We start from the raw sequence: 223636 nt of genomic DNA, 5'->3' as shown, positions 1-223636 counted from the left end.
GCCAGGGGCACGAAGTACTCCGACTGGATCTCGTCGCCGTCGCTGGGCAGCGCGTCGGCGCGGAAGTGCGGAAGGCGCGTGTGCCACGGCCCTGAGGTGCCCCGCGGCGTCGTGTTGTCGACGGTGCGGATGCGGCCGAGATGGATGTCGTCGCCGATGGCGATCCCGCCGAGTTCTTCGACCCACGACGGCGAGCCCGTGTCGCTCTTGGCCCAGACCAGGTCGTGCGCGGGGTCTCCCCAGGTCGTGAAGATGCTGACGCTGCGCGAGCCACCGAGTACCGCGATCGGATCCGCCACGATGTCGTCCCACGCGACTCCGGTGTACGCCTGCTGCGTGACGGAGTAGGTCGGTTCGGTGCGCAGCTCGACCGCGGTGACCACACCCAGGGCGCCGATGCTGAGGGCCGCCGCGCCGAACCACGGGTGGTCCTCGTCGATGCGGTGCGTGCGGCCGTCGGCATCCATCAGCTCGACGCCCGTCACGGCACTCGAGAGATTGCCGTTGCGCACGCCCGAGCCGTGCGTGCCGGTCGCCGTCGCACCCGCCACCGAGATGTGGGGGAGCGAACCGAGGTTGTGCAGCGCTCGGCCCTCGGCCTCGAGCACGGGCGCCAGCTGGGCGAAGGTCACGAGCCCTTCGACGCGCACCCTGCTGCCTGCGATGTCGATGCGCGTAGGCATCTTCTCGAGCGAGACGAGTGCGCCCTCGCTGTCGGCGACGTCGTTGAAGGTGTGGCGGGTCGCCTGCACGCGCAGATGATCCGCGGATGCCACGACCTCGGCCAGTTCGTCGGGCCCGGTGGGCAGCAGCACCTCGGTGGCGTGGTACCGGTGGTTGCCCGACCAGGTGGCTCCGGCGGAACGTGTCTCGATCATGGTTCTCCTCGCGTCGTCGCTCACCCATCCTGCCCCGGACCGCCGGCATCGGGGTCGGGCGCGAGGTTTCGAGGAGAGTTTCGCGCTCAGCGCGCGGGGAAGAGCGCGGCCTCGAACACGGCCTCGGCCGCGCCGACGAGCAGGCGGTTCTCGCCGAGCTCGGCGGCGGCCACACGCAGCCCCTCCGCGCACGCGGGGATCGTCTGCGCGCGCACCGCGGCGTCGAGACCGGCCAGGTCGAGCTCGCCGAGGATCGCGAGGAACCCGCCGAGCACGATCACCGCGGGATTCATCACGTTCGCGGCGTTGGCGAGGGCCGTGGCGAGAATGCGGCGTTGCCGATCGGTCTCCGCCCGCACCGTCGGGTCGGTGCTGCGGGTGAGCGCCGCCGCGAGGGCCGCGTCGTCGGCGGCGTCGATGCCGAGCGCGCGCAGCAAAAGCGATCGGCTGACCTCGTCTTCGAGCACGCCCTCGGGTGCGCGCCGATCGTCGGGGTCGGCGATGCCGGGTCTGTTCTGCCCGAACTCCCCGGCGTAGCCGCCTGCCCCGCCCAGCGGCATCCCGCCGACGATGACCGCCCCGCCGATACCGCTCGCGCCGCCGTTGAGGTAGACGACGTCGTGCACGCCGCGCGCGGCACCGAACAGGTGCTCGGCCACGGCTCCCAGCGCCGCGTCGTTGGCGACATGGGTCGTGAGCCCCGTGGCATCCGTCATCAGACCGGCGAGGGCGGCGTCGGTCCAACCGAGGTGCGGAGCCTCGCGCACGAGACCGTCGGACGCGCGCACCGGACCGGGGACGGCGACGCCCACGCCGGTGAGGCGGGAGTCGGCGAGCGGCCCGCGGCGCCAGACATCGAGACGGATGCCGACGAGCTCTGCGGTGCGCTCGGGGGTGAGCAGCGCCGACTGCTCGAGGCGCTCGCGCGCGACGATCGACCCGTCGAGGGCGACCGCTGCGATGTCGAGGGCGTCGACCTCGGGGTTCACGGCGACGGCGACGACCCGCGGGTCGGGCTCGACGATGGGGGAGGGGCGGCCGACGCGCCCCTGTGCGTCCGACGCCCGCTCGACCACGAGTCCCGCGCGCTGCAGTTCTCCCACGAGGTCGGCGATGGTCGAGCGGTTCAGGCCCGTCGCCTCGGTCAGCGCGGCGCGCGAGCGCGGTCCTTCACGGTGCACGGTGCGCAGCACGAGGGCCAGATTGGCGCGGCGCATGCCGTCGCCCCGGCTTCCCGCGGTGACCATCCGACCACTGTGCCACGGGCGGGGCCGATTCCCACCCCGACCACAACAACGCGGTGCCAGGATCGGAACATGGACCTTTCCGGCATCCCCATCACGACCATCCGCGGCGAGCAGACGACCTTCGGCGAGCTGACCGACGGCAAGGCGGCCCTCGTGGTGAACGTCGCGTCGCGGTGCGGGCTCGCGCCGCAGTACGAGGCACTCGAGGCGCTGCACAAGAAGTACGCCGACCGCGGCTTCACGGTGATCGGCTTCCCCAGCAACCAGTTCCTGCAGGAGCTCAGCGACGAGGACAAGATCGCCGAGTACTGCTCCGCGACGTGGGGCGTGACCTTCCCGATGTCCGAGAAGGTCAAGATCAACGGGCGCAGCGCGCACCCCCTGTACAAGGAGCTCACGACGACTCCGGATGCCGAGGGCAAGACCGGCCGCATCTCGTGGAACTTCGAGAAGTTCGTCGTCGCCCCCGACGGCCGGGTGACCCGCTTCAGCCCCCGGACGCTGCCCGACGCCCCCGAGGTCGTCGCCGCGATCGAGGACGCGCTCCCGGCCTGATCCCTCCTGAGCCATGCGCGCGGGCGTCCCCCGCGTATCGGAGGCGTGCCCTAATCTGAGCGCATCCGACCCTGAGGAGTTGCCGTGGCCGACGCCGTCGTTCTCGTCTCCGGCGGCGCCGCCGTCACCCCGTTCACCGACACCGACCGGGGTGCCGGGTCGGGGCTCGCGGCGGGCAACACCCTCACCGCCCTCCGCGAGCACTACCGTGCGGCCGGGCGGCAGGTCTTCACCGCTCCCGCCCGTATCGGCGCGGGGACGGTCGAGGCGGATGCCGGGTGGCAGGGCTTCGGCGAGGTGCCGGTCGTGCTGCCTGCCGAGCTGACGATCAACGCCGTCGGCGCGGTCGACGACGCCGGCGTCGCGCTCGCCGCCTTCCTGCGGTGGCTCGCCGCCGAGTACGCCGTTTCGAATGTCGATCTCGTCGCGCACTCCATGGGCGGCCTGTTCTCTCGCGCGGCGATCCGCGAGCTGGCCGGAGCGGGCCCGCGGGTGGATCGCCTCGTCACCCTCGGAACGCCGTGGGACGGCGCGGTGCTCGGCGACGCCGTCGCGGGCGACATCACGGATGCCGACGCGCACGGCGACCCGGCCACCACGACGATCCTCGACCAGGCGCGGGCCTACGCCGCGGCGAACTCCCAGGGAGCGGCCGAGCAGGTGTCGCGGCGGTTCCTCCGCACCTGGAACGACGCGCAGGCGGGCGTGCTCGACGACGTCGCGGTCACGGCGATCGGGGCGGGATTCTTCGCAGCCTCCACCGAGCCGGTACAGCTCTGGCCGCACGACGGGCTCGTGTCGCTGCGCAGCGGTCGCGCCGACGACGTGCCGGCGGCGGTCGTTCCCCGCATCGATCGGCACTCGTTCCCCGACCACGTCCACAGCATCTTCTTCGCCGACGCGTTCGGCCTGCCGTGGGAGCGCGCTCTGACGTGGGACCCACGGGTCTTCGAGGTGGTCGACGCCGCCCGGGGAATCTGACGCGAACGCTGGACGTCGCGGCATCCGGGATATATGTTGTGAGCACCAACAAACCCGCTGCGCGCCACCGCGCGCTCGTGCGTCCATGCGAAGGAGCAGGAATGCCCACCCCCACCCGCGACGACAAGTTCTCGTTCGGTCTCTGGACCGTCGGCTACAACGGCACCGACCCCTTCGGCGGCCCCACGCGTGAGCCCCTCGACGTCGTGCACGTCGTCGAGAAGCTCGCCGAGCTCGGCGCCTACGGCCTGACCTTCCACGACGACGACCTCTTCGCGTTCGGCTCCACCGACGCCGAGCGTCAGAAGCAGATCGACCGCCTCAAGGGCGCGATGAGCGACACCGGCATCGTCACGCCGATGGTGACCACCAACCTCTTCTCGGCCCCCGTCTTCAAGGACGGCGGATTCACCTCGAACGACCGCCAGGTGCGTCGTTTCGCGCTGCGCAAGGTGCTGCGCAACCTCGACCTCGCCGCCGAGCTCGGCGCGAAGACCTTCGTCATGTGGGGCGGCCGCGAGGGCGCCGAGTACGACTCCGCGAAGGACATCCGCCAGGCGCTCGAGCGCTACCGCGAGGCCGTCAACCTGCTCGGCGACTACGTCACCGACAAGGGCTACGACATCCGCTTCGCCATCGAGCCCAAGCCCAACGAGCCCCGCGGCGACATCCTGCTGCCCACGCTCGGCCACGCGATCGCGTTCATCGACTCGCTCGAGCGCCCCGAGCTGGTGGGCCTGAACCCCGAGGTCGGCCACGAGCAGATGGCGGGTCTGAACTTCGCCGCCGGCATCGCCCAGGCGCTGTACCACGGCAAGCTCTTCCACATCGACCTCAACGGTCAGCGCGGCATCAAGTACGACCAGGACCTCGTGTTCGGCCACGGCGACCTGCACAACGCGTTCGCCCTCGTGGACCTGCTCGAGAACGGCGGCCCCGGCGGCGTGCCCGCGTACGACGGCCCCCGTCACTTCGACTACAAGCCCTCGCGCACCGAGGACGAGACCGGTGTCTGGGACTCCGTGTCGGCCAACATGAACACCTACCTGCTGCTCAAGGAGCGCGCCGCGGCTTTCCGCGCCGACCCCGAGGTGCAGGCAGCTCTCGAGGCCGCCAAGGTCGCCGAGCTCGCCCAGCCGACGCTGAACGAGGGCGAGACCTACGACGACTTCCTCGCCGACCGCTCGGCCTACGAGGACTTCGACACCGACGCGTACCTCGGCGGCAAGGGCTTCGGCTTCGTCCGCCTGCAGCAGCTCGCCACCGAGCACCTGCTCGGCGCACGCTGAGTCGGATGGGGTCCGGATGCCACGGCATCCGGGCCCTCTTTCCGTCGAGTGTCCAGGACGTGCCGCATCGCGCTCGTGCGAGACGGCGTGTCGTGGACACTGAACGGGATGCCGCACTGTTGCGGCGAGGACAAGAGGAGTGAGCATGGCGCTCGTCATGGGAGTCGACTCGTCGACGCAGTCGTGCAAGGTCGTCGTCGTCGACGCCGAGACCGGGAAGGTCGTGCGAGGGGGGCGAGCGTCGCACCCCGCCGGTACGTCGGTCGCCCCCGAGGCCTGGTGGAAGGCGCTGCAGGATGCCATTGCCCAGGCCGGCGGTCTCGACGATGTCGCCGCGGTGTCGATCGCGGGTCAGCAGCACGGCATGGTCGTGCTCGACGCCGAGGGTGCCGTCATCCGCGACGCTCTGCTGTGGAACGACACCCGGTCGGCGCAGGCCGCGCGCGACCTCATCGACGAGGTGGGCGCCGAGGCGTTCGCCGAGCGCACGGGAGCCGTGCCGGTCGCCTCGTTCACGGGCACCAAGCTCCGCTGGTTGCGAGACGCCGAGCCCGACAACGCCGCGCGCGTCGCCGCCGTGGCCCTGCCGCACGACTGGCTGACCTGGCGTCTGCGCGGGTTCGGCCCGGGCAACGCCGTTCTCGAGGAGCTCATCACCGACCGGTCCGACGCCTCGGGCACCGCCTACTGGGGCGCCGACGGCTACGACCTCGACCTGTTCCGCCGTGCCCTGGGACGCGACGCCGTGCTGCCGCGCGTGCTCGGCCCGTGGGAGAGCGCCGGAACGCTGCCCGGCGGCGCGCTCGTCGGTCCCGGCGCGGGAGACAATGCCGGCGCAGCGCTCGGCCTCGGAGCCGGCGTGGGCGACGTGGTCGTCTCGCTCGGCACCTCGGGCACGGTGTTCGCCGTCACCGACACCCCGGCCCGTGACGCGACCGGCGCGGTGGCCGGCTTCGCCGACGCCACGGGGCGCTTCCTGCCGCTCGTGGCCACCCTCAACGCCGCCCGGGTGCTCGACGCCTTCGCGGGACTCCTCGGCGTCTCCCACGACGAGCTCGGCGCTCTGGCTCTCGAGGCCGAGCCCGGTGCCGGCGGCGTGGTGCTCGTGCCGTGGTTCGAGGGTGAGCGCACGCCCAACCTGCCGCACGCGCAGGCCTCGCTGACCGGCCTGACCCTGGCATCCACGAACCGACCGAATTTCGCGCGCGCGGCCATCGAGGGCATGCTGAGCGGTCTCGCCGTCGGGCTCGAGGCGATCCAGGCGCAGGGTGTCGAGGTGCACCGCGTGCTGCTCATCGGCGGCGCAGCGGCGAACGAGGGAGTGGCCCGCATCGCCGCGCAGGTGTTCGACGCCGAGATCGTCGTCCCCGCCGCGGGGGAGTACGTCGCGCTCGGTGCGGCCCGCCAGGCGGCGGGGGTGCTCGCGGGCGGGCCCGTCGACTGGACGGTCGCGATGACCCGCACGGTCGAACCCGACCACCGACCCGAGATCCGCGAGCGCTACGACGTGATCGCCGCACTCCGCGCCTCGGAACAGTAGATTTCTCGCCCGCGAGCGGGCCAGAGTAGGACCGGGTCCGTCGACGTCTTGTAAGGGGGGCGTCGGCGGACTCTCGTCTGCGGGAGCGCTCCCGCGCGGTCAACGGTCTGGCGCTCGACCCTGCTGCGGCTTAGCGTGCGCGCATGACTCGCATCCACCTGCACGCGCCCACCTTCTCGCGCGACATCGAGATCGACGCGGTCGACGATCTCATCGAGGCCGAGGGGCTGACCTGGCTGCGCGAGGGGGACGTCGACGGGGTGCCGAGATACGTCCCGGCCGCGGCCGGCTGAGGGGGCTCCGACCGCCGCGTGGCTCCGAGGTCGCGGTCTGTGCCGACGCAGGGGGATCGAGCGATCTCGCCGCTCAGCGTGGCATCCTCACCTCCGGGTGCGCCGGCTGCACGCGAGCGTAGGACGGCTGCCGCGCGGCCCGCACCCAGGCGTAGGCGTGAGAGCCGGGCAACGGATGCCGGACCGCATCGAACCGCAACCCGGTGTCGTCCTGATCATCGTCGAGACGCAGGTCGACGACGGCGAAAGGATGCCACGCCCCGAGCGCCGTGGCATGCCCCAGGGCGAGCGACCACGTGCGTTCGTCCGCGGCTCTGAGCTCTCGCGGGTCGGTCGCCGCCGGACGTCCCCTCCGTGTCCGCGCGCCCACCAGGACGGGCCCGCGCGTTCCGCGGTAGGGGAAGAGCGTGCCGAAGCGCGCGCGCTCGACGCGGCGATGCGCGCGCAGAGCGAACCGCGCCGGAACCGTCCACCCGGTCGAGGCGAGTTCGATGTCGGCGGGCTCCCCGTCCGCCTCGACGCGAAGGGCGAGCCCCACGATGTCGGGCAGCGGCGCGGGCAGGCCGATCGACCGGGACACACGGGCGACCACCGGCACCGGCCCATCGGGGGTGCGATCGATCCACGCGATGCCCGAGGGCTCGGCATCCGGAATCCATCGCACGTGCCCGCTCAACACCGCCCCGCGCGGATGGATCGGGCGGGGGTGGCGCAGTCGCCGTCCGAGCGCGAACGCTCCGCTCAGAACCGCGCCGAACGCTCGCGCCACGGGAGTCGACGAGAGACGGGGGCTGCCGGTGCCCGGGGTCATCGCGCCATCGCACCCCACTCGGGCGCGGTCGGCCGAGGGGGTTGCGCGCCGCTACTGTGAGGGACCATGAGCGGCGAGGTCGGGGGCAAGCGCATCGGCGTGCGCGAGGTCGCCGCCGCCGCGGGGGTCTCGACGCAGACCGTCTCGCGCGTGCTCAACGGCTACGCGGGCATCCGCGACAGCACGCGCGAGCGCGTGCTCGCCGCTGTCGCCGACCTCGACTACCGCGTCAACAACGCCGCGCGAGCGCTGGGCACGAGCTTGACGCGAACGGTGGGGGTCGTGGCATCCGATGCCGTGCTCCACGGGCCCTCGGCCGGCATCGCCGCTCTGGAGCGGGCGGCGCGGACGCGCGGGCGGTGGATCTCGACGGCGTACACCGACTCCGACGACCCCGCCGACATCGACGCCGCGGTGCGGCACCTGCTCGATCAGGGGGTCGACGGGATCGTGCTGGTCGCGGCGCACGGGTCCACTCCGCTCGAGGGATACGACGTGCCCATCGTGCCGCTGTACGGCGAGTCCGGGGCCCGCCAACGTGACGCCGCCGCCCTCGTCGCGACCCACCTCGCCGGCCTCGGCCATCGCCGGATCGTCGAGGTCGCCGGCCCCTCCGATTGGCGCGAAGCCCTCGCCCGAACGGCGGGAGTGGGGGACGCCGTGGCGCGCCTCGACCTCGCCCTCGTCGGTCGCGCGGAGGGGGATTGGAGCGCGGCGTCCGGCTTCGCCCTCGCCGGGGCTGTCGCCGACCTCGTGCGAGACGGGGCCACGGCCGTCGCCGTCGCGAACGACCAGATGGCCCTCGGGCTCATCGCGGGGCTCACCGCCCGAGGGCTCGTGGTGCCCGCCGATGTGTCGATCGCGGGATTCGACGACAATCCGGATGCCGCGTTCTACACCCCCGCGCTCACGACCGTCCGCCTCGACGTCGAGGGCGAGGCCGCGCACGCGGTCGCGGCCGTGCTCGGCGACGCCTCGGCGTCTCCGGCCGCACCGGTGCTGGTCGTGCGCGACTCGACGGCCCCGCCGCGCTGAGGGTCTCCCCGTCGAGGTGACCGTCTGTCGTCGAGATGACCGGCCTTTCGCCCCCATCGTCGGTCATCTCGGCGATTGCGCGTGATCTCGGCGCGGGTCAGCCCGGCCACCGGCATCCGCCCCTCGCGAAGACGCGATGTTACCGGTAACATCGAACCGGCCCCACCCGAACCCGTCGAAGGAGACACGCGTGTCCGATGCCGCCACGTTCGCGCCCGAGGTGCAGGAGGCGATCGACGCCGTCCGCGCCGACGTCGCGAAACTGCACGCCGAGCTCGTGCGCTACAACCTCATCGTCTGGACCGGCGGCAACGTCTCGGGTCGCGTGCCCGGCGCCGACCTGTTCGTCATCAAGCCCTCCGGCGTCTCGTACGACGACCTGGCTCCCGAGAACATGATTCTCTGCGACCTCGACGGCAACGCGATCCCCGGCACGCCCGGCTCCGAGCGCAGCCCCTCGAGCGACACCGCGGCGCACGCCTACGTGTACCGGAACATGCCCGAGGTCGGCGGGGTCGTGCACACGCACTCCACCTACGGCGTCGCCTGGGCCGCCCGCGGCGAAGAGATCCCCTGCGTCATCACCGCGATGGCCGACGAGTTCGGCGGACCCATCCCGGTCGGCCCGTTCGCGATCATCGGCGACGACTCGATCGGCCGCGGCATCGTCGAGACCCTGCGCGGACACCGCTCGCGCGGCGTGATCATGCAGAACCACGGTCCCTTCACGATCGGCACGAACGCGAAGGACGCCGTCAAGGCCGCCGTCATGCTCGAAGACGTCGCCCGCACCGTGCACATCGCGCGTGAGGCGGGCCCGCTCATCCCGATCCCGCAGGACAAGATCGACGCCCTCTACAACCGCTACCAGAACGTCTACGGACAGAGCACGGACGACCGCCGATGACCGCCCACACCACCGCACTGCTCGAAGAGGGCCGCGCCAGCCTCGGCATCGAGCTCGGCTCCACCCGCATCAAGGCGTGCCTGATCGGCCCCGACGCCGAGGTGCTCGCCACCGGCTCCCACGAGTGGGAGAACGTCTACGCCGACAAACTCTGGACGTATTCGCTGGATGCCGTGTGGTCGGGTCTGCAGGCCGCCTACGCCGCACTGGTCGCCGACGTGCAGCAGCGCTTCGGCGTCACCCCCGAGCGCTACGCCGCGATGGGCGTGTCGGCGATGATGCACGGCTACCTCGCGTTCGACGCCGACGGGGAGCTGCTCGCCCCCTTCCGCACCTGGCGCAACACCAACACCGGTGTCGCGGCGGCCGAGCTCACCGAGCTCCTGGGCGTGAACATCCCGCTCCGCTGGTCGATCGCGCACCTGCACCAGGCCGTCGTCGACGCCGAGCCGCACGTGCCCGAGATCCGCTTCCTCACCACCCTCGCCGGGTACGTGCACTGGAAGCTCACCGGTGAGAAGGTGCTCGGCGTGGGCGATGCCTCGGGCATGTTCCCCATCGATTCCGCCACCCGCGACTACGACGCCGAGCTCGTCGCGCGCTACGACGCGCGCGCCGCGGGCCGGGTGCCCGCGCTGAACGACCTGCTGCCGCGCGTGCTCGTGGCGGGCACCGCCGCCGGCGCGCTGACCGATGCCGGTGCGACGCTGCTCGACCCGAGCGGGACCCTGCGCCCCGGCATCCTGTTCGCTCCTCCCGAGGGCGACGCGGGCACGGGCATGGTCGCGACCTGCGCCGTGGCTCCCCGCACCGGAAACGTCAGCGCCGGCACGAGCATCTTCGCGATGGTCGTGCTCGAGCGCCCGCTCACCGAGGTGCACCACGAGCTTGACCTCGTCACGACGCCCGCAGGAGATGCGGTCGCGATGGTGCACTGCAACAACGGCGCGAGCGAGCTGGCCGCGTGGGCGAACATGTTCACCGCGTTCGCCGCCGCCGCCGGCACCCCGGTGACCCCGGATGCCACCTACGCGGCGCTCTTCGAGGCGGCGCTGAACGGCGAGGCCGACGCCGGCGGGCTGCTCGCCTACAACCACCTCGCGGGCGAGCCCATCGCGGGTCTCGACGAGGGCCGACCGCTGGTCGTGCGCACCCCCGACAGCCGTCTGACGCTGCCGAACTTCATGCGCGCGCAGCTGTACGGCGTGTTCGGCACCCTCGCGCTCGGCATGGACGTGCTCCACGGCGAGGGCGTGCAGCTCGACAAGATGTACGCGCACGGCGGCATGTTCCGCACGGCGGGCGTCGCCCAGCGCTTCCTCGCCGCCGCCCTCGATGCACCCGTCGCGGTCGCCGAGACGGCGTCCGAGGGTGGGGCGTGGGGCATGGCCGTACTGGCCGCCTACATCGCCGATGACTCCGGCCGCGACCTCGACCAGTGGCTGCGCGAAACGGTGTTCGCCACCGCCCCGATCGTCACCGCCGATTCCGAGCCCGCCGACGTGGCCGGCTTCTCGTCCTACCTCGACCGTTACCGCGCAGGCCTCGCCGTCGAGGCCGCCGCCGTGGCATCCCTCTGAAAACGACAGGAACAAACATGACGCGCACGAAGCTCAAGAACGACCTCGACGGCTACGAGGTCTGGTTCGTCACCGGCAGCCAGAACCTCTACGGCGAAGAGACGCTCAAGCAGGTCGCCGAGCAGTCGCAGGCGGTCGTCGAGGGACTGGACGGCCTGCCGGTGAAGGTCGTCTGGAAGCCCGTGCTGAAGGACTCCGACAGCATCCGCCGCATGGCGCTCGAGATCAACGGCCGCGACGACGTCATCGGCGTCATCGCCTGGATGCACACCTTCAGCCCCGCGAAGATGTGGATCGCCGGCCTCGACGCCCTGCAGAAGCCGCTGCTGCACCTGCACACGCAGGCCAACGTGGAGCTGCCGTGGAACGACATCGACTTCGACTTCATGAACCTCAACCAGGCCGCCCACGGCGACCGCGAGTTCGGGTACATCCAGACGCGCCTGGGCGTCTCGCGCAAGACGGTCGTCGGCCACGTGTCGAACCCGGCCGTGCGCCAGCAGATCGAGGACTGGGAGCGCGCCGCCGCCGGCTGGACCGCCGCCCGCACCCTCAAGCTCGCGCGCTTCGGCGACAACATGCGCTACGTCGCCGTCACCGAGGGCGACAAGACCGAGGCCGAGCTGCGCTTCGGCGTGCAGGTCAACACGTGGGGCGTCAACGAGCTCGTCGAGGCGGTGGAGAAGGCATCGGATGCCGACATCGACGCCCTCGTTCAGGAGTACGTCGAGAGCTACGACGTCGTCGACGAACTGCTCCCCGGTGGCGCGCGTCACCAGTCGCTGCGCGACGGTGCGGCGATCGAGTTGGGCCTGCGTTCGTTCCTCGAGGAGGGCGGCTTCGGTGCCTTCACCACCTCGTTCGAAGACCTCGGCGCGCTGAAGCAGTTGCCCGGTCTCGCGGTGCAGCGCCTCATGGCCGAGGGCTACGGCTTCGGCGCCGAGGGCGACTGGAAGACGGCGATCCTCGTGCGCGTCGCGAACGTCATGGGTGCGGGCCTCCCCGGTGGGGCCTCGCTCATGGAGGACTACACCTACGACCTCGTCCCCGGCAACGAGCGCATCCTCGGGGCGCACATGCTCGAGGTCTCGCCCTCGCTGACCACGAAGAAGCCCCGCCTCGAGATCCACGAGCTCGGCATCGGCGGCAAGGACGACCCGGTGCGCCTGGTCTTCACCGCCGACGCGGGCCCCGCGCTGGTCGTCGCGATGAGCGACATGCGCGACCGCTTCCGCCTGGTCGCCAACGTCGTCGAGAACGTCGATGCCCCCGACCTGCCGAAGCTCCCCGTCGGCCGCGCCGTGTGGAAGCCCGCGCCCGACTTCGCGACCTCGGCCGGCTGCTGGCTCGCCGCGGGCGCCGCGCACCACACCGTCATGACGACGGCCGTGGGCATCGAGGTGTTCCGCGACTTCGCCGAGATCGCCAAGACCGAGCTCGTCGTGATCGACGACGACACCACGGTCCGCGGCTTCCAGAGCGAACTGCGCTGGAACCAGGCGTACTACCGCTTGGCCCAGGGCCTGTAAGACCCGTCACCCCGGGTGCCGCACTGCCCCGGGGTGACGCGGCGCGTGCGCCTCCCGTTCGCTCGGGACGCGCCCCGCTCGCCGAGGTGCCCCTTACCGCCTCGGCGAGCGGACCGTGCCCCGGATCCGTGGTGGCGGTGGGCCGCCCCGGATCCGGGGCACTTTTTGGTGTGGCCGGCTCAGTCTGCATTTGTCGGGACATGGATGCCGCGGCATCCGGTGCTGAGGGGCGTGTCCCCATTTCGGTGGGGGTGTGTCCCAGATTGTGCGGCTGGCGGGGTGTCCAGCCAGGGTTTTTAAGGACATGGATGCCGTGGCATCCGGGGCACGGAGGAACCTGTGGTCGGCGCCGGGCCGGAACCCGGCCGAGGAATACCGTTCGACCTTGCACGGTCTCCGTTCGTTCACCTCGACCGATGGGAACCCCGTTTTGACTGACTCCGCACATGCCCTCGTGGTCGGCGCCACCGGTATCGCCGGCGGCGCGCTGATCGACCGACTCTCCGGCGAGGGATGGGCGGTGACCGGCCTTTCCCGTCGGCCCGGTGCGGAGCGTCCGGGTGTCGGATGGCGGTCGGCCGACCTGCGCTCGCCCGAGTCGCTGCGCGAAGCGCTGGGCGACCTGCCCGTCACCCACGTCTTCTTCACCGCATGGTCGCGGCAGGACACCGAGGCCGAGAACATCGCCGTCAACGGCGGTATGGTCCGTGAACTGCTCGCGGCGCTCTCCGACGCTCCGGTGCGTCATGTCGCCCTGATGACCGGGCTCAAGCATTACCTCGGGCCCTTCGAGGCGTACGGCCAGGGCGAGATGCCCGACACCCCGTTCCACGAGGACGAGCCGCGACTCGACGTCGACAACTTCTCCTACGCGCAGGAGGACGAGCTGTTCGCCGCCGCGCGCCGTCAGGGCTTCACGTGGTCGGTCCACCGTTCGCACACGGTTCTCGGCCATGCCGTCGGCAACGCGATGAACATGGGGCTCACGATCGCCGTCGCCGCCGCGATCAGCAGGCACACGGGTCGACCGCTCGTCTTCCCGGGCAGCGAGACCCAGTGGAACGGCCTCACCGATGTGACTGACGCCGACCTGCTCGCGAGCCAGATGGTCTGGGCGGCGACGCACCCCGAGGGCGCTGACGAGGCCTTCAACACCGCGAACGGCGACGTCTTCCGGTGGCGCTGGATGTGGCCGCGCGTCGCGGCAGACCTCGGCGTCGAGGCGGAGGGCTTCGACACGGCCCCGCGCCCGTTCGAACAGCAGATGGCCGATGCGGCGCCGGTGTGGGCCGAGATCGTCGAGCAGCACGGACTCGTCGAACCCGACATCACGCGCGTCGCCTCGTGGTGGCACACCGATGCCGATCTCGGGCGCGACATCGAGGTCATGACCGATATGTCGAAGAGCCGCCTCTCGGGCTTCACCGAGCATCACCGCACGCGCGACTCGTTCACGCGCCTTTTCGAGCGGTACCGCGCGGCGCGGCTCATCCCCTGAGGAGGAGCGACCGGGCGACCCGTCCGCCGGCGGTGACACGGGCTCGCGCCCTACGGTTCCGGATGCCACGGCATCCGGAACCGTAGGGCCCTCACTTCGCAACGAAAGATGCCAATGCCGCCCGGTACGTCCTCGATTCTTCGCGGATCTCGGCCGTGACCAACAGGGCGTTCGGCCCCAGCGTCCGCACGTACGGACCGCGGCAGGCGAGGACGACGATGCGCTCGAGTCCACGTCGCCAGGCGGGGACCAGAGCCTCGAGGTCGCGGCGCTCCGGCTGCTCGTCGAGCGGTCTCGGAGCGGCCGATCGGGCGGTTGTGAACGAGCGTTGCTGCCACGCGCGGTACGAGGGGTCCTCGAACACGGCGTCGCCGAACTCGTCGCGCCACGACGGGCCCATGACCTGCGAGAGCAGGGTTTTCCGCTGCTCGGTGGGGAGGTCCCGGTCCATCAGCCGCTCCATCGCGGCATGATCGGTCGGCCGCCCCGCGTGCTCGATGATGCGACGCCATAGCGAGGGCCAGACGGCCGCCCATCGGGAGCGTTCCGCCTCGGTCAGCTCACGGGCCGCCGGTGCGGGCGTGTCCGTTAGTGGCGGCGGAACGTCCCCCTCGACGTCGAGGCCGTACGCCTCTCGCACCCAGAGCATCTCGTCGGCCGCGTGCGGGCGGTCTTCGATGGAGATCACCATGTCGGGAGGCCACGGGTTACCGGGATCGGGGTGTGTCGACCACATCTCCTCATGGTGACAAGGGACCTGGCGGCGCTCAACCCACCGGACGCCACGCGAAGGTGCCGTTTAGCGGTTTGGGGCGCATCTTTCCGTTCGGGGCCTAAATTTCCCGCCCCGAACGGAAGAACGCGCCCCGAACCGGACTACAGCCGTTGCCCCAGCGCCCAGAGCCGGTCGGCGCGACCCGAGATCGCCTCCGACAGGGCGAACGCCTGCGAATCGGTGAGGGATGCCACGTAATCCACGATTCCGCGGGATCGCGCGAGCTTCTCGGCCTCGGCGTCCGAGGGGCGACGCTCGGCGGGAAGGGACGCGTACTGCTCTCGGGCCAGCGCGATGAGCTCGCGCAGTCGCCGAGGGGTGCGGGCGCGGTCGAGGTCGTCGTCGAGCCACTCGCCGAGCGCGCGCACCGACCGGGCCAGGATGCGGCTCATTCCGCGCTGCTGGATGGCGAGGTCGGGGCGGCTGAGCACGAACCGCTTGTGCACGAACTTCAACACCTCGACGTGGTGCCACGCCCAGGGCGACAGCACGACGGGCCCCGCGCGCGGGGTGTCGAGGGGACGGAGGTCCGCCGATTCCTGGAACCGGCGGATCCAGCGATCGGTGAAGGCAGCGAGACGACGCTCCGCCGTCAGCGACCCGTCGAACGGGCGCGCCAGCAGATCGGTGACCATCTCGGCATCCACGTCGCTGACGGCGTCGAGGAAGGCCTCGTCGTCGGCGATCCACGGGTCGTCGCGGCGCATCTTGCGGCGCAGGCGCTCCAGGCCCGCGCCCGGCGCGAGCTCGGCGCGCACCTCGGCGTCGTCCCGATCGCGCCACTCGAGCACGTCGTCGAGCCACCCGCGGAACTCCGCGGCGATCGGCGCGTGGTCGAGGATCCCCGCGCGGTAGAAATCGTCCACGTCGTGCACCGAGTAGGCGATGTCGTCGGCGAGGTCCATCACCGCGCCTTCGACGCTCTGGCGGAGGGGCTCGGCATCCACTCCCTGCCGGGCTTCGACGAGATCGGCGAGGTCGAGGTCGTAGGCCGAGTACTTGTGCACGCGGTACGCGCCGTCGGGGGAGCGACGGATGCCGCGGGGCGGGCCGATCCGTTCGACGTCGGCGGCGTCGACCGACGGTGCCCACGGGTACTTCGCCGAGGCCGCGCGCACGGCGGCGGTGAGATTGAGCCCCCGCGGGGCGTTCTCGACCACGTCGAGGGCGGTGAGGATGCGATAGGTCTGGGCGTTGCCCTCGAAGCCGTCGGGGAGGCCGAGTTCTTCTCGCGCGAGACGGTCGAGGGTGGACTCGCCGAGGTGGCCGAAGGGCGGGTGGCCGAGGTCGTGCGCGTAGGCGGCCGCCTCGACGACGGTGGCGTTGCAGACGTCGCCCTCTCCGGCCCGCCGGGAGCGGGTGTTCAACTGCAGGGCGACGACGCGGGCGATCGCGCTGACCTTGAGCGTGTGGGTGAGGCGGTTGTGCACGGGGGCCCCGCCGATCGAGGGCGACACGACCTGCGTCACGGCGGACAGGCGCGAGAAGTACGGCGAGAACTGGATGCGCTCCAGATCGATCGACCACGGGTCGGTGCGGGCGTCGTCGCCGTCGGGGTAGACGCGCGAGGCGAGGTTGCCGACGGCGCGGTCGTGGCGCGAGCCGGCGTCGGACCCACCGGACGCGGGGTGCGCGAGCGCGGTGGCATCGGGGGGCATGGTCTCGTCGTGCAGCGTCATCCGGTCCTCTCGCGGCGTCGATGGCGTGGGTCAACGCTAACGCGGATGAGGCGCGCCTTCGCCGTGTGCTCGTGCCGTCATCGCGGGTCCCGCTCGCGGACGGGCCGCGCGCCCGTTGAGCGTCCAGAACACCCGGACGCTCGCGAAAGTCGTCCGGGTGTTCTGGACACTCAATGGGGTTCGACGCCCCGTGGGGGCGCCTACCGGGAAGACGTCCGCCGCACCTCCACCTCGACCACGCGGGCGTCGTCGCCCGACAGCTCGTACGTCGCTCCCGTGACGCGGAGCGCCGCGGTCTCGTCGACCTCGGCGCACGAGGGGCCCAGCCGCAGCTCGACCTCGCCCGGCTCGACGACCCGTCGCAGCGATCGGTCGCTGTAGGCGAGCCGCGAGGCGGGGACGGTGAAGCGCACCTCCGCGCTCTCTCCGGGGTCCAGCTCGACGCGCGCGTACGCGACGAGTTGCGCGACGGGTCGCGTGACGCTTGCGACCGGACGGTGCGCGTAGACCTGCACGACGTCGGCGCCGCGGACGCCTCCGGTGTTGGTCACGCGGGCCGACACGGTGAAAGCGTCGCCCGCGCGGACGTCGGCGGTTCCGGATGCCGTGGCCCCCGCCCCCGACGACACCCCGTCCACCGTCAACCCCGCGCGCTCGAACGAGGTGTACGACAACCCGAAACCGAACGGCCGCACGGGGGTCGGGTCGGTGCTCGTGACCCCCGAGGGACCGCCGAGCAGGGGGTGCAGGTACGAGTACGGCTGGGCCCCGGCGGACCGGGGGAGCGAGACGGGCAGGCGCCCCGAGGGGGTGGCATCCCCCGCCAGCAGAGCGGTCAGCGCGGGCGCCCCCTCTTCGCCGGGGAAGAACGCCTGCAGCACCGCCGCGGGACCGCCCGCGGTGTCGAGCGCCCACTCGAGTGCGTACGGGCGGCCGGTCAGCAGCACCAGCACGACGGGGGTCCCGGTCGCGACGATCGCCTCGACGAGCTGACGCTGCACGCCGGGCAGGTCGAGGGAGTCGGCGTCGTTGCCTTCGCCCACGGTGCCGCGGCCGAACAGCCCGGCGCGGTCGCCGACGACCACGATCGCGACCTCGGCGTCACGGGCGAGGGAGGCCGCGGCATCCAGGCCCGAGAGGTCGGTGCCCTCCACCGCGCATCCCTCGGCGTAGGCGACGTCGCCGAAGCGCTCGGTGACCGCCTCGCGGACGGTGGGCAGCGCGAAGCCGAGCGGGAAGCTGGGGTGGTGCGCGAGCACGTGGTTCGCGAACGAGTAGCAGCCCATGAGCGCCTCGGCGCTGTCGGCGTTCGGACCGATCAGGGCGATCCGGCCCGGGGCGGCGAGGGGCAGGACGCCCTCGTTGCGCAGGAGGACGACCGACTCCTCGGCCAGGCGGCGGGCCAGTGCGCGGTGCTCGGCGTCGTCGAGGTCAACCGTGGTCGGGGCCTCGGAGAAGTCGGCATCCAGCAGCCCGAGGTCTTCCTTCTCGGCGAGCACGCGCGCGACCGCCCGGTCGACCACGGACTCGGGAAGGGCGCCGGATGCCACCCGCTCGGCCAGATACGGGTAGGCGTCGGGCCCCGGAAGCTCGACGTCGATCCCGGCCTCGAGGGCGAGCTGTGCGGCCTCGCCGCGGTCGGCGGCGATCCCGTGCATCGAGCGGAGGAACTCCACGGCGAAGTAGTCCGACACGACCGTGCCGTCGAACCCCCACCGGCGGCGGAGGAGGTCGGTCAGCAGCTCGGGGCTCGATGCGACGGGCACCCCGTCGATCTCGGTGTAGGAGTTCATGACGCTGCGCACGCCGCCGTCGCGCACGGCCATCTCGAACGGGGGGAGGAAGACGTCCTGCAGTTCGCGCTGCCCGGCCGACACGGGGGCGTGATTGCGCCCGGCGCGCGAGGCGGAGTATCCGACGAAGTGCTTCAGTGTCGCGTGCACGCCCGCCTCCTGGAGCCCGCGGACGTACGCCGTGCCGATTGTGCCGACCACGTACGGGTCTTCGGCGATGCACTCGTCGACGCGTCCCCACCGGGCGTCGCGCACCACGTCGAGCACCGGAGCGAGCCCCTGATGCACACCGACCTCGCGCATCGAGCGACCGATCGCGGATGCCATGAGCTCGACGGCATCCGGATCGAAAGACGCCCCCCAGGCCAGGGGTGTGGGGAAGGTCGCCGCCTTCCACGCCGCGAATCCGGTGAGGCATTCTTCGTGCACGAGCGCGGGGATGCCGAGGCGCGTCTCGGTCTGCAGGCGACGCTGTTCGCCCCACAGCCACTGGGCGCGCTCGACCGGGTCGACCGGTCGCGTGCCGTAGACACGGGTCAGGTGGCCGAGGCCGTGCACCGTGGCATCGGCGTAGGCGGTGGTGGTGACCTTCTCGCCCGAGAGGGGGGCGACGACCTCGTCGCCCTGGTCGACCCAGTACCCGACGAGCTGCGCGAGCTTCTCGTCGAGGGTCATCTCGGCCACGAGCGCTCGCACGCGGGGGGACGTTCCGGATACCCGGGCAGCACCGACGTCGGTGTTCTGGATGGTCATGGTGGGGTCAGCCCTTCACGGCGCCGGTGAGGCCGCCGACGATCCGACGCTCGAAGACACTGAAGAACAGCAGAGCGGGGATCATCGACAGCGAAGTGAATGCCAGGACCCGCGCGGTGTCGACGGAGTACTGCGAGGCGAAGGCCTGTGTGCCGAGAGGCAGCGTGAAGGCGGCCTCGTTGTTGAGGATGAACAGCGGCAGCATGTACGAGTTCCAGCTGTTGACGAAGGCCAGGATGCCGACGGTCACGACCGCGGGAACGGCGAGGGGCAGCACCATGCGCCAGAAGAAGCCGAGCCGCCCGAGCCCGTCAATCGAGGCGGCCTCCTGTAGCTCGCTCGGGATCGCCGCGAGGAACGGCGACAGGATGATGATCGTCAGCGGCAGGGCGAAGGCGATCTGCGGAACGATGACGCCCGCGAGCGAGTTCATCAGGCCGAGGTTGCGCACGAGGATGTACAGCGGCGTGATGGCGACCGTCATCGGGAACATCAGGCCGGCGGTGAACAGCGCGAACACCGCGCCGCGACCGCGGAAACGGTAGCGCGCCAGGGCGTAGGCCGCCATCAGACCCAACGCGACGACGAAGACCGTCGTGGCGATCGCCGCGATGGCGGAGTTGCCGACCTGGCCCCAGAAGATGGGGCTGGCGAGCACATCGGCGTAGTTCTGCCAGTTCCAGGTGGTCGGGAAGCCGGCCGGGTCGACGGTGATCTCGGCGTTCGAGCGGAAGCCGCCGAGGATGATGTAGACCACGGGGGCCAGCATCATGCCGATCAGCAGCAGGGCGACGAAGCCGACGAGCACCGAGGTGGAGCGCTTCGCCCCGGCGGGGGAGCGCAGCGACGAGCGCGGGGCCTGGGGGGCCACGAGCGTAGCGGTAGCGGTCATTTGGTGTCTCCGGTGAGGGCGCCGGCGGTGTCGCGCCGCAGCACGAAGCGCTGGTAGATGAGGGCGACGGCGAGAGAGATGAGGAACATGACCACGGCCACGGCGCTGCCGTAGCCGAAGCTGCCCGCGTTGCGGCCGTTGGCGACCATGTAGGTGGCCATGGTCGAGGTGCCGGCGGTCGAGGCGACGTACTGGCCCCAGATGATCCAGACGAGGTCGAACAGCTGCAGCGAGCCGATGATCGACAGGAACGCCCAGATGCGGATGGTCGGACCCATCAGCGGCAGGACGATGTGGCGCTGGATCTGCCAGTACGAGGCGCCGTCGATGGCCGCGGCCTCGCTGAGCTCTTCGGGAATGCCCTGGAGCCCGGCGAGGAACAGGATCACCGCGAAGCCGATGTACTTCCACGTGATGATGATCAGCAGCGTCCAGATCGCCAGCGCCGGGTCGGAGATCCAGTCGGCGCGGAGGGCGCCGAGCCCGATCTTCTCGAGAGCCCCGTTCAGCGCCCCGCCCGACTGCAGCATGAGGCCCCAGCCGAGACCGACCACGACCTCCGAGATGACGTAGGGCACGAAGATCAGCACGCGGATGAGCGACTGCGCCCGCATCTTGCGGTTGAGCAGCAGCGCGAGTCCGAGGGCGAGGGGCCCCTGCAGGACGAGAGAGCCGACCACGATGAACGCGTTGTGGCCGAGGGCCTCGTGGAACGCGGGGTCGGTGAGGATCGTGACGTAGTTGCGGATGCCGACGAAGTCGACCGGAGTGCCGAAGCCCGACCACTTGTAGAAGCCGTAGTACGCGGCCAGGGCGACGGGGAGGATGACGAACGACACGAACACCACCAGGGCGGGGCCCAGGAGGATCGCGAGTTCGCCGCGGATGCGCCAGTTCTCGAGCCGCCGCCGCGCGGGCGGCCGCCCGGCCGAGGGGGTGCGGTGCGCACCCTCCCCGGCCGGGCGGCGAGACCCGGCGTCGGTCGCCGAAGCGGCGAGCTGCGTCGTCATCAGCGGTGTCCTCAGCGGGACGCGGCGGCGTTGACGGCGTCGACGATGCCCTGCGGCGAACCCTTGCCGGCGAACATGTCGACGACGGCGACGTTCAGCGCGTTGCCGACGTTCTGGCCGTAGAGGGTGTCGAGCCACACCGAGACGTAGGGAGCCTTCGAGTAGGCCTCGAGCACCGACTTCAACGCGGGCGTCGTCACCGCTCCCTCGGCCTCGCTCGAGGCGGGGAGGGTCTGGAACGCCTTCGCGTAGGCCTCCTGGTTCTCCTTGTTCACGAGGAAGTTCAAGAAGTCGGTGCACTGCGCGGGAGCGTTGACCCAGCACGAGTAGCCGTCGACGCCGCCCATCATGGCGCCCGGCTCGCCGTCTCCGCCCGAGACCTCGGGGAAGGGGAACCAGCCGAGGTCGGCCAGGGGCTGCTCGTCGGGGGTCAGCGAGGCGATCACGCCCGGGTCCCACGCGCCCATGAGCTCCATGGCGGCCTGGTGGTTGGCCAGCAGGCCCGCCGACGAACCGGCGCCCTGCTGGGCGGCGGTGGTGAGGAAGCCGTCGTTGAAGGGCTGGGTGGCGAGGAAGGACTGCAGGTCTTCGCCGGCCTTCAGCCAGCACGGGTCGTCGAAGCTGCGGCTCGCGGCGGCGGAGTCGAGCACGTCCTTCGAGCAGGCGCGCAGTGCGAAGTTGTAGTACCAGTGGGCGGCGGGCCAGGCGTCCTTCGCGCCGACGGCGATCGGGGCCACACCGGTCGCCTTGATCTTGGCGTTGGCCGCCTCGAGCTCGTCGATGGTCTTCGGCGCCGCGGTGACGCCGGCGGCGGTGAGCAGGTCTTGAGAGGTGAAGATGCCCGAGGGGAGCACGGCGACGGGCATGCCGTAGTTCTTGCCGTCGATCTCGAACGCCGACAGCGAGGAGCCCAGCGCGGTCTTGGCGTCGGCCGAGATCTTGTCGGTCAGGTCCATCGCCTGGCCGGCGGTGACGATGTCGGCGAGCTTGCCGCCGCCGCGGGCCATGAACAGGTCGGGCGCGTCGCCCGAGTTGAGGGCGGTCTGGAGCTTGCCGTCCATCTCTTCGTTCTGCACGGCCTGGATCTCGATGGTGACGCCCGGATTCGCCGCTTCGAAGGCGGCGGCGGTGTCTTCCCAGTACTTCTTGCCGTCGCCGGTGGTGGAGTTGTGCCAGAGCGTCAGGGTGACGCTGCCGTCGGCGTTCTGGCCGCTGCCGCCGCCTGCGGCGCACCCGCCGAGAGCGAGGGTGCCGGCCACGGCGAGGGCCGCTCCGGCGAGGATCTTGCGCGTGTTCATGTGATTCCCGTTTCTCTTCGTCGAGGTGCGCCGTGGGACGCGTCGGTGTTCGGCTGCTCCGCCGTTCATGCGCTTCTCGGGGTCTGCTGCCCCCGAGGTGTCAGCAGTGTCGCCCGCGGGCGGAGGGGTCGTCAAACGTTTTCGAAAATGATTTCCACGCTAGGGTCGGATGCCATGACGAGGCGCCCGACCATTCACGACGTCGCCGCGGCGGCCGGGGTCTCGGTGGCCACGGTGTCGAAAGCGGTGAACGGCCGCTACGGCGTCTCGCCCGAGACGGTGAGCCGCGTGCTCGACGCGGTGGAGACCCTCGGCTACGAATCCAGCCTCGTCGCGAGCAGCATGCGCTCGCGTCGCACCGGCGTGATCGGCGTACTCGTGGCCGACATCGAGCCGTTCTCGGCCGAGATCCTCAAGGGCGTCGGGGGAGCCCTGTCCGACACCGGGTACGACCTGCTCGCGTACACCGGTGCCCGCCGCGACGGCGAAGGGTGGGAGCGTCGCTCGCTCAGCCGCCTGAGTGGAACGCTCATCGATGCGGCGATCATCGTCACCCCCACGGTCGTCAACGTCTCGGGCGAGGTGCCGATCGTCGCGATCGACCCGCACACGGGCCGGGGCGATGTGCCGACCGTCGAATCCGACAGCTACACCGGCGCGCAGCAGGCGGTGCACTATCTGGCGCAGCTCGGTCACCGCCGCATCGGCTTCATCGCGGGGCGTCCCGACCTGCGCTCGGCGGTCGCCCGCGCCTCGGGGTACCGGGCGGGACTCGCGGCCGCCGGCATCGCCTTCGACCCCGCTCTCGTCGGCGTCGGCCGCTACGCCCAGGACGTCGCCCGCGAGGCCGCCGAGGCCATGCTCTCGCTCGACGATCCGCCTACGGCGGTGTTCGCGGCGAACGACCTGTCGGCGTTGTCCATCATCGAGGTCGCCGGCGCGCGCGGACTGACCGTGCCCGACGACCTGTCGGTGGTCGGTTTCGACGACGTCCCCGAGGCCGCGCGCGCCCAACCGGCCCTGACCACCGTCCGCCAGCCGATGAAGCGCCTCGGCGCCGAGGCCGTGCGGATGGTGCTGACGCTCCTCGCCGGTGACACTTTGCCCGAGACGCACATCGAACTGCCGACCCGCCTCGTCGCGCGCGGGACGACGGCGCCCCCGCGCGTGCGCTGAAGCAGGCGGGGCGGGGGACGCCGGCATCCGGCGCCTCTTCCGCAACGTGCGGACACGTCTCGAACCGTCCGGACCCACCGACGCTCGACGCTCGTTCGCCGCGTCCGCACCGCCCGTCGCGCGCCGCGACACCCCCCGGCTCCGGTACCGTCGAAGAATGCCTACCGCGAGCAGTAAAGACGACGAGGTCGACCTCCTCATCGACGCCTGGTCGCAGCTGCTGCCCGAGGTCGACCTGACACCCCTCGACGTGATGTCGCGCCTGCGTCGCGCGGCCTTCCACCTGTCGAAGCTCCGCGCGAAGGCCTTCGCGAGTGCCGACATCGCCGTGTGGGAGTTCGACGTGCTCGCGGTGCTCCGGCGCGCGGGCACCGAGCTCAGCGCCACGCGCCTGATCACCGCCACCATGATCGGCAGCGCAGCGATGACCAACCGCCTCGACAAGCTCGCCGAGCGCGGCCTCGTGAACCGACGCCCCAACCCCTCCGACGGTCGTGCGATCCTCGTCGCGATCACCGCCGAGGGCATCGAGCGGGTGGATGCCGCGATGACCGAGCTCGTCCGCCTCGAGGCCGACGCCCTGCGCGATGTCAGCCGACAGGACCAGGCCCTCCTCGCGAGTGCCCTGCGCGTCCTCGCCGCCGGCGAGACGCACGAGGCGTGATCGACCTCGCCACCGCTCTGACCGAGCGCCCCGTCATCCTCGATGGCGGCCTCGGCACGCTGCTCGAGGCGCGCGGAAACGACGTCACGAGCGACCTCTGGTCGGCGCGAGTGCTGCGTGACGACCCCGACGAGGTGCGCGCCGCCCACGCCGAGTTCGTCGCCGCGGGCGCCGAGGTCGTGATCACCGCGTCGTACCAGATCGGTTTCGCCGGACGGATTCCGGATGCCGAGGTCGAGGCGCTGCTGCACCGTTCGGTGGCCGTGGCGCGAGAGGCCGGCGCGGCGGTGGTCGCGGCATCCGTCGGCCCGGTCGGAGCGCTCCGCGCCGACGGCAGCGAGTACACCGGCGCGTACGGGCTCTCGCTCGCCGAGCTGCGCGAGGCTCACCGCCGACGCTTGCACGTGCTCGCGGATGCCGGAGCCGACGTCCTCGCGACCGAGACGATCCCCTCGCCGCTCGAGGTGGAGGCCCTCGCGCTCGAGCTCGCCGCGCTCGACATGCCCGCTTTCGTCAGCCTCTCGGCCGACAGCACCGGTTTCGCGGGGCGCGGGGCGCTCGCCGCGGCACTGCGCGAAGCGGCATCCGCTCCCGGTGTCGTCGCCGTGGGCGTCAACTGCTGCGCCCCCGGCTCGGTGCTGCCCGCGCTCGAAGACGCCCCGGGCCTGCCGCTGGTGGTCTACCCGAACACGGGCGAGACCTGGGATGCCGCGACCCGCACCTGGCACGGCGGCGCCGCCCCGCTCGCCGACGAGGCGCCCGCGTGGGTCGCCGCCGGCGCGCGTCTGGTCGGCGGTTGCTGCCGGTCGACGCCCGCCGACATCGCCGCGATCGCGGCCGCGGTGCGCTGAGATCCGCTCGCGCCGCCCGTTCCCGACGTCGCGTCAGTGACTGTCGATGATTCGGTCGAGCCATTCGGCGAGCAGGGCGCGCTCGGGGGCTGAGAGGGCGGTGAGGTCGTCGGTGACCGCGCGCAGGGTGATGGCGGCGGCGCGATGGGCGGCGGGCATCTCGTCTGCCGTGGACTCTTCCTCTTCGACGAGAATGCGATCGAGGACGGCGTCGAGCAGAGTGGTCGCGAGCTCGGGGTCGCGCTCGCCGATCGGCTGTTCGAGGAGCGACAGAATGGCGCCCGTGCCGGCGGCGTGGATCAGCGCGACGGCGCGAGCCTCGGCGACGCGTAAGAGCCCCGCCGCGGCCACGCGGCGCACTCGCTCCTCGAGCGCGCGGACGCCGTTCGCGAGGGCGGGGGAATCCCGGCCGCGGCGCGGGTCGCTGAGGATGACGTAGAGGTCGGCGTTGTCGAGGCCGAACCGCACCGTCTCGCCCCACGCTTCGCGGAGTTCGCCCACCGGATCCGTCGAGGCGGGGGCAGACGTCAGGGCGGAGGTCTTCGACGCGCTGAAGAGGGCCATCGCGTGCTCGGCGACCGCGTCGAGCAGGCCGTCCTTGTCGCCGAACAGGCGGTAGATCGTCGGAGCCTGAACGCCCGCGCGTTCGGCTACCGCCCGCGTCGTGACGCCCGCCGACCCTTCGGTGCGGAGGATCTCCGCCGCGGCTCCCACGATCCGCTCACGCACGTCGTCTCGGGGCGCCGGAGGAGTCATGGTTCGACGATAACAAACACTTGTTATCAGCGGTAATCGCTGTTAGCTTCTCACTGTTTCCATCGATAACAGAAGGAGCATGACGATGATCACCATCACCGGCGCAACCGGCGCCCTGAACGGCCGGACGGTCGACCACCTGCTGGAGACCGTCGGCCCCGCGGACCTCACTCTCGTCGTCCGCGATCCCTCTCGCGCCGGGCGATTCGCCGAGCGCGGAGTCGCGGTTCGTCGCGGCGACTACGCGGACCCGACGAGTCTCCCGTCGGCGTTCGAGGGTGCCGATCGGTTGCTCCTCGTCTCGTCGAACGATCGGGGCGCCGACGCCGTCGCCCTGCACGCCGCGGCCGTCGACGCCGCGCGGATCGCCGAGGTCGGTCACGTGCTGTACACGAGTCATCAGGGTGCCCACGCGGTGTCCCCCTTCGGTCCCGCGCGCGACCACGCGGCGACCGAGGCGCTGCTCGCCGCCTCGGGCCTGCGGTGGACGGCGCTGCGCAACGGGTTCTACGCGCACTCGCTCGAGTGGATGCTCGGGCCGTGGCGCGAATCGGGCGTCGTGGCGGTGCCCGCCGAGGGGTCGGTGTCATGGACCTCGCGCGAAGACGCGGCCGAGGCGGCGGCGGTTCTCCTTTTGCGCGACGAACTGCCTCAGGGGCCCGTGACGCTCACGGCGGCCGACGCACCCCGTTTCGCCGACCTCGCGCGCTGGGCGGGAGAGGCGGCCCACCGCGACGTGGGCTTCGAGGTGGTCGATGAGGACGAGTGGGCGCGCACGGCCCTCGCGGCCGGCCTCCCCGAGGGTGCGGTCTACTTCACTCTGGGGTTCTTCCGCGCGGCGTCCGGTGGCTTCTTCGCTGGAACCGCCCCGACGCTCTCAGACCTCCTCGGGCGTGAGCCCGTCACGGCGAGGAGCGTCGTGGAGTCGCTCGTAGGCCCGCCGTCCGCGTGAGGGGTCAGACGTTGTCGCCTGGGGTGCCTCGACGCGACGATTCCTGACCCCTCACGCGGGGGTGTGGTCAGTCGAAGTCCGCCGCGAGGGCGTTGCGGTGGTACTCGAAGATGATGCTCGTGCGCGTCGAGGCGACGCTGTGCCGAGCGGAGAGGTGGTCGACGACGAAGCGGCGCACGGCCGACGAATCGTCGACGGCGATGTGCACGAGGAAGTCGTCGGCGCCGCCGAGGAAGAACAGCTGGATCACGTCGGGGTGGCGGCGGATCTCGTGCGCGAACGCGCGGATGCTCTCCTGCCGCTGCCCCGGGCGCAGGGTCACCCCGACGATCGCCTGCAGTCCGCGGCCGAGGCGACTCTGGTCGACGGCGGCGTGGAACCCGGTGATGAGCCCGCGGTCGACGAGGCCCCGTAGGCGGGCATGGGCGGTGGATGCCGCGACCCCGAGCTCCTCGGCGAGGGCGGCGTTCGTCATCCGCGCGTCGGCCGACAGCAGCTCGATGATGCGCGCGTCGAGGGGGTGCAAGTCGTCGTCGGCCACCGTAGATCCTTCGCGTCGTCGAGCACAGTGGGGGTCATTCAGCCGATGATATCGCCAGGCAAGCCTCAAGAACCGAAGAATCTGCGCAGAAACACCACGGAAACACTCTTTTCTGCGATCCTCTCGGCAACGCTCATCCGCTCGAGGAGGAACCCATGCGCGTGTCCGTGCCCACCGAGATCAAGAACAACGAGAACCGCGTCGCCATGACGCCCGCGGGGATCGATTCGCTCGTCCATCGTGGTCACGAGGTCTTCGTGCAGGCGGGCGCGGGTGAGGGCAGCGGCTTCTCCGATGAGCAGTACCGCGCGGCCGGGGCCGAGATCGTCGACACCGCCGAAGAGACCTGGGCGCGCGCCGAACTGCTGGTGAAGGTCAAAGAGCCCATCGCTTCCGAGTACGGATTCCTGCGCCGCGACCTCACGCTCTTCACGTACCTGCACCTCGCGGCCGACCGGCCGCTGACTGACGCCCTGATGGCCGCCGGTACCACGGCCGTGGCTTACGAGACGGTGCAGACCGCCGACCGCGCGCTGCCGCTCCTGGCGCCGATGAGCGAGGTCGCCGGTCGGCTGTCGATCATCGAGGGCGCCCACCACCTGCTGCGCGCCTCGGGCGGGTGCGGGCTGCTCCCCGGCGGCGTCCCCGGCACCCCGAGGGCGAAGGTCGTCGTGATCGGCGGCGGCGTCGCGGGCGAGCACGCCGCGGCCAACGCCCTCGGACTCGGCGCCCGCGTCACGGTGGTCGACATCTCGCTGCCCAAGCTCCGTCAGCTCGAGGAGCGCTTCGGCGGCGCGATCGAGACCCGCGCGTCCACCCGTCTCGAGATCGCCGAGCAGCTCGCCGACGCCGACCTCGTGATCGGCTCGGTGCTCATCCCCGGCGCCGCAGCTCCCAAGCTCGTCACCGACGACATGGTCGCCGCGATGAAGCCGGGCTCGGTGCTGGTCGACATCGCGATCGACCAGGGCGGCTGCTTCGAGGGCTCGCGTCCGACCACGCACGACGCGCCCACCTTCCGCGTGCACGAGGCGCTGTACTACTGCGTGGCGAACATGCCGGGCGCGGTGCCGCACACCTCGACGCGGGCGCTGTCGAACGCCACCCTGCCGTACATCACGCGCATCGCCGAGCAGGGCTGGGAGGCCGCGGCATCCGCCGATCCCGCCCTCGCCAAGGGCCTGAACGTGCGCGCCGGCGTGGTCGTGAACGAGGGCGTCCGCGCCGCCTTCGACCTCTGAGCCGGTGGGCGTGCAGACGCCCGGCCGTCAGCCGCGCACCCAGGCGTAGGTGATCTCGGGGCGGCCCTGTCCGCCGTAGCGCGGCACACGGCGGACGCGACCCACGTCGGCGAGGTGCTCGAGATAGCGGCGGGCGGTCACGCGCGACATGCCCTCGCTCTCACCGACCTCGGTCGACGACACCGCGCCCGCGGCGGTGCGCACCCGCTCGGCGACGGCCTGCAGCGTCTCGTCGCTGAGGCCCTTCGGCAGCCCCGGAGCGGTCACGGTGCGCAGCGACCCGAGCAGGGCGTCGACCTCCGACTGGGTCGCGTCACCCGCCGCGCGGTCCAGACCCTCGACGTAGGAACGGTACGCTTCCAGCCGCTCCCGGAACGCCGCGAACGCGAACGGCTTGATCAGGTACTGCACGACCCCGATCGACACGGCCGCCCGCACGGTCGCGGCGTCGCGCACGGCCGTCACGGCGATGATGTCGACGCGCGATCCGGTGGCGCGCAGTCGGCGTGCCACGTCGAGACCCGAGCCGTCGGGCATCGTCATGTCGAGCAGGACGAGATCGATCCGCCGGTCGGGATCGACCAGCGCGGTGACCGCGGCGCGCGCCCCCGCGGCCTGCCCCACGACCTCGAAGCCCGGCACCCGCTCGACGTACGCGCTGTGGAGTTCGAGGGCGAGGGCGTCGTCGTCGACGACCAGCACGCGGATCACGAGACCACCGCCTCGGCGACGGCGGGAAGGAAGACGCGGACGGTGGTGGGGTCCGCCACGACCTGCAGGGTTCCGCCGTGGGCGGCGACGATATCGCGGACGAGGGCGAGGCCCACGCCCCGGCCGCCGGGGGCGTGCGCCGGCTTGGTCGACGCCCCGAAGGCGAACGGGTCGGGCAGCGACGGGTCGAAACCGGCCCCGCTGTCCGAGACGTCGAGCACCACGTCGCCACCGCCTTCACGCAGGGTCGCGCGCACCCATCGGGGTTCGGCGCCGGCCGCTGCGGCATCCAGGGCGTTGTCGACGAGGTTTCCCACCACGGTGACCGCCTCGGCCGCGGCGAGGGGGAGTGCGGGCGTGGGCTCGGCGACGTCGAGGTCGAGGCGCACTCCGCGCTCGGACGCCTCGTCGAGCTTGCCGAGCAGGAGGGCGACGACCACGGCGTCGTCATCGTCCGAGACGAGGCGATCGGCGAGCTCCTGCCGTTCGCCGGTCGAGGCCACGATCAGACGGCGGGCCTCGTCGATGCGTCCGAGTTCGAGCAGCGCCAGCAGGGCGTGCAGCCGGTTGCCGTGCTCGTGGGTCTGGGAACGGAGGGTGTCGCTGAGGGTCCGGACCCCCTCGAGCTCACCGAGTAGCGCCTGCAGCTCCGAGCGGTCGCGCAGCGTCATGACCCGGCCGCGCTCGGGCGCGCGACGCCCCGCGAGATCACGCGCTTCCTCCTGGTTGACCAGCAGCACCCGCTCTCCGTTCACGACGGTCTCCTCGACCATGCGCCGACCGCTCGCGATGGCCACGGCGAGGCTGGCGTCCATGTCGACTTCGCGCGGATCGAGTGAGACCTGCCCGCTGGACGCGGGCGGAAGGCCCAGAAGGTCGGCGGCTTCGTCGTTGTAGAGGACGATGCGTCCGGAGCGATCGGTGACGACGAGACCCTCGCGGAGCGAGTGCAGCACCGTCTCGTAGCTCTCGACGAGGCGCGACAGTTCGGCGGGCGTGTACGAACCGGTCACGCGTCGGGCACTGCGGCGGACGTAGAGGGCGCCGAGTACCCCCATCCCGACGATGGCGGCGGATGCCAGCACGATCAGCGGTGCGCGAGCGGCGAGGTCCTGCTGCACGGCGCCGAGCGTGACCCCGACGGCGACGAGGCCCACGATGTCGCCGTTCTCGTCGCCGCCGTCGCGGATGGGGACGATGGTGCGCACCGAGGGGCCGAGAGTGCCCTCGTAAACCTCGGTGAAGGTCTGCCCGGCGAGGGCCTCGGCCCGCGAACCGATGTACTGCTCGCCGATCTCGGACCGGTTGCGGTGGGTGAGACGGATGCCGTCGCGGGTCATGATCGTGACGAACGACAGGTCGGCGTCGGGGAGGATCTGCTCGACCATCGGCTGCAGCGCACCGGAGTCGCGCTGCACCACGAGAGCGGCCACGTCGGGCTCGTGCGCCAACGTCTCGGCCACCGAACGCGTGACCTTCTCGGCCTCGCGCTGACCGGAATCGCTCAGCTGCACCGACAACAACGCCGCCAGGACGCCGGCGACCAGGATCACGACCCCGAGGGACACCAACGCCAGGCGTCCACCCACGCTCAGTCTCATCACCCCGCCCTTCGTCGCGCTTGCCGTGAACAATACGACCACAAATCGCCCGCACGTCCCGCGTCGATCAAAGTCATGACATCAACCGGCGCCCCCGCCGGACTCAACGAAGGCGTTAGAAAAGGGGAAGTCGCTCATGGCACTCTCACTCCGCACCACACGCGACGGCCGGCCTCGCAAGAAGATCGACCGCAATCACTGGCTCTACATCTCCGTCATCGTCGCGGTCGTCGCCGGTGTCATCGTGGGCCTCGTCGCCCCGCAGTTCGCCACGGCCCTCGAGCCGATCGGGAAGGGCTTCGTCAGCCTCATCAAGATGATGATCGCCCCGGTCATCTTCTGCACGATCGTCGTGGGCATCGGCTCGATCGCGAAGGCCTCCACGGTCGGCAAGATCGGTGGGCTGGCGATGGTCTACTTCCTGGTCATGTCGTCGTTCGCCCTGATCATCGGCCTCGTCGTCGGCAACATCATCCACCCGGGCGAGGGTCTGAACATCGCCGGCGCTCAGTACGACGCACCCGCCGCCGAGGCGACCTCGACCCAGGAGTTCATCCTGGGCATCATCCCCACGACGTTCTTCTCGGCGTTCACCGGCGGCAGCATCCTCCAGGTGCTGTTCATCGCCCTTCTCGTGGGCTTCGCCCTGCAGGGCATGGGCGAGCGCGGGGCGCGCATGGTCGAGGGCATTCGCAACTTCCAGGTGCTCGTCTTCCGCATCCTCGGCATGATCCTCTGGCTCGCGCCGATCGGTGCCTTCGGTGCCATCGCCGCGGTCGTCGGCAAGACCGGTTTCCAGGCCGTGATCAGCCTCGGCATCCTGATGGGCGCCTTCTACCTCACGTGCTTCCTCTTCATCGCGGTGGTGCTGGGCACGCTCCTGTATGTCGTGACGCGCGTCAACATCTTCACGCTGATGAAGTACCTGGGCCGCGAGTACCTGCTGATCGTCGGCACCTCGTCGTCCGAGGCCGCTCTTCCCCGCCTCATCGCCAAGATGGAGCACCTGGGTGTCTCGAAGCCGGTCGTGGGCATCACGGTCCCGACGGGCTACTCGTTCAACCTCGACGGCACCGCGATCTACCTGACGATGGCCTCGCTCTTCATCGCCACCGCGATGGGTTCGCCCATGTCGATCGGTGAGCAGATCGGCCTCATGATCTTCATGATCATCGCGTCGAAGGGCGCCGCCGGTGTCACCGGTGCCGGTCTCGCCACCCTCGCCGGTGGTCTGTCGGCCTACCGCCCCGACCTGGTCGACGGTGTCGGCGTCATCGTCGGCATTGACCGCTTCATGTCCGAGGCCCGCGCCGTCACCAACTTCACGGGCAACGCGGTGGCCACGATGCTCATCGGCGTCTGGACGAAGGAGTACGACGGACAGCGCGTCCGCGAGGTGCTCGCCGGCAACATCCCGTTCGACGAGACGATCCTCACCGGACACGACCACTCGGCCACTCCCGCGGCGGATGCCAAGGAGCAGGCGTCCGCCCAGGTCGGCGCGGGCCCCGCGGCCACCGTCGACACGCAGTCGCTCGACGCCTTCCGCGCTCAGGCCGAGGCGGAGGCCGCGGCACGGGGTCGCTCGTGACTCTGACGCACCACACCTCGGCGGGGGCGGCTTCGGCCGCCCCCGCCCCGGCGCGTGTCGACCTCGCGCGCACCTGGATGCTGCGCTCGCCGCTGGCGGGCGGGCTCGAGACCGCGGCCGACGTGCTCGTGCTCGATCTCGAGGACGGGCTCCCCGCAGGTCGGAAGGACGAGGGCCGCGAGCGGGTGCGCCGCGCGGCAGCCGAGGAGCCGGTCTGGATGCGTATCAGCGCCGCGGGAACCCGCGACGGAGAGGCCGACCTCGCCCTCGGCCGAGAGCTCGACGATCGCCTCGCCGGTGTCGTGCTGGCCATGTGCGCCGGTCCCGACGACGTGGCCCATGTCGCGGCATCCCTCCCCTCCGGCACCTCGATCGTCGCGATGGTCGAGTCGGCCGCGGCGCTCCTGGCCGCGCCCGCCATCGCCGCCCACCCCGCGACTCGTCGCCTGGCCTTCGGGACCGGCGACTTCCGGCGCGATACGGGCATGGCGGCCGACCGCATCGCGTTGTCGTGGCCGCGGGCGCAGCTCGTGGTGGCGTCGGCCGCGGCGGGGATCGCCGGGCCGATCGACGGCCCGTGCGGGCCGATCGAGCAGGCGAAGGATGCCGCGGTGCACGCGGTCGCGATGGGGTTCACCGGCACGCTCGCTCTTCGGGATGCCGCCGTCCCCGGCGCTCACGCGGGTTTCACCCCCGCTCCCGCCGACGTCGAAGCCGCCCGGGCGCTGCTCTCCACGACGCCCGAGGGGCCGGTCGACGGGTCGTACGCCCCCACATTGGCGCGGGCGCGGGCGCTCATCGAGCGCGCCGAGGCGCTCGCGGCTCTCTGACGGACATACGGGACGCTCCCGCGGTCAGCCCCGCCGGAACCACCGCCGACGCCGCGCCGGCGCGGCCACCGCGGCCGCTTCCAGACGTGCCCTCCGCCGCTCGATCCACGCCTCCACCTGGGCATCCACGTCGACCGTCGGGGTCACGACGGGCGGGCCGCCCTGGAGCTGCCGCCGCGCTTCGATCACGCGGCGGTTGAAGTCTTCGACGGCCTCGCGCACCTCGGGTTCGTGTGCGATGGCATCCAGCCGCTCGGCCATCTCGGCGTGCTCGACCCGCAGGGTCAGAGCGGGTGGGCCCAGGCCGGTCAGCTGTTCGGTCTCGATCTTGCGTCGGATCCACCAGTCCGGGTCGTGGGAGCCGCCCAGATCGGGGAGAGGCTTGCCCGCGCCCGGAAGGTTGTCGAACTCGCCGCGTCGGATGGCCTGCTGGATCGAGGTCTCGACGAAAGCGGCGCGCTCCGCGGCGGTCGAGCCCCGCGCGGGACCCTCGTGCTCGGCGGGTTCCGGCTCGAGGCCGGCGTCGCGGAGCTGTCGGTCCAGGCGGTAGCGCTCGGCGGCCTGACGGGCGTCGTCGCTCACGCCGCCTCCCGCCCCTCACGCTCCAACCGCGCCAGTCGCTGCCGCGCCATGTCCTGGGCGCGGGGGCCGGATCCGAGAGCCCGTTCGGTGACGCGCAAGATGACGCGCGTGAGCGTCAGGACGGGGAGGGGCCAGCGCCGCACCCCGAGCATCTTCCGATACCGGCGGGGGATGGTCGCCACCGCCGCGGCGAACAGCACGCGGTACGACAGGCCCATGAGGCCGCGGAACGGCGGCTTGCGCAGAAAGCGCACGACGTCGGCGACGCGCTCGTCGCCGCGCAACTCGCCACGGTCGGCGAAGCCGTCGATCTCGGCGCGCAGGGCGGCACGGGTCAGGGGCGGGTCCACGACCCGCATGAGGCGGCCGGCCGTCGCCCAGTCGGCGACGTACGCGTCGGGCCCGCCGGGGATGGGCAAGCGCGACACCTCGTGCCCCGCCAGGAACGCGTCGGTGAAGGCGAGGTGCACCCATCGCACCAGATCCGCCGCCTCAGCGGTGTAGGCGCGTTCCGAACCGTCCCCGGCCCGGTACTCGCCCTTCACGCGTTTGTGGAATCGGCCGACGCGCGCGGTTTCGGCATCCGCCTGGGTCTTCGATCCGTACGTCAGGGTGATGACCCACCGGACGGTTCCGGTGAGACGGCCGATCGGATCCTCGCGATACCGCGACCAGTCGTGCACGCCCGCCAGGGCGCCGGGGTGCAGTGCCTGCAGGAGCAGGGCCCGGATGCCGGCGACCAGGGTCCCCATTCCGGCGTGCACGGTCCACGCGGGGCCGTTCTCGACGAAGTATCCGGTGTCGTCGCCGTCGGCGATGGCGCGCACGTAGGGCGCCATGCCGGTGGGGTCTCCCGCCAGGGCGACGAGGATCTTCCCGCGCAGCGACTGGATCCAGCCGGGCACGGGTCTCGAAGCGTCGATCGTCACCCTTCCAGCGTGCCACCGTCTGAGCGGGCGGGCTCCGCTGGCGGGATCAGTGTCCCTCGTGCGAGATGACGGGGACCGTTCCGTCGTCGCGGAGGAGGACGGCGTTCTGCGTCGCTCCGAGAGCGGGGGTGACCACGACGGCGATGACGGCGGCCGCCACCAGCAGGCCGACGACGCTCATCGGCTGAGCGGTGCGCGGCGCGCGCGAATCCCGGGCGGTGCGGCGCACGTGCAGGGCCGCCGAGGCGCCCACGACGACGAGCAGCAGGGATGCCGCGGCGACGCCGACGATGCTCGTGTGAGCGGGCGCGGCGAACATCAGGGCCGCCGTGAGGGCGAGGGCGCCGAGCGCTCCCGCGAGGACCGTCCGCGGAACGACGAGTCGTCCCGTGGACAGGGCAGCCGCGCCCCACGCGAGTGAGGCGAGGCCGAGGATCACCATCCGATCCCGAGGCCGCTCGCGACGGCCCCGGAATCGGGACGGATGATCGCACCCGCGCCGAGGGCGGCGGTGGTGAGGCCGGCCCCCCAGGCGGATACGGAGGGCCACGACCGCACGAAGGTCGCGGCGGTCATCGTCAGACCGCCGCGGTGCGGGGGACGTTGCGCTCGGTGCCGAGACCGACACCCAGCAGCACGACGGCGCTGGCGAGGTGCAGGAAGTGGTCGGGCGTGTTCAGCGCGAGGATGTTGGCCCCCGTGCCGACGAGGAAGAAGCCCACGATGCCGAGGAGCAGGTAGACGGCTCCGACGGTCGTGTTGACGCCCTTGGCGGCGCGTGCGTTGGCGAGACCCGAGACGAGGAGCGCGGCACCGATCAGAAGGTGAGCGATGTTGTGGAGCGGGTTGACCTCGAAGATGCCGAGGAGCAGACCGCCCTGCGTGGCGATGAAACCGACACCGCCGGTAACGGCGAAGCCGAGCAAACCGACCAGAAGGTAGACAGCGCCGAAGACGGTGGCCACGAGACGGTTGGGTGACGAGCTCATGATGAACCTCCCAGATTGTTGGCAGCGACCGTCCGGTCGCTTCACCACATCTTCGGAGACAATGCTCGATTCGGATTGGGCTTTGCGCCCGCCGGTGTTTCTCCGGTATGCGTCCGGAAACGACAGAAGGCCCCCGAGTACTCTCCGAGGCCCTCCGCAACAGATCCGACGATAGGGATCGGCGTCGACCGGACCGAGGGGATTGCATTTCCCGTGCTGTTCACGTAGCTCCGCATCTGCCACACTCTCGCCATGCATTTCGAAACGACGCTGTCGCAGATGGGCAACAACACCGGGATCGAGGTTCCCGCCGAGGTGCTCGACGCCCTCGGGGGTGGAAAGCGCGCCGCGGTGGTCGTCCAGGTGAACGGCTTCACCTACCGCAGCACGATCGGTTCGATGGGCGGCACGTCGCTGATCCCCTTCTCGTCCGACAAGCGGGCGAGCACCGGTCTGTCCGGAGGGGATGCCGTATCCGTCGACCTCACCCTCGACACCGAGCCCCGCTCGGTCGAGGTGCCCGAGGACCTTGCCGCAGCGCTCGCTGCGGCCGGTGCGCGCGACGCCTTCGACGCGCTTTCGCCGAGCGCGCGGAAGGCGCACGTGACCAATGTCGAGGCGGCGAAGGCGGCCGACACCCGCTCGCGCCGTATCGACGCGATCGTCGCGAAGCTGTCCTGAGCGATTGACGCTTCCCGGGCGATAGCCTGGACGGGGAGGTCACGTGGGGCGCACGAAAGAGGCCATCGCCGAGGGACTGTCGATCGCGACAGCCGCGGCGCGGCTCGCCGTGCGCAACCGCATACTCGTCGACACGATCGCCCGCGGTGGTCAGTTCGATGGCGAGGTCTTCGCCGAGCTGGCGCGCGAGACGCTGCGCTCCCTCGCCGACGAGCAGGACCAGGCCGCCGAGCGCGTGACCCACCAGCGTAAACGCGCGTGGGGGCGGTTCTCGGATTCGTCCGGCACCCACGACTACCGTGACCGCGACACGCGCAACCTCCGCCGTCGCGCGAAGCAGTCCCGCGGCGTCGCGAAGGAACTGCGCGCGCTCGCCGACGACCCCGAACGGGTCAAGGTGCTGGTCGGCGATGCGCGGATCGCCGCGTGGGGCGATGTCGAGGCGAACCTCAGCCAACGACTCGACGTCGAGGGAATGACGGCGGATGCCGATCCCGAGTACGCCCAGATGCGCAAGGCGCGGATGGACGCCCTGCGCATGGTCGATCTGGCCCGCCTCGCCTCACAGGCGAAGCGGCGGGCGAAGGAACGGGCCGCCGCCGACGAAGCGGAGGCGCCGAGCGACGCACCGGACGCGGGCAAGAGCGGCAAGAAGAAGAAGTCCGCCGCGCGCTGATCCTCGACTATCGCGTGGATCGTCTTCTGAGCCGGTTGCGGCTGGGATCATCGGCATCCGGGCAGAGAAAAAGCCCCGGCGGAGTTTCCTCACGCCGGGGCTTTTCTTACTGTCTCAACACAGTGTGCGCCCGAAGGGACTCGAACCCCTAACCTTCTGATCCGTAGTCAGATGCTCTATCCATTGAGCTACGGGCGCAGGGCCTCCGCGCGAAACGGCGCGCAGGCCGTGGTCCAGCATAGCCGGGACGATGGGAGACGTCTAATCGGCTCGGAACGGCGTGCATCCCGGGCGTGGCGCGTCGGTGACGGGAGGGTGTCGAGTCGGGGTGGGGACGTACGCTGGCGGGATGAGCGCATACACCTCCGCGTTCGAGCTGTTCTCCATCGGGATCGGACCCTCGAGCTCCCACACCGTCGGCCCCATGAAGGCCGCCCTCCAGTTCGTCGCGCGACTCGAGGATGACGGTGTCCTCGAGCGGGTGGCATCCGTTTCGTGCGCCCTGTACGGCTCCCTCGGAGCGACCGGCATCGGCCACGGCACCCCCGACGCGGTCGTGGCGGGCCTGCAGGGCCTCGACCCCGAGACCGTGGATCCGGATGCCGTGCGGCGGGCGTGGTCCGACTGGCCCGAGGGGCGGAGCCTCGCTCTCGCGGGTCGACACGAGATCCCGTTCGCGAAGGCCGACATCGCGCTCGAGCCGCGCACGCGCCTGCCCGGCCACCCGAACGCGATGACGCTCGTCGCGCGCGACGGCGAGGGGTCCGTGATCGCGGAGGACACGTTCTATTCGATCGGCGGGGGATTCATCCGGCGAGAAGGAGAGCCCGCGCGCGTGGCGGCGGCGCCGGTTCCTCTCGACTTCGATGACGCGGCGACCCTGATCGAGCTGTGCGACGAGCGCGGCATCACGATCGCCGAGGCCGCACGGCTGAACGAGGCGGCCCTGCGCTCCGACGAAGAGATCGCGGCGGGCTTGGATCGCATCTGGGATGCCATGGCGGCGTGCGTGAACGCCGGACTCGAGAACGACGGCGTGCTGCCCGGCATCCTGAAGGTGAAGCGACGGGCCGCGGTCATCCGAGGGCAGCTGGACGCCATCGAAGCCGAGGGGCACCGCGAGCTCCCGGGGGAGTGGCTCGGGGCGTTCGCGCTCGCCGTCAACGAGGAGAATGCCGCCGGCGGTCGTGTCGTCACCGCCCCCACGAACGGTGCCGCGGGGATCCTCCCCGCGGTCGCCATGTACTGGTGGCGCTTCCTGGCTGACTCGGGTCTCGGAGCCGGCAACGCCGTCACGCCCTACGGCGAGCTCGTCGGAAGCGCCCTGCTCGGCTACGACGGTCACGCGGTGACGCGCGGCGAGGTCGCGGAGTGGGGCGACGGCGACGTGGCCGAGGCGAACCGTCGACGCGGCATCCGCCGGTTCCTCCTCACCGCGACGGCTCTCGGCTCGCTCTTCAAAGCGAATGCGTCGATATCCGGCGCCGAGGGCGGCTGCCAGGCAGAGGTCGGGTCCGCGTGCGCGATGGCGGCGGGCGGCCTGACCGCGGTCATGGGCGGGACCAATCGGCAGATCGAGAACGCCGCCGAGATCGCCATGGAACATCACCTCGGTCTCACGTGCGACCCCGTCGGTGGGCTCGTGCAGATCCCCTGCATCGAGCGGAACGCGATCGCGGCATCGACCGCGGTGACGGCTGCCCGACTCGCTCTGCGCGGCGACGGGTCCCACTACGTCTCGTTGGATGCCGTCGTCGAGACGATGCGTCAGACGGGGATCGACATGTCGACGAAGTACAAGGAGACCAGCGAGGGCGGTCTCGCGGTGAACGTCATCGAGTGCTGAGGGCACCCGACGATCAGTCCTGCGCGCGCAGCTTCGCGGTGAGGGAGTGCAGCTGAGCGAGTTCGTCGTCGTCGAGCCGGGCCATGCGCTCGGCGATCGACCGGCCGTGCGCGGCGGCGATACGGCGGAACGTCACGGCGCCGTTCTCGGTGGCCGTGACGAGGGAGCCGCGGCCGTCTTCGGGGTCGGCGCATTTGGTCAGCAGGCCCCGTGACACCATGCGCTCGACCAGGCGCGACACGCTCGGCTGGCTGATGAGCATGTTGCCCGTGACATCGCGCAGGCGTGCCGTCATGCGCGGGGCGCGCGTGACGGTGAGCAGCACGTCGTACTCCGCCTGGGTCAGCTCGGTGCTGTCGAAATCCGACCGGATGTCTTCGAAGACCTCGTGCTGGGCGCGGAAAAGGCTCTCCCAGGCCTGCACGGCGAGACGGCGATCGGTCATAGGTTCAGCGTAGGGCCGACAGCGTCCCTCGCGCCCCGCGCGCGGTTAGCACACGCGGGTGGACGGACGAGTCACCTGCCGGTCATCTTCGTTCCCGTCGCCGTTCATGTGAGCGGACGGTGAGCTTCCTATGGTCGGAGCGTCCCCCCAGACGAAGGTGGCTCCGCCATGCGTTCTCCGCGTACCCGTTTCCTTTCCGCAACGCTGGCGACGATGCTCGTCGCCGGCATGGTCCCGATCCTCTCCGTCCCGGCCGCGCACGCCGCGCCCGGACCGGCCGAGATCGTGGTCACCGAGATCCTCGCCGACAACACCGGTGCCGATGACTTCGAATACGTCGAGATCCACAACGTCTCGAACGCGCCCGTCGACCTGGCGGCATCCGGGATCTCCTTCGCGTACTCGTACGCCGATTCGGCCGACCGCTCGCGCGACGTCGCCCTCACCGCCGAGCCGCTCACGCTCGCGAAGGGTGAGACGGCGTTGCTGTGGGTGAGCTACACCTCGGGCGCGGTCGACACCTCAGCCCGGACGGTCGAAGAGTTCCGCGCGCGTCACGGCGTCGACGAGGGCGTGCAGGTGGCCCGTCTCACCGGTCAAGCCGGGCTCGCGAACGGGGGCAACCGCGGGATACGCGTCCTCGACCACGGCGAGCTCTCGTCATGGTCGCACGCCCCGACCGGGGCGTTCGGCGTCGACCTCGCCGCGCACTTCCGGCTGCCGTCGGACTCTGCCGCGCAGCGGATGGACGTGCTCGCGGTGAACGCAGCACCCTCGCCCGGAACCGTGCTGCCCGAGGCCGTCACACGTCCCGGGGGTGATCCGTCGCCCGAGCCGAGCCCCGAGCCGACCGCGCCCGGCGAGACGCCGCCCGCGGGGGCGCCCCTGCAGGTGGCCGAGTTGCTTCCCGACTCCGCGAACGTGGGCGGATCCGATGGCTACGAGTTCATCGAGGTCTTCAACGCCACCGACGCCCCCATCGACTTCTCCGACTACGCGATCGACTACCTCTACCCGGTCGAGGGCACGGTCAGCCGGTGGCCGGCCGTTCCCTCCGACGTCGTCATCCCGGGGCGCGGGTCCCTCGTGTTCTGGATCAAGAACGGCGCGAGCGACGCCTTGACAGCGGCCGACTTCAACCGCCAGTTCGGCACCGACCTGGTCGCCGGGCGGTCCTTGGTCGAGATCTCGTCGGCGGGAATGGCGAACAGCAGTCCTCGCGGCATCCAGGTGTCCACCAACACCGGCCACCCGGTCAGCGCCGCCTTCTACAACCTCGACGGGCGCGACGACACCCAGGCCGACAAGGGGATCCGCTACGCGGCGACCGACGACGCGACGCGACAGCGCCTCGTCGATCTGGCCCCGGCCACCCCCGGTACCGTCCAGCCCGACCAGGTGGGTTCGAACCCCGTCGCCACCCCCGTCGACACGACGGCGCCCACGATCACCGATCGAACGGCGGCGCAGATCGCCCCCGGCGACGACTTCGTCATCGACCTCGCCATCAGCGACGACCACGAGGTCCGCACGGCGACGCTCGAACTGCGCAACGACGTCGACACCACCGCGTTGCGGGTCAACCTCACCGACGCGGGCGACGGAGTCTTCCGGCACACGGTGAAGGCCGTCGACCTCACCGGAAAGCACTGGTACGCCTACACGGTCACGGCGACCGACGGCACGAACGCCCAGACTTCGACGGAGCGCCGCGTCGACGTCGCCGGCACCTCCGACGACCCCGTGCGCCTCAATGTGGACGACGGTCGCTTCGTCAGCGGCACGACCGAGATCGTGGCATCCGGGAACGCGTATCCGAGTCCGCTGAGTCTGAGCATCGACGGGGCGACGGTCGCGACGGCACCCAGCCTCGAGGGGCGACCCACCTTCGTCTTCGAGGCGACGAACGTCAACTACTACTTCAAGAACGGCGTGCGCATCGCGGACGACGTGCTGACGATCTTCGACAAGGGCACCGAAGGGTGGGAGACCATCTCGACCCCCGTGCCGCTGAGCTACCTGTCGGAGGCCGACGACCTCACCGTGAGCGTCTGGGCCGGAACGAAGAAGGCCCCCGAGATCGACCCCGACGAGAACAACGACGACTTCGAGATCCGGGGGCTGCGTCTCGTGCTCCCCGACGGTCGCACCCTGACCCCGGCGGGTTACGACGACCCGGCCGCGGTGCTCAGGATGGGCGACAGCGCCGGGAAGCTCGACTTCTTCGACGCACGCTTCGCGATCCCCGACGACGCGTACTCGGCGGTGTCGCACGCCTGGGACACCACCTCCCGCGCTGACGGCGACGCGGTCGTCTCGGCCACCGACGGCGACGAGACGGTCACGCGCACCGTGCGCATCGACAACACCGCGCCCGTGGTGACCTCGCGCATCGTCGACGGCACCGCCTACCGCGGCCCGATCGACATCGATGCGCAGATCGTCGACGCCGGGTCGGGGGTCGCCTCGACCGTCGCTCGACTCGACGGCCGCGGGATCACCCTTCCCCTGAAGACGTCGTCGCTCGACCTCGAGGCCGGCGACCACCGGCTCGAGATCGTCGCGACCGACGGGGTCGGCAACACCACCACCTGGTCGGCCGTCTTCGAAACCTACGCGGAGCAGCCGGCCGCGGGGCTGCTCACCCCCGCCGACGGCGCCGAGGTCGCGGCCGGCGAGGTCACCCTGCAGGCGAAGGTCGAGGACCCGCAGGGGGACGCGCTCGACGTCGCCTTCCTCGAAGGTCGCCGACTCGATCTGGCCGACGGCGATGTGGCGGTGCGATCGGGCACGGTGGCCGACGCCGCCTCGGTCGATCGCTCGGAGCCGCAGACGCTGTCGCGCGCTCAGGTCGAGACCTTCGCCGCCGTCGACGGTCTGAGCGACGACGTCTCGAGCACCGAGGCGTTCCCGTACCAGCTCTTCGAGGTGGGAGTGGATGCCGCGGACGCGGGCGCCGACGTGCGATCGACGTGGTCGGGACGAGCGAACGCCGGGGCGACGGTCGTGCTGTCGGTGCAGCGTCGCGACGGTTCGGGCTGGGATGAAGTCGACCGACACGTCACCCGGAACGCCGACGAGGCCTTCGAGCTCGACGGAGTCGTTCCGATCGACGAGTACGGGGTCGACGGTGTCGTGCGCATGCTCGTCCAGCACTCCGAGGGTTTCGCGGCACCCGATCAGAGCACGCGCGACACCGCGGTGGCCCCGCACAATGCCTCCGACGTGCCGCGTTCGGACTATGACTTCACCCTCGGGTGGGAGTCTGACACGCAGTACTACAACGAGAACGAGATGGCGGGGAACCCCTACAAGCACCAGGAGGCCATCCACTCCTACTTCCTCGACCGTCGAGAAGAACTGAACCTGCAGTACGTGTTCCACACCGGCGACATCGTGGACGACTACGACGTCATCCCGCAGTGGGACCGGGCGGCGGTGCAGTACGACCGCCTCGACGCGGCGGGTCTGCCGTACGGGGTGCTCGCCGGCAATCACGACGTCGGCCATGACGTGGGCGACTACACGAACTACGGCCGGTACTTCGGAGAGGACCGTTTCGCCGCCAGCCCCTGGTACGGCGGCAGTTACGAGAACAATCGCGGCCACTACGACCTCGTGTCGGCGGGCGGCATCGACTTCCTCATGCTGTACACCGGGTGGCTACCGGACGATGCGTCGATCGCGTGGATGAACGACGTCTTGAAGCGCTACCCCGATCGCGTCGCGATCGTGGCTCAGCACGAGTTCATCCTCACCACGGGAGGACTGGGGGCCATCCCGCAGCGGGTGCTCGACGAGGTGGTGGCTCCCAATCCGAACGTGCGGATGGTGATGTCGGGGCATTATCACGACGCCTTCCTCCGGACGGATGCCTTCGACGACGATGGAGACGGCGTCGACGAACGCACCGTGTATTCGATGCTGTTCGACTACCAGGGCCTGCCCGAGGGAGGGCTCGGGTTCCTGCGCCTGATGCACTTCGACAACGCGGGCGAGCGCATGATGGTGCGCACCTATTCGCCGTCGCTCGACCAGTACAACTCCGACGAGCCGAGCCTGCTCGGTCCGGCCAACGACCCGTACGCGCAGCAGGAGTTCGAGCTGACGTACGACCAGCTCGGCATCCAGCCGCGTGAGCGCACGCTCGGCACGGACGCGTTCTCGGCCGAGGTGCTCGGCACGAACCAGATCGCCTCGTTCTCGGATGTCGACAGCGGAAGCGTGCTGTCGGCGACCTGGACGCTGACCGAGGAGGGGGAGCGGGGATGGTACGTGCGATCGACGGATCCGTTCGGCGCCGTGGACTCCTCGCGCGTCGCGCTCTTCACCGTGCGCGCGGTCTCCGTCGGGCCGGGGGATCCGGGTGCGCCGGGTGCCCCGGGGCCGGGTTCGCCCGGACAGCCGGGTGCGGGTTCGCCGGACCGCCCGGGTGCGGGAACCGGTGACGGTTCGACCGCGGACGGGGCAGAGGGAGGGAATCGACCGGGGCGCGCGCCTCTCGCGGTGACGGGGGCGGATGCCGCCGTGCTGGTGCCGTGGGCGGTGGGAGCGGCGCTGCTGCTCGCGGTCGGCGCGACCCTGCTCGCTATTCGACGACGACCGCGCCGGACCTGACCACCACGACGGCGCCTGCCCCTCGGGGTGGGCGCCGTCGGCGATGGTGGCGGCGGATGCGCGCGGGCGTCGGGTGCCGGCATCCGTTCGAGAGAGAAGGGGGCTGATCGAGGGCGAGAGTAAGGGCCGGTCGGAGAGGCTTCCGACCGGCCCTTGTCCCTGCACCAAGAGTGTCCTGCAATCACATGTCGGTAGCTGCCACAGCAAAACAACTACCGTGCGAGCACTCTATAACGGTGAGGTAACGGAGGGGAAGGGCTCGCCGTTATATTTTCGTGATCGATTCTCCGAGGGATCTCCGCGTCACCGCAGAGAGATCTGGGGACTGCGCGGATCCCCCTCCGGAGGGCCGTTCCCCGCACTCGGAGGCGCGGCATCGCCCTACGATCGTCTGGTGGACACACCGCGGGTGGCGACCTCGCCGCCTCGCTGGTGCGAATGAGGGGTGGGGCAGGTGAACCGACGTCAGCAGGGCATGGCCGAGGCGCGGCGCGCGATCATCGAGGCGGCCGGCGAGCAGTTCGCGATCCGCGGCTACGAGGGCGCGTCGTTCGCGCGCGTGGCCGAGGCGATGGGCCGCCCCAAGTCCGCCATCGGGTACCACCAGTTCGCCTCCAAGACGGCGCTGGCCGTCGCGGTGATCGAGTCGCAGCAGGCGCGGTGGCGCGAGATCGAGGGGGGATTGCCGCAGCCCCACGGGCTCGAGCGTCTCGCTGCGCTGCTGTTGGCGGCGTCGTTGGACGCCCGTTCGTGCCCGGTCGCGGCCGGCGCCACGCGGCTCCTCCATGAACTGCGCAAACAGGGGGTCGAGGTGCCCGACGGCTTCGATTGGTACGGCATCATCGCCGCCGAACTCGACGCCGCCGCCCGCGCGCACGGGGTCGCCGAGGTCCCCTCGTTCGCCCCCGAGCTGCTCCTGGGGGCGACCTTCGGCGTCTACGAGACCGGGGACGTCGACGACGCCGCGCTGGCGTCGCGTCTTACATCGCTCTGGGTGCCCCTGCTGCGCTCGTTCGGATTCCTCGACGCCGAGGACGAGGTGCAGCGAGCCGCCGCGCAGGAGTTCGTGCCTCTTCCGCACTGATTCCGCATCACGTCGTCGCGCGATGAGCGAGGGATGGGGCGGCTCAGCGTCCGCGCACGTGATTCCACTGCGTGATGACCTCGGAGCCGTGCTCGAAGCCGAGCTCGCTGACGGCCGAAGTGCCCAGGATGAAGTATCGCCCGCCCGCCGCCGTGAGACCGAGCCAGGTGCCCGCGAGAGCGCGGAGGAAGTGGGAGTGCGAGAAGAGCAGAACCTGCTGACCGGCGCGCACGCGGGGCCGGAGCTCGGCGAGCAGGGACTGTGCGCGCTCGGTGACCTGCTCAACGGTCTCTCCGGGGGTGGCCCCCGCGGGGGCTCCGGCCTGCCAGATCGTCCACGGGCGGCCGAGTTGCTCGATGATCTCGGGGGTCGTCAGGCCCTCGTAGGCGCCGTAGTCCCACTCGACCAGGCGCGGCTCGTGCTGCGCGTCGCCGTAGCCCGCGCGCTCGGCGGTTTCGATCGCCCGCTGGAGGGGGCTGGTGAGCACGAGGTCGTATCGACGCGTGGCGAGAAGAGTCCCGGCGAGCTCGGCCTTGTACGCACCGGTCTCGGTCAGGGGGATGTCGGTGAGCCCGGTGTGCTTGCCGGTCCGACTCCATTCGGTCTCGCCGTGCCTCACGAGCACGATGCGCCCGTCGGGTTCGGTCAACACTTCGTCTTTCACCGTCTCATCCTCCCGCGTCGCCGTAGTTTCGCATTCCGAAACGGACGAAGGGCCGGTCGGGAAATCCCGACCGGCCCTTTCCTGCACCAGAGTGTCCTGCAATCACATGTCGGTAGCTGCCACAGCAAAACAACTACCGTGCTTGCACTCTATAACGGTGAGATAACGGAGCGGAAGAGGGGTCGGGGCGTTCTTTTCTCTTTCATAGGTTACGAGTGGCGAAGGGGGCTTCTCCCCACTCTCTGCGTTTCGCGATCTCTCCCCCGCGGCCCGCCCGACGACCCGTGGATGTCGGAGGTCGTCGCTAGCATGCACACATGTCCTCGCGGATCTCCTCTCCCGCCGATTCCGCGGGGTCGAGCGTGCGCGAGGCGCTGGTGGCCGAGGCCCTCGCCGCCGATGCCGCGCTCGCCGCGGCCGAGGCCCGGCGCACGCGGGCCTACGCCGCTCTCGGCCAGTACGGCCTGACGCGCGCCACCGAGCACAGGTCGTCCGTGCGCGCGTCCGATATGGCGATGCGAGAGATCGCGTCCGAGGTGGCCGCGGTGGCGCGCCTCTCCGACCGCACCGTGCAGACGCACATCGGTCGGGCGCTGCAACTCGTCGACGACTACCCCGCTGTCGTCGACGCCTGGGAGGCGGGCGCTCTCACTCGAGCCCACGTGCGGATCGTGCTGGATGCCGGGGCCGCCCTGCCCGAGGAACGGCGTCCGGAGTTCGACACCCTCGCCGTGGGGCTGGCCGCCCAGCTCAGCCCGGGGCGGCTGCGTTCGCGGTTGGCCGCGCTCGCCGAGAAGCTGAACCCGACGACGCTGACCGAGAGGCACCAGCGGGGCCGCGAGACGCGGTGCGTCCGGGTCGTGCCGGGCGTGGACGGCATGTCCGACCTCATCGCGACTCTTCCCACCGTGCTCGCGGTGGGCATCTACGACCGGCTGACGCTGCAGAGCCGCGCGGTGATCGACGCGCGGACGGTCGGCGGCCCGGACCCGCAGGTGGACCGCACGACCGCCGAACCTGTTCAGGGCCAGGGAGCGACGGCATCCGCCGTCGACGAACGCACGACCGACCAGTTGCGCGCCGACATCCTGGCCGACCTTCTTCTGGCGGCGGCTCCCGTCGCCGATCCGACCCGCTCCGGGGACGGTCCCGGCGTGCTCGGGGAGATCCGTGCTCGCGTGCAGGTCGTCGTGCCCGCACTGACGATGCTGCGGCCCGGCGACGAGAACCTCGACCCTGCGGAACTCGTCGGGCACGGTCCCATCGACGCCGAGACCGCTCGTGGCATCGCGGAATCCACGACCATCCCCTGGGATCGCGTGGTCACCCATCCCGTCACGGGGGCCGTGCTGTTCACCGACACGTATCAGCGGTCCTCCGCCATCGACCGGCACCTCCGCGCCCGCGACCGGCGTTGCCGGTGGCCCGGGTGCGCTGTCCCCGCCGTCCGGTGCGAGGTCGATCACACGGTCGACTGGGCCTTGGGTGGAACGACTCGCGTCGACAATCTCGCCCACCTGTGCCAGCGGCACCACTCGCAGAAGCAGTTCACCCGGTGGAAGGTGAGGCAGAGAGCCGGCGGCATCCTGGAATGGACGTCTCCGTCCGGTCGTGTCTACGCGGACGAGCCGCTGCCCTACGCTCCCGCCGTGCGCTTCCTGCCTGACGATCCGTCGCCACCCGACGACGAGGCGGCCCCGTTCTGAGTGTCTGCGAACCCGGGCCTCACGCCTGAGTCACATTGGGGCTGTGCGCTCGCCCGTGTCCTCCCGGGTCAGCGCGCGCGTCCACGCAATTTCGCGGGAGAGCTGTCCCGTTCGTCGGAACAACTGCACCTGGTACGTGTCCGGGAGGGCAGCGGCCAGCTCGTCCCGATCGGCGGGGGCGAACCCCAGGCCCTGCCAGAACGGACCAGAGCGGCGGCTGAACAACCACGCGCGCGAAGCGCCTTCGTCGGCTGCGCGCGCAAGAGCGAAGCGAGCCAGAGCGCCGCCGAGGCCCCGCGAGCGCGTCTCGGGACGGACGGCCACGCTGCGGATGAGAGCGTGTCGCCCGTCGCCGCTCAGCTCGTACCCGGTGCTGCCGATCACCGCTCCCGCCTGATCGCGTTCGACCCACAACCGCACTTCCGGGGCGTCGAGGCCGCTCAGGGTGAGATCGACCGCCTCGAGGAACGCCGTCAGCGCTCCGATATCGCGGGGACGACAGGGTTCGAGGTCCATGTGCCGAGTCAACCAGTCATTTCAGCGGTTCCCCGCTGGCCCACCGATTCGCGAGCCGCCGCCCGCCTGGGAGGATGGGGCGGTGCCTCACGACATCCGCCTCATCGCCGTCGACATGGACGGCACCCTCCTCGACGGCGAGGGCAACATCCCCGACCCGCTCTGGAGCCTTCTGCCCCGGCTGGCGGAGCGCGGAGTGGCCTTCGTCCCCGCCTCGGGTCGGCAGCTCGCCACGCTGCAGCGATCGTTCGGCGAAGCCGCGGGCGAGATGACCTTCATCGCCGAGAACGGCGCGTACGTCGTCCGCGCGGGCGTCGAGGTCTCGTCCGACGCGATCGATCGCGAGGTCGTCGAGCGGGTCGTCCGTCACCTCCGCGATCTCGGTGAGCGGGGATACGACCTGGGGGTCGTGCTGTGCGGAAAGCGTTCGGCCTACATCGAGCGCACCGACGACGCCTTCCGCGCCGAGGCCGACACGTACTACGCGGCGCTCAAGGCGGTCGACGACATCCTCGAGGTCGACGACGACGTCCTGAAGATCGCGATCTACGACTTCGCCGTCGCCGAGCACAGCGTCGGTCGCGCGCTCGACGAGATCGCCGAAACACACCGTGTCGTGGTGTCGGGGCGTCACTGGGTCGACATCATGAACCTTCACGTCGACAAGGGCGCGGCCCTCGCGCGGCTGCAAGAGGCGCTCGACGTCGTGCCCGCGCAGACGGCCGCCTTCGGCGACTACCTCAACGACCTCGAGATGCTGGATGCCGCCGACTGGTCGTACGCGATGCGCGAGGCCCACCCCGAGGTCGTCGCTCGCGCGCGCTACCGCGCCCCCTCGAATCTCGACCACGGCGTCGTCACGACGATCCGCGAACTGTTCCCCGAGTCGTAGGGCGAGCTCAGACGCCCGACGCGTCCAGCGCCGCCGCGAGATCGGCGATCAGGTCGTCGGGATCCTCCAGACCCACCGACAACCGCAGGTGCCCGTAGCGTCGGAACTCTTCCGGATACGTCACCGTCCGCGGTCCGTCCGCGGCGGTGTGCACGATGAGGCTGTCGTCGTGACCGAGAGAGAACCCCGAGGTGACGAGGCGGAGCTGACCGACCATGCGGTTCTGCGCGTCGGGTCCGCCGTCGACGGCGAACGCCATCATGCCGCCGTATCCCCGCCCGCCGAACTGGCGTCGCGCGGTCTCATGGCCCGGGTGCGAGGGCAGGCCCGGGTAGGCGACGAACGCCACCCGGGGGTCGGCCTCGAGGAACGCGGCGATCCGCTCCGCCGATGACAGGTGCTGGCGCAGGCGCAGGGGGAGCGTCACGGATCCACGTTCGATCATCCAGGCGTTGAAGGGCGAGATGACGCCGCCGACGTCGACCATCGCGTCGGCCTTGATCGGCTCGATCAGCTCCGACCGCCCGATCACCGCCCCGCCCATCGCATCGCCGTGACCGTTGATGTACTTCGTCAGCGAGTGCACGACCAGATCGGCACCGTCGGCGAGCGGTCGGTAGAACGGAGGCGGGGTGAAGGTGGAGTCCACCATCAGCAGCGCTCCGGCCGCGTGCGCGATGTCCGCGATCGCGGCGACGTCCGTGACCTTGGTGGTCGGGTTCGCGATCGCCTCGACGCACACGAGCTTCGTCTCGGGCCGCATCGCCGCGCGGACGGCATCCGGATCCGAGATGTCGACGAAGGTGGCATGGATGCCATAGCGGCGGGGGAGCAGCTCGCTCCAGAGCCGCCAGGTGGCCTCGTAGACGACGTCGCTCACCACGACGTGGTCGCCCGCGCGCACGTGCGTGAAGAACACCGCGTGGAGGGCGGCGACCCCGGAGGCGAGGGCGACGGCCTCTTCTCCGCCCTCGAGGGCGGCGAGCTTGCGCTCGAGGGCGAGCTGGTTGACGCCGGTGTTGCGGGTGTAGAGCCCGGGCGCGGTGGCCGACCAGCTGATCTCGCTCGGGTCTTCGGGGAGCTCGTAGGAGTTCGACATGACCAGCGGCGTGCGCAGAGCGCGAGTGCTGTCGAGCTGCTTGCCGCCGTGGACGGCGAGGCTCGCCTCGGCGAGCGTGTCGCTGTCGGTGCGGTCGGGGCGCTCTGCCATCTCGCCGTCCTTCCTCCGGCACCGACTGGACTCGGTGCGCTCCATTCAGCGTAGCCAGCGGTCATCAACTACTCTGACGTGCGGTCGCCCGAACGCGCGGCCCTCGAGGACGAATGCGAGAACCCTCATGAACCGACCCTCGGGTCCCGCCGTCGACCGCGCCGAGTCGGGCGAGCCGAAGAGGCAGCTCCGCCGCGCGATGGACGCGCGCCACCTCGTGATGATCGCCCTCGGCGGCGTCATCGGGTCGGGTCTCTTCCTGAGCTCGGGTTACACGATCGCCCAGGCGGGTCCGCTCGGGGCCGTGCTCGCGTACCTGCTCGGCGCTTTCGTCGTGTGGCTCGTGATGGTGTGCCTCGGCGAGCTCGCGGTGACCTACCCCGTCTCGGGCTCGATCCACATCTACGCCGCGCGCACCATGGGGCCGGCGACGGGCTTCGCCACGGCGTGGCTGTACTGGCTGTGCTGGGTCGTCGCGCTGGGGTCGGAGTTCACGGCATCCGGGATCCTCATGCAGAGGTGGTTCCCGAACGTCGACGTGTGGGTGTGGTGCGTGGTCTTCGCCGCGGTGCTGTTCACCCTCAACGCCATCTCGGCCCGCGTGTTCGGTGAGACCGAGTTCTGGTTCGCCCTCATCAAGGTGCTCGCGATCGTCGCCCTTATCGTGCTGGGCGGCATGGCGATCTTCGGCTTCACCCCGCTCTCGTCCGAGCCGCACGAGGCGGTGCTGCTGAGCAACTTCGTCACGCCCGAGGGGCTTCTGCCCGCGGGTCTCGGCGGAGTGCTCATCACCTCGCTCGCCGTGTTCTACGCCTTCAGCGGTGCGGAGATCGTCGGTGTCGCCGCCGGTGAGACGAAGGACCCCGCCCGCAATATCCCCCGCGCGCTGCGCTCGACGGTGCTGCGTCTGCTCGTGCTCTTCGTCGGCTCGATCGTCGTGATCGCCGCGCTCCTGCCGTACGACAGGGCCGGCGTCAGCGAGAGCCCCTTCGTCGAGGTCTTCGACATCGTCGGGGTGCCCTACGCCGCCGACATCATGAACTTCGTCGTCATCACGGCCCTGCTCTCGGTGGGCAACAGCGGGCTGTACTCCTGCGCGCGCATGCTCTTCTCCCTCGCTGAAGAGGGGTACGCGCCGCGCGCCTTCACGAAGCTCACTCGCCGCGGCATCCCCATGGTGGCGCTGTTGGTGAGCCTCGCGATCGGCCTCGTCTCGCTGATCACCAGCGTCGTCGCCGCCGAGACGGTGTACATCGTGCTCGTGTCGATCGCCGGCTTCGCGGCGGTGGCGGTGTGGATGGCGATCGTCGCTGCGCAGTTCTTCCACCGGCGCCAGTTCTTGCGCGAGGGAGGAGACCTCTCGACCCTCGCCTACCGCACGCCGATGTACCCGCTCGTGCCGATCCTCGCCTTCGTGCTGTTGACCGCGTCGATCGTGGCGATCGCGTTCGACCCGAACCAGGTCGCCGCCCTGTACTTCGGCATCCCGTTCGTGGGGCTCTGCTACCTGTTCTTCTGGCTGCGCTACGGCCGTAAGGGTACGGTTCCCGAGCGCCGCGATGAAGAGGCGCCGGTCGCCTGAACCGTGCGGTGTGTACACCGCGTCCAGCCCGCCGCCGCTCGCACGCCAGAGTGGCGGATGCCGAGAGCTCGCCGCCCGCAGTAGCGTCGCCGGAACATCGAGCACGCGGGAGGGCCCATGGAAACCGTCGACACTCTGGTCGTCGGGGCGGGGATCTCGGGGCTCGCCGCCGCTCGTCTCCTCGTGCGGGGCGGGCACCGGGTCGTCGTGCTCGAGGCGCGGGACCGGGTGGGTGGGCGCGTGTTCACCGATCGCTCCGGCGGCCACGTCACCGACCGCGGCGCATCGTGGATCCACGGCATCACCGACAGCCCCGTCGCGGCCGCGGCGCGAGCCTTCGGCATGCCGATGGTGGAGTTCACCGTCGGCGGGTATCAGCCCGACTCCCGCCCGTTGACGTACTTCGACGCCCGGGGGCGGCGCCTCGATTCCGACGCGGTGGCGGGATACGCCGCAGACATCCGCGCGCTCAACGCGACGCTCACGCGCGTCATCGGCGACGCCGAGCCGGACGCGACCTACGCGGACGTCGTCGAGCGTGCTCTCGCTCTACAGGACTGGGATGCCGAGCGTAAGGAGCGTGTGCGGGAGTACAACGACCGCCGCGCTCAGGAGCAGTACGGCATCGGCATGGCCGAGCTCGGTGCCCACGGTCTCGACGATGACACCGTCGACGGCGACGAGGTCGTCTTCCCCCGGGGCTACGACGAGCTCGCGACGAACCTCGCGGTGGGTCTCGACGTCCGTCTCGGTCACGTCGTCTCGCGCGTCGAGCGTTCGGCCGCCGGCGTCGTGGTCGACACGGACCGCGGGACGTTCGTGGCGAGGGAGGCCGTGGTCACGGTCCCCGTCGGCGTCTTGCACGCCGGAGGCCTGGTGATCGAGCCCCCTCTCCCGCAGCCGCATCGCCGGGCGCTCGGGCTGCTCCGGATGAACGCCTTCGAGAAGGTGGTGCTGCGCTTCGCCGAGCGATTCTGGGATGCCGGGGTCTACGGCATCCGTCAGCTCGGCGACGAGGGGGAGTGGTGGCACTCCTGGTACGACCTCGGGCGGCTTCACGACGAGCCCGCCCTACTCACGTTCGCCGCGGGTCCCGCCGCGGTGGCGACGCGCGAGTGGAGCGACGAGCGGATCATCGCGTCGACCATGGTCCAGCTGCGCCGCCTCTACGGCGACGGTGTGCCCGATCCGACGAGCGCGATCGTCACGCGTTGGCAGGACGACCCGTTCTCACGGGGGTCGTACGCGTACATGCTCCCCGGTTCGGTCGGCGCCGACCACGACGATCTCGCCACCCCGGTCGACGGGGTGCTGCATCTCGCCGGAGAAGCGACGTGGGGTGACGACCCCGCCACCGTCCCCGGTGCACTGCTCTCGGGGCACCGGGCGGCGCAGAACGTTCTCGCTCGCGAGATCCCCGTCAGCGACCTGTGGGCGTGATTCCGCAGCGCGGCTCCGGCCCCGTCGCCACGGGCAGCTCGGGGTGGTTCGACCACTGGCTCCACGACCCGGCGAAGACCCGCGGCTCGAAGCCCGCGAGCGTCAGGGCGACCGCCTGGTGCGCCGCCGTCACGCCCGACCCGCAGTAGACGCCGACGCTCATGCCGTCGTCGGCCCCCAGCATTTGGAACCGCGAACGCAGGTCGTCGGGGGAGCGGAAGCGGCCGTCGCCGCCGACGTTCTCGGTGGTCGGGGCGCTCACCGCTCCGGGCACGTGGCCCGCGCGCGGGTCGATGGGTTCCACCTCGCCGCGATAGCGCTCGCCCGCCCGCGCGTCGAGCAGGAGGCCGTCCTCGGCGAACGCGGCCACCTCGTCGAGTGCGAGGGTGGGCATCGCGCCGTAGGCCAGCGAGATCGAGCCGGGGGCGGGAGTCGCGGCATCCCCCTCCTCGAGCGCGAAGCCGGCCTCGGTCCACGCCGTCAGCGCCCCGTCGAGCAGGCGCACGTCGGCGACCCCGGCCGCGCGCAGCAGCCACCAGGCGCGGGCGCTCGACATGTTCTTCAGGTCGTCGTAGACGACGACCGTGTCGCCCTCGTCGACGCCCCACCGGCGGGCGGTTCGCTCGAACGACTCGAGGGAGGGGAGCGGATGCCGGCCCTCGGTCGGCGCGCCGTGGGTGGCCAGGTCGTGGTCGAGGTCGACGTACTGTGCGCCCGGGAGGTGCCCGGCGCGGTAGTCGGGCCGCCCGTCGGGGCGGTCCAGTCGCCAGCGCACGTCGAGCACCCGGACGGGACCGCCGTCGGCGTAGCGGCCCGCGGACAGGGCGTCGTGCAGTTCTTCGGCGGTGGTGAGGATCGAGGCCATGCCCTCAGTCTGTCGCTCCGGCGGGTGCGGCGGCACCACCCGTGCGACCGTCGGCCACGCGTGCCCGTGCCCGGTCGTGTCGCGAGGCGACGGGCACGATCTCGGTCGCCCGCGGCAGACCCATCGGCGGGGTTGCGACGTAGATGGTCTCGGCGCGCTCGACCACGTGCGTCTCGTGCCAGATGCCGACCGCGCCGGGGGTCTTCCGCGCCCGCTGGTTGAAACGCGTCCAGGCGGGCCGGTGCTCCTGGGCCGGCGCCGAGGCGTAGGCGTAGAGCTTGTCGAGCGACGACCAGTACTGCACGAGGTAGGGACCCCGGGAGCCGAGCAGCATCGTGAAACCGAGGAGCCCGGAGTCGGGGTCGGTGCTCAGCTCGCGCAGCATCCTGGGCATGTCGCCCATCAGCGGCATCCACTGGTCGGGTCGCCACCACTTGTTGACCGTCATGCCGATGTGGAAGACGACGAGCTCGCCGTCGTAGCGGTGGGTCATTCGTCCCGGATTGATGGATGCCATGGCTCGTCCTCACTCGATAGTGTCACTATCCAGTGTTGGATAGTCTTGCTATCGAGTCAAGGGGCGAGCGGTGCGGATCTCGGAACTGTCGGCGACCAGCGGAGTACCCGTCGCCACCATCAAGTACTACCTGCGCGAGCGACTGCTGCCCGAGGGCGAGCGCACCTCGCCGACGCAGGCGAGCTACGGAGCCTCGCACGTGCAGCGCCTCGGCGTCATCCGCGCGCTCGTCGACGCGGGCGTCGGGATCGCGGGGGTGCGCAAGGTGATCGGCGTGCTCGAAGAGCCGCCCGAGAACCCCTACGACCTGCTCGGCGCCGCCAATGCCGCCGTGACCCCGGTGGTCGACGGCGACCTCGACGTGACCGCGGCGACCGCGCTGCTCGAGCGCATGGGCGGATCGCCCGTCGACTGTTTTCCCGACCAGCTCCGTGCCGTCGCCCAGGCCCTCGCGACACTCGATCGCGCCGGGTTCACCGTGCCGCCGTCGGTGATGGACAGCTACGTCACGCATCTCGCCGCGATCGGCGAGGCGGAGCTCGCCGCGACACCCGAGACGTCGATGGACGACGCGGTGCGCTACGTCGTGCTCGGCACCGCACTCGTCGAGCCGCTCATTCTGGCCCTGCGGCGGGTCGGCGAGCAGATCGCGGCGTCGAGACGCTTCTCGGCGGAAGGCTAGGGGTTTGGATTCGACGCCGCGCCGTCGAGCCAGAGGGTGTCGCTCTTGTCGCCGTGCGGCCCGCTGCGGCCGACGTGCGTGTCGCCGATCTGCGGGCCCTTCGTGATCACGTGCACGAGGGCCATGCCGTGGCCGCGCCCGAGGTCGTAGTCGTCCTTCAACCATTCGAGGATCGGGGTCGCCTTCGTGCCCGGACCGAAACCGCGTTCGGCGGCGAGGGCGACGAACTGCCGCGGGGTGAGACCCGTCTTGGTCTCGATGTTGTCGAGATACGCCTGGAAAGACATGGCCGCAGGCTAGCGCGCACCTCCGACAGGGGTCCAGGCGAGAGCGCGGATCGGCCTCGCCGGCCGTTGTACGGTCGAGGGATGGTCGTCACCGTGCATCGTTCCGCTGTCGCCGACATCGCCCCGCTCACGCTGTACCGCATCCTGTGGATGCGAGTGGCCGTGTTCGTGGTCGAGCAGGAGGCCGCTTACCCCGAGATCGACGGCCGCGACATCGAGCCCGGCGCCGAGCTGTTCTGGGCCGCCGACGGCGACGAGATCCTCGCGACGCTCCGCGTTCTCCGGGAGGCGGGGAACACGCGCATCGGCCGGGTCGCCACCGCTCCCGCGGCTCGAGGGCGCGGCATCGCCGCCGACCTCATGCGGGCGGCGATCGATCTTCTGGATGCCGACGCTCCCGGCATCCCGATCCTGCTCGACGCTCAGGCGCACCTCGCCTCCTGGTACGGACGGTTCGGCTTCGTCGTGTCGGGAGCCCCCTTCGCCGAGGACGGGATCCCCCACGTGCCGATGCGGCGCACCCACCTCGCCGGCGAGCGCTGACCTAGAGCTGGATGCCGTTGTCCTCGTCGTTCACCCCGACGTTGCGTCCGCGGCTCGACTCGTAAGCGAGGAGCCACCCGACCGACACGGCGGCGGCGATGACGATGCCGAGCCACACGTTCTGCCACACGAGGCCGAACAGCACCCCCAGGCCGAGCAGGAGCACGCTTCCGAGAACCCAGTACGTCCGTCCGCGTGGCCAGCCCGTTCCCGTCTGCGTCATGGGCTCAGCCTAGGGGTCACCGATCGCGGTGATCCTCGGGGTGCAGGCGCGGGCCGCGGCGCGGTTCGAGCGCAGAGCCGGCATAGATCAGACGGATGACGCGCTGACGGTGCCCGGCGAACGGCTCGAGCAGCTCGAGCATGCCGTCGTCGTCGATGCGATGCCCGGTGAGGGCGAAACCCACCTGATGGGAGAGATGGTAGTCGCCGACGCTCACGGCATCCGGATCGCCGAAAGCACGGATCCGCGTCTCGGCGCTCGTCCAGATGCCCACCCCGCGGAGGCTGATGAAGACGCGATCGCGGGCCTCGCCGTCGACGGCCGCCTCGGCGGCACGGACGATGGAGGCGCCCCGGCGCGACGTCTCGACGATGGTGCGCGACTGCGGCGGCTCGAGACCCGCGCGATGCCACGCCCACGAGGGGACGAGGCGCCATCCGTCGACGTCGGGAGGAGCGAACATCGGCCGAGGGGTCGGACCGGGAGCGCGCTCGCCGTACCAGGTGACGATGCTCCGCCAGGCGGAGAAGGCCTGCATGCTCGTGACCTTCTGCTCCATGATGGCGCTGACCAGCGCATCGAAGACGAGGTCGGTGCGGCCGATACGGAGGTCGGGGTGCCGGCGATGCCACTCGGCGACGGACGGATGCCGCGACGCGTCGAAACCGTCGGGATCGTCGTCGCGACCGCACAGCGCGGGCAACTGGTCGAGAGCCCACTCGGCTCCCGGCCCCCACGCCGCGGCCTTGACCGCACCGCCGACGCGCATGCGCAAGGCGAGGGTGGCGACCCCGAGGGGGGTGCGACTCACCCGCCAGACGACGCCCCCGGCCGAGAGCGGCTGCGAGGCGAAGTACGTGGGGTCGTTCGCACCGTGACGCTGTGCCGCGACGGCACGGCCGATGTCGACCGGACGGGCGGGGCGGTACTCCGACTCGATCGGGTCGCCCGCGGGAGCGGCCGATTCACGCGGCGCGTGATGCGCGCGGACTCCGACCGACCTCATGCCGACACCCTACGTCCGAGCGCCGACATCGCGGCATCCGCTCCCATGCAGAGAGCGGGAGGGGGCGTCAGAACCGGTCGGGCGAGGGCGTGCCGTGTCCGTAGCGGATCGACACGTCGGCGTGGCGGTCGAAGCGGTACCCGACGCCGCGCACGGTGCGCACGATGTCCTCGTACACGCCGAGCTTCGCGCGCAGGCGCCGCACGTGCACGTCGATGGTGCGCTCGCCCGGGGCGTCATCGTCGGTCGAGCCCTCCCAGAGGGATGCCACCAGCTCGGTGCGCTCGATCGTGCGGCCTTCGCGCAGAACGAGGTACTGCAGCAGCTCGAACTCCTTGAACGTGAACGCAGCGGACTCGCCGTCGATGAGCACGCGCTTGCGCGAGATGTCGACCACGACGCCTCCCGGCGCGCGGTCCTCTTCGGCGGGCTCGTCCTTGGTGCGTGCGATCGCCGACGGCTCGTGCAGGGCGAGACGCACCACGTCCACGTCGCGGCCACCGGACCCGACCGGGGCGAGGGCGACCGTCGCGTAGGTCTCGGCGGCGGGGGCCAGCTCGCCGAGCGTACGGCGGAGGGCTTCGACGAGAGTACCGAGGCTGACGCCGGCGGCGGCGGCCTTCGCCTCGTCGATGCCGACGTAGAGAGCGAAGCCCCGCGGGGCGGTGGTGGCGGGGGCGGCGGGGCGAGCCGCAGGGGCCGACGCTGCGGTCGCGTGGGGAGCGGCGTCGCGGGCGGCGGGACGGGCGGCGGCGGTGGAGGGGCGGTCGAGAACGGCGGAGATCGACATGAGGAGAGAATCCTTGGGTGTGTGAACCCGGGCGTCAACGAGAGCGGGGTTCGACGGGAGGGAGAGGCCGGAGGGCCGGAGTGCGGTGCCGGGGTACGCGTGATCGACGCGGACGTCAGGCGGCCGAGGGACGACGTCGGTGTTCAGAAACCGAGGTGGTCCGAGCGAGGGTCGCTGTTAGCGGCACATTCGACAACACATCGCAACGCGGCCGGGCATCATCATGCCGGCAGTCCTGTTCGCCTCCCGGGCGGACAGAGAACGCGCGTTGAGAGTCATGGGGGGATTATGACGCAGCGTGTCCGACCTCGTCAAATCGGCATGGATGCCGCCAGGGGCGCGCATCATGCTCAATTTCGCGGCCTCGCGGGCCGTCGCACCGTGCACTCCGCCGCGACGGAGCCCGTCCATCGAGGGCGGCGTAGCCTCTCCGTCATGGCCGACCTGCTTTTCGCCGACGACAAGACCGCGTCCCGCTACACGCTGCACGATGGAGACGACCTCGTCTCGGTCCTCGATTATCGCGACGACGGGCGCACGGTCGCCCTGACCCGCGCCTTCACCATCCCCACCTTCCGCGGACACGGCTACGCCGCCGTGATCACCGAGCGCGCGGTGGACGCGATCGAGGCGGCGGGCGACCGCGAGATCCTGCCCGTGTGCTGGTACGTGGGGGAGTGGTTCGAAGCCCACCCCGAGCGGGCGGCCATCCTGCACCAGCGACCCGCCTCCTGAACGAGCGCCTACGCAGACCGCGTCCGGCCGTCAACCCCTGCCGGGTCCTCCGCCCGCACGACGAAGCTGGTCGGGTCGAAAGGGGAAGTCATGACAGATGACCGCGACCTGCCCGAGGGTGTCATCAACGCCGACCCTCCCGGTGGGTGGGAGAGCGGCGCCGTCGCCGACGGTGAGACCGCAGAGCAGAACGAGCACGCGAAGGGCTCGCCGCGCCTCAACGACGCGGAGCCCTCGGACCCCATCGAGGGGGATGCCGCCAGCCAGGGCATCGACCCCGACCTGAGCACGGAGGACTGACATGACGGATGACACTCGGGCGCCCCAGCCCACCAGCGGCCCCGACGGGGGAGCAGACGCCGCGGACTCGGTCGGCGGCGCTGTGCACCGCGATCGCAAGATCTCGCGGCCCGACGAGCAGTCCGAACCGGCCATGGACACCCACCCGACCGACGACGAGGCCCGCATCGCCGGCGTCGTCGTGCAGACGCGCGCCGACGTCGGCGACAAGAGCGAGGAGCGCATCGCCGACGTGCTGCGTCAGCGTTTCCGCGACATCGGCCTCGACCTGGGCGACGACCGCATCCGCGCCCTGGCCGCGGAGGTCTCGGGCTCCTGATCCCTCGAGAACGCCCCGCCCCGGAAAGACCCGGCGGCGGGGCTTTTCCGTGGGACGAACCCGTCGGGTCGGGCGTTTGCTGCGAGCCGATGTCGGAGGTGCGACGTACCGTGTCTGCATGCGGATCCTGCACACCTCCGACTGGCACATCGGGCGCTCCTTCCACGGGCACTCGACCCTCGAGGCGCTGAGCGGCGTCCTCGACGCCCTCGTCGCGCAGGTGCGCGAGAACTCCGTCGACGTGGTGATCGTCGCGGGCGACGTCTTCGATTCCGCGGCCCCCTCGGCGGCCTGTTATCCGGTCTTGACGTCGACCCTGGCATCGCTGGCAGCAGCCGGAGCGCGTGTCGTCGTCACGAGCGGCAACCACGACTCGGCTGCCCGTCTCGGCTTCCAGTCCGCTCTGTTGCGCGACGAGATCACGGTCGTCACCGACCCTCACGCCGTGGGTACCCCGGTGACCATCGACGACGAGCACGGCCCCGTGCACTTCTACGGCATCCCGTACCTCGAGCCCGCCATCGTGCGCCACCTCTGGGAGGGCGTCGAACTGCGCAGCCAGGCACAGACCATGCAGCACGCCCTCGACCTCGTCCGCGCCGACCTCGCCGAGCGCGGTGGGCGTTCGGTGGTGGCTGCTCATTGCTTCGCCGCAGGCGTCGACGCCACGCCGGGGGTGGAGCGCGAGATCCGCCAGGGGGGTCTCGACGTGGTTCCGCTTTCCGCCTTCGACGGGCCCGATTACGTCGCCCTCGGACACATCCACGGCCGCCAGCAGATCTCCACCCGCGTCCGGTACGCCGGAGCGCCGGTGCACTACAGCTTCGGTGAGGCGGGCAAACCGCGCGGATCCTGGTTGGTGGATCTCGACGCCGACGGGCTCGCGAACGTGACCTGGCTCGACCTGCCCGTTCTCCGCCCGCTCGTCACCCTCCGTGCCCCCCTCGACGACCTCCTGACCGACGATCGCTTCGCCGACTTCCACGAGCACTGGGTGCGCGCCGAGTACACCGACTCCACTCCGCAGCCCGATCCCATGCGCCGGCTGCAGGCGCGCTTCCCCTGGTGCGCCACGGTCGTCCACCTCCCCGCTCAGACCCTGCCCGACGACGGGTCGGGGTACGCCCGACGGGTGCGGTCTGCGCGCGACGACGGCGAGGTCATCGACACCTTCCTCACCCACGTCCGCGAGGGAGAAGGGGCCTCCGAGGCCGAGCGCGCCCTCATCCGCGAGGTGCTCGACGGCCGGTCCGTCGCGGAGGCCACGGCGTGAAGCTCCACAGCCTCGTCCTCGAGGGGTTCGGGCCGTTCCTCGAGGCGCAGACCGTCGACTTCGACGTGTTCACCGCTGACGGCATCTTCCTCATCACGGGACGCACCGGAGCCGGCAAGTCGAGCGTGCTCGACGGGGTCTGCTACGCCCTGTACGGGGGCGTTCCGCGGTACGACGGTGCGGAGCGCCGCCTGCGCAGCGACCATTGCGAGCCCGACGACCCGACCCGCGTGACACTGGAGTTCAGCGCCGAGGGCGAGCGCTGGCGCATCACTCGGTCTCCGGAGTTCGAGCGGCCGAAGCGACGCGGGGGAGGGACGACGAAAGAGCCTCATCGGGCGCTGCTCGAGGTCCTCGCTCCCGAAGGGTGGACGGGCGTGGCCGCGCGTCCGGTCGATGTCGCCGCTCGTCTCGACGAGATCCTCGGTCTGACCCAGCAGCAGTTCCTCCAGGTCATCCTGTTGGCGCAGAACCGCTTCGCGCGCTTCCTCCTCGCCAAGAACGACGAACGACTGAGCCTGCTTCGAACGTTGTTCGGTACCCGGTCCTTCGAGCAGTACGCGACCGATCTCGACGAACGCCGCAAGCGCGCGTCCGAGCGTCTCGCCACCGAGGGCGTCGAGGTCGCGACCCTCCTCGACGAAGCCGAGCGTCTCGCCCTCGAGCTCGACGCCGAGGCCTCGACGGTCGGCGCGGTCGAAGGTGAATCGGACGCGGGTGCAGCGCTCGGAGTCGGCGAACGTGTCGCCCGCGTCGTGCGAGCGGTGGAACGCGCCGACTACCGCGTCGGGTCGGCTGCGCGCGAACGCGACGACAGCAACGCGCGTCTCGATCGGGCGTTGATCGCCGAGCGCGAAGCGACCGCCCTCACCGAGCGGCAACACGATCGCGCACGTCTTCGCGCTCGCCTGACGGCCCTCGAGGCGGACGACGCCCGGATGTCCGACGCGCGCGATGAGTCTTCCGCCGCGGCCGAGGCCGAGACCCTCCGCGGCGCGATCGAGGCGGCCGAGTCGGCGCGCAGGGGGCTCGCCTCCGCCCGGGACCGCTCCCGCGCCGCGATCGAGAAGGCCCGTCGGCTCGGCGAGCCGGTCGGCTCCGCGTCGTCCCTCGAGGTCGGCGTCGACCGGGCAGAGCTCGTCGCCCGCGACGACGAGATCACCGCCCTGCTCGCCCGGGGCGAGTCGGCACTCGCCGCCGAGGTCGAACTTGACGAGCTCGTCGCCGAAGCCGACCGGTTCACCGCGCTCCTCGCCCGCACCACCGCGGATCGGGACGCGTTGATCGACGGGCGGCTCGAGGTTCCGGAGCTTCTGCGCGGCCTCGATGAGCGACTCATGCGACTGGCCGGAGCGGAGACCCGGAAGTCGACCGCGGCGACCGCGCGAGACGACGTGATTCGCCGGCTCGAGGCCGCGCGCCGCGCCGCGGCCCTGCTCGAGGAACGCGAACGAGCGGATCTGGCGGCTCTCGTCCGTGCCGACGAGGTGCAGCGTGCCGTCGACGCCTGGACCGCCCTTCTCCGCCGTCGTCTCGCGGGTGCCGCCGTCGAGCTGGCCCACGATCTGGTCGACGGCGAACCGTGCGCCGTGTGCGGAGCGCGCGAGCATCCGCACCCCGCGCGCGGTGACGATGCTCCCGTGTCCGACGACGAGATCAACGCCGCCGAAGATCGCAAGAACGTCGCCGTCGAGCAGGACCGACTCGCCTCCGACGCCGCGCGCGTCGCGCGTGACGCGCACACGCTGGCCGCAGCTCTCGCGGGCGGAGAGAGCGTCGAGGTCCTCGAGGAGCGTCTGGCCCAGACGGAAGAGGCCCTCACCTCGGCTGAGGCCGAGGTCGACGAGCACGAGCGCGTGCAGGAGGAACGGGCGCGGGTGGCAGAACTCGATGCGTCGATCGCCGAGCGTATCGACGGCCTCTCGGAGAAGCTCGCGAACACCCGCCAGTCCCTCGCGCTCACCGAGCAGCGGATCGAGATCCTGCGCGTCGAGGTCGCCGCGGCGCGCGGAGATTCCGACAGCGTGGCCGAGCGGCAGCGCGACCTTCGCTCCCGACGAGAAGCGGTGCGCGAGCTCGTCGCCGCGCAGGATCTGCTCGAGACCGCGATCGCGCATGAGAGCGAGACCGCAGCGATCGTCGCGGGCCTCGTGGCCGACAGCCCGTTCGCAGACGTTGAGGCCGTGACCCGGGCTCTCCGGCCGGCGTCGGAGCGGCACCGCCTCGACACCGCGATCGCGGAGCACGACGCGGCGGTCGCCTCCGTCCGCCAGCGATTGCTGGATCTCGAGTTGCTCCTCGTCGACGCCCCCGACGAGCCCGTCGACCTGGCTCCGTTCGCGCTCGCCGTCGCCGAGGCGCGTGAGGCCGTCCAGCGTTCGTCCGCGGCGCACGCCTCGGCTCGCGCGCTGGCCGACCGTCTGAGGGGCCTCGCGCAGCGCGCCGACGCCGGGCACACGGCGGTGGCGGCGCTCTCCGACGAGCACGCCGTGATCGCCCGCCTCGCCGACACCGTGGCCGGGCGCGCCCCGAACACGCGTCGGATGACGCTCGAGACCTTCGTGCTCGCGGCCGAGCTCGAAGAGATCGTGGCCGCGGCCAATCTGCGGCTCGACCACATGTCGTCCGGCCGGTACCGCTTGCAGCACAGCGACGCCCTGGCCGCCCGAGGTGCCGCGAGCGGGTTGGGCCTCGAGGTGGTCGACGCCTTCACCGGGCAGAGTCGCCCCCCGCAGTCGCTGTCGGGCGGCGAGACGTTCCTCACGTCGCTCGCGCTGGCTCTCGGCTTGGCCGAGGTGGTCACGGCGCGAGCGGGCGGCATCCGGCTCGACACGCTCTTCATCGACGAGGGATTCGGATCGCTCGACGACGACACCCTCGACCTCGCCATGAGAACGCTCGACGAACTGCGGCAGGGAGGCCGAACAGTCGGAGTCATCAGTCATGTCGCGGCCATGAAGGACCAGCTGCCCGCTCAGCTGCACGTCACCGCGACGACCCGAGGCCCGAGTGTGATCCGACAGGGGGTGGGTGCGACTCTCGGCTGAGAGCACGGCCGGCAGCCCCGGTCCCCGGCTCTAGGCTGGACGCATGCGCAAAAGCACCCTCTGGACCATCCTCGGCGTCGTCGTCGCCGTGATCATCGCGTGGGTGCTCGTGAACATCCTGTTCTCGCTCATCGCCTTCGCCTTCCGCCTCCTCGCCGTCGCGGTCGTCGCCGTGATCGTGTTCTTCGTGTTGCGCGCGATCTTCGCCCGCCGCGACGTCGACTGACCCCCGCGTCCGCAGAGGACGAGATGCCCCCGCGCGCAAGCCCGGGTCCGGTGTCCGACCCCCGGAGTACCGTCGGCGTCGATGACTCCTCCCTCTGCGCCCACGGATTCCGCCCATCCCCCCACGCGTGACATCGTGCTGTCGCCGCGGCATCGGTGGCGTGCCTACTGGGTCGCGGTCGCGGTCGCAGCGCTGACGATCCTCGACCTCACGAAGGTCAACGTCGCACTCCCCTCGATCGAGGCGGCACTGAACGCCGGCCCGACCGAGTTGCAGCTCGTGGTCTCGGGCTACATCCTGACCTTCGGCCTCGTCCTCGTGCCGGCCGGACGCCTGGGCGACCTCCGCTCTCGGCGGATGCTCTTCCTCGTCGGCCTGTCACTGTTCCTCGTGACGAGCCTGGCTTGCGCGCTCGCCCCGAACACCACCGTGCTCCTGGTCGCTCGCCTTCTGCAGGGCGTCGCGGCCGGCATCCAGATGCCCCAGGTGCTCGGGCTCGTCCAGCAGTTGTTCCAGGGCAAAGAGCGAGGCCGCGCGTTCGGGCTCTTCGGTGCCACGATCGGCATCGCGACCGCCTTCGGTCCGACCCTGGGCGGTCTGCTCATCGCCATCGGCGGCGACACCGACGGCTGGCGGCTCATCTTCTGGATCAACGTCCCGCTCGTCGCGATCGTCATCGCCCTGGCGGCGTGGCTGCTTCCCGACACGCGCACCAAATCGCATCGCAAGCTCGATCTCGACCCGGTCGGCGTCGTGCTGTTCGCGTTGACGATCCTGTCGTTGATGTGGCCGTTCCTGTTCACGACGGGCAGCCCCGACGACAACCCGCACCGCTGGTGGTTCCTCGTGGCGTCGGTCGTGTTCGCCGCGGGTTTCGTCTTCTGGGAACGGCGATACGCGGAGCGCGGCCGGATGCCGCTCATGCCGTTCTCGATCTTCTCCCTCTCGTCCTACCGCAACGGCGTGCTCATCTCGACCGCCTACTTCTCGGCCGTTCCCGCGATGTTCCTTCTCGGCACACTGTTCCTCCAGGGAGGACTCGGCCTCGAACCCGTGTTCGCGGGAATGGTCACGATCGGCTTCGCCGTGGCATCCGCGGGGAGCTCGTGGATCGGCGGCAACCTCGTCACTCGACTGGGGCGCCCCCTTGTCGTCTGGGGGATCCTGGGCATGGTCGCCACCGCCGGTGGGCTCGTCCTGGTCGCCCTCTTCACCGACCCCGGGTGGACCCCCTGGGCGATGGCGGCGGTCATGACGTTCGGGGGTTTCGCCGGCGGACTCGTCATCTCGCCGAACCAGACGCTCACCCTCGCCGACATCCCGGTCAAGAGCGGCGGCGTCGCCGGATCCGTCGGCCAGCTGGGGCAGCGCATCGGCACGGCCGTGGGCACGGCCATCGCCCTCGCCCTGTTCTACGCGACGGTCTACCGCGAGCAGGGCAGCGTCGACGACATGGCCGTGCTGTACCACGACGCCTACGCGTCGGGCATGATCACGGTCGGCGTCTTCCTGGCGCTCGCGCTCGTCGTAGGGGTCACCGACCTCGCGGGTCGAGCGCGTTCGGGCTCGCAGACACCCTGAGTGCAGGCGGCGTCGCGGACGCGCTCAGACGCCGTAGCGGGTGCGGATCTCAGCGCGGAGCTCGTGACTGCACCGTTCCACGACATCGTCCCAGAGTTCGGTGGCGCCGTCCTGTGCGCGGTCCGACACGGCACGGAGGATGCGAATGGGCACACCGAACTGCTGCGCCACCCAGATAAGCGCGTAGGACTCCATGTCGACGAGACTCCCGCCGAGGCCGTGGATGAGTCGCACGGTCTCGGCATCGTCGACGAAATGGTCTCCCGTGGCGATGACCATGCCCTCGTGACCGGTCTCGACGCGAGCGGGCAGCGAAACGTGCTCGCCGAAGGCGCCGTCGAGGCCCTTCGCGTCGTGCTGGATCGCCGCGGCGATGTCGTAGATGCCGCCCTGGACGTCGTCGTCGATCGCTCCGGCGGTTCCGACGACGACGATCTCGTCGTAATCGCCCGCGCACAGGGCCCGCGTCAACGCGTAGGCGGCCGGGATCTTGCCCACTCCGGTGAGCAGGCGCTCGAACCCGGGGATCTCCGCCTCGAAGGCGATGAGTTCGGACGCATGGGCGGCGACGAGGAGCTTCACCCCACCATTGTCGCCGACGCCGCCGCGCGTTCGCCCCGCCTGCCTGCGCGACCTGCCCGCGCGACGAAACGCCCGCCGCACCGGAACACGCACCGTGGGTGCGCTCCGCGTGCGGCGGGCGTTCAGTTGAGGGAGAGAGTCGTCACTCAGCCCTGTGCGGGCTCGGATGCGGCCGACAGGTGCGCGAGCTCGTCGCTCGTCAACTCGAGCGACGCGCTGGCGAGCAGGTCGGCGACCTGCTCCACCTTGGAGGCGCTCGCGATGGGCGCGGCCACGGTGGGCTGCAGGCGCAGCCAGGCCAGCGCCGTCGCCGCGATGGAGGCACCGTGCGCGTCACCGACCTCTTCAAGGGCGTCGATCAGCTTGAGCCCTGCGGGAGTGGCGAGTTTCGCCGCACCCTCCGCGCGAGGCGAATCGCCCGTGGCATCCGCCGAGCGGTACTTGCCGGTGAGGAACCCGCTGGCGAGGGCGTAGTACGGCACGAGCGACATGCCGTACTGCTCGGCGACGGGCACGATGTCGCTCTCGACCTCGGTGCGGTGCACGAGGTTGTAGTGCGGCTGGATCGCGACCGGCAGGTCGGCGCCGGCGGCCTCGGCGAGCGAGATCCACTCGCGGATACGGGCCGCGGTGTAGTTCGACACCGCGACGTAGCGCACGAGCCCGTCCGTCACGAGATCGGCGAAACCGGCCACGGTCTCTTCGAGCGGGGTGTCGGCGTCGTCGAAGTGCGCGTAGTACAGGTCGATCGTGTCGACGCCGAGACGCGCCAGTGACGCCTCCGCGGCGGCACGGATGTTCTTCGCGCTCAGCCCGCGGAACTGAGGGTGCTGGCTGACCTTCGTCGCCACGACGACGTTCTCGGGCTTGCGCGAGGCGAGCCACTCGCCGATGAGGGTCTCGCTCTCACCGCCCGAGTTGCCGGGCACCCAGGCGCTGTAGGCGTCGGCGGTGTCGATGAAGTCGCCCCCACCGGAGTGGAACGCGTCGAGAACGGCGAACGAGGTGTCTCGGTCCGTGGTCCAGCCGAAGACGTTGCCGCCCAGGGAGAGGGGGAGGATGTCGAGGTCGCTGCGTCCGATACGCGTCATGATGCCCTTCCTGTCGAAATCGGTGACGTGGAGGTCAACGACGACCGTCGGAGGGCATTCCCGCGACGCGCCGGTTCAGCTGCCTCCGGAGAGGATGCCGATCAGGCCGCTGATGAGCAGCCACAGGCCGACGCCCGCGCCGGCGATCCAGATGACGACGGTGCCCGCCGGGTATTTCTTCTTCCCGTCGGAGCCGCCGGGGGTCTCGGGGGCGCTCACGAGCGCACCATCATGACGATCGAGACGATGAGCACGGCAAGTCCTCCGATGACGGCGATGGCGGCGATGATGGGTCCGCCGCCGGTCAGGTAGGCGGCGACACCCAGGGCGAGGAAGAGCACGGCCAGCACGATTCCGACGATCTGGTAGACGCGATATCGCCGGCCGTCGTGCGTGGTCTTCTGTTCGCTCACGGTGCCCCCTCGGTCACCAGGCTACCGAAAAGCTGTGCGCCTCCTGAGCCGGTATGCGGGGAATCGCCCGAGTATGCGGATCGCGGCGTACCGTGGGCGCATGGCGCGTCCCGTACCCGACCCCGTTCGTCCCGGCCAGGAATCCGTGTGGGAGTACCCCCGCCCACCGCGCGTGGAGCGCGTCCGCAAGCGCGTGCAGATCGACTTCGGCGGCGTGCGGATCGCGGATACCGATGACGTCGTCCGCGTTCTCGAGACCAGCCACCCGCCGGTGTACTACGTGCCCATCGCGGCGTTCGGCGATGCGCTGACCCTCGGCGAGGGTGCGTCGTTCTGCGAGTTCAAGGGGGGAGCCCGGTACTTCGATGTCCACGGCGGTGGGGGAGCGGTTGCCGCTCGCGCCGCCTGGAACTATCCGCACCCCATGCCCGGGTACGAGATTCTCGAGGACCGGGTGGCCGTGTACGCGGGCCCGATGGATCGCGTCGTGCTGGGCGGCGAGACGGTCGAACCGCAGCCGGGCGGCTTCTACGGCGGGTGGGTGACGAGCGACCTCGCGGGGCCGTTCAAGGGCGTTCCGGGGTCGATGGGCTGGTAGCGCCCGAGATCGGGTGGGGGCGCACGCGGACCGCGGACTCACTCGTTCCGGAACGCCTCCGGCACGGCCGCGTGCAGGTCGGCCAGCCACACGCGTGGGTTGCCGTCCGAGGGCGCACGCCAGTCGCCGCGCGGCGACAGCGAGCCCGCGGGCGACACCTTGGGTCCGTTCGGGATCGCGGTGCGCTTGAACTGCGCGAAGCCGAAGAACCGCTTCAGGAACACCTCGAGCCACTTCGCCACGGTGACGAGGTCGTACACCGGTCGCCCTGCCTCGGGGTAGCCGGGGGGCCAGGCGCCGGCATCCCGATCGCTCCAGGCGTGAGCCGCGAGGAAGGCGATCTTGGACGGTCGGAAGCCGAAGCGCAGCACGTGGTAAAGCGTGAAATCGTGCAGGTTGTACGGGCCGATACGGTCCTCGGTGGACTGCATCCGGCCGTCCTGGCCGGCGGGCACCAGCTCGGGACTGATCTCGGTGTCGAGCACGGACTGGAGCACGACGACGGTCTCATCGCTGAGCTCGCCTGAGGAGATCACCCAGCGGATGAGGTGCTGGATGAGCGTCTTGGGGACGCCGGGGTTCACCGAGTAGTGGCTCATCTGGTCGCCCACGCCGTACGTGGACCACCCGAGGGCGATCTCGGACAGGTCGCCGGTGCCGACGACGATCCCGTTGTTCTGGTTCGCCAGACGGAACAGGTAGTCGGTGCGGAGCCCCGCCTGGACGTTCTCGAACGTGACGTCGTGGACGGGCTGCCCCGCCGCGAAGGGGTGTCCCATGCGCGAGAGCATCTCGGTCGCCGCCGGGCGGATGTCGATCTCTTCGATCGAGGCGCCGACGGCTTCGGCGAGGGCGATCGCGTTGCGCTTGGTCTTCTCGCTCGTGGCGAACCCGGGCAGCGTGTAGGTGAGGATGTCGCTGCGCGGACGCCCCATCCGGTCCATGGCGCGGGCGATCACGAGCAGCGCGTGCGTGGAGTCGAGTCCGCCGCTCACACCGAGAACCGGACGCGGGTCGCCGATGGCCTGGAGCCGCTGCACGAGGCCCGACACCTGGATGTTGAACGCCTCGTAGCAGTCCTGTGCGAGGCGAGCCGGATCGTCGGGGACGAAGGGGAAGCGATCGACCGCGCGGCGCAGACCGAGGTCGGTCGCGGGCGGGGCGAGCTCGAACGACACCGTCCGGAACGCGGGGCCGGTCGTGCGGCGGTTGTCGTCGAATGTGCCCTGCCGCAGGCGATCCTGTCGCAGACGGTCCAAGTCGACGTCGGCGACGCTGCGCCGTGGTCCGTCGGGGAAGCGCTCGGTCGTGGCGAGCAGGTGCCCGCCCTCGTAGATCATGGTCTGGCCGTCCCATGAGACGTCGTTGGTCGATTCGCCCTGACCCGCGGCCGCATAGACGTAGGCCGCGAGGCACCGCATGGACTGCGACTGCGACAGCAGGTTCCGATCGTCGGCACGCCCGATCGTGATGGGACTGCCCGATAGGTTGGCGAGCACCGTCGCCCCGGCGAGCGCCGCCCCCGAGGACGGCGGGATCGGCACCCAGACGTCTTCGCACACCTCGGCGTGCAGGGTGAGACCGGGTACGTCGGCCGCCTCGAACAGCAGGTCGGGTCCGAACGGCACCGTCTCGCCGGCGACGCGGATGTGCTGACCGACCTGGTCGTCTCCGCGCGCGTACCAGCGGTGCTCGTAGAACTCGCGATAGGTGGGCAGGTACGCCTTGGGAGCCACGCCGAGCACCCGACCGCGGTGGATCACGACCGCGCAGTTGAACAGGCGGTTGCCGTGGCGCAGCGGCGCGCCGACGAGGAGCACCGGAAGAAGATCGGCGGATGCCAGCACCAGGCGCTCGAGAGCGGTTTCAACGGCATCGAGGAGGGGATCCTGCATGACGAGGTCGTCGATCGCGTAGCCGGTGAGGCACAGCTCGGGGAAGACGGCGACGGCGACGCCCTCGGCGTCGCGCGCGCGCGCGGAGTCGAGCACGGCGTCGGCATTGGCGGCGGGGTCGGCGACCGCGACGGGAATCGTGCACGCCGCGACGCGCGCGAACCCGTGCCGGTACACGTTCTCGAACGGCAGGTCGGTGATCACCCCCTCAGTCTGTCAGCACGGTCCGACACCGGGCGGTCGGATTGCGAGAGGAGGCCGGCCTGTGGATGGCGGAACCGGATGTCGGTGGCCCCGATTAGCGTTGAGGACCATGCGGTACATCGAGCAGGAGGCGCGGATCGTCTGGAGCGCCAGCGACCTCAAGGCGGCGGCGGAGTGCGAGTTCGCGTGGCTGCGCGCCATCGACGCGAAGATCGGTCGCGTCGCGCCCGTCGACGACCCCGAGGACGCCACCCTCGAACGCGCGGCCCGCCTGGGCACGGCGCACGAGCTGCGGGTGCTCGACGATGACCGCGCCCGCTTCGGCGCGGCGGTGCGCGAGATCCCGGCGGCCCGATCGTCCGACGCCCAGGCCCTCGCCGAAGCCGTGCGCCTCACCGACGAGGCTCTGGCCGACCCGTCCGTCGAGGTGGTGTACCAGGCCGCTTTCGCCACCGATGAGTTCGTGGGGTTCGCCGACTTCCTCGTCCGCGAGTCCGACGCGTCGCCCGAGGGAACGCGTCGGTGGATCGTGCAGGACACGAAGCTCGCGCGTCGGGCCCGGGTGACCGCGCTCATGCAGCTCGCCGCCTACGTGGATCAGCTCGATCGTCTCGGCGTCCCGCGCGCGGACGAGGTGCAGTTGCTGCTCGGCGACGGCTCGACGAGCACGCACCGCGTCGACGACCTCCTCCCGGTCTTCGGTCTGCGCCGGGAGCGCCTGCGCGCGCTGATCGCCGACCGGAGGGTCGAGCTCGGCGTCGCCGGGCCGGCAATCGCCTGGGGCGATGCGCGGGGCGATCTCGGGGTCATCGCATGCGGCCGGTGCGCGACGTGCGAGCTCGAGGTCGTCGCGCACCGCGACCTGCTTCTGGTCGCCGGCATGCGCCCCGTCCAGCGCGATCGGCTCCGTGCCGGCGGCATCGAGACCATCGACCAGCTGGCGTCTGCTCCGACCGCTCCCGCCGCGATGAGTGCCGACACCTTCGCGTCACTCCGTACGCAGGCGCGTCTGCAGCTCGAGAGTCCGGCGGGGGTCCCGGGCGGCGATGCCCCCGCCTCCGCCGTGCCGACGTTCGAGGTCGTCGCGCCGAAGTCGCTCGGGGTGCTTCCCCGGCCCGACCACGGCGACCTGTTCTTCGACTTCGAGGGCGACCCGCTCTACACCGAGGGGGTCGGTGAGCACTGGGGCATCGACTACCTCTTCGGCTGGGTCGACTCTCGCGAAACCTACGGGGCCCTGTGGGCGCACACCTTCGACGAGGAGCGAGCGGCCCTCGAGCGCTTCCTCGACATGGTGGCGCTACGCCGTCAGCAGTACCCGGGCATGCACATCTACCACTACGCCCCCTACGAACCGACCCATCTGCTCACGATGGCGGCTCGCTACGGAGTTCGAGAGGCGGACGTCGATCGGCTCCTGCGCGACGGCGTCTTCGTCGACCTGTACCCGGTCGTCCGGCGAGCCCTGCGGGTCGGCTCGCGCTCGTATTCGATCAAGAAGCTCGAGCCCCTCTACATGGGCGATGAGGTGCGCACCAGCGACGTCCAGCGCGGAGACGACTCCATCGTGAAGTACGTCGAGGCCCGCGCGCTCGCCGCCGACGGCGACACGACCGCCGCGCAACGCGTGCTCGACGATCTCGCCGACTACAACCGCTACGACTGCGTGTCGACCCGGCGACTACGCGATTGGCTGGTCGAGCGTGCCCGCGAGTCGGGCGCCGTCCCGGCGCGAGGCGCCGAGCCCGACGAACAGGCGTATGAGCCTTCGCCGCGCGCCACAGCCCTGCAGAGGTGGGCGGCCGACGCCGCCGAGCCCGATGCGACGGCGCTCCGTCTCGCCGCTGCCGCCATCGACTACTACCCGCGCGAAGAGAAGACCTATTGGGCCACGCACTTCCTGCGCCTGCGCGAGCCGCTGTCGGTGTGGGAGGACACGCGTGACGTCGTGGTGATCGATGCGGCACGTTCGCGGGTGGTCGCCGACTGGCATGTCCCCGAGTCGGGCCGGGGCTCGCAGCGCCGACTCGTCGAGCTTCGCGGTGAGGTCGCCCCCGGGACGCGCCTGAGCGCGGACGCCGAACCTTTCGCGGTCTACGATCTGCCCGCTCCGTTCCCGCTCGAGACACGGCCGCGGTGGATCCACGGTGCGCGCCGCACGACCGTTCGCGAGGTCCTCGACGACGGGGCGATCGTCGAGGAGATCGCCGCCGACGGAGTGACCTGGGACGACCTGCCACTCGCCCTCACCCCACCCGCGCCGCCCCGCGCCGGCAATCAGCAGAAGGCGATCGACGCGTGGGCCGACGCCGTCCTCGCGGCGGCCCCGGCGATCCCGCAGGGAGCCGCGGCCGACATCCTCCGCCGGGTCCCACCGCGGACGCTCTCGGGCGCTCTCGCCCCGGTCACCAGCATCGACGGCCGCGGCGGCGACGACGACGTGGCGGCGATCGCTCGGAGCGTGGCCGACCTGGACAACAGCTACCTGGCCGTGCAGGGCCCTCCCGGCACGGGCAAGACCTACGTCGGCTCCCACGTCATCGCCCGCCTCGTCGCCGATCGCGGGTACCGCGTCGGGGTCGTGGCGCAGTCGCACGCGACCGTCGAGCACATGCTCGATCAGGTCATCGCGGCGGGGGTGCCGGCATCCCGAGTCGGGAAAGCGCCGAAGGACCCGGGCGTCTCGCACTCCTTCACCGTTCTGCCGAAGAACGGGATCGCGGCGTTCACCGGCGAGAACGCCGCGACCGGTTTCGTCGTCGGCGGGACCGCGTGGGACTTCAGCCACGAGACCCGGATCCCCCGCGGAAGTCTCGATCTGCTGGTGATCGACGAAGCGGGGCAGTTCTCGCTCGCGTCCACGATCGCGGTGTCGCTCGCGGCGCGGCGCCTTCTTCTGCTGGGCGACCCCCAGCAGCTGCCGCAGGTCAGTCAGGGCACGCACCCCGAGCCCGTCGACACCTCGGCGCTCGGGTGGATCATCGACGGAGCCGAGGTGGTGCCCGAGGAGTTCGGCTACTTCCTCGCCCGCACGCGCCGCATGCACCCCGCCGTCGCCGAGCCGGTGTCACGCCTGTCGTACGAGGGTCGCCTCGCCGCGCACCCCTCCACCGCTCGGCGCCGCCTCGACGGCGTCGAACCGGGGGTGCACGTGGTCCCGGTGCGCCACAGCGGAAATGCGACGTTCTCGAGCGAAGAGGCCGCCGAGGTCGCCCGATTGGTCGCCGAGCTCGTCGGACGTGAATGGACCGGAGCCGAGGGAGGGGCGGGCGATGCCGCCACCGTGCACGAACCTCGCGCGCTCCGGTCCGACGACATCATCGTCATCACCCCGTACAACGCCCAGCAGGTCGCCGTCGAGGAGGCGCTGGCCGCGGCTGGCTTCGCCGACGTCCCGGTCGGCACGGTCGATCGGTTCCAGGGAAAGGAGGCGGTCGTGGCGATCCTGACGCTCGCCGCCTCATCGGGGCGGGAGGCCCCCCGCGGGCTCGAGTTCCTCCTGCTGCGCAACCGCATCAACGTCGCGATCTCGCGAGCGATGCAGGCCGCCTACGTGGTGTACTCACCCGCTTTGCTCGACGACCTCCCGCGGACCCCCGAGGGGGTCGCGCGGCTCAGCGGCTTCGCACGGTTGGTGGGCGCTCAGGCCGTGCCGTAAAGGCGGTCGCCCGCGTCGCCGAGGCCGGGCACGATGTAGCCCTTCTCGTTGAGGCGCTCGTCGACGGCGCCGAGCACGAGGGTCACGTCGTGCCCCTCGACCTGCTTCTCGATCGCCGCGACACCCTCGGGGGCTCCGAGCAGGCAGATCGCGGTGACGTCCTGCGCGCCGCGCGCAAAGAGGAAGTTGATGGCCGCGCCGAGCGAGCCGCCGGTGGCGAGCATCGGGTCGAGCACGAAGCACTGGCGGTCGCTGAGGTCGTCGGGAAGGCGCTCGGCGTAGGTCGTCGGCTCGAAGGTCTCTTCGTCGCGCACCATGCCGAGGAAGCCGACCTCGGCGGTGGGGAGAAGCTTCACCATGCCCTCGAGCATGCCGAGCCCGGCGCGCAGGATCGGGACGACGATCGGACGGGGCTCGCTGATCTTGACGCCCATGGTCGTGGTGACCGGAGTCTGGATCTCGATCGGGTCGACGCGCACGTTGCGGGTCGCCTCGTAGGCCAGGAGCGTCACGAGCTCCTCGGTGAGCTGGCGGAACACCGGCGACGACGTCTGCACGTCACGCAGCACCGTGAGCTTGTGGGTGATGAGCGGGTGGTCGGCGACGTGGACACGCATAGGCTCAAGGCTAACCGCTCCACCCGCAGACCACCGCCCGTCTTTCACCGGAGACCCCGTGACGCCCACCGCCCGCGACCTCACCGCGATGCGGCGCGCCCTCGCCCTCGCCGATGCCGCAGCGGTCGACGGCGACGTCCCGGTGGGCGCCGTGGTCGTGGATGCCGCGGGCGAGGTCATCGGCGAAGGCCGCAACTTGCGCGAGGTCACGGGGGACCCGACGGCTCACGCCGAGGTCGTCGCCCTGCGCGAAGCCGCCCGCCGCCTGGGCACGTGGCACTTGGCCGACTGCACCCTGGTCGTCACCCTCGAGCCGTGTGTCATGTGCGCCGGTGCGATCCTCCAGGCGCGCATCGAGCGGGTCGTCTTCGGATCGTGGGATGCCAAGGCCGGAGCCGCCGGCTCCCTGTACGACGTTCTGCGCGACCGGCGGCTTCCGCATCGCGTCGAGGTCGTCGGCGGGGTCGAGGAGGAAGGGGCCTCGGACCGGCTGCGCGCGTTCTTCGAGGGCCGCCGCTGACGACTCAGCGGGGGAGGAGCGGAAGCACCTCCGCGCCGATCAGGTCGGCGTGATCGACGTCGCGGAGGTCCATCAGCTGGAAGTAGACCCGTTCGGCGCCCAGCCCGCGAAGCCGCTCGACCTTCTCGGCGACCTGTGAGGGAGTGCCGACGATGTTCGCCCCGTCGTCGAACTGGTCGCGGGTGCGGCCGATCGCGTCGAGGCGGCGGTCGATCTCGGCGTCGTCCGCCCCGACGACGGTCGGAAGCGCCACCGAGAGCTTCAGCGTGCCCGGGTCCCGCCCGATCGCTTCGCACGCGGCGCGCACGACGGCGAACTTCTCGGCCACGACGTCCTCCGAGACGAACCCGATGTTGAACTCAGTGGCGTACCTCGCGGCCAGTGCGGGGGTGCGCTTCGGGCCGCCCCCGCCCACGATCACCGGAACCCGGGATTGCACCGGTTTCGGGAGCGCCGGCGCCTCGTCGAGGTCGTAGTGCTCGCCGTGGAACGTGAAGGTGTCGGCATCCGGGGTCGACCAGAGACCCGTCACGACCTGGAGCTGCTCTTCGAGCAGATCGAAGCGCTTGGGCGGGAACGGGATGCCGTAGGCGCGGTGCTCGCGCTCGAACCACCCCGTTCCGAGCCCCAGCTCGACGCGGCCGCCCGACATCGCGTCGACCTGGGCGACCTGGATCGCGAGGATCGCCGGGACCCGGTAGGTCACGGACGACACGAGGGTGCCCAGGCGGATCCGCGAGGTCTCGCGGGCGAGGCCGGCGAGCGTCGTCCACGCGTCGGTGGGGCCGGGGCGCGCATCTCCCTCGCCCATGCGCAGGTAGTGGTCCGACCGGAAGAACCCGTCGAGACCGTGCTCTTCGGCGGAGCGCGCGAAAGCGAGCTGGTCATCGTAGGAGAAGCCCTGCTGGGGCTCGGTGAACAGGCAGTACTCCACGGGGACCTCCGGGGCGGGTCGGGGATGGGTCAGTCGGCCGAGCGCAGGATGATCGCCTCGGTCGGGGGTGCCGGGTCGGCGGGGCGACCGACGTAGCCGATGTGGGTCAGCAGAGCCTGACGGAACACCGCGGGGCGTTCGAGGTGCACGGAGTGTCCGGCGCCCTCGACGGGCACCTCGGCGACCTCGCCGCCCTTCTCCGCATAGGACGAGAGCACATCGCGCGTCTGCGAGACCATCGGCTGCGCGGGCGCGACATCGACGCCGGGCCAGTCGGGGACCACGCCGAGCGCGCCGAGGTGGTTGACGTCCGAGAACGAGGTGTCCGAGACGATCGCATCGGCGGTGCCGTAGATCCACAGGATCGGCGGCTTCGCGGCGAGGTCCACGATGCCCGAGACGTCGAAGTACTTCGGCGCGAGGGCGTTCAGCACTCCCGTCGTCCCGGGGGCGAAGCCCGGCCAGGTCGAGGTGGTGACCGAATCGCCCGGGTAGTTGCCGGTGGCCGTGGACGTCGACAGCATCGCTTCGACCCAGACGTCCTCGTGTTCGCTCCGGTAGCCGTCGGCGACGTAGCTGCTGCGGAACACGGAGCGGGGAGAGGTGGGGGCCCCGTCGGTGGTGTCGTGGTCGATGAGGCGTTGGATGAAGTCGGGGTTCGCCGCGCCCGCGCCCGCGCCCGCGTCTTCGTCGCTCAGACGGGAGCCGTCGCGACGTGTGCCGCCGAACCCGTACGGCGAGATCGGCGACTGCAGGGTCAGTGACAGGACGGGGTGATCGAGCGCGTACTGCAGCACGACGGCTCCGCCCATCGACCAGCCGACGAGGTGGGCGGTGGAGATGCCGAGAGCCTCGAGCGTCGCGTGCAGGTCGTCGCTGAAATCGCGGACACCGCGCGTGGCATCGACCGGGCTGTGCTCGGTACGACCGAAGCCTCGCAGGTCGACCGCGATCACCCGCAGCTCGCTCGGCAGGTCCTGCATGATCTCCTGCCAGAACAGCGAGGAGGCGACGTTGCCGTGCACGAAGACCACCGTGTGCTCGGGGGAGGTGGAGGGGTCGTCACCGACGCGCTCGAGCACGTTCACACCCAGCCGGTCGGTCTCGACCAGGCGCGCGGTGATGCCGTCGAAGAGAGTCATCGCTAGTCCTCCGTGTCGCTCGCCGGTGCTCCGGCACACCGTTTTCCGACTCTAACGCGCGCCCCTATCGGTCGCACTCAGGCTTGCCCCCGCCATCGGCGACGGGTTCGTAAACTGTGGCCTATGACGGATGCCACGACCTCGCTGCCCCCGATCGCGATCCTCGGAGCCGGTTCCATGGGAGGAGCGATCCTCCGCGGTCTCGTCGCCGCGGGCCTGACCGAGGGCGGGGTGACGGCCACCAACCGCTCCGTCGCCAAGGCCGCCGAGCTCGCCGAGCTCTCCGGGGTGACCAGTGTCGCGCTCGAGGTCAATCCCGCGGGCAACACCGACGCCGCGGCCGCCGCCGACATCGTGCTGGTGGGCGTGAAGCCCGCGATGGTGCCCGACCTGCTCGACGAGATCGCCCCGCACCTGCGACCCGGCGCGATCGTGGTGAGCCTGGCGGCGGGAGTCACCCTCGACACGTTCGCCACTCACCTCGGCGAGGGCGTCTCCACCCTGCGCTCGATGCCGAACACCCCCTCCCTCGTCGGCCAGGGCGTGACGGGGCTCGCCGCCGGGTCCGCGGCGTCCGCCGACGACGTCGCGGTGGTCCGAGCCCTCTTCGAGACCGTGGGTTCGGTGCTCGAAGTCCCCGAGTCGCAGATCGACGCCCTCTCGACCATCTCGGGCTCCGGTCCCGCCTATGTCTTCCTGCTCGTCGAGGAGTTCACCAAGGCCGCCGTGCGGATGGGGTTCGACGACGATCAGGCGCGTCTGCTCGCGGAGCAGACCTTCATCGGAGCGACCGCGCTCATGGCATCCGCAGAGGTGGATCCCGCTGAGCTCCGCCGCCGCGTGACCAGCCCGAAGGGCACCACCGAGCGCGCCGTCGCCGTCTTGCAGGACGCTCGTCTCGACGACACCTTCACCACCGCCGCCGAAGCAGCCCTCGCCCGGGCGAAAGAACTGGCCGCGGGCAACTGACCATGCGCCTGCGGTTCACCGGGACGATCTGGTACTGGCGCGGCCCCGCGCCGTTCCATTTCGTTTCGGTGCCCCCGGCGGAGGCGGCGATGATCGCAGAGGTCGCCACGGTCGTCACCTACGGGTGGGGGATGATCCCCGCGTCCGTCACGATCGGCCGCACCACCGTGACCACCTCGCTCTGGCCGAAGGACGGCGGGTACGTGGTGCCGGTGAAGAAAGCACTGCAGGATGCCGAGGGCCTCGGCGTCGACGACGAGGTCGAGCTGACCCTGGACATCGACGCCTGAGCGCGTCGACTCAGCGGTCGAGCGAGGCGAAGCGCTCGATGTCGGAGTTCGTGCCCGACACGATGATGAGGTCGTGGTTGGTGACGACCGTGTTCGCCTCGGCGTAGCGGAACGGCCTGCCCGGGCTCTTCACCCCGACCACCGTGACGTTGTACTTCGAGCGGACGCCCGACTCGTTCAGACCCACCCCGCGGACGAGCTTGGGCGGGTACATCTTGGCCAGGACGAAGTCGTCGTCGAAGCGTATGAAGTCGAGCATGCGGCCGCTCACGAGGTGGGCGACGCGTTCTCCGGCTTCGGCTTCGGGGTAGATCACGTGGTTCGCACCGACGCGGGCGAGGATCTTGCCGTGCGACTGCGACACGGCCTTGGCCCAGATCTGCGGCACCTTGAGGTCGACGAGGTTGGCCGTGATGAGCACCGACGCCTCGATGAGCGAGCCGACCGCGACGACGGCGACCTGGAAGTCCTGGGCGCCGATCTGGCGCAGGGCGTCGATGTTACGGGCGTCGGCCTGCACGGCGTGCGTGACGCGCTCCGACCACTTCTGGACGAGCTCGAGGTTGCCGTCGACGGCGAGCACCTCGCGGTCGAGGCGGTCCAGTTCACCCGCGCACGCGGCGCCGAAGCGCCCGAGGCCGATCACCAGGACGGGGGCGTCACTGCGGATGCGTTCAACCAACGATGGGCCTTTCCACGGGGAGCGCGTACAGCTGCGACCGGGAGGACGCAGCCACTGCCGCAGCGAGTGTCACTGTACCAATGCGCCCCATGAACATCGTGGCGGCCATCACGTACTTGGCGGCCTCGGGAAGCTCGGCGGTGAGCCCCGTCGACAGGCCCACCGTGGCGAAGGCCGAGACGACGTCGAAGAGCACGTGTTCGATTGGAGCGTCGGTGATCCGGCTGATGGTCACGGTCGAGATCGCGACGATCGTGGCCCCCCACGCGACGACGGAGAGCGCGACGCGCTGCACGTCGCTCGGGATGCGGCGGCCGAACGCCTGCACCGACGGGCGCCCCTTCGCCTCCGAGAACACGGCGAGGGCGAGGACCGCCAGCGTCGTGACCTTGATACCGCCCGCGGTGGAGGCCGAACCGCCGCCGACGAACATGAGCATCGAACCGACGATGAGGGTGGCGCCGTTCAGATCGCCGATGTTGATGACGCTGAATCCGCCCGACCGGGTCATCGCCGAGAGGAAGAAGGCCTGGAACGTGGTGTCCCACGCATCCATGCTGCCGAATGTGAGGGGGTTGTCGTATTCCAACAGCAGAATGACGCCGGCACCGGCGAAGAACAGCACGACCGTGGTGATGATCGTGAGCTTCGCGTGCAGCGACCACAGGCGGAACCGCCAATAGTGGCGCCACAGCGTGAAGATGACCGGGAATCCGATCGAGCCGAGGAAGACCCCGGCCATCAGCACGGTGAGCAGGTAGTAGTCCTGCGCGAAGGGCGTGAGGCCGTCGGCGTTGGGGACGAAGCCGGTGTTCGTGAACGCCATCGCCGCGTAGTACGGCGCCTCCCACAGGGCCACGAGCGGATTGATCCCGCCGATGATGAGCGAGGGGTAGATGAGGACGGTCAAGCCCGCCTCGATGACGAGGGTGGACAGGGCCACCGTCCGCAGCAGCTGGCCGACCTCGCCGAGCCGGACGGTCTGGCCCTCGTTCACCGGCCCGCCGTGGACCCGCAGGGGGTTGCTGTCGCCCGCGGCGATCAGCTTGGCGCGCAGCCCGAGGCGTTTCGAGATGACCAGGCCGAGGATCGAGGCGAGGGTCAGGACACCCAGGGCGCCGACGTTGACGCCGATGTAGGTGATGACGCGCCCCAAGGGCGAGAAGTCGGAGTACATGTTCAGCGTCGACAGGCCCGTCACGCAGATCGTGGACACCGCGGTGAACAGAGCGTCGGCGAAGGCGATGCGTTCGCCCGTCGCAGACGCCGCGGGCAGCGAGAAGAGCGCGGTGAACAGCGCGATGAGCGTGACGAACACGAGCACCGCGAATCGCGCGGGTGAGGCGGTCGTCAGGTTGCGCAGACGATCCCATGCCTCGTAGGCGATGCGACGCAGTCGCACGGCCAGTCGAGCCTCGTTCGGCGTCGCCGCCATGCGCCGCTCCCTTCGGTGCCCGAACCCGAATCATGGTACTCGGGCCGGGGCGCCGCTAATCTGATGCCATGGCGGACATCTTCGACGTGATCGCTGACGGAACGCGTCGCGACATCCTTCAGCTGCTCCTCGACCGGGCGACCGGTGGCGAACGCGGAACGAGCGTGTCGCAGATCGTCGCGGCACTCGGGGTGAGTCAACCCACCGTGTCCAAGCACCTCAAGGTGCTGCGCGAGGCCGAGCTCGTCTCGGTCCGCGAAGAGGGCCAGCACCGCTACTACAGCCTCGCGGTCGCGCCCCTCGACGAGGTCGACGATTGGCTCGTGCCCTTCTTCTCGATCGACGACGACAACGAACCCGCGCTCCCCGAATCCGCGATGCACGCCGCCGAGGTGGTGGGGCGCGCTGCCGCATCGGTGAAGCACTCCTTCTCGACCGCGTTCCGCAAGCTCCCGGGGCGATGACGACGATGGATGCCGCGGATTTCCGGCATCCGTGAATCACATTCGTCACAGTGGGCCCATAGGTTTACAGCCGTCCCGGCCAGACCCTAGAGTGTGCACAGCATCAGGAGGGTGAGTTCACCCGGAACGAGGGGTGAGCGATGGCCGAGCTGCCGGACGTGCGGTTTCTGACGGTCGCCGAGGTCGCAGAGCTCATGCGCGTGTCGAAGATGACAGTCTACCGTCTCGTGCACGCGGGAGAACTGCCGGCGGTGCGCTTCGGACGCAGCTACCGGGTGCCGGAATCGGCGGTCGCCGAAGCCGTGCAACGACCGGTGTCCGACGTCGGCTAGACTGATCCGAGGCTTTTTTCCAACGCCTGCTGTTCCCGGGGGCCGAAATCGGCACCCAGACCCCGACTTAGTGAGGTTTTCCGTGGGTTCTGTCATCAAGAAGCGCCGTAAGCGCATGGCGAAGAAGAAGCACCGCAAGCTGCTTCGCAAGACTCGTCACCAGCGCCGCAACAAGAAGTAAGCGGCCACCACACCGAGCGCCTGTCCGATTCGTGACGGGCGCTTCGTGTATCCGGCGCGACGATCTCGCGCCGCCGAACCGTCTCGACCGTCTTCCTCGGAGGAAAGCATGCAGTCCATCTCGGTCCACGATCTGCACGCGGGGCGCCAGCGTCCCCTGATCGACGTGCGCGAGGAGCACGAGTTCGCCGCGGGACACGTTCCCGGCGCGGTGAACCTGCCGATGTCCACGATCGGCGAGCACCTCGACGAGCTTCCGGGCGAGCCCTTCGACGTCATCTGCCAGGCCGGCGGCCGCTCGGCGAGGGTCGTCGAGGCACTGTCGGCGCGCGGCCACGACGCCACGAACGTCGAGGGCGGCACGGGCGACTGGATCGCCGCGGGATACGACGTCGAGTCCTGATCGGTCCGCGGACACACGCGGCGCACGCCGCGGCCCGTCGTTCCCCCGCCTCCTAGGATGGGGAGGGTGACGACCCTCACGCTGATCGGTAAGCCCGACTGCCACCTCTGCGACGTGGCGGAGCAGATCGTGGAGACCGTCGTCGCCGAGCTCCCCGAGGGTGCCGCTGACCGCGTCACCATCGAACAGGCCTCGATCGCCGACGACGCCGCCCTCTACGAGAAGTGGTGGGAGAAGATCCCGGTCGTCCTCATCGACGGCGAATTGCACGCCCACTGGCGCGTGTCCGCCGACCGACTTCGCGCCGCTCTCCTCGCGGCAGACACCCAAGGAGCCTCCGCGTGAGCATCCGTCACATCGTCCTGTGGAAGCTGTCTGCTGACGACGCCGACACGCGTGCCCTGCACGCCGAGCAGATCGCCGAGCGCCTGCTCGCCCTCGCTCCCGTGATCGACGACATCCAGCACATCGAGGTGGGGCGCAACATCGTCAACCCGCAGTCGAACTGGGACGTCGCTCTGGTCAGCGAGTTCGCCGACGTCGATGCGCTCGAGCGTTACCAGGTGCACCCCGCTCACCAGGAGGCTGCGGCGTTCGTCCGCTCCGTCGTGGCGGAGCGCTCTACGGTCGACTACCCGTTCTGAGTCGGCTGAGCTCCCCGAGCCGTTTTTCATCGCCCGTTTGTGATAACGGTTCTCATTATCGATAAGCTCTCGATCGGTTCACCTGAGCCCCCGACCGAGAAAGCTGTCCATGCCCGCACGCCTCCGTCGTCGACAGACGACTTCCCTGGCCGCCCTGTTGATCGCAGCGGCAACCCTCTCCACCGCCTGCAGCGCCCCGCCCGCTGCGCCGGCCGGCCCCACCGACGGGCGACGAACCCTCGCCGCCACTGCTCCCGGATGGGCATCAGCCGCCCCCGAGGTCGCCCTCGATGCACGCCTGTCGGCCACCGTCCTCCTCGCCGACTCGGCAACCCCCGCGGAGGTGAGCGCGGCGCGCTCGTGGCTCCAGGCCGTCGGGATCGATGTCGTCCGCGACCGCGAGAGCATCCGCGCGCTCTCGGTGACCGGGTCGGCATCGGCGTTCGCGTCGGCGTTCGACACCGCGTTCGGTCAGACGACCGTGGACGGGCGCGCGGCCGTCGCTCCCACCCGTGATCTGTCCGTCCCCCGCGAGGGAAGCGCCATCGAGTCCGTCGCCGGCCTCGTCGACACCGATGCCATGAACCCCAGCGTGGACCCCGCGCCCGTGCGAGGCGACGACTGCGCCGCGTACTGGGGGCAGACGCTCTCGTCGTCATGGCCCTCGTCGGTTCAGGTCGAGCATCGCTCCAACGCCCTGTGCGGGTACGGGCCCACGCAGCTCCGAGCCGTTCACCGACTCCCCGCCGACGCACGCGGCGCAGGCGCGACGGTGGCGATCGTCGGTGTCTTCGACGACGATACGGTCGCCGCCAACACCGACACGTATTTCGCCCGGGAAGGCCTGTCGACGCTGCGCGACGGCCAGTACACCCACCATGCGCCCGCGAATCCCAACGTCACCCGGTGCGGGGGTCCGTCGGCATGGACCGTCGAGCAGCACCTCGACGTGCAGGCGGTGCGCGCGATGGCGCCGGACGCCGACATCGTCTACTGGGGTGCCGATGACTGCCTCGCAGCGACGCTCTATCTGCGCGTCCTCGACGCGGTCGAAGCCCCCACCACCCCGAGTGTGGTGTCACTGTCGTTCGGCGGCCCGGAGGAGCTCGACACCGACGCCGACCGCACTCTCCTGAATCGCGTCCTCGTCGAAGCCGCGTCCCGGGGAGTGTCGGTATTCGCCTCGAGCGGCAACGACGGCGATTACTCCCTCGCCGGCGACCACCACGACGAGACCGACGTGGCGACCCCGGCCTCGAGCCCGTACGTCACCGCGGTGGGCGGAGCCAGCATCGGCCTCGACGCCGACAACGGCATCGCCGTCGAGTCCGGATGGGAGGTGCAGACCCGCTTCGCGCAGAACGGGGGCATCATCCCGCCGGGCTTCCTCTACGGGGCCGGGGGCGGAGAGTCGGCCTTCTACCCGCGCCCCAGCTGGCAGAGCGACCGCATCGCCCACTCCGGATCGGGGCGTCTCGTCCCCGACGTCGCGTCGCTGGCCGACCCCAACACGGGCTTCACCGTGGCCGTTCCGCGCGACGGGGCGGTGTCGTACGAAGCTCACGGGGGGACGAGCCTGGCCACGCCGATGGTAGCGAGCATGGTGGCCATCGCGAAGGCGCGCACGGGGGTGAGAGTCGGCCTCGCCGCGCCCTTCCTCTACCGGCTGTCCGGCTCGAGCGCGATCCGTGACATCGTGCCCGCGTCCGCCGGTACCTGGTACCGCCGCGACAAGGGCACCGGTCAGCTCTGGCTCGAGACCCTCTACCTGTGGGATACGCGTCCGCAGTCCCTCCAATCGGCCACCGGGTGGGACCCGGTGACCGGCGTCGGCATCCCGAACGGCGCGGACTTCCTCGACCGATTCGGAGCAGACCAGTGATCTCGCGTCCGCTTACCCGATTCGTCGCCCTCCTCGCCGGCGCGGTCGTGACGGCCGCCGTCGTCGCCGGGGCCGTCCCCGCGAACGCTGCGGCGACGATCCCCTCGACCTCGGCCTCCGGCATCCAGATGCTCGATGCCGACGGCGGCGAGCTCCAGCAGCCCGCCCCCCTGAGCGAATGGACAAGGGGAGCCACGGTCGAGGACTCTCTCGCTCAGACCGGCGATGTGCTCAAGCTCAACACCACCCGTTCAACGGGTCTGACCGCCCGAGCAGCTTCCGACGGCGCACAGGCGACGATCGAGAGCGGACTGTTTCAGCTGCGTGATCGCGTCCCGATCGCCTTCACCGGGCTCCGCGCCAGCTGCGGGACGGATGGAAGCACGTCGGTGACGTTCGACACCCTGACCGTCGACGGCAAGAACGTCCTGAACGCGGCGAAGCTCTCGGCGGGGTACACCGTCGCTTTACCCACCTCAGACACGTGGGGCTCGACGCGACTCATCGTGGGGGAGCGCGCCGTCGACCGCGGTCGCGCCCAGGTGACGGCCCTGCGGATCGAGGCGGAAGCGGGCTGGTCCGAGATCTGGCGTGTACGTCTCGGCGTCGTCGCCTGTGCTCCGACGGTTCCGGCGTCGCCCGCCCTGGTCTCGGGGGTCACCGTCACGTCGCCGAGCGGTGCTGCCCTCATCCCGGGAGCCCCGCACCTGGATGCCGAGGGGTCGGTCTCCACGCAGACGGTGAGCGGAACCGCTCCCGCGTCGACGGGCTCGGATGTGTCCGTCGCGCATGCGGCGGACGGATCGAGCGCGGTCTCGGTGGGATCGTTCCGTCAGGTGCCGGACACCTCGTCGGTGGGCGAGTACATGTGGTCGGCCCTGCGTGTCTACGGCCTGCGTCTCACCGTGGACGCCGACGGCTCATCACGCGTGACCTTCGCCGACACCGGATCCGCGGTTTTTGTCAACGGCATCTGGATCAACACGGGAACCGACCTCTACACGGGCGTGGATGCCACGGGCGCACCGCGCGTGCGCGTGCACCTGAACGAGCGCGTCGCGCAGAGCGACGGCAGCGTGGTGATCACCGCGCTGCGCTACGAAGACCTCACCGGGGCATACCCCGCGGTCAGCCTCGGGGTCGTGCGGTGGTCTGCCGCGGCGGGTGGATCCACCCCTACGCCCGAGCCGACGAAGACCACCGCGCCGCCGCTGCCCGCGCGATACGCCTTCGCGGTCGACGCCACCGGTCCCTCGGCGATCGCCCCGGCTTTCGTCGCGGCGCCCGGGGAGACGAAGATCGCGCACGTCGCATCCGGCGGCGCCGACGAGCAGACGGTGACCGACGGGTACGCCGGGCAGATCTCCGTCCGCGGCGTCGCGACCGCCAGCTCCGATGCGGCGGCCTCGGTCGGAGTGGACGACCTCGTCCTCTATCCCGGAACGGCGATGGAGGTGTCGCTGCGAAACGTGCGCCTCGAGGTCACGTCGGTCGGGACGACGCTGACCACCGGGGGTGGAACAGTGGCCGGGCAGGCGGTTCCGGCGGGGGCGGTGGCGGCCGGAACCCGCTTCGCCGTCGCGGGGCGCACGGCGGTGATCACGCTGAACACGCAATCGGTCGACGGGCAGGCGCAGACCGCCGTCGCCCTCGAGGTGGATGACCGTCGCGGCCTCGGCGCGTTCGTGCGGGTCGGCGTCGTCACGGCCGACGCTCCGCAGCAGTCGCCGGATCCGGGAGGCGGCACGTCGCCCGCCCCGCAGCCGCAGCCGTCGGGGGGCTCGTCTTCGGAACAGCTCTCCCCCGGTCCGATCGGCAGGGACGACGTGCGCGTCGCCGGCGGGGGCGCAGCATCGACGTCTGGTCCTCTGGCGAGAACCGGCGCAAATGTGTCGGCGCTCCCCGGGCTGATCGGCGCGGGTCTGTTCGCGGCGGTCGGCGGTGCCGTCCTGATCGTCTTCACCCGACGCCGTCGCACACGGCGCGAGTGAGGGGAGGGGCTCCGGGTGCGTCCCGGAGCCCCTGCCCACTCAGTGAATCGGGCGAACCGCGGCCGGCACGATCGCGAGAGCGAGACGCACGGGGTCACGGTCGCCGAGACGCTGCTCGGGCGCATGCTCGACGACGACGCGACTGCCGTCGCTCGTGAGCACCGTCGAACGGCGGACGCTGCCGAGGAAGGTCGACTCCTCGACCACTCCGTCGACGCCGGGGGAGTCGGGTCCGACGAGGAGGACGTTCTCGGGGCGCACGACGACCTCGCAGTGACCGTCGTGCGCGGACTCCGCGAGCGGGAGTTCCTGACCCCACACCTCGACGGTGAGGCCCTCGACGATCCCTGGTACGGCGCTCACCGGTCCGAGGACCTCGGCGACGGCGGTGTCCGCAATCCGGGAGTACACCTCGTCCGGGCAGCCCGCGGCGACGATGCGACCCTGGTCCATGACGACGAGGTGATCGGCGACCGCCGCGGCCTCGGCCGTGTCGCGCGTCGCCCAGAGTGTCGTGACGCCGCGCTCGCGGAGCTCCCGGACGAGTCGGTCTCGCGTCTCGGCGCGAGCCGTCGTGTGAAGGGCCGCGAGGGCGTCGTCGAGGACGAGAGCCCGCGGGTGAGAGGCGAGCGCGCGAGCGAGAGCCCACCGTTGCCGATCGCCGTGCGACAGCCGGTGCACGCTCTTGTCCGCGGTGCCGAGACCCACGAGGTCCAGCAGTCGATCGGTCTCGCCGTCGGGGTCGACGTCGCCGGCGTGCCGCGAGGCCGCGACGATCGCCGCCCGGACGCGTCCGAACCGCGCCACAGGGGTGCGGTCGCGGACCTCCGGAATGCGGGGTGCCGCGGCGCCCGAGCGTCCTTCGACGAGGACGGTGCCGGCATCCGGTCGTTCCGAACCGCTCACCACGCGCAGCAGGGTCGACGCTCCGCAGCCCGACGGGCCGACGAGGGCGACGATGGTGCCCGGAGCCACCTCGAGATCGATGTCGCGGAGGATCGGCACCCCGGCGCGCTCGCGCGTGACGTCGTGGAGGGTGATGGACCAGCCCGCGCGCGGTCGCTCCCCGGCGGGTGGGGGATCCACGGGGATGACGGCGACCATTCGCCCACGGTAGGAAGGACGCATGACGCACGAACGCCCGGGGGGTGAACCCCGGGCGTCGCTCACTCGAACCTTTTACGGGGCGAGGCGGGTGGGACCGCGGAAGAGGAACGTGACCTCGCGGATCGACGACTCGCCGAGCATCAGCATCAGGATGCGCGCGAGCCCCATACCGAAGCCGCCGTGCGGCGGAGCGCCGAAGCGGAAGAAGTCGAGGTAGAAGTCGAGGTGCTCGGGGTCGAGACCCTTCTCTTTGGCCTGTTCGATCAGCACGTCCACGCGGTGCTCGCGCTGCGCACCCGTGGTGATCTCGACGCCGTTGAAGAGCAGGTCGTACGACTTGGTGAGCCCGGTCTCTTCGTCGCGCATGTGGTAGAAAGCGCGGATCTCGGGGTGGTAGTCCGTGATGAAGACGAAGGGGTGGCCGAAGGTCTCGCGCACGTGCGCGGCGATCTGACGCTCGCCCTCGGGGTCGAGGTCGCCGTCGGTACGGGGGATGTCGTACCCGCGGGCGGCGACGATCTCGCGGGCCTCGGCCAGCGGAATGCGCGGGAACGGAATCGCGGGCACCTCGACTTCGACGCCGAAGAGCTCGCGGATCTCGTCGCCGTGCTTGTCGGCGACTGCCTGGAACGCGGTGTGCAGCAGCTCCTCCTGCATGCGCGCCACGTCTTCGTGCGAATCGATCCAGCTGATCTCGGCGTCGATCGAAGTGAACTCGGTGGCGTGACGGCTGGTGAAGGAGGGGTCGGCGCGGAAGGCCGGCGCGATCTCGAAGATCTTGCCGAAGCCGGCGACCTGGGCCATCTGCTTGAAAAACTGCGGGCTCTGCGCGAGGTAGGCCGTCTTGTCCTCGAAGTAAGGCACCTCGAACAGCTCCGCGTTGGACTCCGAGGGGGATGCCATCAGCTTCGGGGAGTGCACCTCGATGTAGTCGCGCTCGACCCAGTAGGTGCGCATGGCGTGCTCGAGCGTGGTCTGCACGCGGAAGATGAGGTTGTTGCGACGCTGGCGAAGGTCGATGAAGCGCCAGTCCATGCGCTTGTCGGGGCTGCTGTCGGCGGCGATGGGGGTCTCGGGGTTGGCCGCGGCCGCGATCTCGAGCTCGCCGACCTTGATCTCGACCCCGCCGAGCTTCACACGCTCGTCGTGCTTGAGCTCGCCGCGCACGGTGAGGAACGTGCCGGTCGCGAGGGCGCCGATCGTCTCGGTGAGGGCGAGGGCGGCGGCATCCTGCTCCGTCTCTTCGGAGGGGCGGGTCGCCGGGTTCACGAGCTGAACGGCGCCGGTCTCGTCGCGGAGGACGACGAACTGCACCTTCTTCTGGTCGCGCACGGTTTCGACCCATCCCGACACCTCGACGGGGCCGGCGGGCAGGGACTTCAGCTGGTTGACCAGGACGCGTTCGCTCACGATCGACCAGTCTACGTGCGTGGTCCGCACCGAACCGGGCGCGAACCTACGATGGGGGCGTGACCTTCTCGATGCCGCCCGAGTCGTTCCGGACCCTGCGGCCGGAACCGACGGCGCGCAGGGCCCGCGGATGGGATGTCGCCCTCACGATCGTGCTGCTGGTCCTGCTCCCCCTGCTGGCGCTCGCCGCGTCCTACGCCGGGGTGCTCCTCGTCTACGCCGCGGACGCGTGCGGGTCGGTCACCTGCGACACGGGACTGATGAACATCGGCTTCTGGACCGCGGTCGTCTCGCCCTGGGTCGTGCTGATCATCGGTGTCGTCATCTCCATCGTGCGTCTCGTTCGTCACCGCCTCGCCTTCTGGGTTCCGCTCGTGACCGTCGTGACGATCGCCGCCGTGTGGTTCGTCGCGGCCGCGCTCGTCGGCGCGGGGGTCTCGGCATCCTGATCCGCTCGGGGGCAACCCCCAGGTAGGGCGCGGGTTCGCAACCTACCCTGAGAGCGGGCGTCCGCACCGGGCGGCCGATCACCGAGCGCGAAGGCACCCGATGACCGACACCACCCTCTCTCTCGCCCCGTTGCGGTCGACCTCCGGCTCCGGGGAGGGACAGTCCTGGCTGACGTCGCTCGCGGACTGGACCGTCTCGCTCATGGAGATCATCGGGCCCGTCGGGGCCGGTGTCGCGATCGCCCTCGAGAACCTCTTCCCCCCGCTTCCCAGCGAGGTCGTTCTGCCGATGGCCGGGCTCACCGCCAGTCGCGGCTCCTTCACCTTGTTCGAGGCGCTGCTGTGGACGACGATCGGCTCCGTCGTCGGCGCTTTCATGCTCTATGGTCTCGGCCGCTGGCTCGGAGCGGCGCGGCTGCGCTCGTTCGCCGCGAAGATGCCGCTGCTGCACCCCGAAGACGTCGACCGGACGGTTGCGTGGTTCGAGCGCCACGGCGGCAAGGCCGTGTTCTTCGGGCGGATGATCCCCATCTTCCGCAGTCTCATCTCGATCCCCGCGGGGGTGTCGAAGATGCCGATGTGGCGCTTCGGTCTGCTCACCGGTGCGGGAAGCCTCATCTGGAACACGATCTTCGTGCTGTCGGGCTTCCTGCTGGGCGAGAACTGGCACATCGTCGAGGAGTACGCGTCGATCCTGCAGTACGTGGTCATCGCCGCGGTCGCGATCGGCCTCGCGTGGTTCCTGTACTCGCGCGTCCGATCGCTGCTCGCCTCCAAGCGCGCCGGCGATCGCGACGACGCTCCCGCCGCTCAGCACGACGCCTGAGCGTCGCTCGGTCGGTTATCTCCACGTCGAGGCAACCGGCATCCGGACTCAGTCAGACCACAGAACCCGCCCGTAGACTGGCGTCGTGCCCGCCGACCGCCTTCATCTCGTGCGCCACGGAGAGGTCCACAACCCCCGTCGCGTGCTCTACGGTCGGCTCCCCGGATTCGGCCTGAGCGTCGACGGTCGCCGTATGGCGCGTCAGGCGGCCGAGCACGTGAAGGGTCTCGATCGTCCGGTCTCGGCCCTGGTGGTCTCGCCCCTGCAGCGCACGCGCGAATCGGCGGAGCCGTTCGTGGAGATGTTCGGCGCCGAGCCGTTCATCGACGACCGCGTCATCGAGCCGACCAACGTCTTCGAGGGTCGGCGCATGAAGCAGGCCCTGGCGAACCCGCTCAACTGGCGTCACCTGAGCCGGCCGGCCGTTCCCAGCTGGGGCGAGCCCTACGAGCGGATCGTCGCCCGCATGACGGCCGCGATGACCGATGCCTGGGACCGCGTCCCCTCGGGCGACGTGGTCGTCGTCTCGCACCAACTCCCCATCTGGGTGACTCACCTCGCCCTGTCCCAGCAACCCACCCGCCACGACCCCCGCAAGCGCCGTTGCGCGCTGTCGAGCGTGACGAGCTTCGAACGGCGAGACGGCGCCGACGGCTCGACGCGCTGGGTCGAGGTGGCGTACGCCGAGCCGGCGAGCACCGCCGGAGCCGTCGATGTAGGAGCCGTCTGATGCGCAGAATCCTCACCGCCGCGGGGTCGATCCTCGCCGCGGCGACCTTGGTCGCCGGGCTGTCGGCCTGCACCGCCGACCCCCTCGCCGACCAGTACCGGGCCGGCGACAACAAGGGCTACATCGCCGCCAACGGGTTCCAGACCGACGAGATCGCCCCCGAGAACCGCAAGGAGCCCGTCGATTTCGCGGGCACCCTCGACAACGGCTCCCCGGTGGCGAGCGCCGACTTCGCGGGCAAGGTGCTCGTCGTGAACTTCTGGTACGCCACGTGCGGCCCGTGCATCATCGAGGCCCCGCGCCTCGAGCAGGCCTACCAGACCTTCCAGGGGCAGGACGTGGCCTTCCTCGGCATCAACACGTACGACCAGCCGGCCACGGCCCTGTCGTTCGCGCGCGACCACGGGGTGTCGTACTCCAGCGCCATGGCGGTCGGGGACGCCCAGCTCAAGCTCGCCTTCACCGGTGCGACGCCGTTGAACGCGACCCCCACGACCCTCGTGCTCGACAAGCAGGGGCGCGTCGCCGCTCGCATCGTCGGCGAGCTGCCCGAGGCGTCGATCCTCGAGTCGATCGTGCGCACGCTGGTCGCGGAGAACGCGTGAACCCGGGCGCCCTCGTCTTCGACGGGGCGCTGTGGATCGCCGTTCCCATCGCCCTGGCCGCCGGCCTCATCTCGTTCCTGTCGCCCTGCGTGCTTCCGCTCGTGCCGGGGTACCTCGGCTACATCGGCGGTGCCGTGGCGCCGCGCGGGGGTTCGGCATCCGCCTCCGGCAAGGGCCGCCTGCTCGGCGGGACCCTGTTGTTCATCGCCGGGTTCACCCTCGTGTTCATGGCGATCAACGTCCTCGGAGGAGCGCTCGGCCGTTTCTTCATCGAGTACGCCGACCTCATTACCCGCGTCATGGGCGTCGTCATCATCATCATGGGACTGGTCTTCATCGGTCTCTTCGGTCTCGCTCAGCGTTCGGTGCGGATGCAGTCGCGGGGCAACCTCGGCCTCATCGGGGCCCCGTTGCTGGGCATCGCCCTCGGCATCGGGTGGACGCCGTGCATCGGCCCCACGCTGACCGCGATCATCTCGGTGTCCTACAACCTGGGCGACCCGGGCCGGGCCGCGCTCCTGGGCCTGGCGTACTCGCTGGGTCTCGGCATCCCGTTCCTGCTCCTCGCCCTCGGCTTCGGGTGGGCGACAAAGTCCGTCGCGTTCGTGCGCACGCACATCCGCGTCGTGAACCTCATCGGAGGAGCGCTTCTGATCGTGCTCGGCCTGCTGATGGTGACCGGGTTCTGGGGCCAGTGGATGTCGACCCTGCAGGGGGTGATCGGCAATGTCCAGCTCCCGCTCTGATCGTTCCGACCGAGGTAACACCGTGACCGACCCGCTGCGCCCCTCCGACCACGCCGACTCCACGGCGGACGACATCACGCAGCCGCGCCTCGGGGTGGTCGGCTGGTTGCGATGGGGCTGGCGGCAGCTGACCAGCATGCGCACCGCGCTGGTGCTCCTGCTGCTCCTCGCGATCGCCGCCGTCCCCGGCTCGCTCGTGCCCCAGCGCACCGCCGACCCCAACGGCGTCACGCAGTACTTCACCGACAACCCCGACCTCGCGCCGGTCCTCGACAAGCTCAGCCTGTTCGACGTCTACAGCTCGCCGTGGTTCTCGGCCATCTACCTCCTGCTGTTCATCTCGCTCATCGGGTGCGTCCTCCCGCGGACCAAGCACCACTGGAAGGCCCTGCGCTCGCAGCCCCCGCGCACGCCCGCGCGGCTGTCGCGGCTGGACGACCACCGCACCCGCACCATCGAGGTGGACGGCGATGCGGATGCCGTGGCCGCCGCGGCCGTCGAGAGCGCCGCCGCCCAACTGCGCAAGAGCGGTTACCGCGTCGCGCGCTACGACTCGCGCGGCGCCTTCTCGGTCTCGGCGGAGCGCGGCTACCTCCGCGAGACCGGCAATCTGCTCTTCCACGGTGCGCTCGTCGGCGTGCTGATCGCCGTCGGCGTCGGTGGCGGCTTCACCTACACCGGCCAGCGGGTCCTCGTCGAAGGACAGGCCTTCAGCAACAGCCTGCTCGACTACTCGTCGTTCAACCCCGGCCGCTTCGTGGGCGGCGACACCCTCACGCCGTACTCGATGACCCTCGACACCTTCGACGTCACGTACGTGCCGCCGGGACAACCCGGCTCGGGGCAGGCCGGTAACTTCGTCGCGCACGTGACCACCCAGGCCCCGGGCGCCGACCCGCAGGACGGCGAGGTGCGGGTGAACCACCCCCTCGACGTCCAGGGCGACCGCGTCTACCTTCTCGGCAACGGCTACGCCCCGACCGTGACGATCCGCGATGCCCAGGGCAACGAGGTGTTCCACGACTCGGTCGCCTTCCTGCCGCAGGATGCCAACATGACCTCGCTCGGCGTCATCAAGGTCGCCGACGGGCTGCCGCAGCAGCTCGGGCTCCTCGGCTTCTTCTACCCGACGATGGACGTGCTCGACTCGGGCGCCCTCACCTCCACCTACGGCGCTCTCGAGTACCCCACGCTCACCCTTCGCGTGTACGAGGGCGACCTCGGCATCGACGACGGAACCCCGCGCTCGGTGTACACGCTCGATCCCTCGGGCATGACCCAGATCGCCGGCGGCGACAGCGGCACCCCGGCTCTGCAGTTGATGCCCGGTCAGACCGAGAACCTGCCGAACGGTCTCGGCACGATCACCTTCGAGAACGAGGCCCCGGCCGGTGCCGTCGGCTACGAGCAGTCCGTCAAGCGTTTCGCCTCGCTGTCGATCCACCGCGACCTCGCCGGCCCCTGGGTGCTGGGCTTCGCCCTCCTCGCCCTGTTCGGTCTGCTCGCCGCGCTCTTCGTCCCCCGTCGCCGCATGTGGGTCAAGGCGACGCCGCGCACCGGCGCCGTCGAGATCGAGTACGCAGGCCTCGCCCGAGGCGAGGATCCGACCCTCGCGGCGGCCGTCGACCAGCTCGTCGACAAGCACAGCGCGACCCTTCCCACCCAGAGCCACCCCGACACCGGAAAAGTAGACTGACACCATGCCCGGAACCGACCCGCTTCTCCTCGACGAGATCTCCCTCCTCCTGGTGTGGACGGCGGTCGCCATCTACGTGCTGGCGTTCTTCGCCTACGCCATCGACCTCGCGCGACGCTCCGACCTCGCCCTGAAGGCGAAGGACGAGGTCGTCGCGCGCGAGCTCGTCACCGCGGGCGGCGGGGGAGTGATCGGCGGATCCGCAGGGTCGTCGGCATCCGGAACCGCTTCCGCCCAGCCGCGTTACCTCTGGGCCCGCCTCGGCACGGTGCTCACCGCGCTGGGCTTCGTGTTCCACCTGGTCGCCACGGTCCTGCGCGGCGTCGCCGCGGGGCGCGTGCCCTGGTCGAACATGTACGAGTTCGCGCTGACCGGTCTGCTGCTGATCATCGCGGTCTACCTCGTCGTGCTGACGCGTTTCGATCTGCGCTTCCTCGGCTCTCTGATGACCGGCCTGGCCGTGCTGCTGCTCGGCGGGGCCACGCTCGCCTTCCACGTCGAGGTCGTGCCGCTCGCCGACCCGCTGAAGTCGGTGTGGCTGGTCGTGCACGTGTTCGTCGCGAGCCTGGCAACGGCGTTGTTCGCCCTGGCCTTCGGTTTGTCGGTCGTTCAGCTCATCCAGACGCGCCGCGAGCGCAAGCTCGCCGAGGCTCCCGCGGACGCCGCGACCACGCGGAGCTTCCTCCGTACGGTTCCGAACGCCGACGCGCTCGAGTCGCTCGCCTACCGCTTCGCGATCGTCGGGTTCATCTTCTGGACCTTCACCCTCATCGCCGGTTCCATCTGGGCGAACGACGCGTGGGGCCGCTTCTGGGGCTTCGACACCAAGGAAGTCTGGACCTTCGTCATCTGGGTGCTCTACGCCGGATACATCCACGCCCGCGCGACCCGCGGCTGGCGCGGCACCCGCTCGGCGTGGTTGTCGATCATCGGCTTCACCGCGGTGCTGTTCAACTTCACGATCGTCAACGTCTTCTTCAAGGGGCTGCACGCCTACAGCGGCTTGACCACCTGACAGAGGCCGCAGAGGAGGGTCCGTTCGGCGTGAGCCGGGCGGGCCCTTTCCTGTTGTGGGGGTCGGGATGCCGGGGCGTGGGCGGCGGGTGACCGGCGTCGTGGGGGTCGCCGCGGGGCGTGGGCTTCGGTGCTCGGTGGCGAGCGGACGCCGCGGGGCGCGGGCGGATACGTCATGCGCGCGGGGTCGTTGCGGGGTGGGACGTGCGCAACGGCGGGGCTCTTCGCGAAACGCCGGGTGCTGCGGTCGTGCTCGTGGCGTGTCGCCAAAAGCGCCCGCCGTTGTGCGCGGGTGGGAGGAGGGCGACGGGATGCCGCGTGCTCGGGGCCCGAGGAGACGTCACGGACCGGCGCGCCTCCGTTCCCTGACACGGGACGTGGACGTGCGCGACCGGGCTCGGGCGGGCGAGAGCGCCCGGGCGCGAAGGCCGCCGCGCGGCTCCGCGCCCGGGCGCGGGAGTCAGGCGGCGATCGCCGCGGCGCGGGCCGAGACGGTCCGGCGACGCACCACGACCAGCGTCGTCACGAGGATCGACAGCACCGCCCACACCACGAGGCCCGCGGCTCCCGCACCCACTCCGCCGGCCGCGGACAGAGCGCCGAGCATCGCCGAATAGGCGGGCGAGGTCGGAAGCAGCGACGCGAAGGCCGCGAGGACCGGCGGCACCGTCGAGACGATGCTCGTCGCGAGCGCGAGGGCCCCGATGATCGCGGAGACCCATCGTCCGGCGCCCCCGAGGAGCGCGACGAGCGCCTGGTTCACGGCGGCGAAGGCGACCCCGGCGAGAAGGCAGATCATCGCGAACACGGCCCAGTCGCCCCAGGCGTAGTCGGATGCCACCTGCACCACGCTCGCGACCAGCAGTCCCTGCACGGCGCCGACGATCGCCGCCGGCGCGAAGCCGCGCAGGGCGACGAGGCCCGAGGGGCGGCGGCTGGTCAGCGAGCGGGCCGACACGGCCTGGAACACGACGAACGAGGCGAGGGCGCCGAACCACAGCACCGCCATGGCCAGCAGCGGGACTGCGGCGCCGCCGAAGAGCGAGTCGGTGCCGCCCGTCGCCGAGACGGGGTCTGCGACGACGTCGGCGAGGTTCGTGGCCTGGGCATCGGTGTAGGTGGGGAGCTTCGACACCGCGGTGTCCAGGCCATCGGCGAGGGAGGTGGTGCCGGTCGCGACCTGGCTGACGCCGTCCGCGAGCTGGCCGGCTCCGGTCTCGGCGCCGGAAGCTCCGGATGCCACCTGCTCGGCGCCCGAGGCGAGAGCCGAGGCGCCCGTGCCGAACTGCCGCGCGCCGTCGGCGAGCTTCGTGGCTCCGCCGGCGATGCCGTCCATGCCGCCGGCGATGGTGGTGATGCCCTTCGCCGCGTCGTACCCGCCGTCGGCGAGCTTCTGGTTCGCCTCGGCGATGGCGCTGACCCCGGCCGGCAGCTTGGTGGCCTCGGCCGAGAGGCCGCCGATCTGCGTCACGGTCTCTTTCGCCTTCGGCAGGGCCGCGTTGGCGTTGTCGGATGCCGTGCGCAGAGCGGCGCACTGCTCGGGCGTGCCGGTGCACTCGTCGGCGGCCTTCTGCAGGGCGGCTGCAGCGTCGGTCAGTGCGGTGTTGATCTGCGGTGCCGCGTCGGACAGCTGTTGTGCGTCCTGGGCGAAGTTCGGTGGGATCTGCGCGGCGAGGGCGTTGATCTGCTTCGCCAGTTCGGCGTTGCCGTCGGCGAGCTTGGTGACGCCGGCCGCCGCCGAGCGGGTTCCGCCGGCGAGTGCTCCCGCGCCACTCGAGAGCTGGTCGGCGCCGCTGGCGAGCGGACCGGCGCCGGCGGCGAGCGTCGACGCGCCGTCGGCCAGGGCCGTGGCTCCGGACGAGAGCTGCCCGAGGCCGTCGCGCAGCCCGGCCGCTCCGGTGGACGCCTGCGATGCCCCGTCGGCGAGCTGGTGAGCCCCGCTCGCGGCGCTGCCGAGCTGGTCGCTCAGGGTCGTGAAACCGAGGAAGACGTTCTTCAGGTACTGCGACGACAGGGTGCTGCCGTAGACCTGGGAGGCGGTGGATGCCAGTGCCCCGGTGATCGCGCCGTCGACGACGCGGGCGTTGGGCGCCGTCTGCACACCGATCGTCGCCTTCTCGGGGGTCTCGCCCGGTCGGGTCGAGAGCGAGGCTGCGGTGAAGTTCTCGGGGATCGTCACGACCGCGGTGTAGGTGCCGTCCTTGAGACCGGCGGCGGCGTCCTCGTCGTTGGAGATGACCCAGTCGATGTTGCTCGGCTGGTCGTCGGCGCCTTTCACGAGGCCGCCGGTGAGCTGTCGCCCGAGGGGGACGAGCTGGCCGTTGAGCTCCACGGCCTTGTCGTCGTTCACGATCGCGGCGGTGATGTTCTCGAGTCGATCGGTGGGCTTGTAGAGCGCACCGACCAGGATGCCGCCGATCACCGCCGGGAGCAGGAGGACGCCGACGAGCGTGAGCCAGGTGACAGGGCGGCGCGAGCGGGAGCGCTCGACGGGGAGAGTCATGCGAACACCTCGGAGAGATCGGCGAAGGTTTCGGGTTCGGGACGATGCCGGCGCGGGGTCGGCAGCGAGAGGGACGACACGTCCTGACGTTGAGCGTCGGCCAGCAGGGCCAGCGCGCGGCGTTCGTCGCGGGCGGACACGATCAGGGTGAACGGCGACGAGTCATCGTCGCTGCGCTCGCGCGCCTCGGTGGCGGCCCGGCGGAGCACCTGGGCCACGTCGTCGCTGGTGTCGTCGTCGAGGCGGTCGATGTCCGACACGATCACGACCCGGGTGCCGCGCGATGCGGCGCGGGCGACGTCGGCGGCGGCCTCGGCAGGGTCGTCGAGGAGGGCGACGCCGACACGGGCGCGCACCGCTCCGGCGCGCTCGGGGACGAGCAGCCCGTCCACGCGCAGGCGCCCCTCGATCTGCGACAGGCGGCCCGACAGGGCGAGCAGCAGGGTGCGCGTCGTGCGGGTCTCGCCGGTCACGAGCAGCGTCCCCCCGTACCCGAGGCGCAGTGACACCTCCGAGAACACGGGCTCCTCGGCATCCGAGGCTCCCACCGTGCGCAGATCGTCGGCGGCGATCGCGACCCCGGACTCGGCCGGCCAGTCGGCGAGGCGCACCTCGCGTTCGACGGCCTCGCCCTCGACGTCGAGCTTGGGCAGGATCCGGTCGAGCCAGCGCGGCATCCACCAGGCCTTCGCGCCCAGCAGCGCGAGGATCGCGGGCACCAGGGTCATGCGCACGAGGAACGCGTCGACCGCGACGCCGACGGCCAGTCCCAGCGCGATGGGCTTGAGGCTCGAGTCGCCCTCGGGCACGAACGCGACGAAGACCGCGAACATGATGACGGCGGCGGCGACGACAACGCGGGCGGATGCCGAGAAGCCGCTGCGGACGGCGCCGAGCGCCACCTCGCGGGGCGTGCGACCCTCGCGTTCGGCGTGCACGAAGTCTTCGCGCATGCGCGAGACGAGGAACACCTGGTAGTCCATGGCGAGGCCGAAGAGCACGCCCATCACGACGATGGGCATGAAGCTGATGATGGGGCCGACCTTGGCCACGTGCAGGGCGTCGGCGAACCAGCCCCACTCGAACACCGCGGCGACGACGCCGAACGAGGCCGCGACCGACAGCAGGTACCCGCCGGCGGCGGTCAGCGGCACCCAGATCGAGCGGAACACGATCATCAGCAGCACGAGCGAGAGGCCCACCACGAACAGGCCGAACGGCAGCAGGGCGGCGCCGAGCTGGTCGGAGATGTCGATCGTGACGGCGGTGTAGCCGGTGACGAGCAGATGCACGCCGAACTGGTCGTAGAGGCGGGGCTCGGCCGCGCGGAGCTCGCGCACGAGGTCGGCGGTGCGCGGGTCGTCGGGCGCGGTCTCGGGCACGATCTGCACGATGCCGGTGTCGGCGGTGGCGTTCGGCGTCGCGAGGGCGACCTTCGCGACCCCCGGGATCTTCGCGATCTCGTCGCCGATGCTCGTCATGAGGTTCAGCGGGTCGTTCGAGGTGACGATCGTGCCCGTCATGATGAGGGGTCCGTTGGCGCCGGGGCCGAAGTACTCGTCGGTCAGCTCGTAGGCGACGCGCGCCTCGTCGCCCGGGGGGAGTTGCCCGGCGTTCGGAAGGGTGAGCGCGAGGGACGCGGCCGGGATCGCGGTGACGCCCAGCAGGCCGATCACGGCGACGGAGGTGATGACCGGATGCCGGGTGACCAGACCGACCCAGCGCTTGGCGGGCCCGTTGCGCTGGGCGCGGACGGCCGCGGTGGAGGCGCGGCGCACGCTTTCGGCGGCAGCTTCTTTCGCGGCCGCGGCGTCGTCTTCGGCGGTGGCCGTGCGGGAGCGCTTCTTCTGCTTCTTGTATCCCCAGCCGACGACGCGGTGCCCCGCGAATCCCAGGAACGCCGGGGTGAGCGTGAGCCCCACGCAGACCGCGATCGCCACGGCGACGGAGGCGGCGATGCCCATGGTCGTCAGGAACGGGATGCCGGCGAAGCTCAGGCCGATGAGGGCGATGAGCACCGTGATGCCGGCGAACACGACCGCGGATCCAGCGGTACCGACAGCGCGGGCGGTCGATTCCTCGGGGTCCATTCCCGCGCGCGTCTGGTCTTGATGTCGCGACACGATGAAGAGGGCGTAGTCGATGCCGACCGCCAGGCCCAGCATCACCGCCAGCAGGGGAGTGGTCGACGACACGGTCGCGAAGCCCGTCGCGATGAAGATGAGCCCGATCGAGAGGGCGACGCCGAGGATCGCGGTGGCCAGCGGCATCCCGGCCACGAGGAACGAACGGAACGTCACCATGAGCACGAGCGCGGCGATGAGGACGCCGAGCGCCTCGGTGAGCGAGGCGCCGGGGATCTCGGTGGCGAAGAGCTGTCCGCCCAGGATCGCCTGGGATCCGGAGGGCAGCGCGGTGCTGAGCGCCGTGGTGGCGTCGCGGAGGGCGTCCTTGGTGTCGGCGGGCACCGCCGTCGACTCCCCGGCGAACTGGATGCGCACGATCGCCGCGCGCCCGTCGTCGGAGATGCCGCCGGACACGCGGGTGTCGTAGGGGTCGGTGACGGCCTCGACGAAGTCGAGCGTGCCGATGTCGCCGGTCGTCTTCTGGATGGCGTCCTGGTAGCTCTGGTCGTGAACGCTCGACCCGTCCGCGGAGACGACGATGATCTCGGCGCTCGCTCCACTCACCTGGGGGAAGGTGCGCCCGAGCATCTCGAGGCCGGCCTGCGACTCGGTGCCCGGGATCGAGAAGGTGTTGTCCGTCCCCTTCGCGAACACCGCGACTCCGCCGCCGGCGATCACGAGGATGAGGAGCCAGCCGGTCAGAACGCGCCAGGGGTGGCGGAACGACCAGCGACCCAGGGTGTAGAGGAATGTCGACACGGCTGCTCCCACGATCGGTGAACGAGTCGATACATCACCGTATCGGATACATCAATGTATCGTAGACCTCGAGGGTGCGACTGAAGCTGGACGTCCACCCAGAACAGGAGACGCGGATGACCGACACCGCACCCGCCCCCTCACGACGGCGCGAGAACACCCGGACGCGCCTCATGGACGCCGCCGCGGAGATGTTCGCCGAGGTCGGCATCGACGCGGCCTCGGTCGAGGCGATCTGCGACCGCGCCGGGTTCACGCGCGGCGCGTTCTACTCGAACTTCGGCTCGAAGGAAGAACTCTTCCTCGCCCTCTGCGCCCGCTCCGCCGAGACCACGATCGCCGCTGTCCGCGACCGGGTCACCTCGATCGAGGACCGCGGACTGGATGCCACGGGCGAAGTCCTCCATCTCGTCCAAGAAGTACTCGAGGTCGCGGGCGAGGACCGCCTCGACGTCCTCCTCGGCGCCGAGACCCGCGTGCAGGCCCTGCGCAACCCCGAGTTCGCGGCGGCCTACCTCTCATCGAACGGCGCCCTGTGCGACAGCGTCACGCAGCTCGTGCGCGACATCGCGGACGCGCGGGGGCTGACTCTGCGCCTGCCCGCGGACGCCGCGACGGAGCTTCTGCTGTCCGCCTGGATCTCGGCATCCGAGACCGCCGTCATGACGGGAACGTCACCCTCCGACGCGCGCGGTCAGCTGGGCGAGCGGCTCGCTCAGATCGTGCGACTCATCCTCGAGTGATCTCGAGAGCGGCGTAGCACCGCCGCAGCCGGTCCAGCCACCACTCCCGTCGATCGTCCGTCGCCGCCACCCGATCGAGGTCGGACACCGAGGGGCGGGGGCGCTCGAGCGGCAGCATTCCGCCGCGGGCCACGAGGGGGGATCCCACGACATCGACCGTGAACAGCGAGGCGGTGCCGAGTCCGCAGTCGTAGTCGAGGTCGGGCAGCGCCGCCGCCAGCGCCACCCCCATCGACAGGCCGATCGAGGTGTCCAGGGCGCTGGAGACGACGGCGGGCAGTCCCGCCTGCGCGACGATCTCTCGCGCCGCGTGGACGCCGCCGAGGGGCTGAGCCTTGATGACGAGCAGATCGGCGGCACCCGCACGCGCCACACGCAGGGGGTCGGCGGCCTTGCGGACGCTCTCGTCGGCCGCGATCGGGATGTCGAGATAGTCGATCCGCTCGCGCAGCTCGGCGAGCTCGTCGATCTCGGCGCAGGGCTGCTCGACGTACTCGAGGTCGAACTCGGCGAGGGCGTGGACCGCTCGCTCGGCCTCGTCGACGTTCCACGCACCGTTCGCGTCGACGCGCACCCGTCCCTCGGGCCCCATCGCCTCGCGGACCGCTCGGACGCGCGCCACGTCCGCGGCGAGCGTCTGGCCCGCCTCGGCGACCTTGACCTTGACCGTGCGGCATCCGTCATACCGGGCGAGGATCCTCGGCACTTCGGATGCCGCGACCGCGGGCATCGTCGCATTGACGGCGACGCGGTCGCGCACGGCCGGCGGTGACGGACGCCACCCGAAGTCGATGGCCCCGGCGAGCCAGGTCGCGGCTTCCGCATCGGCGTACTCGACGAACGGCGAGAACTCCGTCCACCCCTCGGGGCCCTCGAACACGAGCGCCTCTCGTGTCTCGATCCCCCGGAAGCGGGCGGCGAGCGGGAGGGAGACGACGCGCGCCGAGTCGAGGATCTCGGCGAGCGAGGGGAGGGCGACGGTGCTCATGCCCTCATCCTGCCGCTCAGCGCGGCCCGCCGCCGCCGAACCCGCCGAGCCAGAACGTCTGACGTTCGACGGTGTAGGAGGAGAGGTCGGGGGTGGACTCGAGCGACTCCTTCGCCGCCTCGGACTGCTCGTGGGTGCGTCGCGGGCCGAACAGGTAATCGCGCAGTCGCGCGAGCTTCGACATCTTCTTCGTCATGCTGACTCCGATCGTCGGGGCCTTCCCACGCTACGCGGCACCGAGCGGAGAATCCACCCGCCCGGGTGTCGGAGGGCGGGCATAGGCTGACGCCATGCTCTTCGATACCCCCGTCCGGCTCGGCGTGCAGATCCAGCCGCAGCACGTGCAGTACTCCGACATCCGCGACGCCGTCCTCCGTCTCGAAGAGATGGGCGTCGACGTCCTGTTCAACTGGGACCACTTCTATCCCCTCTACGGTGACCCCGAGGGTGAGCACTTCGAGTCGTGGACCATGCTCTCCGCCTGGGCCGAGCAGACCGAGCGCGTCGAGTTCGGCGCCCTCGTCAACTGCAACAGCTACCGCAATCCCGACCTGCAGGCGGACATGGCCCGCACCGTCGACCACATCAGCAAGAAGGGCGGCGACGCGGGTCGCTTCATCTTCGGCACGGGATCGGGATGGTTCCAGCGCGATTACGACGAGTACGGCTACGACTTCGGCACCGCCGGTTCGCGGCTCAACGCTCTGGCGACCGATCTTGACCGGGTCGTCGCGCGCTGGGGCAAGCTCAACCCGGCGCCCACCCGCAAGATCCCCGTCATGATCGGCGGTAAGGGGGAGCAGAAGACCCTGCGCATCGTCGCTCGTCACGCCGACATCTGGCACAGCTTCGTCACCCCCGACGAACTGCCGCACAAGTTTGGTGTGATCGAGAAGTGGGCCGAGGCAGAGCAGCGCGACCTGTCGGGCCTCGTCGTCTCGAACGAGCTCAAGGACCGAGACGAAGACGTGGCCGACGCCCTGTTCGACGCCGGAACCCGCCTTTTCACGCTCGGCTTCTCAGGTCCCGAGTGGGACTACTCGCTCGTCGAGCGCTGGCTGCGGTGGCGCGACAGCAAGAACGCGTGAACGGTGCGGCGCCCCGAGGATCTCGGGGCGCCGCCCGCTGTCACGGCTTGAACTGCGCGCCGCCGGACGTGCCCGTCCAGGTCTTCGCGGCCTCGCCGTTGTGGAACGCGGTCTCGCTCTGGTGGTTCATCGACCGCCGCGCGTCCTCGGACTGGTCGTGTGCGGGCGCCCCGAGAAAGTACTCGCGGATGCGGCCCAGGATCGACACTTTCTTCGTCATGCTGACTCCGATCGTCGGGGTCGTCCAGGCTACGGGGCATGGCGGCGGTCGTCCACCGCCTTCATGCCTGCTCTCGCGGCGACCCCCGCGCGTAGGCTGAACGGGTGACCGTCTCCGAGCTCTTCGACCCCGCGGAATGGACCCTGGCGCCCGGCGCCGAGGACTACACCGACATCACCGCCCACGTCACGCACGACGGTCGGGTCGCGCGTATCGCCTTCGATCGTCCCGAGGTGCGAAACGCGTTCCGCCCGCACACGGTCGACGAGCTGTACAGCGCCCTCGACATCGCGCGCCAGGATCATCGCATCGGCGTCGTCCTGCTCACCGGCAACGGCCCGAGCCCCAAGGACGGCGGCTGGGCGTTCTGCTCCGGTGGTGACCAGCGCATCCGCGGCCGCGACGGCTACAAGTACTCCGAAGACGAGACGACCGTGCACGACCCCGGTCGCGCGGGTCGCCTGCACATCCTCGAGGTGCAGCGGCTCATCCGGTTCATGCCGAAGGTCGTCATCGCGGTCGTCCCGGGGTGGGCGGCGGGTGGCGGGCACTCGCTCAACGTCGTGTGCGATCTCTCCATCGCGAGCGCCGAACACGGTCGTTTCAAGCAGACGGATGCCGACGTGGGCTCGTTCGACGCCGGGTACGGTTCCGCGTACTTCGCGCGCCAGATCGGCCAGAAGTTCGCGCGCGAGATCTTCTTCCTCGCCGAGGAGTACTCCGCCGAGCGCGCGTACGAGATGGGCGCGGTCAACCGCGTCGTGCCGCACGCCGAGCTCGAGCGCGAGGCCCTCTCGATGGCGCGCACGATCCTGACGAAATCGCCGACCGCGATCCGCATGCTCAAGTACGCCTTCAACGCCGTCGACGACGGTCTCGTCGGCCAGCAGTTGTTCGCCGGCGAGGCGACGCGCCTCGCCTACGGCACCGACGAAGCGGCCGAGGGGCGCGACTCGTTCCTCGAGAAGCGCGACCCCGACTGGTCCGACGTCCCGTGGCACTACTGACCGCCGGAGTCCCCTCGTGAGGCTCGAGCCGGCGGCATCCGACGATCCGCGCGACGTGCTGCGCGCTCTGCGGGCGGCCGTCCTCGGCGCTGGTCCCGCCGTGGCACTCGGCGGCTCGGACCTCGCCGGTGAGGTCCCCCCGGGGACGGCGGCGGTGGTCACGACCTCGGGGTCGACGGGTGTGCCCAAGTCGGTCGTGATCAGCCGCAACGCCCTCATCGCGAGTGCGTACGCCACGGCGGCGCGCATCGGCGAGGGCGCGTGGCTGCTCGCGGTCCCCGCCACCTACGTCGCCGGGGTGCAGGTGATCGTGCGGGCACTGCTGGCCGATCGAGAGCCCGCCGTCGTCGCGGGTCCGTTCCGCGCCGAGCCGTTCGCCGCGGCGGCCCTCGGTATGGCGTCGCACGTCGGCGGTGCCCGCGTCCCGAGCTACACCTCGCTCGTCCCCGCGCAGCTGCAGAGACTTCTGGATGCCGCCGAGCACGACGCCACCGTGGCGCAGGCCCTGCGTTCGTTCGAGGCCATCCTGATCGGAGGGCAAGCTCTGGCGCCGGCGGTGCGAGAGCGAGCGGAGGCGGCGGGAGCACGGATCGTGCGCACCTACGGCTCGAGCGAGACCAGCGGCGGGTGCGTCTACGACGGCGTCCCGCTCGACGGCGTGGGCGTCGCGATCGTCGACGGCGAGGTGCGCCTGTCGGGACCGACACTCGCCGAGGGCTACCTCGGCGACCCCGAGCGCACGGCATCCGTCTTCCCCTCCGATGCGGCCGGCACTCGGTGGTACCGCACGGGTGACGGGGGAGAGATCGTCTGCGGCGTGCTCAACGTCACCGGTCGCCTCGACAACGTCATCGTCTCGGGAGGGGTGAACGTCTCGCTCGACCGGGTCGAAGCGGCCGTGCGCGGCATCCCGGGCTTGGAATCCGCCGTCGTCGTGCCGATCCCGGACACGGACTGGGGCCAGGGGTCCGCCGTGGTGGTGCCCGGAATCGATCCGTCCCGAGAGCGCGAGGTGCTCGCCGCGGTGCGCGAGGTCGTCGGTGCGGCGGTCGGGGCCCCGGCACGACCGGCCCGCGTGATCGCGATCGCCGAGGTGCCCACCCTGCGCTCGGGCAAACCCGATCGGGCGACGCTGCGTCGACTCGTCGGCGAGGGCTCGCCGGACCCGCGGGATTAGACTGACCCCTCGTGGCAGCACAGTCTCGCAAGCGTCCGAACACCGCCAAGAAGCGTCATCCGGGCGGCAACCCGCAGAAGGCGAAGAGCGGTGCGCCGCAGGCGGTCACGCCCGCCACCGCGCGGGACTGGATCGCCGCCGCGCGCCTGCGCACGCTGCCGCTCGCCATCACCCCCGTGCTCATCGGTACGGGGGCTGCGACCCTCGTCGACGACCAGTTGCACGGGGTGATCGCCCTCGCGTGTCTCGCCGTCGCCTTCGCGCTGCAGATCGGCGTCAACTACGCCAACGACTACTCCGACGGCATCCGCGGCACCGATGACGTGCGTGTCGGCCCGTGGCGCCTCACCGGCGGCAAGAAGGCGAAGCCGCGGACCGTGCTGATCGTCGCGCTGTCGTTCTTCGCTCTCGCCGCGGTGATCGGGCTCGCCCTGGTGATCCGCACGGGGCAGTGGTGGCTTCTCCTCGTCGGCGCCGTGTGCATCGTCGCGGCCTGGTTCTACACCGGCGGCAAGCGTCCCTACGGCTACAACGCGATGGGCGAGATCTTCGTCTTCGTGTTCTTCGGCCTGGTCGCCACCCTCGGCACGACCTGGCTGCAGGTGCTGTCTCTGCCGCAAGAGGCGTGGTTCGGGGCGGTCGCCGCGGGGCTCCTCGCCTGCGCGGTGCTGCTGGCGAACAACCTGCGCGACATCGACCAGGACCGTCTCGCGGGAAAGCGCACCCTCTCGGTTCTCATCGGCCGTCGCGCGACCCAGGTGCTGTTCACGGTCTTCGTGCTCGCACCCTTCGCGATCGCCGCGTTCCTCGCCCTGGTCTACCCGCTGGCCTGGCTCGAGGGGATCCCGCTGCTCGGCGGGCTCGCCGCGATCCTCATCGTGTGGACCTACCGCGCCCCGCGCGAGCTGATCACCGCGCTCCAGGTGACGAGCTTCACCTCGGTGGCGTACGGCGCGGTCCTCTTCGCGGCGTTCGCGGTCTGACCCGCGCACGATCGGCGCCCGGGCTCAGGCGCGCGGAGCCTCGGGCGTCGCGTCCGGACCGTCGGTGCGCGTGGCATCCACCACCGCATCCTCGGCGTCGGCGTCGGTCTCGGCGCCCGTCCGGCGACCGGTCGTCGCGCGCTGCGCACGACGCTCGGCGAGACCGCCGGTGACCTTGGCGAGCGGGCGGCGCAGGAACAGCGTCGACAGGCTCAGCCCGATGAGTGCGGCGAAGATCGCTGCGAGCCACGGCAGCTCCTGGAAAACCGGGAACAGCAGCAGGATGCCGAGGGGCACGAGGAAGGCGAGCAGACGCAGCACCGTGTAGACGAGGGCCGAACGTGCACGCATGCCCCCAGTCTACGGCGGGCACCCACGGCCCCGATCCGGGTCGTTCGACGGCGGAAGACCGTGCGCCCACTCCGGGCCGCTGTCCAGCCGACGCACGTAGAATCAGGTCATGGCACGGTTGCTTCTCATCCTGGCGCTCGTGGCGACCGTCTTCTGGGTCTACACGATCGTGGACTGCGCCGTGCAGAGCCCCTCTCGTCACCGCGGCGTCAACAAGCCCGCGTGGATGGCGATCGTGATCCTTCTGCCCGTGCTCGGCGGCATCCTGTGGTTCGCCATCGGCCGCGGGCGCGCCACGCAGACGGTCGTTCGACGGGCTCCCGACGACGACCCTGAGTTCCTCGGCCGCATGACCGCCTCGGCGCGCGCCGACCAGGACGAGCGGATCCGTCGCCTCGAAGAAGAGCTGGCGCAGCTCGACTCCGAGGCCGAAGATCCCCAGCTTCCTCAGAAGACGACCGATCCGGGCGACACCCCCGGCAAGGGCGACGACGACACCCGCGACCAGCGCGGCGCCGTCGGCTGACCCGTGGTCGACACCGCGCGTACCGCCGCGCCCGCCACCGACGCGGCCGCGGCCCTGCTGGCCGGGCTCGTCTCTCGCGGCGTGCGGCACATCGTCGTCAGCCCGGGATCACGCTCCCAGGCGCTGGCCCTCGTCGCCGCCGAGCTCGAACGGGCGGGGCTCATTCATCTGCACGTGCGCATAGACGAGCGCGTCGCGGGCTTCACGGCCCTCGGGATCGGACGCGAGACCGGGATGCCGGCGGCCGTCGTCTGCACGTCGGGCACCGCCGTCGCGAACCTGGTGCCGGCCGCCCTCGAGGCGCATCACGCGGGTGTTCCCCTTCTGCTGCTCACCGCCGATCGCCCCCCGGAGCTACGCGGGGTGGGCGCCAACCAGACCACCCGACAGCCGGGACTGTTCCGTTCCGCCGTCCGGCTCGAAGCCGACCTCGCGGTTCCGGAGGCGACCGACGACGGCGCCACCGGCGAGCAGACCGCGGAGCTCGATGCGGTGGCCGCCGCAGCGCTCGCGGCCGCCCTTGGCGAGGGGGCCCGCGCGGCAGGGCCCGTGCACCTGAACGTGCCGTTCCGGGAGCCGCTCGCCGGCGCCGCGCCGGCGTGGCTCGCGGAGCGGGCGGCATCCGGTGCCGTTCCCGCCGAAGAGAACAGCGACGGCTCCGGGGCGCTCTACCAGGGCGGCGGGGGCATCGGCGAGGCCGATGTGGCACCTGTCGCCGAGGCGGCGCACGTGGTCGACCCCGGTCCGCGGACGGTGGTCGTCGCGGGCGCGGACGCCGGGGACGCGGCGGAGCAGTTCGCCCACGACGGCGGCTTCCCCCTCGTGGCGGAGATCGTCAGCGGCGCGCGCTTCGGGCGCCAGATCGTGCACGGCTACCGCGCCCTGCTGAGCGACCCCGAGCTCGGCGGCCGCGTCGAGCGCGTCGTCGTGTTCGGCCGTCCGACGCTCAGCCGCGAGGTCACGCGCCTGCTCATGCGCGACGACGTTGAAGTCCTCGCCGTGCGCGGGCCGGGCGAGCCCGTGAACCTGAACGGCTCGACGCTGGCGGTCGACGCGGTGCGAGTCGGCTCGGGAGCCGCTGACCGCGCGTGGCTCGGAGACTGGATGCGCGCCTCGCGCGCCGCCGCCGTCGACCTCTCGCCCCCGGCCCCCGACGCAGACGGACTCGCCTCCGCCGTGCCGCACGAACGGCTCGGCGCGATCAACGCCGAGGTCGAGGTCATGCGTGCACCCCTGGATCGCGCCGCCCTCGTCGACGCGCTGTGGCGCGCGAGCTGGCCCCACGATCGGCTCGTCTTCGGGTCCTCGCGCATCGTGCGCGTCGCCGACGAACTTCTGGGCGGCAAGAAGGTCGCCGTGCACTCGAACCGCGGCCTTGCGGGCATCGACGGAACCATCGCCACGGCCACGGGTGTCGCACTCGCCAGCCAGGTCGACGAACGCCCCGGCGTGACGCGTCTGCTCCTCGGCGATCTCGCGTTCCTGCACGACATGGGTGCGTTGCTCCTTCCCCCCGGCGAGATCGAGCCCCGCTTGCAGGTCGTGGTCGGAAACGACGGTGGGGGCACGATTTTCGACGGTCTCGAGGTCGCCACGGTCGCCGGTGACGACGCGATGTCGCGCGTGCAGTACACCCCGCAGACGGCCCGGCTCGAGCAGCTCGCTCTCGCGTTCGGGTGGGAGTACCACCGGTGCACCACGCGTGTCGCCCTCGACCAGGTGCTCACCGCTCCCACCGGCGGTCGGCAGCTGATCGAAGTGCCCCTTCCGCGCTGACCGAGCGGCATCCGCTTCCCGAGGCTCGGCATCGTCGTCAACGGGTGGCGGAGATTCCGGATGCCACGGCACGATGTCGGGATGAGCACGAGCAGCAGATGGTCCACGCCCGCCGCCGACGCCCTGCGCGTGGAGCCCGGATTCCGCCTCGCCGACATCGATCCGCGATCCACGCCCGGCTACGACGGCGACAAGGCCGACGGTCGCGCCGACCTCGACGCGGGCCGAGCGCCGTTGGAGGGGCTGCAGGAACGCCTCTTCGCGCAGAGCGTCGCGGGCACGGCCACGGGCTCGGTGCTGCTCGTGCTGCAGGCGATGGACACCGCGGGCAAGGGCGGGATCGTCCGGCATGTCGTGGGTGCCGTCGACCCCCAGGGCGTCGAACTGGCCTCGTTCAAGAAGCCCACCGCCGAGGAGCTCGAGCACGACTTCCTCTGGCGCATCGAGAAGCGACTGCCCGACGCGGGGCGCCTCGGCGTCTTCGATCGCTCGCACTATGAGGACGTCCTCATCGGTCGGGTGCGCGAGCTCGCGCCGCACGATGAGATCGAGCGCCGCTACGGCGCGATCGTCTCGTTCGAGGCGCAGGCCGCCGAGATGGGCATCCGCGTGGTGAAGGTCATGCTGCACATCTCGAAGGACGAGCAGCGCGAACGCCTCGCCGAGCGGCTCGAACGACCCGACAAGCACTGGAAGTACAACCCCTCCGACGTGGACGAGCGCGAGCTCTGGGACGCCTACATGGACGCGTACCAGGTCGCGATCGAGCGCACCTCGACGCCCGTCGCGCCGTGGCACGTCGTCCCGGCCGACCGCAAGTGGTACGCGCGCCTCGCCGTGCAGCAGCTGCTCATCGACGCCCTCGAAGACATCGATCCGCGGTGGCCCGCGGCCGACTACGACGTCGAGGTCGAGAAGGGCCGGCTCGCGAACTCCTGAGTCAGGCCAGCGCCTCGACGATCGGGCGGAACTTCACGCGCGTCTCGAGCAGCTCGGACTCCGGCACGCTGTCGGCGACGATGCCCGCGCCGGCGTAGGCGGTGATCGGCGCGGTCGGCGACGAGGGGGCGGCGCGGTCGATCTGCGCGCACCGCAGGGCGATGGCCCACTCGCCGTCGCCCGAGGCGGCCGTCCACCCGACCGCGCCGGCGTACCGGCCGCGGTCGAAGGGTTCGAGGCGACGGATGACGTCCATCGCCGCGGCGGTGGGGGTCCCCGCGACCGCGGCCGTCGGATGCAGCACCGAGATCAGGTCGAGTGAGGACGCGTCCTCGCTCAGCTCGCCCTCGACGTCGGTGGCCAGGTGCCAGACGTTCGGCAGCTTCAGGGTGAAGGGCTCATCCGCGGCGGCGAGCGCCGAGGTGTGGGGCCCGAGGGCCTTGAGCACGCTCTGCACGGCGAACCGGTGTTCGTCCTGGTCCTTCGTGCTCCGGGTGAGACCGATGGATGCCGCGACATCGGCGTCGGCGTCACCGCCGCGCGCGACGGTACCGGCGAGGACGCGAGCGGTCACCGTTCCGCCGGAGACGGTGACGAGGGTCTCGGGGCTCGCGCCGATGAGTCCGTCGACCGCGAAGACCCAGCAGTCGGGGTACCCCTCGAGCAGGGACCGGACGAGGCGCCGCAGGTCGGACCCGGCGGGGACGGTGCCCGTGATGTCGCGGGCGAGGACGACCTTGCCCACCTCGCGGCGGCCGATGGCCTCGATGGCCTGGCGGACGGCATCCTGATACTTCTCCGCCGTCTGCCGACCGGGGCCGAGCGTCGCGGACCAGTGCGGACCGAAGGGGGAGCGGGGTGGGAGCTCGGGTTCGGGCCCGTCGGGGGTGTCGTCGAAGGCGAGGCGGGTGACCCACGCACGGCCGCTGTGGCGACCGACGATCATGCCGGGCACGCGCAGGACGTTCTCGCGCTCCGAGTGCGGATCGAACACGAACGACCCGAATGCCACGAGGCCCGTGCCCGGCAGCTGCACGGGGTCGTCGATCTCGGCGGCGGCGGCGATCGCGCGCCACCGCTCCGAGATGGTGGCGTCGCCCGGCTGCTCTCCGGCGTACCGCAGCGTCAGCAGGTCGCCGAAGGCCGCGAGCGACTCTCCGCGGCGGCTCCAGAACAGGGGGTCGTACGGGGTCGTGTAGGCGAGGACATCGTCCATCGGGGGCAGCTCGCGCGTGACCACGCGCAGGCGGGGCACGACGTCTTCCGCGGGTTCGAGCACGTCTTTCAGCGTAGACCCGCGGGCGGCAGCGCGGCGGGACGGGTGACCGGGATGCTTCGGCGTCGAGCGAGACGGGGGTGGCCGAGCACGTTTTAGACTCCGAACATGGATCCTCGACCCGCCCCCGGCACCCGGCTGATGTTCGAGTGGCGCAAATGGGACGGCTCCCCGCACTGGGTGCAGGACAGCGTCTACCTCGGATCCGACGAGTGGGGCGAGTGGTTCGGCCAGCAGGTGGGGTGGCGCAGCGCGAGACCGGGCGCCGAGTTCGTCTGCCGGCAGCCGAACGTGACGCTCGTGCCGGCGACGGGGGACTGGGCGTTCACCCACAACGCCCATCCGCACCCGGTCGCGGTGTACATCGACCTGGCGTGGGACGTCCGCTGGCACGATGACGGCGTGCCACGCGGCATCGACATGGACCTCGACGTCGTGCGGCGCACCGACGAGCGCGGCACCTGGGTCGACGATCGCGACGAGTGGGACGAGCACCGCGTGCAGTACGGCTACCCGGCCGAGATCGTCGAGCACCTCGAGGCCACGGCCCTCGACCTCGAGCGGCGGGTGCTCGCGCGGGAGGCGCCGTTCTCGGACGAGGTGACCGGCCCCTGGCTCGAACGCCTCGCGTCGATGGCAACCCCCGACGACCGCCCCGCGGCACGCGCCTAGACTCGACGGGTGAGCAGCGACCCCAACCGCGCCGATCTCGGCAAAGACCCGAAGCGCGTCAGCGGAATGTTCGACCAGGTCGCCGCGGCCTACGACCGCACGAACTCCGTGCTCAGTCTCGGCAACGACCGCTTCTGGCGCGTCGCGACGCTGCGCGCGGTCGCTCCGCAGCGCGGGGAGCGCATCCTCGACCTGGCCGCCGGCACCGGCACCTCGTCGATGGCGTTCGTGTCGAGCGGGGCCCACGTGGTCGCCGCCGACTTCTCGCGCGGCATGATCGAGGAGGGACGCCGCCGTCACGGCGATGTGCCGAACCTCGAGTTCGTACAGGCCGACGCCACCGACCTGCCTTTCGCCGACGGCGAGTTCGACGCCGTGACGATGTCGTTCGGTCTGCGCAACGTCATCGACCCGCGTCGGGCCCTCCGCGAACTCCGCCGCGTGACCCGCCCCGGCGGGCGCATCGTGGTGTGCGAGTTCTCGCACCCGCCGTCCCGCGCGTTCAACGGTCTCTACCGCTTCTACAACGACCGGGTCCTCCCGATCGTCGCGAAGGCCGTCAGCTCGAACGCCGAGGCCTACGACTACCTCAACGAGTCGATCCGCGACTGGCCCGACCAGCCCACTCTCGCCGGATGGATGAGGGATGCCGGATGGGATGACGTGGCCTACCGCAACCTCACCTTCGGCATCGTCGCGCTGCACCGCGGCATCCGTCCCGCTTCTTAACCCCTGTCAACCGTCGAGATACCGTCGGCGGGCCCTCAGCGCGCCAGGATAGGCTGAAACCGTGACCCCGAGACCGCCCGCGGCCGGCACCCGCCTGTCGGGCAAGCTGGGCCTGAGTGACCGCATCTTCGCAGGCCTGCGTTCGCGCACCCTCCTCTCCACCGTCGAGGCGGGCCTCGCCCGCGTCGAGACCGAGCTCGAGGGCGAGGTGCGCAGCGCCGACAAGCTCGCCGACGTCACCGCCCGCTACCTCTACGAGGCCGGCGGCAAGCGTGTGCGACCGATGCTCGCCATCCTGACCGCGCAGCTCGGTCAGGGCACCACGAAAGAGGTCGTCGAGGTCGCCACGGCGCTCGAGCTGACCCATCTCGGCTCGCTGTACCACGACGACGTCATGGACGGCGCCGACAAGCGCCGCGGCGTCCCGAGCGCGCAGACGGTGTGGGGCAACAACATCGCCATCCTCACCGGCGACCTGCTCTTCGCCCGCGCGAGCCAGCTCATGGCCCGCCGCGGTGAGCGCGCGATCCAGCTGCAGGCCGACACCTTCGAGCGCCTCGTGCTCGGGCAGATGCACGAGACCGTGGGCCCGCAGGAGGGCGACGAGCCCGTCGACTTCTACCTCAAGGTGCTCGCAGACAAGACCGGTTCGCTCATCGCCGCGGCCGCGCAGTCGGGTGTCATCTACTCGGGTGCACCCGAGGAGTTCGAGCAGCCCATGGTCGTGTTCGGAGAGAAGGCCGGAGTCGCCTTCCAGTTGCTCGACGACGTGATCGACCTGTCGCCGGATCCCTCCGAGACCGGCAAGGTCCCCGGAACCGACCTGCGCGCCGGTGTTCCGACCATGCCGTACCTGCTGCTCGGGCACCGCTCCGACGCGGCATCCGCCGATCTCCGCGCCCGCATCGACGAAGGTCAGCAGCGCATCGCCGCCGGCGCCGACTCGTCGGTGCTCGACGGACCGCTCGCCGAACTGCGCGAGCACGACACCACGCACGAGACCCTGCGCCTCGCGCACCAGTGGTCGCAAGAGGCGATCGACGCCCTCGCGCCGCTGCCCGACGGCGCCGTGCGCGAAGCGTTGACGCGCTTCGCCCGCGCCGTGGCCGACCGCTCGGCCTGACCCTTTCCCCACCCCCCCCGATCGCGATCGAGAGGAACCCATGACGAAGCTGCGCCTCGCCATCGTCGGAGCCGGCCCCGCCGGCATCTACGCCGCCGACATCCTGCTGAAGTCCGAGCGTCAGTTCGACGTCTCCATCGACCTGTTCGAGCAGCTCCCGGCGCCCTACGGCCTGGTCCGCTACGGCGTCGCCCCCGACCACCCGCGCATCAAGGGCGTCGTCACGGCGCTGCGCGAAGTGCTCGACCGCGGCGACATCCGCATCTTCGGCAACGTGCGCTTCGGCGAGGACATCACCCTCGACGACCTGAAGAAGCACTACAACGCCGTCATCTTCTCGACCGGCGCGATCCGCGACGCCGACCTCGACATCCCCGGAATCGACGCGAAGGGCTCCTACGGCGCCGCCGACTTCGTCAGCTGGTTCGACGGCCACCCCGACGTGCCGCGCGAGTGGCCGCTCGAGGCCGAGTCGGTCGCCGTGATCGGCAACGGCAACGTCGCCCTCGACGTGACCCGCATGCTGGCCAAGCACGCCGACGACCTGCTGCCCACCGAGGTGCCCGACAACGTGTACCAGGGGCTCAAGGCCTCTCCGGTCACCGACGTCCACGTCTTCGGTCGTCGAGGTCCCGCCCAGGTGAAGTTCACCCCGCTGGAGCTCCGCGAGCTCGGCGAGCTGCGCGACGTCGACATGGTCGTCTACGACGAGGACTTCGACTACGACGAGGCCTCGAAGACCGCCATCGAGACCAACAAGCAGGTCAAGGTCATCGACCGCGTGCTGCAGCAGTGGCGCACCCGCCCGGGCGTGAACAACGCCGGGGGCGAGGCGTCGCGCCGCCTGCACCTCCACTTCTGGGCGAAGCCCGTCGAGGTCGTCACCGACGACGAGGGCCGGGTGGCCGCCTTCCGCTACGAGCGCACGAAGCCCGACGCCGAGGGCGGAGTCGTCGGCACCGGCGAGATCCGCGAGGTCCCCATCCAGGCGCTGTACCGCGCGGTCGGCTACTTCGGCTCGCCCCTGAAGGACGTCCCCTTCGACGAGCAGCACGGCGTCATCCCCAACCACGAGGGTCAGGTGCTCTCGGCCGACTCGAACTCCCGACTGCCCGGCGTCTACGCCACCGGCTGGATCAAGCGCGGTCCCGTCGGCCTCATCGGACACACCAAGTCGGATGCCATGGAGACGGTGCGCCACGTCATCAATGACCAGGCGGAGTGGTGGCGGCCCGAGCACCCCGAGGAAGAGGCCATCCCGGCTCTGCTCGAGGAGCGTGGCGTGCGCTGGACCGACCTCGACGGCTGGCACCGCCTCGACGAGCACGAGGTCGCGCTCGGCGCTCCGCACGAGCGCGCGCGCATCAAGGTCGTGCCCCGCGACGAGATGATCAAGATCTCGCGCGGCGAGTAGCCCTCCCCGCTGAAGAGCCGCCCCGTCATCGCGACGCGGGCGGCTCTTCGCGAAAACGCCCGTCGTAGGCTGGGGCGATGGGGGAGTGGCGACCGGACGTCCTCGGCGACGGGTTCGAGCAGCAGACGCTGCCTCTCGGCGACGACGCCGAGGGCGAGGTCGTCGCGACGCTGGTCCGCTCCCGACCGCACCCCGGCGCGCGCCTCTTCGGCGACCTGCGCGACACCGACGTCCTCTACGTGCACGGCTGGTCGGACTACTTCTTCCAGACCGACCTCGCGCGCTTTTTCGCCGACCGCGGGGCGCGCTTCTACGCCCTCGACCTGCGCAAGTACGGCCGGAGTCTGCGGCCCGGGCAGGCTCCGGGATACATCGCAGCCCTCGACGTCTACGACGCCGACATCGGGGCGGCCCTCGACGCCATGGCCACGAAACGAGAGAACCGACGCCTGCTTCTGCTCGGCCACAGCACGGGGGGACTCACCCTCACGCTCTGGGCCGCGCGGCATCCCGGCGTCGCCGACGCCCTCGTGCTGAACAGCCCGTGGCTCGAACTGCAGCTCGGTCCGCTCGGACGTCAGGCCCTGGCGCCGATCGTCAACGCGCGCGCCCGCTTCGACCCCCTCGGCACGCATCCGGTGGTTGACCTCGGCTTCTACACGCGGGCGCAACGCGATCTGGGCACTCTGCCCGACAGCCCCGAGGGCTGGCGACCGCCGCAGGGGTTTCCGACCCACCCCGGGTGGCTCGCGGCGATCATCGCGGGGCACGCGCGGGTGGCATCCGGAGTCGACGTCGGCTGCCCGGCGCTTGTGCTGCTGTCGGCGAGGTCCACGCCGGCACTCACCTGGAACGACGCGATGCGCGAGACCGACTCGGTGCTCGTGGTCGACGACATCGCCCGTTCGGCGACCCGCATCGCGCGAACCGTCACCATCGCCCGGATCGATGGGGCGCTGCACGACGTGTTCTTATCCGCCCCGGATGCCAGGGCTCGGGCCTTCGACGCACTCGCGGCCTGGACGAGAGGTCTAGCGTAGAACGCGTTCGAAGGAGCTCCATGACCCCCACCGCCGCGACCGAGCGCTACCGCGCCGCCCGTGACCACCTTTTCGCCGTCCGCACCGATCCCGCCGCCGCCGCGGACTTCGTCTGGCCGAGCTTCGAGGGGGCGTTCAACTGGGCGATCGACTGGTTCGACCCGATGGCCCGCGGCAACGACGGCACGGCGCTGATCGTCGTCGACGATGACGGAACGCACCACGAGCGCACGTTCGACGAGCTCGCGCGGCGCTCCGACCAGGTCGCCGCGTGGCTCGAGACGCGGGGCGTCCGCCGCGGCGAGACCGTGCTGCTCATGCTCGACAACCAGGTGGAGCTGTGGGAAGCCATGCTCGGCATCATGAAGCTCGGCGGCGTCATCGCCCCGACAACCACGGCGCTCGGCTCGGTCGACCTCGCCGACCGCATCGAGCGCGCCGAGATCCGCCACGTCGTCGTCGGAGCGGCGGATGCCGCCAAGTTCGACGACCTGCCCGAGGGTCTCGGTCGCATCGTCGTCGGTGGCGAGCACACGGGATGGGCGACCTACTCGGACGCCTTCGCCGTCGAGGCGGAGCCCGCTCGGCATCCGGGGACCACTGCCGACGAGCGCCTGCTGCTGTACTTCACCTCAGGGACGACCTCGAAGCCCAAGCTCGTCGAGCACACGCACTCGTCGTACCCGGTCGGTCACCTCAGCACGATGTACTGGCTGGGGCTGCAGCCCGGCGACGTGCACCTCGCGATCAGCTCGCCCGGGTGGGCCAAGCACGCGTGGAGCCTGTTCTTCGCGCCGTGGATCGCCGGGGCGACAGTGCTCGCCCTGAACTATTCGCGCTTCTCGGCGGAGCGCCTGCTCATCGAGCTCGAGAACGACCGCGTGACGACCTTCTGCGCGCCGCCGACGGTGTGGCGCATGCTCATCCAGGCCGATCTGACCGGGCGCCGCGGGTCGCTGCGCGAGGTCGTGTCGGCGGGTGAGCCGCTCAATCCCGAGGTCATCGCCTCGGTGCAGCGCGCGTGGGGCCTCGACATCCGCGACGGGTACGGGCAGACCGAGATGACCGCGGTCGTCGCCAACACCCCGGGCGCCGACCTCGTTCCGGGCTCGATGGGGCGGCCCCTGCCCGGGTGCCCGGTCGTGCTCGTCGACCCGGTGACGGGCGAGCGCGCCGACGAGGGCGAGATCTGCATCGACCTCACCGAGCGGCCCGTCAACCTCATGACGGGGTACGTGGGCGACCCCGGGCGCAACGCCGAGGCGTTCGCCGACGGGCTCTTCCACACCGGCGATGTGGCGCGGCGCGATGAGACGGGCAGCATCACCTACATCGGCCGCACCGATGACGTCTTCAAGGCTTCGGACTACAAGATCAGCCCGTTCGAGCTCGAGAGCGTGCTGATCGAGCATCCGGCGGTCATGGAGGCCGCGGTCGTGCCCGCACCCGACGAGCTGCGCCTCGCGGTGCCGAAGGCCTACATCGTGCTCGCCGGCGGGCACGAGGCGGGCGAAGAGGTCGCCCTCGACATCCTGCGCTTCGCGCGCGAGCGGCTCGCCCCGTTCCAGCGGGTGCGCCGCGTCGAGTTCTTCGAGCTGCCCAAGACAATCTCGGGCAAGATCCGCCGCGTCGAACTGCGCCAGCGCGAAGAGGCGGTGTTCCGCGGAGAGATCGACTGCGTCGAGTGGACGGATGCCGCGCTGCGGGGCGATCGCTGACGCGCAAGCCCCTCGCGGCGTCCGTCGTCGCGTGTGAGCATCGATGCATGGAAAAGGATCAGAAGCAGCCGTTCGAGAACCCTTCCGTCGATGACGACAGCGACATGCCCTCGCGGATGGAGGAGCGCAACCTCGGTCGCGAGACCGAGCGCGAGATCACCCAGATGATCAACGGCATCGAGGGCTGACACACTCGTCTGCATGGCTGAACCGCTCGACGACGGACCGTTCTTCCACGGTACGAAGGCCGACCTGCGGGTGGGCGATCTGCTGACGCCCGGGTTCCGGTCGAACTACCGCCCCGAGGTGACGATGAACCACGTCTACTTCACCTCGCGCCTCGACGGCGCGGGTCTCGCCGCAGAGATCATTCCGGGCGAGGCCCCGCCGCGCGTCTACGAGGTCGAGCCGACGGGATCGTTCGAAGACGACCCGAACGTGACCGACAAGAAGTTCCCCGGCAATCCGACGCGTTCGTTCCGCTCCGCGGCTCCGCTGCGCATCGTCGCCGAGCGCGACGACTGGACCCGGCTGACGCCGGAGATCCTCGCCTGGTGGCGGCACCGCCTCGCCGAGATGCGCGACGAGAACGCCGAGATCATCAACTGAGGGGTCTGCTCACACCGGCTCGGTCGTGCGGATGAGCCCGCAGTTCACGCACGACCACGCGACGAGGAACCGCTCGTCGTCGAGGATCTCGAAGCGCAGGGGGTCGCCGCACGTCGGGCACGTGAGCGGGCTGAGGGGCTGTTCCATCGGGCTCTCCGCGCTCACCGTGCGAAGGTCACGTGCACGACACCGGACTCGGCGACCTCCGAGGTGACGGTGTAGTCCTCGTCGAGGTTGCGCAGGTCGTCCCAGAGGCGGCCGCCGCGGCCGAGGATCACGGGGCGGACGGCCACGTGCAGACGGTCGACGAGACCCGCGGCCAGCGCGGACCGCACCGTCGACAGGCCACCGCCGACCCGCACGTCGGCGCCGTTCGCGAGATCGGTTGCCCGGGCCACGGCATCCGCGATGCTCTCCGACGAGAACTCGAACCGGGTGCCGTTGGCGAAGGAGAGGGGTTCGCGCTCGCGGTGCGTGAGCACGATCACCGGCACCTCGAACGGTGGTTCGTCACCCCACCAGCCGCGCCAGTCCGGATCGTCGGGAAAGGAGTGCAGACCGAACATCGCCGCGCCCATCACCTCGGCGCCGATGCCCTCGAAGTACGCGGCCGTGTATCGGTCGTCCACGCCGGTCGTGCCCGCTCCGGAGGTGTCGCGGAAGACGCGCTCGCGGAAGGTCTTCGTCGCCATGTAGTCGGCGACGAGCCGGCCCCAGTCCTCACCCATGGGATTCTCGGGCGTGGGGTCGGCGGGCATCGCCACGCCATCGAGCGAGATGTTCAGATCGACTCGGACGGCCATGGGAGCAGTCTCTCGCAGGCTGCCCCTCAGAGGAAAGGCGCGATGATGTAGGTGAGCACAACCGCGACGGATGCCCCAAGTGCTACACCGGCCGCGGCCCGCGCGAGTGCTCGACGGTGTCGTGTAGCCGTGACACGGGAGGAGTAGCCCAGAGTCAGAGCCGCACCGACTATTCCCGCCGCCGCGCACATCACCCCGACCATCCACGCGCTGACCGCGGGCAACCCTTCGATCTGCGGCTGGGACGCGAACTGCGCTCCGACCCAGAGGCCCACCGCACCGAACATTGCCCCCGCAAGCGACAATCCGGCCCCCACAGCATATGGTGCAAGCAGATGGGGGAGCGTTGAGGCGGAGAGACGACCACCCGAGGGTCAGCGGTAGTTCGTGAACTGCAGGTCGACGTCGAGGTCGGCCGCCTTGAGCAGGCGCTGCACTTCCTGCAGGTCGTCGCGCGACTTCGACTGCACGCGCAATTCGTCGCCCTGGATCTGCGACTTGACGCCCTTGGGGCCCTCGTCGCGGATGATCTTGTTCACCTTCTTGGCGTTCTCCTGCGAGATGCCCTCTTTGAGGGTGGAGGTGATGCGGTACTCCTTGCCGCTCTGCACGGGCTCGCCCGTCTCGAGGCTCTTCAGCGAGATACCGCGCTTGATCAACTTGGTCTGGAAGACGTCGAGCACGGCGTTGGCGCGCTCCTCGGAGTTCGCCTTGATGACGATCGAATCGCCGCTCCAAGCGATGGACGCGTCGGTGCCCTTGAAGTCGTAGCGCTGCTCTACCTCTTTGTGCGCCTGGTTGAGCGCGTTGTCGGCTTCCTGCCGGTCGATCTTGGAGACGATGTCGAACGAAGAATCAGCCATGGTTCAAATCTACCGGGGGATGCGCCGGAGCGCCCGAGGATCGCGGGCGGCCCCGCAGGAGCGGCGCGCTCGTAGACTCGGATGCCATGCGAGCACTCACCGAAGAAGAGGTGCGGGCGGCGTTCGTGAACGCCGCCCCCGACGAGCTGCGAGTGGTCGAGCTCCCGCACGATTTCCTGCTGACCGACTGGGACCACCTCGACTTCTTGGCGTGGCGCGACCCGCGTACCCGCGGTCGCGGCTACATCGTCACCGAGCGGGACGGAGAGCCCACCGCGATCGTGCTGCGCGCGGCCGAGGGTCAGTCCCGCGCGCGGTCGGCGATGTGCAACCTCTGCCACACGATGCAGCCGGGCGATCAGGTGTCGCTGTTCACCGCCCGCAAAGCGGGCACCGCGGGCGAGCACGGCGACACCGTGGGCACTTACATCTGCGCCGACATGTCGTGTCACGAGACGGTGCGCCTGGCCGCCCCGCTCGCTCCGAGCGAGATCCGCGCGAGCGTCGACCGCAAGATCGACGGCACCAAGCGCCGCACCGAAGACTTCGTCTCCCGCGTGCTCGACGCCGCCGAGGTGTCGCGGTGACCGGTCGGGTCGTCGTCATCGGCGACGCGCTGATCGACGAGATCCGCGACGAGGCCGGTGTCCGCGAGTTCGTCGGAGGAGCGGGACTGAATGCGGCCGTGGGTCTCTCTCGGCTGGGGGTGCCGGCATCCCTCATCGCCATGGTCGGAGACGACGACGCGGGGGAGCAGATCCGCGCCTTCCTCGACGAGCACGATGTCGACCTGCTCGCTAGCCCCGCGGAGCACGGGTCGTCGCGCGCCGTGAGCACGCGCTCGCCGCAGGGTGAGCCCGTCTACGTCTTCAACGAGGCCGCCCAGAACCGTCGCGTCGCCTACGGTAACGCCGAGCGTGTGGCGATCGCCGACGCCCCCATGGTCGTGGTCAGCTGTTTCCCCTTCGACGACGCTCAGCAGACCGACCTGCTCATCGAGGCCACGGCATCCGCCTCGACCCCGCTCGCGATCGACCCGAACCCGCGCAGCGGAATGCTCCGCGATCGGGCCGAGTTCGTGCGCGGGTTCGAGAAAGCGGCGTCCGGCGCCCTGCTCGTGAAGGTCGGTGAGGACGACGCGCAGCTGCTCTACGGGACGCCGCTCGACGAGCTCCGCACGAAGCTCGGGGGCCTCGGCGTGGGGGCCGTGCTCGCGACCTACGGCGCCGGCGGGGCAGTGATCGACGCGGGGGAGACGACCGTCTCGCGAGGGATCTCCGATCTTCCCGGGCGCATCGTCGACACGATGGGCGGCGGCGACGCCGTGCTCGCCACCACCGCCGCGCTCGTCCGAGACCGACTCCCCGCGGACGCGGAGGAGTGGGATGCCGTGCTCGCGCGCGCCATGGATGTCGCTGCCGCGACCTGTCGCCACGAGGGTGCTCTGCTGCGTACGCCCGAGTGAGGGCGTCGATGGTTTCGAGCATCCCCCGGGGGATAGTAGAGTGGTCTATCGCGCCTCCGGTCGACTGCTAAAGCCGGACGGGTGCGCACCTGGCGAGTTACCCAAGCGGCCAAAGGGATCTGACTGTAAATCAGACTGCATTGCATTCGGGGGTTCGAATCCCTCACTCGCCACCACGAAGAAAGGGCACCCGGATCGGGTGCCCTTTTCTCGTTCCCGGCGCGGGCCGGACTCAGCTCTTCGCCAGGAGCGCCTTCGACTTCGTCTCGAGGAAGGCGACGAGCGCGCCGAGCACGTTGACCTCGTTGCCGAGGTTGACCAGGGCGACCGCGCCGAGCTCGATGGTGGCGTCGCGCGCCTCCATCGTCGCCTTCCAGCTGCCGTCGCCGCCCGTGATGGGCTGGAGGTAGGTGATGGTTTTGGCCTCGCTGAGGTCGACGACGATGAGCCCGGTGTCGGGGTCGGCGTCATCCTCTTGATCGAGGACGCGGATGTCGCTGCCGGTGAGGTAGCCGAGCTCACGGAATTCGGTGAGCCATGCTTCGAGCAGCGACTTGTCGAGCAGCGTTCGTACCGGCACGGGCCTCTCCGATCCATTCGCGCGAATGTGACGCGCCCGAACAGTATGACGGGTGCGGAGCGGGGCTGGATCGATCGTGCGGAAGGTGGTATCAGGCGGCGCGGACGGGGCGACCGGCGGTGCGGGTCGTGCGGGCCGCGGCGGCGTGGCTCGCCCCTTCGGCGGCCTCCCACGTGCGGGCGTCGATGACCAGGCCCGACGCGGCGTTCGCCTGATCGGCGAGCGAGCGCAGGTAGTCGCCCGCGAGCTGCTCGGGCTCGACTGCGTCGAAGACGAATCGCAGGGGAATGGACGGCTGCAGCCAGATGGTGGAACGGCCGGCCTCGTCGGCGGTTCCCGTCCAGGTCAGCGTGAAGGATTCTCCGCGCCGCAGTTTGGTCGAGGTGATGACTTTGATGTACCCCATCAGGCGATCGGGCAGAACAATGGGGTCCGTGTCGGATCCGTAGAACAACGTGGCCATGGCGATCTCCTTCGCTTGGGGTCGACGGGCTGATCACTAAGGTAGCACGTATTTCGCGAAATTAATTAATTTCGCAAAATATTTGAGATGTTCACTATGGTGGAGATGTGGCCGGCCGGGCCGCGAGGAGGAGGTGGCGGAAATGACACAGTCCTCTGCGTTGACCCTGGCGCTGGACGAGTACGTCGGAGCGCGTGACGAGATGGCAGCGAAGGCGCGATCCGATCTCGGCGTCAGCGAGCTCGAAGCGGCCGCTCTGTGCTGCATTTGCGACGAGCCCGGCATTCGACCCTCGCATCTGCGCTCGCGCCTCGGTGTGACCCCCGCAGGGGTCACGACCCTCGTCGACCGGCTCATCGGTCGTGGGCTGCTGCGCCGCGAACTCGACGCCGCGGATCGTCGCGTCAACCACATCTACCTCGAGGTCGACCTCGACGCCGAGCCCTGGAGCGCGCTGCGCCGGTTCCCGACCGAGGTCGAGGCGGCGGTGGGCCTGGAGTCGCGCGAGGTGGCGGAGGCCGCCGCGGCGCTGCTGCGCCGGATCACCGAACGCGTTCGCTCGCGGGCCTGAGGCGACCGGCCTCGATGCGGATCACGTGGTCCGCCTCGTCGATCAACCGCTCGTCGTGACTGACGCACACCACGGCTGCCCCGCGTGAGATCTCGCTGCTGATCGCGGCGCGATTGAGCTCGGCGCTCGCCGCGTCGAGACCCGTGGTCGGTTCGTCGAGCAGAAGGATGTCCGCTGCACGGGCGAGTCCCTGCGCGAGGAGCGCACGCTGCCGTTGCCCGCCCGAGAGGGACGAGAACGGATGCCGCGCGAGGGGTGCCACGTCGAGTCTTCGCATCGCGTGATCCACGGAGTCCCGGTGCGCGCGCGTGAGGCGCCGAGAGGCGCGGAGGCGGCCCCAGGCTCCGACGGTGACGACGTCGCGGACGGTGAGGGGGAGGTGTTCCGCGACGGCGGCACGCTGCGGCACGAAGGCGCGCGATCGACCATCGACCTCGAGTGAGCCGGATGCCGGCGGGCGGGCGCCGGCGAGCGCCTCGAGCAGCGTCGACTTCCCCGCGCCGTTGGGGCCGACAATCACGGTGAGGGCCGCGTCGGGGATGTCGAGGTCGACGTCGTCGAGCGCGACGACCCCGGGGAATTCGACGCGGAGACCGCGAGCGCGCAGGGCACATGTCGTCATGGCATCCATCATATGAGTTTGATAACCGTTCTCAGTTAACGCTACGGTCGGACATCGTGTCCTGGCTCCTCGATCCCTTCTCGCTCGTCTTCGTGCAGCGCGCCCTTCTGGGCGGCGTGCTCGTCGCCGTGCTGTGCGCGGTGGCCGGCACGTGGGTGATCGTGCGGGGGATGGCCTTCCTGGGCGAGGCGCTGGCCCACGGCATGCTCCCCGGCGTGGCACTGGCCACGGTGCTGGGGCTCCCCGTGCTGGCGGGTGCGGCGGTCAGCGCCGTCGTGATGAGCCTCGGCATCGGCGTTCTGCAGCGCCGCGCGAAGGTGTCGTACGACACGAGCATCGGGTTGCTCTTCGTCGGCATGCTCGCACTCGGGGTGATCGTCATCTCGCACGCGGGGAGCTTCGCGACGGATGCCACGGCCATCCTGTTCGGCGACATCCTGGCGGTCACCGCCGCCGACCTCATCGTGCTCGCCGTCGCGGTCGCCCTGGGGATCGCCGCCGCAGCCCTGGCGCACCGCTCCCTCATCGCCCTCGCGATCGACGAGCGTGTCGCGCGCGTCCTCGGCCTCCGTCCGCGCGTGGCGCAGACGGTGCTCGTGGGCCTCGTGACCCTCGCGGTCGTCGCGTCGTACCAGGCCGTCGGTTCGCTGCTCGTCGTGGGCCTGCTCGTCGCCCCGGCCGTGGCCGCGCGGCAATGGACCGAGCGCATCCCCTCGACCATGGTGCTCGCCGCCGCCATCGGCGCTCTCGCCGTCGCCGTCGGTCTCGTCGCGTCGTGGCACGCGGCGACGGCAGCCGGGGCGACGATCGCCGCCACCGCGATCGCGGCCGCCGGCGTCTCGTGGCTCCTGCGCCGGGCGACGAACGAGGTGCGCAGCCGCCCCTTCGCGGCCCCGCCCGCGCCCGCCTGACTCCCTGTCCCGCTCCACCTGGAAAGCCCCCATGTCTCATTCCTCCCGCCGCCTCGCGCCCGTCGGCGTCCTCCTCCTGCTCGCTCTGGCCGGCTGCGCCGCCCCGCCAGCGCCGTCCGCCTCGACAGCCGCCCCCGAATCCGACGCGCACGGTCGGATCGACGGCGCCGCGGAAGTGGCGGAGCCCGCGCTCGGTCTGACCTCCATCGACGCAGGCGGCCGCGTCTCGCACCTCGACCTGCTCGACGAGACCACGGCCGAGCTGGGGGTCGTCCGCGCGCCCGCCGCGGTGCACTCCGACGGTCGCTACCTCTTCTCGGCCGACGACGACGGTGTCTCGATCGTCGACAGCGGGGTGTGGACCTGGGACCACGTCGACCACTTCCACTACTACCGGGCGCCCGCGCGCGTGCTCGATGAGGTCGCGGGGGAGGGCGTCGCCACGATCGCGACATCCAACTCGTCGACCTCGGGGGGTACGGGCGTGTTCTTCCCGGGCTCCGGCGAGGCGGTTCTGCTCGATACCGAAGCGCTGTCGAAGGGCGAGGTCGTCGAGAAGTTCCGCATGACGACGACAGCGGGTGCGGGTCTCGTCGCCCCGGTCGGTTCCTTCGCGGCGGTCGCCGCCGGGGGAGAGGTGTCGCTGCGCGCGGCCGACGGCGCCCCGCTCGGCCCGACGACGCCGTGCATCGACCCGGCGGGTACGATCACGACCCGCGTCGGAGCGGTGATCGGATGCCGCGACGGCGCCGTCCTTGCGAGCGTCGAGGGCGATCAGCCGGTCGTCGAGGTCGTCCCGTACCCGCCGGGCACCACCGCGCCGCGGGCGACGGCTTTCCACAACCGCGAGGGGCGACCCCGCGTCGCAGCTCTCGCCGGAGACGTCGGGATCTGGATCCTGGACACTCGCGCGCGCACGTGGACCCTTCTTCCCGCGCCCGAGCCGCTCGTTCAGGTCACCGCCGTCGACGACAAGACCGCGAACGTCCTGGCGCTGAGCGCCGGTGGCCGGGCGCTCACGCTGGACGGCGACAGCGGCGCGGTGCGCGCGGCATCCGTCCCCCTCGTCTCGGAGAGTCTCGCCGCGGGGCTTCCCGTGACACTCGTCGCCGACCAACAGCGCGCGTACCTCAACGGGCCCGCCGAGGGCCGGTTGTGGGAGATCGATTTCGCCGACGGCGCGCGCATCGCGCGCGAGTTCACCCCCGAGCGCTCGCCGCTCTTCTTCGCAGAGACGGGACGCTGACATGCGCCGTACCCTCGCCGCCCTCGCCGCGGCAGCCCTGCTGTGCCTGACCGGGTGCGCCGGCAGCGCGGCATCCGACCGCCCTCTGGTCGTGGTGACCACGAACATCCTGGGCGACGTGGTGTCGAATCTCGTCGGCGATGACGTCGACGTGATGACTCTGATGCGCCCGGGCACCGACCCGCACTCGTTCGAGATCTCGGCCGCGGAGGCCGCGCGTATGCGCTCGGCGGACCTGCTGGTCGCGAACGGTCTGGGCCTCGAAGAGGGCCTGCAGCACCACCTCGACGCCGCGGCCGCCGACGGCGTGAGCACGATGGTCGCCGGTGACGCCGTCACCGTGCTGCCCTACACCTCGGCCGCCGCCGACGGGGCGGACGATCCGCACTTCTGGACCGACCCCGCGCAGATGATCGCCGTCGTCGACCGCCTCACCCCGGAGCTCGAGAAGCTCGGCGGGGCCGCGGTCGCCGAGCGATCGGCCGCCTACCGCGCGCAGCTCGAGCAGCTCGACGCCGACATGACCGCGGCCTTCGCCGCAATTCCCGCCGAACGCCGGGCGCTGGTCACCAACCACCACGTGTTCGGCTACCTCGCCGCTCGCTTCGACTTCCGCCTCATCGGGGCCGTGATCCCCGGCGGCACCACCCTCGCCGCCCCGAGCACGAGCGACCTCGCCGACCTCGTCTCGGCCATCGACGAGGCGAAGGTGCCGACGATCTTCGCCGAGTCGTCGTCTCCCGACCGCCTCGTCCGCGCCCTCGCCGACGAGGCCGACCGCCACGTCGAGGTGACCGAGCTGTTCACCGAATCGCTGACCGACGCGAGCGGTGACGCCCCCGACTACCTGACCATGATGCGCGTGAACACGCAGCGCATCGCCACCGGGCTCTCACCCTGACGAGACCCACCCCACCCCAGAAAGAGACACGAATGCGCAGCTTCTCCCTCCCCCGCGCGGGCCTGGTCGCCCTCGCGATCGGCGCCACCGTCACCCTGTCGGCGTGCGCCGGCGGAACCGGCCCCGGGTCGGCGGCCCCGACGTCGAGCCCCGCGACCGACACCGCCACCCGCGTCGCCCTGTCGTACCCCGGCGGCATCCTGGTGCTCGACGGTCAGAGCCTCGAGACCCTGGGCGATCTCTCGTCCGAGGAGTTCACTCGCCTGAACTCGGCCGGCGACGGTCGCCACGTCATGGTGACCACGAGCACGGGATTCCAGGTTCTGGATGCCGGGACCCCGGCCGCCGACCCCGAGCTCACCGACCTCGTGTTCCCGGCGTCCAAGCCCGGTCACGTGGTCACGCACGGTGGGACGACGGTTCTCTACGCCGACGGCACGAGCGACTCGACGATCTTCGACACCGATGCCCTCTTGGCATCCACCGACTCCCTTCCCGAGGTTCGGACGGTTCCGGGCGTCGAGGCGCACCACGGCGTCTCGATCGTGCTCGAGGACGGCACCTTCCTCACCACGGTCGGCAACGCCGACGGCCGCAACGGCGTGGTGGCGAAGGACGCCTCCGGTGCCACCCTCGCCGAGAGCGACGACTGCCCCGGCGTGCACGGCGAAGGCACGGCGAAGGACGAGGTCGTCGTCTTCGGCTGCGAGAACGGCGCTCTGGTCTACGACGAGGGCACCTTCACCAAGCTGACCGCCCCCGACCAGCCGTACGGCCGCATGGGCAACGCGTACGTGAGCGAGAACAGCGCGCTCATCGTGGGCGACTACAAGGACGACCGTGATGCCGAGGGCTACCTGCTCCACCGCCTCGCGCTGATCGACACCGAGGCGAAGACCCAGCGCGTGGTCGATATGCCCGAAGGGGCCGAGTACACCTTCCGCGACGTGGCCCGGGGTCCGGGCGACCTCGCCTACGTTCTGGCATCCGATGGCGCGATCCACGTGCTCGACCCCGCGACCGGGCAGTTCACCGACGCGTTCCCCGTGATCGACGCGTGGGAGGGGCCGGCCGAATGGCAGGACGCCCACCCCGCCATCAAGGTCTCGGGTGACCTCGCCTACGTGACCGAGCCGGCGAAGAACGCCGTGCACGCGGTCGACCTCACCACCGGCCAGGTCGTGAAGAGCGTGACGCTCGAGCAGACCCCGAACGAGATCGCGCTGACGAAGTAAGCGCCGCCCCTACCGACCGCCCCGGTCGTACGCCACCTGCAGTGCCGCGCGCACGGCGCGTACACCGGGGCGGTCGGCCGTTCCGCGGCGCACCGCCGTGAACACCTCGCGCCGCGGCTGGCCGGGAAGCCCGACGAGCCGCACGGGCGGGGCCTCACCCGCGAAGACGAGGTCGGGGATCATGCCGACGGCGTGACCGGATGCCACGAGCCGGGCCTGCGCGGTGAGGTCGGCCATCTCGAACCTCACGTCGGGCTCGAACCCGGCGGCCCGACACTGTTGGGTGGCCCACTGGCGGGCGGCCGTGCCCACCGGTTCCATCACCCACGCGCGCTCGCGGAGGTCTTCGAGGTACTGAGCGGGATCGTCTCGCGAGACGGCGAGACGGATGGCGTCGCGCCCCAGGAGACCGCGCTCGAGGCCCTCGCGGTGCTCGCGCGTGTGACCGGGGTACTGCTCGGCCACAGCGAGGTCGAAGCCGCGCGCGGCGACCTCGAACAGCCCCTCCTCGGGAGCGAGCTCGGCGACCTCGACGCGCAGCTGCGGCTCGCTCTCAGCGAGGGCGTCGAGGGCGCGGGGGAGCAGGCCGTGCGCGGCGGACTGCATCACGGCCAGACGCACCGGGGCGAGGGAGGGCCGCATGCGCTCGAGCTCCGCGCGCGCGGCCTCGTCGGCGGCGAGCATTCGGGCCGCGTGGGCGGCGAGCGCAGCGCCCTGCGCGGTGAGGCGCACGCGGCGGCCGTCGGGTTCCAGCAGGGGGACTCCCGCCTCCTTCTCGAGCAGCGCGAGCTGCTGCGAGATGGTCGACGGACTGTACGCGAGCGCCTCGGCGACGGCGGCGAGGGTGCCCCGCACCGACAGCTCGTGCAGCAGGCGCAGACGGCGCAGATCGAACATGGCATCCCTTCGGGTCTATCGAAGAGTATGCGTCAGGAATCATCGCTTTTCTCGAACGTATGCGAGCCCCATGCTGAGAGCATCCGAGGAAGGATCGCCATGTCGCTCACCGATGTCCCCGACACCACGTCCGGCACCACCCCCGCCGCACTCGTCTCTCCCCACGAGCTCGCCGACGAGGCGATCGCCCTCGTGCGCCGCTGGCTCGCCGAGAGCCGCGACGAGCCCGTCGACGCCGCCGCCCAGCGCCTTGCCGGGGTGCTCCGCGACCCGCACGGCCTCGACTTCACCGTCGGCTTCGTCGACGGCGTCGTGCGTCCCGAAGACGTGCGCGTCGCCGCGCGCAACCTCGCCGCGCTCACCCCGCTCATCCCGGGCTTCCTTCCACTGCACCTGAAGGCCGCGATCCGCCTCGGCGCCTTCGCTGCGCCGATCCTCCCGCAGGTCGTCGTGCCCGCCGCCCGCACGGCGCTGCGCTCGATGGTGCGCCACCTCATCGTCGACGCCACCGACCGCAAGCTCGGCGAGGCGATCACCTCGATCCGGGGTCGGGGAGACGGCATCCGCCTCAACGTGAACCTGCTCGGCGAGGCGATCCTCGGCAAGAAGGAGGCCGCGCGGCGCCTGGCCGGCACCCGCAAGCTGCTCTCGCGCGACGACGTCGACTACGTCTCGATCAAGGTGTCGTCCACCGTCGCCCCGCACACGCCGTGGGCCTTCGATGCCGCCGTCGCCGACGCGGTCGCCGCCCTTCGCCCCCTGTACCGGGTGGCCAAGGAGACGGGCACGTTCCTGAACCTCGACATGGAGGAGTTCAAGGACCTCGACCTCACCCTCGCCGTCTTCGAGACGCTGTTGGGCGAGCCCGAGTTCCACGGCGTCGAGGCCGGCATCGTGCTGCAGGCCTACCTGCCCGATGCGCTGGCCGCGATGATCCGCCTGCAGGAATGGACCGCCGCGCGGGTGGCATCCGGGGGAGCCCACATCAAGGTGCGCGTGGTCAAGGGCGCGAACCTGCCGATGGAGCGGGTGGATGCCGATGTGCACGACTGGCCGCTCGCCACCTGGCCCTCGAAGCAGGCGACCGACGCCTCGTACAAGGCCGTACTCGACTACGCGCTGCGCCCCGAGCACACCGCGAACGTGCGCATCGGCGTCGCCGGGCACAACCTCTTCGACGTCGCCCTCGCGTGGCTGCTCGCCGAGCGGCGCGGCGTCACCGGCGGCATCGACGTCGAGATGCTCCTCGGCATGGCGACCGCGCAGCAGGCCGTCGTGCGTCGCACGGTCGGCTCGATCCTGCTGTACACCCCCGTGGTGCACCCGCAGGAGTTCGACGTCGCGATCGCCTACCTGATCCGCCGCCTCGAAGAGGGCGCGTCGAGCGAGAACTTCATGTCGGCGGTGTTCGACCTCGACACCCACGAGGCGCTGTTCTCGCGCGAGCGCGACCGCTTCCTCGCCTCGCTCGCCGACATGCCCTCGGGCGTGCCAGCGTCCAACCGCGTGCAGGACCGCACCGCTCCCGCGGCGCCCGCGCCGACCCACGGTTTCCGCAACACCCCCGACTCCGACCCGGCGATCGCGGCGAACCGCGACTGGTCGCGGGCGATCGTCGCGCGCATGGAGGAGTCGACCCTCGGCGCGCAGACCATCGCCGACCACACGGTCACCGACGAGACCGCGCTGAACGCGGTGATCCAGGATGCGGCGGACGCCGCCGCGTCGTGGCGCGCGCTCGGGGCCGCCGGTCGCGCCGAGATCCTGCACCGCGCGGGCGACGCCCTCGAGAAGCGCCGCGCCGACCTGCTCGAGGTCATGGGCGCCGAGTGCGGCAAGGTCATCGAGCAGAGCGACCCCGAAGTGTCGGAGGCGATCGACTTCGCCCACTACTACGCCGAGCAGGCGCGCACGCTCGAGACCGTCGACGGCGCGACCTTCACCCCGGTCGGTGTGACCGTGGTCACCCCGCCGTGGAACTTCCCCGTCGCGATCCCCGCGGGCTCCACTCTCGCCGCGCTCGCGGCGGGCTCAGCCGTGGTCATCAAGCCCGCGGGCCTCGCCGAGCGCTCGGGCGCCGTCATGGTCGAGGCGCTGTGGGAGGCCGGCGTTCCGCGCGAGGTGCTGAAGCTCGTGCAGGTGTCGGAGAACGACCTCGGTCGGCAGCTGCTCACCCACCCCGCCGTCGAGCGGGTCGTGCTCACCGGCGCGTACGAGACGGCCGAGCTGTTCCGCTCGTTCCGCCCCGATCTGCCGCTGCTGGCCGAGACGAGCGGCAAGAACGCCGTGATCGTCACCCCCAGCGCGGACCTCGACCTCGCGGCCAAGGACGTCGCGATGTCGGCCTTCGGCCACGCGGGACAGAAGTGCTCCGCGGCATCCCTCGTCGTGCTCGTCGGATCGGTCGCGCGCTCGCGTCGCTTCCGCGACCAGCTCGTCGACGCCGTCACCTCTCTCGAGGTCGGCTTGCCGTGGGACGAGGCTTCGCGCGTCGGACCCCTCATCGAGCCCGCCACCGGCAAGCTGCTGAAGGCCCTGACGAGCCTCGAGCCCGGCCAGCGCTGGGTGGTCGAGCCGAAGCGCCTCGACGACGAGGGATCGCTCTGGCGTCCCGGCATCCGCGAGGGCGTGCAGCCCGGCAGCGAGTTCCACCGCACCGAGTACTTCGGCCCCGTGCTCGGCATCATGACCGCCGAGACCCTCGACGAGGCGATCGAGATCGTCAACGCCATCGAGTACGGCCTCACCTCGGGCCTGCACGCGCTCGACGAGGCCGAGATCCAGCAGTGGCTCTCGCGCATCGAGGCCGGAAACGTCTACGTCAACCGCGGCACCACCGGCGCGATCGTGCAGCGCCAGCCGTTCGGAGGGTGGAAGAAGTCGGCCGTCGGCGCGGGCACCAAGGCCGGCGGACCGCACTACCTGTTCGGGTTCGGAGAGTGGGCGGATGCCGAGACCTCGGCGCCCCGCACGCCCGACGCCCTCGCCGCCCCGGCGCTGGCCGCCGTGCCCGCCGCCGACCGCGAGTGGGTGGCATCCGCCCTCTCGAGCGACGCCGCCGCGTGGGCCGAGGAGTTCGCGCTGGCCCGCGACGTGACCGGCCTGGAGTCGGAGCAGAACGTGCTGCGCTACGCCGCGGTGCCCGTGACCGTGCGCCTCGAAGACGCCTCCGAGGCCGCGCTGGTGCGCGTGGTCGCGGCGGGCGTCCGCGCCCGCTCGACGGTGACGGTCAGCTCGGCGCGCGAGCTCTCGCCGGCCGTGCGCGCCTGGCTCGAGGGTGTGAGAGTTCGGGCCTCGGTCGAAGACGGCGCGGACTGGGGTCGCCGCGCGGCGCGCCTCGCCCGCACCGGCGGCCGCATTCGCCTGCTCGGCGGGTCGCCCGTTGCGGTGGCCGAGGCGACGAACGGTTCGCCCTCGGTGGCCGTGTACGCGGGCGAGGTCACCCGTGCCGGGCACGTCGAACTGCTGCCGTTCCTGCGCGAGCAGGCCGTCTCGATCACGGCGCATCGCTTCGGCACCCCGCGACGGTACGAGGTGCCGCCGCTGGTCGGCTGAGAACGGAGAAGGGCGGGGCCATCGTGTGACGGCCCCGCCCTTCGTCGTCCCGCCGATGTGCGGGAGTCACGGTACCCCGCTGACCGCACCGCCCGCGGGTACGCGGATCGGGGCGCGTCGCGGAGCCTCGCGGGACGCAACGCAGGAGTTCTGCCGCGAGCCGGTGGATCTTCCCGCGGGAGCGGCGGGTCTGCACGCTCGCGGGTGCGCACAACTCCTGCACACGGGCGCGGGTGAGGCGCTCGTTCCGGCAGTCGGGGCGGATTGCAGGAGCCGTGTCGGGTTTCAGGCCGTGCCCGAGGCGTCGACGCGGCGCGCGGCCCGGCGAACCGACTCCGGCGCCGGCGTTCCCGCCATCGTCTGCGGCGAGGTGACGGGGTCGCCGGCGACGACCCGCAACGGCAGCATCCCGGCCCAGACGGAGCGGTCCTCCCCGTCGTCGTCGACCTCGACGAGAGAGCCGGCGTTGTCCTTCACGCTCGCCTGGGCCAGCGGGATGCGCAGCACCATGGTCGCCGCGATCTCGCGCGCGGTCATGGGTCGCACGTCTTCGCTGCGCCCCGGCATGAGGTGCTCCGACAGGGTGAGGAGAGCCGCTTCCTTCTCTTCGGGAGGGACGACGGATGCCACCGCGTGCACGACCGCGCAACGGTAGCGCATCGAGCTGTCGAAGAGCGAGCGAGCGTACTTCAGGCCCATCAGGTGCGTGATCGTCAGGCTCACCGGGGCTCCGGCGGCGATGCGGCGGAAGAAGTCGCTGCCGGTCGAGCCGTGCACGAGGAGGTCGTCACCGTCGCGACCGATGCCCACCGGAAGGGCGACCGGGCGGTCGTCGCGGACGATCGCGAGGGTGGCGTACAGGGCCGTGTCGATCACGTCGTACAGGGCCGTGCGGTCGGTGCGCTGATGGTGGGCGCCGCGGCGGACGCGCGTCAGGGTGGTCAGGGGCAGGTCGGTCATGGGTTCAGTCCACGCGAGTTCGTGGTCTATGTCATAGTCCGCTTTTTCCGCATTCTCGTGGACCAGTGACAGAATCCGAGACATGATCTCCGCCGGCATCCTGGATCGCGAATCGTCGGTGCCCCTGCACGAGCAACTTGCGCACAACCTGCGCGCGGCGATCCTGTCCGGACGCACCGGTGGGGGAGAGCCGGTCCCCTCGACGCGCGTGCTCGCCGCCGATCTCGGGATCGCGCGGGGGACGGCGGTGGCCGCCTACGAGATCCTCGCGGGGGAGGGCTACCTGGTGACGCGCGCCGGGAGCGCGACCGTCGTCGCCGAGGTGGTCGGCTCGTCGACCGGCCCGGTCCAGAGGGGCTCCCGGCCCTCGCCGGCGACGACTCCCACCCTCGTCGACCTGCGCCCCGGGCGTCCGCACACCGCGGGCATCGCCGACGCCGCCTGGCGCTCGGCGTGGCGGCGGGCGGGAGGCGTCGATCCGGCATCCGATGTCGACGACGTGCGGGGCGATCCGCTTCTGCGCGACCAGATCGCCCGGCATCTCGGACGCACCCGCGGGCTCGACGTGGTTCCCGACGAGGTCATCGTGACCGCGGGGACGAGCGATGCGGTGCTGCTGACGCTGCTCGCGCTCACGCCCCGGAACGTCGGTCGCCCCCTCCGCGTGGGCATCGAGAACCCGGGATACCCGCGCGTTCGTCGGGTCCTGCACCGGCTGGGGGTCGAGGCGGTGCCGTTCCCGGTGCGCCTCGACGACGGTCTCGATCTCGACGCCGTCGAGGCCCGCGCCGATCTGGACGCCCTCGTCGTCACTCCTCACCATCACTACCCCCTCGGAACACGGTTGGATGCCGCTGCCCGCGCGCGACTGCTCGCCTGGGCCGCGCGCACCGGCGCGGTGATCGTCGAAGACGACTACGACAGCGAGTTCCCCCACGGGCGGGCACCGTTGCCCCCGCTTCACCTGCTCGATCCCGCGCGGGTCGTCATGATCGGCACCCTGTCGAAGGTCCTCAGCCCGGCGTTGCGGAGCGGGTGGATCGTCGCCACCGGAGAGCTGCGCGATCGCCTCGTCGCGGCTCGGGCCGACCTCGACCCGCCGGTGTCGCAGGTGCAGCAGCGCGCGCTTGCCCTGTACCTCGGCGAGGGCGCGCTCGCGCGGCACACCGCCCGTCGCCGTCGCGACTATCGCCACCGCCGCCGCCTGCTGCTCGAAGCGTTCGCCGAGATCGAGGGGGTGGAGCTCACCGCGACCGACGGTGGGCTGCACGCCGTGGTCCTGCTCCCCGCGGCCGGGGCCGGGACCGAGCAGGACGTGGTCGACCGGCTCGCGGAGGCGGACGTCCGCGTGGCCCCTCTGACCTCGTACGGGGTTCCCGGCGCTTCGACTGACCTCCCCGCGGGCATCGTCTTCGGCTACGCGGGTCCGTCGACGGTCGTCCTGATGGATGCCGTGCAGACCATGATCCGCCTGCTGACGCGTCGCGACGATCCTTGCGATTGACGCCCGCTACCGCCCGAGGATCTCCAGCGCCGCCATCGCCGCGTTCTGGCCGCCGATGCCGCTGACCGCCCCGCCGCGCTGGGCGCTCGAGCCGCACAGCAGCACGCGCGCGTGCGGGGTCGCCACGCCCCAGCGGTCGGCGGGGGATTCGGCCGGTGCCGAGAGCCAGGGCCACGACAGCGCGCCGTGGAAGATGTCGCCGCCGATCATGTTCAGCGATTCCTCGAGATCGCGTGTCGTCCGGGCCTCGATGCACAAGCGACCGTCGGGTGCCCGCAGGATGCAGTCGCGCAGGGGCTCGGCGAGGACGGAATCGAGCGAGGCCTGCGCGGCCGCGAGCAGGCGGGCACCGGCGGCCACGGCATCCGTGTCGTCGATCAGGCGATGCGGAACCTGCAGGCCGAACATCGTGAGCGTCTGCGCGCCCGATGCCCGCAGTTCGTCGCCGAGGATCGACGGATCGGTGAGCGAGTGACAGGAGATCTCGACCGGGAGCGGCTCGGGGATGAGCCCTCCGGATGCCGCCGCGTGGGCGGCATCCAACTGGGTCATCATCTGGTTGACGTGGAACGTGCCCGAGAACGCGGCCTGGGGGGTCACCGACTCGTCCCGCAGACGGGGCAGACGCGAGAGCAGCATGTTGACCTTGACCTGCGCCCCCTCGGGCTCGTCGGCGCCGGTCGTCGCGGCTCCGCCCGCGGCGAGTAGCCGATCGAGTACGGCGCGGCCGACACCGCTGAGCACGAGGTCCCCGTGGAAGACCTCGGAGCGGTCGGTCATGGTGTGCACGTCGCCGTCGGGTGAGATCGAGACGACCTCGACCCCCGTGACGATCTCGGCCCCCGCTTCGCGGGCCGCGCGCTCGAGCTCGGCCGTGACGGCGCCCATGCCGCCCACCGGGACGTCCCCGTCCCCGGTTCCGCCGCCGATCACGTGGGAGAGGAAGCAGCGGTTCTGCGCGAGGGAGGGGTCGTCGGACGACGCGAACGTGCCGATGAGGCCGTCGGTGAGCGCGATGCCCCGCACCAGGTCGCTGTCGAACGAGGAGCGCAGCAGATCCCCCAGGGGGCGCGTCGTCAGGGCATCCCACAGCTCGTCGTCGCCCACGCGCTCGCGCACCTCGTCAGCGGTGGGCAACGGCTCGGTCATCGTGGGGAAGACGGCCCTCGCCACCGGGGCGAGCCGGTCGCCGAACGCCGCGAAGCGTTCGGCCTCAGCGGCGTCGCCGGTCGTGCGCGCGAACGAGGCGGCGGTCGCCTCGGCATCGTGGGTGTCCACCAGGATACCGCGGGTGGGATCGGTCGGGTCGGGCGTGTAGGAGGAATAGCGTCGACGACGCAGCTCGAGGCGGAGCCCCAGATCGTCGATGATCTGCTGCGGCAGCAGGCTCACGAGGTACGAGTAGCGCGACAGTCGAGCATCGACCCCCGCCCACGGGCGCTCCGACACGGCGGCGCCGCCCACGGCATCCGATCTCTCGATCACCACCACGCGTCGCCCTGCCCGGGCGAGATAGGCCGCGGAGACGAGGGCGTTGTGCCCGCCCCCCACGATGACGACGTCGTACCGGCGAGAATCCGAAGCGGTCATGGCCCCACGCTAACCACGGGGACGAATTCGTCGCAGGGGGTGGCGCACGTAGCCTGGATGCCATGACTTCCGCAGCCGACCTGCTCGAGATCGCCACGCGTATCGCTCGCGAAGCCGGGGAACTGGCCCACCGTCGGCGCCGGGAGGGGGTGACCGTCGCCGCCACCAAGTCGGCCGCCGCCGACATCGTCACCGCCGCCGACCGGGAGGTCGAGGCCTTCATCCGCGCCGAGCTCGCGCGCGAACGGCCCGACGACGGCTTCTTCGGCGAGGAGTCCGGGGCCGAAGAGGGAACGAGCGGCATCACGTGGGTCGTCGACCCGATCGACGGCACCGTCAACTACGCGTACGGGATCCCGGCGTGGGCCGTGAGCATCGCCGCCGTCGAGGGGACTGCCGAGACCGCGGCGTGGACCGCACTCGCCGGGGCCGTGTTCAACCCCGTGACCGGCGAGCTCTTCCGGGCCTCGCGCGGCGGGGGAGCCTGGCTCGGCGACCAGCGCCTCGCGGTCAGCGAGGTGGGGCCCGCCGGAGGCCTCGTCGCGACCGGTTTCGGGTACAACCCCGAGACGCACGGCCCGGCTCTTGCGCAGCTCGCCCGCGTCATGCCGATCGCCCGGGATGTGCGCCGTATCGGCGCGGCCTCCCTCGACCTGGCCTCGGTGGCCGCCGGACGCGTCGACGCGTACTACGAGCGCGGGACGCAGCCGTGGGATCACGCCGCCGGCGCGCTGCTGGTGGCGGAGGCGGGCGGCGCCGTCGGAGGCGCCCCCGGAGGCCGGCCCGGAAACGGCATGGTCATCGCCGCGGGACCGGACTTCTACAGCCGTCTCGAGCCGCTGCTGGACTACGAGCGCTGACAGAGCGTCTGCTCATGGCATTCCCAGACCAGCCGAGGTAGGCTGTTTACCAGTTCGTTATCTTCCGCAACCCGAACCTGCGGAGATGGCCAAGCCCCCCAGCCCGAAGCCGTCGCTCATCGCGACACGACACGAGAGCCCTTCCGCGTTGCCGTCAGAAGCCTCTGAGACTGAGCCCGCCGCCACCCGGCGGTCTCGTCGCCCCCTCCCCACGCCCGCTCCCGAGACGACCCCCCGGCTGACCCGAGCCGAGATGCGCCGTCGCTCCGCAAGCGAGACCCCCGTCGCCACGCTCGACGCCCCCGCGTCGGCCCCCAAGGCCGCCGACCCCGCCCCGGTCGACGCCGAGGCCGCCTCTCAGCCCGAGCTGATCGAGAGCGTCGCCGCCGCGGTCGTCGAGACCGTCATCGCCGCGACCATCGAGCCCACCCTGCCGCCGCGCGACACCGCCGCGACTCCCGCCGAGCAGACCCCGGATGCCGCGTCCTCCGACGCCCTCGAGGTCACCGTCGTCGACGAGCAGCGTCGTTCCGACGACGTCGCCGTGATCCTGCAGAGCGCGGACGGCGCCGTTGCGACCACCCCGGTGTCGCTGCCGACCTCGCCCATCACCCTTCCCGCCAGCCGCCGCGCGCGTCGTCGCCCCCAGGCGTCGGTCATCCTCGACTCCACGGTCGACGAGACCCCCGTCGTGTCCGAGCCGGTCGCTGAGCCGGTGTCCGAGCCCGTCGCGCGCCAGACGACGAAGCCCGTCGTCGAGCAGCCCGCCATCGAGCGACCGGCCGCCGCCGCGGACACCGCCGACGAGACGGCCGCGGACGAGTTCGCGACCGCCGCGCGCCTGTTCTCCTTCACCGGCGAGACGCCCACGCAGCAGGCGGCGCCGGTCACCCCGGCTCCTGAGCCCGTCTCGGAGGGCCTGCCCGCGGCAGCCGCTCCCCGCACTCGCCGCAACGTCCGCCGCATCGCGGCGACGTCCTTCTCGGTCGGCGTCATGGGCGTCGTCGGACTCCTCACGGTCGGCATGACAATGCCCGTGAGCGCGATCGCCTCGGCGAGCGGCACCGACAGCATCACCGCCCCCGCGGCCGACACCGCGACGACCCGTCTCGCGGTCGGCGGGGACGTCGCCTCGGCCGACGGAGCGATCCAGGCCTACGTCGCGCCCGCTCAGTCGCAGGCCGCGGTCGTCGACCGCGCCGACGGCTACAGCGCCACCACGTACTCCAAGATGGCCGTCGACTCGGGCATCAAGTACCCCACGAACTTCTACGTCAACGACCCGACGGCGCCCATCCAGTGGCCCTTCGCGGTCGGCGTGTCGATCTCGTACGGCTTCGGCATGCGCGACGGCGGCTTCCACGAGGGTGCGGACTTCGTCCCCGGTGAGGGCGCACCCGTCCAGGCGATCGCCGACGGCACCGTCCGCATCGCGACCGAGCAGGGCGGCGCCTTCGGTGTGACCGTGCTGATCGACCACGTGATCGACGGCCAGCTCGTCTCGAGCCGCTACGGACACATGCAGTACGGCTCGCTCCAGGTCACCCCGGGCGAGAAGGTCCACGTCGGACAGTTCCTCGGACGCACCGGCAACACCGGTCGCTCGTTCGGCGCGCACACGCACGTCGAGATCCTGCAGAACGGCACGACCCCGATCGACCCGATCGCGTGGCTGCGCCAGCACGCCGGCGGCTGACCCTCGATTCGTAAGAGAGTGTCGAGGTCTGATATTCTCTTCTAGTTGCCCGGAGCGATCCGGGTACGCCCCGATAGCTCAGTGGCAGAGCACTTCCATGGTAAGGAAGGGGTCGTCAGTTCAATCCTGACTCGGGGCTCAAGGCATCCTCATCTGAATCCTGGATGCCGTGCGGCGGGGTAGCTCAGTTGGTGAGAGCGCACGACTCATAATCGTGAGGTCGCGGGTTCAAGCCCCGCTCCCGCTACAGATTCTTCGCGAAGCCGTCCTCCGGGGCGGCTTTCGTTTTGTCGTCGCGAGGGGCGCGCGGCGGACTCCTCGCGCCCCGATAGGGTGAGCCGCGTGAGTGATTCGGGAGAGTTCGTCCAATCCCTCGCTCGCGGTCTCGAGGTGATCCGGGCATTTGACGCCGAGAACCCTGCGTTGACGCTCAGCGACGTCGCCCGTCGTGCGGATCTGACCCGCGCCGCCGCCCGCCGGTTCCTCCAGACGCTCGAGACTCTCGGCTACGTGCGTGCCGACGGTCGGGTCTTCTCGCTCACGCCGCGCGTCCTCGAGCTCGGTTTCAGCTATCTCTCCGCGCTGTCGCTGCCGGCGCTGGCTCAGCCGCATCTCGAGCGTCTGTCGCGCGAGGTGGGGGAGAGCGTCTCGTCGGCGGTGCTCGACGGCGCCGACATCGTCTACGTCGCCCGCGTTCCCACGCGACGGATCATGAGCGTCGGGATCACGATCGGTACGCGCTTTCCCGCGTACGCCACCAGCATGGGGCGAGTGCTGCTCGCGGCCCTCGCCGAAGCGGACGCGCGACAGATCGTGGCGGCTTCGCACCCCGCCGCCCTTACCCCGCGCACGCGCACGGACGTCGATGCGATCGTCGCGGAGCTCGAGGCGGTGCGTGCTCAGGGGTGGGCTCTCGTGGACGGCGAGCTCGAAGAGGGGCTGCGGTCTCTCGCGGCGCCCCTTCACGATCGCTCGGGGGCGGTGGTCGCGGCGGTCAACATCTCGGCCAGCTCTCGCGGTGACGCGGACGAGTGGCGCGAGCAGTGCCTGCCGGCGTTGCGGGCCGCCGCGGCCGAGATCGACGCGGACCTCCGCCTGGTCTGAATCGTCGAGAAGCCCCGCTCGTGCGGCGGGCGGGGCCTTGCCGTGCCCGCGGTGATCGGCGTATCCTGTTCGCATAACGTACGTGTGTACGCAGAGCGAACAAGCGAGGATGCTCCGCATGATCGACAAGACCGTCCCCGACCTCGCGTCGGCCGTCGCAGGGATCGCCGACGGGGCGACCGTGATGATCGGCGGTTTCGGCCGCGCGGGTCAGCCCGTCGAGCTGATCGACGCGCTCATCGCGCACGGCGCCGGCGATCTCACCATTGTCAACAACAACGCCGGCAACGGCGACACCGGGCTCGCGGCCCTTCTGGCCGCAGGTCAGGTGAGCAAGATGATCTGCTCGTTCCCGCGCCAGAGCGACTCGTGGGTGTTCGACGGGCTCTTCCGCGACGGCAAGGTCGAGCTCGAACTCGTGCCGCAGGGGAACCTCGCCGAGCGCATCCGCGCCGCGGGTGCCGGCATCGGCGGGTTCTTCACCCCCACCGGCTTCGGGACGCAGCTCGCCGAGGGCAAAGAGACGCGGCGCATCGACGACCGCGACTACGTGCTCGAATACCCCATCCACGCGGATGCCGCGCTGATCAGCGCCCGCGCCGCCGACCGCTGGGGCAACCTCGTCTACCGCGAGACGGCGCGCAACTTCGGACCCATCATGGCCGCCGCCGCGGCGACCACCATCGTCCAGGTCGACGAGGTCGTCGAACTCGGATCCCTCGACCCCGAGTGCGTCGTGACGCCGGGGATCTACGTCGATCGCGTTGTCGCCGTGGGGGAGCGACGGTGGCTGCGCGACGGCGTCTTCGTCGGCGGCGTCGACATCGAGGGCCGGGCGCTGGCATCCGAGGAGGAGAAATGACCACTCGCATCTCGCGGCGCGATCTCGCCGCTCGCGTGGCATCCGACATCCCCGAGGGAGCCGTCGTGAACCTCGGCATCGGCGCGCCGACCCTGGTCGCCGACTACCTGCCCGCCGGGCTCGAGATCGTGCTGCACACCGAGAACGGCATGCTCGGCATGGGCCCGGCCCCCGAGCGCGGCCGGGTCGACCCCGATCTCATCAACGCGGGAAAGCAGCCCGTCACCGCGCTCGCCGGAGCCGCGTACTTCCACCACGCCGACTCGTTCGCCATGATGCGCGGCGGCCACCTCGACGTGTGCGTGCTGGGCGCGTTCCAGGTGTCGGCCGGCGGTGACCTCGCCAACTGGTCGACCGGCGAGCCCGGCGCGATCCCGGCCGTGGGTGGGGCGATGGACCTCGCCATCGGCGCGAAGGACGTCTACGTCATGACCGACCTGCTCACCAAGGGCGCCGAGCCCAAGCTCGTCGCGGCCTGCAGCTACCCGCTGACCGGGGTCGGCTGCGTCTCGCGGGTCTACACCGATCACGGCGTCTTCGACGTCACCCCCGACGGCTTCCGCGTGCGCGAGCTGTTCGGCGACAACACCCACGCCGAGATCGAGGCGCTTCTCGGTCTGACCCTTCTCGACCAGGAGAGCTGACCATGCCCGCTTCGTTCGTCTACGACGCCATCCGCACCCCCTTCGCCCGCCACGCCAAGGCCTTCGCCGACGTGCGCCCCGACGACCTGGCCGCCACGGTCATGGCATCCGTCGTCGAACGCACCGGGATCGACTCCGCGCGCATCGAAGACGTGATCTTCGGCGACGCGAACCAGGCCGGCGAAGACAACCGCAACGTCGCGCGCTTCGGTGCGCTGCTCGCGGGCTTCCCCTCGTCGGTGCCCGGAACGACCATCAACCGCCTGTGCGGATCGTCGCTGGATGCCGTGATCCAGGGCTCGCGCGCGATCGAAGCCGGAGATGCCGACGTGATCCTCGCGGGCGGCGTCGAATCGATGACGCGGGCCCCGTTCGTGGTCGAGAAGAGTCCGCGGCCCTTTCCCGCCGCCACCCAGACGATGTGGAACACCTCGATCGGCTGGCGCATGACCAACCCGCGGCTGCGGAAGGACTGGACGATCTCGAACGGCGAGAGCGCCGAGAAGCTGGCCGAGATCTACGGCATCTCGCGCGAGGAGCAAGACTCGTTCGCCGCGCGCAGCCACCGCCTCGCCGCAGCGGCGTGGGCCGAGGGACGCTTCGACGACGAGATCGTGCAGGTCGAGGGTCACGCGCTCGCGCGCGACGAAGGCATCCGCGACGACTCCACCGCCGAGGTGCTCGCGGGTCTGCGCCCGGCCTTCCGTCAGGGCGGATCGGTCACCGCGGGCAACTCCTCGCCCATCAACGATGGCGCCTCGGCCGTGCTGTTGGGCGCGGAAGGGGCGATGGATGCCGAGCCCCTGGCCCGCATCGCCGGCCGGGCCGCGTTCGGCAACGACCCCGACGTGTTCGGTGTGGCTCCCGTCGAGGCGGCGAACCGCGCCCTCGCGCGCGCCGGGAAGACGTGGGCCGACGTGACCTTCGTCGAGCTCAACGAGGCGTTCGCGTCGCAGACGCTCGCGTGCGCGAAGCTGTGGACCGAGCTCGACCCCGCCCGCCTCAACGAGAACGGCGGGGCGATCGCGATCGGCCACCCCCTCGGCGCCTCGGGCGGACGCATCATCGCGCGCGCGGCCCACGAGCTGAAACGCCGCGGCGGCGGCGTCGCGGTCGCGGCGATCTGCATCGGCGTGGGTCAGGGCCTCGCGGTGGTGCTCGAGCGCTGAGCCCGCCGCCGCGGCATCCGTGTCACGAGAACAGGCGATGCGCGGGGAACAGGACGATCCGCGCGGAGTCGACCTGTTCTCGTCGCCCACCCTGTTCTGGTGACCGGCCGCGTCGCTCGGCTAGGACTCCTCGGCCCAGCGGTCGCGAGGCCGATCGTCGTCTTCGTCGCGGACATGCCCCGGGGTGGACCACTCCAGCTGGAACCCGCACTCGCGGCACTCGTCGGCGCCGCCGCCCTGTTCGAGCAGCGGGTGCATCGTCACACCGCACGAGGGGCAGATCGGTTGCGCGCCGTCGTCGTAAGGGTCTCTGTAGGTCATGGCCGTCCCGCTCGTCATCCGTCCCCGGGGTCAACCCGCATCCCGTCCGACGTGTTCCCCCGCGTCAGCGGCCCCGGCCCTCCACCGCAGGCATAGGCTCGGCCCATGCCGATCTCCCGTGCCGCTGCGGACCCCGGTCCGACAGTGGGCACCGCATGACGGCATCCGCCCCCGCTCCCGACCCGCGCCGCTGGCGCGCTCTCTCGGTGATGCTGATGGGGCAGTTCGCCGCCCTCCTCGACGTCAGCGTGACGAACGTGGCGCTGCCGTCGATCGGGCGCTCCACCGGAGCGGGCGCGAGCGAGCTGCAGTGGATCGTGACGGGGTACGTGCTGGCCTTCGCGCTCGTCCCGGTCATCGGTGGGAGATTGGGCGATCAGCGTGGGCGGCGGCGCATCTTCACGATCGCCGTCCTCGGGTTCGTCATCGCGAGTGCGGCCGTGGGCCTCGCCCCGAACGCGGGCCTGCTGATCGCGGCGCGGGTCGTCCAAGGGCTCTTCGGCGGAATGATGGGGCCGCAGGTCTCGGGCTTCATCCAGAACGCGTTCCCCGCGTGGGAACGGGGGCGCGCCTTCGGCCGGCTGGGGCTGACGGTCGGTGCGGGAACCGCCCTCGGCCCGGTCATCGCGGGTCTCCTGATCGCGGCGGGAGGGCCCGAGATCGGATGGCGTCTGGTGTTCTTCATCAACGTGCCGGTCGGGATCGCCGCGGTTCTGCTCGCTCGGCGCTGGGTCCCGGCCGACGAGCCGTCCTCCACGGCATCCGGTCGGCGCGTCGACGTGCTCGGCGCGATACTTCTCGGTGCGGGCGTGCTGTGCCTGCTGTTCCCGATCGTCGAGACGGGGCAGAGCGGCGGCCCGCTCACGCTTCTCCTGCTCCTTCCCGCCGCGGGCTTCCTCTTCGCGCTCGTGCGTCACGAGGCGCGTTTGACGAAGGCGGATGCCGGGCCCCTTCTCGATCTGCGCCTGTTCCGCGTCCGGTCCTTCGTCACGGGTGTCGTCTTCGCGGTCGTCTTCTTCTGCAGCAACACCGGAATCCCGCTGGTGCTCGCGCTCTACTACCAGAACGGTCTCGGCTTCACCGCGCTGCAGTCCGGCCTCGGCGTCACGGCCTACGCGATCGGATCCGTCGTCGGGGCTCCGGTCGCGGGGCGTTTCGTCTCACGGGTGGGGCGACCGCTTCTGGTCGGTGCCGTCGCGGTGTTCACGAGCGTCACGATCGTCCTCGGACTGCTGGTTCAGGTCGGGGCCGAGGCGACGGACCCGGCGGGGGTCATCCTGCGCCTGTGCGTTCCCCTGTTCGTCCTCGGCATCGCGGGCGGCGCGATCGTCACGCCGAACCAGACGTTGACCCTGGCCGACGTCGATCCCCGGCGGGGCGGCGTCGCCGGCGGAGTGGTCCAGACGGCTCAGCGGGTGGGGTCCTCGATCGGTCAGACCGTCCTCGGCACGGCCTTCGTGCTGGCGGTCGCGGGTGCGGCGGGCTCCGCGGGAGCGGGCTCCCCGGCGAAAGATCCGGCGACGTTCGCCGACGCTCTCACCCTTGCGCTCGCGGTGTCGGTGGTCTTCTCGGGCTCGGCCATCCTGCTGAGTGCGATCGAGGTGCGTCGGCACCGGAACGGCTGACGCGCCCCGCACGCGGGGACGCTAGCGTCGAGGGATGCACGCCACCTCCGCCCGGCTGGGCCTGGGCCTCGCCGCCGTCGGCCGCCCCGCCTACATCACGACCGCGCGAGACAGCGACCTGGGCGACCCCGCCGAGCGCTCGGTCGAGGCCCTGCGCGAGCGCGCGCACGAGCTGCTCGACGAGGCCTGGGCACTCGGCATCCGGTACGTCGATGCCGCCCGCTCCTACGGCCGGGCCGAGGAGTTCCTCGGGTCGTGGCTCGACGTACACCCCGAGCGCCGCGCCGAGTTGACGATCGGGTCGAAGTGGGGCTACGAGTACGTCGGCGGATGGAGCATGGATGCCGCCGTGCACGAGCGCAAAGAGCACTCGGCGGCCATGTTCGACAGGCAGTGGCCCGAGACGCGCGCGGCGCTCGGCTCCGCTCCGGACTACTACCTGGTCCATTCCGTAACCCCGGAGAGCTCCGCCCTCGGCGACGAGGAGGTGCTGGGCAGACTCCGCCGTTTGCGCTCGGACGGAGTGCGGGTCGGGCTGTCCACGAGTGGACCGCACCAGGCGGCCGTCATCCGGGCCGCCCTCGCTCTTGCGGATTCGCCGTTCTCGGTCGTGCAGTCCACCTGGAATCTGCTCGAGCCCTCGGTGGCTCCGGCGGTCCAGACCGCTCACGACGCCGGCTGGACGGTCGTGGTCAAAGAAGTCCTCGCCAACGGCGAGCTCGCCCACGCCGAACCCGGGAGTCGGCTCGAGGCATCGGCATCCGGCCTGCCCGTGGACGTTTTCTCTCTCGGCGCCGCGCTGGCGCAGCCGTGGGCCGACGTCGTGCTCAGCGGCGCCACGACGACCACGCACCTGCGCCGCGGCGCGAGCGCGCACCCGATCGACGCCCCGGCCGACCTCGCGACGGACCCCGTCGACTACTGGCGTCGACGCTCGGAACGTCCCTGGCGCTGAGCCGGGCTCAGGGGACGCAGTTCAGCGTGGCGACCGTGCCCGAGACGTTCGCCCACGACGTGGCGATCGCGGTGGCGAGGACCGATCCCGACGAGGACCGGGCTTGCACGTACCCCGCGGATCGCGCGTTGGCGATCGAGCGCACGGTGATACCGGGCGAGTAGGTGCCGCAGTACGAGAACGACACCCGCGTCCCCGAGAGGCTCGATCCGCTGAAGGCGCAGACGTTGCCGTCGGCGCAGCTTCCGACCGCCCGCTCGTGCTCGGACGGGACGTCCATGGTCATGCCGAGCTCGGGCCACTCCGCGTGATGCGAGTCGATGACCACCCCGCCGGGGATCTCGGCGAGAGCCGCGGCGATGTCGGGGTGCAGATCGTCGGTCGTGGTCATTCGGAGTCCGCCTTTCTGTCGGAGACGTCCCAGAGGGTGTAGTCGGTGATCGAACCGGCCGGGAGTTTGAGGTTCGGATTGTCGGCGAGCAGTTCGGACTCGAAGCCGACGATGCGCCCGGTGTCGGCCGACAGCAGCAGCGTCGCCTCGGAGGTGGTCAGCCCGGACGGCACCGCGGCGAGACCGACCACCGGACGACCCAGCCGATCGAACGCCGACCCGACGACCCGCAGACCCGGAGCCTGCGCGACCACCTCGAGCAGGGCCGCCTGCTGCGGGCCGGTGAGCGTCCACTCGCCCAGAAGCGCCCGGGCGCCGAGCATCGCGTCGCCCGCCGTCAGCTGGTCCCCGGCGCCGGTCGACGTGAGCACGAGAGCGCGCATCGCCTCGACGGTGGGCTCGGGGGCGGTGGGGGAGAGCGGCGAGAACTGGTTCTGCACGAAGTGGAGGTCGCCGACCACGGTCCCCGGCGTCGGCTCGCCCGCGGGCACCGTGTCGCCCGCCGCGTTGGTGGCCTCGGCGGCGGTGGTCACGACCGAACCGGAGAGGTTCTCGTTCCACTGCACGTCGATCCACTCGCGGCGGAACACCGTCGCCTCGGCCTCGTCGGGCGAGCCGCTGAAGTACCAGCCGAGCGACAACGATCGCCGCTCGGGGGAGGAGGGACCGGAGCCGTCCGTCAACCGTTGCTGCGCCTGCGCGATCACCTCCGACGCGTCCTCGGAGATCGAGGTGAACGCGAGCGGTTGGGGAGTGAGAGCGGATGCCGGGGAACTCGGCATCCAGAGGACTCCGGTGACGATCGCGAGGACCAGGACGACGACCGCGGCGGCCGAGCCCCAGGCGGCGTAGAGGGGTCGACGGCGCGCTCGCGGAGCCGTTCTCGCGAAATCGCGAGCCCGTCGCTCGGCGGCGAGGGGGATCGGTGCGTCGAGGGGCGTCTGCGCGGGATCGAGCCGGCGCAACGCGCGCGCGAGGTCATCGTCGTTCATCGAGCACCTCCTCGGCGGACAGGGGCTCGTCGGATAGGAGCGGGCGGAGTTTGGCTCGGACGCGATTCAGGCGCGTCCACACGGTCCCCGCGCTCGCCCCGACGACGACACCCACCTCGGCGGCCGAGAGGTCCTCCCAGTAGGTGAGCCAGAGGATCTCGCGCTCCTTCTCGGAGAGTGCGCGGATCGCGTCGACGAGTCGATCGATCATCTCGCCCTCCGACGCGTTCGAGAGGGTGCGCACCTGGTCCTCGATGTGCGTCCACAGTGCCCCCTCTCGGTCTCGTCGTCGGTATTCGTTCGCGATGAGGTTCCGAGCCGTGCGGTACAGCCACGGCAAACCGAACGGCTCTCGCGGATCGCGCTTGCGCCACGCGATCTCGAAGCATTCCATCGTGAGGTCGTCCGCGGCCTCGCGGTCCGACACGCGCCGTTCGATGAATCGCCGAACGGCGTTGTAGTGCTCACGGAAGAGCGCCACGAAATCCGCGTCGTCCGTCACCGCTGTCTTTCCTCGTGCGTGTACCGGGGCTGTGTCGGGGCGGTCGTGGACCTTACAGAGGAAGGCGAGAAAAGAATTTTCGGACGGTGTGTAAGGAAAGGTGCTCGGCGGACACGACATATGCGGGGGTGGGTGCCGACTCCGGCTTCGAGAAGGCACCCATACGCCCGTCGTCCGATGTTCGGGTCTGACGACGACGGGCGAGGGGTTGCGCCGCTTGGGGGCGGCGCAACCCCTCGGATCTTCGTCATGCGATCCAGAATGGCAGAGACGGGCAGTGCCCCGAGACGACGCCGGGGTGCTCAGTCGGGGGCGACCAGCAGATTCGTGATCCGCGCCGTCGCGACGAGGCGGTCCTGGTCGTCGATCACGCGGACGTCGTACGTGGCCAGCCGGCGACCGCGATGAGCGGGAGTGGCTGTGGCGTGGATGCGGCCCCCGGTCGCCCCGCGATGGTGCGTGATGTTCAGGTCGACGCCGACGCACACCATGCCGAGGGTCGACGCGTGGATCATGGCCGCCCACGAGCCGACGGCCTCGGAGAGCGCGGCCGTCGCGCCACCGTGCAGGCGGCCGAGGGACTGCGTATTGCCCTCGACGGGCATCCACGCGCAGACCCGGTCGGCCGACTGTGCCGTCACGGTGATGCCCAGCCGGTCGTCGAGGGCTCCGGGAACGATGGTCCAGGGCGTCATGGGGTCTCCTTCGGGCTCCCTCTTGTCGGGGGCGTGTCCCTCTGACACTATTACTGAACGCTCGGTCGGTAACAGATTCTGGTCGAGTCCCCACACCCTGCCCCACAGAACGACGGAGTTCTCATGGCCTCGCTGACCTCGGCATCCGCCCCTGCCACCGGGATGAAACGAGAGGAACGGCGCGTTCTCGCCGGCACCCTCGTAGGCACCTCGATCGAGTGGTACGACTTCTTCATCTACGCCCAGGCGGCGGGGCTCGTGCTCGCGCCGCTGTTCCTCGCGCCCCTCGCCCAGACCGACCCCGCCATCGCGCAGGTGCTGTCGTTCGCGACGATCGGCATCTCGTTCCTCTTCCGCCCGCTCGGCGCCGTCGTGGCCGGCTGGCTCGGCGACCGCCTCGGCCGTAAGAAGATGCTCGTGCTCACCCTCATCATGATGGGTGTCTCGACGGCCCTGATCGGCGTGCTGCCCACGTACGCCGCGATCGGGGTGGCAGCCCCCGTCCTACTCATCCTCCTGCGCGTGCTGCAGGGCTTCTCGGCCGGTGGCGAGTGGGGCGGCGCGGCGCTGCTCTCGGTCGAGCACGCCCCGGTGAACCGCCGCGGCTACTTCGGTGCGTACCCGCAGATCGGTGTGCCCGTGGGCATGATCCTCGCCACCGCGACCCTGTGGATCCTCACCTCGTCGATGTCGGCCGAGGCCTTCCTCGCGTGGGGCTGGCGCGTGCCGTTCCTCTTCTCGATCGTGCTCATCGTGGTCGGATACGTCATCCGCCGCGCGGTGGAGGAGAGCCCCGTGTTCGAAGACCTCGTGCGCCGCCGCAAGGAGTCGTCGGCTCCGCTCGGCCAGCTGTTCCGCAAGAACTGGCGCCAGGTCGCCCTGACGGCATTCGTCTTCATCGGCAACAACGCCGCGGGCTACCTGCTGATCGCGTTCTTCGCGACCTACTCCGTCTCGGCGCTGGGCATGGATCGCCCGACCGTGCTGCTGGCCACGACCCTGGCATCCTTCGGCTGGCTCGGCTTCACCCTGTGGGGCGGCCGACTCTCGGACCGTCTCGGCCGCGTGCGGACCTTCCAGCTCGGCTACCTGCTGCTGGCCGTGTGGGCCGTGCCGATGTGGTTCCTCATCGACACCGCGAACATCGTCTGGTACTTCGTCGCGCTGTTCGTGATGACGCTCGGCCTCGGCCTGTCGTACGGACCGCAGGCGGCGCTGTACGCCGAGATGTTCCCCGCGAACGTGCGGTACTCGGGCGTCTCGATCGGCTACGCGCTTGGCGCGATCATGGGCGGAGCTTTCGCCCCGATGATCGCCGAGGCGCTGCTGCGCTCGACCGGCGCCTCGTGGACCATCGGTCTGTACATCGCCGTCGCCGCGCTCATCTCGCTCGGCGCCGTCTCGCTCATCAAGGAGACGAAGGGCGTCGACCTGAGGGCGTGATCCCGGATGCCGAGAGGCGGCGCTGCGCGTGGCGCGGGGCCGCCTCTTCGCGCGACGACCGTCAGGCGGTGTGCAGGCCGTCGAGGGCGATGCGCACGATGTCGGCGCCGAGACGATCGCCGTCGACGCCGCCGCCGGGACGGTACCACTCGACGACGGAGTTGATCATGCCGAACAGCAGGCGGGCGGCGACCGCGGCATCGACGTCGTCGCGCACGCTCCCCTCGGCCTGGGCTTCGGCGACGAGGCTCGTCACGCGATGGTCGAAGACGCGGCGACGCTCGAGCGCGGCCTGCTCGACGGCGCCGTTGCCCCGCACCCGCAGCAGGAGGGTCACCGCGGGGAGCTGCGCGACGAGCACGTCGGTCGCCCCCGTGAGCACGAAGCGCAGGCGATCGGACGCCGCGCCCTCGCGCGCGCCGGGCTCGTCGAGGACGGCCTCGAGACCGCCGAGTGCGGCCTCGAGGGCGACCGCCAGCAGCTCCTCCTTCGAAGAGAAGTGGTGGTAGAGCGCCGACTTGGTCAGCCCGAGGCGTTTGGCGAGGTCGGCGACGCTGGTGGCGTCGTACCCCTGCTCGTTGAACAACTGCACGGCCACGGCGAGCAGTCCCTCGCGGTCGTAACCCGGGCGACCCCGACGCGCGGGCGCGTCTTCCGTCGCACCCGGGGCGTCGGCGGTCTGCGGGGTCGTCACGGGATCGGCGGGCACGGATTCAGTGTGTCACTCCAGCAGGGCGGGGGAGTCCGCGTGCAGCAGAGCGCGCGCCGCGTTGCCGATGACCGCACTGTAGGTGGGGTACGCGAAACGCACTCCCGCGAGCGTCGACACGTCGATGCCGGCCGCCATCGCCGTGGTCACCGACTGGATGACCTCGACGGCGTTCTCGCCCACCGCGTGCGCCCCCAGCACCAACTCGCGGCGACGGTCGGCGATGAGCATGAGGAAACCGCGCTCGCGGTCGTCGATCACCGCGCGGTCGAGGTCGGCGAAGCGGACGGTCGCCACGACGCACGAGGGGTCGCGGTCTCGCGCCTGCTCTTCGGTCAAGCCGACGCCCGCGTAGTCGGGGTCGGTGAACCCGCCCGCGGGCAGCAGGTGGTGCGGGGTGCGCCGGTTGGCGCCCAGAACGGCGTTCTCGGCCGCCGCTTCGCCCTCGAACTGCGCCGCCTGGACGAGCATGTCGCGGCCGTTCGCGTCGCCGACGGCGAGGATGTGCGGAACGATCGTCCGGAAGTAGCGATCGACCGGGATGGCCGAGCGCTCCACCTCGACGCCGACGTTCTCGAGGCCGAGGTCCTCGACGTCAGCGGGCCACCCGGTCGCCATGATGACGACGTCGACGTCGACGCTCCGAGAAGAGCCCTCCTCGCGCCAGACCAGGGTGAGCGATCCGTCGGCGGCACGGTCGATGCGCTCGACCGTCTCGATCCCGGTCCGCACGTCGACGCCGTGCTCCGAGAGGGAGTCGGCGATCACCCGGGAGATGGCGGCGTCGGATGCCATGAGCACACGCGGTGCGACATCGAGCAGGGTGACCTCGGAGCCGAAGGAGCGGAACACCGTCACCAGCTGAGCGCCCGTGTTGCCGGCGCCGATGACGGCGACGCGGCGGGGCAGCTCGGTCAGGGTGAGCACGTCCTCGGGGACGGTGGCGAGCTCGGCTCCGGGGATCGGCAGGCGACGGGAGTGCCCGCCCACGCAGACCAGGATCGACTCCGCACGGATGCGGCGGCCGCTGTCGAGCACGAGCGTGTGGTCGTCGGCGAAGCGCGCCCGGCCCTCGTGCACCAGAGCCACCCCGGCGTGCGCGAAGCGCTCGGCCTCGCGCTTGATCGAGCGCACGGCATCCACTCGCTCGTGCACCCTCGACACCACCGCCGACCAGTCGACGCGGGGCTCGTCCACGACGATGCCGTAGTCGTCCGCGGAGCGCGTCTCGCGCATGAGGCGCGCGGCCTTCGCGAGCACCCGCGTGGGAACGCAACCCGTGTTGACGCAGGTTCCGCCCACGCGGCCGGCTTCGAGGACGACCACGGAGGCACCGAGTTCCGCCGCTCGCAAGGCGGCGGCCGTGCCCGCGGGGCCCGCTCCGATCACGGCGATGTCGTAGCTGTCGGCGTCGTGGATCACGGCGGTCCTCCCGGGGATCGAGGACCTCAGTCAATCCCGTCGCGAAGGTCGGGCCGTGGGGCTTGCGTCGCCGCTCAGAACCCCTCGTAGATCTGGGTCGCCGTCAGGCCCGTTCCCCCGAGTGCGTGGACGCCGGGGGCGGGGTGCAGCTCGAAGCTCTCTCCGTCGTGGAGGAGGACGGCGGTGTAGTCGCCCCGCGTGTCGAGCTTGAGCTCGAATCGTCCCGTGTCGATGAGGCGGAGGGTGACCACCGCCCCGCTGCGCGCCACGAAACTGACCTCTTTCTCGCGGGCGTTCGGGAGGGGGATGACCGGCTCGTCCGCCGCGGGCGTCGGCGAAGCGGGGGGAGTCTGTGCGTCGGCGTCCATCCGGCGAGTCTGTCATGCGCGGGGACCCGGGTGCCGTCGTACCCGGATCCCGGGTGTCAGCGCGCGTCGCGCCAGGAGTGCTGCGGGTCGAATCCGAGCAGGCGGCGGGCCTTGTCGATCGACAGCAGCGTGGTGTTCTCACCCAGGTCGCCGTGCGTGGCGACCCCGGGGAACACCTCGGCGACCAGCTCGGCGTTGGGGCGCGTCATGACCGTGTCGGCCGCCGCAATGATGAAGGTGTCGAAGCCCGCGGGCGCTGTCTCGAGGGCGCGTTCCACGGCCTGCGCACCATCACGCGCATCGATGTAGCCCCACAGGTTCCACTTGCGGGTGCGGGCGTCGTCGTCGAAGGGGAACTCCGCGTAGTCCTCGGGGACCATCACGTTCGAGAACCGCAGCGCGGTGATCGACAGCTCGGGGTTCCAGCGCACGAGCTCCACCGCCAGGCGCTCTTCGAGCGTCTTCACGAGCGAGTAGACCGACTCGGGTCGCGGTGCGTACTCCTCGTCGACCGGGATGTACGGGGGCGGCACGTCGAAAGGAAGACCGAGGACGGTCTCGCTCGACGCGTAGACGATCTTCTGGATGCCGAGACGTGTCGCCGCCCAGAAGACGTTGAAGGTGCTCGCCATGTTGTTGTGGAAGGTCGCGATGTCGGAGCGGATGCCGGGTGCCGGGATCGCCGCGAGATGCACGAGGGCCTCGAAACCGTCGTGCTGGTCGTTCACGGCGGTGAGGGCGTCGATGACCTGGCCGTAGTCGGTGAGGTCGACCTGGACGAAGCCCGGGCCGCGTTCTCCGCGGACGTCGAGCCCGATGACGTCGTGGCCGGCGGCACGCAGCTCGCGGGCGACGACCGAGCCGAGCTTTCCGGACGAACCGGTGAGGGCGATGCGCATGAGTGTCCTTCTGGATCGGGGATGAGCCGACAATAGCGGCGGCCTCCGACATCTATCGAGCGGGTTGACGACCGCGACGACGACGAAGGCCCGCGGGAGCACGTCCCGCGGGCCGGGGCGACGTCAGTGGACGCGCGCCTCTTCGTCGTCGTCGTCATCGCCCGGGATGAAGACGTCGACGACGGTCACGTTGATCTCGACGGCCTTCATGCCGACGATCTCGGTGATGGCCTTCTCCACGGCCGAGCGCACGTTCGCCGCGACCTTCTGGATCCGCTCGGGGTACTCCACCTGGATCGCGATGTCGGCGGCGACCTCGGTCTCGCCGACCTCGACGCTCACGCCCTGCGCGTAGTCCTTCGCCCCGACGGCCTGGCGGATGTTGCCGATGACGCGGGCTGCTCCGCCGCCGAGGGCGTGGACACCGGGAACCTCGGCCGCGGCGATGCCGGCGACCTTGGCCACGACGGCGTCGACGATGACGGTCTTGCCGGCGTCGGTCCGGGTCGAGGTGGGGAGGGAGGAGTTCTGTGCCATGAGGAAGGTCCTTTCGTCAAGATCCCGGAGCGTTCCGACCCCGAGGTGTTTCGCTATGTGGACGAGCCCGGTTCGTGAAACGTCACGATCCGAGCCTGAGTGATTGCTGACAGGAACCTCGATGCCCTCTTTGACCTCCGCCACCGACGCTTTCCTCGCGTCGCGCGCGGCCGACGGCGACCAGCTCGCCTTCGGGGTGCTGGTGCGTCGGCATGCGCCGTTCCTCGTCGCGTTCGCGACCAGGCTCACGGGCTCGCGCGCCGACGCCGACGATTGCGTGCAGGAGGCCCTCATCACGGCGTGGCGGCGTCTTCCGGATCTCACCGATCCCGAGAAGGTGCGAAGCTGGCTGACGACCATCGTGTCGCGCAAGGCCACCGACCGCTTGCGTTCGCGCAAGATCTCCGAAGAGATCGACGAGGAGATGGTTTCGGGTCGCGATGACCCGGAGCGCGCGGTTGTGGCATCTTCTCAGATGGACGCGCTCAAGAAGATCCTGGGCGAGTTGCCCGAGGACCTCCGTGTGGTGTGGGTGCTGCGCGAGGTCGGTGGGCACAGCTACGACGAGATCGCCGTCGAAGTGGGCGAGTCCGCCGCCACCGTGCGCGGGCGCCTCGCGCGAGCGAGGAAAACGGTTCTGGAACGCATGGAGGAGTGGAGGTGACCCCAATGAGCGAGACCAACGACGACATCGGCGGGTCGGGATACTCCCTCGAAGACCTCTCCGCGTACCTCGATCGCGGACGCATCCCCCGTATCCCGGCGATCGAGCGCAGCGCCGAGTGTCAGGCGATTCTGGCGTCGATGGAGCGGATGGGACGGCTTTCCCGCGAGATCGTGGAGGAGCAGGCGGCCGAGCCGATCTCGGAGTCCTGGTACGACAACATCATGCGCGAGGTCATGCGCGAGTTCCGAGCCGGCCGCGACATCCCCCTCGCGCGCACCGACGACGGGACCGAGCTGGTCGTCACCGAGGGCGCGCTGTACGAGCTGATCCGCACGGTCGGGGACGGCATCGAGGGGCTGATGGTGGGGCGAGTGCGCCTCGACCAGCCCGAACCCGATGCTCCCCTCGATGTGCGGGTCACCGTCAGCGTGCGTTTCGGACGCGCGATGAACACGGCGGTCGACGAGATGCGCGACGGCATCCGCTCGGCCATCGAACGACACGGCGACCTTCGGGTCGGACGAGTGGACGTCACCGTCGGTGACGTGCACCTCGACGAGGGGGAAGACCTATGACGACCATCTCCGCAGCGGAGCTCGCCCCGCGCATCGATCTCGCCGTGACCGCCGTCGAGGGCGTGCGGGAATGCTATTCGGCCCGCCCCGTCGTGGCCCGTGCGATCGAGCACGTGGTCGACGTCGAGGGCTCACTCGCCGAGGTCGAAGAGGCCGGCGGCGCGCGCGCCATCACCGTCTGCATCGGCGTGTCCGCCGACGACGATGCGGCCCTCGTGGCCGCCGCCGTCGCGACGGCGGCGCGTGGCGCGGGTGACGACGAGGTCCCGTCCTCGGTCCGCGTCCGCGTAGCGCGACTGGTCGCACCCCGCTCCTGAGGCGTCTCTCGGCCGAGGGGCGGCGAACCGGCTTACGCTGGAAGCACCGCCCACTCGTCCCCGGAGGCCGAATGTCCACGCCGCCCGTCATCGCCGTCACCGGATCCACCGGAGCTGTGGGGGGTCGGGTCGCACGAGACCTCGCCGCCCGTGGCATCCCGCAGCGTCTCGTCGTGCGCGACGCGTCCCGTGCGCCGTCGCTCGCGGGAGCCGAGGTGCACGTCGCGCGCTATTCCGACGCGGATGCCGCCCGCACGGCCCTGCGGGGAGTCGACACGTTGTTCATGGTGTCGGCGTCGGAGACTGCCGATCGCGTCGAGCACCACCGCACCTTCGTCGAGGCCGCCGCGGAGGCGGGCGTGCGCTCGATCGTCTACACCTCGTTCTTCGCCGCCGCCCCGGACGCGGTCTTCACCCTGGGGCGCGACCACGCCGCCACCGAGGAGATCATCCGCGGATCGGAAATGCGCTGGACGTTCCTGCGCGACAACTTCTACATGGACATGATGGAGCTCTTCGCCGGCGACGACGGCGTCATCCGCGGTCCCGCGGGCGACGGGCGGTGCTCGCTCGTCTCGCGCGCCGATGTCGCCGCCACGGCGGTCGCGGTTCTGCTCGATCCGGCCGCGCACGCCGACGTGACGTACGACCTGACGGGGCCCGAGGCGTTGACCATGACCGAGGTCGCCGAGAAGATCTCGGCGGTCCGCGGCCACCGCGTGCGCTTCGTCGACGAGACGGTCGAAGAGGCGTACGCCTCGCGGGCCGCTTACGGCGCCCCGCGCTGGCAGGTCGACGCGTGGGTGAGCACCTACACGTCGATCGCGAGCGGCGATCAAGCCGCCGTCTCGGGCGATGTCGAGCGCGTCACCGGCCGCCCGGCCCAGAGTTTCGAGGAGTTTCTCGGCGCCGTGTCGTGACGCCAGCTCCTCGGGTATGCTGACGGCGTGCTGACCTGTCGCTGTTGTCGCTGAACGCCCCCGCGTTCTTTTTCGACGACCCCGTCAGCCGCGCCCGCCCCGGGCGCACCAACCTCCAGGACTCCATCGTGCGTTACGCCCAGAGCGTCGCCGACCTCGTCGGCAACACCCCCCTCGTCCGTCTCTCCCGCGTCACCGACGGCATCGCCGCCACGGTTCTCGCGAAGATCGAGTACTTCAACCCCGGCGGCTCGGCCAAAGACCGCATCGCTGCGAACATCGTCGACGCCGCCGAGCGCGACGGCCTGCTGCAGCCCGGGGGAGTGATCGTCGAGCCCACCAGCGGCAACACCGGCGTCGGCCTCGCCCTCATCGCGCAGCAGCGCGGGTACCGCTGCGTCTTCGTCGTGCCCGACAAGGTCGCCGAGGACAAGAGGGCGGTGCTGCGGGCGTACGGTGCGGAGGTCGTCGTGACCCCCACGAACGTCGAGCCCGACGACCCGAACTCGTATTACAGCGTCTCCGACCGCCTGGTGCGCGAGATCCCCGGCGCCTTCAAGCCCAACCAGTACGCCAACCCGAACGGTCCGCGCAGCCACTACGAGACCACCGGTCCCGAGATCTGGCGCGACACCGAGGGGCGGCTCACCCACTTCGTCGCCGGCGTCGGCACGGGCGGCACGATCACCGGCACCGGCCGGTACCTCCGCGAGGTCGCCGGGTCGGCGGTGCGCATCGTCGGGGTCGACCCCGAGGGCTCGATCTACTCGGGTGACGACATCCACGGCTACGACGTCGAGGGCGTCGGTGAGGACTTCTGGCCCGCGGCCTTCGACCCGACCCTCGTCGACGGGTACGAGCGCGTCTCCGACGCCGAGTCGTTCGCGATGACCCGCCGGCTCGCTCGCGAAGAGGGGCTGCTCGTCGGCGGCTCCAGTGGCATGGCGGTGGTCGGTGCCCTGCGTGTCGCGCGGGAGCTGCCGGCCGATGCCGTGGTCGTCGTCATCCTTCCCGATCACGGTCGCGGCTACCTCAGCAAGATCTTCGACGACGACTGGATGATCGAGCGCGGCTACGACGTTGCACCCGTGGCATCCCTTCTTCCGACCCCTTCCGAGGAGCACCCCGCATGAGCACCCACGACGCCGCCCGCGGCTTCGACAGCCTCGCCGTCCACGCCGGTCAAGAGCCCGACGAGATCACGGGGGCGGTCATCCCGCCGATCCACGTCTCGACGACGTACGCGCAGGACGGCATCGGCGGGCTCCGCGGCGGCTACGAGTACGGCCGCAGCGGCAATCCCACGCGGACCGCGCTCGAGACGCAGATCGCCGCCCTCGAGGGCGGGGCGCGTGCGCTGTCGTTCGCCTCGGGCCTGGCCGGTGAGGACGCGCTGCTGCGCGCCGCGCTCCAGCCCGGTGACGAGGTGCTGCTCGGCAACGACGTCTACGGCGGCACCTACCGTCTGCTGGCCCGCGTCTTGGGCCCGTGGGGTGTGAAGCTGCGCGTGGTCGACATGAGCGATCTGGATGCCGTGGCATCCGCGATCGAAGAGCGTGCGCCGCGCATGGTCTGGGTCGAGACGCCCAGCAACCCGATGCTGCGCATCACCGACATCGCCGGCCTCGCCGCCCTCGGCCACGCCGCGGGTGCCCTCGTCGTGGTGGACAACACCTTCGCCTCACCGGCTCTGCAGCGTCCGCTGTCGCTCGGCGCCGACGTCGTCGTGCACTCGGCGACGAAGTACCTGGGCGGCCACAGCGACGTCGTCGGGGGAGCGCTCGCGTTCGCCGACGACGACCTCGCCGAGAAGGTGAAGTTCCTGCAGTTCGCCGCGGGCGCGGTGTCGGGTCCCTTCGACGCCTACCTCACCACGCGCGGCATCAAGACGCTCGCGGTGCGCATGCAGCGGCACAGCTCGAACGCGCAGGCGGTGGCCGAGCACCTGCTCGCCCACGACCGCGTCGCGAAGGTCTACTACCCGGGTCTGCCCTCGCACCCCGGTCACGAGCTGGCGGCGCGGCAGATGAGCGGGTTCGGCGGCATCGTGTCGCTCGAGCTCGCCGACGGCGCAGCGGCCCGCCGCTTCGCGGAGTCGACGCGCCTGTTCACTCTCGCCGAGTCGCTGGGAGGGGTGGAGTCGCTCGTGAACTATCCGGATGCCATGACCCACGCCTCCGTCCGCGGCACCGAACTCGCGGTGCCCGAGACCATCGTCCGCCTGTCGGTCGGCATCGAATCGGTCGACGACCTGGTCGCCGATGTGGATCAGGCGCTCGCCGCGCTCTGAGCCCCGCTCCCGATACGACGAACCCGGCCTCCCGCAGATGCGGGGGCCGGGTTCGTTCGTTTGTGAGGGGGGGTCAGCGCTCGGCGCGAGCCAGGTTCTGCTCGAGCTCTTCGCGGTTCTGACGCACGACGTACGCGGGCTGGTCGCGCTCGACGCGCCAGCTCTCGCTGAGGGGTCCGACGTTGACGGTGTCGAAGCCGAACTCGTCATAGATGCGCGTGACCAGGGCGACGGCCTCGTCGGAGTCGCTCGAGGTCGCCAGAGCCCGACGGTTCTCGGTACCGGCGGGGGCGCCGTCGGTGAGGATGTCCGCGGCGGGGATGTGGTTGAACGCCTTCACCACGACCGACTCGGGAAGGTGCTCCTGAAGCATCTGCGAGGTGGTCGTCTTCTTCTCGTCGAGCTCGGCGATCTGGCCGTCGCGCTCGAAGTAGTAGTTGTTCGTGTCGAGAACGGTCTTGCCCACGAGGGGGGCCACGGGCACGGCGTCGATCGCCTTCAACGGCACCGTCACCACGACGATGTCTCCGGCCTCGGCGGCCTCCTGAGCCGTCGCCGCGCGCGCCTTGTCGCCCACCTCGGCGACGAGGTCGCTCAGCGTCTCGGGGCCTCGCGAGTTGGCGATGACCACGTCGTAACCGTGATCCGCGAAGCCCTTCGCCAGGGCCGAACCGATGTTGCCTGCTCCGATGATTCCTACAGTCGTCATGGAGCAGAGAACCGCGGCATCCGGTGGCTCATTCCCGGGAGCGGTACCAAACCTTCAGCAGCCTAAATATTTAGCACTACTAGTAATCAGTGTCAACCGGTCGGGTTCGTGGACGGCGTCCGTTTATCGTCATTCCTGTCGCACCCTCACGCGAGTGGTCGCAGTCCGGTGTTCGGGTCACCGTCCTGCTTGACCTGTGAGGGCGACGGCCCCCGGTGGACGCGGCTTCGGACCACCGGGGGCCGCTTTCGTTTCCGGGTGAGTCACCTCGTCGGGGCGTCGCGCGGACGGTGGAAGACTGGATGCCGTGACCCCCGAGACCCGCCCCGCGCGCTCCGCCCGCTTCTTCCTCGTCTGCATCGGTGTCGGTCTTCTCGCCGGTCTCATGTCGGGCCTGTTCGGCGTCGGGGGCGGAACCGTCATCGTGCCGCTGCTGGTGCTGCTGCTCGGCTTCGACCAGCGTCTCGGGGCGGGTACCTCGCTCGCGGCGATCGTGCCCACGGCATCCGTCGGCGTCATCACCTACGCGATCGACGGGCACGTCGCGTGGCTGCCGGCCCTGATCCTCGCTGCCTTCGCGGTGGTCGGCGCCCAGATCGGCACGTGGCTGCTCCCGAAGCTGTCGCAGACCGCGCTGCGCTGGGCGTTCGTGGCGTTCCTCATCGTGGTGATGGTGAGTCTGTTCTTCGTCATCCCCTCGCGCGACGCCGAACTCGAGCTCACCTGGATCACCGGACCGGGGCTTGCGCTGCTGGGAGTGATCACCGGAACCCTGGCGGGTCTGCTCGGCGTGGGCGGCGGCATCATCGTCGTCCCCGCCCTGCTGCTGCTGTTCGGCACGAGCGACCTCATCGCCAAGGGCACCTCGCTGCTCATGATGATCCCCACGGCGATCTCGGGGACCGTCGGAAACCTGCGCCGCTCGAACGTCGACATCCGTGCCGCCCTGTGCATCGGGATCGCCGCGTGCCTCACCACCCCGGTGGGCGCCCTCATCGCGAAGTTCGTTGATCCGTTCGTGGGCAACGTGCTGTTCGCGATCTTCCTCGTCTTCATCGCCTCGCAGATGGCGGTCAAGGCGGTTCGCGGGCGTCACCAGCGCTGACCCCCGGCGGCGGCGCGAACCCGCTCGTTAGACTGAGCGGGTGCCCGTGAACCCCGAACTCGTCGGTCGTGCCTTCGCGCCGACCGCTCCCTACCTGGTCGGCCGCGAGAAGGTGCGCGAATTCGCCCGCGCCGTCTTCGCCGACGCCCCGCAGCACACCGACCCCGCGGCCGCGCGCGCCCTGGGGTACGCCGACGTGGTGGCCCCGCCGACCTTCGCGATGGTCGTTCAAGACCTGACGCTCCAGCAGCTGCTCGGCGACCCCGACTCGGGCATCGAGCTGTCGCGCCTCGTGCACGCCGAGCAGCGGTTCCGCTACACGCGGCCCATCGTCGCGGGCGACGAGCTCGTCGCGACGCTTTCGGTCACCGGCATCCGGACCCTGGGCGGTAACGCGATGATCACGAGCGAAGCCGAGATCGTGGATGCCGACGGCGCCCACGTCGTGACGACGACGAGCGTTTTGCTCGCAGGGGAGGCCGGCGCATGAGCCCGTTCACCGTCGGCGAGGTCATCGCCGAACGCTCCGTTCACCTCACGCGTGAGTCTCTCGTCCGCTACGCCGGCGCGTCGGGCGACTTCAACCCCATCCACTACCGCGACGACGTCGCCGCCGCCGTGGGTCTGCCGGGCGTCCTCGCGCACGGCATGCTCACCATGGGCATCGCCGTCGGCACGCTGACCGAAGCGCTGGGCGACACCGGACGCATCGCCGAATACGGCGTGCGCTTCACCCGACCGGTCGTCGTCGACCCGGAGGCCGGAGCCGACCTGCACGTCAGCGCGAAGGTCGGAGCCGTCGACGACGAGACCGCCCGTATCGACCTGACCGTCACGTTCGCCGAGACGACGGTGCTCGGCAAGGCGCAGGTACGGGTGCGGTTGTCCTGATGCCCGAGGTCGCCCCCGTCCCCCTCTCGCAGTTGACCACCCTGCGCACGGGGGGAGAACCCGCCCGTCTCATCGACGCCTCGACGCTCGACGAGGCGGTCGCCGCGCTCCGCGAGGTGTGGGCCGAGGGCGAGCCGTGGTTCGTGCTCGGCGGCGGCTCGAACCTGTTCGTCGGCGACGAGCCGTTCGAGGGCACGGTCGTGCGGCTCCGCACGTCGGGGATCGAAGAGCTGCCGGGCTCGCGCGAGGGCACGGTACGCCTGCGCGTGCAGGCCGGACACGACTGGGACGCCCTCGTCGCCGAGACGGTCGCGCGCGGCTTCGCCGGCATCGAGGCGATGTCGGGCATCCCCGGCACGGTCGGTGCCGCGCCCGTGCAGAACGTCGGGGCCTACGGCCAGGAGATCGTCCAGACCCTCGTCGAGGTCGAGCTGATCGACGAGTCGACCGGTGAGGTCTCGACCGTCTCCGCTGAAGAACTGGGCCTGGGCTTTCGCACGTCGGTGCTGAAGCGCCACTACGGTTCGGTGCCCGAGCGCTCCGCGGTCATCCTCTCGGTGACGCTCGAGCTCGAACGCGTGGGCGCGGAGGAGCGGCCCATCGCGGGCGAGCAGCTGCGCGGCGCCCTCGGTCTCGAACCGGGCCAGACCGTCTCGCTCCGGTGGGTCCGCGACCACGTCCTCACCACTCGCGCCCGCAAGGGTATGGTCCTCGACGCCGAAGACCCCGACACCTGGAGCGCGGGGTCGTTCTTCCAGAACGCGATCGTCTCGGAGGCCTTCGCCCGCACCCTCCCGGCCGAGTGCCCCCAGTGGCCCCTCACGCCGGTGCTCGATCCGGTGACGGTCATTCCGCTCGCCGCCTTCGACGGCATCCTGCCCCCGCCCCCCGTGGTGTCGCGGCAGGTCAAGGTGAGCGCAGCCTGGCTCATCGAGAACGCCGGTCTCCGCCGGGGGTTCCGCTTCCCGCGCTCGCGCGCCGGGCTCTCGACCAAGCACACGCTCGCCCTGACGAACCGCGGAGAAGCGACCGCGGCCGAGATCGCCGAGCTCGCCCGCTTCGTGCAGAATCGGGTGGCCTCGGAGTTCGGCCTCGTGCTGCAGCCCGAACCGGTCCTGGTCAACGTCGAGCTGTAGCACCGGTCCTTCGTCGCGTGAGGGGTCGTTTTGTGTCGCCTGCGCGCACGCCAGGCGACAGTTCTTGACCCCTCACGCGGCTGGTTGCGTGAGGGGTCAGTTCGTGTCGCCTGGGCGGCTGGGAGGCGACAGTTCTTGACCCCTCACGCGTGGTTGGCGGGCCGGGCGAGGAAGCGGCGGACCCGAGCGAGCAGGGCTGACGGGTCGTCGAAGTCGCGCGCGGTCACGCTCGTGTACCGGTACCCGAGGGATTCGAGCTCCGCGCGTCGGCGCTGATCCCGGCTCCACTGCTGCGGGTCGCGGTGATGATCGCCGTCGTACTCGAGGACGGTCCGCTTGTCCCGGTAGAGCAGATCGACCCGCGCCACGAATCGAGGCCCGTCGTAGATCTCGACGTTGCACTCCGGCTCGGGAAGGCCCGCCATCACGAGAAGCACCCTCAGCTCGGACTCACGGGGCGACTCCGAACACTCGTTTGCAAGATCGATCGCGAGGCGTCTCGCCTTCGACCCTCGACCGCCGAGGAACCGTCGGTGCGTCTGCTCCAGCTGGCCACGCGTCGCCAGCGTCATCCGGCGCGCGATGAGGAAGTCCGACACCGCTGTCAGATGCGGAACCGGCAGAGTTTCCGCCAGCTCCGCCCACGTACGCAGAAGGGACGTGCATCGGATGCCGTCGACCTCGACGACATCGTTCACCTCGACGATCAGCCGTCGGCCGATGACGCCCGATCGGCGGATCCGCACGTGATCGTGCGGGACACCGATGACCGGCATCCGTCGGGCACTCTCCGCGATGCGCAGAGGGAGCGGGAGCCCATGCAGGAGAGCGGCCGTCGCGCCGCAGAAGAACGCGGCGTCGGGGCAGGCGCGAAGGAGCGCGGCCAGCCGTGCGCGGTCATCGTGCTCGGGGGCTACCCGCGTTCCACGGTGGGGCGCCCGCCAGGCAGCCGAGCGCAATGTCGTCGTCGAGAGCCCGGCGCGCCGCCCCTCGGCCACCGTGAATGCGGAAGGGGGAGCGAGCGACGCGGGGGAGCGGGGAGTCGGCATCTGCCATTTTGTTCATCCGGCCCGCCGGCCCGCTCACGCTATCCACAGCCCGGCCGCGCGTGAGGGGTCATTTCGTGTCGCCGAGCGAGGCTGTGGGCGACAAGAACTGACCCCTCACGCGGAAAGATGCGGGGGTTGGGGAGGAGCGCCCGAGGCGACCGCGGGGCGGCCACCGGGATCCCAGCGACCGCCCCGACGGACGTGGATGCTCAGGCGAACAGGCGCTGGAGGCGCTGGATGCCCTCGAGCAGCTGATCGTCGCCCAGGGCGTACGACAGGCGCAGGTAGCCGCTCGGGCCGAAGGCCTCGCCGGGCACCACCGCGACCTCGGCCTGCTCGAGGATGAGGTCGGCGAGCTCGAGCGAGGTGGTGGGCGTGACGCCGCCCCACGTGCGGTTCAGCAGGCCCTGCACGTCGGGGTAGACGTAGAACGCGCCCAGCGGGTTGGGCACCTCGACGCCGTCGATCTTCGACAGCTCCGACACGATCAGCTGACGACGACGGTCGAAGGCGAGGCGGAACTGCTCGGCCTCGTCCTGGGGTCCGTTGAGCGCCGCGGCGGCGGCGAGCTGCGCGACGTTGTTGACGTTGCTCGACAGGTGCGACTGCAGGTTACCGGCGAGCTTCATGGCATCCGCCGGTCCGACCATCCAGCCCACGCGCCATCCGGTCATGGCGTAGGTCTTGGCCACGCCGTTGACGAGGATGGTCTGCCCCGCGAGCTCGGGCACGGCCTCGACGATCGAGACGGCCTTGACGCCCTCGTAGGTGAGGTTCTGGTAGATCTCGTCGGTGATGACCCAGATGCCGTGCTCGAGGGCCCAGCGACCGATCTCGGCGGTCTCTTCGGGCGTGTAGACCGAGCCGGTGGGGTTCGAGGGCGAGACGAACACGAGCACCGTGGTCTTGTCGGTGCGCGCGGCCTCGAGCTGGGCGACGGTGACCTTGTAGTCCTGGTCGGCGCCGGCGAACACCTCGACGGGCGTGCCGTCGGCCAGGGCGATCGCCTCGGGGTAGGTGGTCCAGAACGGGGCGGGCAGCAGCACCTCGTCGCCGGGGTTCACCACCGTCTGGAACGCCTGGTACACCGACTGCTTGCCGCCGTTGGTCACGATGACCTGCGAGGGCGCGACCTCGAGGCCGGAGTCGCGGAGGGTCTTCGCGGCGATCGCCTCGCGCAGCACGGGGAGGCCCGCGGCGGGGGTGTAGCGGTAGTTCTTCGGGTCCTGCAGCGCCTTCGCCGCGGCATCGACGATGAACGAGGGCGTGGCGAAGTCGGGCTCGCCGGCCGCGTACGAGATGACCGGTCGACCGGCGGCCTGGAGGGCCTTGGCCTTGGCGTCGACCTTGAGGGTCGCGGACTCGGCGATGGCGGACAGCTTGCGGGAGAGCGGGGCGCGGGAAGTCACGGTTCCGAGCCTACTGTTCGCGCCCGCCCCGGCCGAGGGTCGTGACGACTTACGAAACACAGCTCCATTAGCGTGTCGGGGTGACCGCTGCGACACCCACCCTGCTGCCCTCCCGTCGTCGAGGACTGGGCACGCTCGTTCGTCTGGGACTCGCGACCCTCATCGTCGGGGTGGCGACCGGTCTCGCGGTCCTGCTGTTGGTGTTCATCGTCCACAGCCTCGAGCACCTCGTGTGGGGCCACGAGGAGGGGCCGTTCCTCGACGGCCTGGCGTCCCCCGCGGTGTGGTGGCTGCCGATCGCGACGGTCGGCGGTGCGGGTGTCGTGGCCGCCGTCGGCTGGTATCTCCTGCGCCGTTTCGGGCGGAAGCTCGCCACGGTCGAGCAGGGCGTCGACGGGGCCCGGATGCCGTGGTGGGAAACCCTCGCCGACACCGTCATCCAGGTGGGGTCGGTCGCCATGGGCGCCTCGATCGGCAAAGAGGTCGCCCCGCGCGAGCTGTCGGCCATGGCGGGCTCGAAGATCGTCCGTTGGTTCCGCCTCGACGCGCGCTGGCGCCGCATCCTGATCGCCTCGGCCGCGGGTGCGGGTCTCGCCGCGGTCTACAACGTGCCCCTGGCCGGCGCGCTGTTCGCCGTCGAGATCCTGCTCGCGCAGTTCAGCGTGGGCGCGGCCGTGGTCGCCCTCACCGTGAGCGCGATCGCGACGCTGGTCGCGCGCCCGCTCGTCGGGGACGGGTCGCTGTATTCGGTGGGATCGCTCGAGGTGAACGCCTCGCTGGTCGTTGCGGCCGTGCTCATCGGCCCCCTCATGGGATGGGGCGCGACGAGCTTCGCGACCATCACGAAGAAGCTGTCGCGCTTCCGCCCCCACGGCTGGAAGCTGCTGGTGGTCCTGCCCCTCACCTTCACCGCGGTGGGAGCGCTCGGCGCCGCGTTCCCCCTCATCCTCGGCAACGGTCGGGCGCTCGCCACCGCCGGCTTCGACCTCTCGCAGCCGGCCCTGCTGCTCATCGCGCTCGCCGTGCTGAAGTACGTCGCGACGACCGTGTCGCTCGGTTCGGGGGCGATCGGCGGAACGCTGCAGCCGTCGGTCGCGATCGGTGCCGCGCTCGGTGCGGCGGCTGCGGCGGGCTGGGCGTTCGTCTGGCCCGGCGCCGACGGCACGGCGCTCGCGATCGTCGCGGCATCCGCATTCCTCGCCTCGAACATGCGCGCCCCCTTCACGGCCATCGCACTGATCATCGAGTTCACGAACACCGGACTCACGCTGCTGTTGCCGATCTTCCTCGCTGTGGCCGGGTCGCTCGTGGCCTCCAAGCTCACCTCGCGCGAGAGCCTGCGCCCGTTCGCGCCGATGGACCCGGCCCGACCGTAGAACCCGCCTAGGCTCGACGGGTGATCGACTGGATTCTCGCCGAGTGGATGCAGATCCTCGGTTTCGCCACGGGGGCGGCGTGCGTGCTGCTGGCTGCCCGGCGGAACGTGTGGACCTATCCCATCGGCATCGCCAACAACCTCGTCTTCCTCTCGGTGTTCGTGCCGGCCGGGATCTACGCCAGCGCGGGACTGCAGGTGGTGTACCTGGTGCTCGGGGTGCACGGCTGGTTCCGGTGGACGCGTCGTATCGAACACGATCGCGAGTACGTGGCCCGCACGCCTCGACGGGCGGTGCCGTGGCTCATCGTCGTCGCGGTGGTGGGGACGCTCGTCTTGACCTGGCTTCTCGACACGTACACCGACTCGCAGGTGGCGCTCGCCGATGCCGCGACGACCTCGGCCAGCCTCGTCGCCCAGTACATGCTCAACCGCAAGTGGATCGAGAGCTGGTGGGTGTGGATCGGCGTCGATGTGGTGTTCGTCGCGCTGTCGATCGCCACCGGACTGTGGATCATCGCCGCCCTCTACGCCCTCTTCATCGTCCTGTGCGTCGGCGGACTGCGGTCGTGGAGTCGGCTGCGGAACGAGACGACGGATGCCGATGACCTCAGCGCCGCGCGTGCCTGAGCGCCGTTATCGGCACGGCGTGGTGGTGGGGAAGTTCTACCCCCTCCACGTCGGTCACGCGCACCTCATCCGCTCGGCGGCCCGGGCGTGCGAGCGGGTCACGGTCGAGGTGATCGCGGCATCCGTCGAATCGATCCCCCTCGAGCGACGGGCCGCGTGGGTGCGCGAGGACCACCCGACGGTACGCGTGGTCGACCTCCTCGACGACACTCCGGTCGACTTCGCCTCCGAGACCGCGTGGGACGCGCACACCGCGACGATCGCGGGCCTGCTCGACGAGCCGGTCGATGTGGTCTTCACCTCCGATGAGTACGGGGCCGAGCTCGCGCGCCGTCTCGGTGCCGACTGGGTGCAGGTGGACCCGGGACGCCGGCTCAACCCCGTGTCGGGAACGGCGATCCGCGCCGATCTCGACGGTCACTGGCACGAGCTGTCGCCCGCGGTGCGGGCCGATCTGGCCGCGCGCGTCGTCGTCCTCGGTGCCGAGTCGACGGGCTCCACGACCCTCGCCGAAGCCCTCGCCGCCGAGCTCGGCACGATCTGGGTGCCCGAGTACGGCCGCGAGCTCAGCGAGACGCGCGAGGGCGGACTCGACGCCCCGTGGCACAGTGACGAATTCGATCTCGTCGTCGATCGCCAGATCGGGTGGGAACAGGATGCCGTGCGGCGGGCTCCCCGCTCGGTCCTCGTCTGCGACACCGACGTCCTCGCCACGGCGCTCTGGCACGAGAGGTACGTGGGCACCCCGGCGCCGCGCATCCTGGCGCGGGCCGCGGAGCACCGCCCGGCGCTGTACATCCTCACGGGCGATGAGATCCCCTTCGTGCAGGACGGCATGCGTGACGGCGAGCACATCCGCGCCGATATGCAGGAGCGCTTCCGCGAGGTGCTCGCCGCGCAGCCCGTGCCCTGGCTCGAGGTGCGCGGGTCGGTCGCCGAACGCCTCGCTCAGGCGCTGCCCGCCGTGCGCGACGCCGTGGCGCGGGCGACGTCGTTCTCCCCGCCGATGGAGGGGCGGTCGCTCGCCGAGCAAGAGGAGCTGCGGCGACGGGCCGGACGTTAGGCTGGCGCGATGGCCGACCGCTGGCACAAGCTCTCCGAGTCACCCACGACGTCGAACGCCGCCGACGGGGTCGCCCCGCTCGCCGCGGCCGACCTCTTCCGTGAGGCGCCCGCCCCGGCCGCGCCGCCTCTCGACGAGAAGCTGCGGCAGACGTACTACTGGATCGTCAATCGCGCGGTCATCTCGCCCTACTACGACGTGGAGTTCTCGTCGGGGCGCCCGCTCACGTTCGAGCTGGGCGACGCCGGCGCCGAGCTCACCCTGCCGAACGAGCCCTCGTACTCCTCGAACGTGCTGCTACCGCTGCTGAGCTTCGCGGTGGGTGGCAAGTGCCTGCTGATCGGCGGCCCGGGCCGCGGCAAGACCACCGTCGCGGTGCTCATGGGAGTGCTCGCCGGGTCGACGCCCGAGGAGGTGCGGCGCGGCGTCCAGCAGGGGCAGCCCCAGCTGTCGATCAGCGACCTCGTCGGCATCCCTCTGCCGCGCGATCTGATGAACGCGTCGAGCCTGGCCGAGATCGGCATCGCGTGGCGCGAGTGGCTGACGCGGCCCGTCAAGATCGTCGATGAGTACAACCGCATCCCCACCAAGACGCAGTCGGCCCTGCTGACGATGGTGGCCGAGGGCTACGTCGAGAGCCACGACCAGATGCGTCGCACGGCCCCCGCTTCGGGCGTGGAGAGCTGGTTCTTCACCGCCAACGACGACGCGGGCGGCGGGACCTTCCCCGTCATCCAGGCGCTGCGCGACCGCATGGACGTGACCGTGCCCGCAGCGGGGTTCAACAGCCGCTTCCTCGACGAGCTCGTCGCCCGCGTCGAAGCCGGCGAGAAGCCCGAGGAGCACGTGCCCGCCGAGCTTGTGTTCGCTCCCGACGAGCAGTCGGCGATGCGCGCGGCGATCCGCGCCGTGCCGGTGCCGGCCGAGGTGCGTCGGCGGCTGGAGTTCTTCCTCGGTCACTTCGAGTTCGTGCAGGGCGGCGGGCGCCGGTTCGAGTACCGCACGAAAGACACGGTGACCACCGCCGGAGGCCGGGTCGCCGAGGCGATCGAGGCGAACTCCGGTGCCGACCTCATGACCGATCCCGGCGCGCAGACCCTCAACGGCCTGTCGGTGCGGGCGCTGCAGACCCTCATCGTCTACGCCAAGGCCGTCGCCTGGTTCCGTGGTCGTGACGCGGTGTCGGTCGCCGACGTGGGGGCGATGCTGCCGTTCGTGCTGCGGGGCAAGCTGCTGCCCAATCCCACCCATCCTCGGTTCGATGTGGGGGCCGAGCGCGAGCTCAGCACCGATGTGATGAGCTGGCTCGCCGACCTGTTCGCGGAGTCGGGCCGACAGTTCGACGCCCTCGGCCGCGGGGGCGACGACCCGGTCGGCGCGCTGCTCGCGCAGCTCGAGGCGGGCCTCGACGGCGTCGGGGCGGTCGAGGCCGGTCGGCGCCTCACCGAGATCGAGGCACGGCTGCGCACTGTCGCGGGCACCGGCAAGCTCTACGGCCGCGACTTCGATGACCTCATGGCGCTGAAGTACCTGCACCAGCGCTACACGGCCTATCTGCGTTGGCTCGAGGGGCGTTCGTGATCCGACGCCCCGGCCACCTCGCCGATCGCACTCCGCCGGTGGGCACCCCGGTGCCGGTCGAGGGGCTCGACCTGGCGCTGGCGGGACGCAACGTCGAAGCGGCGGGCGGCTCGGCCGAGCGGTTCGCCGTGTCGTTCGCGGCCGGGCGCGCGGCCGGCGAGGGGTTCGACCCGATCGCCCTCGCCGGCATCGCGGGCTGGCGAGCCGGCGCGCTCGGCCTGCGCGACGACGCCCTGGGCAGCATCGAGCGGGCGTGGTCGTCCGGCGAAGGCGCAGCCGCGGCGGCCGCCCTGGGGGTGGATGCCGCCCACCTCGGCGTCTTCGTCGAGCGCCAGAGAACCGACCGGTACTGGTGGCCCGGGCGCCGCGAGGCCAACGGCTACGTCTGCGCGGTCGGAGGGTTCCGCGGTCTCGGCGGCGCGTGGACGGCGCCTCCGGCCGACGGTCGACCGCTCGGTGTCGACGGCGCGTTCGCCGTGCGCACCGGGGCGCGGTGGTGGCGCATCGACGCCGACGCCTGGGGGTCGCGCCTGAGCCCGCTCGACGATGAGCCCGATCCGGGCGCCGCGGGCGCGGCATCCGTCATCACCTTCGCCGACTCGTACCTGGTGTGGATCCACGTCGCGGAGCCGGCGTGAGCACGACGATGTCGCCGATCGGAGGCGACCTGCTGGCGTGGGAGGCGGCGCAGCGACTGTGGGGCGTGCGGCTGCAGGAGGCGCGCATGGCTCCCGGCGCGGGCGACGAGCACGGCGCTCCCGCGTGGTTCACCTTTCCGCCGGTCGTCACGGTCGACCCGGTCATGGTCGCGCAGCTCGGGGGAGCAGGCGAGATGGAGAGCGTGTTCGCGCACGAACTCGGGCACCACGTGCTCGCCCCGAGCACGCGCCTGGACGCGCTGAAGATCCGCCATCAGATGGCCCGCGCCCTGCAGGCCGCGGGGGCACCCACCCTGCGCGACGAGGATCTCGCGCTGATGTCGAACCTGTGGACCGACCTGCTCGTCAACGCCCGTGTCGCCGTCCTGCAGCGACGGCGCGACGGGGTGGGCGAGCCCGGCATCGTGCGGTTGTCGCGAGAGCTGTACCGCGCCTCGCGCTCGTCGCCGAGCCCGCTGTGGTGGGTGTACCTGCGCACGTACGAGCTGCTGTGGAACCTGCCCCGCGGAACCCTCTGCGACCCCGAGCCGCCGGAGCCCGCCCGACGCCCGCCGAAGCAGAAGCAGGAACTGCCCTGGACGCGCATCGCCGCGGAGCACCGCGCGGCCGAGAAGGCGCTGCGGCAGGCGCGCAGGGCCGCCGAGCGCGTGTCCGACGAACTCGCCGAAGCGACGGTCACGCGTCCCGCCCTCGACGCCGACGTGCTCGCCTCGCTCGTGCGCACCTTCGCGGGCGACGCCGTGGCCGGGGCCCTGCGCTTCGGCGTCGTGGTGGCGCCCTACCTCATCGATCCGCGCACCGACGGCGCGGCCTCGCTCCCCGGAGGCACCTGCGCCGCCGATGACGCCGCCGCGACCCCCTCGGAGCTCGGCCGGGTGCTGTCGGATCGGCGGCTGAGCGGCGCGGTGCCTTCCTCCGCGGGGGCCGCTGCTGCGCCGGCGGCGAAGGGCTCGGCCACGGGGCAGGCCCTCGGGATCGCGCAGACCCTCGAGCTGTACGCCGACGCCGACCCGGCTGCCGTGATCGCGGCCTGGTACCGAGCCGAGGCGACGCGCTGGGTGCGTCCGTTCACGCAGCGGTTGCCGCGTGCGGTCTCGGCCGACCTCCCGGGACCCTTCGAGAGCTGGGAGACCGGTGACGACCTCGCCGATCTCGACTGGCCCGCGACATTGCAGGCGGGCGGGGCGGTCGTGCCCGGGGTGACGACGCTGCGGCGCTCTTACCTGCCCGATGATCCGCCGCCGGTGTCGTCGAGCATCGATCTCGACCTCTACATCGACAGCTCGGGCTCGATGCCGCAGCCGCAGACGGGCTCGCCCGCCGTGCTCGCGGGCACCATCCTCGCCCTGTCGGTGCTGCGGGGAGGCGGACGTGTGCGCGTCACGAGCTTTTCGGGACCCGGCCAGGTCGCCGGCCGCGAGGAGTACTCTCGCGACCCCGCCCGGGTCATCGCCGACCTCGCCCATTTCTTCGCCGGCGGCACGACCTTCCCCCTCGACCTGCTCGACAAGAGGTACGCCGGACGGGGGATTCCGGATGCCGCGCACCGGCGTCACCTCGTCGTTCTCTCCGACGACGGGCTGACCTCGCTCTTCGGCGACGGCGATCCCGCTCGCGCCGATGTCGCGCCCCGGGTGCGCGAGACACTCAGCACGGCGACCCTCGTCGTGCTCGATCGACAGCACCGGGTCGCCGAGCCGGCGCTGCGGGCGGGATACGAGGTGATGTACATCGAACGGATGGACGACGCACCCGCGGTGTGCGCGCGATTGGCGGAGGTGCTCGGTGGCTGAGGCGGACGATCTGCTGAGCGTGTGGTCGGCGATCGCGCCGCCCGAAGACACGGCGTGGGCGAGCGCCCGGCCCGGCCCCGGGGTCGACGAGATCGCGGCGCGCCTGTCGAGCGTGCCGCGGCCGTTCCTCGACGACGACGTCTCGCTGCGCGCGCTCGCCGGCGACGTGTGGGGCCGACCCCTGGCATCCCTCGATCACGCCGACGACGAGCGGGTGCGCACGGGTGCGGCCATCGGTTTGTGGGTGGTGGCGAGCGAGGACCTCGTGCAACCGTTCGTCCCGTCACTCGCCGGTGGCGACGTGGCGCGCGCGATCGACGCGCTGGCTCTGCGTCTGGCGCCCGTCGTCGATCCACGCGACTGGCTCGCCGATGCCGAGCGGCGGGAAGAGGCGGCGCGCACCTTCTTGCTGTGGGCGGGCTTCCTGCCAGCGGGCGAAGACCGCGAGACCGCGCGCGCCCTCCTCGACGCGCGCGACTCGCTCCGCCGCAACGCCGCGCTCGCCGAGGCGTACGCCGCGTACCGTCACCGCGAGGAGATCGCCCGCCGCCTCGCCGAGGCGCGCGCCCGGGAAGCCGCCGCGAGGTACTCGAGTGAGTGACGACGACCCGCTCGCCCTCGGCGAGTACCGGCCGGGGTCGGCGGCGGTGCTGACGGATGCCGAGCGCTGGCCGACCCTCGACGCCGACGGCGCCGCGCGCCTGCAGCGGTGGCGCACGCACCCGGCGGCCCCCGCGTGGGTGCACGCCACGGGGGACCGACTCACCGCCGAGGCCGTCGACCGCGCTCGCACGCCGCTGCCGCTCGACGGGTGGCTCGACGCGCACCTCGACACCGCGCGGCGACTTCCGTTCTATCGAGGCATGACGGGGCTGCGGACCCTCGACGACTTCCCCACGATCGAGCGGCGCGATCTCGTCGCCGACGTCTCGGCATTCGTCCCCCTCGACGCCGACCTCGACCGCATGCTGCACGGCACGAGCTCGGGGTCGACGGGGGCGGCGCTGGTCATCCCCGACGACGTCGAGGAGGTGGCGCGCGGCTTCCACCTGCTCGTCCGCCTCGTGCGCGAAGCGGGTGTGAAGTGGGAGCCGGATGCCGAGCGGCTCGCGATCATGTGGGTGCTGCAGCAGCGCCAGGCCTTCACGTACGTGTCGATCGTCAGCGGCTTCGCCCAGCGCGCCATGGCGCGGGTCAATCTGAACGAGGGCGCCTGGCGGGCGGCATCCGATCGCTCGATCTTCCTCAGAGACGCGGATCCGCAGGTGATCTCGGGCAACCCCACCAGCTTGTCCGAGTTGCTGACCCCCGAACTGCGGGCCGTCGTGCACCCGCTCGCCCTGTTCTCGGGCGCGATGGCCCTGTCGGCGCCGCTGCGCGCTGAGCTCGAGGCCGCGTTCTCGTGCCCCGTGTTCGACGTGTACGGCCTGCACGAGACCCGGCCGATCGCGGTGCGCACCGACGACGGACCGTTCCGCGTGCTCGACCGGCGGGTGCACGTCGAAGTGCTCGATGCTGCGGGCGAGCCGGTCGCCGACGGAGCGATGGGCGAGATCACGGTGACCGCGGGCGAGAACCCCCTGCTGCCGCTCGTGCGGTACCGCACCGGCGACGTCGGTCGACTCGTCGACCTCCCCGGCGGCGGCGTCGGCATCGCCGACCTCGAGGGGCGCGAGCACACCGACTTCGTCAGTGCCGCGGGGACGCGCGTGCCATCGGTCGACCTCACGCAGCAGCTGCAGAGCCACGGCGCGCACGGCTGGACGGTGGAGCAGCGAGCGGACGGCGGGCTCGAGGTGCGGATCGCCGGCGGCGACGGCGCGGCGATCACCACCGCGCTGCGCGCCTTGCTCGGTCAGCCCGTTCGGCTCGAGCGCGTCGAGCGTCTCGCCGACCTCGGCGAGGGCAAGCCCCGACGCTTCCGGTCCGCCGCGCGCTGACTCCCGCCGCGCGAAGGGGCCGGGGCTCGTGGCCCCGGCCCCTCGGCATCCGGTGAATCAGTTCAGGTATTTCGCGTACGCCGGCAGGGTGAGGAACGCGGGGAACTCCTCGCGCAGCGCCACCTCGCGGAACACCGCGGCGGCGTCGTCGAAGCGGTCGCCCTCGGAGCGCTGCACCTCGGCGAGCACGTCCGTCACGAGACCCTCGACGAAGCCGCGGGTGATGGCGGTGCCCTCGGCCGTGGAGTGGTCCTGGTGGATCCACTGCCAGATCTGCGAGCGCGAGATCTCGGCGGTCGCGGCGTCTTCCATGAGGTCGTCGATCGCGACGGCGCCCAGGCCCCGCAGCCAGGCCTCGATGTAGCGGATCGCCACCGAGACGTTGCCCCGCACACCCGCCGTCGTCACCGGCAGACCGATGCGCACGTCGAGCAGGTCGGCGGGGTCGACCGCCACCTCGTCGCGGGTGCGCCCGAGCTGGTTCGGCTCGTCGCCGAGCACCGCGTCGAACTCGGCGCGGGCCACCGGGATGAGGTCGGGGTGGGCCACCCACGTGCCGTCGAAGCCGTCGCCGGCCTCGCGCCGCTTGTCGGCGGCCACCTTCTCGAACGCGGCCTCGGTGACCTCGGGTCGCCGGCGGTTCGGAATGAAAGCGCTCATGCCGCCGATCGCGTAGGCGCCGCGCTTGTGGCACGTCTGCACGAGCAGCTCGGTGTAGGCCCGCATGAACGGCACGGTCATCGTGACCTCGCTGCGGTCGGGGAGCACGAAGCGGGCGCCCCGGCCCCGGTAGGTCTTGATGATCGAGAAGATGTAGTCCCACCGCCCGGCGTTGAGCCCGGCGCAGTGGTCGCGCAGGGCGAAGAGGATCTCCTCCATCTCGAACGCCGCCGGCAGCGTCTCGATCAGCACGGTCGCGCGGATCGTGCCGTGGTCGAGGCCCAGGCGCTCCTCGGTGAACGAGAACACGTCGTCCCAGAGCCGTGCCTCTTCGGCCGACTCGATCTTCGGCAGGTAGAAGTACGGTCCCCGGCCCGCCGCGATCAGCGCGTGCGCGTTGTGGAAGACGTACAGCCCGTAGTCGATGAGAGATCCGGATGCCGGGAGCTCCCGCCCCGCGCGATCGATGAAGCTCACGTGCTTCTCGGGCAGGTGCCAGCCGCGCGGGCGCATCACGATCGTGGGGGTGCGCTCGGCGGTGACCTCGTAGCGCTTGCCCTCGGGGCTCGTGAACGACAGCTGTCCGCGGATCGCGTCGAACAGCGACAGCTGGCCACCGATGACGTTGCTCCAGGTCGGGCTCGTGGCGTCCTCCTGATCGGCGAGCCACACCCGCGCGCCGGAGTTCAGCGCGTTGATCGTCATCTTCGGGTCGGTGGGCCCGGTGATCTCGACGCGGCGGTCCTCCAGGCCCGGGCCGGCGCCCGCCACGCGCCACGACGGGTCGTCGCGGATGTGCGCCGTGTCGGCGCGGAAGTGCGGGTCGTCGCCCGTGCCGATCTCGAAGCGGCGGCGCAGGCGTGCGGCGAGCCGGTCGTGCCGGCGCCGGGCGAAGCGGTCGTGCAGCTCGGTGACGAAGGCGAGCGCCGCGGGCGTGAGGATCTCGCCGTCGCGCCCGTGCACGGGCCGCTCGAGGCGCAGGTGCGGGGTGGATGCCGGGGTGCTCGGCATCCGCGATTCTTCGGTGGTGGGCGGGGGAGAGGTGTCGATGAGGGTCATGGTCGTGGCTTTCTGTGGCGCGTCCGCTTCTCGGACCATGTCCCGAAAATGGCGGCCTGGGGTGGCCCAGGCAGCCGAAAGTGGGACATGCACTGCGAGAAGGGGGACGAGGGGTGGGCGAGAGCGGGTGAGGGCTCAGTGGAACTGGGCGGTCTCGGTGGAGCCGGCCAGGGCGAGCGTCGCACTGTCGGGGTTGAGCGCGGTCGAGACCACGTCGAAGTAGCCGGTGCCCGCTTCGCGCTGGTGGCGCGTGGCGGTGTAGCCGTTCGCTTCGGCGGCGAACTCGGCCTCTTGCAGCTCGACGTACGCGCTCATGGCGCGCTCGGCGTAACCGCGGGCGAGGTCGAACATCGAGTGGTTGACGGCGTGGAAGCCGGCCAGCGTGATGAACTGGAAGGCGTAGCCGAGGGCGGCCAGGTCGGCCTGGAACGTGGCGATCTGCTCGTCATCGAGGTGGCGCTTCCAGTTGAAGCTCGGCGAGCAGTTGTAGGCGAGCTTCTTGCCCGGGTAGCGGGCGTGGATCGCCTCGGCGAAGCGGCGCGCGAGCTCGATGTCGGGCTCGCCCGTCTCGACCCAGATGAGGTCGGCGTACGGCGCGAAGGCGAGTCCGCGGGCGATGACCGCGTCGAGGCCCGGGCGCACGCGGTAGAAGCCTTCGCTGGTGCGCTCGCCGGTGAGGAACTCCGCGTCGCGCGGGTCGATATCGCTGGTGAGCAGGTCGGCGGCCAGGGCGTCGGTGCGGGCGATGATCACGGTCGGCACCCCGGCGACGTCGGCGGCCAGGCGCGCGGCGTTCAGGGTGCGGATGTGCTGCTGGATCGGCACCAGCACCTTGCCGCCGAGGTGGCCGCACTTCTTCTCGCTCGCGAGCTGGTCTTCCCAGTGGATGCCGGCGGCTCCGGCCGAAATGAGCGACTGGGCCAGTTCGTAGGCGTTGAGCGGACCGCCGAACCCGGCCTCGGCGTCGGCGACGATCGGGGCGAGCCAGTCCTGGGTGATCTCTCCCTCGGCGCGCTCGATCTGGTCCTGCCGCAGCAGCGCGTTGTTGATGCGGCGCACGACCGCGGGCACGCTGTTGGCGGGGTAGAGGCTCTGGTCGGGGTAGGTCTGTCCGGCGAGGTTGCCGTCGGCGGCGACCTGCCAGCCGCTCAGGTAGATGGCCTTGAGACCCGCGCGCACCTGCTGCACGGCCTGTCCGCCGGTGTAGGCGCCGAGGGCGCGGACGTACTCCTCGGTGTGGATGAGGTTCCACAGGTTCTCGGCTCCGCGGCGGGCGAGGGTGGACTCCTCGCGGACGCTGCCGCGGAGGCGCACGACGTCTTCCGCCGAGTACGTGCGCTCGATGCCGTCCCAGCGGGGGTCGTTCTCCCACGCGGCGCGGATCTCGTCGGCGGTCTCGGTCTGGTCGCCGGAGCGCAGGGGCTGCTGGGCGGGGGTGGCCTGGATCGTCATGAGCGTTCTCCTTCGGATGTCGGGGCTGCGGTGCCCCGTGGAGACCACTGTCGGCGAAGAACAGCCCCCTCGAAGCGCATTTGTCGTGTGAAGATCGCGCGATCTTCTGTTCCGGTGAGAACATGACGTATGGACACCGGCGTCTCCGCTTCTTCGGCATCCCTCCCGTTCCACGATGACGAGGTGGACACCCTCACCATCGGCCGACGCATCCGTCAGCTGCGCACCGCGCGCGGCTTCACGCTCGACGAGCTCGCCGCGGCGGTCGGTCGCGCCCCGAGCCAGATGTCGATGATCGAGAACGGTCGACGCGAGCCCAAGCTCACGCTGCTCCAGGCGATCGCGCGGGCGCTCGAGTGCAAGCTCGAGCAGATCCTCGACGCCGAGCCCCTCGACGAGCGCGCGGCGCTCGAGATCTCGGTCGAGCGCGCGATGCGTGGGCAGACGTTCCAGGCGCTCGGCATCGAGCCGTTCCGCGTTGGTCGGTCGGTGCCCGACGAGGTGCTGTCGGCGATGCTCGCGCTGCAGGGCGAGATCGAGCGCCTCCGCGAGGAGCGCTCAGCGACCCCCGAAGAGGCGCGGCGGGCCAACGTGGCGTTGCGCCGCCTCATGCGCACGCAGGACAACCACTTTCCCGACCTCGAGCGCACGGCATCCGGGATCCTGACCGCGATCGAGCACCCCGGCGGTCCCCTTACCCAACGCGGGGCGAGCGACATCGCCGCCCACCTCGGCTTCACGCTGCACTACGTGCCCGACCTGCCCTCGTCGACGCGGAGCATCGCCGACGTGAAGAACGGCCGGCTGTACCTGTCCACGAAGGTCGCGAAAGGCGACCCGCGCGCGGCGGTGCTGCAGGCGCTGTCGAGCCGCATGCTCGGCCACGGCGAGCCGACGAGCTACGACGAGTTCTTGCGCCAGCGGGTCGAGACAAACTACCTCACCGGCGCCCTGCTCATGCCCGAGGCGCACGTCGTGCCGGCGCTCCGTGAGGCGAAGGAGCGGCGCACGATCAGCATCGAGGACCTGCGCGACGCCTACTCGGTGTCGTACGAGACCGCCGCGCACCGCTTCACGAACCTGGCGACCGTGCACCTCGGCATCCCGGTGCACTTCCTGAAGGTGCACGAGTCGGGCACCATCACGAAGGCCTACGAGAACGACGACGTGAACTTCCCCACCGACCGCCTCGGCTCGATCGAGGGGCAGATGTGCTGTCGGCGCTGGACGAGCCGCGTGGTCTTCGACGAAGACGACCTCTTCAACCCGTATTACCAGTACACCGACACCGGCAACGGAACCTACTGGTGCACCGCGCGCGTGGAGCAGTCGAGCGAGGGTGCGCACTCGGTGAGCGTGGGCGTGCGCTTCGACGACACGAAGTGGTTCCGTGGTCGCGACACCTCCAACCGTGCGATCTCGCGTCACGCGGTCGAGGCGTGCTGCCGTCGGGCGCCCGCTTCGCTCGAGAACGCGTGGCGCGGTCGGGCGTGGCCCAACGTCCGCACGCCGCGCACCCTGCTGGCGACCCTGCCGACCGGGGCGTTCCCGGGCGTGGACACGACCGAGATGTACGAGTTCCTCGAGGCGCACGCGCCGCGCGAGTGAGGCGGCGCGGCATCCGGGGCGCAACGGCGGGGGGATTTGGCGGCGCGCCGTGTGTTGGGCCGATTGTGCCCGGCGTGTCGGTATTCGCCCCGCGGTTGTGCTCGCGCGGGTCGGGTCAGGCATCACAGCCGAACGGGACCCTCCCCTCACACGGCGTTCCACCGCAGCCGCGGCGCCCCGAGTCCTGACCGCAGGACGGCCGCATCGGCCACCGGGAACGTCGTGACGATGAGCCCGTCGACCGCGTAGGCGAGAGCGGTGGTGCCGTCGGGGAGCGCGTCGCCGAGGGCGATGCGGGTCGAGCGGCCCTCGACGACCTGGTCGATCGCGTCGGGGCGGGAGAGGAGGAATGCCGCGGCCGCGGTGACCCGAGAGAGCAGGGTGTCCGGCCCGGCCCAGGGTGAGAACGCCCCGCGGGAGAGACCGCAGGCGAGGGCGAGGTCGTCGGTGAGCCACCGCTCGCGCTTGAGACCGTACGGGGTCGGTGTGGTCGACAGCAGGTAGCCGTAGACGTGCAGCAGGCCGGCGTTGCCCACCGGCCAGGCGGCCTCGAGCCCGGCCCGCGCGTGCAGCTCGTCGAACAGTGCCCGGGGGAGCACCGCCGCTCCGACGTTCTCGTCGACGATCGTCGAGCGGCCCCACGCGGCGAATCGGCCGGCGGCGGCGTCGTCGGCGAGCGACGCCGCGAGCCAGGGGAGCGAGGCGATCGCCGCCGAGGGGTGCTCGGCCGCGAGGACGGCGGCGACGTCGAGGGCGGCGGTGGAGGTCACGGTTCCCACGCTAAGCGGGCTCCGGGGGCGCACAGCCGCCGTTCATCCAGCGTTTACACGGCGTGGACATCCCGTCCACATTTGGCGTGCACCATGGACGCAACGTCCACGACAGGAGTTCCCCCGTGCCCCGCCCCGTCCTCATCTTCGACTTCGACGGTACCGTCGCCGTCGGCGACGGCCCCCTGCTGGCCTACGCCCGCGCGGTCGCCGCCCACACGGCATCCGCCGACGCCTTCGTCTCTGCCGTCTCGGCCCACCTCGCCGCCCCGACCGCCGACGTCATCGACGGGTACGACGCCGTTCGCCGCCTCGCCCTCGACGCCGGGGTCGACGACGACGCCCTGGCCGCGGCGTACACCCTCAGCCGCACGCAGCTCGGTAGCGCAGACGCGCCGGTGTCGACCGCGGCGGGGCTGGCGGAGTTCCTGGCGCAGGTGGATGCCGAGCGACTCCTCGTCACGAACGCTCCCGCCACCCGTCTCGACGCCGCCCTGTCCGGAATCGGACTGGCCGGCCTGTTCGACCGCGTGGTCACCGACGCCGCCAAGCCCGCCGGACTCGACGCCCTGCTCGACAGCCTCGGCGAGGGCGTGCCGGTGCTCACGGTCGGCGATGTCTGGCGCAACGACCTCGCCCCCGCCCACGCCCGTGGTCTCGACACGGCGCTCGTCGGCGGCTACGTCGATGCCGCCGCCACCCCCACCTTCCGTGCCGACACCCTCGACGAGCTGCTGCCGGCGCTCGCCGCGTGGGTCGACGCCGCCCACGTCGACGCTCCCCCCGCCGCACACCTCCCGTCCCACGCCTGAATCCCACCCGAACCGCAGAGGAATCATGAACACTCGTCGCTCCCGTCTCGTCGCGGCCTTCGCCATCGCCGCTCTCGCCTCGATCGCCCTGGCCGGCTGCTCCGGTGCCGCCGGCGCCGACTCGGCCGCCCCCGCCGCCGACCCGAGCTCCCTCGTGCTCGCGCTGGTTCCTTCGCAGGACCAGGCCAACCTCGTCGACACCGCGAAGCCCCTCACCGACATGCTCACCGAGAAGCTCGGCATCCCGGTCACGGGCGTCGTGTCGAAGGACTACCAGGCCGCCGTCGAGGCGATGGGCGCGGGCCAGGCGCAGATCGGCTTCCTGCCCTCGCTGCAGCTGTGGCAGGCGAACGACCGCTACGGCGCCTCGGTCGTGCTGCAGACCGAGCGCAACGGCAACATCACCTACCCGGGCCAGTTCATGACGAACGACCCCGACAAGTACTGCGACACCCCCGTCGTCGAGCGCGACGGCATGTCGTTCTGCAACGGCGCCGACGCGCCGCAGGGCCCCGCGGGTCTCGACAGCATCACCAAGATCGCCGGTGCCAAGGTCGCCGTGCTCGGACCCGGCTCGCCCGCGGGGTACATCTACCCGATGCTCGCGCTGAAGGAGGCCGGCGTCGACATCGACAGCGGCTTCCAGAAGGTACCGGTCACGGCCAACGACGCGTCCGTCCTGGCGGTCTACAACGGCGACGCCGAGGTCGGCTTCAGCTTCTGGGACGCCCGCACGCTCGTGAAGAAGGACAAGCCCGACGTGGGCCAGAAGGTCGTCGTGTTCGGCCTGACCAACGAGATCCCCAACGACGGTGTGGCCGTCTCGAAGGACCTGTCGCCCGAGCTGCAGAAGAAGATCTCGACGGCGCTCGCCGACTACTCCGCGACCGACGAGGGCTCCGCCGCCCTGAAGGCCGTCTACTCGATCACCAAGCTCGCCCCGGCCGACCCGTCGTCGCTCGACGTCGTCGCGCGCGCCGCCCAGCAGCTCGGACTCCAGTGACGACCGGATCGCTCACCCCGGGCGTCGAGGCCCTCGCCCCGGCGCCCTGGGGCATCCGTCTCGCCGGGGTCTCGGTGCGCTACCCCAACGGCACGGTGGGACTGAAGAACGTCACCCTCGACATCGCGCCCGGCGAGCTCGTCGCCGTGGTGGGACTGTCGGGCTCGGGTAAGTCGACCCTCATCCGCACCATCAACGGCCTGGTGCCCGCGACCTCCGGTGTCGTCGAGGTCGGCGGCCGACGCGTCGACAACGCCTCGGGGCGTCGCCTGCGCGAACTCCGCGGGCACATCGGCATGGTGTTCCAGAGTTTCAACCTCGCCGGCCGCACCACGGTCCTCAACAACGTGCTGGTCGGTCGCCTCGCGCACACCCCGCTCTGGCGCACGCTGTTCGGTGCGTACCGTGACGCGGATCGCCGGCTCGCCTTCGAGGCTCTCGACCGGGTCGGGCTGCTGCCGAAGGTCTGGGACCGCGCATCGGCGCTCTCGGGAGGCCAGCAGCAGCGCGTCGCGATCGCCCGCGCGCTCACGCAGCAGCCGCGTATCGTCCTCGCCGACGAGCCGGTGGCGAGCCTCGACCCGCCGACGGCCCGCGGGGTGATGGACGACCTACGCCGTATCAACGTCGACCTCGGCATCACCGTGCTGGTCAACCTGCACCTGCTGGATCTCGCCCGCGAGTACGGCACGCGCATGATCGGCATGCGCGCCGGAGAGGTCGTCTACGACGGCCCCGCGGCATCCGCCACCGATGCCGATTTCGCGCAGATCTACGGACGCTCGGTGACCGCGGCCGACCGGCTCGAGCGATGACCGTGCTCACCGTTCCGCCTCGTCCGAAGGGGCGATGGATGCCGTGGACCGCCGCGGGCGTCGTCGTCGCGGTGACCGTGTTCATGTGCCTGCCGGTGGTCGGGGTGGGCCTCGACGTCGGTGCGATCGCGCGCAACTGGCAGCAGGGTGCGCTGCGGGTGGGCGAACTTCTCACCCCGGACTGGTCGTTCTTCCCGCGCACGGTCGGTCCGATCCTCGAGACGCTGCAGATGGCGGTCATCGGCACCGCGGTCGGGGCGGCGATCTCGCTGCCGGTGAGCTTCTGGGCGGCCCGGCCGACGAACCCGTTCACTCCGACGCGGGCGCTGGTGCGCGGCATCCTGAACGTGATCCGCGCCGTGCCCGAGCTCGTCTACGCGGCGGTCCTCGTCGCGATGGTCGGGGTGGGCGCCCTCCCGGGCATCCTGGCGCTCGTGCTGTTCAACGTCGGCATCATCGTCAAGCTCGTGTCGGAGTCGATCGACGCCACCGACGCCGGCCCCCTCGAGGCCGGTCGTGCCGCCGGGGCGACCCAGACGCAGATCAACCGCGCGATCGCTCTGCCCGACACCTGGCCCGCGTTCGTCTCGCAGACGCTCTACGTCTTCGAGCTCAACGTCCGCGCCTCGACCGTGCTCGGCCTCGTGGGGGCCGGCGGCATCGGGCTGCTGATCGATGCCGTGCGCACCTTCTACCGCTACGACCAGCTGTCGCTCGTCATCGTCGAGATCCTCGTGATCGTCGTCGTGCTCGACACCGTCAGCGACGCGATCCGCCGGAGGCTCGTATGACCGCCCTCGCCCCCTCGCGGCCCGTGAGCCTCGCGCTGCCGCCGCGCCGTCGGAAGCCCCTGCGCACCCTGTCGTGGGTCGTCGTCACGGTCGTCGTCATCGCCGCCTTCTGGTCGGCCGACATCACGTGGTCGCGGCTCGGGGAGCTCCCCGCCGAGATCGTGCGTTACCTCGGCCTGATGTTCCTCTCGCCCGCGTGGGAGAAGCTGCCCGAGGCGCTCTGGCAGACCTGGCGCAGCGTCGAGATGGCGTGGATCGGCACCGTGCTCGGCATCCTGATCGCGACCCCACTCTCGCTCGTCGCCGCGCGCGGCTTCGGCCCGGCGCCCGTGCGCGTCGTCCTGCGCTTCGTCTTCTCGCTGGTGCGGGCCGTGCCCGAGCTGGTCTTCGCGATCATCATCCTCTCGGTCACCGGTCTGACCCCGCTGACCGGGGCGCTCGCTCTCGCGATCGGGGGGATCGGCACCCTCGGCAAGTGGGGCTACGAGGCGGTCGAGAACGTCGCCCCCGGCCCCATCGAGGCCGCGCGGGCGGCGGGCGGCTCGACCGCCCAGGTGCTGCGCTGGGGAGTGTGGCCCCAGGCCTCGCCGACGTTCCTGTCGTTCTGGCTGTACCGCTTCGAGATCAACGTGCGCGCCTCGGCCGTGCTCGGCCTGATCGGCGTCGGCGGGATCGGCGACATGCTCACCTCGTACACCCAGTACCGTGAGTGGTCGACGGTCGGCATGCTGTTGATCGTCGTGGTCGTCGTCACCGTCGCGATCGACGCGGTCTCGGGCCGCATCCGCCGCCGCATCATGGAAGGCCCGCGTGTCCGCTGAGATCCCCGTGACCGCCCGCATCGCCGCCGTGCGCAACTCGCTGCAGCCGAGCGAGCGTCGGGTCGCCGACCTCATCGTCGATGATCCGGATGCCGTGATCGAGCTCACCGCGCAGCAGATCGCCGACCGCGTGGGGGTGGGTCGCTCCTCCGTCGTGCGCGCCTGCCAGACCTTCGGCTACCGCGGGTACCCGCAGCTGCGGGTGGCGCTCGCGGCGGAGCGCGGACGCCGCGTGGTGCAGCCGGTCGCCCAGGACGGAGTGCTCGGCGGCATCCGCTCCGCCATCGACCGCATCGCGGACGATCTTCGCGCGGCCACCAGCCTGCTGGACGCCGACGGGGTCGATGCCGCCGTCGACGCGGTCGTGGGGGCCCGTCGCCTGCTGGTGGTGGCGAGCGGGTTGTCGGCTCCGGTCGCAACGGATCTCGCGATGCGCCTGACGGCGGTGGGGCGCCCGGCCGAGACCCTGGGCGATCCGATCGGCCAGCAGATCGCCGCGCGCCACCTCTCGCCCGATGACGTCTGCGTCGTGGTCAGCGGTTCGGGGGCGAACGAGGCGAGCCTGCGCGCGGCCACGGCTGCACGCGCGGCCGGGGCGCGAGTGATCGCCCTGACCTCGTTCGTCGCCTCGCCGCTCACCGAGCGCGCCGACCTCTCGCTGGTCCTCGCCTCGGGCGGGACGTTCCGCGACGAGCTGGAGCACACCTCGCGCATCGCGCACGCGGTCTTCGCGGAGGCGTTCGTCGACGCCGTGGCCCGCGCCCGCGCAGGCGTCGCCGACCTCGCCCGCGAGCGCGTGCTCGAGATCCTCTCCGACAACCTCGGCGACGCCGGCTGACACCCGCTTCCGCGTCACGGCGGTGCGGTCGCCCCGTCGTGCGGATCGGGCGGGCGACGCGCGGGCCCCGGGGGTGCCGGCATCCGGCGTATCGGGCGTCAGCTCCGTACGACGGAGCCCGCGCTACTCGGCCAGCCGCAGCGCCGCCCACAGCTCGGCGCGCGCGGAGAACGACGACAGGTCGCGATCGAGCACGCGCTCGGCCTGGGCGACCCGGGCGCGCACGGTGTGGCGATGGATGCCGAGGGCCTGCGCGGTCGCCTCGTGCGAGCAGTCGTGGGCGAGCCAGGCGTCCAACGTCTCGAGCAACGCGGACCCCTGCGCCTCGTCGTAGGTCCGCAGCGGAACCAGGGCACCCGCGGCGACGGTGCGCGCCGCCTCGGATCCGAGGGCGGCCAGAAGACCCGCGCGCGCGGTGTCGGCGAAGTCGGCGACGCCGGGAGTGGCGAGCCGGTCGCGCGCGGTGCGCGCCTGGGTCAGGGCGGCCGAGAAGGCGTCGTAGCCGGTGGGCGCCGAGCACCCGACGACGATCTCGAACCGGTCGGCGACCTCGGCCAGCGCGTCGCGGGCTGCGGCGGGCACGACGATGACGAGCCCGTCGTCACCGCGACCGAAGAACATCTCGCCGCGACGCTCCTGCGCGCGCAGCTCGAGCCACTCGGTGAGGGCAGTGGAACGAGTGGATGCCGCGGGCGTCACCGCCACCACGACGGGGGCGGCCGGCAGCGGGCCGAACAGGTCGCGGCCCGCGCGCCGGGCCAGCGCGGGATCGTCGGTCGCGAGCGACTGCACGAGCCCGGCGCGAAAGGTGCCGATGGCGCGGCCGAGTCCGTCCTGCTGCTCGAGGGCGAGGGCGGCCATCGCGACCACGGCGGTCACGACGCTGCGCGCCTCGTGGTCGAGGTCGTCGGCCGCGAGCGCGAGCACGCCGCGGAGGTGCCCGCCGCGGCCCAGGGTCTGGAGGCTCACCGAGGTGTCGTTCGAGCGCACAGTGGAGGCCGCGCGCGTGCCGCGGCGGAGCATCGTCGTGACCTCGGCGGCGACGACGTGGAGGGCGGGCGCGCCGAGTCCACCCGCCGGGTGCTCGGTGCTCAGGGTGCCGGCCGCGTCGAAGAGGCCGACCCAGCAGTCCAGCTGTCGAGACAGTTCGGCGAGCGTCGCCGAGAGGCCGTCGGGGCGCAGGGCGGCGAGCGAGACCGCGCGCTGCGCCGCGAGAGACCAACTGCGCCGGGCGTAGGACTCCGCGGCGATCGCCTCGGCGCCGGCGCGGGCCACGGCAATGAAGGGGGTGCGGTAGGGAACTTCGAACAACGGCACGCCCGCGGCGAGGCAGGCCGCGGCGAGGCCCACCGGGATCCCGTCGCGCACGACCTCGGTGCCGAACCCCAGGGCTCGAACGCCCCGGGCGAGCAGTCGTGACACGTACGCGGTGTAGTCGTCCGTGTCGGCGAACTGCGTCCCCGTCGTGAGCAGGACGAGCCCCTCGCTGAGGAACGGGGTGGGGTCGACGAGGTCGCTGGAGTGCACCCACCGAACGGGGCGATCGATGCTTCCGGCCGGGAGTTCGTCCTCGCCGGCGACGAGGCGCAGTCGCAGGTCACGGCGCGCGAGGAGGGCGCGCAGACTCGGCGGCGCGACGGCGGTGTCGACCATGTCAGCTCCTGTACGACTCGTATATGACAGTGCCTGCGACTGTACAGGGGGGAGAGTGCGCGGCGCGTCGCGGCGTCCGTAGCATCGCCGCCATGAGCCTCGACACCCTTCCCCTCGTCGGCGGTCCGACCCTCCCGCAGGAGCGCCGCCTCGTCACCGCCATCCCCGGCCCGCGCTCGCAGGAGCTGCTCGAGCGCAAGGCCGCCGCCGTGGCATCCGGAGTCGGCCACACCGTGCCGATCCAGGCCGTCGCCGCCGGTGGGGGAGTCGTCGTCGACGCCGACGGCAACTCGCTCATCGACCTCGGCTCGGGCATCGCCGTGACCAGCGTCGGCAACGCCCACCCCGCGGTCGTGAAGGCCGTGCAGGATCAGGTGGCGGCGTTCACCCACACCTGCTTCATGATCTCGCCGTACGACTCGTACGTCTCCGTCGCCGAGGCGCTCAACCGCCTCACCCCCGGCGACCACGCCAAGAAGAGCGCGCTGTTCAACTCCGGCGCCGAGGCGGTCGAGAACGCCGTCAAGATCGCCCGCAAGTTCACCGGTCGTCAGGCCGTCGTCGCGTTCGACCACGCCTACCACGGCCGCACCAACCTCACGATGGCGCTGACGGCCAAGAACATGCCGTACAAGAGCGGCTTCGGCCCCTTCGCCGCCGAGGTCTACCGCGCTCCGCTGTCGTACCCGTTCCGTGACGGACTCTCGGGACCGGATGCCGCGGCCAAGGCCATCTCGCTGATCGAGAAGCAGGTCGGCGCCGAGAACCTCGCCGCTGTCATCATCGAGCCCATTCAGGGTGAGGGCGGTTTCATCGTCCCCGCCGACGGCTTCCTCAACGCGATCGTCGACTGGTGCCGTGACAACGGCGTCGTCTTCATCGCCGACGAGGTGCAGTCGGGCTTCGCCCGCACCGGCGCGATGTTCGCCAGCGAGCACTTCGGCATCGTGCCCGACCTGGTCACCACGGCCAAGGGCATCGCCGGCGGTCTGCCGCTCGCGGCGGTCACGGGCCGCGCCGAGATCATGGACGCCACGCACACCGGCGGCCTCGGCGGCACCTACGGCGGAAACCCGATCGCCTGCGCCGCCGCCCTGGCCTCGATCGCCGCCTTCGAGAACGAAGGGTTCGTCGAGCGCGCCCGCGAGATCGGCGAGCTCCTGCTCGGCCGCCTGCGCGAGATGCAGCAGAGCGACCCGCGCATCGGCGACGTCCGCGGCCACGGCGCGATGATCGCCGCCGAGTTCGTCGACCCCGCGACCGGTGCGCCCGACGCGGCCCTCACCTCCGCGGTGGCCAAGGCCGCCATCGCCGAGGGCGTGATCGTGCTCACCTGCGGCACCTACGGCAACGTCATCCGGTTCCTGCCGCCGCTGTCGATCGGCGACGACCTGCTGACCGAGGGTCTCGACGTCGTCGCCGCGGCCCTGGCCGGCAGCTGACAGCCGTCCCGACGGTGGCGGAAGACCCGAGAGTCCGCCGCCGACGGGGCCACCCCGAGTTCGCACAGACGCACGACAAGTAAGGACGCTTTCATGGACGAGATCACCCGCGACGTGGTCGTCATCGGAGCCGGCGCCGCCGGCCTCACCGCCGCAAACGACCTGCGCAAGGCCGGCCTCTCGGTCGTCGTGCTCGAGGCTCGCGACCGCGTCGGCGGTCGCCTCTGGACCGACGTCATCGACGGCGCCATGCTCGAGCTCGGCGGCCAGTGGGTCTCGCCCGACCAGCAGGCCCTCATCGACACCGCCGCCGACCTCGGCCTGCCCCTGTACAGCCGCTACCGCGAGGGCAACAGCGTGTACGTCGGTCCCGACGGTGAGGCGAAGCGGTTCACCGGCGAGATGTTCCCCGTCGCGCCCGAGACCGAGAAGGTCATCGACGAGGTCACCGCGCGCCTCGACGCCATGGTCGCCGAGATCGACCCCGACCGGCCGTGGGCGCACCCCCGAGCCGCGGAGTGGGATGCGATCTCGTGGGACGCGTGGCTCCGCCAGCAGACCGACGACGACGAGGCGATCCGCAACCTCGCGTTCGCCACGGGCTCGGCGATGCTCACCAAGCCCACGCACACGTTCTCGCTGCTGCAGTCGCTGCACATGGCGGCATCCGCGGGCTCGTACTCGAACCTCGTCGACGCCGACTTCATCCTCGACAAGCGCGTGGTCGGCGGTCTCCAGCAGGTGCCCGAGCTGCTCGCCGAGCGTCTGGGCGACGACGTCATCCTCAACCAGCCGGTGCGCCGCATCGTCTGGGGTGCCGAGGCGCCGACGCCCGCTCGCTTCGCCGACAGCGCGACGGGGCAGCGGGTCGACGACCTGCGCGCCCTGACCGCGCGCGTCGACGCGGCGAAGTCCTCGACCAACGGCGTCACCGTGATCGCCGACGGCGTGACGGTCCGCGCGCGCTTCGCGATCCTCGCCCTCGCGCCGGTGCTGTACTCGCGCATCTCGTTCGAGCCCCCGCTGCCGCGCCTGCAGCACCAGATGCACCAGCACATCTCCATGGGCTTCGTCATCAAGGTGCACGCCGTCTACGAGACGCCGTTCTGGCGCGAGAAGGGCCTGTCGGGCACCGCCTTCAGCCCCTACGAGCTCGCCCACGAGGCCTACGACAACACCAACCACGGCGACGAGCGCGGAACCCTCGTGGGCTTCGTCTCGGACCACAACGCCGACGACCTGTTCCGGCTCAGCGCCGAGGAGCGCCGCGAGCGCATCCTCGAGTCGCTGTCGCACTACTACGGCCCCGAAGCGAAGAACCCCGTCGTCTACTACGAGAGCGACTGGGGCACCGAGGAGTGGACCCGCGGGGCGTACGCCGCGAGCTTCGACATGGGCGGTCTGCACCGCTACGGTGCCGACCTCCGCGAGCCCGTCGGCGCGATCCACCTCGCGTGCAGCGACATGGCCGGCGCCGGGTTCCAGCACGTCGACGGCGCCATCCGTCAGGGCCGCCGCGCCGCCGCCGAGATCCTCGAGCGGACGCGCGGATGACCGCGCGCCGTGTGGTCGTCGGGTACACCGCGACCGACGCCGGTGCCGACGCCCTCGCGCTCGGGGCGCGTCTGGGCGCGGCCCTCGACGCCCCCGTGCACGCGGTGGTCGTGCTGCCCTCCGCCGAGAACAACGTCTCGATCCCGACCGATGCCGGCTACGAGCGGCTCGTGCAGGACACCGCCCGCGGCTGGTTGCGCGAGGCCGTGGCGCCGTACCCCGGCATCCGCGGTCACGTCCGCTTCGCGCAGGCGGTGTCGGACGGTCTCGTCGCTGCCGCGGAGGAGTTCGACGCCGGCGTGATCGTCGTCGGTACCGGCGGGGGAGGGCCGCGCGGTCGACACCGCCTCGGCACCACCGCCGAAGAACTCGTGCATTCAGCGCCCGTCCCGGTCGCCCTCGCCCCCGAGGGCGCGCGCGACGTCGACCCGGGTGTGGGGCTCCCGCGCATCACCGCCGCGATCGGCACGCGCCCCGGGGCGGACGTCCTGCTCGAGACGGCGGCATCCGTCTCCCGCCGGGCGAAGGCACCGCTGCGACTCCTCTCGCTCGCGGGCGTCGATCTTCCGGGGCGCGTCGACGCGTCGCTGACCCGGCTGACCGGTCAGGCCCACGCCGAGAGCGTGCTGGAGTCGGTCCGCGCCGCCCTCCCCGCCGAGATCGAGGCCGAGGCCCTGGTCGGAGCCGGATCCGACATCGAGGACGCGGTCTCTCGCATCGACTGGATGCCGGGCGAAGTCGCCCTGGTCGGCTCGAGCCGTCTCGCGCAACCGCGTCGCCTCTTCCTCGGTTCCACCGCCGGGCGCATCCTGCGCGCCCTTCCCGTCCCCATGATCGTGGTGCCCCGCACCTCGGAGGCTTCCTCATGACCACCCCTCGCAACGACGCGAGCCCCGCACCCGACAGCGCCGTCACCACCGGCATCTCCAACAAGGGGCTCCGCGTCGGCTCGATCGGCATGATCGGCGCCGTCGTCATCGGCATCTCGACCATCGCGCCCGCCTACACACTCACCGGAGCGCTCGGCCCGACCGTCTCGGCGGTCGGCTTCCAGGTGCCGGCGATCATCCTCGTCGGGTTCATCCCGATGCTGCTGGTGGCCCTCGGCTATCGAGAACTGAATTCGCGGATGCCGGATGCCGGCACCTCCTTCACCTGGGCGGCTCGAGCCTTCGGCCCCTGGGTCGGGTGGATGGCCGGGTGGGGCCTGATCGCCGCCACGGTCATCGTGCTGTCGAACCTGGCCGGCATCGCCGTCGACTTCCTGTTCCTGCTGATCGCACAGGTCACGGGAAACCCCGAGATCGCCGAGCTCACGCGGGTCGTCCCGATCAACATCGCGGTGTGCCTGCTGTTCATGCTGCTGGCGACGATCGTGTCGTACCGCGACCTGCAGACCACGCAGCGTCTGCAGTACGGTCTCGTCGGTTTCCAGATCCTCGTGCTGCTCGTCTTCGCCGGCGCCGCGGTCGTCGAGATGATGAACGGCAACGCCTTCGATGCGAGCCCGGTGCAGCTGTCGTGGTTCAACCCCTTCGAGGTCGACTCGTTCAGCGCGTTCGCCGCCGGGCTCTCGCTGTCGATCTTCATCTTCTGGGGATGGGACGTCATCCTCACCATGAACGAAGAGACGAAGGACCCAGACAAGACGCCCGGTCGGGCCGCCACCGTGACGGTGTTCCTCATCGTGGCGCTGTACCTGCTGATCGCCGTCGCGCTGCTGATGTTCGCCGGCAACGGCACGGGGGAGCTGGGCCTGGGCAACGAGGACATCCAGGAGAACGTCTTCTTCCACCTGTCGGGGCCGATTCTCGGGCCGCTCGCGTTCCTCGTCTCGCTCGCGGTGCTCACCAGCTCGGCATCCTCGCTGCAGGCGACCTTCGTGGGCCCGGCGCGCACGCTTCTGGCCATGGCGCACTACGACGCTCTTCCCAAAAAGTTCGCCAAGGTCAGCCCGCGCTTCTTCACCCCCGGCTACGCCACCATCGTCTCGGCGATCGTCGCCTCGGTGTTCTACGCGGTCATGCGCGTGCTGAGCGAGAACGTGCTGACCGACACGATCACGGCCCTCGGCGCGATGATCTGCTTCTACTACGGGCTCACCGCGTTCGCGTGCGTCTGGTACTTCCGCAAGCAGTGGTTCGACTCGGTGCGCAACGTCCTCCTGACGCTGCTCGCGCCCCTCGTGGGCGGCGTGATCCTCGCGGTGCTGTTCGTGACCACCCTCATCGACAGTGCCAGCCCCGACTACGGCTCGGGCTCGGAGATTGGCGGTGTGGGTCTCGTGTTCGTGATCACGGTCGTCATCATCGTCGCGGGCCTCGTCCTCATGGTCGCGCAGCGCATCGCCAGCCCCGGCTTCTTCCGGGGTGAGACCCTGGGTCGCGAAGCGCCCGCCAGCGCCCGCCGCCGCCGCATCACGTCCTGACAACGAAACGAAAAGGAGCACCATGAGCGACTACGCCGTCGTCAATCCCGCCACCGGTGAGACCCTCGCCGAGTACGACACGCTGAGCGATTCCGGGGTCGAAGAGGCCATCGCCTCCGCCCACGACGGATACCGCGTCTGGTCGCGCACCGCCCCGGCCGAGCGCGCCGAGGCCCTGCGCCGCGTCGCTCAGTTGCACCGTGATCGGCGTGACGATCTCGCCGCGATCATCGTGCGCGAGATGGGCAAGCCGCTCGAGGCCGCCCTCGGCGAGGTCGACTTCGCCGCCGACATCACCGAGTACTACGCCGACAACATCGACAAGATCACGGGCGACAGCCCTCTCGACATCCTGGGCGAGGGCACCGCGGTCATCCGCCGGTCGCCGCTGGGCGTGCTGCTCGGCATCATGCCGTGGAACTTCCCGTACTACCAGGTCGCCCGGTTCGCCGCCCCGAACCTCGCGGTCGGCAACACCATCCTCCTCAAGCATGCGCCGCAGTGCCCCGAGTCGGCCGAGGCGCTCCAGGCGATCTACCGCGACGCCGGGCTCCCCGAGGGCGCGTACGTGAACATCCGCGCGACCAACGACCAGGCGGCGACCATCATCGCCGACCGTCGCGTGCAGGGTGTCTCGGTCACCGGTTCCGAGCGCGCGGGTGCGGCGGTCGCCGAGATCGCGGGCCGCAACCTCAAGAAGGTCGCACTCGAGCTCGGCGGGTCCGACCCCTTCATCCTGCTGTCGACGGATGATCTGGATGCCGCTGTGCAGTCGGCCGTCGACGCGCGCCTCGACAACAACGGGCAGTCGTGCAACGGCGCCAAGCGCTTCATCGTGATCGACGAGCTCTACGACGCCTTCCTCGAGAAGTTCACGGCGGCGCTGGGCGAGGCGAAGGTCGGCGACCCCTTCGCCGACGACACCGTGCTCGGCCCTCTGTCGTCTCTCGCGGCGGCGGAGCGCCTCGACGAGCAGGTGCAGCGCGCGGTGGCCCAGGGGGCGACCGTGGAGGTCGGCGGAACCCGCGACGGCGCCTTCTTCCCTGGGACCGTCCTCACCGGCGTCACGAGCGAGATGGACGCGTACGGCGAAGAGTTCTTCGGGCCCGTCGGTACCGTCTACCGCGTCTCGAGCGAGGACGAGGCGGTCGATCTCGCGAACGACACCGGCTACGGCCTCGGCTCGTACGTCTTCACGACGGATGCCGAGCAGGCTCAGCGCATCGCGGATCGCATCGAGGCCGGCATGGTCTACGTCAACGTGGTCCTCGCCGACTCGCCCGAGCTGCCGTTCGGCGGGGTCAAGCGCAGCGGCACCTCGCGCGAGATGGGTCTGCTGGCGGCCGACGAGTTCGTCAACAAGAAGCTCATCCGCACGGCGTGATTCCCGGGCGTCTCCCGACACGGTCCTTCGTGTCGGGAGACGCCGACTCTCCTGCGCGCGGTGTCCCTCGAGCGGCCTCGGTTCGCCAGCCCGGAGGACATGACATAGACTGGGGAGTGCAGTCGAAATCTGCATTCTTTCGCCGTGCCCCCGGGCACGTGGCATTCCTCCCCGAGGGATTCCAGGCGGAAAGAGGGCCGGTTTCGAATCCTGGATCCCTCGGGATCTTAGGGCGGTAGCTCAATTGGCAGAGCAGCGGTCTCCAAAACCGCAGGTTGCAGGTTCGATTCCTGTCCGCCCTGCGCACAGCGCACGCTGGCACAGACACAGACCTAGGTGGTTCGATGACGCAGGACGAGGCGAAGGGCGAGATCGTCGCTGAGCGCGGCGCGCCCCGCGAGAAGAAGCTCAACTTCTTCGCGCGGATCGCCCTCTTCATTCGTCAGGTCTTCGCGGAACTGCGCAAGGTCGTCACGCCGACGCGGCAGGAGCTGATCAAGTTCACCGCCGTCGTCCTCGGGTTCGTCGTCGTCATGATGGCGATCGTCTACGGCCTCGACGTGTTGTTCGTGTGGATCACCACCGCCGTCTTCGGCGTCCCCGGTACCGCCGGCGCCTGACCGGCGTCTGGGCGGACGCGCGGCGCCAGGAGCGGCCGCCACTGAACGGAAGAGATCACAGTGTCTGAAAGATATGTCGACGACGCCGACTGGGCGACGGCCGCTGAGCAGTCCAGTGAGGACGACGAAGCCCAAGAGGGCAACGTGCTCGAGTCCCAGGAGCGCGCCTCCGACTCGGCCGAGCACACGGCCGTGCACATCGTCGACGACGAGACCGACACCGACGACGCCGACCTCGGCGACATCGACATCACCGACCCGGAGGCGGACGCGATCGTGAACGACGCTCTCGAGATCGACGAGACCAGCGAGGCCGAGGCCGCCGCCGAGGTCCTCACCGACGCCCTCGCCGAGGAGCAGGCCGAAGAGGCCGCCGAGGCTGCCGACGAGGTCACCCCCTACGACGGCCCCGACGTCAACGGCGAGCCCGACGCTCCCGTGCTCGACGAGGACTTCGTCGACGAGGTCTCCGCCGCGGCATCCGTCGTCGACGAGGCCGAGGCAGCCGAGTCGCCGGCCGATGTCGACGCCGACGACACCGACGAAGACGCCGACCCGTACGAGGCGTTCCGCGCCGAGCTGCGCTCGCTCCCCGGCAAGTGGTTCGTCATCCACTCCTACGCCGGCTTCGAGCGCAAGGTGAAGGCCAACATCGAGCAGCGCAAGTCGACGCTCGAGGTCGAGGACGACATCTACCAGGTCGAGGTCCCCATGGAGGACGTCGTCGAGATCAAGAACGGCCAGCGCAAGATGGTCAACCGCGTGCGCATCCCCGGCTACGTGCTGGTGCGCATGGACCTCAACGAAGACACCTGGTCGGTCGTCCGTCACACTCCCGGTGTCACCGGCTTCGTGGGCAACGCCCACAACCCGACGCCGCTGCGTTTCGAAGAGGCCTTCAACATGCTGAAGAGCCTCGTCGAGGTCAAGGAGTCCGCTCCCGTCAAGGGCGCCGCGGCCAAGGGCTCGGCCACCACGGCTCGCGTCATCCCCGCCGAGGTCGACTTCGAGACCGGCGAGACCATCACGATCAAGGAAGGCTCGTTCGCGGGCCTGCCCGGCACGATCAGCGAGATCAAGCCCGAGAGCGGCAAGCTCACGGTGCTCGTGTCTCTCTTCGAGCGCGAGACTCCGGTCGAGCTGTCGTTCGACCAGGTCACCAAGATGATCTGACGCCACCCGCGTCTCTCGCGAACGCCCCGCACGGCTCCGGCCTGCGGGGCGTTCGTCGCTCCCGCGCTCCCGCCCCGCCGTCGCTCCCGCGCCCTCACGATGGTGGGAGTGGGTTGGCGGTGGGGGAGCGCGGCGGGCGCGCGAGCGGAGGAGGGAGGGAGGGATGCCGAAACGCCGGGCGTCGCGTACAATGGCAAGGTTGCGTGCGTCAGTGCGCAACGACCGCTGTCCGGAACCGCCGGATGTGCGGGAGAGAGGGAGCCGCGAGGCCCCCGCTCGAGAGAGGAAAAGGATATGGCACCCAAGAAAAAGGTGACCGGCCTGATCAAGCTCCAGATCAAGGCAGGCGCGGCCAACCCCGCGCCGCCGATCGGTCCGGCGCTCGGTCAGCACGGCGTCAACATCATGGAGTTCTGCAAGGCCTACAACGCGGCGACCGAAGCCCAGCGCGGCAACGTCATCCCCGTTGAGATCACGGTCTACGAAGACCGCAGCTTCACCTTCATCCTGAAGACCCCGCCGGCGGCGGAGCTCATCAAGAAGGCAGCCGGACTGGCCAAGGGCTCGTCCACGCCGCACACGGTCAAGGTGGGCAAGCTCACCAAGGACCAGGTTCGCGAGATCGCCACCACGAAGCAGCCCGACCTGAACGCGAACGACATCGAGGCCGCCTCGAAGATCATCGCCGGCACCGCCCGTTCCATGGGCATCACGGTCGAGGACTGAGGGAGATAACAATGGCTACCAAGTCCAAGGCATTCCGCGCCGCAGCTGAGAAGATCGCGGCCGACACGTTCTACACCCCGACCGAAGCCGTCGCCCTCGCGAAGGAGACCGGCTCGAAGAAGTTCGACTCGACCGTCGAGGTCGCGCTGAAGCTCTCGGTCGACCCCCGTAAGGCCGACCAGATGGTCCGCGGCACGGTCATCCTCCCCCACGGCACGGGTAAGACCGCGCGCGTCATCGTCTTCGCCAACGGCCCCGCGGCCGAGGCGGCTCTCGCCGCCGGCGCCGACGAGGTCGGTGGAGCCGAGCTCATCGAGAAGGTCGCGGCCGGCTACACGTCGTTCGACGCCGCCGTCTCGACCCCCGAGCTCATGGGCCAGGTCGGTCGCCTCGGTAAGGTCCTCGGACCCCGCGGCCTCATGCCGAACCCCAAGACCGGCACCGTGACCCCCAACCCGGCCAAGGCCGTCGAGGAGATCAAGGGCGGAAAGATCGAGTTCCGCGTCGACAAGCACGCCAACGTGCACTTCGTCGTCGGCAAGGCGTCGTTCACCGCCGAGCAGCTCGACGAGAACCTCGCCGCCGCTCTCGAGGAGATCGTCCGCCTCAAGCCCTCGAGCTCGAAGGGTCGTTACATCCAGAAGGGCGCCGTGTCGACCACGTTCGGCCCCGGCATCCCGCTGGACGTCAACGTCATCGTCTGACATCCGTCACCGAAAACCCCGCCGTGCCCTGTGCCGGCGGGGTTTTCGCGTGTCCGAGGGGCGCCGCGCCTGCACGATCGTGCAACACGGCGTCATGCGGGAAGGTCCGTGCGCCCGATCGTGTTGTGCTGGAGGGCGCGCTTCGCGCCGACACTCCCGCGCCCGCACCGCGCGGTCCCCACATCACACACGTCTGGAACAGCCATGCCCCGTCGCCGTCTGACCGTCCTCGCCGCCACCCTGGGTCTGAGCGCCCTCGCTCTGACCGCCTGCAGTGGCGGCTCCACCGCAGCGAACCCCGACGCGGGAGCAGACCTCGGCCTCGTCTCGGGCGGCACGCTGACCGTGGCCACCGAGGGGACCTACCGTCCCTTCTCGTACCACGAGGGCGCGGGGGAGCTGACGGGCTTCGACGTCGAGATCGCGAAGGCGGTCGCCGACAAGCTCGGCCTGCAGGTGAAGTTCCAGGAGACCCAGTGGGACGCGATCTTCGCGGGCCTGGACGCCGGTCGCTTCGACGTCATCGCCAACCAGGTCTCGATCAACCCCGAGCGCCAGGAGAAGTACACCTTCAGCTCGCCGTACACCGTCTCGCGGGGTGTCATCGTGACCACCGACAGCGACAGCGCCATCTCGAGCTTCGCCGATCTGTCGGGCAAGACCACCGCCCAGTCGCTCACGAGCAACTGGTACGAACTCGCCACCTCGAGCGGCGCCCAGGTCGAGGCCGTCGAGGGCTGGGCCCAGGCGGTCGCCCTGCTCAAGCAGGGTCGCGTGGACGCCACGGTCAACGACCAGCTGACCTACCTCGACTACGAGAAGACGAACAGCCCCACGGGCCTGAAGATCGCGGCGACCACGGAGGACTCCTCCGAGAGCGCCTTCGCGTTCAAGAAGGGTCAGGACAAGCTGGCGGATGCCGTCGACGGTGCACTCGACGAACTGCGCGCCGACGGCACCCTCGCGTCGATCAGCGACAAGTACTTCGGGGCCGATGTCACGAAGTAACCCCTCGGAGTAAACCCCCGCGGATCATCCGCCTTCCCGCCGTAGCGTGGGAGGCGGATGATCCGCTCGCGCGTGAGGAAGGAGGCCCATGAACGACATCTGGACCCTGCTCGTCGACTCGTTCTGGCCGATGGTTCTGGCCGGGATCACGGGCACGATCCCGCTGTCCCTGGCCTCGTTCGCGATCGGTCTCGTGATCGCGCTGGCGATGGCGCTGCTGCGGCTGTCGCGGAACGCGGTGCTGTCGGGCGTCGCCCGGTTCTACATCTCGATCATCCGCGGCACGCCCCTGCTGGTGCAGCTGTTCGTGATCTTCTACGGTCTTCCCTCGCTCGGCCTCACGATCGATCCCTTCCCCGCAGCCGTCATCGCCTTCTCGCTGAACGTCGGCGGGTACGCGGCCGAGGTGATCCGCGCCGCGATCCTGTCGGTCCCGCGCGGGCAGTGGGAGGCGGCGCACACGGTGGGGCTCTCGCCGCGCAAGACGCTGACGCGCATCATCCTCCCGCAGGCCGCTCGCGTGTCGGTGCCGCCCCTGTCGAACACGTTCATCTCGCTCGTGAAGGACAGCTCGCTGGCATCCCTCATCCTCGTCACCGAGCTCTTCCGCCAGGCGCAGGCCATCGCGGCCTTCTCGTACGAGTTCATGGCGGTGTACCTCGAAGCCGCGCTGATCTACTGGTTGTTCTGCCTGGTGTTGTCGTTCGGGCAGAACGCCCTGGAAAAGAGGCTGGACCGCCATGTCGCCCACTGACACCGCCCCGCTGCTCGCCGTCTCGGGCCTGCAGAAGAGCTTCGGCACGAACCGCGTGTTGGACGGCGTTGACCTCGAGGTCCGCCGCGGCGACGTGCTCGTCCTGATCGGGCCCTCGGGCTCGGGAAAGACCACGGTCCTGCGCTGCCTGAACGGCCTCGAGACCCCGGATGCCGGTGTGGTGGCGTTCGACGGGGGACCGGTCGTGGACTTCTCGCGCAAGGTGTCCAAGAGCGACCGCACCGCCCTGCGCGATCGCTCGGCGATGGTCTTCCAGCACCACAACCTCTTTCCCCATCTGACGGTCATCCAGAACGTCATCGAGGGCCCCATCCAGGCGCACGGCGTGCCCAAGGCCGAGGCGATCGCCCGCGCCGAGACGCTGCTGGCGCGCGTGGGTCTGTCGGAGAAGCGCGACGCGTATCCGTCCGAGCTGTCCGGTGGCCAGCAGCAGCGCGTGGGCATCGTGCGCGCTCTGGCCCTGCAGCCCTCTCTGCTGCTGTTCGACGAGCCGACGAGCGCCCTCGACCCCGAGCTCGTGGGCGAGGTCCTCACCGTCCTGCGCGAACTCGCGAACGAGGGGTGGACGATGGTCATCGTCACCCACGAACTCGGCTTCGCCCGCGAGGTCGCCGACGAGGTCCTGTTCTTCGACGAGGGGGTCATCGTCGAGCGCGGTGCTCCGTCGGAGCTCCTGCGCCAGCCGAAGAAGGAGCGCACGCAGCGCTTCCTCAACCGGCTGCTGCGTCCCCTCGACGGGCCCGACCCCTCGGACGCCGATCACGCGTGACCTCCTGTCGGGCGGAGTAGCGTCGAGGCATGAGCCGCCTCGAGACCCTGCTCGGCATCGATCTCCCTCTCGTCCTCGGTCCCTTCGGCGGGCTGTCGTCGATCGCGCTGACGGCGGCGGTGAGCGACGGGGGAGGGCTCGGCTCATACGGCCTCTACGGGTATGCGCCCGGTCGCATCCGCGAGACCGTGGCGCAGCTGCGAGCGGCTACGCCGCGTCCCGTCGCGGTCAACCTGTGGCTCCCGCGCGGTGACGAGGTGGGTCCCGCCGACCTGGACGTGCGGCCGTTCCTCGACGCCGCGGCACCCCTGTTCGCCGCAGCCGGGGTCGAGGTGCCGGAACCCCCGGCATCCTTCCTCCCGCCGATCGCCGCGCAGCTCGACGCGGTCCTCGAGGCGCGTCCGGACGTGCTGAGCGTCGTCTTCGGGATTCCGGATGCCGACACCCTCGACGCCGCGAGGGAGCGCGGGATCCGCGTGATCGGCACCGCGACCACGGTCGCCGAAGCCGTCGCCCTCGAGGCGGCGGGTGTCGATGCCGTCGTCGCGACGGGTTCGGAGGCGGGAGGACACCGGGTGTCGTTCCTGCGGGAGGCGTCGTCGTCACTCGTCGGCACGTTCGCTCTCGTGCCGCAGGTCGTCGACGCCGTGGACATCCCCGTGATCGCGGCGGGCGGGATCGCCGATCGTCGCGGGGTGGCAGCGGCCTTCGCGCTCGGGGCGGAGGGCGTGCAGGTCGGGACCGCGTTCCTGCGCACCCGTCAGTCGGCGGCCACCGCGGCGCACCGCGAGGCGATCTCGGCGGCGGCCGACACCGACACGGTGCTCACGCGCGCCATGAGCGGGCGGCTGGCGCGTGGCATCCCGAACCGTGCCATGCGCGAGATCGAGGCCTCGGGCCTGATCGCCCCCTTCCCGGCGCAGAACTGGCTCACCGGGGTGTTCCGCGCCGCGGCGACGGCGCGCGGTGACGGCGATCTCGTATCGCTGTGGGCGGGGCAGTCGGCGGGTCTGTCCCGTTTGGACGACGCCGCGGACGTCATCGACGAACTGCGGGCGGGCCTGCCCGGCTGACTCAGGCCGTGGGGCGGATCTCGAATCCGGATGCCGACTCCCCGGTGCCCTCGATCACGTCGACGTCGTCGACGCGGGCTCCGGCCGGTCCGTCGTGCGCCCAGGTGATCACCGCCTCGACGGCGTCGGGGTCTCCGGCGAGGAACGCCTCGACCGAGCCGTCGCGGCGATTGCGCACCCACCCGCCGACACCGAGCCGCTCGGCCTCTGCCCGGAGGGAGTACCGGAAGCCGACACCCTGGACGCGGCCGCTCACCGTCATCGTCGCCGTTCGCATCGGCCCATTCTCCCCGAGCGGCGGCCGATCCGCCGAGCGAGCGGTCTCAGCGGTCTCAGTGGGGGAGCACGAGCGAGACGGCGATCGCGCACATCACCACGGCGATGACGCCGTCGAGGACGCGCCACGCGCGGGGAGTGTCGAGCCAGCGGCCGAGGTACCGGGCCCCGTAGCCGAGCGCCGAGAACCACACGAGGCTCGCCGCGCACGCACCCGCCGCGAAGGCCCAGCGTCCGTCACCGTGCGTCGAGGCGACCGATCCGAGTAGGAACACCGTGTCGAGGTAGACGTGCGGATTGAGCCAGGTCAGGGCGAGGCAAGTGAGCACGGCGGTGGCGAGGGTCGTCCGCGCCGGGCGCGTGCGGACCGTCGTGTTCCCGGCATCCCGAGCCGGAGGGGATGCCGGGGCGCCGGCGTCGAGGTGCAGTGTCGCGCCGCTGGGGCGCAGGGCGCGCCGGGCGGCGAGGAGGCCGTACCCGAGAAGGAACGCCGCCCCCGCCCATCGCACGACGACGATGAGCCACGGCACGGCGTTCAGCACCAGGCCGATGCCCGAAACCCCCAGCAGGATCAGAACCGCGTCCGAGACCGCGCAGACGGCGACGACGGCGAGCAGATGCTCGCGGCGGATGCCCTGTCGGAGGACGAAGAGGTTCTGCGCGCCGATGGCGATGATGAGCGAGAAGCCGAGGCCGAGGCCGGCGAGCAGAGGAGTGAGCACGTCTCGACGCTAGGGGGCTGATGTGCCGTAGGCCAGCTCAGGATTCTTCAGGAGCATTAGCATTCCTTCATGTCGATTCCCCTCGATCTCGCCCGCACCCTCGCCATCGTGGTCGAAGAGGGGACCCTGGATGCCGCAGCCCGACGCCTGCACGTCACCCCCTCGGCCGTGAGCCAACGCGTGCGGGCTCTCGAGGACCAGCTTGGGCGGGTGGTCCTCGTGCGCAGCAAGCCCGTGCGCACCACCGAGGCCGGCGACGCGGTCGTGCGCCTGGCCCGACAGCTCGCCCTGCTCGAGCACGATGCCCTCGCCGCGATCGGCGCCGAGGGTGGGGCGGTGGCATCCGTGCCCCTCGCCGTCAACGCCGACTCGCTCGCGACCTGGTTCCTCCCGCCGCTGGCGCGCGTGGCGGAGCGGCGCGCCGTCGTCTTCGACCTCCACCGCGACGATCAGGACTTCACGGCGGGGCTGCTCGAGTCGGGGACGGTGATGGCCGCGGTGACCTCGCGCGAGGCCCCCGTCGCCGGGTGCCGTGTGCGTCCGCTCGGGGTGCTGAGGTACGAGGCGGTGGCCACCACCTCGTTCGCCGCGAGATGGTTCGCATCCGGCGTCGACGTCACGGCCCTGAGTGCCGCCCCCGTGGTCGACTTCGACCGGCGCGACGACCTGCAGACGCAGTGGCTCGCGCGCCGCGGGGTCCCCGCGGCGGCCCCGCCCCGGCACCGGGTCCCGGCATCCCAGGATTTCGCGACGGCCGTCCAGCTGGGACTCGGGTGGGGACTGCTTCCCGGATTCCAATCCGACGCGGCGCTGAGCGCGGGCGAGCTCGTGCGACTCGGCGACGACCCGATCGACGTCCCGCTCTACTGGCAGCAGTGGAACCTCACCTCGCCTCTGCTCGACGAGGTGGCCGACGAGGTGGTCGACGAGGGGCGCCGGATGCTCGCGGGCTGAGGTCAGTCGTCGCTGACGCTGAGCACGATCTTGCCGCGGGTGTGCCCGCGTTCGAGCTCGGTGTGCGCCGCGGCGGCGTCGTCGAGTTCGAAGACGTGCTCGACGTACACGCGCACCGCACCGGAATCGAGGAGGCGGGTGATCGTGGCGAGAGCCCCGCCGTCGGGGATCGTCCTGTAATCGGTGGAGCGGATGCCGCGCTCCGCGGCCGCCTCGCGGAAGCCGGGCCAGGCTCCGGTGGGCACCTCGATGAGGAGTCCGCCCGGGCGCACCACCTCGAGGGACCGCGTCCCCGTGTCGTCGGAGACGTTGCCGATCAGGTCGATCACGACGTCGACGTCGTCGACAACCTCTTCGAACCGTACGGAGGTGTAATCGATCACCTCGGCGGCCCCGAGCTCTCGAAGCCAGTCCAGGTTGCGCGGGGAACCCGTCGCGATCACGTGAGCCCCGAAATAGGCGGCGAACTGCACCGCGAAGTGGCCGACACCGCCGCTTCCCGCGTGCACGAGGATGCGCTGGCCCTGGTGCGCGAGGGCCGTCTCGACGACGATGCCCCACGCGGTGAGCGCGGCCACCGGAACCCCGGCGGCCTCGACGTGCGAGAGCGACGCCGGTTTGCGCGCGAGCGAGAGGGTGGGCACCACGACGTACTCGGCGTACGACCCGCTCGTGCGCGGCACGGTGGCCATGCCGTAGACCTCGGTGCCGACGGGGAAGGGGTGCGCGTCGAACGGTGCCCGCACGACCACGCCGCTCACGTCGAGACCCAGGACGGCGGGCCACGACGAGATCGCCCCGGACAGACCGCGCCCGGCGCGGGTCTTCGCGTCGATGGGATTGATCCCGGCGGCGACCACCCGGACCAGCACCTCGCTGAGCACCGGAACGGGCACGGCGACCTCCGCCACGCGGAGGGCGTCGGCCGCGCCCGGGGCGTCGAGGACCACCGCACGCATCGTCTCGGGCACCGGGGGGACGGGCTGGAGGGCGGTCTCGGGACGCGTCGATCGGAATCTCATCGGGCGCTCTCTCTCGCTGCGGTCGCTCCGCGGCGACCTCGCCGCGGTCCCCACAGTCAACCCCGGGATTGTCTCGGCGGTGTTACGCCTCGGTCACCGTGTCGCGAAGCCCGAGTCCGCGGCATCCATCCCCGTCGTCCCGTGCGCAACAGTGAAGCCGCGGGCGCGGTCAGTCGCGGACGGGAACTTCGCCGACGGCGAGAGCGTGCAGCAGCGTGGAGAGGTGGCGGATGTCGTCGATCGTCCAGTCGGCGATCGCGTCGAACAAGCGACTCTCGTGAGGGGCGCGAGCTTCCGCGAGGCGCGCGTGGCCGACCTCGGTGACGGCGATGAGCCGCGAGCGGCGATCGGTGGGGTCCGGCGTGCGGGTGACGAGGCCGAGGTCTTCGAGCTCGGTGATCGAGCGGCTGAGGAACCCCTTGTCGGCGGCCAGGCGCTCGGCCAGGGCCGAGAGGGTGAGCGGACCGAAGCGGCTGACGACCGAGAGGGCCTTGAACGTCGCCGGCAGCATTCCCGGGCTCACGCGTTCCGCCGCCTCGGAGACGAAGCGGCGGAACACGGTCATGAGCTCCGAGAACGACGATTCCAGGGCCTGTACGGCCTCGCGGCGCTCGTCGTCCTTATCGCTCGTCACGTCAGCCATCCTCTCCCATCTCGGCCTCACGGCGTGCACGGCGCGGGGAGCCGGCATCCTGTGTCGGGATGGTGCCGGTGGCGGAGAGCGTCGCCATGGCCTCGGGGACGGACACGGTGGCGAAGTCGGCCTGGCTCGCGGCGACGCGCTCGGTGGTCGTCATGCGGGTCAGGGGGCGGTTCGGCAGGAACAGGATCGCGATGAGGCTCACCACCGCGACGGGCACCGCGATGAGGAACGAGTGCGCGATCGACTGGGCGTAGATGTCCTCGACGATGACGCGCACCCCCTCGGGGAGAGCCGAGACCTGGGGGATGGCTCCCGACTGCAGGTTCTGCGCGACCGCGGCTCCGTCGGCGCCGAGGGCCACGATGGCGGCCTTCAGGTCGGCGGCGCGGTCGGTGAACAGGCTCGTCGCCATGCTCGCCAGGGCCGCACCCATCACCGAGACGCCGATCGTGCCGCCGAGGCTGCGGAAGAACGTCACGCCCGAGCTCGCGGCACCCATCTGCGACGGGTTGGCGGTGTTCTGCACGATGAGCACGAGGTTCTGCATCGTCATGCCGACACCGGCGCCCAGCAGGGCCATGTAGAGCGAGACGAGGGCGAAGTTGGTGTCGTAGTGGATGGTCGACAGCAGGAACGTGCCGGCGATCAGCAGCACGCCGCCGGCGATGAGGAACGGCTTCCAGTGGCCGAAGCGCGAGATGAGCGCACCGACGACGATCGACGAGATGAGCAGGCCGCCGATCATGGGGATGGTCATCACGCCGGCCTCGGTGGGCGTGGCGCCACGTGCCATCTGCATGTACTGGCTGAGGAACACCGAGGTGCCGAACATCGCCAGGCCCGTCGCGATCGACGCGATCGTGGCGAGGGTGAAGGTGGCGTCGCGGAACAGCGTCAGCGGCACGAGGGGCTCGGAGGAGCGCAGCTCGACGACCACGAAGAGGATCGCGGCCACGACGGCCCCGCCGACCATGAGGACGGTCTCGGTGCTGGCCCACTCGAAGGTGCTGCCGGCGTTGGTGACCCAGATGAGCAGCAGCGACACGGCGGCCGAGAGCAGCACGATGCCGAGGTAGTCGATCTTGACCGTGCGGGCGGCACGGGCGGGCAGGTGCAGCGTGCGCTGCTGGATCAGCAGGGCGGCGACGGCGAAGGGGAGGGCGACGAAGAAGTTCCAGCGCCATCCGAAGGCGTCGGTGATGACACCGCCGAGCAGGGGGCCACCGACCGTGGCGACGGCCATCACCGCGCCGAAGAGGCCCATGTACCGGCCGCGCTCGCGCGGGCTGATGATGTCGGCCATGATCACCTGGCTGAGGGCGGCGAGTCCGCCGGCGCCGAGACCCTGCACCGCGCGGAAGCCGATCAGCATGTCGGTGTTCTGCGAGAAGCCGGCGGCCGCGGTGGCGAGCACGAAGATCGCGATGGCGATCTGAATGAGGACCTTGCGGTTGAACAGGTCGGCGAGCTTGCCCCAGATCGGGGTGGAGATCGCGGTCGTGAGCAGGGTCGCGGTGATGACCCAGGTGTACGCGTTCTGGTCGCCCGACAGGTCGTGCACGATGACCGGCAGCGACGTCGAGACGACGGTCGAGGCGAGCATCGACACGAAGGTGCCGAGCAGCAGGCCAATGAGGGCCGGGAGGACGCGCCGCTGGGCGGGCGCCTCGAGAGAAGAGGTTGTCATGCGGGAGCTCCACGAAAGGGGACGGATGCCGCGACGACGATGGCGCGATTAGTTGACTGATGTCAACGATACGCCTAATGATTGACTTGCGTCAACCATTAATCGAGGAGAGCGAGAGCGCGATACCTCTCCGTGGGCTCCGGACGGGCCGGTTCGGGGCGCGGCCGGCGCGCCTCCATCGTGCGGCGGTAGAGCTCGTCGATGAGCGAGGTCGCGAGGCCCACGAGCTTGGCGATCTCGCGGTCGTCTCGATCGATCCACTGGCACCGCGGTTCGTCGTGCAGGGGGACGAAGCCGTCGTGCTGCTCCCAGGCGACGAGGGTGCGCTCGGCGCCCAGCACGTGCTGCTGCCACCAGATCTGACGCATGTAGGTCTTCGGGATCGAGCGCCACGCCTTGTTCGTCGTCTTGATCTCGGCGAGCACGATGCGGCCCTCGCCGTCGACGACGACACCGTCGGGGGTTGCGAGATGACGCTTCTCGACGACCGCGTGATAGAGGGCGGAGGAGGGGCGGATGCCGTGGGTCGCCGCCACCCACGCGGCGATCTCGGGCTCGCGACGCCGACCGTGAGCCGTGAAGGCGTTGCCCGAGAAGTTCGAGCCCATGAGCTTGGCATCCGCCGCCCGTGCGATGGCGTTGGGGCTGGTCAGCGTGGCGACGTCGGTCGCGGTGATGCCCCGGCTGCGCGCGCGGATCCAGGCGACGCGATCGCGCGAGTCCGCGACGATGCGGGCGTCGAGGTCGGCGCTACGCGATGCGACGAGCTCGGGGGACATGCGTTCGACCCTAACCCCGCTCGCCCGTGGAGCGCATGCGAGGCGCGGCGCGTCGGCATCCGGGGTCTTGTGCGACAGGTAAGGGTGACCTAAGTTGTCTGCATGGGTTCGGAATCGTCCTCTCTGCGCCGCCCCGACGGGGGACTCTGGCGCGACCTGGAGGGGGCCGTCCTGCTCGGCGGCGACGCCCGGAACGTCGCCGAGATGCGTCGGATCGCCGCGGCGCTGTCGCCCCATGTGCACGCGACAGTGCTGGTCGAGGTGTGCGGCACGGCGGAGATCGAACCGTTCGACACCGGGGCCGGCCGGGTGAGCTGGCTGGACCGGACGCTCGACGGCGAACTGCGCCCGCGCGGCGAGCGGCTGGCACAGGCGATCCACGCGTGGTGCGCCGAGTGGGCCTGCGGAGACGCCCCCCTCTGCACGGTGTGGCTCGGCGCCCGCACGCCCTCGCGCATCGTGCGCATGACCCGCGCCCTGCTGCCCGAGCCCCGCGTCTCCTGACGCGGCACCCCGCTGGGGTGTCGTCGCCGTCGCCGGGGTGCCGCCGCCGCCGGCATGCGGTCGCCGAGGACGCATTCGTCTGCCGACGACGTACCGCTTCGTCGCCCAACGGGTGCGTCCTGGATGATCGAATGCGTCTTCGGTGGCGTGCGCCGCTCCTGCACAGGGACGGGCCTGTGGAGAGCGCGCCCGGAGGGATCGTCGAGGAGGGCAGGGTGGGCGGATGCCTGTGGAGTCGAAGGTCGTCGTCGCGCGACGGTCCCTGTTCACGCGCGCCGAACTGCGCGATCGTGGAGTGTCGGAAGCGGAACTGAAGACGGGCGGCGACCGGGCGGCGTGGACGCGCATTCAACCCGGCGTGTACGTCGCGCGCGACGAGTGGGCATCTGCGCGGCCCGTCGACCGCCATCGCCTCGCCGTGCTGGCGGCGCTCGACAGGGCACGCGGTGCGGAGGGCGTCGTCTCCTACCTTTCCGCTGCGGTGCTCCATGGTCTTCCGCTGTACCGATTCCGGGAGCAGCGCGTGCAGATGGTGGTCCCCCGCTCTGCGCACCCGCCCAGCGGGTCATACGTCCGCCGGCACACGGATGCTCTGAGCGAGGACGACGTCGTCGAGGTCGACGGCATCCGGTGCACCTCGATCCAGCGGACGGTGTTCGACGTCTCTCGGACCGAGACGCGGGAGATGGCCTTGTCGTGCGTCGACGGGGCTCTTCGTCGCGCCGCGGTGGAACGTCGGCGGTTCCGTGCTGATGTGCAGGACGCCTGGCGTGAGCGCCTGCGGGAGCGTGTCGCCCGTGCGCGGGGGCAACGGGGTGTGCGTGACGCGAGCTGGGTCGTCGAGTTCGCCGACGGCCGTGCGGAGCTGCCCGGAGAGAGCGTGAGTCGTCTCCAGTTGTACCGGCTCGGCTTCCGTGACCTCGATCTGCAGGTGGCCGTCGCCGGGCCGCGAGGTTCGGACTACTTCGTCGATATCGGGCTGCGTCAGGTCCGCACATTCTGGGAGTTCGACGGAGAGGTGAAGTACCGCGACGTCGCGACGAGGCAGGGGCGCTCGATCGAGGACGTGGTGCTCGACGAGAAGCGGCGCGAAGACTGGATCCGGGGCGTCACGCAATGGCGGCTGTGCCGCGGGGGCTTCGCGGACATCGCGACACCGGAGACGCTTGCTGCGCGCCTGTCCGCTTTCGGTGTGCATCCGCCGCGGTGACTCCCCGGCGGTCGGCGACGCCGCCGTCAGGACGCACTCGTCTGACGAAGGTGCATTCGTTTGCGGGCGAACGGGTGCGGCCTCGACGATCGGGTGCGGTCTCGACGCTCGGGTGCCGTCACGGGCGGGCGGCGAGGGGCGCGGAGTGGCGAGGGCGTGGGGGATCGGGTACAGTGGGGTTCAAGCCAAAGACCGTCGGTCATCGTCGTGCTCGCACGTCGATCGAAGCGTCTGCTGAAAAGCAGAGGACCTACGCAGGTAAACGAATCTCTTCCGAGCTCCGTGCGCCTGCGCCGGAGCTCTTCTTTTTGTCCAGACCCCGGTGTCTTTGGCTGGCGCCCCGTCATCGCGGAGCGCCTCGTACCCATCAAGGAGTGACCATGGCGCAGAAGGATGCATCGGTCGCCGAGCTCACGAAGAACTTCGAGAACTCGAACGCCGTCCTGCTGACCGAGTACCGCGGTCTGACGGTTGCCCAGCTCAAGCAGCTGCGCAACAACATCCGTCAGGACGCGGACTACGCCGTGGTGAAGAACACGCTGACCAAGATCGCCGCGAACAACGCGGGGATCACGGCGCTCGACGACGACCTCAAGGGTCCGTCGGCCGTGGCGTTCGTGCACGGTGACTTCGTCGCCACCGCTAAGGCTTTGCGTGACTTCGCCAAGGCGAACCCGCTTCTCGTGATCAAGGGCGGCGTCTTCGAGGGCAACGCCCTCAGCGCCGCCGAGGTCGACAAGTACGCCTCCCTGGAGAGCCGCGAGGTTCTGCTGGCAAAGGCCGCGGGCATGATGAAGGCGACGATGGGCAAGGCTGCGGCCACCATCGACGCCCTCCGCGAGAAGCTGGAGACCGCCGAGGCTGCCTGAGCCCCGCACGGTCTTCACCCCACAAACCCCACCTATTAGGAGAAACATCATGGCGAAGCTCACCACTGACGAGCTGCTCGACCAGTTCGCTGGTCTGACCCTTGTCGAGCTCAGCGAGTTCGTGAAGGCGTTCGAGGAGAAGTTCGACGTCACCGCTGCCGCTCCGGTCGCCGTTGCCGGCGCTGCCGGTGGCGCGGGCGCCGCAGAGGCCGAGGAAGAGAAGGACTCGTTCGACGTCATCCTCGAGGCTGCCGGCGACAAGAAGATCCAGGTCATCAAGACGGTCCGCGAGCTCACCTCGCTCGGCCTCGGCGAGGCCAAGGCCGTCGTCGATGGTGCTCCCAAGGCCGTGCTCGAGGGCGCGAACAAGGAAGCCGCCGAGAAGGCCAAGGAGGCCCTCGAGGCTGCCGGCGCCACGGTGACCCTGAAGTAATCTCGCTTCGAGCGGTCGCTTCATCGCGATAAACGAAGGCCCGGATGCCATGGCATCCGGGCCTTCGTCGTTTCTCGTGAGCGTCGGGAGCGGTCGGCCGATCGGGGGCCCGGCGACCGGACGGGTGTGAGACCCGGTTTCATGCGACGAGACACCGATGTTCACCTGATCGAAATAAAGAAGTCTGGGAAAAGGGTATGGGGATCGTTTACGGTCGTTGAGACCCCCCGTCGATTCCCCCACCGCCGACGTCGCCTTGCGCGCGCCGGTACTTGGAGACCCATGCCTTCCGATGCTTCGCGCGTGTCCGCACGCCGTTTCACCACCGCACTGAGCGCCGCCCTCGGCGTCGCCCTCTTCGGCTCAGCGATCGTGCCGCTCCCGGCTTCGGCCGCCGTCGGCTCGAAGGTGGTGATCAACGAGGCCTACCTGAAGGGCGGGAGCGCCGGCGCCTTCTTCAACCAGAAGTTCGTCGAGCTGTACAACGCGGGCGACACCGCGCAGGACCTGAGCGGGTGGTCGCTCCAGTACCGCTCCGAGTCGAGCTCCTCCGTTCCCACCGCAGCGAATACGCAGCGGCTCAGCGGCTCGATCGATGCCGGCGGCTACTATCTGATCGGCTTGCCGGGCAACGGAACGCCCCCAGCCGGCGCGGCTCTTCCCGCCACCGACCTGACGAGCACGCTCAACCCGGGGGGCACCTCCGGTCAGCTCTTCCTCGCCAACGTGCCCGAACCCCTAGCCGTTCCGTCGGGCTCCGTCGCGGACGCTCGAGTCGTCGACTTCCTCGGATATGGCAAAGGCATCTCGTTCGAGACGGCTCCCGCGATCGTCGACGGGGCCAACAGCAAGCCCAACGCTCTCGTCCGCACCGATTTCGTCGACACCAACGACAACTCGAAGGACTTCACCAACACCACGACGGTCACGCCGCAGGGCTCCGGCCGGACCACGCCCACCCCCGACCCGTCGGGCTCGGCATCGCCGTCGCCCTCGCCGTCCGCCTCGGTGACACAGGCGCGCCCGGTCACGCCGGGCGCGGTCGTCCCGATCAGCGAGATCCAGGGCACCGGAGCCACCACGCCGCTCGCCGGCCAGACCGTCACCACGCGCGGCATCGTGACCGCCGCGTACCCGACCGGCGGCTACAACGGCTTCTTCATCCAGACCCCGGGTACCGGTGGCGAGATCGATCCGAAGACGCACACGGCATCCGACGCGATCTTCGTCTACGGCTCGGCCGCGACCGCCACGGTCGCGATCGGTCAGCACGTCGAGGTGACGGGAACCGCTAACGAGTTCTCCGGTCAGACGCAGATCTCCGCCGAGGCCGCGGGGGTGAGCGTGCTCACCGAGCAAGCCGCCGCCGTGCAGCCCGCCAAGATCTCGTGGCCGAAGACCGACGAGGAGCGCGAGCGCTTCGAGGGCATGCTCCTCGCGCCGCAGGGCGACTTCACCGTCACGAACTCGTACTCGACCAACCAGTACGCCGAGGTCGGCCTCGCTGCCGGCACCATGCCGCTGCGCACCCCCACCGACGTCGCGCGGCCGGGCACCCTCGATTACGACGGAGCCGTCGCCGACAACGCCGCCCGCGGCGTCGTCCTCGACGACGGTGCGTCGGTCAACTTCCTGAACGACGCCAACAAGGGCATCCCCCTGCCGTACGTGTCGCTAACGAAGCCCGTGCGCGTGGGCGCTGCGACGACGTTCACGAAGCCGGTCATCCTCGACTACCGCAACAACACCTGGAAGTTCCAGCCGACGCAGCAGCTCACGGTGGACAACGCGAAGGACGTGCAGCCGGCGACCTTCGCGAACACCCGCACCACGGCACCCGCGCCGGTCGGCGGCGATCTGAAGATCTCGAGCTTCAACGTCCTGAACTACTTCACCACCACCGCCGCGAGCGTCAACTGCACCTCGGTGTACAAGGACCGCGCGGGCAACCCGGTCACGGCGAACACGTGCCCCGCTCCCGGCCCTCGCGGCGCCGCGAACGACGAGAACCTCACGCGCCAGCAGGACAAGATCGTCGCCGCCATCAACGGTCTCGGTGCCGACGTCGTCTCGCTCGAAGAGATCGAGAACTCCGCGAAGTTCGGCAAGAACCGCGACGCGGCGCTGTCCACCCTGGTCGGTGCCCTCAACGCCGCGCTCGGTTCGGAGCAGTGGGCCTTCGTCCCCTCGCCCGCGGCCCTGCCCGCGACCGAGGACGTGATCCGCACGGCCTTCATCTACAAGAAGGGCGTGGCCGCTCCCGTCGGCGACAGCGTCATCCTCGACGACGCCGCGTTCCGCAACGCACGCCAACCGCTCGCGCAGGCGTTCGCCCCGGTCGCGTTCCCGGATGCCAAGATCCTGGCGATCGTGAACCACTTCAAGTCGAAGGGCGACAGCGACCCCAAGGCGACGGGCGACAACGCCAACGGCATCCAGGGTGCGTTCAACGGCGATCGGGTGCGTCAGGCGGAGGCCCTCGGGAACTTCGCGAAGACCCGCTCGGCCGCGGTCGGCACCGACGACGTCTTCTTGCTCGGCGACTTCAACTCCTACTCGCAGGAAGACCCGATCCAGAAGCTGCGCGATTTCGGCTTCGAGCCGCTCAAGGCGGGCACCGGAAAGTACTCGTACTCGTTCAGCGGTCAGTCGGGTTCGCTCGATCACGTGCTGGCCTCGCCCTCTGCGCGCGAGCTGGTGACGGGCGCCGACATCTGGAACATCAACGCCGTCGAGGCCTTGGCCCTGGAGTACAGCCGCTACAACTACAACGCGCTGAACTTCTACGACACGACGCCGTACCGCTCCAGCGATCACGACCCGGTCATCGTGGGTCTCGACCTGTCTCCGACGACCCAGGTGAACCTGGTCGGCATCAACGACTTCCACGGTCGGATCGACGCCAACACCGTCCGGTTCGCCGGGACCGTCGAGCAGGTTCGCGCGCAGTACGGCGAGAAGAACTCGCTGTTCATCTCCAACGGCGACAACATCGGCGCCTCGGTGTTCGCCTCGTCGTACTTCGGTGACAAGCCGACCATCGACGTGCTGAACGCACTCGACCTCAAGGCCTCGGCCGCGGGGAACCACGAGTTCGACAAGGGCGCGAACGACCTCACCGGTCGCGTCGACGGTCTCGCCGACTTCCCGTACCTGGCCGCGAACGTCTTCACGGACGGCAAGCCTCTGCTGCAGGAGTACGCGATCTTCGAGGTCGACGGTGTGCGCGTCGGCGTCATCGGAGCCATCACGGAGTCGACCCCGACGCTGGTCACGCCCAGCGGCATCCAGGGGATCGAGTTCCGCGAGCCCGTCGCCGAGGTGAACCGCGTCGTCGCCGAGATCGACGACCAGGTCGACGTGATCGTCGCCCAGTACCACGAGGGCTCCGGTGCCGGTCAGGCCACGACGACTCTCGAGCAGGCCGTCGCCGCCGGGGGACCGTTCGCGAAGATCGTGAACGAGACCTCTCCCGAGGTGGATGCCATCTTCACCGGCCACACGCACCAGCTGTACGCGTGGGACGCGCCGATCCCGGGCCGTGAGGGCACGCGCCCGATCGTCCAGACGGGCAACTACGGCGAGAACGTCGGTCAGATCGTGCTCGACGTCGATGCGCAGGGCGACGTGGTCAATCACACCGCGCGGAACGTCGCGCGCCTCGGAGGCAAGGACGCGGCCGTCAACGCGGCTCTCGACGCGGAACTCGTCCGCACCTACCCTCGCGTCGCGAAAGTGGACGGGATCGTGAAGGCGGCTCGTGCCGAAGCCGACGTGGTCGGACAGCAGCAGGTGGGTTCGGTCAGCGCCGACATCACCACGGCCTTCAGCGGCGGCGCGTACGTCGACGGCGTCTACGCCGGTGGTACGCGCGGCGATCGGACGAAGCAGTCGGCTCTCGGCGGGCTCGTGGCCGACGCGCTGCTCGACTCGCTGGATGATGCCGACCGAGGCGGTGCCGAGATCTCGTTCGTCAACGCGGGCGGCCTGCGCGATGAGCTGCTCTACGGGGCGGATGGCGGTGTGATCACGCTCGCCGAGGCGAACGCGGTCCTGCCCTTCCTCAACAACCTGTGGACCACGACCCTCACCGGGGACCAGGTGCGTCAGGTCCTCGAGCAGCAGTGGGGCGACTTCTCGAAGCGCGCCGACAACGCGAACCTGTCGCTCGGTGTCTCGGAGAACCTCCGCTACACCTACGACGCGGCGCTCCCCGCGGGGCAGCGCATCACCGGAGTCTGGATCGACGGCGTGCCCGTCGACCCGGCGAAGGGGTACCGCGTGGGTTCGTTCAACTTCCTGCTCGGCGGAGGAGACAGCTTCTCGGTCTTCGCGAAGGGAACCGACACCCGCGACTCGGGTCTCATCGACCGCGACGCGTGGATCCGGTACCTGGACGAGAACCGAGGGTTGACCCCCGACTTCACCGCGCGTGGCGTGCAGGTGTCGGGCGCTCGCGCCGCGGCACCGGGCACCGATCTCACGGTGACCGTGTCGAACCTCGACCTCACCTCGCTTGGCGCGCCGGCCAACACGACGCTCGACGCCTCGTTCGGCGCCGAGACGGTGTCGCCCCGCGCGACGGCGCGGACGATGGCCCTCGCCGCCCCGTCGGCGCGAGTCGCGGCGCTCGCCGCGCCCGCGGCGACCGGCGTCGCGGTGGTCGACGGCTCGGCGACCGTGACCGTGGGAGTGCCCGCGGACGCCGTCGGGACCCTGCAGCTGCGCCTGACCGCGCAGCCCACCGGGACCGCCGTGGTGGTGCCCGTGCAGGTGACCGCGGCCGGTGACGGTGCCGGCACCCCCGGTGCGGGCGCGGGCCAGGGCCAGAACGGGTCCGGTCGGGGCTCGGCGTCCGGCTCGCTGCCGACGACGGGCGCCGACACGACGTGGATGGGTGCGGGCGTGCTCGCCGCGCTCGCGCTGCTGGGGCTCGGCCTCGTGGCCCGCCGACGGGCGACGCGTCGCGCCGACTGATCAGCGAGAGAGACGGGACCCCGGATGCCACGGCATCCGGGGTCCCGTCTTCTCAGGACACGCGCGGGGGAGCGGTGGAGGCGCGGACGACGAGCCGGGTCTCGGCCTCGGTCCGCCAGGCCGGTTCGCCGGTCCCCTCGATCATCGACAGGAGCAGGCGGGTCGCCTCGACACCCTGCGCCTGCGGGAACTGCTCGATCGTGGTGAGGGAGAACATCTCGGCGTAGTCGTGGCCGTCGATCCCGACGACGCTGAGCTCGGTGGGGACCGAGATTCCCATCCGCCGCGCGGCGATGATCACGCCGATCGCGACCTCGTCGCAGGCGGCGACCACGCCGGTGGGACGCGAGGCCGCGTCGGCCAGGAACGAGGCGGCGGCCGCGTACGCGTCGGTGATCGTGAGGGTGGAGGGCACGCTGCGGATGCGGACGGCCAGATCGTGGTCGTTCATCGCGTTCCGGTACCCGATCGAGCGCTCGTCGACGTCCTTGGCGGGAGCGTCGCTGCGGGGGGTACTGCCGACGAAGGCGATGTCGGTGTGTCCGAGTGCGATGAGGTGCTGCGTGATGATGCGCGTGATCGCGATGTTGTCGAGACCGAGGGTGGGCACACCGCTGAGGGCGTTGCCGATGCTCACCACCGGCTTGCCGATGTTCGCGAGGCGTTCGAGGTCGGCGTCGTCCGGCTCGAGGGCGACGGCGATGATGCCGTCGAACCGCTTGCGGGCCAGGTACGTGGAGTACAGGCTCTCGCGGTCGTTGGATCCCGGCTCCGCCACGTAGAGGGTGACGTCGTAGCCGAGGGGGATGAGGGTGCGTTCGACCCCTTCGACGATGGACCCGAAGTACCAGCGGTTCACCTTCGGCACGATCAGGGCGATCGTGCGGGTGCGCCCCGTCGCGAGGCTCACCGCGCTCGTGGAGGGGACATAGCCGAGGGATGCCGCGGCGTCGGTGACGCGTTGACGAGTGAGGTCGGAGACATAGCCGCCGCCCGTGAGAGCGCGGCTTGCCGTCGACTTGGACACGCCGGCCAGGCGTGCCACATCGGCGATTCCGCTCATGCCGTGATCTTCCTCGTGATGCGTCGACGTCCGTGTCGACGTCGAAAAGAGTATCCGAGAATCACCCAAAGTGGAACCGGTCCCGGCCCGGTATACCGGTGAGTTTCCGCGTCTTTCCGCTAGTTATCCGTTCGTGACCTGCGGCCGGTTGCAAGTCTTGTGGATTGGCTCTACGGTTGCCTGGAATCGGTTCCCGACGGGATCCGGTGCACCAAGACACTCAAAGAGGAGAGACCACATGGGTATGTCACAGCGGTACCGCCTGCTGGCGCCCGTCGGGCTGTTGGCGGTCGGTGCGATCGCTCTCGCGGGCTGCGCCGAAGGCGACAGCGGCGGCACGAGCGGTTCCGGAGGCGAGACGACCGTCCGCATCTCCGGCGGCATCACCGGTAGCGAGGCCGACCTGCTGAACCAGTCGTTCGACCAGTTCACCAAGGACACCGGCATCAAGGTCGTCTACACCGGCGACAAGAGCTTCGAGGGCAACATCGTCACCAAGGTGACCGGTGGCGACGCCCCCGACATCGCGATCGTCCCCCAGCCGGGTCTGCTCAAGACCCTCATCGGCACGGGCGACGTGAAGAAGGCGTCCGACACCGTGTCGTCGAACGTCGACCAGTACTGGGGCGAGGACTGGAAGTCCTACGGCAGCGAAGACGGAACGTTCTACGCCGCACCCATGCTCGCCAACCTCAAGGGCTACGTCTGGTACTCGCCGGCGAAGTTCAAGGAGTGGGGCGTCGAGGTCCCCAAGACGCTCGACCAGCTGATGACCCTCACGGCGACCATCCAGCAGAAGACCGGCGCCGCTCCGTGGTGCGCGGGCTTCGCCTCGGGTGACGCCTCGGGCTGGCCCGGCACCGACTGGATCGAGGACATGGTCCTGCGTCAGTCCGGCCCCGACGTCTACGACCAGTGGGTCGCCAACGAGGTCAAGTTCACCGACGCACCGATCAAGGAGGCCTTCGAGGCCACCGGCAAGATCCTCCTGAACCCGTCGTACGTCAACGCCGGCTTCGGTGACGTCAAGAGCATCAACTCGGTCGCCTTCGCCGACGTGGCCGCCAAGGTCGCCGACGGCAGCTGCCCGATGACCCACCAGGCGTCGTTCCTGTCGTCCAACTTCCTCACGGTCAAGAACGCCTCGGGCGGCGACGTCAAGGTCGCACCCGACGGTGACGTCTACGCCTTCCTGCTCCCCGGCGTGACCGAGGGCAAGCTGGCGGTCGAGGGTGGCGGCGAGTTCGTCACCACGTTCTCGGACGACGCGAACGTCCAGAAGGTCGCCGAGTTCATGTCGACCCCCGACTTCGCCAACGCCCGCGTCAAGCTCGGCGGCGTGATCTCGGCCAACAAGGGCGCCGACCCCTCGCTCGCCTCGAGCGAGTTCCTGCAGGAGGCCATGAAGGTCGTCCAGGACCCGAACACCACGCTGCGTTTCGACGCGTCGGACCTCATGCCGGCGACCGTCGGCTCGGGCTCGTTCTGGAAGGGCATGGTCAGCTGGATCGACGGTACGCCGACCGACCAGGTGCTGAGCGACATCCAGACCGGTTATAACAACTAACCGCCCGCTGCACCACCGATGGGCCGCCCGCCACGCGGGCGGCCCATCCGGGTCCATACTTCTAATCCGCCCGCACGCACCACACGGGCACTCAACGATGAGCACGAAGGCGTGTTCGGGAGGGACGTCATGACCGATATCAAGAACGCGGAGAAGGCGCCGACGGCGTCACCTCCGCCGGGCGGACGAGCCGAGCGGCAGACGCGCGGCTCCGGCGCACGCAATCGGACCACCATGCTCGTGGTCCTCGTAGGGCTCATCCTCGCGGTGGCGCTCTTCCTCTTCATGGTGACGCGGGCCCCCGCCGACACCAAGCCGACCACCATCGGCTTCAGCCTCAACAGCTTCTTCATCTGGCTTGGTGGCCTCAGCCCCCTCGTCCAGATCCCGCTCGTCGTGGTCGCGTTCGGCGCGGTCGTCGGGCTCCTGCTGCTGCTCATCGAGTACGCGCCCCGCTCCGGCAAGGGCTACTTCTGGCTGCGGCTCATCGCCTGCTTCGGCATCCCGGTGCTCGCGTTCATGCTGCTGCGCCCGTACCAGAACGCCGTCATCTACGTCCTCGGCATCGCGATCCTCCTCGGGGCGATCCTCTTCTACGCCGACTACCGCTCGCGCCAGGGCGCGGGCTACCTGTTCCAGCTGATCCTGTTCGCGGCCCCCGCCTCGATCCTGCTGCTGCTCGGCCTGGTCTACCCGGCGATCACCACCTTCTTCCAGTCGTTCTTCGACAAGACCGGTGACAACTTCGTCGGTCTCGAGAACTACATCTGGACCTTCACGAACCCCGAGGGCTTCTGGTCTGTCATCAACACCCTCATCTGGGTGCTGCTGGCTCCCACCATCGCCACCGCGATCGGACTGGCCTACGCGGTCTTCATCGACCGCGCGGCGGGCGAGAAGTACCTGAAGGTGCTCATCTTCATGCCCTTCGCGATCTCGTTCGTCGGGGCCGGCATCATCTGGAAGTTCGTCTACGACTTCCGCCAGGGCGACCAGATCGGTGTCTTGAACGCGATCGTCACGGCCTTCGGCGGTCAGCCGGTCTCGTGGCTGGCCGCGTCGCCCCTGATCAACACCCTCCTGCTCGTCGTCGTCTTCATCTGGAGTCAGACGGGCCTGGCGATGGTCATCCTCTCGGCCGCCATCAAGGCGGTTCCGCCGGAGCAGAACGAAGCCGCCGAACTCGACGGGGCGAGCGCCTGGGAGCGTTTCATCAACGTCACCGTCCCCGGCATCCGGTCCTCGCTGATCGTCGTGCTGACCACCATCGCCATCGGCGCCCTGAAGATCTACGACATCGTCGCCGTCATGACCGGTGGGCGTAACGACTCGACCGTCCTCGCCTTCGAGATGGTCAATCAGCAGCAGCGTTTCCAGAGCTACGGGCACTCCGCGGCGCTGGCCGTGGTGCTGTTCATCTTCGTGCTACCGCTGATCATCTTCAACGTGCGCCAGATCCGGAAGCAGAGGGAAGTGCGATGACCACCTCGACCGTGGTGATCGAACCCACCACCGACACCCGCTCCGCCCGCCAGGTGGCACGCGACACGCGCAAGCACGAGGCGATGGCGCGCAAGCGCCTCACCTCGAAGGGCGCGACGATCGCGGCCGTCGTGATCGCCTTCTTCTGGACGATCCCGACCTTCGGCCTCTTCGTCACCTCGTTCCGCCCGGGTTCCGACACCCAGTCGTCGGGGTGGTGGACGGTCTTCACCGACCCGTCGTTCACCCTGGAGAACTACCGCCTCGCGCTGACGTCGGGAGGGACCGCGCTCACGCTCGCACAGTCGTTCCTGAACTCGTTGGCGATCACGATCCCGGTGGTGCTGTTCGCCCTCGCGGTCGCGTCGCTCATCGCGTACGCGTTCGCGTGGATCGATTTCAAGGGCCGCAACTTCTTCTTCATCTTCATCTTCGCGCTGCAGATCGTGCCGCTGCAGATGGCCCTCGTGCCCCTGCTGAGCCTGTTCTCGCGCGGTCTGACGATCAACGAAGTCACGATCTTCCCGGGCTTCGACCTGCGCGGCGTGGAGCACAGCTTCGCGACCGTGTGGATCGCGCACGTGATCTTCGCGATGCCGCTGGCCATCTTCCTGCTGCACAACTTCATCGCCGAGATCCCGGCCGAGGTGATCGAGGCCGCTCGTGTCGACGGAGCCGGCCACGGGCAGATCTTCTTCCGCCTCATCCTGCCGCTCGCGGCTCCCGCGCTCGCCTCGTTCGCGGTGCTCGAGTTCATCTGGGTGTGGAACGACCTGCTGGTGGCGACGATCTTCGCGCCATCGTCATCGTTGCCCCTCACCCAATCGCTCAACTCGCTGTCGGGTACCTGGGGCGACCAGTGGTTCCTCCAGTCGGCGGGAACGTTCATCTCGATCCTGGTTCCGCTGATCGTGTTCTTCCTCCTGCAGCGCTTCTTCGTGCGCGGCCTGCTGGCGGGTGCCACGAAGGGCTGAGCCCGTCACGACCCGAGGGGCGCGGCATCCGGAAGGGTGCCGCGCCCCTCGGCGTTCCCGGCGGGGCGCGGCGCCCGCCGCCGCTCGGGTTCCGGGGCGCTGTGCGCCGACACGGACCCCGCGGCCCACAGAGCGAGCCCGCGGATGAACGCGATCCGCGCGTATGACGGGTTCTTCGTCGCGGGTGGCGTTATGCGTGGGGGCCAGAAGGGGCGGATGCCGTGTGGCGGGGGAGCGTTCGCGTCAGGCGCTGCAGGAGAGGCGCGACTGGATGTCGCGCATGGCGTCGAGCTCGGCCGACTGGCCGGTCACGATCGCGCCGGCGACCTCTTTCGCACGCGCGTCGGAGCCGAGCTCGATGACGGCCTGAGCCATGGGGATGGCGCCCTGGTGGTGGCGGATCATCAGCTCGAGGAACAGGCAGTCCGCGGGGCGCCCCTGATCGCTGCGCAGCTCGTCGAGCTGGGCGTCGGTGGCCATGCCCATCTCGGAGAGCAGCTGCTCCTGCGTGAGCGCCGCGGTGTCTCCGTGGCTGTGCTCACCGGACTTCTCCATCCACGTCATGAGCGGCTGACTCGAGGACTGGGGGAGGCCCCACTGCACGAGCCATCCGTACATCTCGCCGCGCTGGCCCGATTGGGCGGTGGCGATGTCGTACGAGAGCGTGCGGAGCTCGTCGTCGTCGGTCTTGCGGTAGATCTCCATCGCCATGAGCACGGCCTGTGTGTGGTGCACCTGCATGTCGCGGGCGAAGCCGGCTTCGGCCGAGTTCTCGCCCGGGTGCGCGGGCGCCGCCGTCGCGCCGAACGCCGTGAAGCGTCCGATCGCGAAGGCGACGGCGATCACGGCGACCGCGACGAGGGCGACGACGACCCAGCGGACCGCGGGACGCGCGACCGGGGCGTCGTCGCTCATCAGGCCTTGCCCGGACCGTCGATGGCGCCCGAGCACGCGGCGTTCGGCTCGGGGGCGTTCTGGCTGCGCCAGTACTCCGTGAAGAACTCCGTGATGCGCGGGTCGTTCGGGTCGTCGAGTGTGAGCTGGTGGTTCCACGCGCTGACCGCGATGGGGGTGTCCATGTCGGGGTAGGGCGAGAGCAGGGCGTAGCTCGAGGGCATGACAGCCTTGAGGGCGTCGATGCCGGCCTGGTCGACCCGCGCGGGGTCGTAGGTGATCCACACGGCGCCGTGCTCCATCGAGTGCACCGCGTTCTCGTTCTGCTGGGGCTGCGTGTAGACGCCGCAGTTGAGCCAGATCGGGTTGTGCGGTCCGCCGGCGGGCGGGTTCTGCTCGTACGTCACCGCGCCCTGCACGTGGTCGGAGCGGTTCTGGAACGTCTCGACGCCGCTGATCTCGCGGCCCGTGCTGTTGCCGGCCTGGTAGCTGGTCGGGGGAGCGGGGGCGAAGGCGAACGAGGCGATGACGAGGCCGATCACCGCGACGGCGGCCGTAGAACCCACGACCCACCACACGAGCTTGCCGCGCTTACGCTTCGCGACCTGCTTCTGGTACTCGGCCAGCTTCTCCTGGCGCTTCTGCTCACGCTGCTGCTTGACCGTGAGGTCGATCTGGGCCTGCTTGGCCGGGTTGCCGCTGGCTCGTTTGTCGGAGGGGGAGGTCATGCGCTGTGTTCTGTCTCTCTTCGGGGCGGGACACATCGGCATCCGCCGACGCCCCCAGCCTATGCGGGTGAATGGGCCGATGGCCTGGGAGGAACCCGCGAGCCCGGGATGGTGGGGTGCGGGTGGTCACGGTAGTATGACGATGTCGAATCGATTCGAGGTTCGACGATCCCCCTCTTTTCTCAGCCCGATTCCGTCGGGCTGTCCGTGTTGCGAAACGAAACCAGACGCGTGCTCGATACTGCCTCCCACCCCGTCATCCCCTCGTCGTCCCGCCCCCCGCAGACGAACACCGGCGCGATCCGCGCGATCGGCAAGAACCCCGCCACGGCGCCGATCGTGCTGCACCCGGGCGACGCCATCCCGGCATCGCGGCGCTTCCTGTACATCCTCGTGCTCGGCGCGCTCACCGCCCTGGGCCCGTTCACGATCGACCTGTACCTGCCCGCGTTCCCCGTGCTCGAGGCCGACTTCCAGACGACGGCGGCCGCGATCCAGCTCACGCTGACCGGCACGATGATCGGCTTCGCGCTGGGGCAGCTCATCGTGGGACCGCTCAGCGACAAGGTCGGCCGCCGCCTGCCGTTGCTCTCGGTCACGGCGCTGCACGTGGCCGCGAGCATCTTCGCGGCCTCGGCGCCCACTCTCGAGACCCTCTCGATCGCCCGCGTGCTGATGGGCGCGGGCGCGGCCGCCGGTGGAGTCGTGGCCGCCGCGATCATCCGCGACCTGTTCGGTGGCCGCCGCCTCGTGGTCATGCTGTCGCGCATGGCGATGGTGTCGGGGGTGGCGCCCGTGCTCGCACCACTCGCCGGCTCGGCCCTTCTGCTCGTGATGAATTGGCGCGGCATCTTCGTGGTGCTGGCCGTGTACGGCGCCGTCATGCTCGTCTCGGCGATCCTGTTCGTGCCCGAGACGCTCCCGCCCGCCCGCCGCGGGGGTCCCGGCGCCACCACCGTCTGGCAGCGCTACGCGAGCGTCTTCCGCGACCGCGTCTTCATCGGCGTGCTCATCATCGGGGCGATGACCTTCAGCGGGCTGTTCTCGTACCTGTCGGCATCCTCGTTCCTCTTCCAGGTGACCTATCAGTTCAGCGCGCAGGGATACGGCGTGCTGTTCGCGGCCAACTCGATCGGCGTCGTCGTGGGTGTGCAGGTGGCTTCGCGCCTCGCCGCCCGCTTCGGGCCGCAGTGGGTTCTCGCCGTGTCGACGGCGGTCCTCGTGCTCGCCGGCGGCGCGATCGTGCTGACCGACCAGCTCGGCCTCGGGCTGTGGGGAACCATCGTGCCCCTCTTCTTCTTCATGACCGCGTGCGGTTTCACCTTCCCGTGCGCTCAGGTGCTCGCGCTCGATCGTCACGGCAAGGCCGCGGGGACCGCGCAGTCGATCATCGGCGCGGCGAACTTCGGTGTGGCCGGCATCATCTCTCCGCTGGTGGGCCTGCTCGCCACCGGTTCGGGCATCACGGCCACGACCATGGCCTCGGTGATGCTGGGCTGCGCCGTCATCGGCGTGCTGTCGCTGTGGATCCTGGTGCGTCCGCGCACGGTCGAGCGTCTCGCGCCCTGATCGCCGCGGCGGCCCGGCCGGGTCCTCGGCCCGGCCAGCGCGAGCAGCGAGCCGGGAGGGATCGCGATCGCCGCAGAGCGGGATGGCGCCGACGCGGTGGCCGTTGCCGGGCTCGCGCGGCGCACACAGTAGCAGAGCCATCCCCGGGGGACGCGCGCGGCGTCCACCCATTCCGTCGTCGTCGTGGAGACGGCATCATGAGGCGATGGACGCCTCCGCGATCGACGACGTGCTCGACACGCGCCCGCAGCGCTTCCGCGCGACGGTGGGCGTGGTGCTCATCGCCCTCGCGTGCGCGCTGGGCGCGTGGGTGTTCTTCCGGGGGCCGAGTCCCTTCGCGATCGACGTGTGGTGGAACCAGCTGTTCGCATCCACGCCGTCTCAGCCCCTGCTGGTCTTCGCGATCGCGATGGACGCCGTCGGAGGCCATCTCACCGCGGTGCTGATCGTGCCGGTGCTCGGTGCGCTGGTGCTGTACCTGTCGCGTCGACGCTGGTCGGCCCTGTATTTCCTGACCGCCTCGGTGGGAAGCGCCCTGCTCGTGCAGGTGGTCAAGCACACCTTCGGTCGCGCGCGGCCGGAGGACATCCTGATCGTCAGCGATTACGGATCATTCCCCTCGGGGCATACGGCGAACGCGGCGACGATCGCGGTCGTCGCGGCCGTGCTCTTCCCGCGCCTCTGGGTGCGGATCGTCGGTGTCGCCTGGGTCGTGCTCATGGCCTTCAGCCGCACGTACCTGCACGCGCACTGGCTCTCGGACACCGCGGGCGGCGCGCTGATCGGCGCGGGTGCGGCGCTGATCCTGGCGGCGGCGTTCTCGCGACTTCGGGCGCGGGACGAAGACCGTCTCGCGATGCGGCGGGCGCGCAAGGCGGATGCCAGGGCGGCGGCCGCGTCGTAGGCTGTCGCGCATGAGCGAGCCCGGCGACGTGCCCTCCGTACCCTCCGACGAGCCCACGACGGCCGACGCTGAGGTCGCGCGGCTGCGCGCCGAGGCGGAGGCGGCCGAGGCCGAACTGCGACTCGCGCGGGCGCGAGCCGACCTCGCGGCGGCGGAGGCCAACGTGGGGGCGGCGCGGGCTCGAGC

At 70.7% G+C, this 223636-nt stretch carries 220 protein-coding genes and 5 tRNA genes (1 of these 225 cut by a window edge); 142 read left to right on the top strand and 83 right to left on the bottom strand.

Annotation, left to right across the window (positions count from 1 at the left end):
• Both AB6V31_RS14730 and AB6V31_RS14725 read right to left on the bottom strand, forming a co-directional pair.
• A protein-coding gene (locus AB6V31_RS14730; RefSeq protein WP_369366534.1) for a D-arabinono-1,4-lactone oxidase crosses the window boundary here: on the bottom strand, window positions 1–878 show its 5' portion. Its footprint begins 370 nt before the window's first position; the window shows 878 of its 1248 coding nt (coding positions 1–878); its start codon is at window positions 876–878; its stop codon lies beyond the left edge, outside the window.
• 86 nt (window positions 879–964) lie between these two features.
• Complete coding sequence (locus tag AB6V31_RS14725; protein WP_369366532.1) at window positions 965–2125, bottom strand: ROK family protein; 1161 nt, start codon at window positions 2123–2125, stop codon at window positions 965–967.
• Window positions 2126–2194: 69 nt separating this feature from the next.
• Here AB6V31_RS14725 and AB6V31_RS14720 point away from each other — a divergent pair, with 69 nt between their 5' ends.
• From AB6V31_RS14720 to AB6V31_RS14700, 5 genes are all read left to right on the top strand, one after another.
• Window positions 2195–2680, top strand: coding sequence for a glutathione peroxidase (locus tag AB6V31_RS14720; RefSeq protein WP_056224130.1), 486 nt, complete (start codon window positions 2195–2197; stop codon window positions 2678–2680).
• A gap of 84 nt (window positions 2681–2764) precedes the next feature.
• Window positions 2765–3661 carry a lipase family alpha/beta hydrolase gene (locus tag AB6V31_RS14715; RefSeq protein ID WP_369366530.1) on the top strand — a complete coding sequence of 299 codons (897 nt, stop codon included), beginning with the start codon at window positions 2765–2767 and terminating at the stop codon, window positions 3659–3661.
• A gap of 101 nt (window positions 3662–3762) precedes the next feature.
• Entirely contained in the window at window positions 3763–4950 is a 1188-nt protein-coding gene (gene xylA / locus AB6V31_RS14710) for a xylose isomerase (protein ID WP_056224126.1), read from the top strand.
• Between the two features lie 145 nt (window positions 4951–5095).
• Window positions 5096–6490: a xylulokinase gene (xylB, locus tag AB6V31_RS14705; protein ID WP_369366527.1), complete on the top strand. Its 1395-nt coding sequence runs from the start codon at window positions 5096–5098 to the stop codon at window positions 6488–6490.
• 143 nt (window positions 6491–6633) lie between these two features.
• Window positions 6634–6783 carry a hypothetical protein gene (locus tag AB6V31_RS14700; RefSeq protein ID WP_369366525.1) on the top strand — a complete coding sequence of 50 codons (150 nt, stop codon included), beginning with the start codon at window positions 6634–6636 and terminating at the stop codon, window positions 6781–6783.
• Window positions 6784–6856: 73 nt separating this feature from the next.
• On the opposite strand, the gene AB6V31_RS14695 is transcribed toward AB6V31_RS14700, so the two are convergent.
• On the bottom strand, window positions 6857–7594 hold the full coding sequence (locus AB6V31_RS14695) for a hypothetical protein (protein WP_369366523.1): 738 nt from the start codon (window positions 7592–7594) through the stop codon (window positions 6857–6859).
• A gap of 66 nt (window positions 7595–7660) precedes the next feature.
• Between AB6V31_RS14695 and AB6V31_RS14690 the strand changes: the two genes are divergently transcribed.
• The 5 genes from AB6V31_RS14690 to AB6V31_RS14670 all read left to right on the top strand — a co-directional run bounded on the left by AB6V31_RS14690 (window position 7661) and on the right by AB6V31_RS14670 (window position 14143).
• On the top strand, window positions 7661–8629 hold the full coding sequence (locus AB6V31_RS14690) for a LacI family DNA-binding transcriptional regulator (protein ID WP_369366521.1): 969 nt from the start codon (window positions 7661–7663) through the stop codon (window positions 8627–8629).
• Between the two features lie 190 nt (window positions 8630–8819).
• Window positions 8820–9536 (top strand): L-ribulose-5-phosphate 4-epimerase, encoded by a 717-nt coding sequence (locus tag AB6V31_RS14685; RefSeq protein WP_056224118.1) that lies wholly within the window; start codon window positions 8820–8822, stop codon window positions 9534–9536.
• A complete protein-coding gene (locus AB6V31_RS14680; RefSeq protein WP_369366520.1) occupies window positions 9533–11116 on the top strand; it encodes a xylulokinase in 1584 nt (527 codons plus the stop codon). The genes AB6V31_RS14685 and AB6V31_RS14680 overlap by 4 nt, the downstream gene beginning before the upstream one ends.
• A gap of 17 nt (window positions 11117–11133) precedes the next feature.
• Entirely contained in the window at window positions 11134–12645 is a 1512-nt protein-coding gene (gene araA / locus AB6V31_RS14675; RefSeq protein WP_369366518.1) for an L-arabinose isomerase, read from the top strand.
• 430 nt (window positions 12646–13075) lie between these two features.
• Window positions 13076–14143: an SDR family oxidoreductase gene (locus tag AB6V31_RS14670; RefSeq protein WP_369366516.1), complete on the top strand. Its 1068-nt coding sequence runs from the start codon at window positions 13076–13078 to the stop codon at window positions 14141–14143.
• A 91-nt stretch (window positions 14144–14234) separates the two neighbouring features.
• On the opposite strand, the gene AB6V31_RS14665 is transcribed toward AB6V31_RS14670, so the two are convergent.
• The 6 genes from AB6V31_RS14665 to AB6V31_RS14640 all read right to left on the bottom strand — a co-directional run bounded on the left by AB6V31_RS14665 (window position 14235) and on the right by AB6V31_RS14640 (window position 22343).
• Window positions 14235–14834, bottom strand: coding sequence for a hypothetical protein (locus AB6V31_RS14665; RefSeq protein ID WP_369366514.1), 600 nt, complete (start codon window positions 14832–14834; stop codon window positions 14235–14237).
• 185 nt (window positions 14835–15019) lie between these two features.
• On the bottom strand, window positions 15020–16597 hold the full coding sequence (gene dgt, locus AB6V31_RS14660; RefSeq protein WP_369366512.1) for a dGTP triphosphohydrolase: 1578 nt from the start codon (window positions 16595–16597) through the stop codon (window positions 15020–15022).
• A 200-nt stretch (window positions 16598–16797) separates the two neighbouring features.
• A complete protein-coding gene (locus AB6V31_RS14655) occupies window positions 16798–19143 on the bottom strand; it encodes a glycoside hydrolase family 3 N-terminal domain-containing protein (protein WP_369366510.1) in 2346 nt (781 codons plus the stop codon).
• A 7-nt stretch (window positions 19144–19150) separates the two neighbouring features.
• A complete protein-coding gene (locus tag AB6V31_RS14650) occupies window positions 19151–20035 on the bottom strand; it encodes a carbohydrate ABC transporter permease (RefSeq protein WP_369366508.1) in 885 nt (294 codons plus the stop codon).
• Window positions 20032–21045 carry a carbohydrate ABC transporter permease gene (locus AB6V31_RS14645; protein WP_369366507.1) on the bottom strand — a complete coding sequence of 338 codons (1014 nt, stop codon included), beginning with the start codon at window positions 21043–21045 and terminating at the stop codon, window positions 20032–20034. Before AB6V31_RS14645 ends, AB6V31_RS14650 begins: the two co-directional genes overlap by 4 nt.
• An 11-nt stretch (window positions 21046–21056) precedes the next feature.
• A complete protein-coding gene (locus tag AB6V31_RS14640) occupies window positions 21057–22343 on the bottom strand; it encodes an extracellular solute-binding protein (protein ID WP_074695284.1) in 1287 nt (428 codons plus the stop codon).
• A gap of 174 nt (window positions 22344–22517) precedes the next feature.
• Here AB6V31_RS14640 and AB6V31_RS14635 point away from each other — a divergent pair, with 174 nt between their 5' ends.
• From AB6V31_RS14635 to mmuM, 3 genes are all read left to right on the top strand, one after another.
• A complete protein-coding gene (locus AB6V31_RS14635; protein ID WP_369366504.1) occupies window positions 22518–23519 on the top strand; it encodes a LacI family DNA-binding transcriptional regulator in 1002 nt (333 codons plus the stop codon).
• Window positions 23520–23676: 157 nt separating this feature from the next.
• A complete protein-coding gene (locus AB6V31_RS14630; protein WP_074695288.1) occupies window positions 23677–24183 on the top strand; it encodes a MarR family winged helix-turn-helix transcriptional regulator in 507 nt (168 codons plus the stop codon).
• On the top strand, window positions 24180–25034 hold the full coding sequence (gene mmuM / locus AB6V31_RS14625) for a homocysteine S-methyltransferase (RefSeq protein ID WP_369366502.1): 855 nt from the start codon (window positions 24180–24182) through the stop codon (window positions 25032–25034). The genes AB6V31_RS14630 and mmuM overlap by 4 nt, the downstream gene beginning before the upstream one ends.
• A 33-nt stretch (window positions 25035–25067) precedes the next feature.
• Here mmuM and AB6V31_RS14620 read toward each other — a convergent pair whose 3' ends face one another.
• Window positions 25068–25790 carry a TetR/AcrR family transcriptional regulator gene (locus tag AB6V31_RS14620; protein WP_369366500.1) on the bottom strand — a complete coding sequence of 241 codons (723 nt, stop codon included), beginning with the start codon at window positions 25788–25790 and terminating at the stop codon, window positions 25068–25070.
• Window positions 25791–25875: 85 nt separating this feature from the next.
• Between AB6V31_RS14620 and AB6V31_RS14615 the strand changes: the two genes are divergently transcribed.
• Entirely contained in the window at window positions 25876–26742 is an 867-nt protein-coding gene (locus AB6V31_RS14615; RefSeq protein ID WP_369366498.1) for an NAD(P)H-binding protein, read from the top strand.
• A gap of 67 nt (window positions 26743–26809) precedes the next feature.
• Here AB6V31_RS14615 and AB6V31_RS14610 read toward each other — a convergent pair whose 3' ends face one another.
• Window positions 26810–27283 carry an Lrp/AsnC family transcriptional regulator gene (locus AB6V31_RS14610; protein WP_251508517.1) on the bottom strand — a complete coding sequence of 158 codons (474 nt, stop codon included), beginning with the start codon at window positions 27281–27283 and terminating at the stop codon, window positions 26810–26812.
• A gap of 155 nt (window positions 27284–27438) precedes the next feature.
• On the opposite strand from AB6V31_RS14610, the gene ald reads away from it, so the two are divergent.
• Entirely contained in the window at window positions 27439–28524 is a 1086-nt protein-coding gene (ald, locus tag AB6V31_RS14605) for an alanine dehydrogenase (RefSeq protein ID WP_369366496.1), read from the top strand.
• Between the two features lie 27 nt (window positions 28525–28551).
• Here ald and AB6V31_RS14600 read toward each other — a convergent pair whose 3' ends face one another.
• Both AB6V31_RS14600 and AB6V31_RS14595 read right to left on the bottom strand, forming a co-directional pair.
• Window positions 28552–29235, bottom strand: coding sequence for a response regulator (locus tag AB6V31_RS14600; RefSeq protein WP_268104763.1), 684 nt, complete (start codon window positions 29233–29235; stop codon window positions 28552–28554).
• A complete protein-coding gene (locus AB6V31_RS14595) occupies window positions 29232–30836 on the bottom strand; it encodes an ATP-binding protein (RefSeq protein WP_369366494.1) in 1605 nt (534 codons plus the stop codon). The genes AB6V31_RS14600 and AB6V31_RS14595 overlap by 4 nt, the downstream gene beginning before the upstream one ends.
• 136 nt (window positions 30837–30972) lie before the next feature.
• On the opposite strand from AB6V31_RS14595, the gene AB6V31_RS14590 reads away from it, so the two are divergent.
• On the top strand, window positions 30973–32427 hold the full coding sequence (locus AB6V31_RS14590; RefSeq protein ID WP_369366492.1) for a cation:dicarboxylase symporter family transporter: 1455 nt from the start codon (window positions 30973–30975) through the stop codon (window positions 32425–32427).
• On the top strand, window positions 32424–33257 hold the full coding sequence (locus AB6V31_RS14585; protein ID WP_369366491.1) for a CoA ester lyase: 834 nt from the start codon (window positions 32424–32426) through the stop codon (window positions 33255–33257). The genes AB6V31_RS14590 and AB6V31_RS14585 overlap by 4 nt, the downstream gene beginning before the upstream one ends.
• Window positions 33258–33281: 24 nt before the next feature.
• Here the strand turns inward: AB6V31_RS14585 and AB6V31_RS14580 are convergent, their stop codons facing one another.
• The 5 genes from AB6V31_RS14580 to AB6V31_RS14560 are packed head-to-tail and all read right to left on the bottom strand — an operon-like array spanning window position 33282 to window position 35757.
• A complete protein-coding gene (locus tag AB6V31_RS14580; protein WP_056224077.1) occupies window positions 33282–33839 on the bottom strand; it encodes a DUF1992 domain-containing protein in 558 nt (185 codons plus the stop codon).
• A complete protein-coding gene (locus tag AB6V31_RS14575; RefSeq protein WP_369366489.1) occupies window positions 33836–34768 on the bottom strand; it encodes an oxygenase MpaB family protein in 933 nt (310 codons plus the stop codon). Before AB6V31_RS14575 ends, AB6V31_RS14580 begins: the two co-directional genes overlap by 4 nt.
• A gap of 46 nt (window positions 34769–34814) precedes the next feature.
• Window positions 34815–35210 carry a hypothetical protein gene (locus tag AB6V31_RS14570; RefSeq protein WP_369366488.1) on the bottom strand — a complete coding sequence of 132 codons (396 nt, stop codon included), beginning with the start codon at window positions 35208–35210 and terminating at the stop codon, window positions 34815–34817.
• Entirely contained in the window at window positions 35204–35344 is a 141-nt protein-coding gene (locus AB6V31_RS14565) for a hypothetical protein (RefSeq protein WP_369366486.1), read from the bottom strand. The genes AB6V31_RS14570 and AB6V31_RS14565 overlap by 7 nt, the downstream gene beginning before the upstream one ends.
• Before the next feature lie 2 nt (window positions 35345–35346).
• Window positions 35347–35757 (bottom strand): DUF4383 domain-containing protein, encoded by a 411-nt coding sequence (locus AB6V31_RS14560; RefSeq protein WP_056224073.1) that lies wholly within the window; start codon window positions 35755–35757, stop codon window positions 35347–35349.
• Window positions 35758–36009: 252 nt separating this feature from the next.
• On the opposite strand from AB6V31_RS14560, the gene AB6V31_RS14555 reads away from it, so the two are divergent.
• Together AB6V31_RS14555 and AB6V31_RS14550 are read left to right on the top strand one after the other, a co-directional pair.
• A complete protein-coding gene (locus tag AB6V31_RS14555) occupies window positions 36010–36438 on the top strand; it encodes a YdeI/OmpD-associated family protein (protein WP_369366485.1) in 429 nt (142 codons plus the stop codon).
• A 43-nt stretch (window positions 36439–36481) separates the two neighbouring features.
• On the top strand, window positions 36482–37114 hold the full coding sequence (locus AB6V31_RS14550) for a hypothetical protein (protein ID WP_056224071.1): 633 nt from the start codon (window positions 36482–36484) through the stop codon (window positions 37112–37114).
• A 125-nt stretch (window positions 37115–37239) separates the two neighbouring features.
• Here AB6V31_RS14550 and AB6V31_RS14545 read toward each other — a convergent pair.
• Window positions 37240–37312 (bottom strand) — tRNA-Arg (locus AB6V31_RS14545).
• A 151-nt stretch (window positions 37313–37463) separates the two neighbouring features.
• Here AB6V31_RS14545 and AB6V31_RS14540 point away from each other — a divergent pair.
• Window positions 37464–38960: an L-serine ammonia-lyase, iron-sulfur-dependent, subunit alpha gene (locus tag AB6V31_RS14540; protein ID WP_369366482.1), complete on the top strand. Its 1497-nt coding sequence runs from the start codon at window positions 37464–37466 to the stop codon at window positions 38958–38960.
• A gap of 13 nt (window positions 38961–38973) precedes the next feature.
• Here the strand turns inward: AB6V31_RS14540 and AB6V31_RS14535 are convergent, their stop codons facing one another.
• The gene (locus AB6V31_RS14535) at window positions 38974–39405 is read right to left on the bottom strand and encodes a MarR family winged helix-turn-helix transcriptional regulator (protein ID WP_056224067.1); all 432 of its coding nucleotides are present in this window, start codon (window positions 39403–39405) and stop codon (window positions 38974–38976) included.
• A gap of 168 nt (window positions 39406–39573) precedes the next feature.
• Between AB6V31_RS14535 and AB6V31_RS14530 the strand changes: the two genes are divergently transcribed.
• Complete coding sequence (locus AB6V31_RS14530; protein ID WP_369366480.1) at window positions 39574–44022, top strand: metallophosphoesterase; 4449 nt, start codon at window positions 39574–39576, stop codon at window positions 44020–44022.
• 454 nt (window positions 44023–44476) lie between these two features.
• Complete coding sequence (locus AB6V31_RS14525; protein ID WP_369366478.1) at window positions 44477–45106, top strand: TetR family transcriptional regulator; 630 nt, start codon at window positions 44477–44479, stop codon at window positions 45104–45106.
• Window positions 45107–45149: 43 nt separating this feature from the next.
• Here AB6V31_RS14525 and AB6V31_RS14520 read toward each other — a convergent pair whose 3' ends face one another.
• Window positions 45150–45770, bottom strand: a complete 621-nt coding sequence (locus AB6V31_RS14520) for a histidine phosphatase family protein (protein ID WP_369366477.1) — start codon at window positions 45768–45770, stop codon at window positions 45150–45152.
• Between the two features lie 317 nt (window positions 45771–46087).
• On the opposite strand from AB6V31_RS14520, the gene AB6V31_RS14515 reads away from it, so the two are divergent.
• Window positions 46088–47476 (top strand): DUF222 domain-containing protein, encoded by a 1389-nt coding sequence (locus tag AB6V31_RS14515; RefSeq protein WP_369366475.1) that lies wholly within the window; start codon window positions 46088–46090, stop codon window positions 47474–47476.
• 30 nt (window positions 47477–47506) lie between these two features.
• Here AB6V31_RS14515 and AB6V31_RS14510 read toward each other — a convergent pair whose 3' ends face one another.
• Window positions 47507–47992 carry a GNAT family N-acetyltransferase gene (locus AB6V31_RS14510; RefSeq protein WP_074695357.1) on the bottom strand — a complete coding sequence of 162 codons (486 nt, stop codon included), beginning with the start codon at window positions 47990–47992 and terminating at the stop codon, window positions 47507–47509.
• Between the two features lie 82 nt (window positions 47993–48074).
• On the opposite strand from AB6V31_RS14510, the gene AB6V31_RS14505 reads away from it, so the two are divergent.
• Complete coding sequence (locus AB6V31_RS14505; RefSeq protein ID WP_369366474.1) at window positions 48075–48884, top strand: Cof-type HAD-IIB family hydrolase; 810 nt, start codon at window positions 48075–48077, stop codon at window positions 48882–48884.
• Window positions 48885–48891: 7 nt separating this feature from the next.
• Here the strand turns inward: AB6V31_RS14505 and AB6V31_RS14500 are convergent, their stop codons facing one another.
• Window positions 48892–50094: a PLP-dependent aspartate aminotransferase family protein gene (locus tag AB6V31_RS14500; protein WP_056224059.1), complete on the bottom strand. Its 1203-nt coding sequence runs from the start codon at window positions 50092–50094 to the stop codon at window positions 48892–48894.
• Between the two features lie 127 nt (window positions 50095–50221).
• Here AB6V31_RS14500 and AB6V31_RS14495 point away from each other — a divergent pair, with 127 nt between their 5' ends.
• Both AB6V31_RS14495 and AB6V31_RS14490 read left to right on the top strand, forming a co-directional pair.
• On the top strand, window positions 50222–51676 hold the full coding sequence (locus AB6V31_RS14495; RefSeq protein WP_369366472.1) for an amino acid permease: 1455 nt from the start codon (window positions 50222–50224) through the stop codon (window positions 51674–51676).
• Window positions 51677–51793: 117 nt separating this feature from the next.
• Window positions 51794–53116: a flavin monoamine oxidase family protein gene (locus AB6V31_RS14490; protein ID WP_369366470.1), complete on the top strand. Its 1323-nt coding sequence runs from the start codon at window positions 51794–51796 to the stop codon at window positions 53114–53116.
• Here the strand turns inward: AB6V31_RS14490 and AB6V31_RS14485 are convergent.
• Together AB6V31_RS14485 and AB6V31_RS14480 are read right to left on the bottom strand one after the other, a co-directional pair.
• A complete protein-coding gene (locus AB6V31_RS14485; protein WP_369366468.1) occupies window positions 53097–53981 on the bottom strand; it encodes a sulfurtransferase in 885 nt (294 codons plus the stop codon). The genes AB6V31_RS14490 and AB6V31_RS14485 overlap by 20 nt on opposite strands.
• A 4-nt stretch (window positions 53982–53985) precedes the next feature.
• The gene (locus tag AB6V31_RS14480) at window positions 53986–54498 is read right to left on the bottom strand and encodes a DUF4188 domain-containing protein (RefSeq protein WP_369366467.1); all 513 of its coding nucleotides are present in this window, start codon (window positions 54496–54498) and stop codon (window positions 53986–53988) included.
• 70 nt (window positions 54499–54568) lie between these two features.
• Between AB6V31_RS14480 and AB6V31_RS14475 the strand changes: the two genes are divergently transcribed.
• Complete coding sequence (locus AB6V31_RS14475; RefSeq protein WP_369366465.1) at window positions 54569–55180, top strand: MerR family transcriptional regulator; 612 nt, start codon at window positions 54569–54571, stop codon at window positions 55178–55180.
• Here the strand turns inward: AB6V31_RS14475 and AB6V31_RS14470 are convergent.
• Window positions 55177–55467, bottom strand: coding sequence for a DUF4287 domain-containing protein (locus AB6V31_RS14470; RefSeq protein ID WP_074695368.1), 291 nt, complete (start codon window positions 55465–55467; stop codon window positions 55177–55179). The two genes, AB6V31_RS14475 and AB6V31_RS14470, sit on opposite strands and share 4 nt — an antisense overlap.
• Before the next feature lie 81 nt (window positions 55468–55548).
• On the opposite strand from AB6V31_RS14470, the gene AB6V31_RS14465 reads away from it, so the two are divergent.
• On the top strand, window positions 55549–56010 hold the full coding sequence (locus AB6V31_RS14465) for a GNAT family N-acetyltransferase (RefSeq protein ID WP_369366463.1): 462 nt from the start codon (window positions 55549–55551) through the stop codon (window positions 56008–56010).
• A gap of 1 nt (window position 56011) precedes the next feature.
• On the opposite strand, the gene AB6V31_RS14460 is transcribed toward AB6V31_RS14465, so the two are convergent.
• The 3 genes from AB6V31_RS14460 to AB6V31_RS14450 all read right to left on the bottom strand — a co-directional run bounded on the left by AB6V31_RS14460 (window position 56012) and on the right by AB6V31_RS14450 (window position 58029).
• Window positions 56012–56233, bottom strand: a complete 222-nt coding sequence (locus tag AB6V31_RS14460) for a hypothetical protein (protein ID WP_074695372.1) — start codon at window positions 56231–56233, stop codon at window positions 56012–56014.
• Between the two features lie 16 nt (window positions 56234–56249).
• The gene (locus AB6V31_RS14455) at window positions 56250–57239 is read right to left on the bottom strand and encodes a DNA-3-methyladenine glycosylase (protein WP_369366461.1); all 990 of its coding nucleotides are present in this window, start codon (window positions 57237–57239) and stop codon (window positions 56250–56252) included.
• Between the two features lie 67 nt (window positions 57240–57306).
• Entirely contained in the window at window positions 57307–58029 is a 723-nt protein-coding gene (locus tag AB6V31_RS14450) for a winged helix-turn-helix domain-containing protein (RefSeq protein WP_056224041.1), read from the bottom strand.
• A 435-nt stretch (window positions 58030–58464) separates the two neighbouring features.
• Between AB6V31_RS14450 and AB6V31_RS14445 the strand changes: the two genes are divergently transcribed.
• From AB6V31_RS14445 to AB6V31_RS14415, 7 genes are all read left to right on the top strand, one after another.
• The gene (locus AB6V31_RS14445) at window positions 58465–58764 is read left to right on the top strand and encodes a GNAT family N-acetyltransferase (RefSeq protein ID WP_056224039.1); all 300 of its coding nucleotides are present in this window, start codon (window positions 58465–58467) and stop codon (window positions 58762–58764) included.
• A gap of 90 nt (window positions 58765–58854) precedes the next feature.
• Entirely contained in the window at window positions 58855–59064 is a 210-nt protein-coding gene (locus AB6V31_RS14440) for a hypothetical protein (protein ID WP_056224037.1), read from the top strand.
• A 1-nt stretch (window position 59065) separates the two neighbouring features.
• Window positions 59066–59383: a hypothetical protein gene (locus AB6V31_RS14435; protein ID WP_056224034.1), complete on the top strand. Its 318-nt coding sequence runs from the start codon at window positions 59066–59068 to the stop codon at window positions 59381–59383.
• Window positions 59384–59501: 118 nt separating this feature from the next.
• Window positions 59502–60656: an exonuclease SbcCD subunit D gene (locus AB6V31_RS14430; protein ID WP_369366458.1), complete on the top strand. Its 1155-nt coding sequence runs from the start codon at window positions 59502–59504 to the stop codon at window positions 60654–60656.
• Complete coding sequence (locus tag AB6V31_RS14425; RefSeq protein ID WP_369366457.1) at window positions 60653–63703, top strand: AAA family ATPase; 3051 nt, start codon at window positions 60653–60655, stop codon at window positions 63701–63703. Before AB6V31_RS14430 ends, AB6V31_RS14425 begins: the two co-directional genes overlap by 4 nt.
• Before the next feature lie 43 nt (window positions 63704–63746).
• Window positions 63747–63929, top strand: a complete 183-nt coding sequence (locus tag AB6V31_RS14420) for a hypothetical protein (RefSeq protein WP_369366455.1) — start codon at window positions 63747–63749, stop codon at window positions 63927–63929.
• Window positions 63930–64010: 81 nt separating this feature from the next.
• A complete protein-coding gene (locus tag AB6V31_RS14415; protein ID WP_369366453.1) occupies window positions 64011–65510 on the top strand; it encodes an MFS transporter in 1500 nt (499 codons plus the stop codon).
• Window positions 65511–65534: 24 nt separating this feature from the next.
• Here the strand turns inward: AB6V31_RS14415 and AB6V31_RS14410 are convergent, their stop codons facing one another.
• The 4 genes from AB6V31_RS14410 to AB6V31_RS14395 all read right to left on the bottom strand — a co-directional run bounded on the left by AB6V31_RS14410 (window position 65535) and on the right by AB6V31_RS14395 (window position 67596).
• The gene (locus tag AB6V31_RS14410) at window positions 65535–66092 is read right to left on the bottom strand and encodes a nucleoside phosphorylase (protein WP_369366451.1); all 558 of its coding nucleotides are present in this window, start codon (window positions 66090–66092) and stop codon (window positions 65535–65537) included.
• Between the two features lie 146 nt (window positions 66093–66238).
• Window positions 66239–67183 (bottom strand): aldo/keto reductase, encoded by a 945-nt coding sequence (locus tag AB6V31_RS14405; RefSeq protein WP_369366449.1) that lies wholly within the window; start codon window positions 67181–67183, stop codon window positions 66239–66241.
• A gap of 75 nt (window positions 67184–67258) precedes the next feature.
• Window positions 67259–67402 carry a hypothetical protein gene (locus AB6V31_RS14400; protein WP_369366447.1) on the bottom strand — a complete coding sequence of 48 codons (144 nt, stop codon included), beginning with the start codon at window positions 67400–67402 and terminating at the stop codon, window positions 67259–67261.
• Complete coding sequence (locus AB6V31_RS14395; RefSeq protein WP_074695378.1) at window positions 67399–67596, bottom strand: hypothetical protein; 198 nt, start codon at window positions 67594–67596, stop codon at window positions 67399–67401. The genes AB6V31_RS14400 and AB6V31_RS14395 overlap by 4 nt, the downstream gene beginning before the upstream one ends.
• A 100-nt stretch (window positions 67597–67696) precedes the next feature.
• On the opposite strand from AB6V31_RS14395, the gene AB6V31_RS14390 reads away from it, so the two are divergent.
• Complete coding sequence (locus tag AB6V31_RS14390; protein ID WP_144785975.1) at window positions 67697–68194, top strand: DUF427 domain-containing protein; 498 nt, start codon at window positions 67697–67699, stop codon at window positions 68192–68194.
• Window positions 68195–68232: 38 nt separating this feature from the next.
• On the opposite strand, the gene AB6V31_RS14385 is transcribed toward AB6V31_RS14390, so the two are convergent.
• A complete protein-coding gene (locus tag AB6V31_RS14385) occupies window positions 68233–70293 on the bottom strand; it encodes an NAD(+) synthase (RefSeq protein ID WP_369366444.1) in 2061 nt (686 codons plus the stop codon).
• Between the two features lie 109 nt (window positions 70294–70402).
• Here AB6V31_RS14385 and AB6V31_RS14380 point away from each other — a divergent pair, with 109 nt between their 5' ends.
• The gene (locus tag AB6V31_RS14380) at window positions 70403–73951 is read left to right on the top strand and encodes a TM0106 family RecB-like putative nuclease (protein ID WP_369366442.1); all 3549 of its coding nucleotides are present in this window, start codon (window positions 70403–70405) and stop codon (window positions 73949–73951) included.
• Here AB6V31_RS14380 and upp read toward each other — a convergent pair.
• Window positions 73936–74568, bottom strand: a complete 633-nt coding sequence (gene upp / locus AB6V31_RS14375) for a uracil phosphoribosyltransferase (protein WP_056224019.1) — start codon at window positions 74566–74568, stop codon at window positions 73936–73938. The two genes, AB6V31_RS14380 and upp, sit on opposite strands and share 16 nt — an antisense overlap.
• 88 nt (window positions 74569–74656) lie before the next feature.
• Here upp and tadA point away from each other — a divergent pair, with 88 nt between their 5' ends.
• Window positions 74657–75088, top strand: a complete 432-nt coding sequence (gene tadA, locus AB6V31_RS14370) for a tRNA adenosine(34) deaminase TadA (RefSeq protein ID WP_369366596.1) — start codon at window positions 74657–74659, stop codon at window positions 75086–75088.
• A gap of 4 nt (window positions 75089–75092) precedes the next feature.
• Here tadA and AB6V31_RS14365 read toward each other — a convergent pair whose 3' ends face one another.
• Window positions 75093–76022 carry an LLM class F420-dependent oxidoreductase gene (locus AB6V31_RS14365; protein WP_369366439.1) on the bottom strand — a complete coding sequence of 310 codons (930 nt, stop codon included), beginning with the start codon at window positions 76020–76022 and terminating at the stop codon, window positions 75093–75095.
• A 29-nt stretch (window positions 76023–76051) separates the two neighbouring features.
• Window positions 76052–77164, bottom strand: a complete 1113-nt coding sequence (locus AB6V31_RS14360) for an alpha/beta fold hydrolase (RefSeq protein WP_369366437.1) — start codon at window positions 77162–77164, stop codon at window positions 76052–76054.
• A 123-nt stretch (window positions 77165–77287) separates the two neighbouring features.
• Here AB6V31_RS14360 and proC point away from each other — a divergent pair, with 123 nt between their 5' ends.
• Together proC and AB6V31_RS14350 are read left to right on the top strand one after the other, a co-directional pair.
• Window positions 77288–78133, top strand: coding sequence for a pyrroline-5-carboxylate reductase (gene proC / locus AB6V31_RS14355; protein WP_369366435.1), 846 nt, complete (start codon window positions 77288–77290; stop codon window positions 78131–78133).
• Between the two features lie 2 nt (window positions 78134–78135).
• Window positions 78136–78423, top strand: coding sequence for a DUF1905 domain-containing protein (locus AB6V31_RS14350; RefSeq protein ID WP_369366434.1), 288 nt, complete (start codon window positions 78136–78138; stop codon window positions 78421–78423).
• 10 nt (window positions 78424–78433) lie between these two features.
• Here the strand turns inward: AB6V31_RS14350 and AB6V31_RS14345 are convergent, their stop codons facing one another.
• Window positions 78434–79105 carry a TrkA family potassium uptake protein gene (locus AB6V31_RS14345; protein WP_056224009.1) on the bottom strand — a complete coding sequence of 224 codons (672 nt, stop codon included), beginning with the start codon at window positions 79103–79105 and terminating at the stop codon, window positions 78434–78436.
• On the bottom strand, window positions 79098–80540 hold the full coding sequence (locus AB6V31_RS14340) for a TrkH family potassium uptake protein (RefSeq protein ID WP_056224007.1): 1443 nt from the start codon (window positions 80538–80540) through the stop codon (window positions 79098–79100). The genes AB6V31_RS14345 and AB6V31_RS14340 overlap by 8 nt, the downstream gene beginning before the upstream one ends.
• Window positions 80541–80608: 68 nt before the next feature.
• On the opposite strand from AB6V31_RS14340, the gene AB6V31_RS14335 reads away from it, so the two are divergent.
• From AB6V31_RS14335 to AB6V31_RS14300, 8 genes are all read left to right on the top strand, one after another.
• The gene (locus AB6V31_RS14335) at window positions 80609–81004 is read left to right on the top strand and encodes a helix-turn-helix transcriptional regulator (RefSeq protein ID WP_056224005.1); all 396 of its coding nucleotides are present in this window, start codon (window positions 80609–80611) and stop codon (window positions 81002–81004) included.
• A gap of 140 nt (window positions 81005–81144) precedes the next feature.
• Window positions 81145–81336, top strand: coding sequence for a helix-turn-helix domain-containing protein (locus AB6V31_RS14330; protein ID WP_056224003.1), 192 nt, complete (start codon window positions 81145–81147; stop codon window positions 81334–81336).
• An 82-nt stretch (window positions 81337–81418) separates the two neighbouring features.
• Window positions 81419–81517, top strand: a complete 99-nt coding sequence (locus tag AB6V31_RS14325; protein WP_003792170.1) for an AURKAIP1/COX24 domain-containing protein — start codon at window positions 81419–81421, stop codon at window positions 81515–81517.
• Window positions 81518–81625: 108 nt separating this feature from the next.
• Complete coding sequence (locus AB6V31_RS14320) at window positions 81626–81919, top strand: rhodanese-like domain-containing protein (protein ID WP_056224001.1); 294 nt, start codon at window positions 81626–81628, stop codon at window positions 81917–81919.
• A 66-nt stretch (window positions 81920–81985) separates the two neighbouring features.
• A complete protein-coding gene (locus tag AB6V31_RS14315) occupies window positions 81986–82264 on the top strand; it encodes a glutaredoxin family protein (RefSeq protein ID WP_081349772.1) in 279 nt (92 codons plus the stop codon).
• A complete protein-coding gene (locus tag AB6V31_RS14310; RefSeq protein ID WP_369366431.1) occupies window positions 82261–82563 on the top strand; it encodes a Dabb family protein in 303 nt (100 codons plus the stop codon). The genes AB6V31_RS14315 and AB6V31_RS14310 overlap by 4 nt, the downstream gene beginning before the upstream one ends.
• A 109-nt stretch (window positions 82564–82672) precedes the next feature.
• Window positions 82673–84445 carry a S8 family serine peptidase gene (locus AB6V31_RS14305; RefSeq protein WP_369366430.1) on the top strand — a complete coding sequence of 591 codons (1773 nt, stop codon included), beginning with the start codon at window positions 82673–82675 and terminating at the stop codon, window positions 84443–84445.
• Window positions 84442–86436, top strand: coding sequence for a hypothetical protein (locus tag AB6V31_RS14300; protein WP_369366428.1), 1995 nt, complete (start codon window positions 84442–84444; stop codon window positions 86434–86436). The genes AB6V31_RS14305 and AB6V31_RS14300 overlap by 4 nt, the downstream gene beginning before the upstream one ends.
• Window positions 86437–86475: 39 nt before the next feature.
• Here the strand turns inward: AB6V31_RS14300 and AB6V31_RS14295 are convergent, their stop codons facing one another.
• A complete protein-coding gene (locus AB6V31_RS14295; protein ID WP_369366426.1) occupies window positions 86476–87540 on the bottom strand; it encodes an ABC transporter ATP-binding protein in 1065 nt (354 codons plus the stop codon).
• Between the two features lie 75 nt (window positions 87541–87615).
• Entirely contained in the window at window positions 87616–88953 is a 1338-nt protein-coding gene (gene aspS / locus AB6V31_RS14290) for an aspartate--tRNA(Asn) ligase (protein ID WP_056224215.1), read from the bottom strand.
• Window positions 88954–89012: 59 nt separating this feature from the next.
• Here aspS and AB6V31_RS14285 point away from each other — a divergent pair, with 59 nt between their 5' ends.
• The 7 genes from AB6V31_RS14285 to ccsB all read left to right on the top strand — a co-directional run bounded on the left by AB6V31_RS14285 (window position 89013) and on the right by ccsB (window position 95020).
• Window positions 89013–89402: a DUF6264 family protein gene (locus AB6V31_RS14285; protein WP_369366422.1), complete on the top strand. Its 390-nt coding sequence runs from the start codon at window positions 89013–89015 to the stop codon at window positions 89400–89402.
• Window positions 89403–89502: 100 nt separating this feature from the next.
• Window positions 89503–90228, top strand: coding sequence for a DedA family protein (locus AB6V31_RS14280; protein ID WP_056223991.1), 726 nt, complete (start codon window positions 89503–89505; stop codon window positions 90226–90228).
• Between the two features lie 85 nt (window positions 90229–90313).
• The gene (locus AB6V31_RS14275; protein ID WP_144785985.1) at window positions 90314–90958 is read left to right on the top strand and encodes a histidine phosphatase family protein; all 645 of its coding nucleotides are present in this window, start codon (window positions 90314–90316) and stop codon (window positions 90956–90958) included.
• Entirely contained in the window at window positions 90958–91563 is a 606-nt protein-coding gene (locus AB6V31_RS14270; protein WP_369366421.1) for a TlpA family protein disulfide reductase, read from the top strand. Before AB6V31_RS14275 ends, AB6V31_RS14270 begins: the two co-directional genes overlap by 1 nt.
• The gene (locus tag AB6V31_RS14265) at window positions 91560–92309 is read left to right on the top strand and encodes a cytochrome c biogenesis CcdA family protein (RefSeq protein WP_056223985.1); all 750 of its coding nucleotides are present in this window, start codon (window positions 91560–91562) and stop codon (window positions 92307–92309) included. The genes AB6V31_RS14270 and AB6V31_RS14265 overlap by 4 nt, the downstream gene beginning before the upstream one ends.
• Window positions 92290–94005 carry a cytochrome c biogenesis protein ResB gene (locus AB6V31_RS14260; protein ID WP_056223983.1) on the top strand — a complete coding sequence of 572 codons (1716 nt, stop codon included), beginning with the start codon at window positions 92290–92292 and terminating at the stop codon, window positions 94003–94005. The genes AB6V31_RS14265 and AB6V31_RS14260 overlap by 20 nt, the downstream gene beginning before the upstream one ends.
• Window positions 94006–94009: 4 nt before the next feature.
• Window positions 94010–95020 (top strand): c-type cytochrome biogenesis protein CcsB, encoded by a 1011-nt coding sequence (gene ccsB / locus AB6V31_RS14255; RefSeq protein WP_056223981.1) that lies wholly within the window; start codon window positions 94010–94012, stop codon window positions 95018–95020.
• 459 nt (window positions 95021–95479) lie between these two features.
• Here ccsB and AB6V31_RS14250 read toward each other — a convergent pair whose 3' ends face one another.
• Window positions 95480–97522 (bottom strand): YhgE/Pip family protein, encoded by a 2043-nt coding sequence (locus AB6V31_RS14250; RefSeq protein WP_369366417.1) that lies wholly within the window; start codon window positions 97520–97522, stop codon window positions 95480–95482.
• A complete protein-coding gene (locus AB6V31_RS14245; RefSeq protein ID WP_369366415.1) occupies window positions 97519–100407 on the bottom strand; it encodes an MMPL family transporter in 2889 nt (962 codons plus the stop codon). The genes AB6V31_RS14250 and AB6V31_RS14245 overlap by 4 nt, the downstream gene beginning before the upstream one ends.
• A 116-nt stretch (window positions 100408–100523) precedes the next feature.
• Here AB6V31_RS14245 and AB6V31_RS14240 point away from each other — a divergent pair, with 116 nt between their 5' ends.
• Window positions 100524–101150 (top strand): TetR/AcrR family transcriptional regulator, encoded by a 627-nt coding sequence (locus AB6V31_RS14240; protein WP_056223974.1) that lies wholly within the window; start codon window positions 100524–100526, stop codon window positions 101148–101150.
• Here AB6V31_RS14240 and AB6V31_RS14235 read toward each other — a convergent pair.
• Window positions 101137–102138: an o-succinylbenzoate synthase gene (locus AB6V31_RS14235; protein ID WP_369366413.1), complete on the bottom strand. Its 1002-nt coding sequence runs from the start codon at window positions 102136–102138 to the stop codon at window positions 101137–101139. The two genes, AB6V31_RS14240 and AB6V31_RS14235, sit on opposite strands and share 14 nt — an antisense overlap.
• Window positions 102139–102154: 16 nt before the next feature.
• Complete coding sequence (locus tag AB6V31_RS14230; protein WP_056223970.1) at window positions 102155–102334, bottom strand: hypothetical protein; 180 nt, start codon at window positions 102332–102334, stop codon at window positions 102155–102157.
• A gap of 94 nt (window positions 102335–102428) precedes the next feature.
• On the opposite strand from AB6V31_RS14230, the gene AB6V31_RS14225 reads away from it, so the two are divergent.
• Window positions 102429–103226 carry an LLM class F420-dependent oxidoreductase gene (locus AB6V31_RS14225; RefSeq protein WP_369366411.1) on the top strand — a complete coding sequence of 266 codons (798 nt, stop codon included), beginning with the start codon at window positions 102429–102431 and terminating at the stop codon, window positions 103224–103226.
• Window positions 103227–103266: 40 nt separating this feature from the next.
• On the opposite strand, the gene AB6V31_RS14220 is transcribed toward AB6V31_RS14225, so the two are convergent.
• Window positions 103267–103446 carry a hypothetical protein gene (locus AB6V31_RS14220; RefSeq protein WP_074695406.1) on the bottom strand — a complete coding sequence of 60 codons (180 nt, stop codon included), beginning with the start codon at window positions 103444–103446 and terminating at the stop codon, window positions 103267–103269.
• A 104-nt stretch (window positions 103447–103550) separates the two neighbouring features.
• Here AB6V31_RS14220 and AB6V31_RS14215 point away from each other — a divergent pair, with 104 nt between their 5' ends.
• From AB6V31_RS14215 to AB6V31_RS14205, 3 genes are read left to right on the top strand one after another with little or no spacing between them, the layout of a single operon-like run.
• Window positions 103551–104453, top strand: coding sequence for a 1,4-dihydroxy-2-naphthoyl-CoA synthase (locus AB6V31_RS14215; protein ID WP_369366408.1), 903 nt, complete (start codon window positions 103551–103553; stop codon window positions 104451–104453).
• A 16-nt stretch (window positions 104454–104469) separates the two neighbouring features.
• Complete coding sequence (locus AB6V31_RS14210) at window positions 104470–105630, top strand: AMP-binding protein (RefSeq protein ID WP_369366406.1); 1161 nt, start codon at window positions 104470–104472, stop codon at window positions 105628–105630.
• Window positions 105631–105641: 11 nt separating this feature from the next.
• Window positions 105642–106613, top strand: coding sequence for a 1,4-dihydroxy-2-naphthoate polyprenyltransferase (locus AB6V31_RS14205; protein WP_369366404.1), 972 nt, complete (start codon window positions 105642–105644; stop codon window positions 106611–106613).
• Window positions 106614–106637: 24 nt separating this feature from the next.
• Here the strand turns inward: AB6V31_RS14205 and AB6V31_RS14200 are convergent, their stop codons facing one another.
• Window positions 106638–106964 carry a DUF4229 domain-containing protein gene (locus tag AB6V31_RS14200; protein WP_056223956.1) on the bottom strand — a complete coding sequence of 109 codons (327 nt, stop codon included), beginning with the start codon at window positions 106962–106964 and terminating at the stop codon, window positions 106638–106640.
• A 109-nt stretch (window positions 106965–107073) separates the two neighbouring features.
• Here AB6V31_RS14200 and AB6V31_RS14195 point away from each other — a divergent pair, with 109 nt between their 5' ends.
• The 3 genes from AB6V31_RS14195 (at window position 107074) to AB6V31_RS14185 (ending at window position 110205) form a co-directional block, all read left to right on the top strand.
• A complete protein-coding gene (locus tag AB6V31_RS14195; RefSeq protein WP_056223954.1) occupies window positions 107074–107490 on the top strand; it encodes a PLDc N-terminal domain-containing protein in 417 nt (138 codons plus the stop codon).
• A 3-nt stretch (window positions 107491–107493) separates the two neighbouring features.
• Window positions 107494–109266, top strand: coding sequence for a 2-succinyl-5-enolpyruvyl-6-hydroxy-3-cyclohexene-1-carboxylic-acid synthase (gene menD / locus AB6V31_RS14190; RefSeq protein WP_369366401.1), 1773 nt, complete (start codon window positions 107494–107496; stop codon window positions 109264–109266).
• An 81-nt stretch (window positions 109267–109347) separates the two neighbouring features.
• Window positions 109348–110205, top strand: coding sequence for a polyphosphate kinase 2 family protein (locus AB6V31_RS14185; RefSeq protein ID WP_369366399.1), 858 nt, complete (start codon window positions 109348–109350; stop codon window positions 110203–110205).
• A gap of 1 nt (window position 110206) precedes the next feature.
• Here AB6V31_RS14185 and AB6V31_RS14180 read toward each other — a convergent pair whose 3' ends face one another.
• The gene (locus AB6V31_RS14180; RefSeq protein WP_056224213.1) at window positions 110207–111421 is read right to left on the bottom strand and encodes an isochorismate synthase MenF; all 1215 of its coding nucleotides are present in this window, start codon (window positions 111419–111421) and stop codon (window positions 110207–110209) included.
• Window positions 111422–111589: 168 nt separating this feature from the next.
• Here AB6V31_RS14180 and AB6V31_RS14175 point away from each other — a divergent pair, with 168 nt between their 5' ends.
• The 8 genes from AB6V31_RS14175 to arr all read left to right on the top strand — a co-directional run bounded on the left by AB6V31_RS14175 (window position 111590) and on the right by arr (window position 118786).
• Complete coding sequence (locus tag AB6V31_RS14175; protein ID WP_369366397.1) at window positions 111590–112153, top strand: DUF402 domain-containing protein; 564 nt, start codon at window positions 111590–111592, stop codon at window positions 112151–112153.
• Window positions 112154–112162: 9 nt separating this feature from the next.
• The gene (locus AB6V31_RS14170) at window positions 112163–112882 is read left to right on the top strand and encodes a demethylmenaquinone methyltransferase (RefSeq protein ID WP_369366394.1); all 720 of its coding nucleotides are present in this window, start codon (window positions 112163–112165) and stop codon (window positions 112880–112882) included.
• A gap of 61 nt (window positions 112883–112943) precedes the next feature.
• A complete protein-coding gene (locus AB6V31_RS14165) occupies window positions 112944–114005 on the top strand; it encodes a polyprenyl synthetase family protein (protein ID WP_056223945.1) in 1062 nt (353 codons plus the stop codon).
• Between the two features lie 40 nt (window positions 114006–114045).
• Window positions 114046–115419, top strand: a complete 1374-nt coding sequence (locus tag AB6V31_RS14160) for an FAD-dependent oxidoreductase (RefSeq protein ID WP_056223943.1) — start codon at window positions 114046–114048, stop codon at window positions 115417–115419.
• 77 nt (window positions 115420–115496) lie between these two features.
• The gene (locus tag AB6V31_RS14155; RefSeq protein ID WP_369366391.1) at window positions 115497–116459 is read left to right on the top strand and encodes an alpha/beta hydrolase; all 963 of its coding nucleotides are present in this window, start codon (window positions 115497–115499) and stop codon (window positions 116457–116459) included.
• Between the two features lie 20 nt (window positions 116460–116479).
• Window positions 116480–118177, top strand: coding sequence for an AMP-binding protein (locus tag AB6V31_RS14150; RefSeq protein ID WP_369366389.1), 1698 nt, complete (start codon window positions 116480–116482; stop codon window positions 118175–118177).
• Between the two features lie 47 nt (window positions 118178–118224).
• Window positions 118225–118365: a hypothetical protein gene (locus tag AB6V31_RS14145; RefSeq protein WP_279366214.1), complete on the top strand. Its 141-nt coding sequence runs from the start codon at window positions 118225–118227 to the stop codon at window positions 118363–118365.
• Between the two features lie 13 nt (window positions 118366–118378).
• Complete coding sequence (arr, locus tag AB6V31_RS14140; RefSeq protein WP_369366387.1) at window positions 118379–118786, top strand: NAD(+)--rifampin ADP-ribosyltransferase; 408 nt, start codon at window positions 118379–118381, stop codon at window positions 118784–118786.
• A 9-nt stretch (window positions 118787–118795) separates the two neighbouring features.
• Here the strand turns inward: arr and AB6V31_RS14135 are convergent, their stop codons facing one another.
• The 3 genes from AB6V31_RS14135 to AB6V31_RS14125 form a co-directional block, all read right to left on the bottom strand.
• Window positions 118796–118933 (bottom strand): hypothetical protein, encoded by a 138-nt coding sequence (locus AB6V31_RS14135; protein WP_186316699.1) that lies wholly within the window; start codon window positions 118931–118933, stop codon window positions 118796–118798.
• A 14-nt stretch (window positions 118934–118947) separates the two neighbouring features.
• Window positions 118948–119589: a dihydrofolate reductase family protein gene (locus AB6V31_RS14130; RefSeq protein WP_369366385.1), complete on the bottom strand. Its 642-nt coding sequence runs from the start codon at window positions 119587–119589 to the stop codon at window positions 118948–118950.
• A 374-nt stretch (window positions 119590–119963) separates the two neighbouring features.
• Window positions 119964–120452 carry a YajQ family cyclic di-GMP-binding protein gene (locus tag AB6V31_RS14125; protein ID WP_056223933.1) on the bottom strand — a complete coding sequence of 163 codons (489 nt, stop codon included), beginning with the start codon at window positions 120450–120452 and terminating at the stop codon, window positions 119964–119966.
• A gap of 86 nt (window positions 120453–120538) precedes the next feature.
• Here AB6V31_RS14125 and AB6V31_RS14120 point away from each other — a divergent pair, with 86 nt between their 5' ends.
• From AB6V31_RS14120 to AB6V31_RS14110, 3 genes are all read left to right on the top strand, one after another.
• The gene (locus AB6V31_RS14120; protein ID WP_369366383.1) at window positions 120539–121039 is read left to right on the top strand and encodes an FBP domain-containing protein; all 501 of its coding nucleotides are present in this window, start codon (window positions 120539–120541) and stop codon (window positions 121037–121039) included.
• Window positions 121036–121917, top strand: a complete 882-nt coding sequence (locus AB6V31_RS14115; protein ID WP_369366381.1) for a PfkB family carbohydrate kinase — start codon at window positions 121036–121038, stop codon at window positions 121915–121917. Before AB6V31_RS14120 ends, AB6V31_RS14115 begins: the two co-directional genes overlap by 4 nt.
• A gap of 91 nt (window positions 121918–122008) precedes the next feature.
• Window positions 122009–122093, top strand: a tRNA-Tyr gene (locus AB6V31_RS14110).
• Window positions 122094–122149: 56 nt separating this feature from the next.
• Here AB6V31_RS14110 and AB6V31_RS14105 read toward each other — a convergent pair.
• Together AB6V31_RS14105 and AB6V31_RS14100 are read right to left on the bottom strand one after the other, a co-directional pair.
• Window positions 122150–122497 (bottom strand): hypothetical protein, encoded by a 348-nt coding sequence (locus AB6V31_RS14105; protein ID WP_056223927.1) that lies wholly within the window; start codon window positions 122495–122497, stop codon window positions 122150–122152.
• 91 nt (window positions 122498–122588) lie between these two features.
• The gene (locus tag AB6V31_RS14100; protein WP_369366378.1) at window positions 122589–122960 is read right to left on the bottom strand and encodes a hypothetical protein; all 372 of its coding nucleotides are present in this window, start codon (window positions 122958–122960) and stop codon (window positions 122589–122591) included.
• 142 nt (window positions 122961–123102) lie between these two features.
• On the opposite strand from AB6V31_RS14100, the gene AB6V31_RS14095 reads away from it, so the two are divergent.
• Window positions 123103–123531: a MarR family winged helix-turn-helix transcriptional regulator gene (locus AB6V31_RS14095; protein ID WP_082450257.1), complete on the top strand. Its 429-nt coding sequence runs from the start codon at window positions 123103–123105 to the stop codon at window positions 123529–123531.
• Here AB6V31_RS14095 and aztA read toward each other — a convergent pair.
• A complete protein-coding gene (aztA, locus tag AB6V31_RS14090; protein ID WP_369366376.1) occupies window positions 123503–124153 on the bottom strand; it encodes a zinc ABC transporter ATP-binding protein AztA in 651 nt (216 codons plus the stop codon). The genes AB6V31_RS14095 and aztA overlap by 29 nt on opposite strands.
• 56 nt (window positions 124154–124209) lie before the next feature.
• Between aztA and aztB the strand changes: the two genes are divergently transcribed.
• The 4 genes from aztB to aztD are packed head-to-tail and all read left to right on the top strand — an operon-like array spanning window position 124210 to window position 128446.
• Window positions 124210–125064 (top strand): zinc ABC transporter permease AztB, encoded by an 855-nt coding sequence (gene aztB / locus AB6V31_RS14085; protein WP_369366374.1) that lies wholly within the window; start codon window positions 124210–124212, stop codon window positions 125062–125064.
• Window positions 125065–125095: 31 nt separating this feature from the next.
• Complete coding sequence (locus AB6V31_RS14080; protein ID WP_056223917.1) at window positions 125096–126310, top strand: hypothetical protein; 1215 nt, start codon at window positions 125096–125098, stop codon at window positions 126308–126310.
• A 1-nt stretch (window position 126311) separates the two neighbouring features.
• The gene (gene aztC / locus AB6V31_RS14075) at window positions 126312–127211 is read left to right on the top strand and encodes a zinc ABC transporter substrate-binding protein AztC (RefSeq protein WP_369366372.1); all 900 of its coding nucleotides are present in this window, start codon (window positions 126312–126314) and stop codon (window positions 127209–127211) included.
• A 32-nt stretch (window positions 127212–127243) separates the two neighbouring features.
• The gene (gene aztD, locus AB6V31_RS14070; RefSeq protein ID WP_369366370.1) at window positions 127244–128446 is read left to right on the top strand and encodes a zinc metallochaperone AztD; all 1203 of its coding nucleotides are present in this window, start codon (window positions 127244–127246) and stop codon (window positions 128444–128446) included.
• A 9-nt stretch (window positions 128447–128455) separates the two neighbouring features.
• On the opposite strand, the gene AB6V31_RS14065 is transcribed toward aztD, so the two are convergent.
• Complete coding sequence (locus AB6V31_RS14065) at window positions 128456–129343, bottom strand: LysR family transcriptional regulator (RefSeq protein WP_369366368.1); 888 nt, start codon at window positions 129341–129343, stop codon at window positions 128456–128458.
• 99 nt (window positions 129344–129442) lie between these two features.
• Between AB6V31_RS14065 and AB6V31_RS14060 the strand changes: the two genes are divergently transcribed.
• Window positions 129443–132898: a bifunctional proline dehydrogenase/L-glutamate gamma-semialdehyde dehydrogenase gene (locus AB6V31_RS14060; RefSeq protein WP_369366365.1), complete on the top strand. Its 3456-nt coding sequence runs from the start codon at window positions 129443–129445 to the stop codon at window positions 132896–132898.
• A 285-nt stretch (window positions 132899–133183) separates the two neighbouring features.
• Here AB6V31_RS14060 and AB6V31_RS14055 read toward each other — a convergent pair whose 3' ends face one another.
• A complete protein-coding gene (locus AB6V31_RS14055; RefSeq protein WP_369366363.1) occupies window positions 133184–133858 on the bottom strand; it encodes a pyridoxamine 5'-phosphate oxidase family protein in 675 nt (224 codons plus the stop codon).
• Between the two features lie 82 nt (window positions 133859–133940).
• Here AB6V31_RS14055 and AB6V31_RS14050 point away from each other — a divergent pair, with 82 nt between their 5' ends.
• Window positions 133941–135362 carry a PLP-dependent aminotransferase family protein gene (locus tag AB6V31_RS14050; RefSeq protein WP_056223906.1) on the top strand — a complete coding sequence of 474 codons (1422 nt, stop codon included), beginning with the start codon at window positions 133941–133943 and terminating at the stop codon, window positions 135360–135362.
• A gap of 6 nt (window positions 135363–135368) precedes the next feature.
• Here the strand turns inward: AB6V31_RS14050 and AB6V31_RS14045 are convergent, their stop codons facing one another.
• Window positions 135369–136952, bottom strand: coding sequence for a phytoene desaturase family protein (locus tag AB6V31_RS14045; protein ID WP_369366361.1), 1584 nt, complete (start codon window positions 136950–136952; stop codon window positions 135369–135371).
• A 62-nt stretch (window positions 136953–137014) separates the two neighbouring features.
• Between AB6V31_RS14045 and AB6V31_RS14040 the strand changes: the two genes are divergently transcribed.
• The 8 genes from AB6V31_RS14040 to AB6V31_RS14005 all read left to right on the top strand — a co-directional run bounded on the left by AB6V31_RS14040 (window position 137015) and on the right by AB6V31_RS14005 (window position 143287).
• Window positions 137015–137812, top strand: a complete 798-nt coding sequence (locus tag AB6V31_RS14040) for an inositol monophosphatase family protein (protein WP_074695453.1) — start codon at window positions 137015–137017, stop codon at window positions 137810–137812.
• Window positions 137813–138065: 253 nt separating this feature from the next.
• Window positions 138066–139508: a peptidoglycan DD-metalloendopeptidase family protein gene (locus AB6V31_RS14035; RefSeq protein WP_369366359.1), complete on the top strand. Its 1443-nt coding sequence runs from the start codon at window positions 138066–138068 to the stop codon at window positions 139506–139508.
• Between the two features lie 67 nt (window positions 139509–139575).
• A tRNA-Thr gene (locus tag AB6V31_RS14030) sits at window positions 139576–139647 on the top strand.
• 34 nt (window positions 139648–139681) lie between these two features.
• Window positions 139682–139755: transfer RNA gene (locus AB6V31_RS14025), tRNA-Met, on the top strand.
• A gap of 95 nt (window positions 139756–139850) precedes the next feature.
• Window positions 139851–140612, top strand: coding sequence for an IclR family transcriptional regulator C-terminal domain-containing protein (locus AB6V31_RS14020; protein ID WP_369366357.1), 762 nt, complete (start codon window positions 139851–139853; stop codon window positions 140610–140612).
• A 118-nt stretch (window positions 140613–140730) separates the two neighbouring features.
• Window positions 140731–141474, top strand: a complete 744-nt coding sequence (locus AB6V31_RS14015) for a 3-oxoacid CoA-transferase subunit A (protein ID WP_369366355.1) — start codon at window positions 140731–140733, stop codon at window positions 141472–141474.
• Window positions 141471–142118 (top strand): 3-oxoacid CoA-transferase subunit B, encoded by a 648-nt coding sequence (locus AB6V31_RS14010; RefSeq protein ID WP_369366352.1) that lies wholly within the window; start codon window positions 141471–141473, stop codon window positions 142116–142118. Before AB6V31_RS14015 ends, AB6V31_RS14010 begins: the two co-directional genes overlap by 4 nt.
• A 2-nt stretch (window positions 142119–142120) precedes the next feature.
• Window positions 142121–143287: an acetyl-CoA C-acyltransferase gene (locus tag AB6V31_RS14005; RefSeq protein ID WP_369366350.1), complete on the top strand. Its 1167-nt coding sequence runs from the start codon at window positions 142121–142123 to the stop codon at window positions 143285–143287.
• Between the two features lie 120 nt (window positions 143288–143407).
• Here the strand turns inward: AB6V31_RS14005 and AB6V31_RS14000 are convergent, their stop codons facing one another.
• Complete coding sequence (locus tag AB6V31_RS14000; protein ID WP_143017902.1) at window positions 143408–143608, bottom strand: zf-TFIIB domain-containing protein; 201 nt, start codon at window positions 143606–143608, stop codon at window positions 143408–143410.
• 155 nt (window positions 143609–143763) lie between these two features.
• Between AB6V31_RS14000 and AB6V31_RS13995 the strand changes: the two genes are divergently transcribed.
• Together AB6V31_RS13995 and AB6V31_RS13990 are read left to right on the top strand one after the other, a co-directional pair.
• Entirely contained in the window at window positions 143764–145233 is a 1470-nt protein-coding gene (locus AB6V31_RS13995) for an MFS transporter (RefSeq protein ID WP_074695465.1), read from the top strand.
• A 34-nt stretch (window positions 145234–145267) separates the two neighbouring features.
• Window positions 145268–146188, top strand: a complete 921-nt coding sequence (locus tag AB6V31_RS13990; RefSeq protein ID WP_369366348.1) for an aldo/keto reductase — start codon at window positions 145268–145270, stop codon at window positions 146186–146188.
• Window positions 146189–146195: 7 nt separating this feature from the next.
• Here the strand turns inward: AB6V31_RS13990 and AB6V31_RS13985 are convergent, their stop codons facing one another.
• From AB6V31_RS13985 to AB6V31_RS13970, 4 genes are all read right to left on the bottom strand, one after another.
• Window positions 146196–146579 (bottom strand): hypothetical protein, encoded by a 384-nt coding sequence (locus tag AB6V31_RS13985; RefSeq protein WP_056223884.1) that lies wholly within the window; start codon window positions 146577–146579, stop codon window positions 146196–146198.
• Window positions 146576–147571, bottom strand: coding sequence for a hypothetical protein (locus tag AB6V31_RS13980; RefSeq protein WP_369366346.1), 996 nt, complete (start codon window positions 147569–147571; stop codon window positions 146576–146578). The genes AB6V31_RS13985 and AB6V31_RS13980 overlap by 4 nt, the downstream gene beginning before the upstream one ends.
• Window positions 147558–148073 carry an RNA polymerase sigma factor gene (locus AB6V31_RS13975; RefSeq protein WP_369366345.1) on the bottom strand — a complete coding sequence of 172 codons (516 nt, stop codon included), beginning with the start codon at window positions 148071–148073 and terminating at the stop codon, window positions 147558–147560. The genes AB6V31_RS13980 and AB6V31_RS13975 overlap by 14 nt, the downstream gene beginning before the upstream one ends.
• A gap of 302 nt (window positions 148074–148375) precedes the next feature.
• Window positions 148376–148768 carry a PaaI family thioesterase gene (locus AB6V31_RS13970; protein ID WP_113576092.1) on the bottom strand — a complete coding sequence of 131 codons (393 nt, stop codon included), beginning with the start codon at window positions 148766–148768 and terminating at the stop codon, window positions 148376–148378.
• Window positions 148769–148891: 123 nt separating this feature from the next.
• Between AB6V31_RS13970 and AB6V31_RS13965 the strand changes: the two genes are divergently transcribed.
• Window positions 148892–150211, top strand: a complete 1320-nt coding sequence (locus AB6V31_RS13965; RefSeq protein WP_056223876.1) for an MFS transporter — start codon at window positions 148892–148894, stop codon at window positions 150209–150211.
• Window positions 150212–150272: 61 nt separating this feature from the next.
• On the opposite strand, the gene AB6V31_RS13960 is transcribed toward AB6V31_RS13965, so the two are convergent.
• From AB6V31_RS13960 to AB6V31_RS13940, 5 genes are all read right to left on the bottom strand, one after another.
• On the bottom strand, window positions 150273–150920 hold the full coding sequence (locus AB6V31_RS13960; RefSeq protein ID WP_369366343.1) for a TetR/AcrR family transcriptional regulator: 648 nt from the start codon (window positions 150918–150920) through the stop codon (window positions 150273–150275).
• Between the two features lie 12 nt (window positions 150921–150932).
• On the bottom strand, window positions 150933–152342 hold the full coding sequence (locus AB6V31_RS13955; protein ID WP_369366341.1) for an NAD(P)/FAD-dependent oxidoreductase: 1410 nt from the start codon (window positions 152340–152342) through the stop codon (window positions 150933–150935).
• A 74-nt stretch (window positions 152343–152416) separates the two neighbouring features.
• Complete coding sequence (locus AB6V31_RS13950) at window positions 152417–152710, bottom strand: hypothetical protein (RefSeq protein ID WP_056223872.1); 294 nt, start codon at window positions 152708–152710, stop codon at window positions 152417–152419.
• Between the two features lie 56 nt (window positions 152711–152766).
• Window positions 152767–153609 carry an NAD(P)-dependent oxidoreductase gene (locus AB6V31_RS13945; RefSeq protein WP_056223870.1) on the bottom strand — a complete coding sequence of 281 codons (843 nt, stop codon included), beginning with the start codon at window positions 153607–153609 and terminating at the stop codon, window positions 152767–152769.
• Window positions 153610–153732: 123 nt separating this feature from the next.
• Window positions 153733–154146: an Asp23/Gls24 family envelope stress response protein gene (locus tag AB6V31_RS13940; RefSeq protein ID WP_268104640.1), complete on the bottom strand. Its 414-nt coding sequence runs from the start codon at window positions 154144–154146 to the stop codon at window positions 153733–153735.
• 121 nt (window positions 154147–154267) lie between these two features.
• On the opposite strand from AB6V31_RS13940, the gene AB6V31_RS13935 reads away from it, so the two are divergent.
• The 6 genes from AB6V31_RS13935 (at window position 154268) to AB6V31_RS13910 (ending at window position 158915) form a co-directional block, all read left to right on the top strand.
• Window positions 154268–154810: an RNA polymerase sigma factor gene (locus AB6V31_RS13935; RefSeq protein ID WP_056223866.1), complete on the top strand. Its 543-nt coding sequence runs from the start codon at window positions 154268–154270 to the stop codon at window positions 154808–154810.
• Window positions 154811–154815: 5 nt separating this feature from the next.
• Window positions 154816–155388 carry a hypothetical protein gene (locus AB6V31_RS13930; protein ID WP_369366338.1) on the top strand — a complete coding sequence of 191 codons (573 nt, stop codon included), beginning with the start codon at window positions 154816–154818 and terminating at the stop codon, window positions 155386–155388.
• Window positions 155385–155705: a hypothetical protein gene (locus AB6V31_RS13925; RefSeq protein WP_369366336.1), complete on the top strand. Its 321-nt coding sequence runs from the start codon at window positions 155385–155387 to the stop codon at window positions 155703–155705. Before AB6V31_RS13930 ends, AB6V31_RS13925 begins: the two co-directional genes overlap by 4 nt.
• A 71-nt stretch (window positions 155706–155776) precedes the next feature.
• Window positions 155777–156625 carry an SDR family oxidoreductase gene (locus tag AB6V31_RS13920; RefSeq protein WP_268104635.1) on the top strand — a complete coding sequence of 283 codons (849 nt, stop codon included), beginning with the start codon at window positions 155777–155779 and terminating at the stop codon, window positions 156623–156625.
• A gap of 44 nt (window positions 156626–156669) precedes the next feature.
• A complete protein-coding gene (locus AB6V31_RS13915) occupies window positions 156670–157758 on the top strand; it encodes a pyridoxal-phosphate dependent enzyme (protein WP_268104634.1) in 1089 nt (362 codons plus the stop codon).
• Window positions 157755–158915, top strand: coding sequence for a cystathionine gamma-synthase (locus tag AB6V31_RS13910; RefSeq protein WP_369366332.1), 1161 nt, complete (start codon window positions 157755–157757; stop codon window positions 158913–158915). The genes AB6V31_RS13915 and AB6V31_RS13910 overlap by 4 nt, the downstream gene beginning before the upstream one ends.
• A gap of 73 nt (window positions 158916–158988) precedes the next feature.
• On the opposite strand, the gene AB6V31_RS13905 is transcribed toward AB6V31_RS13910, so the two are convergent.
• Entirely contained in the window at window positions 158989–159624 is a 636-nt protein-coding gene (locus AB6V31_RS13905; RefSeq protein ID WP_074695477.1) for an NADPH-dependent F420 reductase, read from the bottom strand.
• Window positions 159625–159931: 307 nt separating this feature from the next.
• Between AB6V31_RS13905 and AB6V31_RS13900 the strand changes: the two genes are divergently transcribed.
• From AB6V31_RS13900 to AB6V31_RS13885, 4 genes are read left to right on the top strand one after another with little or no spacing between them, the layout of a single operon-like run.
• Window positions 159932–160729, top strand: coding sequence for a sulfite exporter TauE/SafE family protein (locus AB6V31_RS13900; protein ID WP_268104632.1), 798 nt, complete (start codon window positions 159932–159934; stop codon window positions 160727–160729).
• A 40-nt stretch (window positions 160730–160769) separates the two neighbouring features.
• Window positions 160770–161219, top strand: a complete 450-nt coding sequence (locus tag AB6V31_RS13895) for a MaoC family dehydratase N-terminal domain-containing protein (RefSeq protein ID WP_268104631.1) — start codon at window positions 160770–160772, stop codon at window positions 161217–161219.
• On the top strand, window positions 161216–161620 hold the full coding sequence (locus AB6V31_RS13890) for a MaoC/PaaZ C-terminal domain-containing protein (protein WP_369366330.1): 405 nt from the start codon (window positions 161216–161218) through the stop codon (window positions 161618–161620). The genes AB6V31_RS13895 and AB6V31_RS13890 overlap by 4 nt, the downstream gene beginning before the upstream one ends.
• Complete coding sequence (locus tag AB6V31_RS13885; RefSeq protein ID WP_369366328.1) at window positions 161620–162756, top strand: UDP-N-acetylmuramate dehydrogenase; 1137 nt, start codon at window positions 161620–161622, stop codon at window positions 162754–162756. The genes AB6V31_RS13890 and AB6V31_RS13885 overlap by 1 nt, the downstream gene beginning before the upstream one ends.
• A gap of 143 nt (window positions 162757–162899) precedes the next feature.
• Here AB6V31_RS13885 and AB6V31_RS13880 read toward each other — a convergent pair whose 3' ends face one another.
• Both AB6V31_RS13880 and AB6V31_RS13875 read right to left on the bottom strand, forming a co-directional pair.
• Window positions 162900–163532: an endonuclease domain-containing protein gene (locus tag AB6V31_RS13880; RefSeq protein WP_369366326.1), complete on the bottom strand. Its 633-nt coding sequence runs from the start codon at window positions 163530–163532 to the stop codon at window positions 162900–162902.
• Between the two features lie 482 nt (window positions 163533–164014).
• A complete protein-coding gene (locus AB6V31_RS13875) occupies window positions 164015–165214 on the bottom strand; it encodes a pyridoxal phosphate-dependent aminotransferase (protein WP_369366324.1) in 1200 nt (399 codons plus the stop codon).
• 80 nt (window positions 165215–165294) lie between these two features.
• Here AB6V31_RS13875 and AB6V31_RS13870 point away from each other — a divergent pair, with 80 nt between their 5' ends.
• Genes AB6V31_RS13870 through AB6V31_RS13835 form a run of 8 tightly spaced genes read left to right on the top strand, consistent with a single transcriptional unit; the run spans window position 165295 to window position 174255 of the window.
• Complete coding sequence (locus AB6V31_RS13870; RefSeq protein ID WP_369366322.1) at window positions 165295–166590, top strand: chloride channel protein; 1296 nt, start codon at window positions 165295–165297, stop codon at window positions 166588–166590.
• A 20-nt stretch (window positions 166591–166610) separates the two neighbouring features.
• On the top strand, window positions 166611–167219 hold the full coding sequence (pnuC, locus tag AB6V31_RS13865; RefSeq protein ID WP_056223843.1) for a nicotinamide riboside transporter PnuC: 609 nt from the start codon (window positions 166611–166613) through the stop codon (window positions 167217–167219).
• Window positions 167212–168282, top strand: coding sequence for an AAA family ATPase (locus AB6V31_RS13860; RefSeq protein ID WP_369366319.1), 1071 nt, complete (start codon window positions 167212–167214; stop codon window positions 168280–168282). Before pnuC ends, AB6V31_RS13860 begins: the two co-directional genes overlap by 8 nt.
• Before the next feature lie 9 nt (window positions 168283–168291).
• A complete protein-coding gene (locus AB6V31_RS13855; protein ID WP_369366317.1) occupies window positions 168292–169863 on the top strand; it encodes an AAA family ATPase in 1572 nt (523 codons plus the stop codon).
• Window positions 169860–170501, top strand: coding sequence for a potassium transporter Kef (locus AB6V31_RS13850; protein WP_268104623.1), 642 nt, complete (start codon window positions 169860–169862; stop codon window positions 170499–170501). Before AB6V31_RS13855 ends, AB6V31_RS13850 begins: the two co-directional genes overlap by 4 nt.
• Complete coding sequence (locus tag AB6V31_RS13845) at window positions 170498–172315, top strand: VWA domain-containing protein (RefSeq protein ID WP_235556872.1); 1818 nt, start codon at window positions 170498–170500, stop codon at window positions 172313–172315. Before AB6V31_RS13850 ends, AB6V31_RS13845 begins: the two co-directional genes overlap by 4 nt.
• Window positions 172308–172916, top strand: coding sequence for a phosphohydrolase (locus tag AB6V31_RS13840; protein WP_369366314.1), 609 nt, complete (start codon window positions 172308–172310; stop codon window positions 172914–172916). Before AB6V31_RS13845 ends, AB6V31_RS13840 begins: the two co-directional genes overlap by 8 nt.
• Window positions 172909–174255 carry an AMP-binding protein gene (locus AB6V31_RS13835; protein ID WP_369366312.1) on the top strand — a complete coding sequence of 449 codons (1347 nt, stop codon included), beginning with the start codon at window positions 172909–172911 and terminating at the stop codon, window positions 174253–174255. The genes AB6V31_RS13840 and AB6V31_RS13835 overlap by 8 nt, the downstream gene beginning before the upstream one ends.
• Before the next feature lie 57 nt (window positions 174256–174312).
• On the opposite strand, the gene aceB is transcribed toward AB6V31_RS13835, so the two are convergent.
• Both aceB and aceA read right to left on the bottom strand, forming a co-directional pair.
• The gene (gene aceB, locus AB6V31_RS13830; RefSeq protein WP_369366310.1) at window positions 174313–175974 is read right to left on the bottom strand and encodes a malate synthase A; all 1662 of its coding nucleotides are present in this window, start codon (window positions 175972–175974) and stop codon (window positions 174313–174315) included.
• A gap of 135 nt (window positions 175975–176109) precedes the next feature.
• Complete coding sequence (aceA, locus tag AB6V31_RS13825; protein ID WP_369366307.1) at window positions 176110–177426, bottom strand: isocitrate lyase; 1317 nt, start codon at window positions 177424–177426, stop codon at window positions 176110–176112.
• Window positions 177427–177555: 129 nt separating this feature from the next.
• Between aceA and AB6V31_RS13820 the strand changes: the two genes are divergently transcribed.
• Window positions 177556–179034 (top strand): XRE family transcriptional regulator, encoded by a 1479-nt coding sequence (locus AB6V31_RS13820; RefSeq protein ID WP_268104617.1) that lies wholly within the window; start codon window positions 177556–177558, stop codon window positions 179032–179034.
• 146 nt (window positions 179035–179180) lie between these two features.
• On the opposite strand, the gene AB6V31_RS13815 is transcribed toward AB6V31_RS13820, so the two are convergent.
• Window positions 179181–179804: an amino acid deaminase gene (locus AB6V31_RS13815; protein WP_369366305.1), complete on the bottom strand. Its 624-nt coding sequence runs from the start codon at window positions 179802–179804 to the stop codon at window positions 179181–179183.
• 125 nt (window positions 179805–179929) lie between these two features.
• Between AB6V31_RS13815 and AB6V31_RS13810 the strand changes: the two genes are divergently transcribed.
• The 6 genes from AB6V31_RS13810 to AB6V31_RS13785 are packed head-to-tail and all read left to right on the top strand — an operon-like array spanning window position 179930 to window position 184884.
• Window positions 179930–180616 (top strand): HAD family hydrolase, encoded by a 687-nt coding sequence (locus tag AB6V31_RS13810; protein WP_369366303.1) that lies wholly within the window; start codon window positions 179930–179932, stop codon window positions 180614–180616.
• A 25-nt stretch (window positions 180617–180641) separates the two neighbouring features.
• The gene (locus AB6V31_RS13805) at window positions 180642–181619 is read left to right on the top strand and encodes a phosphate/phosphite/phosphonate ABC transporter substrate-binding protein (RefSeq protein WP_369366301.1); all 978 of its coding nucleotides are present in this window, start codon (window positions 180642–180644) and stop codon (window positions 181617–181619) included.
• Window positions 181616–182434, top strand: coding sequence for a phosphonate ABC transporter ATP-binding protein (gene phnC, locus AB6V31_RS13800; protein ID WP_369366299.1), 819 nt, complete (start codon window positions 181616–181618; stop codon window positions 182432–182434). Before AB6V31_RS13805 ends, phnC begins: the two co-directional genes overlap by 4 nt.
• Window positions 182435–182472: 38 nt before the next feature.
• Window positions 182473–183225 carry a phosphonate ABC transporter, permease protein PhnE gene (gene phnE / locus AB6V31_RS13795; RefSeq protein WP_369366297.1) on the top strand — a complete coding sequence of 251 codons (753 nt, stop codon included), beginning with the start codon at window positions 182473–182475 and terminating at the stop codon, window positions 183223–183225.
• Window positions 183222–184046 (top strand): phosphonate ABC transporter, permease protein PhnE, encoded by an 825-nt coding sequence (gene phnE, locus AB6V31_RS13790; RefSeq protein WP_056230392.1) that lies wholly within the window; start codon window positions 183222–183224, stop codon window positions 184044–184046. Before phnE (AB6V31_RS13795) ends, phnE (AB6V31_RS13790) begins: the two co-directional genes overlap by 4 nt.
• On the top strand, window positions 184036–184884 hold the full coding sequence (locus AB6V31_RS13785) for a MurR/RpiR family transcriptional regulator (protein ID WP_369366294.1): 849 nt from the start codon (window positions 184036–184038) through the stop codon (window positions 184882–184884). The genes phnE (AB6V31_RS13790) and AB6V31_RS13785 overlap by 11 nt, the downstream gene beginning before the upstream one ends.
• Before the next feature lie 123 nt (window positions 184885–185007).
• Here the strand turns inward: AB6V31_RS13785 and AB6V31_RS13780 are convergent, their stop codons facing one another.
• Entirely contained in the window at window positions 185008–186537 is a 1530-nt protein-coding gene (locus AB6V31_RS13780) for a PucR family transcriptional regulator (protein WP_369366293.1), read from the bottom strand.
• A gap of 92 nt (window positions 186538–186629) precedes the next feature.
• On the opposite strand from AB6V31_RS13780, the gene gabT reads away from it, so the two are divergent.
• From gabT to AB6V31_RS13710, 14 genes are all read left to right on the top strand, one after another.
• Window positions 186630–187979 (top strand): 4-aminobutyrate--2-oxoglutarate transaminase, encoded by a 1350-nt coding sequence (gene gabT, locus AB6V31_RS13775; protein WP_369366291.1) that lies wholly within the window; start codon window positions 186630–186632, stop codon window positions 187977–187979.
• A 93-nt stretch (window positions 187980–188072) separates the two neighbouring features.
• The gene (locus AB6V31_RS13770; RefSeq protein ID WP_369366289.1) at window positions 188073–189533 is read left to right on the top strand and encodes a flavin monoamine oxidase family protein; all 1461 of its coding nucleotides are present in this window, start codon (window positions 188073–188075) and stop codon (window positions 189531–189533) included.
• Complete coding sequence (locus AB6V31_RS13765) at window positions 189530–190402, top strand: universal stress protein (protein WP_056230380.1); 873 nt, start codon at window positions 189530–189532, stop codon at window positions 190400–190402. Before AB6V31_RS13770 ends, AB6V31_RS13765 begins: the two co-directional genes overlap by 4 nt.
• Window positions 190399–191961: an APC family permease gene (locus AB6V31_RS13760; protein ID WP_144786089.1), complete on the top strand. Its 1563-nt coding sequence runs from the start codon at window positions 190399–190401 to the stop codon at window positions 191959–191961. Before AB6V31_RS13765 ends, AB6V31_RS13760 begins: the two co-directional genes overlap by 4 nt.
• Before the next feature lie 22 nt (window positions 191962–191983).
• A complete protein-coding gene (locus AB6V31_RS13755) occupies window positions 191984–193345 on the top strand; it encodes an NAD-dependent succinate-semialdehyde dehydrogenase (RefSeq protein ID WP_268104604.1) in 1362 nt (453 codons plus the stop codon).
• 229 nt (window positions 193346–193574) lie between these two features.
• A tRNA-Trp gene (locus tag AB6V31_RS13750) sits at window positions 193575–193647 on the top strand.
• 42 nt (window positions 193648–193689) lie between these two features.
• On the top strand, window positions 193690–193965 hold the full coding sequence (secE, locus tag AB6V31_RS13745; RefSeq protein ID WP_056230372.1) for a preprotein translocase subunit SecE: 276 nt from the start codon (window positions 193690–193692) through the stop codon (window positions 193963–193965).
• Window positions 193966–194025: 60 nt separating this feature from the next.
• Window positions 194026–195138: a transcription termination/antitermination protein NusG gene (gene nusG, locus AB6V31_RS13740; RefSeq protein ID WP_369366285.1), complete on the top strand. Its 1113-nt coding sequence runs from the start codon at window positions 194026–194028 to the stop codon at window positions 195136–195138.
• A gap of 294 nt (window positions 195139–195432) precedes the next feature.
• Window positions 195433–195864, top strand: a complete 432-nt coding sequence (gene rplK, locus AB6V31_RS13735; protein ID WP_013585556.1) for a 50S ribosomal protein L11 — start codon at window positions 195433–195435, stop codon at window positions 195862–195864.
• Between the two features lie 11 nt (window positions 195865–195875).
• Window positions 195876–196568, top strand: coding sequence for a 50S ribosomal protein L1 (gene rplA / locus AB6V31_RS13730; protein WP_056230364.1), 693 nt, complete (start codon window positions 195876–195878; stop codon window positions 196566–196568).
• A 204-nt stretch (window positions 196569–196772) separates the two neighbouring features.
• Window positions 196773–197576: an amino acid ABC transporter substrate-binding protein gene (locus tag AB6V31_RS13725; RefSeq protein WP_056230359.1), complete on the top strand. Its 804-nt coding sequence runs from the start codon at window positions 196773–196775 to the stop codon at window positions 197574–197576.
• An 88-nt stretch (window positions 197577–197664) separates the two neighbouring features.
• Window positions 197665–198330: an amino acid ABC transporter permease gene (locus tag AB6V31_RS13720; protein ID WP_056230356.1), complete on the top strand. Its 666-nt coding sequence runs from the start codon at window positions 197665–197667 to the stop codon at window positions 198328–198330.
• Window positions 198317–199120 carry an amino acid ABC transporter ATP-binding protein gene (locus AB6V31_RS13715; RefSeq protein ID WP_326493373.1) on the top strand — a complete coding sequence of 268 codons (804 nt, stop codon included), beginning with the start codon at window positions 198317–198319 and terminating at the stop codon, window positions 199118–199120. The genes AB6V31_RS13720 and AB6V31_RS13715 overlap by 14 nt, the downstream gene beginning before the upstream one ends.
• A gap of 29 nt (window positions 199121–199149) precedes the next feature.
• Window positions 199150–200193, top strand: coding sequence for an NAD(P)H-dependent flavin oxidoreductase (locus tag AB6V31_RS13710; RefSeq protein ID WP_369366282.1), 1044 nt, complete (start codon window positions 199150–199152; stop codon window positions 200191–200193).
• Window position 200194: 1 nt separating this feature from the next.
• On the opposite strand, the gene AB6V31_RS13705 is transcribed toward AB6V31_RS13710, so the two are convergent.
• Window positions 200195–200470 carry an acylphosphatase gene (locus AB6V31_RS13705; protein WP_369366280.1) on the bottom strand — a complete coding sequence of 92 codons (276 nt, stop codon included), beginning with the start codon at window positions 200468–200470 and terminating at the stop codon, window positions 200195–200197.
• Between the two features lie 55 nt (window positions 200471–200525).
• Window positions 200526–201191, bottom strand: a complete 666-nt coding sequence (locus AB6V31_RS13700) for a LysE/ArgO family amino acid transporter (RefSeq protein WP_268104600.1) — start codon at window positions 201189–201191, stop codon at window positions 200526–200528.
• Between the two features lie 69 nt (window positions 201192–201260).
• Here AB6V31_RS13700 and AB6V31_RS13695 point away from each other — a divergent pair, with 69 nt between their 5' ends.
• Window positions 201261–202145 carry a LysR family transcriptional regulator ArgP gene (locus tag AB6V31_RS13695; RefSeq protein WP_369366278.1) on the top strand — a complete coding sequence of 295 codons (885 nt, stop codon included), beginning with the start codon at window positions 201261–201263 and terminating at the stop codon, window positions 202143–202145.
• Window positions 202146–202147: 2 nt separating this feature from the next.
• On the opposite strand, the gene AB6V31_RS13690 is transcribed toward AB6V31_RS13695, so the two are convergent.
• From AB6V31_RS13690 to AB6V31_RS13675, 4 genes are all read right to left on the bottom strand, one after another.
• Window positions 202148–203104, bottom strand: coding sequence for an NADP-dependent oxidoreductase (locus tag AB6V31_RS13690; RefSeq protein ID WP_369366594.1), 957 nt, complete (start codon window positions 203102–203104; stop codon window positions 202148–202150).
• Window positions 203105–203336: 232 nt separating this feature from the next.
• Entirely contained in the window at window positions 203337–203810 is a 474-nt protein-coding gene (locus tag AB6V31_RS13685; RefSeq protein WP_056230333.1) for a MarR family winged helix-turn-helix transcriptional regulator, read from the bottom strand.
• Entirely contained in the window at window positions 203803–205497 is a 1695-nt protein-coding gene (locus tag AB6V31_RS13680; RefSeq protein WP_369366276.1) for an MDR family MFS transporter, read from the bottom strand. The genes AB6V31_RS13685 and AB6V31_RS13680 overlap by 8 nt, the downstream gene beginning before the upstream one ends.
• Before the next feature lie 98 nt (window positions 205498–205595).
• On the bottom strand, window positions 205596–206276 hold the full coding sequence (locus tag AB6V31_RS13675; RefSeq protein ID WP_268104595.1) for a YqaJ viral recombinase family protein: 681 nt from the start codon (window positions 206274–206276) through the stop codon (window positions 205596–205598).
• 102 nt (window positions 206277–206378) lie between these two features.
• On the opposite strand from AB6V31_RS13675, the gene AB6V31_RS13670 reads away from it, so the two are divergent.
• The 5 genes from AB6V31_RS13670 to AB6V31_RS13650 all read left to right on the top strand — a co-directional run bounded on the left by AB6V31_RS13670 (window position 206379) and on the right by AB6V31_RS13650 (window position 214269).
• A complete protein-coding gene (locus tag AB6V31_RS13670; protein ID WP_369366274.1) occupies window positions 206379–206780 on the top strand; it encodes a hypothetical protein in 402 nt (133 codons plus the stop codon).
• 223 nt (window positions 206781–207003) lie between these two features.
• Complete coding sequence (locus tag AB6V31_RS13665; RefSeq protein ID WP_369366271.1) at window positions 207004–207990, top strand: hypothetical protein; 987 nt, start codon at window positions 207004–207006, stop codon at window positions 207988–207990.
• A 380-nt stretch (window positions 207991–208370) separates the two neighbouring features.
• Complete coding sequence (gene rplJ, locus AB6V31_RS13660; protein ID WP_056230317.1) at window positions 208371–208859, top strand: 50S ribosomal protein L10; 489 nt, start codon at window positions 208371–208373, stop codon at window positions 208857–208859.
• A gap of 49 nt (window positions 208860–208908) precedes the next feature.
• The gene (gene rplL, locus AB6V31_RS13655; protein WP_056230314.1) at window positions 208909–209292 is read left to right on the top strand and encodes a 50S ribosomal protein L7/L12; all 384 of its coding nucleotides are present in this window, start codon (window positions 208909–208911) and stop codon (window positions 209290–209292) included.
• A gap of 303 nt (window positions 209293–209595) precedes the next feature.
• The gene (locus tag AB6V31_RS13650; RefSeq protein WP_369366268.1) at window positions 209596–214269 is read left to right on the top strand and encodes an ExeM/NucH family extracellular endonuclease; all 4674 of its coding nucleotides are present in this window, start codon (window positions 209596–209598) and stop codon (window positions 214267–214269) included.
• A 52-nt stretch (window positions 214270–214321) separates the two neighbouring features.
• On the opposite strand, the gene AB6V31_RS13645 is transcribed toward AB6V31_RS13650, so the two are convergent.
• Entirely contained in the window at window positions 214322–215332 is a 1011-nt protein-coding gene (locus tag AB6V31_RS13645; RefSeq protein WP_056230310.1) for a LacI family DNA-binding transcriptional regulator, read from the bottom strand.
• Window positions 215333–215570: 238 nt separating this feature from the next.
• Between AB6V31_RS13645 and AB6V31_RS13640 the strand changes: the two genes are divergently transcribed.
• The 3 genes from AB6V31_RS13640 (at window position 215571) to AB6V31_RS13630 (ending at window position 219355) form a co-directional block, all read left to right on the top strand.
• Window positions 215571–216899, top strand: coding sequence for an ABC transporter substrate-binding protein (locus AB6V31_RS13640; RefSeq protein WP_056230307.1), 1329 nt, complete (start codon window positions 215571–215573; stop codon window positions 216897–216899).
• Between the two features lie 234 nt (window positions 216900–217133).
• Window positions 217134–218381 carry a carbohydrate ABC transporter permease gene (locus AB6V31_RS13635; RefSeq protein ID WP_235557002.1) on the top strand — a complete coding sequence of 416 codons (1248 nt, stop codon included), beginning with the start codon at window positions 217134–217136 and terminating at the stop codon, window positions 218379–218381.
• Window positions 218378–219355 (top strand): carbohydrate ABC transporter permease, encoded by a 978-nt coding sequence (locus tag AB6V31_RS13630; protein ID WP_056230304.1) that lies wholly within the window; start codon window positions 218378–218380, stop codon window positions 219353–219355. The genes AB6V31_RS13635 and AB6V31_RS13630 overlap by 4 nt, the downstream gene beginning before the upstream one ends.
• A 243-nt stretch (window positions 219356–219598) precedes the next feature.
• Here AB6V31_RS13630 and AB6V31_RS13625 read toward each other — a convergent pair whose 3' ends face one another.
• Together AB6V31_RS13625 and AB6V31_RS13620 are read right to left on the bottom strand one after the other, a co-directional pair.
• Entirely contained in the window at window positions 219599–220270 is a 672-nt protein-coding gene (locus AB6V31_RS13625) for a DUF305 domain-containing protein (protein ID WP_369366265.1), read from the bottom strand.
• Complete coding sequence (locus AB6V31_RS13620; protein WP_369366263.1) at window positions 220270–220977, bottom strand: DUF3105 domain-containing protein; 708 nt, start codon at window positions 220975–220977, stop codon at window positions 220270–220272. The genes AB6V31_RS13625 and AB6V31_RS13620 overlap by 1 nt, the downstream gene beginning before the upstream one ends.
• Before the next feature lie 231 nt (window positions 220978–221208).
• On the opposite strand from AB6V31_RS13620, the gene AB6V31_RS13615 reads away from it, so the two are divergent.
• Window positions 221209–222546 (top strand): multidrug effflux MFS transporter, encoded by a 1338-nt coding sequence (locus AB6V31_RS13615; protein ID WP_186316681.1) that lies wholly within the window; start codon window positions 221209–221211, stop codon window positions 222544–222546.
• A gap of 205 nt (window positions 222547–222751) precedes the next feature.
• Entirely contained in the window at window positions 222752–223450 is a 699-nt protein-coding gene (locus AB6V31_RS13610) for a phosphatase PAP2 family protein (protein ID WP_268104588.1), read from the top strand.
• Window positions 223451–223636: the final 186 nt, after the last annotated feature.

The sequence above is a fragment of the Microbacterium sp. 16-032 genome, assembly GCF_041079455.1.
Classification (GTDB): Bacteria; Actinomycetota; Actinomycetes; order Actinomycetales; family Microbacteriaceae; genus Microbacterium; species Microbacterium testaceum_A.
The sequence above is the reverse complement of the archived record's forward strand: the minus strand, read 5'-3'. Positions and strand labels throughout refer to the sequence as shown.

What these genes read in the sequence shown, in the direction of transcription:
- AB6V31_RS14155 (WP_369366391.1), top strand. Translation starts at nt 115,497, where the DNA reads ATGGGGGAGTGGCGACCGGACGTCCTCGGCGACGGGTTCGAGCAGCAG.
- AB6V31_RS13765 (WP_056230380.1), top strand. Translation starts at nt 189,530, where the DNA reads ATGACCGCGCGCCGTGTGGTCGTCGGGTACACCGCGACCGACGCCGGT.
- rplJ (WP_056230317.1), top strand. Translation starts at nt 208,371, where the DNA reads ATGGCGCAGAAGGATGCATCGGTCGCCGAGCTCACGAAGAACTTCGAG.
- AB6V31_RS14645 (WP_369366507.1), bottom strand. Translation starts at nt 21,045, where the DNA reads ATGACGACGCAGCTCGCCGCTTCGGCGACCGACGCCGGGTCTCGCCGC.
- AB6V31_RS14050 (WP_056223906.1), top strand. Translation starts at nt 133,941, where the DNA reads ATGATCTCCGCCGGCATCCTGGATCGCGAATCGTCGGTGCCCCTGCAC.
- AB6V31_RS14335 (WP_056224005.1), top strand. Translation starts at nt 80,609, where the DNA reads ATGGCGGACATCTTCGACGTGATCGCTGACGGAACGCGTCGCGACATC.
- AB6V31_RS13770 (WP_369366289.1), top strand. Translation starts at nt 188,073, where the DNA reads ATGGACGAGATCACCCGCGACGTGGTCGTCATCGGAGCCGGCGCCGCC.
- AB6V31_RS14360 (WP_369366437.1), bottom strand. Translation starts at nt 77,164, where the DNA reads ATGACTCTCTTCGACGGCATCACCGCGCGCCTGGTCGAGACCGACCGG.
- AB6V31_RS14420 (WP_369366455.1), top strand. Translation starts at nt 63,747, where the DNA reads ATGCGCAAAAGCACCCTCTGGACCATCCTCGGCGTCGTCGTCGCCGTG.
- AB6V31_RS14500 (WP_056224059.1), bottom strand. Translation starts at nt 50,094, where the DNA reads ATGGCAGAGCGCCCCGACCGCACCGACAGCGACACGCTCGCCGAGGCG.
- AB6V31_RS13695 (WP_369366278.1), top strand. Translation starts at nt 201,261, where the DNA reads ATGTCGATTCCCCTCGATCTCGCCCGCACCCTCGCCATCGTGGTCGAA.
- AB6V31_RS13715 (WP_326493373.1), top strand. Translation starts at nt 198,317, where the DNA reads ATGTCGCCCACTGACACCGCCCCGCTGCTCGCCGTCTCGGGCCTGCAG.
- AB6V31_RS14620 (WP_369366500.1), bottom strand. Translation starts at nt 25,790, where the DNA reads ATGACTCCTCCGGCGCCCCGAGACGACGTGCGTGAGCGGATCGTGGGA.
- AB6V31_RS14045 (WP_369366361.1), bottom strand. Translation starts at nt 136,952, where the DNA reads ATGACCGCTTCGGATTCTCGCCGGTACGACGTCGTCATCGTGGGGGGC.
- AB6V31_RS13665 (WP_369366271.1), top strand. Translation starts at nt 207,004, where the DNA reads ATGCCTGTGGAGTCGAAGGTCGTCGTCGCGCGACGGTCCCTGTTCACG.
- AB6V31_RS13890 (WP_369366330.1), top strand. Translation starts at nt 161,216, where the DNA reads ATGAGCCCGTTCACCGTCGGCGAGGTCATCGCCGAACGCTCCGTTCAC.
- aztC (WP_369366372.1), top strand. Translation starts at nt 126,312, where the DNA reads ATGCGCCGTACCCTCGCCGCCCTCGCCGCGGCAGCCCTGCTGTGCCTG.
- AB6V31_RS14130 (WP_369366385.1), bottom strand. Translation starts at nt 119,589, where the DNA reads ATGGCCGTCCGAGTCGATCTGAACATCTCGCTCGATGGCGTGGCGATG.
- AB6V31_RS14305 (WP_369366430.1), top strand. Translation starts at nt 82,673, where the DNA reads ATGCCCGCACGCCTCCGTCGTCGACAGACGACTTCCCTGGCCGCCCTG.
- rplL (WP_056230314.1), top strand. Translation starts at nt 208,909, where the DNA reads ATGGCGAAGCTCACCACTGACGAGCTGCTCGACCAGTTCGCTGGTCTG.
- AB6V31_RS14490 (WP_369366470.1), top strand. Translation starts at nt 51,794, where the DNA reads ATGGAAACCGTCGACACTCTGGTCGTCGGGGCGGGGATCTCGGGGCTC.
- ccsB (WP_056223981.1), top strand. Translation starts at nt 94,010, where the DNA reads ATGCCCGGAACCGACCCGCTTCTCCTCGACGAGATCTCCCTCCTCCTG.
- AB6V31_RS14225 (WP_369366411.1), top strand. Translation starts at nt 102,429, where the DNA reads ATGCTCTTCGATACCCCCGTCCGGCTCGGCGTGCAGATCCAGCCGCAG.
- proC (WP_369366435.1), top strand. Translation starts at nt 77,288, where the DNA reads ATGACGGATGCCACGACCTCGCTGCCCCCGATCGCGATCCTCGGAGCC.
- secE (WP_056230372.1), top strand. Translation starts at nt 193,690, where the DNA reads ATGACGCAGGACGAGGCGAAGGGCGAGATCGTCGCTGAGCGCGGCGCG.
- AB6V31_RS14320 (WP_056224001.1), top strand. Translation starts at nt 81,626, where the DNA reads ATGCAGTCCATCTCGGTCCACGATCTGCACGCGGGGCGCCAGCGTCCC.
- AB6V31_RS13725 (WP_056230359.1), top strand. Translation starts at nt 196,773, where the DNA reads ATGCCCCGTCGCCGTCTGACCGTCCTCGCCGCCACCCTGGGTCTGAGC.
- xylA (WP_056224126.1), top strand. Translation starts at nt 3,763, where the DNA reads ATGCCCACCCCCACCCGCGACGACAAGTTCTCGTTCGGTCTCTGGACC.
- AB6V31_RS13940 (WP_268104640.1), bottom strand. Translation starts at nt 154,146, where the DNA reads ATGGCACAGAACTCCTCCCTCCCCACCTCGACCCGGACCGACGCCGGC.
- AB6V31_RS13705 (WP_369366280.1), bottom strand. Translation starts at nt 200,470, where the DNA reads ATGCGAACGGCGACGATGACGGTGAGCGGCCGCGTCCAGGGTGTCGGC.
- AB6V31_RS14195 (WP_056223954.1), top strand. Translation starts at nt 107,074, where the DNA reads ATGGCACGGTTGCTTCTCATCCTGGCGCTCGTGGCGACCGTCTTCTGG.
- AB6V31_RS14330 (WP_056224003.1), top strand. Translation starts at nt 81,145, where the DNA reads ATGGCCGAGCTGCCGGACGTGCGGTTTCTGACGGTCGCCGAGGTCGCA.
- tadA (WP_369366596.1), top strand. Translation starts at nt 74,657, where the DNA reads ATGCGGCGCGCCCTCGCCCTCGCCGATGCCGCAGCGGTCGACGGCGAC.
- AB6V31_RS13625 (WP_369366265.1), bottom strand. Translation starts at nt 220,270, where the DNA reads ATGAGCGACGACGCCCCGGTCGCGCGTCCCGCGGTCCGCTGGGTCGTC.
- AB6V31_RS13985 (WP_056223884.1), bottom strand. Translation starts at nt 146,579, where the DNA reads ATGACCACGACCGACGATCTGCACCCCGACATCGCCGCGGCTCTCGCC.
- AB6V31_RS14250 (WP_369366417.1), bottom strand. Translation starts at nt 97,522, where the DNA reads ATGACTCTCCCCGTCGAGCGCTCCCGCTCGCGCCGCCCTGTCACCTGG.
- AB6V31_RS13905 (WP_074695477.1), bottom strand. Translation starts at nt 159,624, where the DNA reads ATGACGACTGTAGGAATCATCGGAGCAGGCAACATCGGTTCGGCCCTG.
- AB6V31_RS14390 (WP_144785975.1), top strand. Translation starts at nt 67,697, where the DNA reads ATGGCGCGTCCCGTACCCGACCCCGTTCGTCCCGGCCAGGAATCCGTG.
- AB6V31_RS14065 (WP_369366368.1), bottom strand. Translation starts at nt 129,343, where the DNA reads ATGTTCGATCTGCGCCGTCTGCGCCTGCTGCACGAGCTGTCGGTGCGG.
- aztD (WP_369366370.1), top strand. Translation starts at nt 127,244, where the DNA reads ATGCGCAGCTTCTCCCTCCCCCGCGCGGGCCTGGTCGCCCTCGCGATC.
- AB6V31_RS13950 (WP_056223872.1), bottom strand. Translation starts at nt 152,710, where the DNA reads ATGGACGCCGACGCACAGACTCCCCCCGCTTCGCCGACGCCCGCGGCG.
- AB6V31_RS13935 (WP_056223866.1), top strand. Translation starts at nt 154,268, where the DNA reads ATGCCCTCTTTGACCTCCGCCACCGACGCTTTCCTCGCGTCGCGCGCG.
- AB6V31_RS14555 (WP_369366485.1), top strand. Translation starts at nt 36,010, where the DNA reads ATGCATTTCGAAACGACGCTGTCGCAGATGGGCAACAACACCGGGATC.
- AB6V31_RS14220 (WP_074695406.1), bottom strand. Translation starts at nt 103,446, where the DNA reads ATGACGAAGAAAGTGTCGATCCTGGGCCGCATCCGCGAGTACTTTCTC.
- AB6V31_RS14150 (WP_369366389.1), top strand. Translation starts at nt 116,480, where the DNA reads ATGACCCCCACCGCCGCGACCGAGCGCTACCGCGCCGCCCGTGACCAC.
- AB6V31_RS14565 (WP_369366486.1), bottom strand. Translation starts at nt 35,344, where the DNA reads ATGACCGCCGCGACCTTCGTGCGGTCGTGGCCCTCCGTATCCGCCTGG.
- AB6V31_RS14100 (WP_369366378.1), bottom strand. Translation starts at nt 122,960, where the DNA reads ATGGCCACGTTGTTCTACGGATCCGACACGGACCCCATTGTTCTGCCC.
- AB6V31_RS13690 (WP_369366594.1), bottom strand. Translation starts at nt 203,104, where the DNA reads ATGCGTGCGGTGGTCCTCGACGCCCCGGGCGCGGCCGACGCCCTCCGC.
- AB6V31_RS14295 (WP_369366426.1), bottom strand. Translation starts at nt 87,540, where the DNA reads ATGGTCGCCGTCATCCCCGTGGATCCCCCACCCGCCGGGGAGCGACCG.
- AB6V31_RS13920 (WP_268104635.1), top strand. Translation starts at nt 155,777, where the DNA reads ATGTCCACGCCGCCCGTCATCGCCGTCACCGGATCCACCGGAGCTGTG.
- upp (WP_056224019.1), bottom strand. Translation starts at nt 74,568, where the DNA reads ATGCGTGTCCACGTCGCCGACCACCCGCTCATCACCCACAAGCTCACG.
- AB6V31_RS14040 (WP_074695453.1), top strand. Translation starts at nt 137,015, where the DNA reads ATGACTTCCGCAGCCGACCTGCTCGAGATCGCCACGCGTATCGCTCGC.
- AB6V31_RS14060 (WP_369366365.1), top strand. Translation starts at nt 129,443, where the DNA reads ATGTCGCTCACCGATGTCCCCGACACCACGTCCGGCACCACCCCCGCC.
- AB6V31_RS14120 (WP_369366383.1), top strand. Translation starts at nt 120,539, where the DNA reads ATGCGAGCACTCACCGAAGAAGAGGTGCGGGCGGCGTTCGTGAACGCC.
- AB6V31_RS13805 (WP_369366301.1), top strand. Translation starts at nt 180,642, where the DNA reads ATGAACACTCGTCGCTCCCGTCTCGTCGCGGCCTTCGCCATCGCCGCT.
- AB6V31_RS13910 (WP_369366332.1), top strand. Translation starts at nt 157,755, where the DNA reads ATGAGCACCCACGACGCCGCCCGCGGCTTCGACAGCCTCGCCGTCCAC.
- AB6V31_RS14530 (WP_369366480.1), top strand. Translation starts at nt 39,574, where the DNA reads ATGCGTTCTCCGCGTACCCGTTTCCTTTCCGCAACGCTGGCGACGATG.
- AB6V31_RS14690 (WP_369366521.1), top strand. Translation starts at nt 7,661, where the DNA reads ATGAGCGGCGAGGTCGGGGGCAAGCGCATCGGCGTGCGCGAGGTCGCC.
- AB6V31_RS14595 (WP_369366494.1), bottom strand. Translation starts at nt 30,836, where the DNA reads ATGAGACTGAGCGTGGGTGGACGCCTGGCGTTGGTGTCCCTCGGGGTC.
- AB6V31_RS14180 (WP_056224213.1), bottom strand. Translation starts at nt 111,421, where the DNA reads ATGGACGATGTCCTCGCCTACACGACCCCGTACGACCCCCTGTTCTGG.
- AB6V31_RS14270 (WP_369366421.1), top strand. Translation starts at nt 90,958, where the DNA reads ATGCGCAGAATCCTCACCGCCGCGGGGTCGATCCTCGCCGCGGCGACC.
- AB6V31_RS14680 (WP_369366520.1), top strand. Translation starts at nt 9,533, where the DNA reads ATGACCGCCCACACCACCGCACTGCTCGAAGAGGGCCGCGCCAGCCTC.
- AB6V31_RS13620 (WP_369366263.1), bottom strand. Translation starts at nt 220,977, where the DNA reads ATGACCTCCCCCTCCGACAAACGAGCCAGCGGCAACCCGGCCAAGCAG.
- AB6V31_RS13965 (WP_056223876.1), top strand. Translation starts at nt 148,892, where the DNA reads ATGGCCTCGCTGACCTCGGCATCCGCCCCTGCCACCGGGATGAAACGA.
- AB6V31_RS13980 (WP_369366346.1), bottom strand. Translation starts at nt 147,571, where the DNA reads ATGAACGACGATGACCTCGCGCGCGCGTTGCGCCGGCTCGATCCCGCG.
- AB6V31_RS14135 (WP_186316699.1), bottom strand. Translation starts at nt 118,933, where the DNA reads ATGGAACAGCCCCTCAGCCCGCTCACGTGCCCGACGTGCGGCGACCCC.
- AB6V31_RS14240 (WP_056223974.1), top strand. Translation starts at nt 100,524, where the DNA reads ATGACCGACACCGCACCCGCCCCCTCACGACGGCGCGAGAACACCCGG.
- AB6V31_RS14000 (WP_143017902.1), bottom strand. Translation starts at nt 143,608, where the DNA reads ATGACCTACAGAGACCCTTACGACGACGGCGCGCAACCGATCTGCCCC.
- AB6V31_RS14010 (WP_369366352.1), top strand. Translation starts at nt 141,471, where the DNA reads ATGACCACTCGCATCTCGCGGCGCGATCTCGCCGCTCGCGTGGCATCC.
- AB6V31_RS13990 (WP_369366348.1), top strand. Translation starts at nt 145,268, where the DNA reads ATGCACGCCACCTCCGCCCGGCTGGGCCTGGGCCTCGCCGCCGTCGGC.
- AB6V31_RS14200 (WP_056223956.1), bottom strand. Translation starts at nt 106,964, where the DNA reads ATGCGTGCACGTTCGGCCCTCGTCTACACGGTGCTGCGTCTGCTCGCC.
- rplA (WP_056230364.1), top strand. Translation starts at nt 195,876, where the DNA reads ATGGCTACCAAGTCCAAGGCATTCCGCGCCGCAGCTGAGAAGATCGCG.
- AB6V31_RS14405 (WP_369366449.1), bottom strand. Translation starts at nt 67,183, where the DNA reads ATGACGCGTATCGGACGCAGCGACCTCGACATCCTCCCCCTCTCCCTG.
- aceB (WP_369366310.1), bottom strand. Translation starts at nt 175,974, where the DNA reads ATGACCCTCATCGACACCTCTCCCCCGCCCACCACCGAAGAATCGCGG.
- AB6V31_RS13855 (WP_369366317.1), top strand. Translation starts at nt 168,292, where the DNA reads ATGGCCGACCGCTGGCACAAGCTCTCCGAGTCACCCACGACGTCGAAC.
- araA (WP_369366518.1), top strand. Translation starts at nt 11,134, where the DNA reads ATGACGCGCACGAAGCTCAAGAACGACCTCGACGGCTACGAGGTCTGG.
- rplK (WP_013585556.1), top strand. Translation starts at nt 195,433, where the DNA reads ATGGCACCCAAGAAAAAGGTGACCGGCCTGATCAAGCTCCAGATCAAG.
- AB6V31_RS14455 (WP_369366461.1), bottom strand. Translation starts at nt 57,239, where the DNA reads ATGAGGTCGGTCGGAGTCCGCGCGCATCACGCGCCGCGTGAATCGGCC.
- AB6V31_RS13880 (WP_369366326.1), bottom strand. Translation starts at nt 163,532, where the DNA reads ATGCCGGTCATCGGTGTCCCGCACGATCACGTGCGGATCCGCCGATCG.
- AB6V31_RS13640 (WP_056230307.1), top strand. Translation starts at nt 215,571, where the DNA reads ATGGGTATGTCACAGCGGTACCGCCTGCTGGCGCCCGTCGGGCTGTTG.
- gabT (WP_369366291.1), top strand. Translation starts at nt 186,630, where the DNA reads ATGAGCCTCGACACCCTTCCCCTCGTCGGCGGTCCGACCCTCCCGCAG.
- AB6V31_RS14695 (WP_369366523.1), bottom strand. Translation starts at nt 7,594, where the DNA reads ATGACCCCGGGCACCGGCAGCCCCCGTCTCTCGTCGACTCCCGTGGCG.
- AB6V31_RS13630 (WP_056230304.1), top strand. Translation starts at nt 218,378, where the DNA reads ATGACCACCTCGACCGTGGTGATCGAACCCACCACCGACACCCGCTCC.
- AB6V31_RS14560 (WP_056224073.1), bottom strand. Translation starts at nt 35,757, where the DNA reads ATGAGCTCGTCACCCAACCGTCTCGTGGCCACCGTCTTCGGCGCTGTC.
- AB6V31_RS14510 (WP_074695357.1), bottom strand. Translation starts at nt 47,992, where the DNA reads ATGGACCTCGAACCCTGTCGTCCCCGCGATATCGGAGCGCTGACGGCG.
- AB6V31_RS14700 (WP_369366525.1), top strand. Translation starts at nt 6,634, where the DNA reads ATGACTCGCATCCACCTGCACGCGCCCACCTTCTCGCGCGACATCGAG.
- AB6V31_RS13885 (WP_369366328.1), top strand. Translation starts at nt 161,620, where the DNA reads ATGCCCGAGGTCGCCCCCGTCCCCCTCTCGCAGTTGACCACCCTGCGC.
- AB6V31_RS14480 (WP_369366467.1), bottom strand. Translation starts at nt 54,498, where the DNA reads ATGGCATCCATCAATCCGGGACGAATGACCCACCGCTACGACGGCGAG.
- AB6V31_RS14495 (WP_369366472.1), top strand. Translation starts at nt 50,222, where the DNA reads ATGAACCGACCCTCGGGTCCCGCCGTCGACCGCGCCGAGTCGGGCGAG.
- AB6V31_RS13610 (WP_268104588.1), top strand. Translation starts at nt 222,752, where the DNA reads ATGGACGCCTCCGCGATCGACGACGTGCTCGACACGCGCCCGCAGCGC.
- AB6V31_RS13755 (WP_268104604.1), top strand. Translation starts at nt 191,984, where the DNA reads ATGAGCGACTACGCCGTCGTCAATCCCGCCACCGGTGAGACCCTCGCC.
- AB6V31_RS13780 (WP_369366293.1), bottom strand. Translation starts at nt 186,537, where the DNA reads ATGGTCGACACCGCCGTCGCGCCGCCGAGTCTGCGCGCCCTCCTCGCG.
- AB6V31_RS13635 (WP_235557002.1), top strand. Translation starts at nt 217,134, where the DNA reads ATGCTCGTGGTCCTCGTAGGGCTCATCCTCGCGGTGGCGCTCTTCCTC.
- AB6V31_RS13670 (WP_369366274.1), top strand. Translation starts at nt 206,379, where the DNA reads ATGGGTTCGGAATCGTCCTCTCTGCGCCGCCCCGACGGGGGACTCTGG.
- AB6V31_RS14230 (WP_056223970.1), bottom strand. Translation starts at nt 102,334, where the DNA reads ATGACGAAGAAGATGTCGAAGCTCGCGCGACTGCGCGATTACCTGTTC.
- AB6V31_RS13680 (WP_369366276.1), bottom strand. Translation starts at nt 205,497, where the DNA reads ATGACAACCTCTTCTCTCGAGGCGCCCGCCCAGCGGCGCGTCCTCCCG.
- AB6V31_RS14665 (WP_369366514.1), bottom strand. Translation starts at nt 14,834, where the DNA reads ATGGTGATCTCCATCGAAGACCGCCCGCACGCGGCCGACGAGATGCTC.
- AB6V31_RS14590 (WP_369366492.1), top strand. Translation starts at nt 30,973, where the DNA reads ATGGCACTCTCACTCCGCACCACACGCGACGGCCGGCCTCGCAAGAAG.
- AB6V31_RS13760 (WP_144786089.1), top strand. Translation starts at nt 190,399, where the DNA reads ATGACCACCCCTCGCAACGACGCGAGCCCCGCACCCGACAGCGCCGTC.
- AB6V31_RS14470 (WP_074695368.1), bottom strand. Translation starts at nt 55,467, where the DNA reads ATGTCTTTCCAGGCGTATCTCGACAACATCGAGACCAAGACGGGTCTC.
- AB6V31_RS13720 (WP_056230356.1), top strand. Translation starts at nt 197,665, where the DNA reads ATGAACGACATCTGGACCCTGCTCGTCGACTCGTTCTGGCCGATGGTT.
- AB6V31_RS13820 (WP_268104617.1), top strand. Translation starts at nt 177,556, where the DNA reads ATGGACACCGGCGTCTCCGCTTCTTCGGCATCCCTCCCGTTCCACGAT.
- AB6V31_RS14350 (WP_369366434.1), top strand. Translation starts at nt 78,136, where the DNA reads ATGCGCCTGCGGTTCACCGGGACGATCTGGTACTGGCGCGGCCCCGCG.
- AB6V31_RS14485 (WP_369366468.1), bottom strand. Translation starts at nt 53,981, where the DNA reads ATGGCCTCGATCCTCACCACCGCCGAAGAACTGCACGACGCCCTGTCC.
- AB6V31_RS14260 (WP_056223983.1), top strand. Translation starts at nt 92,290, where the DNA reads ATGTCCAGCTCCCGCTCTGATCGTTCCGACCGAGGTAACACCGTGACC.
- AB6V31_RS14720 (WP_056224130.1), top strand. Translation starts at nt 2,195, where the DNA reads ATGGACCTTTCCGGCATCCCCATCACGACCATCCGCGGCGAGCAGACG.
- AB6V31_RS13970 (WP_113576092.1), bottom strand. Translation starts at nt 148,768, where the DNA reads ATGACGCCCTGGACCATCGTTCCCGGAGCCCTCGACGACCGGCTGGGC.
- AB6V31_RS13945 (WP_056223870.1), bottom strand. Translation starts at nt 153,609, where the DNA reads ATGCGCATCGCCCTCACCGGTTCGTCCGGAAAGCTCGGCTCGGTCGTC.
- AB6V31_RS14460 (WP_074695372.1), bottom strand. Translation starts at nt 56,233, where the DNA reads ATGACGCAGACGGGAACGGGCTGGCCACGCGGACGGACGTACTGGGTT.
- AB6V31_RS14725 (WP_369366532.1), bottom strand. Translation starts at nt 2,125, where the DNA reads ATGGTCACCGCGGGAAGCCGGGGCGACGGCATGCGCCGCGCCAATCTG.
- AB6V31_RS14630 (WP_074695288.1), top strand. Translation starts at nt 23,677, where the DNA reads ATGCCTACCGCGAGCAGTAAAGACGACGAGGTCGACCTCCTCATCGAC.
- AB6V31_RS14650 (WP_369366508.1), bottom strand. Translation starts at nt 20,035, where the DNA reads ATGACCGCTACCGCTACGCTCGTGGCCCCCCAGGCCCCGCGCTCGTCG.
- AB6V31_RS13675 (WP_268104595.1), bottom strand. Translation starts at nt 206,276, where the DNA reads ATGTCCCCCGAGCTCGTCGCATCGCGTAGCGCCGACCTCGACGCCCGC.
- AB6V31_RS14430 (WP_369366458.1), top strand. Translation starts at nt 59,502, where the DNA reads ATGCGGATCCTGCACACCTCCGACTGGCACATCGGGCGCTCCTTCCAC.
- ald (WP_369366496.1), top strand. Translation starts at nt 27,439, where the DNA reads ATGCGCGTGTCCGTGCCCACCGAGATCAAGAACAACGAGAACCGCGTC.
- phnE (WP_369366297.1), top strand. Translation starts at nt 182,473, where the DNA reads ATGCCGTGGACCGCCGCGGGCGTCGTCGTCGCGGTGACCGTGTTCATG.
- AB6V31_RS14535 (WP_056224067.1), bottom strand. Translation starts at nt 39,405, where the DNA reads ATGACCGATCGCCGTCTCGCCGTGCAGGCCTGGGAGAGCCTTTTCCGC.
- AB6V31_RS14125 (WP_056223933.1), bottom strand. Translation starts at nt 120,452, where the DNA reads ATGGCTGATTCTTCGTTCGACATCGTCTCCAAGATCGACCGGCAGGAA.
- AB6V31_RS14380 (WP_369366442.1), top strand. Translation starts at nt 70,403, where the DNA reads ATGCGGTACATCGAGCAGGAGGCGCGGATCGTCTGGAGCGCCAGCGAC.
- AB6V31_RS14540 (WP_369366482.1), top strand. Translation starts at nt 37,464, where the DNA reads ATGAGCGCATACACCTCCGCGTTCGAGCTGTTCTCCATCGGGATCGGA.
- AB6V31_RS14655 (WP_369366510.1), bottom strand. Translation starts at nt 19,143, where the DNA reads ATGACCATCCAGAACACCGACGTCGGTGCTGCCCGGGTATCCGGAACG.
- AB6V31_RS14515 (WP_369366475.1), top strand. Translation starts at nt 46,088, where the DNA reads ATGTCCTCGCGGATCTCCTCTCCCGCCGATTCCGCGGGGTCGAGCGTG.
- AB6V31_RS14005 (WP_369366350.1), top strand. Translation starts at nt 142,121, where the DNA reads ATGCCCGCTTCGTTCGTCTACGACGCCATCCGCACCCCCTTCGCCCGC.
- AB6V31_RS14435 (WP_056224034.1), top strand. Translation starts at nt 59,066, where the DNA reads ATGACGGATGACACTCGGGCGCCCCAGCCCACCAGCGGCCCCGACGGG.
- AB6V31_RS13645 (WP_056230310.1), bottom strand. Translation starts at nt 215,332, where the DNA reads ATGAGCGGAATCGCCGATGTGGCACGCCTGGCCGGCGTGTCCAAGTCG.
- AB6V31_RS14635 (WP_369366504.1), top strand. Translation starts at nt 22,518, where the DNA reads ATGACGAGGCGCCCGACCATTCACGACGTCGCCGCGGCGGCCGGGGTC.
- aztA (WP_369366376.1), bottom strand. Translation starts at nt 124,153, where the DNA reads ATGACGACATGTGCCCTGCGCGCTCGCGGTCTCCGCGTCGAATTCCCC.
- xylB (WP_369366527.1), top strand. Translation starts at nt 5,096, where the DNA reads ATGGCGCTCGTCATGGGAGTCGACTCGTCGACGCAGTCGTGCAAGGTC.
- AB6V31_RS14280 (WP_056223991.1), top strand. Translation starts at nt 89,503, where the DNA reads ATGACCGACACCACCCTCTCTCTCGCCCCGTTGCGGTCGACCTCCGGC.
- aceA (WP_369366307.1), bottom strand. Translation starts at nt 177,426, where the DNA reads ATGACGATCCAGGCCACCCCCGCCCAGCAGCCCCTGCGCTCCGGCGAC.
- AB6V31_RS14235 (WP_369366413.1), bottom strand. Translation starts at nt 102,138, where the DNA reads ATGAGCACCGTCGCCCTCCCCTCGCTCGCCGAGATCCTCGACTCGGCG.
- AB6V31_RS14415 (WP_369366453.1), top strand. Translation starts at nt 64,011, where the DNA reads ATGACTCCTCCCTCTGCGCCCACGGATTCCGCCCATCCCCCCACGCGT.
- AB6V31_RS13995 (WP_074695465.1), top strand. Translation starts at nt 143,764, where the DNA reads ATGACGGCATCCGCCCCCGCTCCCGACCCGCGCCGCTGGCGCGCTCTC.
- AB6V31_RS14450 (WP_056224041.1), bottom strand. Translation starts at nt 58,029, where the DNA reads ATGTCGATCTCCGCCGTTCTCGACCGCCCCTCCACCGCCGCCGCCCGT.
- AB6V31_RS13710 (WP_369366282.1), top strand. Translation starts at nt 199,150, where the DNA reads ATGAGCCGCCTCGAGACCCTGCTCGGCATCGATCTCCCTCTCGTCCTC.
- dgt (WP_369366512.1), bottom strand. Translation starts at nt 16,597, where the DNA reads ATGACGCTGCACGACGAGACCATGCCCCCCGATGCCACCGCGCTCGCG.
- AB6V31_RS14640 (WP_074695284.1), bottom strand. Translation starts at nt 22,343, where the DNA reads ATGAACACGCGCAAGATCCTCGCCGGAGCGGCCCTCGCCGTGGCCGGC.
- AB6V31_RS14145 (WP_279366214.1), top strand. Translation starts at nt 118,225, where the DNA reads ATGGAAAAGGATCAGAAGCAGCCGTTCGAGAACCCTTCCGTCGATGAC.
- AB6V31_RS14095 (WP_082450257.1), top strand. Translation starts at nt 123,103, where the DNA reads ATGACACAGTCCTCTGCGTTGACCCTGGCGCTGGACGAGTACGTCGGA.
- AB6V31_RS14160 (WP_056223943.1), top strand. Translation starts at nt 114,046, where the DNA reads ATGACGAAGCTGCGCCTCGCCATCGTCGGAGCCGGCCCCGCCGGCATC.
- AB6V31_RS14615 (WP_369366498.1), top strand. Translation starts at nt 25,876, where the DNA reads ATGATCACCATCACCGGCGCAACCGGCGCCCTGAACGGCCGGACGGTC.
- AB6V31_RS13925 (WP_369366336.1), top strand. Translation starts at nt 155,385, where the DNA reads ATGACGACCATCTCCGCAGCGGAGCTCGCCCCGCGCATCGATCTCGCC.
- AB6V31_RS13930 (WP_369366338.1), top strand. Translation starts at nt 154,816, where the DNA reads ATGAGCGAGACCAACGACGACATCGGCGGGTCGGGATACTCCCTCGAA.
- AB6V31_RS14080 (WP_056223917.1), top strand. Translation starts at nt 125,096, where the DNA reads ATGTCTCATTCCTCCCGCCGCCTCGCGCCCGTCGGCGTCCTCCTCCTG.
- phnE (WP_056230392.1), top strand. Translation starts at nt 183,222, where the DNA reads ATGACCGCCCTCGCCCCCTCGCGGCCCGTGAGCCTCGCGCTGCCGCCG.
- AB6V31_RS14440 (WP_056224037.1), top strand. Translation starts at nt 58,855, where the DNA reads ATGACAGATGACCGCGACCTGCCCGAGGGTGTCATCAACGCCGACCCT.
- AB6V31_RS13685 (WP_056230333.1), bottom strand. Translation starts at nt 203,810, where the DNA reads ATGGCTGACGTGACGAGCGATAAGGACGACGAGCGCCGCGAGGCCGTA.
- AB6V31_RS14465 (WP_369366463.1), top strand. Translation starts at nt 55,549, where the DNA reads ATGGTCGTCACCGTGCATCGTTCCGCTGTCGCCGACATCGCCCCGCTC.
- AB6V31_RS14055 (WP_369366363.1), bottom strand. Translation starts at nt 133,858, where the DNA reads ATGACCGACCTGCCCCTGACCACCCTGACGCGCGTCCGCCGCGGCGCC.
- AB6V31_RS14175 (WP_369366397.1), top strand. Translation starts at nt 111,590, where the DNA reads ATGGATCCTCGACCCGCCCCCGGCACCCGGCTGATGTTCGAGTGGCGC.
- AB6V31_RS14445 (WP_056224039.1), top strand. Translation starts at nt 58,465, where the DNA reads ATGGCCGACCTGCTTTTCGCCGACGACAAGACCGCGTCCCGCTACACG.
- AB6V31_RS14035 (WP_369366359.1), top strand. Translation starts at nt 138,066, where the DNA reads ATGCGCCGTCGCTCCGCAAGCGAGACCCCCGTCGCCACGCTCGACGCC.
- AB6V31_RS14015 (WP_369366355.1), top strand. Translation starts at nt 140,731, where the DNA reads ATGATCGACAAGACCGTCCCCGACCTCGCGTCGGCCGTCGCAGGGATC.
- AB6V31_RS14340 (WP_056224007.1), bottom strand. Translation starts at nt 80,540, where the DNA reads ATGGCGGCGACGCCGAACGAGGCTCGACTGGCCGTGCGACTGCGTCGC.
- AB6V31_RS14570 (WP_369366488.1), bottom strand. Translation starts at nt 35,210, where the DNA reads ATGGTGATCCTCGGCCTCGCCTCACTCGCGTGGGGCGCGGCTGCCCTG.
- arr (WP_369366387.1), top strand. Translation starts at nt 118,379, where the DNA reads ATGGCTGAACCGCTCGACGACGGACCGTTCTTCCACGGTACGAAGGCC.
- AB6V31_RS14185 (WP_369366399.1), top strand. Translation starts at nt 109,348, where the DNA reads ATGAGCACGAGCAGCAGATGGTCCACGCCCGCCGCCGACGCCCTGCGC.